Raw genomic sequence first — 227,475 nt, forward strand, 5'->3', positions numbered from 1 at the left:
GTGGGCGAGGAAGAAAAGCGCGGCGTGTCCTCGCCGCTTCTGCAGCCCGATATCGCGCTGCTCGACCCCGATCTGACGCTCGGCCTGCCGCCGGCGATCACGGCGGCGACGGGCATCGATGCCATGGTGCATGCGATCGAGGCCTTTGCGTCCACCAACGCCAACAACAATCCGGTTTCGAAGACGCTGGCGCGCGAAGCCCTGCGCTTGCTTGGCGCCAATATCGAGCGGGCGGTGCGCAATGGATCGAACGCGGAAGCGCGTTCGGCGATGCTGCTGGGCTCCATGCTGGCCGGTCAGGCCTTTGCCAATTCGCCGGTGGCTGCCGTTCACGCGCTGGCCTATCCGATCGGCGGCACGTTTCATGTGCCGCATGGCCTGTCCAACGCGCTGGTTCTGCCCGAAGTGCTGCGCTTCAACGCCGTGGAAGCACCGGCACCTTATGCCGGGATTGCTGCCGACGCCTTTCCGGAGCTTGCCGAGATCACCGAAACGGAAAACAAGACGGCGGCCTTTATCGCGGCGCTGGCGGATCTTTCGAAGCGTTTGGGATTGCCGCAGCGTTTGCGCGATGTCGGCATCACCGAAGCCGATCTGCCGAAGCTTGCAGCCGACGCGATGAAGCAACAGCGCCTGCTCGTCAACAATCCGCGCCCGGTCAGCGAAAGCGATGCCCTGGCGATCTACAAGGCCGCGTTTTGATGGCGCAGGGCGGTTCGCGCGAGGCCTACAAGACCTTTCGCGCCATTCCCACCCGCTGGATGGACAACGACATCTACGGCCACATGAACAATGTCGTGCATTATTCCTTGTTCGACACGGCGGTGAATGGCTGGCTGATCGAAGGGGGCGTGCTCGACATCCATGAGGGCGACCAGATCGGCCTCGTGGTGGAAACCGGGTGCCGCTATTTCGGCGAGATCGCCTTTCCCGACGTGGTGCATGCCGGACTGCGCGTTGCCAAGCTTGGGACATCCTCCGTGCGCTATGAAGTCGGCCTGTTTCGCAACAACGAGCCGACCGCTGCGGCGGAAGGCTTTTTCGTGCATGTTTATGTCGATCGCCAGACACGGCGGCCCAAGCCGCTGAACGATCGCCTGCGCGCCACTTTGGAGACCATCGCCTCATGACTGCGAGTGACCAGGAGCGCATCGTCGATCTCGAACGGATCGCGGCCGAGCAGGATCACGTCATCCAGGAATTGTCGGGCGAGATCGCCGAGCAATGGAAGGTGATCGAGGGCCTGCGCAAGAAGCTTTCCACCCTGACCGACCGCTTTCTCGAGCTGGAAGAACAAACGGCACCGGAGATCCCCGTGACCAGACCGCCACACTGGTGAAACTGAACATTTGTTCAGGAACCAGTTCGCCAGCCTACCGTTATCTGTCTGTCACAAATGAAGTTGGCGGACACTCCGATGATCGAAGACTGCAGAGAGATCGACGCGACCGACCGGTCGTTGGCTGTTCTCGCGCCGCGATCAACGCGTGGTCCAGCCTGGAATGAAGCAGCGCCGCGCGGCGAAGTGGTGGCCTTCCGCAGCCGCGGTCCGATCGATCCAGCCAGCCTTCGCGGCGCCGATTGTTCGACACCCACCACCGTCGATGGCGAATGGCGCCGACGCACCGACGGCCTCAAGCAGCTCGGACAGCGCAAGACCCGCGTCCTGCGCATGATGTGGCCGGCCAATGATCGCGGGCGCAAACCGACCGCCGAGATAAAGAGCACCATTCCCCTGCATATTCTGACAGGCGCCGTTGCAGCCTTTGGCGCAGGTCTCGTGCTGGCAGGCATCGGCAGCCTCGTAACCCATCCGGAACTGGCGCCGGCGCTGGCAGGCTGGCTCCAGTAATCACGGAATGGACCTGCCGATCAGGCAGAGCGATCATCCATAATCAAAAAAGCCGCCGGAGAGCATCCGGCGGCTTTTTTTGTTGGCCGTTAAGGCCGATCAATACGGGCAGGTGTTGTCCGACATGTAGTCGTGCACTTCGATTGCGCCCGAAACGATGTCTGCCTTGGCCTTTTCGACCGCAGCCTTCATTTCTTCCGTGACGAGCTTCTCGTTGTTCTCGTCCATGGCGTAATCGACGCCGCCTTCCTTGATGCCGAGCACGTTGGTGCCGGCCTTGAAGGTGCCGTTCTTGGCGTCGTTGAAGGCGTTGTAAACGGCGACGTCCACGCGCTTGACCATGGAGGTCAGCATCTGGCCGGGATGCAGCATGTTCTGGTTGGAATCGACGCCGATGCCGAGCTTGCCGGCATCCGCAACGGCCTGCAGCACGCCGATGCCGGTGCCGCCGGCAGCATGATAGATCACGTCCGCGCCCTGGCCTATCTGCGACTTGGCGATCTCGCCGCCCTTCGTTGGATCGTTCCAGGCAGCCGGCGTGTCGCCGGTGTAGTTCTGGATCACGTCCGTGGCACCCGCAGACTTCGCGCCGCCGACATAACCGCAATCGAACTTGCGGATCAGCGGAATGTCCATGCCGCCGACAAAGCCGACCTTCTTGGACTGGGACGCCTGCGCGGCCATGATGCCGACGAGGTAGGAGCCTTCCTGTTCCTTGTAAACGACCGACTGGACGTTCGGCGCATCCACCACCGCGTCGATGATGGCGAAGTTCACTTCAGGGAATTCGGGGGCGATGGTCTCGAGCGTCGAGGTCCAGGCGAAGCCGATTGCGACGATCGGGTTGCGGCCGTCTTCGGCGAAGCGGCGCACGGCCTGTTCGCGCTGGGCTTCGTTCGAAATCTCGAACTCGACGTAATCGATGCCGGTCTCGCCCTTGAACTTCTCGGCGCCATGATAGGACGATTCGTTGAAGGACTTATCGAACTTGCCGCCGAGATCAAACAACAGCGCCGGCGCAACCTCTTCCTGCGCCAAAGCGGGTACGCTCAGCGCCGTTGCGGTCAGCAGGCCTAGAAGGAAGGATTTCATCGTGTCGGCACCCCTGTTTGTTTTGTTTAACTGACAGCCACGAACTCTTTTCAGCCAGGCTGACGGATCGCGACCGGTAACAGGGTCAACGCCCCGCTTGAACGCCAATGTTGCACGCGAAGACCTGAATTTCACGCGCAATTTTGGCCTGATGAGGGGATGGTGAGCAGAACCTTCCCGGTTCTGCTCGCAACGAGCGGTTACTCGGCCGCCTGTTCCATGCCGACGCATTCGACGCCGGTGCCGCGCAGGTTGCAATAACCGCCGGGGTTCTTGGCGAGATATTGCTGGTGCTCTTCTTCGGCGAAGTAAAACACCGGAGCCGGCTCGATCTCGGTGGTGATCTCACCCAGGCGCGACTGCGACAGGCCCTGCTGATAGGCCGTGCGCGACGCGATCGCCGCCTGCAGCTGCGCGTCGGTCGTGGCATAGATCGTGGAGCGATAGGTCGTGCCGACATCGTTGCCCTGGCGCATGCCTTGCGTCGGATCATGGTTTTCCCAGAAGATCTTCAGCAGTTCGGGGAAGGTGATCTTGGCCGGATCATACACCACACGCACCACCTCGGCCTGGCCGGTGAGGCCGGTGCAGGTTTCGCGATAGGTCGGGTTAGGCGTGATGCCGCCGGCATAACCGACCGAGGTCAGATAAACGCCGGGCGTCTGCCAGAACAGGCGCTCGGCGCCCCAGAAGCAGCCCATGCCGAAGTAAACCGTTTCCAGCCCATCGGGCAATTCGCCCTTGAGCGGAATGTGCGAGACATAATGCTCGTGCGCGGTGGGGATCGGTTGCTCGCGGCCGGGCAGCGCATTGTCGGCCGTTGGCATTGCGGTCTTCTTGTTCAGGAGATCGGTAATGGAAAACATAGGTTATGCCTTTCCTTTCGGGATGCAGCGGTCCACCGCGGCATCATCGGTCAATCTGTGTTGGTCGTGCCGTGAACGCACAACGCGTCAGGCCGTGCCTGCGATCCGTCCAAGCGGCGGCTTTGGTTTGGCGCCGAGCGCGTAGAACAAAAGCGCGATTAGGCCGAACACAACAAAGCCGGGCAGGTTGAGCACCGGCAGAAGGATCCAGTCCCACCAGGCCGCGCCCATCTGTGTCTGCACCCAGTTCTGCGCCGCTTCTGCACCGGCTGGTGCCGTTTGCAGCCAGCTCGTGATCAAGGGCGTGACTTGAAGCGCCGACGCCGCGATGCTTCTTGCCGCGTCGCCAACCGCCAGGATCACGGCTAATGCGAGCGCAAGGGCCGAGGCCAGGCGGAATGCGAAGCGGATGGGGCGCAACGGAGGCTCCGGCAGTGCGTTTCAGGTGTTGCCTAGAGATAAGCATGGCAGCGGCTTCGCGCAATGTCGGCATCAAAGCGACGGGCCGTCATGGGCGCTGGATCAAGAAGGCTGAACAGAACGCATCGAAGACCCTTGGCATTCGCCGGTTAATCGACTAGGAAGCGCGCGTCCTCGGCGTTGCGCATCACGGTGCCGGTTGTCGAGGGCCGTGGAGAGGTGGCCGAGTGGTTGAAGGCGCACGCCTGGAAAGTGTGTATACGGGGAACCGTATCGGGGGTTCGAATCCCCCTCTCTCCGCCAGAATTCTGCCTCGTGCGATTTGGCACGCATGGCCCTTTTTGAAGCAGTTCTTTTCGTTTTCCTTCACATCATTCCAGTCCCGCCGGCGCGTTGAGGCGAGGACGGCTTTGTTCGTCTTGAAAGAAGTTCCATGCAGTCCACAAAGACGTTTACCATCCATGTTCTGATGGCGATCATCGCCATCGTGGTCCTTCTGGTGATGCCGTTCCTGACCAACTCGGAGGAAATGCGCATTTTCTACATCAGCGAAGGCGGGCCGGTTCAGATCTTCTCGGCGGCCGGTTATGTCGTGGTGATCGTGCTTCTGATGCGCGAGATGAGCTGGGCCGACCTGTCCGAAAACTGGCCGCTGGTGATCGTGCCGCTCGCCATGTGCCTGCGCGAAATGGATTTCCACGCCCATTTCACCACCTACAGCATCACCAAGACGACGCTCTACGTATCGCCGGATGTGCCGATCGTCGAAAAGCTGTTCGGTGCTCTGGTGTTCATCCTGCTTGGCATCACTGCGGTTGCGCTGGTGAACAAATACTGGCGCGCTTTTCTAGCAGGCCTGCGCCAGATGCAGCCCGTTGCCATGGCCGTGCTGGCCGGCGCGATCTGCGCGGTGCTGTCGAAGGTGCTGGACGGCGCGTCCTCCAATCTTCAGGTGATCGGCATCGATGTGCAGCCGACCTATTTTTCGGTTGTGGCCGAGGAAGTGCTGGAGCTGGGTATTCCGATGTTCTTCGCGATCGCCGTGTTCGCCGCTTTCCCCGCACGCGGATCGCTGCGCCGGGTTTGAAGGCGCGCAGTTGCCAGCGTGGGCCAAGGAACGCTAAGCCAGTCGAAGCATGATCAATCCCGGTTCCGCGGGTCTTTGCGGGGAACCGGATGGCTTCGAGAGTGACACGGATGGCGATTGAACAGCGGCTCCAGAACAAGCGCATCCTCTTGATCGTCGGCGGTGGGATTGCCGCCTACAAGGCGCTCGACCTCATTCGCCGTCTGCGCGAACGCGGCGCATCGGTGCGGGCTGTGATGACAGCGGCTGCCCAGCAGTTCGTGACGCCGCTGGCCGTCGGTGCGCTGACGGCCGATCATGTGTTCACCGATCTGTTCGACCGCCAGGACGAGCAGGATGTCGGGCATATCCGGCTGGCGCGCGACTGCGATCTGATCGCGGTGGTGCCGGCAACCGCCGATCTGATGGCGAAGCTTGCGCATGGCCATGCCAACGATCTCGCTTCCGCCGTGCTTCTGGCGACAACCAAGCCCGTTCTGATGGCGCCGGCCATGAACCCGGCGATGTGGAGCCACCCTGCGACGCGGCGAAACCGCGACACGCTTTCGGGGGACGGCATCCATTTCATAGGCCCCAACAAGGGCGAGATGGCGGAAAAGAACGAAGCGGGCGAGGGGCGCATGGCCGAGCCGCTGGAGATCGTTTCCGAAATCGAAAACCTGCTGGATGGCGGGCCGAAGCCGCTGGCGGGACGCCGCATCATCGTGACCTCCGGCCCGACGCATGAGCCGATCGACCCGGTGCGCTATATCGCCAACCGCTCGTCCGGCAAGCAGGGGCACGCAATCGCCGCAGCGCTGGCGCGGCTGGGTGGCGATGTGCAGCTCGTGTCTGGACCAGTCACCCTTCCCGATCCGGCTGGCGTTCACACCACCCATGTCGAAACGGCGCGGGAGATGAAAGACGCGGTGGAAGCGCTGTTGCCGGCGGATGCGGCGGTGATGGTGGCGGCTGTTGCGGATTGGCGCACGGATACGCAGGCCGATCAGAAGATCAAGAAGGGCGCTGGCGGTCCGCCGACGCTTGCCATGGTTGAGAACCCAGACATTCTGGCCGGCATCGGCAGACATGCCCGCCGGCCCTTTCTTGTGGTCGGCTTTGCCGCCGAAACGCAGGATGTGAGCGAGAACGCCACAACCAAGCTCGATCGCAAGGGCGCCGATTTCATCGTCGCCAACGATGTCTCTGTCACAAGCGGCGTCAATGAAGGCGGCGTGATGGGCGGAACACGCAACCGCGTGAAGATCGTCAGCCGTTCCGGCATCGAGGAATGGCCGGAAATGGACAAGGCCCAAGTCGCCGAGCGCTTGGCCCAACTCATTGCACGCCGGCTGGACTCGATCACCGTTTGAGGGGATGCGGCCTTCGCCCATGAAAAAAGCCGGACGCTCGCGCATCCGGCTTTTTAGCCTTGGGAGGCCTTTTCGGGTTTAAGCGGAAGGCTGCTTGGTCTTGCGGAGATAGGGCAGCACGCGCTCGAAGGAGCCGAACTTTTCGTTGGCTTCATCATCCGACACGGCGGCGGTGATGATGACATCGTCGCCGTTCTTCCAGTTGGCGGGTGTCGCGACCTTGTGCTTGGCGGTGAGCTGGATCGAATCCAGCGCGCGCAGGATCTCGTCGAAGTTGCGGCCGGTGGTCATCGGATAGGTCAGGATCAGCTTGACCTTCTTGTCCGGGCCGATGACGTAAACCGAACGCACGGTGGCGTTGTCGGCCGGCGTGCGGCCCTCCGAGCTTTCGCCGCTATCGGCCGGCAGCATGTCGTAGAGCTTGGCGACGTTGAGATCCTTGTCGCCGATCAGCGGATAATCCACGGAATAGCCGGTGGCCGTGGTGATGTCTTCCTTCCACTGGGCGTGGCTTTCCACCGGATCGATCGAGATGCCGATGATCTTGACGTTGCGCTTGGCGAACTCGTCCTGAAGGCCGGCCATCGTGCCGAGCTCGGTGGTGCAGACCGGCGTGAAGTTCTTGGGATGCGAGAACAGGATCGCCCAGCCGTCGCCGATCCAGTCATGGAAATGGATCGTGCCCTTGGTTGTTTCGGCCGTGAAATCCGGGGCGGTGTCGTTGATACGAAGGCTCATGCGGGCTTCCCTTGACGATTGGCGTGGCGGACAGGTTAGCAACTGATCATAGTGCGGTTGGCTGAAAGGGCGAGGCAGAATTCTGCGCGCCGGCGGCTGGCCTGGAAGAAACCATCTGCGAGGAGTGGCTCCGTTGGAATGTCGTTTCCGATGGCTCGCGGGTTTAAGGATCGTATGGGAGGGGCTGCTGCTCGATGGCCGGATCTGGCATAAGACCAGGAGCAAGGGAGGATCGGATGGCTGGAACAATCGAACGCACGACGTTCGGCGTCTTGAAGGATGGCCGCAGCGTGGACTGCATCAGGCTTGCGCAGGACGGCGGACTTGATGTGCGCATCATCACGCTGGGTGCGGCGGTGCAGGCGCTGTTCGTGCCGGATGCGGGAGGCATGATGGCCGACGTCGTGCTCGGCTATGACGATCCGGAAGATTATCGGGTCAAACGGCAGTTCTTCGGTGCAACGATCGGCCGTTTTTCTAACCGCATCGCGGGCGGTCGCTTCGAGCTGGACGGCAAGGTGATCCACATCGCCACCAATGAAGGCAAGAACGTCCTGCATGGGGGACCGGAAGGGTTCGACCAGAAGCTCTGGACAATCGAGGATCTGGGCACCGAGCCGGAGCCGTTTGTTCGTTTGGGTCTGGTGAGCCCGGATGGCGACCAGGGCTTTCCCGGCGAGGTCACGGCCACTGTCACCTATCGGCTGACGAACCCAGGTGAACTGTCGATGCGCTACGAAGCAACGAGCGATCGCACCACCGTCATCGGCATGACCCATCACGGCTATTTCAATCTGGGCGGCGTCGAGCATCTGCGAAGTGTGCTGGATCACCGTCTGCAGATGCCGGCCGACCATTATCTGGCGGTGGCGAGCGACCTCATTCCCGAAGAAAGCCCCCGTTCGGTAGCGGATACGCTGTTCGACTTCCGGGAGGCCAAGCCGATCATGCGCGATCTGCGCACGGCGGATGACCAGCTGCTCACCACGAAAGGCTATGACCACTGCTTTTGTTTAGCCGACAAGCCGCACCAGGCCCCGCGTCTGGCGGCCCGGCTTCACCATCCGGCGAGCGGCCGCGTGATGGAGCTGCATTCCGACCAGCCCGGGCTGCAGTTTTATTCCGGCAACATGCTGAACGCCGGTGTGGCCGGCAAATACGGGCAGATCGCGCGGCAGGGCGATGCGCTTTGTTTGGAACCGCAGTCCTGGCCGAATGCGCCCAACCGGCCGGATTTCCCGAGCGCGCGGCTGGAGGCCGGCGAAACCTATCGCCATCAATCGATCTACCGCTTTTCCGCGCAGGCACCCGATCTCGGATAAGCGCTTGGCGCATAATGCCGCAAGGCCGGGTGATGCTGTCGCCCGGCGACCCCTTGTGCTAAGAGCCAGGCCGATGATCGACGGCAGCATCAAACGGCAAAAGGTCGGGGCGCTTTGTCTGGCGCTCTTGCTGGCATGCGCGGTGCTGCTGCAGTTCACGCTCGGCGCCTTTGCCGCCGGCGCGATGACGTCCGGTCCGCAGCGCGACATTTTCGGCAATCTGCTTTGCCTGAGCGAAGGCGGTGAACACAACCGCACGGCCGATCATGGCGCCGTGCCGGCTTGTTGCAGTGCAGGTTGCTTGTTCGCGTCCATCGCCTCGGCGCCGCCGCCGCAGCATGGCTGGGTAAGTCCCGTTTTGATTGCGGCCCGGCTCGAACAGGGCTTTGCTGCAACACCCATCCGGCTGACGAACGATCTTTATGCCCATCGCCCGCGTGGACCTCCGATTTCGGCCTGAGACCAACCGCTTCTCAGTTTCAACAAGGCGCACACATGCGCTCCAATCGGATCTTCCATCATGACCCTGTTTTCATTGTCGCCACTGCGCGCAGCCGGCCTCGGTGCGGCCCTTCTGCTTGCCGCCAGCCCCTTCGCTTCCGCCCACGAATACAAGGCCGGTTCGCTCGAGATCGGCCATCCCTGGTCGCGCGCCACGCCGCCCGGCGCCAAGGTTGCGGCCGGTTACCTTTCGATCAAGAACACCGGTGACACGGCCGACCGCCTCGTGTCCGTGACGTCCGCCATTTCCGACAAGGGCGAGATCCACCAGATGTCGGTGGATTCGAACACCGGCGTCATGACGATGCGCCCGGTCGATGGTGGTGTCGAAATTCCGGCCGGCGAAACGGTGACGCTGGAGCCGGGTGGCTATCATCTGATGTTTGTGGGCCTGAAGCAGCCGGCCAAGAAGGGCGAGGGCTTCGAGGGCACGCTCACATTCGAAAAGGCCGGCTCGGTCGAGGTGAAGTATGCCGTGGAAGCCATCGGCGGAAAGCCGGGTGGCAAAATGGACCATGGCGCGATGGATCATGGCGCGATGGACCATGGTTCAATGGATCATGGTACCATGGATAAGGACGCCATGGATAAAGGCGCGGGCGATCACAGCACCCACGCCAAGTAGCGGATCCCTTAGTCGCGGATCTTAGTCCGCATCGACCCCGGGCAGAGCGCCGGGGTCGAGCACCGCAAGGGCGCCCGGCAGGCTGGCTGATCCATTGCGCGAGGGCAGGAAGGCTTCGATCAGCTGGGCGACCTGCCCGTCACGCTGCTTGGCGCTGGCGCCACCCATCACCACCACAACGAGACGACGGCCATTGCGCGTCACCGACGTCGCGACATTGAAGCCGGATGCGCGGATATAGCCGGTCTTGATGCCATCCACGCCTTCCACGCCGCCAACGAGGCGGTTGTGGCCGCGGATCGTCTTGCCGCGATAAGAAAACTCCGTGACGGAGAAATAGGGATAATATTGCGGGAATTGGCGGCGCAGCATGATGGCAAGCGTCGCCATGTCCTTTGCCGTCGTCACCTGCATCGCATCGGGCAGGCCGGAGGCGTTTTCGAAGCGCGTGTCGCGCATGCCGATGGAACGCGCCTTCTGCGTCATCATCAGCGCGAACTGCTGTTCGGAGCCGCCGCCGATGAACTCGCCGACCGCGGTGGCGACATCGTTGGCCGAGCGCGTGATCAGCGCCTTGATGGCGGATTCCACATCAATGCCTTCGCCGGGCCGGAAGCCGATCTTCGTTGGCGGACGGGAGGCGGCATAAGGGGAAACGGGGATGATCGTGTTCTTGTCTATGCGCCCGCTCTGCATCTGCTCGAACAGCATATAGAGCGTCATCATCTTGGTCATGGATGCGGGAAAGCGCTGGCTCGTATCTTCATAGCCGTAAAGCTTGCGCCCGCTGGTGGCGTCCACGACGATGGCCGAATAGCGCTCGGATGGAAGCGGCGGAACGGCATTCGCGATCGGGGTCAGCGAGGCCGTGGTGCTGCTCGTAGTGCTGCAGGCGCCGAGCGCCAGGGCAAGCGGCAGAACAAGGGCGGACAGAAAAACGCGGCGGGTGGTTGAGTGCGGCAAGAGGATCCTCCGGCGCGGATGCGCCAGGCTTGAACAGAAAGGCATCAGGCGATTATCCGCTTCGTGCCACGTCAGGCTTGCGCCGACAATGCGCCGGCGTGTTTCCGATGCAGGTTGTGAGCACGTCAGACCGGTGCGGGAAGAACAAACATGCCATTGCCGGTCTAGTTTAGAATAATTCTAAACTATTGATCGAATTGGACTTTTTGTCGCTGGGCGTTGACAGGCAGGGCTCCCACTGCAAAGATTGAACCAGATCGCGCCATTCCGGCGCGCCTTTGATGTCCGGGCCTTGAACCCGGTTGATTGGAGGAATGATGGTTCTGATATCCGCGCTTCTGCGTGCGGAAGGTCCTGCATTGCGCAGCCATGAAGGTGTGCGCTGATGTTGTCACGCCTTGCCGACCTCAACGGACACAACGATCCTTATTTCGACCGCGCACCGGAAAAGCTGGTGCTGGAAGGCTATCGCCACATGATCGCCGGCTTCGAAACCGGCTCGATCGCGCCGTGGGAGTTGAGCTGGTCCTTGTATGAAGCGCTTCTGGGCGAAGTGGATGGCGCGCGGGCTATCACCGAGATGACGCGCTTCGTGCGGGCTTTGCGCAAATGCGCGTCCTGTCCGCTGCGTGCTTTTCCGTTCGGGGCGCATCATGTGTCACGCGAGGAATGTCTGGCGCTGGGTCTCGTGGCCGGCCTGCAGCACGACGACAAGGACACTGCATCGCTTTGCGCTGGCGCGATGAGCTGTCCGCTGCGCTGTGGCGAGCTGGCGCGGGCGGCACAACCGCTCGCCGAAACGCTGACGCGGCTTGATCATACGCTTTTGCCGATCCCGCGCAGCGCGATCGAAGACATCATTGCGCGGTCCTCGCGGCCCGCGACCGTTCATTAAAGGGGGGATCATGACGCCGAAAACAGCCAGGCTCGCAGCCATCGCAGCGACCACCATGCTGACCGCAGCGGTTTTTCTTCTGCCGGCCAACGCGGCAACGGATGAAAAAGCGGTTCTCTCCACCTATGCAGATATCGCGCAGGCCGTTTACGAGGACTCGCTCACCACGTCTAAAACGCTGGACGAGAAGATCCACGCTCTTGTCGACAAGCCGTCCGCCGAAACGCTGCACGAGGCCAGGCAGGCCTGGCTTGCCGCGCGCGTGCCATACCAGCAGTCGGAAGCCTTTCGCTTCGGCAACCCGATCGTGGATGCCTGGGAAGGCCGCGTGAATGCCTGGCCGCTGGATGAAGGCCTGATCGACTATGTCGATGCCAATTACGGCACGGAGTCGGACGAAAACGCGCTTTACACCGCCAATGTCATCGCCAACCCCAAGATTCAGATCAACGGCGAAACGGTGGATGCCTCCAGGCTGACGCCGGAGTTTCTTTCCGGCACGCTGCAGGAAGCCGGCGACATCGAAGCCAATGTCGCGACCGGCTATCATGCGATCGAGTTCCTTCTGTGGGGGCAGGACCTGCATGGTACGGAAGCGGGTGCGGGCGAGCGTTCTTATACCGACTACGACAAGGCCAACTGCACCAATGGCAACTGCGAACGTCGCGCCGAATATCTGACATCCGCAGCCGACCTGCTCGTGAGCGACCTCGAGGAAATGGCTGCGAATTGGGGCGATAACGGCGAAGCACGCAAGTCCGTGCTCGATGCGGAACCGCAAACCGGCCTGTCGGTGATCCTAACCGGTCTCGGCTCCCTGTCTTACGGTGAGCTGGCCGGCGAGCGCATGAAGCTCGGCCTCATGCTGCATGATCCGGAAGAAGAGCATGACTGCTTTTCCGACAACACCCACAACTCGCATCTGAACGACGCGCTCGGCATCCAGAACGTTTATCTGGGACGCTATACGCGCATTGACGGCTCCACCGTGGAAGGCTCCTCCTTGTCGTCGCTGGTGGCGGCGGTCGATCCATCCGTCGATGCCGAGCTCAAGGCCAAGCTCGATGCCACCAACGCCAAGATGCAGGCGGTGGTCAAGCGCGCCCAATCCGGCGAAGCCTATGACCAGCAGATCGGCGAAGGCAACACGGAAGGCAATGCCGCCGTGCAGGCCGCGATCGATGCGCTGGTGGATCAGACCAAGTCGCTGGAACGCGCCGTTGCGGCGCTGAAGCTCGATGCCGTTGCCTTCGAGGGCTCAGACAGTCTGGATGCCCCCGATCAGGTGTTTCAATGACCGGGCGTTAACCCGGTTTGCGTAAGCGCCCGCGTGGCGCGTGAGTGACCGTTGGCGGCTCAAGCTCCGAACCGCGAAACGGCGTACCAAGGGTGGCACGGTCCCAGATGTGCCACGCCCAGGGAAGTGAGTGGTGACGTGACATGCTTGTTTGCCATTGCAACATCATAACGGAAAAAGAGATCGAGGCGGTGATCGTCGAGCTTCTCGAGAGCGACTGCTGGCAGCTCATCGTCCCTGCGAAAGTATACCACACGCTCAACAAGCGTGGCCGCTGTTGCGGCTGCTTCCCAAATGTGGTGGAAACGATCATTAGAGTCACCGAAAATTACCACGCGCGCTCTGCGGACGCGGCCGGTGATGTCGTTTCACATCTGGATCGCGTGCGTCAGCTGCGCGACCAATTCGGGAGCAGTCGGAATGAAGGGCGAACCACAGGTCATCGAGCGGCTTAATGAGGCACTGTTCCTCGAGCTCGGAGCGGTCAACCAGTACTGGTTGCATTACCGCCTCCTCGATGACTGGGGCTTCAAGAAGCTCGCCAAGAAGGAGCGTGCGGAAAGCATCGAGGAGATGCAGCATGCCGACAAGATCATCGAGCGCATCATCTTCCTGGAAGGTCATCCCAACCTCCAGAAGGTCGGCCCGCTGCGCATCGGCCAGACCGTCAAGGAAGTGCTGGAAGCCGATCTCGCCGGCGAATACGACGCCCGCACCTCCTACAAGCGCTCGCGCGAAATCTGCGACGAACTGGGTGATTACGTCACCAAGATGCTGTTCGAAGAGCTTTTGCAGGATGAGGAAGGTCACATCGATTTCCTTGAAACCCAGCTCGAGCTTTACAACAAGATCGGCGAAGAGCGTTACGGCCTGCTCAACGCGGCTTCGGCCGACGAGTCCGAGTAAGAATAAAGACCGGAGCGGCGCCGCAACGCGTCGCTTCGTCTCGAGCGAAGCCGCGGCCCTCGCGGCTTCTGCGGCAAGGGTGGGTTGACCGCGATCATGCGCCGGCCCACGCTTCTTGTTCTTGTTGCCGCGATGATGGCGGCACCGGCGGCTTTTGCCGGCTCGACCGAGCCCGTTCCCGCCGACACGATCTCCCAACAGCGGGATGATCTCACGCCCAAGGACCTGAAGCGCGTCCAGGTCGTGACCCGGCCGACATCCGATTTTTCCAAGCCCGAGAACTTTGAAACAATGCAGGGCGGCGCCGGCACTTCGAAGAAGCTGCCGAACCAGGATGCGTTTTCGCAACCGGCCGCCAATCTCACTTTCGAGGAAGAAGGAACCTTCAAGCTCGGCAACGGCCTGTTTCGCAAGGTTTGGGTGAGCGCGCCGTCGTCCACCCAGGCATCCGATGGTCTGGGACCCCTGTTCAATGCGCGGGCCTGCCAGAGTTGCCACCTGAAGGATGGGCGCGGTCATCCGCCGGAAGGCGCGGCGGACGCCACCTCCATGTTCCTGCGGCTCGCGCGCGAGGCTTCAACGCAAGAAGAGCGCAAGGCGATCACCGACGGCGTGCTGCTCAACCTTCCCGATCCGGTTTACGGCACGCAGCTGCAGGATCTCGCCGTGCCCGGCCTCGATGCCGAGGGCAAGATGCGGATCACCTACGAGGAAAGGCCGGTGACGCTTCGAGGCGGCGAAACGGTGTCCCTGCGCAAGCCCACCTACGCCATCGACAACCTCGCTTACGGCCCGCTGCACCCCGACACGACGCTGTCGCCGCGCGTAACGCCGCCGATGATCGGGCTCGGTCTCGTGGAAGACATCCACCCCGCCGATCTTTTGGCCAACGCCGATCCCGACGACACGAATGGCGACGGCATTTCCGGCAAGGCGCAGATCCTGCGCGATCCGCTGTCGGGCGAGACGCGTGTCGGCCGCTTCGGCTGGAAAGCACAGGAAGTCTTTATTCGCCGCCAGTCGGCTGACGCTTTTGCAGGCGATATCGGAATATCGTCGCCGGATGTGCCGCGCCCGTTTGGCGATTGCACGGAAGCGCAGGTGAAGTGCCGCGCCATGCCCAACGGCGTTCAGGAGCGGCTCGGCAAGGACGAAGCGCCCGATCCGGTGATGGATCTCGTGACCTTTTATTCGCAAAACCTGGCCGTGCCGGCGCGGCGCGATGTGGGCGACCCGCAGGTTCTGCGCGGCAAGAAGGTGTTTTACCAGACCGGCTGCGCATCCTGTCATATGCCGAAATTCGTGACGCGCCGCGACGCCTCGAACAAGGCGCACCGCTTCCAGCTGATCTGGCCATATTCCGACTTCCTGCTGCACGACATGGGCGAGGGCCTGGCCGATGGGCAGAAGGTCGGTGACGCCACCGGCACGGAATGGCGCACCGCGCCGCTGTGGGGTATCGGCCTGACGAAGACGGTGGTCGGCCACACCTTCTTTTTGCACGATGGCCGCGCGCGTAATCTGACCGAAGCCATTTTGTGGCATGGCGGGGAAGCGCAAAAAGCACGGGATGACTATGCCGACCTGCCGAAGGAGGATCGCGATGCGCTGGTGCGCTTCCTGGAATCGCTTTGAGGGGTTGCGAACCTCCGTTGTCGCGCTGCTGTCGATGGTGGCTTTCACCTTGCCGGCGCATGCCGCCATCGAGGACGCAAAGGCGCGCAGCATCATCACGGCCGCAATCGGCGACTTCGTGCGGCCTGCCTACGCCGATTTCGCCCGCTCCACGCAGGAACTGAGCGAAAGCGTTGGGGCACTGTGCGCTCAGCCCTCGCAATCCTCACTGGATGATGCGCGCGCACGCTTCATCGACGCGGTTGGCGCGTGGTCGCAGGCGGAGGTGATCCGCTTCGGGCCGATCACCGCTGAAAACCGGCAGGAGCGGATCCTGTTCTGGCCGGATCGGCGCGGCATCGGCTTGAAGCAGGTCCAGGCGATCCTGGCGAGCAAGGATGAAACGGCAACGGACCGAGCCAGTCTGGCAACGAAGAGCGTGGCGGCGCAGGGTCTGGGCGCGTTGGAATTCGTGCTGTTCGGCACCGATGCCGAAACGCTGACGGGTGCCGACGGCACCTTCCGTTGCCGCTATGCCGCGGCAATTGCCGCCAATCTCGACGGTATTGCCGATGATCTCAGCACGGCCTGGCAGGACACGGACGGGATTTCCTGGCTGTGGTCGCGCTTCGGTCCCGACAACGACCGGTATCGCAATTCAGCCGAAGCGCTGGGCGAACTGGTGGATGTGGTCGTGCATGGTCTGGAACAGGTGCGCGATGTGCGTTTGAACGGTTTCCTTGGCACCAAGCCTGAAGCCGACAAGCCGAAATCCGCGATCTACTGGCGCTCCGGTCAAACCGTGACATCCCTGGCGGGCAACCTTTCTGCCATGCGCAGGCTGATGGATGTGTCGGGGATCGATGGGCTCGTCTCGAGTGAGGGGGAATGGATCCCTGACGCTGTCGATTACGAGTTCGCCAATGCCCAAGCCATCACCGGACCGCTGCGCGACGAGCCGATCGACCGTCTGCTCCAGGACCCGGCCGAGCGCGGCAGCCTCGAATTTCTGCGCATCGCGACCAGCAGCCTGTCCGGTCTTGTTGGCCAGCGTCTCACCGGCGACATCGGCTTGACGGTCGGCTTCTCCTCGCTGGACGGAGACTAGTTGATGACGCCGCTGATCGACCGCCGCTCCTTTCTCGCTGCCGCCGGCTCGCTGTTTGCTGCCTCGCTCGGCGCGCGGCAGGCCTTTGCGCTGGACTGCGCCGATGCGGTGTTCGCGACGGCCTTCCAGAGAAGAACCGGCCAGTTCGGGGTGGCGGTGCTGACCGAAGCCGGCGAGCTCGTTCATGCGCTCGATCTGCCCGAGCGCGGCCATGACGTGACCTTCGATCCCGTATCGCGCCGATCCGTGGTGTTTGCCCGCCAGCCCGGTACGTTCATGACCGTCTTTGACCATGACGGAAAGCAGCCGCCAATCACAATCGCCAGCGTGAAAGGCCGTCATTTCTACGGCCATGGCTGCTTCTCGCCCGATGGCGCGCTGCTTTATGCGACGGAAAACGATTTCGACGCCGCCGAAGGCATGATCGGTATCTATGATGCGCGCGATCATTTCCGCCGCGTGGGCGAGTTCAAGACCCACGGCGTCGGCCCGCATGAAATGCTGCTGATGGGTGATGGCCGCACCTTTGCGGTGGCCAATGGCGGCATCGAAACACATCCCGATTTCGGCCGCGCCAAGCTCAACATCGCAACGATGGAGCCGTCGCTGGTGTTCATCGACCGCTTGAGCGGCTCGCTTCTGTCACGCCACACACTGCCGGCCGACCTGCACCAGCTGTCGATCCGGCACATGGCGGCGGATGACAAAGGGCGGTTGTGGTTCGGCTGCCAGTATGAGGGCGCAGAACGCGACCGGCCGCAGCTTGTGGGCTACGCCACGGGGGATGACGGGCTTGTTCTGCTCGACATGGCGGATGACGTGCTCGGCGGCTTCCGCAATTATATCGGCTCGGTCGCCAGCAATCCGGATGCGGGGCTCGTCGCCGTGTCTTCGCCGCAGGGCAACAGTCTGGTTCTGATCGATACGGCCAGCCGCACCGTGCGCGAGATGCGCAGTTTGACGGAAGTCTGCGGCATCGCACCTGATCGCAGCGGTTTCGTGTCCAGTACCGGCACCGGTCGATGGCTGGCGCCGAAAGGCCCCGAAGCCGATCTGCCGGATTTCGTGTGGGACAATCACATCCTGCGCATCTGAGCGACGGAACAGCCCCGCATTGCCACGCCCCGCCTGCCGCTGATATCGGCAGATATGATCGATCTCCCCACCCTCCCGGTAACCGCGGTTCTGCCGGACCTTCTGACGACGCTGGATCATCACAAGTCGGCCGTGCTCGTGGCACCACCGGGTGCCGGCAAGACGACGCTGGTGCCCTTGGCGCTGCTCGATGCCCCTTGGCGCAAGACCGGTGTCATCCTCCTGCTCGAACCGCGCCGTCTGGCGGCCCGCGCGGCGGCGCGCCGCATGGCTTCGCTGCTCGGCGAAGAACCGGGGGAGACCGTCGGCTATGCCATGCGCATGGAAACGCGGCGCTCGGCGGCCACGAAAATCCTGGTGGTCACCGAAAGCATCCTGTCGCGGATGATCCTCGACGATCCCGAACTCGGCGACGTCGCCTGCATCCTGTTCGACGAGTTCCACGAACGCTCGCTCGACGGCGACTTCGGTCTGGCACTGGCGCTGGATGTGCAGGGCGCCCTGCGGCCGGACCTGCGTTTGCTGGTGATGTCCGCCACGCTCGACGGCGCTCGGGTCGCCGCCCTTCTGGGCGAAGCCCCGGTTCTGCAAAGCGAAGGCCGGGCCTTTCCCGTCGATGTCAGCTACCGCGCGCGCGATCCGAACGAGCGCATCGAAGATGCGGTGGCCAAGGCCGTGCGCGTGGCACTGGCCGAGGAAACCGGCAGCATCCTCGCTTTTCTGCCGGGACAGCGCGAGATCGAGCGCACGGCGGAGCGCCTCGATCATCTCGGCGACACCGTCGACGTCATGCCGTTGTTCGGGGCCATGGAAGGGCGCGCGCAGGACCTCGCCATTCGCCCTGCCACAGCTGGCCGGCGCAAGGTGGTGCTGGCAACCGCGATTGCCGAAACATCGATCACCATCGACGGCGTGCGGGTGGTAATCGACAGCGGTCTGGCGCGTGTGCCGCGCTTCGAGCCGGCGTCCGGCCTGACGCGGCTGGAAACGGTTCGCGTGTCGCGCGCATCCGCCGATCAGCGTGCCGGCCGTGCCGGGCGAACCGAACCGGGACTGGCGGTGCGGCTGTGGCATCAGGGCCAGACGGCGGCGCTTCAACCCTTCACGACGCCTGAAATCCTGGAAGCCGATCTGTCCGGCCTGCTGCTCGATTGCGCGGCTTTCGGTGTGGCTGATCCGATGGCGCTGGCGTTCCTCGACCCTCCGCCGGCACCCGCGCTCGCCGAAGCGCGGGCGCTGCTGGTCAGTCTTGGCGCACTGGATGGTGATGGCCGGCTGACGCCATCGGGCGCGGCCATGCGCAAGCTCGCTTTGCCGGTGCGGCTCGCGCATATGGTGGCGCAGGCCGCCCAGGATGGCCAGGCGCAAGCCGCTGCCGAACTCGCCGTTCTGCTGACGGAGCGCGGGCTTGGCGGCAATGGTATCGACCTCGATGCGCGACTGCAGCGCTTCCGCAGCGAGCGTTTGCCGCGTGCGACTGCGGCACGCCAGCTGGCCAAGCGGCTGGCTGCCGCCGTCGGGTCTTCCGGGAAACTGACCACGCAAGTTAGCGAAGGCGGTGCGCTGCTTCTTCATGCCTGGCCGGACCGTGTCGCCAAGGCGCGCGGGGAAACGGGCCGCTTCCTGCTCGCCAATGGGCGCGGCGCAACGTTGGAAGCAACGGAGCGGCTGGCGCGCGCGCCCTTTCTGGTGGTGGCCGATCTGCAGGGCGCGGCACAAAATGCGCGCATCGCCGCCGCCGTTGAAATCAGCGAAGCCGATATTCGCGCAGCCTTGAGCGACAGGATCGCGCGAAACCGCCAGTCGCAGTTCGACCCCGAGCGCCGCGCGGTGCGGGTGCGCGAAACGGAGCGTCTCGGCGCGATCGTTTTGAACGAGCGCCTGCTTCCGGCGCCCTCGGGCGCGGAGGCCGATGCCGCAATCCTTGATGCACTGCGCTCCCACGGCCTCGACCTCCTGTTCTGGAGCGACAATGCCGTTATGCTGCGCCATCGGCTGTCCTGGCTCCATCGTGGTCTCGGCGCGCCTTGGCCGGATGTGTCCGATGATGTTCTGCTCGGCTCTCTCGAAGACTGGCTCCTGCCGTTTCTCACCGGCGAAGCGTCCTTTGCCCGCATAGCCGCGTCGGCGGTCAGCGAAGGCCTGCGCAGCCTTGTGCCCTATGATCTTCAGCGCCAGCTCGACACGCTTGCACCGACCCATTTCGACGCGCCATCCGGCAGCCATCTGCCGATCCGTTACGACGGCGAATGGCCGGTACTGGCGGTGCGGGTGCAGGAGCTGTTCGGGCTCACGCAGCATCCGGCGATCGCCTCCGGCACGGTGCTGCTGACGCTCGAACTTCTGTCGCCGGCGCATCGGCCGATCCAGACCACGCGCGATCTGCCGGGTTTCTGGCGGGGCTCCTGGAGCGATGTGCGCGCCGAGATGCGGGGGCGCTATCCCAAGCATGTCTGGCCCGAAGATCCGGCCTCGGCACAGGCCACAAGCCGGGCAAAGCCGCGCGGGACGTAAAAACGGAAATCTTGTGGCGAGGCGGCGGTGATCGGCGCATAAGCGAGATCATGGCTCTGCTTTCTCCCGAAGATCCGCAACAGTTTCACCGCCTGCGCTTGTCCACGCTGATCCGTTTGCGCTGGCTGGCGATCGTCGGCCAGAGCATTGCGGTGATCGTGGTCGCTTATTGGCTGGATTTCCCCTTGCCGGTGAGCTCCTGCTTCGCGCTGATCGCGGCATCGGCCTGGCTGAACCTCTTTCTGGCGCTTCGCTATCCCGCCACCCAGCGTCTGGCGCCCAATGCCGCGCTGGCGATCCTCCTGTTCGATGCGCTGCAACTGGGCGGATTGTTGTATCTCACCGGCGGCCTGACCAACCCGTTTTCGTTGCTGATGAGCGTGCCGGTCGTGATTTCCGCGACCTCCCTGCCGCCGCGCTTCACGCTTCTGCTTGGCGGCGTGGTTGGCGCCGCGTCCACCTTCCTCGCCTTCAACCACCTGCCGCTGCCCTGGTATGAAGGCGCTGAGCTTTCGATGCCGCTGGTTTATGTCGCGGGCATGTGGCTGTCGGTTCTGGCGAGCATCACCTTTACCGCGATCTATGCCTGGCGCGTGGCCGAGGAAGCGCGTCTGCTTGGCGATGCGCTGGCGGCAACCGAGCTTGTTCTTCAACGCGAACAGCATCTGTCTGCGCTGGACGGGCTCGCCGCAGCCGCAGCCCACGAGCTCGGAACACCACTCGCGACGATCGCGCTGGTTGCCAAGGAAATGGAACGCGCGCTCGGTGACGATGAGCGTTTTCGCGAGGACGTGACCCTGCTGCGCAGCCAGAGCGAGCGCTGCCGGGGCATCATGAAGCGGCTGACCAGCCTGTCCAGCGAAGGCGAGGAGCATCTGAAACGGCTGCCCTTCACCTCCTTGATCGAGGAAGTCACCGCGCCGCATCGCGAATTCGGCATCGATATCGCGCTCGAAGCCGGCGACCTCATCGGCAAGGAGCCGATCACACGGCGCAATCCCGGCGTGATCTATGGCCTGGGCAATCTGATCGAGAACGCCGTTGATTTCGCCAAGGCAACCGTCACGGTGCGATGGAGCTGGTCCGACGAGAGGATCGTGATCGAAGTGGTGGATGACGGCACCGGCTTTCCACCCGACATCATCCATCGCATCGGCGAACCCTATATGACTACACGGCCGGGCGGATCGAGCCAGGGCGGCGGGCTTGGCCTCGGCCTGTTCATCGCCAAGACGCTGCTGGAACGCTCCGGCGCCACAATTACGTTCCGCAACTCCGATGAGCTCGACAAAGGCGCGTCCGTGTTGATCGAATGGCCGCGTTCAGCTTTCGCAAGGGATGTTCACTGAACAGCCCTGGCGAACACCTGCAAATTGGGCCGATGACCGGCTTTTTCGTGGTATTCGGCTGTGGAATGCTTATATCAGGCTCAAAATAAAAGACGTTCAGCCAGGAAACGACTAGGACTGCTGCCATGACCGCCGAAGCCGCCGCTGATCCAGCCTTGGGTGCGGATGCAACTCTCTTGCTGGTTGATGACGACAAGGCTTTCGTCACACGCTTGGCGCGAGCGATGGAAGGCCGCGGCTTTACCGTCGACGTGGCGGAAAGCGTCGAGGACGCCGTCGCAAAGGTCAAGCAGCGCGCGCCGGCCTATGCCGTGGTGGATATGCGTCTGGGCGACGGAAACGGCCTCGATGTCGTGTCCGCCCTGCGCGACAAGCGCCCCGAAGCCCGCATGGTAATCCTCACAGGCTATGGCAACATCGCCACCGCCGTGACGGCCGTGAAGCTCGGCGCGATCGACTATCTCTCGAAGCCGGCCGATGCCGACGACATCTACGCCGCGCTCACCCGCACCTCCGACGCCCCCGTTGCACCGCCGGAAAACCCGATGTCGGCCGATCGCGTGCGCTGGGAACACATCCAGCGCGTTTACGAGATGTGCGAACGCAACGTCTCCGAAACCGCCCGCCGCCTCAACATGCACCGCAGAACGCTGCAACGGATCCTGGCCAAGCGCGCGCCGAGGTGAGGGAACGTCGTGATCGACATTTCCGGGATCAAGCCGTAACGTCACGGTAGCTAGGTGCAGAGGATATCATGGCCACTGTGATCAAGATCGACGATGAGCTTGAAAGCCGAGTGGAAGATCTCGCGCGACGCCAGCAGCGTTCAACCGGCTGGATCCTTGATCAGGCTCTTCGACAATATGTCGACCGAGAGGAAAGCCGCGCCGCTTTCCAAAAGGATGCACTCAAGGCGTGGCGGGATTACCAAGCGACAGGCCAGCACGTGACACAGGCGCAAGCCGATGCCTGGTTGGCGCGGCTTGAGGATGGAGACGACGCGGATCTTCCTCGTTGGCACAGCTGATCTGGACACCGAACGCCCTTCGTGACGTTCAAAGGCTTTATCGTTTTCTTCTGCCCAACAATCCCGATGCGGCACGGCGCGCCGCTGCAACGATCCGCAGGACCGTTGGCCAACTTGGCGACATGCCTCAGGCAGGCCGTGCAAGCGAGCATATGGATGAGGCGTTCCGCGAACTGCTGATCCCGTTCGGCAGCAGCGGCTATGTGGCGCTTTATCATCTGAGCGCAGATGAGGCCGTCACAATCCTCGCGGTTCGCCATCAGAAAGAAGCCGGCTATTAAGCTCTCGCTTCACTCACTCTCCCCCTGCAGCGCTGCGATCGGCACGCCGGCCAGTTCGGCGGCGGTGAGGCGGGCGGCGCCTGCGCGGGCGATGCGGAGCATCAGGGCTTTGCGGGTGGCGGCGGCGAGGCGGTGTTCGGGGGCATCGCGCATGATTTCCGCGCCGTAGCCGTCTGAAAGAATGAAGCCGCATTCGTCCGGAAAGATGGATTGCGGTACGTCGGGATGCGAGGCGAAGAAGAAGCGGTCGGAATGCAGCCGGTATTCCGGCCATTTGCGATCGACCCGGAAATCCTCGATCGAAGACTTGATCTCGATGATCCAGATGTCGCCGTTGCGCGTCAGCGCCACGAGGTCGGCGCGCCGCCCCGTGGACAAGCAGAGCTCGGGAAGCACATGGGCGCCCATCGTGGCGAGCAGGCGCTGCACGCCGCGGCGGATCACCATGGCGCGCTCGGACTGACGACCGTCCACGAGCGGATCCTTGGCGAGGGGAGAGATGATCGGCATGAAAACGACCATGCCATTGTTCGCTGACTATTTGAACCCGTTTTGTTCTGGCAGCCGGTGACGCTGCTGCCAGATAGGGCGGCTAGTGCTGCGCGCCCGCCATATCGTCGAGGATCGGGCAATCGGGACGCGCGTCGCCATGGCAGGCATGAACGAGGCGCTGCAGGGTCGTGCGCATGGATTGCAGTTCAGCGATCTTGGCTTCGATCGCCGCGACATGGGCGACAGCAATTTCCCGAACATCATGGCTGGCGCGATCACGGTCGCGGTAAAGCGACATCAGCTGACGGCAGTCTTCGATGGAAAAGCCGAGACTGCGCGCGCGTTGCAGGAAAGCGAGGCGATGCACGTCTTCTTCCGAATAATCGCGATAGCCGTTGGTGCTGCGGGCAGGATGGATCAGTCCGATCTCTTCGTAATAGCGAAGCGTCTTCGGCGGAAGGTTGGTGCGTTCGGCGGCACGGCTGACATTCATGGCTCGGCTTTCAGGCAGGTGGGGCAGCAGCATTGTTGCCGAAATACAATATCGGGCTTTCGAAAGCCGATTCCAACCCGTCGAGCGCTCATCGTGACTTGGCAAGCCGATCGCTGGCGGGAACAATGCCGGCAATCAAATGGCCCGAGTCGGGCAATCCTGCGACGGACAGCATCACCACTATGAAGTTCAAAACGATTGTCATGGCGGCCGGGCTTGCTCTGACCACCGCGCTTGCCGGCTGCTCCACCGACGGCCGGATGAACACGTTCCTGGCGAACAATTTCACCAACAACTACACGACGCAGGTCGACGCCGGTTATCAGATCCCGGCCGTGCCGATCAGCAAGGTGCCGCGTCAGTTCCAGCGCCAGACCGTCAGCTACAAGACGGCCGAGAAGCCGGGCACGATCATCGTCGATACCCGCTCCAAGCATCTTTATTTCGTGCTGCCGCAGGGCAAGGCCGTGCGTTACGGCATCGGCGTGGGCCGTGAAGGCTTCGAGTGGAAGGGCGATGCGCGCATTGCCATGAAGCGCGAATGGCCGACTTGGACGCCGCCGCGCGAAATGATCGCGCGCCAGCCGGAACTGGTGAAGTGGAAGAACGGCCAGCCCGGCGGATTGCGCAATCCGCTCGGCGCGCGCGCTTTGTATCTCTTCAACAAGAACGGCGACACGGGCTATCGCCTGCATGGAACGCCGGAATGGGCGTCGATCGGCAAGGCGATGTCGTCGGGCTGCATCCGGTTGATCAACCAGGACATTATCGATCTCTACAACCGTGCCGAAGTCGGTGCGAAGGTCATCGTTCTCTAGGAATTAGGCGGGGGCCTAAGTGCCCGAAAGGGCAAGCCGCGAACCGTCCAGGCAACATGGACATGGTTCGTTCAAAGAAAAAGCCGGGCGAGGGGCCCGGCTTTTTCTTTGTCTGATTGGAGGTGGCTGAGCCTTAAACGACCTGCTCGACCTGCTGCACTTCAGGAACGAAGTGGCGCAGAAGGTTCTGGATGCCGTGCTTCAGCGTGGCGGTCGAAGACGGGCAGCCGGCGCAAGCGCCCTTCATGTGAAGGAACACGGTGCCGTTTTCATAACCGCGGAACGTGATGTCGCCGCCGTCCTGCGCAACGGCCGGACGAACGCGGGTGTCGAGCAGTTCCTTGATCGTGACCACGATCTCCTGATCGGCCACATCGAAGAATTCTTCCTCGGTTTCGGCATCTTCGCGGGCCTGCGTGGTGGCCGCGCTGGTCATGACCGGCAGACCGGCCATGAAGTGCTCCATGATCGCGCCGAGAATGGCCGGCTTCATGTGCTGCCAATCCTGGCCGTCCTTGGTGACCGTCACGAAATCATAGCCGAAGAACACGCCGGTGACGCCCGGCACATCGAACAAGCGCGCTGCCAGCGGCGAGGCTTGCGCGGCACTCGGCGCATCGCGGAAATCGGCGGTGCCGTCGGCCATCACGACGACGCCGGGAAGGAATTTCAGCGTGGCGGGGTTCGGCGTGGATTCAGTCTGAATGAACATGGCGGAACTCCGCTCTCAACCTATTTGGAATAATTCTAAATAGACCTTGGAACTCAGCTTTACAAGTGAGCAAGCCGGGCAAGGCTGGCTGTTGATCAGGCCAGATGTTCCATATCTTCATCGGACAGCGTTTGCGGCACGATGGTGACGGGGATGGGGAAGCCGCCGCCCTTGGCAACGGTTGCCGTGACCAGTGGTCCCGGTCCTTCCTTGGCGGAGCTTGCGGCCAGAACCAGGATCGCGATGTCCTGATCTTCTTCCACCTGCGCCAGGATCTCGTCCTTCGCCGCGCCTTCGCGCACGATCAGCTCGGGCTCGATGCCCAGGCTCTCGCGGATCTTGGCGGCGTGATTGTTGAGGGCGAGCTTGGCACTGGCCGTGGCCTCGGCACGCATGACTTCTTCAACGCCCAGGAACTGCTGGAAGTCGGCATTTTCAACCACAAACAACAAGACCAGCACGCCGCCGGTGGTTTTTGCCCGGCGCGACGCGTAGGCGACCGCGCGCTCGCATTCCGGGGTCTCATCGATCACCGCGAGAAACTTGCGGCGATGACCCGTTTCGCGGCTCAATCGTCTGGATACCATGATCGTTCCTCCGAACATCAGTGAGCGCGGACAATGCCATCCGCTTCAACGGGGAACAAGCCTATAAATTTGGTAGACATTGAAGCGGGCGAACGGCCGTAAGCGCTGGCATGGGAAGCCAGCGCGAGACCATGCAATCCGCCGCTTCGTTCAGTCCTGCAGGAAGCCGACGATCTCGCGCACCTGTTTCATCGTGCCTTCGGCGATCGTGCGGGCGCGCTCGCCGCCATCCTTGAGAACGGCGTCGACATAGGTGGTGTCGGCCTGGATGCGGCGCATCTCGGAGGCGATCGGCGCGAGCTTCTCGACAGCCAGATCAACCAGAGCCGGCTTGAAGGTCGAGAATTGCTGGCCGGCATATTCGGCGATCACGGCTTCGCGGCTCTTGTCGGACAAAGCGGCATAGATGCCGATGAGATTGTCCGCTTCCGGACGCTCCTTGAGGCCTGCGAGTTCGCTCGGCAGCGCTTCCGGATCGGTCTTGGCCTTCTTGATCTTCTTGGAGATCGTATCGGCGTCGTCCGTCAGGTTGATGCGCGACAGATCCGAGGGATCGGATTTCGACATCTTCTTCGAACCGTCGCGCAGGCTCATGACGCGGGTTGCCGGGCCTTCGATCATCGGTTCGGTGAGCGGGAAGAAGCCGTTCACCTTTTCCTCGCCCATCATCAGTTCGACGCCGAAGCCGAGATCACGGATGCGGTCGGAGAAGTCCTTGTTGAACTTGGTGGCGATGTCGCGGGTCAGTTCGATATGCTGCTTCTGATCGTCGCCGACCGGCACATGGGTGGCCCGGTAAAGCAGGATGTCTGCGGCCATCAGGCTGGGATATGCGAGCAGGCCCAGCGATGCGTTTTCGCGGTCCTTGCCGGCCTTGTCCTTGAACTGCGTCATGCGGTTCATCCAGCCGATGCGCGCCACGCAGTTGAAGATCCAGGCGAGTTCGGCATGCTGAATCACCCGGCTCTGGTTGAAAACGATGTGCTTGGCCGGATCGATGCCGGCGGCCAGGTAGGCGGCGGTGATGGAGCGCGTCTGCGATGCCAGATCTTCATGCACGAGCTGGGCTGTGATCGAATGCATGTCGACCACGCAATAGATGCAGTCATGGTCGTTCTGCAGCGCGACGAACTTGCGTATCGCGCCGAGATAATTGCCGAGATGCAGATTGCCGGTGGGCTGAACGCCGGAAAAAACGAGCGGCTTGAAGGAAGACATGAGCGCTGTTCCACAAACAAAGCGGCATCCGGCGTGACACCGGATGCCCTCAGGAAATCGCGTGGCTTATGAACGAGCGGACCCGCCCGCGCAAGGGATGGCGCGCGCAGGCGAGTTGAAGCCTAGCCGTCGATATGGCGCACCCGGCGCTCGGCAAAGAAGAAGGGCCGCATATGCGCGCCGAGGATATTGCCGGCAAAGGCTGCCACGGCCCACAGATAGCCATGCACGCTGCCAGAAATGATGCCGGAGAAATACGCCCCGATATTGCAGCCATAAGCGATGCGGGCGCCGTAACCCAGCAACAAACCGCCGACCACGGCTGCAAGGATGGAGCGCAGCGGGATCTTCAGGCTGGGCGCAAAGCTGCCGGCAAGGGCCGCGGCCAGCATCGCGCCGGCAATGATGCCGAAATCCATGATCGAGGTGACATCGGCAAACACGCTTTCGGCAAGCGCCTTGGCGTTGGACGGCGTCTGCCAATAGGCCCAGGCGGTCGGATCGATGCCGATGGCCTGCGCGCCCTTGGCACCCCATAGTGCGAAGGCCGAGGTCACGCCCCATGGCCGGCCGGCAAGCGCCAGCGTGGCGAAGTTGAAGATCACGAGGGCAACCGCACCCCAAACAAGCGGCCACGGACCGCGCAGAAAGCGCGACAGACCTTCACGCGGCGATGCGGGTGCCTGTTCAAGCGCGCCGTTGCGGCGCTTTTCCACCAGCACGGTGAGGACGGCGATGGCCGCGAAGATCGCCAGCGACAAAGCGATGCCACCCCACGGGCCGAAGCTTTGCACGAGCGAGATCGGCTGAAGCGCGGGCAGGGAGGTCCACCAGTCGAAATGCACCGTGGCGAGCACGGAGCCGATCACGAAGAACAACAGCGTCACCAGCATGCGGGCATTGCCACCGCCAGCCGTAAACAGCGTGCCGGAGGCGCAGCCGCCGCCAAGTTGCATGCCGAGGCCGAACATGAACGCGCCGACGATCACCGAAGTGCCGACGGGTGCCGCCGATCCTCTCACGACCTCGCCGAACAAAGTGCCGCTGGCCAGCACGGGAAAGAACAGAAGAACGCCGAGCGCCAGAAGCAGCATCTGCACGCGCAAACCGCGGCCGCGTCCTTCAAGAATGAACACGCGCCAGGCGGAGGTGAAGCCGAAAGCGGCATGATAAAGCGAGATGCCGAGCGCGCCGCCGACGAGAAACAGCGCGCCGTGGCGCGCGCCGTAGATCGAGCCGAGAACGAGCGTGCCGATAACCAGCACGGCCAGGGCAACCAGCCCCGGCGTGCCGAGTGGTGCGCGGGCGGCTGGCGCCGGCGCGACATAGGTGGTGGAGGACATGATCGTTCCGCGGTTTTGTTGGGGTCGCCTATAGGTAGGGTGTCCACCCCTGCGGGAACAGCAATCCTGTTCTCGCCGATCGGGTAAGATTAGGCGGGCATTCTACTGCAGGTCAGCGGCACGGAATGAACGCCGCTCCGCTCAGGCCTTGCGGCGTATGCTGCGGCGGATGATGCCAAGATCGGCCCCGCCGAGACCAAAGGCGGCGAGGATGTAGATCACGCCGCCGCCGATCACCAGCAGTCCGAGCGCCCAGGCCTGATCGATAAAGGCGCTGTCGGGCGCGAGCTGCGCGCCGAACCAGTCAAGGCCATACCAAAGGCCCGCACCCATCAAGAGCGTGGCGACCAGAAGACGCGGCAGGCGCTTCACCAGACCGCGATCGCTGTGCCAGTGACCGCGCCGGACGAGAACGGTGAGCAGCATGACGACATTCAGCCAGCCAGCGGCAGCCGATGCGGTGGCGATGCCGGGCGCGCCGATGCGGGGAAACAGGATGAGCGCGATGGTGATGTTGAGTGCAACCGAAATGGCCGCAAAGATCATCGGCGTGCGGGTGTCTTCCCTGGCGAAATAACCGGGCGTGAAGGCCTTGATGAGCACGAAGGCGGGCAGGCCCAGCGCAAAGATCGCCAGAACGGCAGCCACCAGCGGCGTCGAGCCATTGGCGGCGAACTGGCCGCGTTCGTAAAGCACCCGCACAACAGGCTCGGCCAGAACGAACAGGCCGGCTGCGGCCGGCAGGGTCAGAAACAGGCTGAACTCCACGGAGCGGTTCTGCAGGCTGGTGGCTTCCGCATCGTTCCCGGATTTCAGCGCGCGCGCCAGTTCGGGCAGAAGCACGATGGCGACCGCGATGCCGACGACGCCGAGCGGCAGCTGATAAACGCGGTCGGCCAGAGCGAGGCTCGACACGGCGCTGTTTTGCGTCGAGGCGATGGCCGTGCCGATCAGCTGGTTGATCTGCGTGATGCCGCCGGTGATGGCTGCGGGCAGGGCCAGCACCAGCAGGCGCTTGACGTTGGGCGTCATCTTCGGCCGCGTGAAACCGAGCCGAATGCCGGCCATGCGCGCGGCGACCCAGACGATGGCGAGCTGCACCACGCCGGCGGCGAGCACGCCCCAGGACAGGCCATAGCCGATCGCGCTGGCATCCCAGCCTTGCTGCCAGCCCGCAGCGAGCACCACGATCAGGATGATGTTGAGGAAAACGGGGGCGACGGCCGCAGCGAAATAGCGGCGCAGCGAGTTCAGCATGCCAGCCATCATCGCCGCCAGCGACATGCAGGCGAGATAAGGGAACATGATGATGGCGAGCGACTTGGTCAGCGCGAACTTGGCGGGATCATCGGCAAAGCCCGGTGCAACGATCGTGGCGATCAGCACCGGCATCGCCAGTTCCATCGCGATCGTGACCACCAGAAGCACGGTGAACAGAACGCCGAACACTTCTTCCGAAAAGCGTCGCGCGCCGTCGAGACCGTTCTGCTCGATCTCCTTGGCGAACAAGGGCACGAAGGCGGCATTGAACGCGCCTTCCGCAAACAAGCGGCGGAAGGTGTTGGGAAACTGGAAGGCGGCGTAGAAGGCGTCGGCCACAGGTCCGGTGCCGAGCGCTGCGGCCATCAGCATTTCACGGGTAAAGCCGAGCACGCGGCTCATCAGCGTGCCGGAAGCAACCGTCGCGAACTTCTTGGCAAGGCTCATGCCGCCGCTCCGATGAAAGATGCGATCATGTCAGGCTTTCTCGGGCGCCGTGTTGCGCGAAGGGGCAGGCCGCGTTCCATTCTCGAGAACCTCGCGCAGCCGCGTCAGGATCATGTCCATGCGGGTCGGGTTGTCGATCTTCTGGCCGGTCAGGTCGTTGACGTAGAAGGTGTCGATCACCTTTTCGCCGAAGGTGGTGATATGCGCCGATGCGATGTCGAGCGACAGATCCGACAGGGCACCGGTGATTTCCGACAGCAGGCCGGGCCGGTCGAGACCTTCGACCTCGATCACCGAAAAGCGGTTGGACAGCGTGTTGCGCAAGCTGGCATGCGGCGTGATGCGAAACACCTTCTGGCCGCGCTTGGGCTTGGTGCGCTTTTCGATCATTTCCGGCAGCCAGCTTTTGCCCGACAGCACGTCCTCGATCAGCGTGCCGACGCGTTTTCCGCGCCGTTCCTCGTCTTCGTCGCGGTCGAATTCCCGGGCAATCAGGATCGTATCGAGCGCGCGGCCATCCACCGTGGTGAAGATCTGGGCGTCCACGATGTTGCAGCCGGCACCCGCGCAGGCGCCCGCGATTACCGATAGGAGGCGCGGATGATCGGGCGCAAGAACCGTGATCTCGGTAATGCCTTCCATTGCACGCGGCTTCACCATCGTGGCGAGGCGCCGTCCGGCCTTGTCGGTGTCGCGGATAAAGGCGGCATGGCGGACCTGATCCACCAGATCCACCGTCATCAGGTAATTGTCGTAATGTAGCGCGACCAGCCGCTCGCTTTCGGCGTCCGGCCAGTCGCTGAGCGCACGGGTCAGCGCGATGCGGCCGGCCGCGCCGCGCTCGCTGCGCGTGGTTTCGGAGAAGCCGCCGGTGAGAAGCAATTCCGTTTCATAGTAGAGCGTGCGGATCAGCTGGCCTTTCCAGCCGTTCCAAACGCCCGGTCCCACGCCGCGGATGTCGCACACGGTGAGCACGGTCAGAAGCTTCAGCCGCTCCACCGATTGCACGACGGCTGCGAAATCCTCGATCGTCTTGCGGTCGTTGAGATCGCGGGTCTGCGCCGTCATCGACATCAGAAGGTGATGCTCGATCAGCCAGGCGATCGTGTCCGTGTCGCCGGGCGAAAAGCCCATCGTCGGGCATAGCTTGCGTGCGATCTTGGCGCCGGCTTCCGAATGATCTTCCGGCCGTCCCTTGGCGATGTCATGCAGCAGCACGGTCACGTAGAGCAGTTCGCGCTGCCCTTTCATGCCCGGCATCAGCTTGCTGACCAGCGGATGAAGTTCGTTTTCGTGGCCCTGCTCGATGCTGGCCAGCACGCCCACGCAATGCAGCAGATGCTCGTCGACGGTGTAGCGATGATACATGTTGAACTGCATCATCGCGACGATCTTGCCAAAATCCGGGATGATCTTGCCGAGCAGCCCCGCCTCGTTCATCCGCAGAAGGTTGAGCTCGGGATTGTGATGCGAGGTCAGGAGATCGAGAAACAGGCGGTTCGCCTCGGGATCGCGCCTGAGATTGCGGTCCACCAGCCGCAGCGAGCGCGTCACGAGCCGCAGCGCGTCCGGATGATATTCCAGCCCGTGCCGGTCGGCGAACCAGAACAGCCGGATCAGGTTGACCGGATCGTCCTTGAACACGTCGTCGCGGGCAATGGTGATGCGATTGTTGTCGATCACGAAGTCGCTCGTGCCGGGCAGCTTGCGGCGGCGGCGCGAGAAGCTGTGGAACAGGCGGTTGAAGCCTTCGACCTGCTTGTCCTGTTCTTCTTCCAGGGCCGAACAAAAGATGCGCGTGAGATCGCCCACCGTTTTCGCCATCAGGAAGTAGTGCTTCATGAAGCGCTCCACCGCCGACAGGCCGGGATGGGCGACATAGCCGAGACGTTCGGCGATATCGCGCTGTACATCGAAATACAGGCGCTCCTCCGGCTTCTTCGTCAGGAAGTGCAGGTGGCAGCGCACCGCCCAAAGAAAGTCTTCGGCCTTGATGAAGGCGCGATATTCGCGGCGCGTGAACACGCCCTTGCGCACCAGCTCCTCGCCGGTCCGCACGCGGTAGAAATATTTGGCGATCCAAAACAGCGTATGAAGGTCGCGCAGGCCCCCCTTGCCGTCCTTGACGTTGGGCTCGACGAGGTAGCGCGTTTCGAACCATTTGCGGTGGCGCTCGTCGCGCTCGCCGAGCTTTGCGGCAATGAATTCCGGTCCGGTATCTTTCACGACCTCGCGGTCGAAGCGCTCTACCAGTTCAAGGTAAAGCGGCTCCTCGCCCCAGATGAAGCGCGCTTCCAGGATTGAGGTGCGGATCGTCATATCCGCGCGCGACAGGCGGATGCATTCATCCACCGTGCGGGTGGAGTGGCCGACCTTCAGGCCGAGATCCCACAGCACGTAAAGAATATACTCGGCGATCTGCTCGCCCCAGGGCGTCTGCTTGTAGGGCAGGAGAAACAGGAGATCGATGTCGGAGCCCGGCGCCAGTGTGCCGCGGCCGTAGCCGCCGACGGCCACCAGCGTCATGCGCTCGCCCGATGATGGATTGATGCGCGGATAGATGTGGGTCGCGGCGAAATCATACAGCGCACGGATCACCTCATCCATGAGGTGCGAGATGCGCTGGGCACAGGCCGTGCCGCCGCCGTCTTCGGTCAGCAGCCGCTCCGCATGAGCCTTGCCGGTCTTGATGGTTTCGCGCAGCGCGGCCACAACGGCGACGCGGATTTGCGCGGCATCGCCCGGCTCGCGAGCCAGCGCTTCCAGTTGGCCGCGCAGCGTCGTGCCGTCCACCATCTCTTCTAGCTTCAGGGGAATGCGGGTCATGCGGCCTCGAACATTGCACGCGCGCTGTAAACCCTGGCGCGCTTCAAGGGAAGGCTGATCGACGGTTTTGGACCTCGACAAAAGGGGTGCGCTTCGTGTAGGCGCGCCCTTCCGTTTTTCAAAACCCCTTTTCTGTTCGAGGAAGACAAACATGAAACCGATCAGCGGTGGCATCGATTTCGGCACGTCCAACTCGACCGTCGGCTTTGTTGAAGGCGGCGCGCCGCGTCTGGTGCCGGTGGAAGGCGAACACCTCACCATTCCCTCGGCCGTATTCTTCAACTTCGAGGACAACGGGACCTATTTCGGCCGCCGCGCCATCGCCGATTACACAGAGAATGTCGAAGGCCGCTTGCTGCGCGCCTTGAAGAGCGTGCTCGGCACGTCGCTGATCAACGAAAAAACGCGCGTCAAAGCGCAGAACCTTGCTTTCACCGACATCATCGGCGCCTTTCTCGACCACCTTAAGCAGGCGCTGGACACCGCGCGCGGCACGGCCGTGGAGCATGTCGTGCTCGGCCGCCCCGTGCATTTCGTGGACGAGGATGAGGCCGCCGACCGCCGCGCACAGGACGAGCTGCAAAAGGCCGCCGAACAGCGCGGCTTCAAGCATATCGAATTCCAATACGAGCCGATCGCGGCAGCACTCGACTACGAGCGCACCGTTGATCGCGAGGAACTGGCGCTGATCGTCGATATCGGCGGCGGCACATCCGACTTTTCGATCGTGCGCGTGTCACCTGAGCGCGCGCAGGCCACCGATCGGCGCGAAGACATTCTCGCCAACACCGGCGTGCATATCGGCGGCACCGATCTCGACCGTCTGGCCTCGGTTGCCCATGTCATGCCCGAGCTTGGCATGAAGACGCTCACCAAAGATGGCCGTCGCGAACTGCCGGTCGGCACCTATTACGATCTCGCGACCTGGCAGCGCATCAACCTGCTTTACACCGCACGCGCCATGAACACACTGCGCCAGATCCGCTATGAAGCAGCCGAGCAGCACAAGGTCGATCGCCTGATCGACATCGTGGAGAACCGTCAGGGCCATGCGCTCGCAGCCAGGGTCGAAAGCGCCAAGATCGCCCTCACCGACACCGACGACACCGCGCTCGAAATGCGCCTGATGGATGAAACGCTGCGCGTTCCCTTCACCCGCGCCGGCCTCGACGCGGCCATCACCCCGCCGATCGGGCGCATCACCGACACAATCACCAAGACGCTCGCCGATGCCGGTTTGACGCCCGAGCGCATCGACACGCTGTTCCTCACCGGCGGCTCAACGGCCGTGCCGCTGTTGCGCGACAGCGTGATGCAGCTCTTCCCGAACGCGCGGGCGGTGCAGGGCGACCGATTCGGCAGCGTGGGAATGGGCCTGGCAGTGGATGCGGATCGGAAGTTCAGCGCTTGAGGGCTCGGAACTTCCAAGCGATTATCTAGCCGGCAAGATCAATCCGCGTCTTGCGAGCCTGAAGCCTTTGCCCCGCGCCGCATGCCGTCGATCAGAAGGTCGAGCATGCGTCTGGCATGTGCTGCGCCATCATCGCCGCCGGCAGTCGACAGATTGCCGATCGCGCGCAAGAGGTCATAGGCCTGCAGGTCATCGCGGATCTCGCCGGCCTGTGCTGCTCTTTCCAGCAATGAAGCAAGCGCCGGCTCGAAGTTGGCCCTGAAATAAGCCGGCAGCGTTTCGAACGCCGAGTCGCCGGAGTGAAGCGCTGCGGCCAGGCCTTTCTTGGTTGCCAGAAAGGCAGCGTAGCGGTGCAGCCAACGCTCCAGCGCGTCTGCGGGCTTGTAGGCGTCGAGCAGCTTTGCGGCCTCGGCAGCGCAAGCGTCGACCTCGCGCCGAAACACGCTCGCAACCAGATCGGCCCGGTTGGGAAAGCGCCGATAAAGCGTGCCGACGCCTACGCCGGCTTTCAGCGCGATCTCTCGCGCCGGTGCATCCACGCCCATCTCGGCGAAAACCGCTTTCGCAGCTTCCAGCACGGCATCCTCGTTGCGCAGCGCATCGGCCCGCACGCGACGCTTTGGTTCCGTGTCCTGCTCCATGATCATCTCCATCGTTCCGTGAAGCCGTGCCTGATGAAGGGCAAAACTTTTCCGCACGCTCTTGATAAGCGGAACATGGTTCCGTATATCGCTTTAACCGGAAGCGCGTTCCGCTTATCCGATGTAAGCGAATGGCGCCGGTTACGCCACCTCCAATCGACGGACCAGATCCATGAACAACCTGATCGACAAAGCGCGGCATATCCCTGTCGCAGATCCTGCCATGACAATCTCCTTCAGCCCCGTTGCCTTACCTGCGCCCAAGCGTGGCATGCCGCTCGAACTGCGGATCACGGCTCCGGCTTCGGGCGACAAGCTGCCGATCATCCTGCTTTCGCATGGTCACGGTCCGTCGCTCTATTTGCCGTCGAAGGACGGTTATGGTCCGCTCGCAAACTTCTGGGCGGAGCGGGGTTTCGCCGTTATCCAGCCGACCCATGCCAATTCCAAGGTTGCAGGCCTGCCGTCCGACGCACCCGGAGCGCCGCTCTTCTGGCGGACGCGTGTCGAGGAAATGAAGTTGATCCTCGATCAGCTCGACACGCTCGAGAACATGATCCCCGTTCTTGCAGGTCGGCTCGACCATGACCGGATCGCTGTTGCCGGGCATTCCCTGGGCGGCCAGACCGCGGCCATGCTCCTGGGCGCGCGGCTGACCGACAGCAAGATAGAGGCTGACCGCGATGTCGACGTGATCGAGCCGCGCATCAAGGCGGGCGTGCTTCTGGCGGCACCGGGCAATGGCGGCAAGGATCTCAACGACTTCGCGGCCGAAAACTACACCGCGCTCAATCCGGACTATACCCATCTGACCACGCAAACGCTCGTCGTGTACGGCGACGAGGATGTCAGCCCGCATCTGACCGTGCGTGGTGCCGATTGGCATGCCGACGCCTTTTACCATGCTCCCGGCGCAGACAGTCTGCTGACGCTGTTCGGCGCCAAGCACGGGCTGGGCGGGGTTGCCGGCTATGACGCCAAGGAAGCCGACGACGAGGATCCGGATCGTCTCGAAGCCACACGGCGGCTGACATGGGCCTATCTGCGGTCCGCGCTCTACAAGGACGATCCGGCCTGGGCCAACGCGGTTGCAGCCCTTGCCGGTCCGGCCGGCGAGCTTGGCCGGGTGGACAGCAAGTCGAGCTGATGCGGCGGCTGAGCGGGCGAGGGTTACTTCTCCCCCGCCAGCCCCTTCAGCCGATACAGCGCCTCCAGCGCTTCACGTGGGCTGAGATCATCCGGGTTGATCGTGCTCAACCCTTCCCGCAGCGCGTCCACCGCAGCCGGTTTCGGCGGTTCGCGCATCGCGGCGCTGAACAAGGGCAGGTCGTCGACGAGCTTGGTGGCCTTGCCCGATGTTGCGCCGGCTTCGAGCTGGGCGAGAACGGCGCGGGCGCGTTCCACGACGGAAGAGGGCAGGCCGGCGAGACGGGCGACCTGCACGCCATAGGAGCGGTCGGCCGCACCCTTGCCGACTTCATGCAGAAACACGACCTCGCCGTCCCATTCCTTGACGCGCATGGTGACGTTTGCGAGGCGCGAGAGTTTCTGGGAAAGCGCCGTCATTTCATGGAAGTGGGTGGCAAACAGCGCCCGGCAGCGGTTCTTTTCGTGCAGATATTCCACCGCCGCCCAGGCGATCGACAGACCGTCGAAGGTCGCGGTGCCGCGTCCGATCTCGTCCAGGATCACCAGCGCGTGTTGTCCGGCCTGGTTGAGAATGGCGGCGGTTTCCACCATTTCCACCATGAAGGTCGAGCGGCCGCGCGCCAGATCGTCGGACGCGCCGACGCGGGAAAACAGGCGGTCCACAACGCCGATCCGTGCCGAGCGCGCCGGCACAAAGGCGCCCATCTGCGCCATCAGGGCAATCAGCGCGTTCTGGCGCAGGAAGGTCGATTTACCGCCCATGTTGGGGCCGGTGAGCAACCAGATCTTGCCGGATTGGCCGGCCTTGTCCGGAGACAGATCGCAATCGTTCATCACGAAAGCCGGCGCATTCTGCCGCCTCAGCGCCTGTTCCACCACGGGATGACGGCCACCTTCGATGCAGAAGTCGAGGCTGTCGTCGACATGCGGGCGGTTGTAGCTTTCCCCTGCCGCGAGAGCTGCGAGCGCTGCCGAAACATCCAGCACGGCCAGCGCAGCTGCCGCTTGCCGGATCGCTTCGGCGTGCTCCACCACAAGCGCGACGAGCGCGTCGAAAAGGCCAAGCTCGATCGTCAGCGCGCGGTCGGCGGCGTTGGCGATCTTTGTTTCGAGACCGGCGAGTTCGGTGGTGGTGAAACGCATGGCGTTCGCCATGGTCTGGCGATGAATGAAGCGCGCCTTGGCTTCCGGCGTACTGGTCAGCGCATCGGAATTGCCGGCCGAGACCTCGATATAATAGCCGAGCACATTGTTGTGCCGGATCTTCAGCGAGCGGATGCCGGTTTCCTCGCACAGGTCGCGCTCCATGGCCGCGATCACCTGGCGGGATTCGGTGGCGAGCGCGCGCATCTCGTCGAGCTCGACATGGTGGCCTTTGGCGACAAAACCGCCGTCGCGCTTGAGAAGCGGCAAACTGTCGTCGAGCGCTGCGGCAAGGCTTTCGGCAACGGTTGCGGGCAGGGCATGCAGCGCAACCACCGCGCCGCCCAGCTCAGCCGGCAGCGTGGCCCGGCCCATCAGTTCGGCGATGGCTTGCGCGGCCTTGAGGCCGGAGCCGATCGCGCCGAGATCGCGCGGTCCGCCGCGATGCAGCGCCAGCCGCGTCAGAGCGCGCATGAGATCCGGCACGTCGCGCAGCGCCAGCCGCAGCGTCTCGGCCAAACGCCCTTCGGCGCAGAAGAAGGACACGGAATCGAGCCGCGCATTGATCGCGTCGGCATCCGTTAGAGGTGCCGTCAGCCGTTCTGCCAGCAACCGCGCGCCGGCGCCCGTCACCGTTCGGTCGATCGCCGCGATCAGACTGCCGTCGCGAGCTCCGTTCTGCGTGCGCGTGAGTTCGAGACTGCCGCGCGTGGCCGGGTCGATGAACACCGCCGCCCCGCCATCTTCGCGAACGGGACGCGCAAGCGGCGGACGCTCGGCCTTTTGCGTCTTTTCGACATAAGCGATCGCGCCGGCGATGGCCGACAGGGCAGGACGCGAGAACGAGCCGAACCCGTCCAGCGTCGCGACATCGTAATAACGCGTGATGCGTCCTTCGGCGGCCGCGCCGTCGAACTGGCTGGCCGGCTGCGGATTGGCGATGCGCCCAAGCACGTCGAAGGTGGCGCGAAGTTCGGGATCGTGGAACACGGGCTCGGGTATGATCAGTTCGCGCGGCTCGATGCGCAGGACGTCGGCCAAAAGCCGATCGGCCGTCGTGTCCATCACGGTGAAGGCGCCGGTGGAAATGTCGATCCAGGCTAGCGCATAGGGTGTTTCCGCTCCCTTGGCGCGGCCGAGCGCCATGAGGTAGCTGGCTTCGCCGGGGGGAAGCAGCTTTTCTTCGGTGATCGTGCCGGGCGTAACCAGGCGCACGACGTCACGCGCCACCACCGATTTCGAGCCGCGCTTCTTGGCTTCCGCCGGATCCTCGATCTGCTCGCACACCGCCACGCGATGACCACGCCCGATCAGCTTCGACAGATAATCGTCGGACGCATGGATCGGCACGCCGCACATCGGGATGTCTTCGCCCAGATGCTTGCCGCGCTTGGTGAGCGCGATGCCGAGCACGCCCGCTGCAATCACCGCATCGTCGAAGAACAGCTCGTAGAAATCGCCCATGCGGTAAAACAGCAGCGAATCCGGATTCGCGGCCTTGATGGCATGGTACTGCTCCATCATCGGCGTCGCCGCCGGCTGGATGCTGGTCTTGTCGATCGGTGTCTGGGCGTTCAAAGCGGGCCTCGGCAAAGCTGGGGCGAGTTTTCGGCCTTTACGCCGGGGATTGGGAGTCTTAATCCCGAATGCTCCACAAGAAGACATAAGACGAAGGGGAACGAAGCATGGCACCCAAGGATCGCAACGAGCCGACAGGCCCCTCCGTCAGCCCGCAGGAAGCGCTGGATTTCCACGCCCGCGGCCGTCCCGGCAAGCTGGAAATCAGCCCAACCAAGCCGATGGCGACGCAGCGCGATCTGAGCCTCGCTTATTCGCCGGGCGTCGCGGTGCCGGTAAAGGCGATCGCCGAAGACCCCTCGAAGGCGTTCGACTACACCACCAAGGGCAACATGGTGGCCGTGATCTCCAACGGCACGGCGATCCTCGGCCTCGGCAATCTCGGCGCATTGGCCTCCAAGCCGGTGATGGAAGGCAAGTCGGTGCTGTTCAAGCGCTTTGCCGATGTGGATTCGATCGACCTCGAAGTCGATACGGAAGACGCCGACCAGTTCATCAACGCCGTGCGCTATCTCGGCCCCTCCTTCGGCGGCATCAACCTCGAAGACATCAAGGCGCCGGAATGCTTCATCATCGAGCAGAAGCTGCGCGAGCTGATGGACATTCCCGTTTTTCATGACGACCAGCACGGGACGGCGATCATCGCCACCGCGGGTCTGATCAACGCGCTTCATATCACCGGCCGCGACATGAAGTCGGCCAAGCTTGTTTGCAACGGCGCGGGGGCCGCCGGCATCGCCTGTATCGAACTGGTGAAATCGCTCGGCTTCACGCCTGAAAACGTCATCCTGTGCGACACCAAGGGGGTGGTCTACCAGGGCCGCACCGAAGGCATGAACCAGTGGAAATCGGCCCATGCGGCACCCACCGACAAGCGCACGCTCGCCGAAGCGCTGGATGGCGCCGACATCTTCTTCGGCCTGTCGGCCAAGGGCGCGTTGACGCCGGCCATGGTGCAGTCGATGGCCAAGAACCCGATCATCTTCGCCATGGCCAATCCCGATCCGGAAATCACGCCGGAAGAAGTGGCCGAGATCCGCACCGATGCGATCATGGCGACGGGCCGTTCGGATTATCCGAACCAGGTCAACAACGTGCTCGGCTTCCCCTATATCTTCCGCGGCGCGCTGGACGTGCGGGCCACCACGATCAACGACGACATGAAGGTCGCGGCCGCCCAAGCGCTGGCCGAGCTGGCGCGCGAGGACGTGCCGGACGAAGTCGCCGCCGCCTATCAGGGATCGCGCCCGCGCTTTGGGCCGAACTACATCATCCCCGTTCCGTTCGATCCGCGCCTGATCTCCGCCATTCCGGTGGCGGTCGCGAAGGCTGCGATGGACAGCGGCGTTGCCGGCAAGCCGATCGCCGATCTCGAACGCTACCGCCAGCAATTGTCGGCGCGTCGCGATCCGATCGCGTCCACGCTGCAGCGCATCACCGACAGCGTGCGGCGCAAGCCCAAACGCGTGGTGTTTGCCGAGGGCGAGGAAGAGCAGGTCATGCGTGCGGCCGTGTCTTACGTGAACCAGGGGCTCGGCACCGCGATCCTGATCGGCCGCGATGACGTGATCCGCGAAAATGCCGCTAATGCCGGTGTGGATCTCAACAAGCCCGATCTCGAGATCATCAATGCCCGCCTGTCGCGCCGCAACGCCTTTTACGCCGATTATCTCTATGAGCGCCTGCAGCGGCGCGGCTTCCTGCAGCGCGATTGCCAGCGTCTCATCAACAACGACCGCAACTACTTCGGCGCGACCATGGTGGCGCTGGGCGATGCCGATGCAATGGTGACGGGCGTCACGCGCAACTATTCCACCGTGCTGGAAGATGTGCGCAACGTCATCGACGCGCGTCCCGGTCACCGCGTGATCGGCGCTTCCATCGTTCTGTCACGCGGGCGCACGGTGATCGTGGCGGATACGGCGGTGCATGACATGCCGAACGCCGTCGAGATCGCCGATATTGCGGAAGAAGCCGCCGGCTTTGCGCGGCGCATGGGCTATGAGCCGCGTGTAGCGCTGCTCGCTTATTCCACCTTCGGCCATCCGCAGGGCGAGCGCTCCGAGCGGGTGCAGGAAGCCGTGAAAATCCTCGACAAGCGTCGCGTCGATTTCGAATATGATGGCGAGATGGCTGCCGATGTCGCACTCAACCCCAAGGCGATGGCGCAATATCCGTTCTGCCGTTTGTCGGGTCCGGCCAATGTGTTGGTGATGCCAGCGTTCCACTCGGCGTCGATCGCGACCAAGATGTTGCAGGAGCTTGGCGGATCCACGGTGATCGGCCCGCTGCTGGTCGGTTTGAACAAGCCGGTGCAGATCGTGCCCTTGAACGCGCGTGACGCCGATCTCGTCAACATGGCGGCCATTGCGGCCTATAACGCGATTTCCTGATCGGAGCGTTCGCGCAAGCATCAACAGATCTGCCATCGCCGATAAGAGGTGCCGCCCTATATCGGCATCTCGAAGGGCCTGAGTGTTGCCCTGCAAAAGGATGAAGCCAGTCAATGCTGATTGCGCAAACGGTGCTTGCCGTTCTTCTCGTGGCGATCACCGTCATACCGTTTTTGCCCATCGCGCATGGCTTCGTGCGCATGGGCGAATTTCCCAGGCAACAGATCCTCATCGTGGCTCTCGCCTGTCTGGTTCTGTCGCTTGCGTCGGGCGGCTTGTTGTTCGATCGCTGGTTCTTCGTGGTCACGTTCAGCGCGATCGCCCTGTTCCAGGCCTGGTTCATCGCCGAGTTCACGCGGCTTTGGCGCAAGGAATCCAAGCATTTCGATCCTGCCGTCGATCACGGTCAGCGTTTTCGCCTCGTTGCATCCAATGTGAAGATGTCGAACCGCGATTACGCGGCGCATATCCGCATGATCGAACAGGCCGATCCCGACATTCTCCTCCTGATGGAGGTCGACGACGACTGGCTCGACGGACTGGCTTCGGTGCTCGACCGCTTTCCTCACCGCGTCGACCGGGCACAGGAGAATTCCTATGGCATGGCGATGATGTCCAAGTTCAGGCTGGACGACGTCTCCGTGCAGGATCTTCTCACCGAAGGCGTGCCGTCGATCTTTGCCACCGTGGTGCTGGACAAGACCCTGCGCTTTCGCCTGTATTCCATCCATCCCGAGCCGCCGGTGCCGCATCGCGGCACGGAAGGGCGCGATGGCGAAACGGCGCTGATCTCCTTGAAAATCCGCGACGAGCGCGGGCCGGTAATTGTGACGGGCGACCTCAACGATGTCGCCTGGTCAAAGACGACCCGCCGCTTCCGCCGCATCAGCCGTCTGCTCGATCCGCGCATCGGCCGCCGCATGATCAACAGCTTCGATGCCCGCTACTGGTTCATGCGCTGGCCGCTGGATCATCTGTTCCATTCAGCGCATTTTCGTCTGGTCGACATGCAGCGTCTCGAACCGGGCGGGTCCGATCACTTCCCGGTGCAGTTCGATCTCGTTCTTTGCCATGATCCGGAAGCGTCGAGCGGTCCGGATGAAGCGGCCGACTCCGACATCGATCGCGCCCGCACCCTGGTTCAGGAAGCCGATGAGCGCGACGATGAACCGATCGGGACCGACTGGGAGAAGTAACTCCCGCGTCGTGATTGAATCCGTTACGCGCCGCCGCCGTAATAGGTGATGTAGCGTTCCGAGATCGCGCTCACGGGCAGAACCACGAACACGTCCGTCGTGCCGAAATCGTGGTCGATCACGCATCCCTCGCCGAACTTGGCGCCGAGCCTGAGATAGCCCTTCACGAGCGGGGGCATGGCTGCGAGCGCCGCCTTGGCATTGATCGCCTCGGCCGGCATCAGGTCCATCGGCGCAAAGCGCTCGGCCACCGCCCGCACCGCCCAATCACCTTCACCCGTGCAGTGATGCGCAAGGAAGGACAGGGCTTCGGCATGGGCCGCAGGGATCGTGCCGTGGAATGATGCGCAACCGGCCATCACGTCGATGCCGTGATGCTTCACGTAAGCCCAGATCGCCTGCCACAGAAGCTCGATCGTGCGCTTGGAGCGATAAGCCGGCAAAACGCAGGAGCGGCCGAGTTCAAGAAAGTTGAGCGTGGGATGGCGGGCGACGAGTGTGTTGAACTCGAATTCGTCCGCCGAATAAAAGCCGCCGGTCGCATCAGCGGTTTCCTGGCGCAGCAGGCGATAACAGCCCACGATCTGGTTCGCGCTTGGTCCGGGCAGCGCCGTGTCGAACACAAGCAGATGATCGCAGATGCTGTCGAAGCGGTCTGCATCACGCTGGTCGAGGCGATGGGCCGTCTGCCGCGTGGCGCCGAGTTCCTCGTAGAAGACGCTGAAACGCAGCTTCTGCGCCGCCTCTATTTCCGCTTCGCTCGTCGCCAGCCGCGCTTCCAGCGAACCGATCTTGCCCAGGGGCATTAAGGTCGCGGTCATGGGCGCCAAGCCCGCATGGCCTGTTTCGAAGCGGTTTGTGTCGAACGCGAACGTCACGTGATTCATCATCTAATCTCCGTGGACCCTGTCGATCGGATACGCGGTGAATATCACATGATGGTGACACGAAAGCGACCCGCTGATTCAAGCCGGCTTGTCCGGCTGAGGTGAGCCGGCTGTTTTTAGGCTTCCACGGCGTTCAGCAAAGTGGCGGGATCGAGCGGCTTGGCCACAAAGCCGGTCGCGCCATGGGCCAGAACATGGTGGCGGGTTTTTTCCTGTCCATCGGCCGAAAGCACGATGATCGGCACGGGCTGCACGCCCTTTTCTTCTTCATGCTTGCGGATCATGGCGATGGCATCGAGCCCGTCCATGACCGGCATATGCAGGTCCATCAAAACGATGTCCGGCGCTTCACCCGCGCTTGCCTGCGTGACGGCATCGACCGCCGCGCGCCCATTGCCCACGACAGTCACCCTGTGTCCGGCCTTGGCCAAAGCCGAACGCGCCAGCAGTGCGTTGATCTCGTTGTCTTCGGCCACCAGAATCGACCGGCTGCGGTTGGCCGGCGGCTGTGGCTGGCGCTCCGAGGCTTTCGGCTGGTCGGGTGCTGCGGTCGCATCGAGCGCTGCAAGAAGCACGCGTAAAACCGTTTCCGTGCGTACCGGGCGCGCCAGAAAATGCGCGTAACCCTGCTCATGTAGGCGCGGCAGCCGTCCGCGATTGTCGGGCGCGATCAGGGTTATGGCGGGGATGCTTGTCATGCCGGCGGCGCGCAGGGCCTTGATGCAGCTGCCATCACCATCTTCAAGGCGCGCATCAACGAGGATCACGTTGCAGTGCCGGCATAAAGCCGCGTCTTCAACGGTGTCGGCAATCATGGCCTGGCCGCCGTGGTCGCGGATCGTGGTTGCCAGCGCTTCCATCTCGATGCCGAGATCGGACAGGATCATTGCGCGGCATCCGGCAAGCGCCGTTGTTCTGCCCGATGGCTCGCTTTGCGCATCGAGCGGCAGCGTCACGCGAAACACAGCCCCTTCGGCGGGAGCGGCGGCAACGCCGATCGTTCCCTGCATCGCCTCGACGATGCGCTTGGAGATCGCCAGGCCAAGACCGGCCCCCCCGTAACGACGCGTCGTTGTGCCGTCGCCTTGTTCGAATTCGCCGAAGATGCGGGCTGCGTCGGTTTGCGCGAGGCCTGGGCCCGTATCGCGCACGCCAAAGGCGATCACCGGTCGGTCGCCATCTTCGGTCACCGATACATCCACCAGAACGCCGCCCATTTCGGTGAATTTCACGGCATTGCCGATCAGGTTGATCAGAACCTGGCGCAAACGACCGGGATCGGTCGATATCAAGGTCGGAACCTCCGGCGCAACCCGGACCCCAAGGCCGATATTCTTGGCGTAAGCGCGCGCAGCGAGAAGTTCCACGACATTCTCGCTCAACTCGCGCGGCGAAACCTTCTGAAACTCGATTTCGAATCGTCCCGCCTCGATCTTGGAATAATCGAGAAGGTCTTCGATCAAGGTCAGCAGATGCTCGCCGGATGTCGATACGGCGCCGACATAGGTCTGTTGCTCCGGCGAAAGATTGGTATCAGCAAGCAGCTTGGCCATGCCGATGATGCCGTTCATCGGCGTGCGGATTTCATGGCTGACGGTTGCAAGGAAGCGCGATTTCGCCTGGTTGGCATCTTCCGCCCGTTCGCGTGCGGCGATGGCTTCCGTTTCCGCCCGCTTTCTGGCGGTGATGTCGCGGGCGATCGCGCGATGGGTCACCACGCCATTGGCGGGATCGCGCATGGAATGCTCGATCCAAGAAAACCAGCGCAGGCCATTCGGCGTCTGTATCGCCACATCGGTGGAGCTCAGACACTCGCCTTCCACGAAAGCGGCATCCGGAACCAGACTTATATCGACACCGAGATCGACCAGCCGTTCGCCGGCCAACGTGTCCGGGTCGCGGTTCAAGAGAACACCGAGCCCGTCATTGGCGTAAAGGATGCGGCCGTCGCCATCGCGTTGAACAACAAGATCGCCCAGTGCATCGAGGAGACCGCGCAGGCGCTCCTCGCTTTCCTGCAAGGCCCACATCTTGCCTGACAGCGACTCGATTTCCCATTGCCGACGATTGAGCGTCGCGGTGCTGCTTTGCATGGTACGGCGATGGGCCATCAGTACGTAAGCGAAAACCGCCAGCTTGATGACAAACAGGATGCACAAGGCGATGGGAAGGAAAACCGGCGCGCCGCTGATGTAAGCGAGCCCGCCGAGCACCAGCGTGGCCAGCATCAAGCCAAGCCAAAGCCATGGCAGCCAGACCGGCAGCGACCAATACAGGCCGGACGTCGGCTTGTTCAAGGGCACGGTGTCTGGATCGCGGTCACGCATGTGACGACGGGTTTGTGCATCCTGCGTCCATCTGGTCTTCAACACAGCCACCATTCCCGAAGATTAGCAGCTGCCTTGTTGAGGAAGCTTTGGAAGCTTTCGTCAAACTTTAAAAGAAGAAAACACCGGCAATTGGGTCACATGCCGCCCGTCAGCTGTCCTGATCGGAGGCGGTCTTCACCGTCCCCTTGTCACGCCGCCAGTCGAGCACTTCCTGCAAAACCACCAGCCCGGCACCGATTGTGATGAACGCATCGGCGAGGTTGAACACCGCGAACGACCAGGTGGGCGTATGAAACAGGAAGTAGTCGATCACATGGCCGAGCGTCACGCGATCGATCAGATTGCCGATCGCGCCGCCGATGATCAGCGCAAAGCCGAGCCGGGCGGCGGTCTGATGCGGTGCGGTGCGCCAGCTCAGATAAAGCACCAGCGCCACGACGCCTAAGGTCAGCGCAACGAGCGCCGGGGCGCCCAGCGTCGAGAACATGGAAAAGGCGATGCCGGTATTGTTCGTGCGAAACAGCGAAAAGAAGGGCAGCAGGTCGACCTGCTGATACATGGCCATATCGATCTCGACCCACTCCTTGACCACTTGGTCGAGCAGAACGGCAAAAGCGGCGATCAGGCCGTAAACGAGGAAAGAACGCAGGTTCACGCGGCGGGCACTCCGTCGAGGCTGAGCGCAGAACGGCGCACTTCGTAAAGCATGATGCCGGTTGCGACCGCGAGATTGAGCGAGTCGGCGCGCCCGGCCTGGGGAATGCGCAACAGCACGTCGCAGCGCTCAGCCAGCGGCTCGGGCAAACCCTGGCTTTCATTGCCCATCAGGAGCACCACCGGTTTGTCGGCGAAATCGACGCTGCGATAATCCACAGCACCCTTCAAATGCGTGCCGGCAACGAGCCCCTTGAACGCCTTGCGCCAGGAAAGAAACGCATCCGGCGAGGCTTTCACCAGTGGCACGGCAAAGATCGAGCCCATCGTCGCGCGCACCGTTTCCAGCGCGAACGGATCGACGCAGTCGCCAACCAGGAGCACGCCCTTGGCGCCGACGGCATCGGCGGTGCGGATCACCGTGCCGAGATTGCCGGGATCGCGAATGCGGTCGAGCGCCACCCAGACATCGGACCCGGACAGACTGACATCGCGCAGCGGCATAAGCTTCTGCTCGAACACGCCGAGCACGGTTTGCGGATTGTCCTTGCGGGTCACCGATGTCAGCACCTTTTCGCTGACTTCGAGAACCAGCGCCCCGGCTGCCACCGATCGCGCCGCAACCTTTTCCACCAGCGGATTGCCGCGCGCTGTCTTGGCGAAGACGAGCGTCTTGATGGTCCAGCCGAGTTCCAGCGCGTCGATCACGAGCTTCAGACCTTCGGCCAAAAACGCGTTCTGCTGGTCGCGGAATTTCTTCAGCGCGAGCGACTTGATGTCCTTGATCACCGGATTGGCGAGGCTGGTGACTTCCTTCACCTGGCCCGGCGCACCGGAGCGTGGCGTTCCCGCATAACCGCTCATTGCGCCACCCAGCGTGAAAACAGCGAGGTCGACAGCGCACGGCCGGCCGATTCCTCGCGGATGATGAGTTCGCCGGATTCGACGCGTCCGCCCATACCGGCAAAGGCGTCGCGCATCAGCGCGTGGATCGCAAAGAACGATGCGCGGATCGAATAAGCGGTGAGCACCACCGTCAGCGGCTGCGGCGTCAGGATCGCGCGGCACAAAGCGGTTAAACGCGGCAGATCCTCGAACAACTGCCACACTTCGCCCTTCGGCCCGCGCCCGTAGGCAGGCGGATCGAACAACACGATGTCGTAGCGGCTGCCGCGACGCTCTTCGCGTTCGGCAAACTTCATCGCGTCTTCGCAGATCCAGCGGATCGGCTTGTCCGATAAACCGGCCATTTCCTGGTTCTCGCGCGCCCAGCCGATCGCCTTCTTGGAGGCGTCCACATGGGTCACTTCGGCTCCGGCCCGCGCGGCAACCAGCGAGGCAAGGCCGGTATAGCCGAACAGGTTCAGCACCTTGACCGGCCGTTTGGCCTCGCGGATCAGTTTTTCCATATGCGCCCAGTGCGGACCTTGTTCGGGAAAAACGCCGACATGGCGGAAGGAGGTGAAGCGTCCGAGATAGGGAATGCCGTCATGCGCCATCGGCCAGGTTTCGCCCAGAGGATCTCCAGGGAAACGCCAGCGACCCAGGCCTTCCTCATCGGTGTCGCCGGTAAAGATGGCGTCCACATCCGTCCAGTCCCGTTCGGGTCGCGTGCGGCTCCAGATCGCCTGGTTCTCCGGCCGCACGATGCGGTAGGGACCGTATCGCTCGAGCTTTTCACCATCGCCGCTGTCGATCAGCGCATAATCCTTGCTCGGCGCGACTTCCAGGATCAGCGGCAGAGTTTCGGCCGGCAAAGGGCCGGTCGGCTTCGGCAGCGGTGCGGATGTCTCGGTCGCAACCGGGCGCGGATCAGCAGACGAAAGCCGAGGCTCGCGCGTCGGATTGACGCCGGCCACACGCGGATTGGAGTGTGTGTCGCGGGCAGGGCCGCCGGTTGCGGGCCGAGCCGCTTTCTTGGGATCGCGGTTCTTGCCGCGCGGGGGCTTCACGTCAATCGAACTCCAGCAGTTGCCCGCTTGTGACATAGCGCACGAAGGGCCGCAACGCTCCCCAACGTCACAGTTGCGGCAGGAGCATCGAACTCAAACCTGCGAGCGGTAAACGGCGATCGCCGCCGCCAGATCTTCGAGTGCCGCACCCACTGACTTGAACAGCGTGATTTCGTCCGCGCTATCGCGACCTTTCGAAAGGCCGCGTGTGAGGTCGAACAGATCGCCCGCGATGGCATCTTCGCTGAGCGCCCCTGATTGCAGGGCCTGCACGATGTCGCCGGCTTCCTTTGTCGCACCGGCTTTGGTGTCGACGAAAACACGTGCCCGGGAGATCGCCTCGTCATCGCTTTCGCGCATGGTCGGCGTAAAAGCGCCAACGAGATCGACATGCGTGCCGGGCTTCAAAAGCGCGCCCTTTACCAGCGGCACGGTGGACAAGGTTGCGCAGGAGATCACGTCGGCCTGCGCCTGCGCCGCATCGAGATCCTCGGTGACCTCGGCCTCGATTCCGTCCGCCTTCAATTGCTCGACGACCTTTGCCGCATTGGCAGCGGTGCGGTTCCAGACAAGCGCGCGTTCGAGCGGGCGAACCGCGCGATGCGCCTTGGCCAGATGCACGGAAAGCGCACCGGCACCTACGATCAGATGGGTCTTGGCGTCCTCGCGTGCGAGATAGCTCGCCGCCAGAGCCGACGCGCAGGCCGTGCGCCACACCGTGATCTTCTGCCCGTCGATCAGCGCCTTGGGCTCGCCGGTTACCGCATCGAGCAGCAGATAGTTGCCCATCACGGCGGGCTTGTTGATCGCGTTGTTGTCGGGCGAAACGGTCACGATCTTGATGCCGATGAACCCGCCTTCAGACGTACCTGCGGCCTTGAGGTCGCTCCAGGCCGGCATCAGAAGCAGCGTGGCATCGGCGCCATCCGGGCGCTCGACGGTATGATGATGGCGCACGGGCTGAACGGCACCGTCGTGGAAGGCTGTGCGCAGCACCTCCACCAGACCCTCATAAGACAGCGCGCGGTCCACCGCTTCGGGTCCGATGATGAGCATGACAGAATTCCTGGGTAGAGAAGTTTAAGTGCGGGCGAGGGCCGTGCCGGTTGCCGGCGCCGGGACCGTCGTAGCAGCCGGTGCCTCGTTGGCGCGGTTGGCGACAACGCGCAGATTTTCCACCTCGAGCGTGCGCTCGCGGGCGATCTTGCGGTAACGGTGCTGCGCAACCCATGTCGCAAAGCTGCCGATCACTACGCCGATGAAGAGCGTCAGGAACAGGTAGATGAAGAACGGCATCTGGATCGTCAGCGCGGGATTGCCGGGGTTGAACGGATCCATGGTGAAGGGCACCAGCTCGCGATTGGCTACCGCAAGCGCGATCAGAACGACCGCAATCGGTACCACGATCACGACGATGAAGAAGCGCGTCAGCATGCGGTGTGGTCCCTGTCGTTTCAAAGAAGCGATGACTTAGCTCAGAAACCTAGCCGTCACTTGTCAACATTCAAGCGTTCGCGCAATTCCTTGCCGGTCTTGAAGAAGGGGATCCACTTCTCCTCGACCTCGACGGACTCGCCCGTGCGCGGGTTGCGTCCGGTGCGGGCCGGCCGGTTCTTCACCGAAAAAGCACCGAAGCCGCGCAGCTCGACGCGGTTGCCGGAAGCCAGCGCATCGGTGATCTCGTCGAAGATCGCGCTGACGATATTTTCCACGTCGCGCAGAAAGAGATGCGGGTTCTTGTTGGCAATGATCTGAACGAGCTCGGACTTAATCATCGAAACGGAACTCTGCGGCTAAAGATAAAGGAAGAACAAGGGGATGAGAGGCTGGCTGAGCCAGGAGCTCAGCGGTCAGGCGATGGCTGGGCAGGGTGCCAGAGGGAAACCATACCGTCAAGAAAGAGGTGCTCGCCGCCGATCTCGCCAAGAAGCACGCGCACCGTGTCGCTCAAGCTTTCGTGCCCGGTCAAACCCGCGCGGGAACTGAGAAGCGAAAACCAGCTGCTTTCCTCCTTCTTTTTCCATTCCACGACGCGCAGATCGGCATCGACGCCCTTGGTGCCGAGCCAGGCGATCGCTTCGCGCTCACCGCCCAACTCGTCGATCAGCTTGTTGGCAAGGGCCTGCCGTCCGGTAAAGATCGAGCCGTCGGCCAGGCGCAGCACTTCGTTGCGCGGCATGCCGCGACGCTCGGTCACGAGATCCACGAACCAGTCGTAGCTGTCGAGGATCATGCGCCGGATCATCGCGCGTTCCTCATCGGTGGTCGGGTTGAACGGGCTAGGTTCGGCTTTGAGCGGCGAGGATTTCACTTCCTCCAGCTTGATGCCGAGCTTGTCCATTAGGCCGGTGACATCCGGAAACTGCACCAGCACGCCGATCGAGCCAACAATGGACGATTGCCGCGCCACGATGTGATCGGACGCGCTGGCGATCATGTAGCCGGCGGATGCCGCCAGCGTGCCGACCTGCGTGACAACAGGCTTTTCTGCGGCCAGTCGGCGGATTTCCTCGTAGATCGCTTCGCCGCCAGCGGTGGTGCCGCCGGGCGAATCGATGTTGACGATCACGCCTTTCACGGAAGCCGTGGTGCGGATGGCATCCAGACGCTCGAGCAACTCGTCGTCTTCGGTGATGGTGCCTTCGATCTTGACCTTGGCGATCTGGTCGATTGGCCCGCTCGTGAAGCCGCTGTCATCCGCAAGAAAGCGCACGCCGGCAAACACAACGGCGGCAAGGATCACGATCGTGGCTATGCGCCAGAAGCTCAGCTTGCGGCGAAGCCTGCGGCGGTCGATCAGGTCGTCGGCTCGGCTGGCCATGGATCCCTCGTGGATACGGATTGTTGTCGGTTCTCTAAAGCAAGAACGACATGATGGAAACGCGTTTGGCAAACAGATCGGCTGCAGCTGGCAAGCCGTGGCGGTAAGAAAGTTGCTAGGCCTTTCTTCTGCAACGGAGATGCCTTAGTTCCTACGTAATACATCGTGATATATTGCGTGATCTTGAGTGAACTGTCGGGTCGGCTTCGGGCATCCTGTTGATGGATGTGTGGCGATTTCGGACCGGCGACACTATCTCAGTTTTTTCAGCCGCGTCCCTGTCTCGTTTGGAGACCAGGAACGCAGCCAAGGCAAGGACCCGTGGGGCATGAGCAATACCGCCATGGTTGACCAGACCCAGGCGCCCCAGAACAGGGCGGCATCCGGCCTGCATTCGAGTGCCGGCGCACAGCCGACGGAGCGCGTCGATGCGCAGTTCGCCAGTGCTGCGCGCCATTCCGGCCGCGTGCGTCTCCTGAAGATCGCATTGCCGCTGGCAGCTCTTGCGATGGCCGGCGCGTTTGCAGCCTATTCCTTCTTGTCTTCGCCGGTGGCGATCGGTTTCGATCTGTCGAGCACGGCCATCCGCGACGGCAAGCTGGTGATGGCCGCGCCCAAGCTCGAAGGTTACACCACCGACAACCTGCCTTATGCTATGACTGCCGCACGCGCCGTGCAGGATGCCAGCAACACCAATGTGATCGAGCTCGAGGACATCGACGCCACCGTTCCGATGACCGATGGCACCGTGGCCAAGATCGACGCACGCAAGGCGATCTATGATCGCTTGAGCAACACGATCATGCTGAACGATCCGATGACGCTGTCGACCGATGATGGCAAGTCTGCTACTTTCCAGTCGGCCAATATCGACATGGGCAAGGGCACGCTCGTCACCGAGCAGCCGGTCGTGCTTCGCATCAAGGGCGCGTCCATTGATGCAGGCAAAATGTCGATTGCCGAGAACGGGAAAGTGATCGTGTTCGACAATCGCGTGCAGATGAATCTTGACCCGGGGCAGTTGAATGCGGGAAGAGCAGGAAATGCGGGAAGCCAATCCCCAGGGGGCCAATCCAATGAATAGCCTGCTTGTTCGTTTCTCCGTTGCTGCGCTCGCCCTTGTGGCGGCGGCCGGAACCGGTTTTGCGCAGCAATCGCAAAGCCGCATGACCAGCCTCAACCTGTCCAACGATCAGCCGATCCAGATCGAAAGCGACAAGCTGGAAGTCCGGGACAATGATCGCCAGGCGATCTTCACCGGCAATGTCAGCGTCGTGCAGGGCGAGACCCTGATGAAGGCCGGCAAGATGACGGTTTATTATGTCGGCCAGGCCATGGCGCGCGACGGGCAGCAGAAGCCCGCCGAAACCCAGCCTGCCGCTGGCGCGACGCCTGGTTCCGCCGACATCGAGCGCATCGAGGTCGATGGCAAGGTTTACGTGAAGTCGGAAAGCCAGGTCGCCACGGGCGATCGTGCGACCTTCGACATGAAGTCGGAAGTTCTGACGCTGACCGGCAAGGAAGTCGTTCTGACCGAAGGCGAGAACGTCATCGTCGGCTGCAGGCTCAATGTGCAGATGAAAACCGGCCAGGCGCAGCTCGACGGTTGCGGTGGCACGCAAAGCGGCGGTCGGGTGAAGATGCTGCTGCAGCCCGGCTCGCAAAACCGCTAGGCTCTGATTGTCGATGGCTTCCACACAAGGCGCGGCCTCCACTGGCCGGCCCGCTTCCGAGACCGCGCAACTTGACCGCGATGCCCTCAAGGGCACGCTGATCGCACGCGGTCTGACCAAGAGCTACAAGGGTCGCACCGTCGTCAACGGCGTATCGATCGGCGTGCGCGCCGGCGAGGCCGTCGGCCTGCTCGGACCGAACGGTGCCGGCAAGACGACCTGCTTCTACATGGTCACCGGCCTCGTTCCGGTGGATCGCGGCACGATCGAGATCGACGGCTTCGATGTCACGGCCATGCCGATGTATCGCCGCGCGCGGCTGGGGATCGGCTATCTGCCGCAGGAAGCCTCGATCTTCCGTGGATTGAATGTCGAGAGCAACATCCGCGCCGTGCTCGAAATGATCGAGCCGAGCCGCAAGCAGCGCGAATACGACCTCGATGCGCTGCTGGAAGAATTCCACATCACGCATCTGCGCAAGGCGCCGTCGATCGCGCTGTCGGGCGGTGAGCGCCGTCGCCTCGAAATCGCGCGCGCTCTGGCGACGCGGCCGAATTTCATGCTGCTCGACGAGCCGTTCGCGGGCATCGATCCGATTGCAGTAGCCGACATTCAGCAGCTCGTCCGCCATCTGACCGCACGCGGCATCGGCGTGTTGATCACCGATCACAATGTGCGTGAAACGCTTGGCCTGATCGACCGCGCTTATATCATCCATGCCGGCGAAGTGCTGACGCACGGCCATCCGCAGGACATCGTCGCCAACGCCGACGTGCGCCGCCTGTATCTCGGCGAGACCTTCACGCTCTAGACGTCTCACGTCGTCTTGAACCAGCGCGCCGGATGGTTGCGGCGCGGGACATATCCAGCGCATCGCCACCAATTTCAGCCGTTTGGCTTGACAAGCAAGAGCCGGGCCAGTTCAGTTCGGCGCGTGTCTTTGAGCACGCGCTGAACGGAGGGAAACGCGCGGATGGGTTTGGCTGCCAGACTTCAGCTTCGTCAGTCCCAGTCTCTGGTAATGACGCCGCAGCTGATGCAGTCGATCCGGCTGCTGCAGTTGACCCATGTCGAGCTCGACCGCTTCATCGATGATGAAATCGAGCGCAATCCGCTGCTTGAACGCGCAGGGGGCGACGAGCGCGACGGCAAAACCGAGCCCTTCGATGGTGGCGTCGATCTTGACGTGCCTGCGTCTGCGTCAGGCGACGATCCGGCTAGCTGGTCGGCCGAAACCATAGCCGATCAGCTCGATACGTCGCTTGAAAACGTCTTTCCCGACGATCCCGGCCGCGTCGAGCATGTTGATCCGACCTTGTCGGCGCAGTGGAAGTCGGCATCGTCTTCAACAGGGGGCGGGTCGGGCGAGGGTGGCGGTCTCGATGAGATGGCTGCAACCGGCACCACGCTGCGCGATCATGTCGCCGGCCAGATCGCCTTCGCCTTTAAGTCCGCCGCCGAGACCCAGCTTGCGCACGAGCTTGCCGACGCGCTGGACGAGAACGGCTATCTCGGCATGCCGCTGGATGAACTCGCCGGCAGCCTCGGCGTCACGCCGCGCCGTTTGGAGGCGGTGCTTGGCGTTTGCCAGACTTTCGAGCCCGCCGGGATCTTTGCGCGCGACCTGCGCGAATGCCTGGCGCTGCAGCTGCGCGTGAAAAACCGCTTCGATCCCGCCATGCAGGCGCTGATCGCCCATCTCGAGCTTCTGGCCCGCCGCGATTTCGAAACGCTGCGCCGTTTATGCGGCGTGGATGATGCCGATCTCCTGGACATGATGGCCGAGATCCGCGCGCTCGATCCGCGCCCCGGGCTCGCCTTCTCCGGCGGCGCGTCCGAAATCGTCGTGCCGGATGTGCTGGTGAAGCCCGCCAGCGACGGAAGCTGGGCGATCGAGCTCAATCCGGATGTCTTGCCGCGCGTGCTTGTCGACCAGTCCTATTATGCCGAAGTCTCGCGCCATGCCCGCTCGGCGGAAGACCGCAGCTTTCTCGGCGAATGCCTGCAAAGCGCCAACTGGCTCACGCGCAGCCTCGATCAGCGCGCCCGAACGATCATCAAGGTATCCACCGAGATCGTGCGCCAGCAGGACGCGTTTTTGATTCACGGCATCCGTCACCTCAAGCCGCTCAACCTGCGAACGGTGGCCGATGCCATCGGCATGCATGAATCCACGGTCAGCCGCGTCACCGCCAACAAATACATGCTGACGCCGCGCGGCGTGTTCGAACTGCGCTTTTTCTTCACCGCCGCGATCCAGTCGGCCGAAGGCGGTGATGCGCATTCTTCCGAAGCCGTGCGCGACCGTATCCGCCAGCTGATCGAGGAAGAAGCGGTGTCGGACGTTTTGTCGGACGATTCGATCGTCGAGCTTCTTCGCAAGACAGGCGTCGAGATCGCGCGGCGCACGGTCGCAAAATACCGTGAAGGCATGAACATCCCATCCTCTGTGCAGCGCCGTCGCGAGAAGCGGGCCCAAAGCCGATCGGCCGCGGAATAGTTCCATCAGCCGGCGCTTAAACAACTGTGAGCGAGTGCCGCACTGCAACATGGAACCTTGGCATTCCCTGCGCCTTGATTGACAATGAAACGGTGAGTCACTAGAAGCCGCCCCGCATGAGGTGGGTGTTTTGGGCTGTTTCATGCCTCGGGATCGTTTGTCCCGAGCGTGAACTAGGCCTGCCCGGCAAGGAAGCGGCCGGCGGCTCCTGTGGACACGGTGGCGAAGCGTTTCGGTCACGTGATTGATATCGGGAAGAAAGGTCTGCTTCACATGAGTTTGCGCATTTCCGGCAAGAATATGGACATCGGCGACGCCCTGCGCGGCCGCATCGAAACCCGTATCGGCGAAGCGATCGAGAAATATTTCGGCGGCGGCTTTTCCGGTCACGTCGTGGTGGAAAAGGCTGGATCGCGTTTCAACGCCGATTGCATGATCCATCTCGATAGCGGTGCTGACCTGCAGGCTAGCGGCCAGGCTCAGGATCCGGTCCCCGCCTTCGAAGGCGCAGCCGACCGCATCGAAAAGCGTTTGCGCCGTTATAACCGCAAGCTGAAGTCGCGCAGCCAGCAGAATGGCAATGATGTCTTGCCGGCTGAGGCCATCTCCTACACGGTGATGGAAGGTTTCTCGGACGAGCACGACGAGGAAATCGCGGAAGACTACGCGCCGGCGATCGTGGCGGAATCCACGGTGTCGCTGCGCACCATGTCTGTTGCCGATGCCACCGTCGCGCTTGACTTCACCGACAGCCCTGTCGTGGTGTTCCGCAACGCCGGCAACAGCCAGGTAAATGTCGTGTATCGCCGTCCCGACGGCAATATCGGCTGGGTAGACACGGGCTCGTCAGCCAAGCGCTGATTGGGACAATCAGAGGCCGGCACGTGCGCAACTTCCGCGTGCCGGTTCAATTGAAGGACCGCGTTTGAATGGACTTGAGCGATCTGATCGAGGTTTCGGCAGTGATGCCGGCCTTGAAGGCCAATTCCAAGAAGCAGCTGCTACAGCTTCTGGCCGAAAAGGCCGCATCGGTGACGGGATTGCCGGAGCGCGCGATCTTCGAAACGATCCTGCAGCGTGAGCGTCTGGGCTCGACCGGTGTCGGCAACGGCATCGCGATCCCGCACGGCAAGCTGGCAGGCGTCGAGCGCATCACCGGCGTTTTCGCGCGGCTGGAACAGCCCGTGGAATTCGAAGCGCTGGACGATCAGCCGGTTGATCTCGTTTTCCTGCTGCTGGCACCCGAAGGCGCCGGCGCCGACCATCTGAAGGCTTTGTCGCGCATTGCCCGTGTGTTGCGCGAAGGCGAAACCGTGCGCAAGATCCGGGGCACGAAAGACGCCGCTGCGATTCACACCTTCCTGGCGCAGTCGCCCACGTCCAACGCGGCCTGATCCAAGTTCCATTCGAACACGAAAAAGGCGGCTCATCGGCCGCCTTTTTGTTTGGATCAGGATCGTGAAACCCGCTTTAGTGAATGCTCACCGGGGTAAGGTCGTGCTGCATGGCGCTGGCCAGGGCGCTCGACTTCTCGTCCGTCAGCATGATCGGCTGACCATTGGCGGCGAACAGGGCCCACAAACGCAGTCCGGAATCGATCTCCGGCAAACCAGGAAATTTCGTCTTCAGATCGTCGCTGTCGATCTCGCGCATATAAGCGACGACGCCTTCGCCGAGATGCGCGAACTGCGTTTCGGTCAAGGCGATCTTGGTATCAACTTCAGTCATAATCAGCCTCCTGTTTGCGGGCCGTTGTTGCAGAACCAACCCGTCAAAGAGCTATCGGTTCCAGAACGCCGGGGTAGGCGCTTCACTCTGTCACCGAGATGTTAATCTTGCGTACCAGTCGTTCAGGCTCCGGGCGGTCGAGGTCGATGGCGAGCAACCCGTTCTTGAGTGCCGCGCCCGTGACCCGCATCCCGTCGGCCAGCACGAACATGCGCTGGAACTGGCGGGCTGCGATGCCGCGATGCAGATATTCGCGGTCACCTTCGTCGACCTGCTTGCCCCTGACAGTCAGCTGGTTTTCCTCGATCGAAATGTCGAGGTCGCTTTCGGCGAAACCGGCCACCGCCAGTGTGATCCGCAGGCGTTCCAGACAGCCGTCCGAACCGCCGAGACGTTCGATGTTATAGGGCGGATAGCCGTCGCCATTCTTGGCGATGCGTTCCAGCGTTTTTTCCATCGCGTCGAAGCCGAGCAGCAAAGGGCTCGAAAACGGCGTCATGCGCGACATGCACTGTCCTCCTGGAGAGCGACGTTTAAAGGAGAAACCCGGATGGCATTTCTCCCGATGCCCCTGATATGGTCTGCCGCGAATTCTGATTCAAGAACAAGCACCGGGGGCATCCATGGCCAGGCGTAGAATCATCATCGACACCGATCCCGGCCAGGACGATGCGGTTGCGATCCTTCTTGCGCTGGGCAGCCCCGAGCTCGAAATTCTGGGCATGGTGGCCGTTGCCGGCAACGTGCCGCTGGCGCTGACCGAAAAGAACACCCGCAAAATCTGCGAACTGGCCGGCCGACCGGATGTGCCGGTTTACGCCGGTGCCGTGCGTCCGCTCGTGCGCACGCTCGTCACCGCCGAGCACGTTCATGGCGAAACCGGCTTGAACGGTCCAGACCTGCCTGAGCCGACGATGCCGCTGCAGGACAAGCATGGCGTCGACTTCATCATCGACACGCTGATGACCGAAGAGCCCGGCACGGTCACGCTGTGCACGCTGGGCGCGCTGACCGATGTCGCGATGGCGCTTGCCCGCAAGCCGGAAATCGCACCGCGCATCAAGGAGATCGTGATGATGGGCGGCGGCTTCTTTGAAGGCGGCAACATCACGCCGACCGCCGAGTTCAACATCTATATCGATGCCCATGCCGCTGAGATGGTGTTTGCCGCCGGTGTTCCCATCACCATGATGCCGCTCGACGTCACCCACAAGGCGCTGAGTTCGCCCGAGCGCATCGCCGCCATTCGCGCTTTGGGCACCAAGGTCGGCGAAGCCACGGCCACGATGCTCGAATTCTACGAGCGCTTCGATGTCGACAAATATGGCAGCAGGGGCGGCCCGCTGCACGATCCCTGCGTGATCGCCTATCTCATCCAGCCCGAGCTCTTTTCCGGCCGCCACTGCAATGTGGCGATCGAAACCGGCTCCGAACTCACCTACGGCATGACGGTGGTCGACTGGTGGGGCGTGACGGAGCGCAAGAAGAACGCCACCGTCATGCGCGAGATCGATGCCGACGGTTTCTACAAGCTGCTCGTCGAGCGGCTGGGAAGCCTGTAGGCACCGATCAGCGCTGACACCCCGTCAGGCTGGCATTCTCCGCCGCAGCGCAGGCTATGGCAAAGGCATCCTGCGGCTGTGGAACGAGGGTCTGCAGATCGCTGTTGTCGGTTTGAAGAAAGCCGGCAGCCGCCGCCGAGCAGATCGACAGAAGCATCGGAGCCTGGAAAGGCAGGAGCGGCATGGCGGCCAGCCGCATCCGCTCCACTTCCAGGCTGGTCGGGTCGTAGGAACAGCCGAGCCGGGCGGCAAGATCGGGCACGGAAAACGCCTCCACACCCGACAGTTCATAACTCTGGCCGGCATGCGCCGCCGGATCGCTTAGAACAGTCAGGGCTGCTTCGGCAAGGTCGGCGCGTGTCACTGCCGAAATGGCGCCATGGCCGAAGGGCGCCGTGATGCGGCCCGCATGCGGTGCCGCCAGGGCGCCGATCAGTTCGGCATAAAGCCCGTTGCGCAGGATCGTCCAGGTCATGCCGCTTGCCATGATCCGCCGCTCGGTCCAGCGATGCGCCAAGGCGAAGCCCAGATGATCGCTGGCCTTGCTCAGGCTGGTATAAACGACGTGTTTCACACCCTGTCTTGCCGCAGTCGCCAGTACGGCGTCGTGCCGCCTGATCACCACATCGTCTTCGGCATAGCCGGCGGAAGTCAGCAGGAGCGTGTCCACGCCGCTGAAATCGAGCGTGTCCGGCTGGTCGAAATCCATCTGCCGATCGGCACGGGGCGACCGGCTGGCCGTGAGAATATGAAGCCCGCTTTCGCGCGCCCGCGTCGCCAGCATCGAGGCGAGCTGCCCGGATGCGCCGGTAATCAAGATCATGGAACTTCCTTTTTCATCTGCTTCGCAGCTAAACTAAGGATCTCCGGACCTGCGCATAAGAAGGCACTCTTTTGTTCGACACGCACATCGATGTTCGCAGCCCTGATCTTGCGCCTTGTGGATCGCCTGACCACGAGGACTGCGGTTTGCGCATGATCCTCGATCGTTTGGGGGAGCAATGGACGGTGATGACGCTGGCTGAGCTGGCGACCGGCCCGCGCCGTTATCGCGAACTGGAACGTGCCCTCCAAGGTATTTCGCAGCGCATGATGACGCTGACGCTGCGCCGCCTCGAGCGCGATGGCCATGTTCTGCGCCATGTGGAGCCGACGATCCCGCCAAGCGTGACCTACGAACTCTCGCCGCTCGGCCAGTCCTTTGCTTCCCAGGTCGCAGCCCTGGTGGCATGGAGCCGGCAGTCGAAAACGCAGATCGAAGCCGCGCGTACCGCCTTCGATGCCAAACCGCGCCAGACCTGACGCCAAGGAAGGGGAGGGGATGATGAGGAAGATGATAGTGATGCTGCTGGCGAGCGCCTTGGTGGTGCCGCTGTCGACGCTTGAAGCTGCCGCCAACTGCATCCCGCCCTGGCAGACCCTGTTTGCCTGCAACATTCCCAGACAGGATGCCCGCGCCGAATTCTGCCTGATCCCCGATACGGATGCCCATCCCGGCAAGAAGCAGGGCTATTACACCTATGTGGTCGGCACCAAGCCGGCCGAGCTCTATTTCGAGGCAGACGGCTATTACTTTTCGACCAAGGACACGCTTGTCGATCACCCGACCGACCTGACCATGGCGATCGGCTTCAAGCGCGGCGCCTATGTCTATTCCTTCACGATCACCGAGGATCGGCAGATCGATGGTCGGGTCCGAGACGGGGAAGTGCGCGTTTATTCCAGCCTCGACGCCTTTACCAGTTCCGAAAAGGACACGGAGGTGACGAGGCTTTACTGCGACCGCGCATCTATCCTGGCCGACACGGATAATATCCGGCCATGAAGCCAATGCGGCGCATCGGACTGCTTCTCGGCCTCGTTGCCGTGCTCGCCATTGGCGGCTTCGGCTACACCAAGGTCATGGCGCGGGTCGGATCGGGAACACCGCCGCCGGCCGCCGATGCTGCGCGACAGGCTGATCGGATCGTCGTGTTTAAAGCCCACAAGCGGATGCAACTGCTGCGTGGCGACAAGGTTCTGCGCACCTACCGCATCTCCATGGGCAGCAACTGGAACGGCGGGCATAAAAGACAGGACGGCGATGAGCGCACGCCGGAAGGGCGCTACAGCATCGACTGGCGCAATCCGCGATCCTTTGCCCATCTTAGCCTGCATATCTCCTATCCCAATGCCGCCGACAGCGATGCTGCGTATCGGAACAAGGTCAGCCCGGGCGGAAACATCATGATCCACGGCCTGCCCAACGGCTGGGGCCTGCTTGGCCCGCTGCACCATCTCGCCGACTGGACCGACGGCTGCATCGCCGTCACGAATGCGGAGATGGAAGAAATCTGGTCCCTGGTGCCGACCGGCACGCCGATCGAGATCGTTCCCGGCAGTCAATCCCTGTAGGAAAAGGCACCAGCGCCCCGCAGCGTCCGAGCTGCGTGTGCCTAGGACAGCGCTGCGTCGATCTCGGCCTGCGTGGGAATAGACGGTTGCGCGCCGGGTTTGAGGCAGGCCAGCGCACCGGCCACGGCAGCCCGCTTCAAGGCGTCTTCCATGGACAGGCCCGCATGCAGCCCGGCCGCCAGCGCGCCGCAGAACGTGTCGCCCGCGCCCACCGTGTCCACCGGCTTGATCGACAGCGCGGGAACCCGGATTTCGCCATCCGGTGTCACCGCCAGCGCGCCATCGCCACCCAGCGTCACCACCAGCGTACGACCCGTGCGCGCCACGAAGTCACGCATCCGCGCCGTGCGGTCGCCGCCTTCGAGGCCGAGCGTTTCGGCGTAAAGGTCGAACTCGGTTTCGTTGGCGACGACGATGGCAGCTTGTTCCAGCATGTCGGCGGCTTCGGCCATGAAAGGCGCGGTGTTCAAAATGGCCCGAGCACCCGCCTGTGCCGCTGCTCTCAGGGCAGCATTCACCGTGTCGAGTGGGATCTCATGTTGCAGCAACAGGATGTCGTCGGCGCTGAACTGCGCCTGGGCCACATCTTCACCAGACACGACGCCATTGGCGCCAGCTGCCACGGCGATGATGTTTTCGCCCTTCGCATCCACCAGGATCATCGCTGTGCCCGTCGCTTCATCGACGCTGCGCACAGCGCCAAGATCGGTCGAAGACGCCTTCAACAGCGCCAGCGCTTCGCCCGCAAAGGCATCGCTGCCCACTGCGCCGATCATGCGCACATCGGCACCCGCACGGCTTGCAGCCAGCGCCTGGTTCGCGCCCTTGCCACCTGGGGCAGTGCGAAAACTGCTGCCGGCGAGCGTTTCGCCGGGCTGCGGCAGGCGGTCCACCGTTGTGATCAGGTCGAGATTGATGGAACCGATGACGATGATCACGCTGCATTCTCCTGAAGTCTTCTCGTGTGCAGCTAACCGAAAAGGGCGCGCGCGAAAAGGCTTGTCGGCCGGAAGCGGCTTTCGAAAGCCAGCATGATGCGGAGCGCTTTTGGCGCACCTATATCCATGGTGGTTGCAAGGAGATGGCTCATGACAGCGCAGAAACAGCCCGGCCGCGGTCGTATCTACACCTCGATCACCGAAACGATCGGCGACACGCCGCTGGTGCGCATCGACAAGTTTGCGCGCGAACGCGGTGTGGAAGCCAACCTTCTGGCCAAGCTCGAATTCTTCAACCCGCTCGCTTCGGTAAAGGACCGCATCGGCGTCGCCATGCTCGAAGCGCTCGAAGCCGAAGGCCGCATTCATCCCTCGCGCACCACGCTGATCGAGCCGACCTCCGGCAATACCGGCATCGCGCTCGCCTTTGCCGCCGCCGCCAAGGGTTACCGGCTGATCCTCACAATGCCGGAATCCATGTCGGTGGAGCGTCGCAAGATGCTGGTTCTGCTCGGCGCGCAGCTCGTTCTGACCGAAGCCGCACAAGGCATGAAGGGCGCGATCGCCAAGGCCGAGGAACTGGTTGCGTCCATGCCGGATGCGGTGATGCCGCAGCAATTCGAAAACCCGGCCAATCCCGATATTCACCGTCGCACCACGGCCGAAGAAATCTGGAACGACACGAAGGGCGATGTGGATTTCGTGGTGGCAGGCATCGGCACCGGCGGCACGATCACCGGCGTCGGCCAGGTGCTCAAGGCGCGCAAGCCCGATCTGCGGATGGTGGCGGTGGAACCGGCTGCGTCGCCGGTTTTGTCGGGTGGCACGCCCGGTCCGCACAAGATCCAGGGCATCGGCGCCGGCTTTGCACCGACCAATCTCGATCGCGACATCTATGATGAGGTCGTGCAGGTCTCGAACGAGGATGCGTTTACGGCCGCACGCCTGATCGCGCGGCTCGAAGGAATTCCGGTGGGCATCTCGTCGGGTGCAGCGCTTTCGGCTGCGGCGATCGTCGGCAAGCGGCCGGAAAATGCCGGCAAGACGATCGTGATCATCATCCCCTCATTCGCCGAGCGCTATCTGTCGACAGCGCTCTTCGAGGGGCTGGAATAAAGCCGATCGGCTTTTTACTGGAAGCTCGAGCGGCGAGCGCAGGCAGGGCCTGGACCGCGCATGTAATGACGCTCCGGCCGATAGGTCGGGGCGAAGAATTCGCGCATGCTGCGGATGGTGCGGGTCAACAGGCTCAGGATGTTCATTGTTCGGATTCCGGGGAAATGGCGGTCGCTCCGCCAGTACTCAACTCAAAGCTACGCAACACATGATCAAGCCTTAACAGCCACCGGTGAAGGCCCGGTATACGCGCCGTCAAGGCAGAAGCTAAATCATCTTAGATCATGGCAAAATCGGGGTATTTTGGCCCTCTTTTCGTGGCGTCTCACGCGTGGATGGGAGGGCGTTGCAGCGATGCCACGCCTATCGCGATCGACCGTGATTTGCCCTGTTCCGATTGCGACCTTTCCCTGACGCATCTCAGCAAAATTAAACGGAACGGGCCGTCGTGCCGCACGTTGGAAGAAACAGCCGGCACGCATGAAGCCGGATGAAGGGTCCAGCGCGGCAACCAGCCCGTTCGGCCCATGATCAGAATCGATTGAGCGGCCGAGGTTCATGCCCTCGCGGAGAACCCGCCGCCGAAATCAGGAAGGTGAAAACGATGGGTTTCTTTTCCAAAGACATCAGCACGATGGACGATCTCTTCGTGCACACGCTGCGCGACATCTATTATGCCGAAAATCAGATCGTGAAGGCTCTGCCGAAGATGATCGACAAGGCGTCGGACATGACGCTGCGCCAGGGCTTCGAAACGCATCTGGCCGAAACCAAGACCCACATCAGCCGTCTCGAGCAGGTATTCGAGATGCATGGCGTGCAGGCCAAGCAGGTCCGCTGCCCGGCAATCGATGGCATCATTGAGGAAACAAACGAGATCACCGGCGAGATCGATGACAAGCAGGTGCTGGATGCAGCGCTGGTCGCTGCCGCACAGGCCGTGGAACATTACGAGATGACGCGCTACGGCACGCTCGTGGCCTGGGCCAAGCAGCTCGGCCGATCCGATTGCGCCGCCATCCTGCAGCAGAACCTCGACGAGGAAGAAGCCACTGACAAGAAGCTGACGCAGATCGCGGAAGCCGGTGGCGTGAACTCGATGGCTGCAGCCGAATAAGTCTCCGGCGTTCAGTTTATACGTCAAAAGGCTCGTCGCTCGCGCGGCGGGCCTTTTGTTCGATCAGCGGCCCTGCAGGCTCGGCCCAAGCGTGATCAGCGCCACCGCCGCCACCGCAAGCACGATGCCGGCCCCTTGCAGCGTGCCGACCCGCTCGCCAAACCAGGCGAAGGCCACGACATTCACCGCCACGAGCTGAACAACGGCCGACAGGCTGATCGCGACACCGAGGCCGAACTCACGGATCAGCCTCAGCATGATCAGATTGCCCACCGAATAGAGCGCCAGAACCAGGAGAAGCCGTGGCACGCTGGGCGCCATGGTCCACGCCTTGGCGGCACTGGCGGCCAGCATGAAGATCAGCGTCGAAATACCAAGCTGAACCGCGCCGAACAGGCTCATCGTCAACTCCCGGAAAAAGGCAGCTGTGCCCGGCAAAGTCGCGATCCGTCAAGCAGCCGTGAACCGGGCATAAGAAAAAGCCCGGCGAGATCGCTCCCGCCGGGCTTGCTGTCGAGTGAGACGATGCGCGCTCAGGTCTTGGCGTGCAGGTTGGTGCCGAGCGTGTCCTTCACGAACAGGAGGCCGACCACCAGCGACATCGCGGCAAAGGCGATCGGATACCAAAGGCCGAAATAGATGTCGCCCTTGGCCGCGCTCATGGCGAACACGGTTGCCGGCAACAACCCGCCGAACCAGCCGTTGCCGATGTGATAGGGCAGGGACATGCCGGTATAGCGGATGCGGGTCGGGAACATTTCCACCAAGATGGCGGCGATCGGGCCGTACACCATCGTGACGTAAAGAACGAGGATGAACAGGATGCCGATTGTCATCGGCCAGTTAACCGCGTTCGGATCCGCCACCATGGCGTAAGCGCCCGTGGTCTCGTTGAGCACCAGCGGATAGCCAGCATCGTGCAGGGCGGCATGCACGGCATTGTTAAAGGCCTTGCCCTGTGCTGCCGCGTCGGCACCTGCCGCCGTTGCATCATAGGAAGGCACGGTCACGCTGCCGACCGCCACCGTTGCCGGCGTTCCAGCCGGTGCCGTGGTCACGATGTCGTAAGGCACCGAGTTGCGGGCAAGGAAGCCGGTCGCGATATCGCAGGACTTGGTGAACTTGGCGGTGCCCACGGGATTGAACTGGAAGGTACAATCGCCGGGTGCAGCCGTCACCGTTGCGCGCACATCGGCCTGCGCCTGTGCCAGCGCCGGATTGGCGGCCCAGGTCAGCGCCTTGAACAGCGGGAAGTAGGTCACGACCGCGAGCGCCAGACCGACCATGATGATCGGCTTGCGACCGATCTTGTCGGACAGCCAGCCGAACACCACGAAGAACAGGCTGCCCAGAGCCAGTGCGATGGCGATCATGATGTTGACCGACTGCGCATCGACCTTCAGCACGTTGGTGAGGAAGAACAGCGAATAGAATTGGCCGGAATACCACACCACGGCCTGGCCGGCGGTGAGACCGAACAGGGCGATCAGCGCGATCTTGGCGTTCTTCCACTGGCCAAAGGCTTCCGTCAGCGGTGCCTTGGACGTCTTGCCCTCTTCCTTCATGCGCTTGAACGTCGGCGATTCCGACAAGGTCATGCGGATCCACACCGAAATACCGAGCAGCACGACGGAAAGAAGGAACGGAATGCGCCAGCCCCAGGCCGCGAAGTCTTCCTTCGCCATCGAGCCCTGCACGATCAGGATGATGATCAGGGACAGGAACAGGCCGAGCGTGGCCGTGGTCTGGATCCACGATGTGTAGAAGCCGCGACGATCATCGGGCGCGTGTTCGGCCACATAGGTCGCCGCACCGCCATATTCGCCGCCGAGCGCCAGACCCTGCAGCATGCGCAGGATGATCAGGATGATCGGTGCGGCGATGCCGATGGTGGCCGAGCCCGGCAGAAGGCCGACGATGAAGGTCGACAGGCCCATGATCAGGATGGTCACGAGGAAGGTGTATTTGCGACCCACGAGATCGCCGATGCGGCCGAACACGAGCGCGCCGAACGGACGCACGATGAAGCCGGCGGCAAAAGCCAGCAGCGCGAAGATGTTGCGCGTGGCTTCCGGATACTGGCTGAAGAAGGTCGCGCCGATGAACGCGGCAAGCGAACCATATAGGTAGAAGTCGTACCACTCGAAAACCGTGCCGAGCGAAGATGCGAAGATTACCTTGCGTTCTTCGCCTGTCATGCCGCGGCTTGGCGCCCCGGCTGCCTGTGCCATTGCCATTGAAACCTCCCAGTAGCGGATGTGCCTGGCTGGCGCGGCTCTCCCCCTGCGCCAGCTGATCCGCAGGAAGCGACTATGAACCGGCTTTGCAGAAGCAGCCATCAAGTCTTTCGGCTTATGACTTTAGTCGAATTGGAGTGTTCACATTCGCCCGGTCTAAACAGAAGACTGCGAGACAGGATAGTGCTCGCATTGGCAGACAAGGGAGGGAAACGGGCATGGACATGCAGGCTTCAATCGGCGCGATCGTGGTGGAACAGTTCACCGACCCGTTTCGCATCGGCATGATCCTGTTTCTGGCGATCACCTCCGCCAACACCGCGCATGCCACGACAACCCGCGCCGGCCGGTCGGCACCCCTTGTGCTGGGCGCGCTTTTCATCGCCGTTCTGATCGGGATCGCCTTTCACCGCGACGCGCCGGACATGCTGCCGCGCATGCTGATTGGCATTCCCGTCAATGGCATCCTGCTCGTCATCATGATCGGCTTGCTCAGGCTGTGGAAGCGCATGCGGAACTGAAGGGCATGCGTTCACGCAAAAAGCCGTTGACGCCCTCTTGTTAAATCATCGCCTGACACATAATTAGATGCCTTACCATATTATTTCTATGGAATACGCATCATGGACGCCATCGTCGAACAAACCGCCTTTATGGACGAACTCACGAAAGTGAGCCGCAAGATGCGCACCTTGTTCGACGCGCGCGTCAAGGAACAAGGTCTGACGCTGGCGCGTGCGCGCATTCTCCTTCTTCTGGCGAAGACTGACGGCATGACCCAGTCGCAGCTTGCCGAAGCGCTGGAAGTCGAGCAGCCATCCGTCGTGTCCCTGATCGACGCTTTGGAAAAGACCGGCCTCGTGCTGCGTTGCGCTGTGGAAGGCGATCGTCGCGCCAAGGCGATTTATCTGACGGATCTCGCCCGCGAACAGGCAGACAACCTTCTGAGCTACATCGCCGAATTACGCCGGCAGGTTCTGGGCGGCGTCGGCAAGTCGGATCTCGCCGCCGCGACCCGCGTGCTTCAGCAGGTTTCGAGCAAGATCGGCGCGCTGGTTTAAGCGGGAGCGTTTCATGTCCAGCGTTTCCCAGACGAACCGGCCGGTGCAAGCCGAAGCCGGCGCTGTGCCGTTGGCGGCGGAAGAAGCGGCGGAGGTGGAACCACAGCCTGCCGCCGCCCCGACGCCGCCACCCTTTGTTCCCATGCACCCGGCGCGCGCGGCTTCCTACATGCTGGCTTCGCTGATCCTTGCTTTGACGCAAGGGTTGGGCATGAACCTGATCAACGCCAACATTCCCCAGTTGCAGGGCGCGATCGGCGCGACCACCAATGAAGCGACCTGGATGGTGGCCGCCTATATGGCGCCCAACGTGTCGCTCGCCGTGGCGCTGATCAAGATCCGCAACCAGTATGGTTTGCGCAACTTCGCCGAAATCAGCATCCTCGGCTTCGTTGTCGCCTGCTTTCTCAACCTGTTCATCAGCGATCTGTCATCGGCGATGGTGGTGCGCTTCATGAGCGGCATTGCGGCCTCGCCGATCTCCAGCCTCGGCTTCCTTTACATGCTGGAGCCGTTTCCGCCGGCCAAGAAGATGCAGATCGGATTGCCGATCGCGCTCACCAACATCTCGCTCGCCGCACCGCTTGCGCGCGTGATCTCGCCCGGCCTGCTCGACATCCAGGGCTTTCACAGCCTGACCACGCTTGAAGTGGCGCTCGCCTTCGTCGCGCTTTGCCTTGTTTACCTCCTGCCGCTCAGCCAGCCGCAGCCGCGCGCCAAGGTGATCCGCAAGACCGACCTAATCAGCTACGCCTTTCTCGCCATGGGCTTCGGTTCGGTGGCCGTGGTGCTGGTGCTCGGCCGCTTCTACTGGTGGTTCGAAGCGCCGTGGCTCGGTGCGCTGCTGGCTTTCGGCATCGCCTGCGTTACGGTGATGGTGGCGATCGAGCTGAACCGCACCAATCACCTGATCGACATCCGCTGGATCGTCAGCCCGCCCGTCCTGCATTTCGCAGCCGTGTTGCTGTTGTTTCGCATGGTGTTGTCCGAACAAACCAGCGGCGCGCCCGGCCTGTTTCAGGTGCTCGGCCTCACCAACAACCAGATGACCGGCCTTTATACGGTGATCATCTGCGGCACGATCCTTGGCGGCATCACCTGCATCTTCGCCATGCGCTTCAGCACCGAACGCGCGATCCACATGTTTGCGCTGACGGTGGTGATTATCGGCAGTCTGATGGACACGCAGTCCACCAGCCTGACGCGGCCCGAACAGATGTATCTCAGCCAGGGGATGATCGCCTTTGCCGGCGCGCTGTTTCTGCCGCCGGCCATGGCGCGCGGCTTCGTTGCGGCCATAGCGAAGGGCCCGCAATATATTCTGAGCTTCATCGTGGTGTTTTTGACCACCCAGAGCCTGGGCGGTCTGCTCGGCTCGGCGCTGTTTGGCACCTTCATCACCATCCGCGAGAAGTACCATTCCAGCATTCTGGTGGAGCATTTGTCCTTGACCGACCCGCTCGTTGCGCAGCGTATTGCGCAGCTTGGCGGGGCTTATGCCCGCACGTTGACCGACCGGGTGCTGCAGAATGCCGAAGGCGCCGTGCTCCTGTCACGGCAAGCGACCCGCGAAGCCAATGTGCTCGCCTATAACGACGCCTTCATGCTGATCGCCTGCCTGGCCGCCGCCGCCCTTACCGCCCTTCTTCTTCACATCGCCTATGACGCGCTGCGTGCCCGGATGACACCGCCTGTTGCCGCCGAGCCCGCCGTTGCCGCCGCCTGAGACCCAAGAAACCGAACAACCGCCATGTCCAAATTCTCCAGATATTCCGCGACCATCATCGCCGTTGCACTCGGTGTTCTCGGCGTCACGCTTGTTTTGTACGCCTGGCGCCTGCCGCCCTTTACCTCGTCGGTGGAAACCACGGATAATGCCTATGTGCGCGGCCAGGTGACGATCGTGGCACCCCAGCTTGCCGGCTATGTCCGCGAAGTGCCCGTGCAGGATTATCAGCAGGTGAAAAAGGGCGAGCTGCTTGTTCGCCTCGACGATCGCATCTTCAAACAGAAGCTCGAACAGGCGAAGGCCAACCTCGCGGCACAGGAAGCGTCCTTGGCCAATTCCGAACAACAGCGCCGTTCGGCCGAGGCCCGCGTGCGCGCAAGCGAAGCGGCACTGGAAGGCGCGCGCGTGTCGCTCGACATCGCAACAAAGAATTGGGCGCGCATCGAGCCGCTGTTGAAGAATGGTGTGGTGACGGCCAGCGAAGCCGATCAAAGCCGCTCGGCGGTGGAACAAGCACGCGCCGCCGACGGCCAGGCGCAAGCCAGCCTTGATGTGTCGCGTCAGGATCTCGAAAGCACGAAGGTCGCGCGTGGTTCACTGGAAGCGGCAGTTGAAGGCGCCCGTGCGGCCGTGGAACTGGCCGAGATCGACCTGCAGAACACACGCATCACCGCGCCCGAAGACGGTCGTCTGGGCGAAGTCGGCGCGCGGGTCGGCCAATATGTGTCGGCCGGCACGCAGCTCGTTGCCGTGGTGCCCGCGCGCAGATGGGTGGTCGCCAACTTCAAGGAAACCCAGCTTGCCGGCATGAAACTCGGCCATACCGTGCGCATGACGGTGGATGCCCTGCGCGGCACCGACTTCACCGGCCGCATCGAGCGCTTTGCCCCGGCGACGGGCTCGGAATTCAGCGTCCTGAAACCCGACAACGCCACCGGCAACTTCACCAAGGTCGCTCAACGCCTGCCCGTGCGCATCGCGCTCGATCCCGACCAGCCCATGACCGAAAACCTCGCGCCCGGCATGTCGGTGGTGGTGACGATCGACAAGCAGCAAGGCACGACCGAAACGGCGGCGATCGAGTAGAAAAGAGTGGCCCTAAAACGGCCGCTCCTCCACCGGCCGCTCCCCATCGCCCGCCGATGCGTGCCACGGCCCGGCGGCCCGCTCCATCAGCCGCTCGATCAGACGCTTGAGATCGCTCGGCGTGGTGTGGCCGGCCAGCACTTCATGATAGCCGATGCCGGCGCGCCGCAGCGCTTCCTTCTTGATCGCGTCGCGCGCCGCCGCCGTTCCCTGATGATGCCCGCTGCCCTGATACTCCACGACATGGCGCGGCCGGCAATCCGCATCCACCAGAAGCAGATCGACGCGCTTTGCGTTGATGCAGCGATAGGCTTCGGCATCCCGGCTGCGCAGGATTTCGCCCAGGGAAACCTGCGCCATTACGCGCCATTCCGGGTTGCGCTCCGACACGAGCCGGTCCAGCTCCCGATACAACCGCGTTTCGCCCTTGTTGAGCAGCGGCTGAATGGTGAAATCGGCCCCCATCACGATCCGCAACTGATCCGCCGCATCCGGCACCCGCGCCGCATCGCTCGCGCGTGGCTCGAACCACCGCTTGCCCCCCGCACGCCGCCGCCGCTTCTTCAGCCAGAGTTCAAGGCCGATGAAGACAACGAAGCCGACAAGCAGGCAGAGAAGGATCAGTTGCTGGTCGTCGAGCGGGGGGAATGTACCAATCGTCATGAGTAGCTATTCCTTGCATGGAATATATCTACGTTATACTAACGGCATAACTTGTTATTGGGGTGAGCATGGGAAAGTTTTCTGGGAAGGTCATAGAGGCCTTTGCCGCGACCGGGATAGGTGACGCAAAGCGGCTAGGAGGAGAGTTGCGTCGACTGCGTCTCATGTCCGGTTTAACGCAGCACCAACTAGCTATACGCATGAGCGTTCAACAAGCCGCCATATCGAAAATCGAAAAGGGTGGCGAAGTCTTTCTCTCGACCGTACAGCGTTATGTCGAAGGGCTTGGCGCGTCATTGCGTGTTGATGCTCGCTTTCCACAAGATGCTCCGCTGGCACTCAAATTCACAGAAGCGTTCGATGTAGAATGCGGGGATGACGATCAGCTTATATTGCCGATTCTTGGTGATGATCTTTTCAAGTCTCAGCGAGATGTCGTGCTTTCAATCAAGCCGGAATACTCCACGAAGATACTCGATGGACGTAAAACAGTCGAGCTAAGAAGGCGCTTTCCCGTCTCTGCTCCAAGTGGGGCAATAGCGTATATCTACGCTTCAGCGCCTATAAAGGCGATGGTGGGGATCGCTGAGATTCGAGATGTGTTTAAGCTCCCGGTGGAGCAGATTTGGAATGAATTCCAAACCTCGGCTTACATAGGTCGTGATAAGTTTGATAGATACTTTGAAGGCTTGCGGGAGGGGTATGCGTTGGTCTTCGAGGGTGTTAGAACGTTCTCGCGACCATTGCCATTAAGTGAATTGCGTGAAAAATTTGGATTTGAGCCGCCGCAATCATTTCTCTACGCTAAGCGCGACTTGAGGAAGGCGCTGAGAGATGAGCCAGCAATCGTATCTCATTGATACGAATATTCTGATAGGCTTGGAGGACTACCATAAGGTCGAAGCCGCTTATGCGAAGTTTTTAAGCTTAGCATCCTCGCACAAGGTTGATATCTTTGTGCATGAAGCGGCGAAGGAAGATATTGCGTGCGATAGGGACGCCAGGCGTCGCGAAATCTCGCTAAGTAAGATCGACAAGTATCGTGTGCTGCGGGAGCGACGCGGTCTAACGGTCCAATCTCTTGCGACCGACTTTGGTCCTCTGCGAAAGCGAAATGACGTCGTCGACGCTAAACTTTTGCACGCGTTGGTGATCGGTTCGGCAGATTTCTTAGTCACTCAAGATCGCGGTTTGCACGACCGCGCACAACGCCACTCCGCTGAGCTGGGAAGGCGGGTTTTATTCGTCGGCGATGCTGTTGATCTACTTTCTCAGACCTATGAGCCCAAAGCGGTTCCTATCCGCCACGTCGCGGAGGTTGAAGCTCACGAGATAGATCACGAAGATAGCTTCTTCGACAGCCTACGAGATGGGTATCCTGAATTCAACGAGTGGTGGCGAGATAAATGCGTTAAGCAGCACCGCTCCTGCTGGGTTGTCTACGATGGTGATGTTCTTGCCGGTCTTATTGTCAAAAAAGATGAGAGTAGATCGGAGACTGATGCCATCACACCAGCGGATAAGATACTGAAGATTTGTACCTTTAAGGTTTCTCCCGAGAAACGCGGGGTTAAGCTCGGCGAGCTGCTTCTGAAGCAGATATTGTGGTATGCTCAATCAAACGACTATGGCTTAACTTATCTGACGACCTACGAAGACCAAGTATCGCTAATAAGCCTGCTAGAGTTCTACGGATTCGCGAATTCTGGAAAAAACAAGAACGGAGAGCTTATATACGAGAGGAGTTTTTCGTCGGAAAAGCTAATCAGACCTGAAGGCGCTCCCGCGTTCGAGCTGGCTCGGCGTAATTATCCTCGGTTTGTGATCGATGAAGCCGTTTGCGGTTTCGGTATACCGATAATGGAAAGTTACCACGACATCCTTTATCCGGACTTATGGTGCCCAAAACAACCGGATCTCTTCGTTGGTACGTTGGCGGAAGGAAGACCAAGTCGACCCGGCAACACCATTCGCAAGGTGTATCTTTGTCGGGCTCAATCCCGCCTTGATCTACCAGGATCGATCCTTTTCTTCTATAAAAGCGCGTCAAAGGAAGAGCCCTCTCAATCGATGACCGCGCTTGGTATCCTCGAAAGCGTTACAGAGGCTCACTCTACTCGTGAACTTATGCAGCTAACCGGCGGGCGTTCTGTCTACAGTGAGGAGCAACTGACTGATTGGTCTGCAAGTCTGAACCGTCCGGTCAAGGTAATCAACTACCTCTTAGTCGCCTATATAGATCCTCCAATAGGCCTAAACGAACTGCGTAATCTTGGCGTTGTGCACGGTCATCCTCAGCAATCGATATATAAGCTTACAGGGCAGAGCCTTAGGTCATTACTGCAACGAGCCAATTTAAACTTTGAGGTATAACATTCGTTTAACTCACCAATAAGCCATCCGCACCGTTTGCGTCACACGCTGCTTGCCCACGGTAAACCCCGCCGCCTTGAACTTCGGCGCGGAAAACTTCGGCACGGCATTGTTCGAAACCGCAATGCCTTCCTTTGGGATTCCCACTAAATTCTGGTCAAGCTTGCCGTTGTTGTTTTCGTCGTGGATCACGGCCAGCGCATAGGTGCCGGCGGGAAGGTTCTTGAAGGTGATCGGCTGGCGCGCCTTGGCGGCCGGCACCACGCGCTGCGTGTCGCCTTTTTTGCAGCCGGGAAAGCCCTTGGGGTCGGCCGTCACGCAAAGCGCCAGGCTGCCCTTCGCGTTGCGCAGCCCGCTGACCTCGACAACGAGGTCGCCGGCTTGGGCGGCGCTGAAGGGGAAAAGCAGGGCAAGACCCAGAAACAGGGCGGATCGTGTCATAGAACAGAACTTTCGAGCAAACCGTCGGATCAACCGAAGCTGCCCGCTTCAGCCGCTCTTCGCAAGCGACAGGTGCTGACAGAAAGCGCCTAGGCTTCCTTCTCCATCGCCAGACCGTGCAGCGTTTCGAGAAGACGATTGGCGGTCATGCGCGAGGGATCGAAGCCACTACTTGCCGCGATCTCGTTGTAGCGCACGGCCTGCGCCGGCTTGGCGCCGACATAAGCCATCGACCAGTTGGGAAAGGCGCGGGCGTCCGTGGTTTCGAATGCAAGCAGCGTCACGTCGGAATGGCGGGGATCGCGCTGGATGCGCTCGAACGTGGCTTCCACGGCGCGGCGCGGTCCTTCCAGCACCTGGCCGAAGCATCCGGTGTTGAACAGGAGCGCACCGGTTACGTCGGCCTGCGCGTTGTTGCGCTGGCTGAGCGACAGGATCTCGTCGATCGCCGCGTCAAGCGCATCCGCGTCGCCATCAACCTCGTTGCGGCTGTAATAAACAAGACGCTGAAAGGGGGCGGCTGCGCTCATAAACCGTGTTCCTCGACAATCGCGGCAACCTTTCTTGGTTGCACAAGCAAAGCTCTGGCATCGGCCAGCGCCATCGGCCGGCCCGTGAAATAACCCTGCACATGGGTGCAGCCTTCGTTGCGGATCGCAGCCAGCTGTTCCTCGGTTTCCACGCCTTCCGCCGTGGTCTTGATGCCGAGGCTCGCGCCAAGCGCTGCCACCGCGCGCACGATCGCGCTCGCTTCCGGATTGGCCCCCATGCCACGCACGAAACTCTGGTCGATCTTCAAGCGGTCGAACGGGAATTTCTGGAGATAGGCCAGCGATGAATAGCCGGTCCCGAAGTCGTCCATAGAGACGCGCACGCCGAGATCACGCAGCTGCTTCAACAGGACAAGCACCGTATCGGTGTCTTCAAGCAGCGCGTTTTCGGTGATTTCCAGTTCCAGCCGCTCTGCCGCAAGGCCCGAAGACGCCAGCGCCGACATCACCGTTTGCGCCAGCGACGGGTTGCGGAACTGCAGCGGCGACAGGTTGACGCCGACCGTGATCGCTTCGGGCCATTGCACGGCATCGCGGCAGGCGGTGCGCAGAACCCATTCGCCGATCGCGCCGATCAGCCCGGTTTCTTCCGCCACCGGGATGAATTCGAGTGGCGACACCAGCCCGCGCGTCGCATGACGCCAGCGAAGCAGCGCTTCGAACCCCACCACTTCCTGCGTGGCGAGATCGACCTGCGGCTGATAAGCCAGTTCGAACTCCTGCAGGGCGAGGGCCTGGCGCAGATCGAGCTCGATGGCGCGCCGCGCCTGCATCTGCTCGTCCATTTTCTGCTCGAAGAAGCGGTAACGGCCGCGTCCTTCGGCCTTGGAGCGGTACAGCGCCAGATCCGCGTTCTTCATCAGAACATCGTTGTCCGACCCGTCATGGGGCGCCTGGGTGATCCCGACGCTGGCGCCGATATGGATCATGTGCCCTTCCAGCGCATAGGTCCGGCCGACGAGATCGACGATGCGCTTGGCGATGATCTCGATTTGCTCGCGGGTAAAGGAACCGGGCTTCAGGATAGTGAATTCGTCGCCGCCGAGCCGCGCCACCACATCGCCGTCTTCCGCTACCGTTCCCAGCCGCTCCGCCACCTTGCGCAACAGCGTATCGCCGATCGGGTGGCCAAGCGTGTCGTTGACGGATTTGAAGCGGTCGAGGTCGAGCGCCATCAAGGTCAGCGGCTTGCCGGCCTGCAGCAGACGGCCGAGCGTGGCATGCAGCGTCACGCGGTTCACCAAACCCGTCAGCGGATCGCGACGCGCCCGTTCGGCTTCGCGCACGAAGGCGCTCACATCGGTCAACGTGAGGGCAGCGCCGCCATCGGGCAAAAGCCGCGCTTCCACATTCACCGCGCGCCCGTCCGACAGCTTCAGCTGCGCGAAGCGCTGCGGCGCCGATCCATCGGGCAGCGCGATGCGCCCGCCCACCCCGCAGGACGCAAACAGCGCATCGAGCGCGATCGCGGGGGCCGCCGTACAGCCGAGCAAAGCCGTTGCCGCCCGGTTGACAAACGAGACGCGCCCGCCCGCATCCGCCAGAAGCACGGGCGTGGCGAGTTCCACGAGGGCTGCGAGATAGGCCTCGGGCTCAGCGGACGCGGCTTGTGCGGGTTCGGAAAGGGGCAGGGGATGCGCGCTCAGCGGTCTGTCCTTGGGGGTGAAATGCGGTGGCTGCGCGAAGTCTTTGCCCATCAAAGGAAAAGGATCAGTAAAACGCGCGCGTCAATCACGCTAAATCGCTTTGCGAAAGCAGCACTTGCCTTTATACGCGGCGCACCATGAACACGCCCCTTTCGCATATCCGCAACTTCTCCATCGTCGCCCATATCGACCACGGCAAGTCGACGCTGGCCGACCGGCTCATTCAGCTTTGCGGCGGTTTGGACGCCCGCGAGATGGAGGGCAAGGAGCAGGTTCTCGATAATATGGATATCGAGAAGGAGCGCGGCATCACCATCAAGGCGCAGACCGTGCGCCTGGCCTATACCGCCAAGAACGGTGAAACCTACACGCTGAACCTCATCGACACGCCCGGCCACGTCGATTTCGCCTATGAAGTCTCGCGCTCGCTGCGCGCCTGCGAAGGTTCGCTGCTCGTGGTGGATGCGAGCCAGGGCGTGGAAGCCCAGACGCTCGCCAACGTGTATCAGGCGATCGACGCCAATCACGAGATCGTGGTTGTGCTCAACAAGGTCGATCTGCCCGCAGCCGAGCCCGAGCGCATCAAGGAGCAGGTCGAGGAAGTCATCGGCATCGACGCTTCCCAAGCCGTGATGATCTCGGCAAAAACCGGCCTCGGCGTGCCCGATGTGCTGGAAGCGATCGTCCAACAGCTTCCGCCGCCGCGCGAAGGCGACGCCACCAAGCCGCTCAAGGCCATGCTGGTGGATTCCTGGTACGACGCCTATCTCGGCGTTATCGTGCTCGTGCGCGTGATCGACGGCGTGCTGAAAAAGGGCCAGACCATCCGCATGATGGGCACTGGCGCGAAATACCCCGTGGAGCGCACCGGCTTCTTTACGCCCAAGATGATCCAGGCCGATCAGATCGGTCCCGGCGAGTTCGGCTTCATCACGGCGTCCATCAAGGAAGTGGCCGACACCCGCGTCGGCGATACGATCACCGAAGACAAGCGCCCGACCGAAGCCGCCCTTGCCGGCTTCAAGCCCGCCCAACCGGTCGTGTTCTGCGGCTTGTTTCCCGTGGACGCCGCCGACTTCGAGGATCTGCGCTCGGCCATGGGCAAGCTGCGCTTGAACGACGCGTCCTTCTCGTTCGAAATGGAAACCTCGGCAGCCCTCGGCTTCGGCTTCCGCTGCGGCTTCCTCGGCCTTCTGCATCTGGAAATCATCCAGGAGCGGCTGGAGCGCGAGTTCAACCTCGACCTCATCGCAACCGCCCCGTCCGTGGTGTACCGGCTGGTGATGGCCGATGGCGGCGTGCAGGAGCTGCACAACCCCGCCGACATGCCCGACGTCATGAAGATCGCGGCGATCGAGGAGCCGTGGATCCGCGCGACGATCCTCACGCCCGACGATTATCTCGGCGGCATCCTGAAGCTTTGCCAGGACCGCCGCGGCATCCAGGCCGACCTGTCTTATGTCGGCAAGCGCGCCATGCTGGTTTACGACCTGCCGCTCAATGAAGTCGTGTTCGATTTCTATGACCGGCTGAAGTCGATCTCGAAGGGCTATGCCTCCTTCGACTACCACCTGACCGATTACCGCGAAGGCGACCTCGTGAAGATGTCGATCCTGGTCAACGACGAGCCAGTGGACGCCCTGTCGATGCTGGTGCACCGCACAGCCGCCGAAAAGCGCGGCCGCGTCCTGTGCGAAAAGCTGAAGGACCTGATCCCGCAGCACATGTTCAAGATCCCGATCCAGGCCGCCATCGGCGGCCGCATCATCGCGCGCGAAACCATCTCGGCGCTGCGCAAGGACGTCACCGCCAAATGCTACGGCGGCGACGTCACCCGGAAGCGCAAGCTGCTCGAGAAGCAGAAAGAAGGCAAGAAGCGCATGCGGCAGTTCGGCAAGGTCGAAATCCCGCAGGAAGCGTTTATTCAGGCGCTTAAGATGGGCGATAGTTAGAAGGAGCGCGTAGTCTTCTTCTTCGTCATCCTCGGGCTCGACCCGAGGTTCCATGCCCTGAGTGTTGCCCCATTGAGCTATAGCTTGGCGATCGTATATTTGACAAACCCAAACGTATAGGTAGTGTAGTCTTGCCGGTTTGAGGACCTGCAGCCATTAAGATTTTAAAACGAACCGAATCAAACAAGCGAGTAACCGAGTAAACGGCACGGTTGCTCAGGTCCGTATCTGTGGAGATTGCCATGGATATGGTGACGATTGCAGGGGTGCTTAGCATCGCTGCCAGCGTCCTAGGGATCATAGCGTCCCTAATTACCATCCACCGCGAGCGCGGTTAAGTGTGAGGGCGGCAGCAGTGCCGCCCTTCTTTATTGCGGAGCAAGCAGTCAGCGGCAGCGAAAGATGAACCTCTATATATTGAAGCAGGAGGACTCAGATGCACTACATCCGGCTTGCAATTTTGTCAGGATGTCAAGTTTTTTAGACAAAAATCTTGCGAACAAAAGCAAAGCACGATAGTTGTATAAGCGGGCCTGGCCCACGAGATCGCCTGAGCGGTCGCTAAAAAGCCTCTTGTGGAAACGCATGAGGCTTTTTGAGTCTTAGGGCTTCACTTCGACGCCCTCGAAGCAGCTGTATTTGGTTGCTAAGGTCGGCCAATCAGCGCTTCCAAGATGGCACTCGATAAGTTTCCCATCCTCCATTAGACGGCGATAGGGGCGGTTGCTTTTGTGATACCCACCCATGCAGATTGGCCACAAAAACAAATCTGCCAGCTGTGATAGAGGGGAAGTTTTTCGCTTTAGATCGAACTCGTAAAGAAGATCTCGGAAATCGGCGCCGGATAGCGGCGCGTAAGGCCCAGATGCATCCTTCCCGAAAGGCATTCCCTCGGTTTTTAGGGCATCATAATAAGCCTTCAAATTTGCATCTTCGGGCTTATTGCATCGTTCAGGTCGGACGCGCAGCTTAGCACCCAAGTCCCGAGCGCGTTTTGCTGATCTTTCAACCACTACGCTGAAAGCGGTTTTGCAAAGAAGCCAGGGTTGCTGCTCATAAAGAGCGAGATACCGGGCATTGTACCCGGGGCGATCAATCACACACGCTATACCCGTTACGGGCGCGGCACGCATTAATTGATACGGTTCTTCGTAGAAGCGGTTCCGTTCCTCCGCCTCAAGATCACGAAGCCAAAAAAATCCCTCATTCTGAGAACGGATTTCAGAGGAATGCAATGGGTTGGTGATCTGAGGCCACCGCCCCAAGAAATCGCTATGCAAGCCGCGAGCGGCTTCCTCGTCGCATTCTCGTACGATAATTCCACCAAGCGCAAACCAATCGTAGTTGTGGGCTGCTTTCTTGCCTACTTCTTGAGTCGGATGGCGCGTGCCTGAGTCGTCCAAGTAGAGGTTGAGGGTATTTGGCATACATTACTTCTTATGGCTGTCATCCTCATCTACTTGATTGGATGGCCTTGGGCTAGCGATCTTCCATAGCTTCGCGTTAAACGTCTCTTCGCCGTTGTCCGTCTAGCTCGAGGGCGGCCTCGCGAAATTTGTCGATCTGGGGCCTCTCATCCGAAAGCCCCGTCTTCGTCATCTTCGTCAGCATCGGCCAAAATCTCCTTATCCAACTCCAGCTTTTTGATTAGGCGTTCGACTTCCTTAACGCCAATTTTTCCGCTTACGATCAAGCGGAAGCTAGAGCCTTTTGATAGCAGCCCTGTAATCAACTCACGTTCCCCATTATCGATAGTCAGGACGTTGTAGGAACGGTCGACCTGATGATGAGCATGCGCTGGTGGCGAAAGTTGTAACGCCTTCCCTTGGCTAACTGGCTCCATGGTAACAAGGTCCTCTCGTGCGGGAGGGGAGTCATAGGCCGTTGATTCCTGCGCTACAACCTCCATTGTTTCCCGATACGATTGGATTAGGCGTTCCGCAGCTTCACGCAAAAAGTCGCGCTTAGTTACCAAATGAGCGCGAATAGCAGCGTCGCTTGCCCCGCCGGGGAAAGTGTCTGTAATCTCCTGATAGATTTCCGGACCAGAGGCAGCTTCGCGAATGGCACGAACACGTTCGGGGTCGCCAAGTTCTCGGACCAGAATATCCTGGGCCCGTTCAGTGACCCACATCGAGTCGCGTCCGCCGTCCAGTAAACCGTATTTGGACACGGCTGAAATAACCCCTAACGACTTCCCGTTCAGGCCATTATAACCCATGTGTTGAGCCACGAGCGCTTTAGGAATCTTGTTTCGGTGGTCGGCGTCATAGACAAAGCGCACTTTATCCAAAGCCTCGCGCAGCCCTATAGTCGGGTAGCGGGGGCTGCGCATTTTTGCTTCTGCCATGGCGATTATCCTCATTAATCGCCGCTGATATAAAGGTAATCGCCCTGATGATCAACAAGGAAGCGATTACAAGGAAACTAAGATGCGAATAACCGTGCGATCAGGTGTTGACCTCTGCCCGATTCGGGTCCATTTGTTACAAGTCGAGCGAATCGACAGAAGGACAGTCTGATGATCAGGAGAGTCTCCCTAGCCTGTGTCACGCTCACGGACACGGCGCGGGATAAATGAAAAAGGCTCCATAACCGGGCATGGTTATAGAGCCTCAATCGTGGGCCACACAGGAAGACGGCGGCGGTGATCTTGTATCACCGCCGCTTTCGTTTGTGAATCCCCTCTTCATATCGCCATAGGGCAATTTCAGTTGGACGGGTCTGCGGTAGTGATCTTCCTTAGATCGTAACAGGTCTGCGGTACGTCAGGCGCTTGCCCTTGGCACCCATGGGCGCCAAGACGGAACGAGCGCCTTCATCAATGCCCATTGCAGCGCGATGCTGTAACGGAAGTTATATCGCGGCGGCGGCTGCCACGATGGTGATCGTGCATGGAAGGTTGGAGGCAAAGGCAACAGCCGCGTCGGCTTCGTTCACGATATCCCCACCACCCCGTCCCAACAAACAACTCGTTCCAGTCCGGATTGGTCTTCTCGATCAGGTCGATCTTCCACTGGCGCGGCCAGTGCTTGAGCGTTTTCTCCCGCTGGATGGCGTCGTGGATGTCGAAGAATTCCTCGTACCAGACCATCCGCACCACGCCGTAGCGAGCGGTGAAGCCTTTGCCCTGCCGCGCCTTATGTTCGGGAATGCGGCGCGCGAGGTCGCCGGTGACGCCGATATAGATCGTGCCGTTCTTCTGGCTGGCGGTCATGTAGGTATAGCCGGTCATGCCGCAACGTTAACCGGTTCGAGTGCGCGAGCAAGCGTGCAGCGTCATCCCTGAACCGCAGCCTTCCCCGTTTTTCGTCATCCTTGGGCGAAGCCGGAGCGCAAGCGCAGGCGTAGACCCGAGGATCCATGCCTGAACGCTGGCCGGCGCGCGGCGGGACGAATGAGCGGGGCGCGCTGTGGTGGCTGGTCTGGCATGGATCCTCGGGTCAAGCCCGAGGATGACGAAGCGGAGAGGGAGCCGCTAAACCTCTGATGTTGCTGCCACAGCAAAGGGCGGACACAAAAATCTATCCACGCCCCCACCCACCCCATCTATCCTCCACCCATCGCCCTCACGGGAACTCTGGTGCGCACCGGGGATCAGGGGAGGGCGGCGGTGTCCGGGTTGGTTGGGCTACGGTAGCCTGGCTTGGAGGGTAATCAGTCCCGCCCCAAACCCGGACCCTGTGCTGGTCAGTGCGGGAGCACTCGGTGAGGTGGCGACTAGTCTGCACCGAGCCCGCCCACCGGCATCGGGGTGAAAGCACCGACGGACGCGAAACACCCGCGCCGTATCTAAAATCATCAAGGCGCGGGGTTTCGCGTCCGCTTCCCAAGCAAACCAGCGCGGGAAGTCGAGAACCCGTGTTCGCAAGCAAGGCGCAAGCGGCTGGTCGGCGCGAGCCTTCAGCGCGGCTCGCCGCATGAAGGGCGCCAGCACCAAGGGCCGCCGGCCTGCTAGCAGAGCGGAGGAACTTGCCGGCTGATCCTCGCGTTCAGTTCATTCCCCGAAAACGGCCGGTCGCGGCACGAACGGGTGTCTGGTTCCGCTGGAGGATAAGCGCGTTTCATGCCGGTTTCCGTTTACGCCCTGATGCAGCAAGCCGCCCCCGCTGCCGTGCAAACAATGCAGCAGGCCGCGCCCCAAGGTGGCGCCACCGTGCCGCCGGATGCGCCCGAAACCGTGTCACAGGCGGTGAACCTCGATCCGGCCTTTATTCTCGGCAAGGTGGAAACCTGGGTGATCGGCTTTCAGCGCCTTTTGCCCAACATCGCGGTGGCGCTTGTCGTGCTGGTCGTGTTCGTGCTGGCCGGCTGGCTGGTGCGCCGCTCCTTTCGCGGCTGGGCCAAGACCCATGATCGCGACAATCTCGGCGAGGTGCTCGGCTCGTTCCTGCGCTGGATAGTGATCGCCGCCGGCACGCTGATCGCGCTCACCATCGTCATCCCCTCGCTGCGCCCGGGCGATCTCGTGGCCGGTCTCGGCATCGGTTCGGTGGCGATCGGCTTTGCCTTCAAGGACATCCTGCAGAACTGGCTGGCTGGCCTGCTGCTTCTCATCCGCCAGCCCTTCCGCCCCGGCGACCAGATCGTCGTCAAGGACTATGAAGGCACCGTGCAGCGCATCGAAACCCGCGCCACCATCATCAAGACCTATGACGGCCGCTCGGCGATCATCCCCAATGCCGACGTGTATTCCAACGCCGTGGTGGTCAACACCGCCCATGAAACCCGCCGCTCCGATTACGATGTCGGCATCGGTTACGGCGACAGCATCGACGACGCCCGCGCCGCGATCCTGAAGGCGGTCAACGGCATCGAGGGCGTGGAAGCCAATCCGGCGCCCGAAGCGCTCGTATGGGACCTTGCGGCCTCCACGGTGAACCTGCGCGTGCGCTGGTGGACCAACTCCGTGCGCACCGACGTGGTGCATGTGAAGGCGCAGGTTCTCGAAGCCATCAAGAAAGCCCTCGACGCCGCCGGCATCGACATGCCCTTCGACACGCAGGTCATGCTCGTGCACGACCAGACCGACGAGAACGACGGCATCCGCGGCAAACAGCGCGAAGGCTGGCCGAAAAAGCAGGATGCAGATGCGCCGCGCCCGGTGCGCCTGCTGCGCGAGGAAAAACAAGCGCAAGGCTGACCCCTTGGAGCCGGCGCGGCGATAGACTAGACGAGATGGCCAGCCCACCTCATCCGGTTCCCGCCATGCCCGCATCCGCTCCCGCCCCGCAGCCTGGATCGCTTTTCCAAGGGCCGCTTTTCCTGGGCATAGACACCGGCGGCACCTACACCGACGCCGTGCTCTGGACGCCATCGGGCAGCGACAAGGGCACGGTGATCGCCAAGGCCAAGTCGCTCACCACCCGCCATGATCTTAGCGAAGGCATAGCGGGCGCGGCAGGCCGGGTCTTGCAGCAAGCAGGCGTCGCACCGGGTGACGTCAAGCTCGTGTCGATGTCCACCACACTCGCCACCAACGCCCTCGTTGAAGGCCAGGGTGGCCGCGTTGCGCTCGTGATGGTCGGCTTCGGACAAGCAGATCTCGAGCGCGACGGCCTGAAGACCGCACTCGGCTCCGATCCCGTCCTCTTTCTCCCCGGCGGCCACGATGTCCACGGCAACCCCACCCCGCTCGACACGAGCGCATTGGAAGACGCACTACCGGATCTGGCCCAAACCGTTTCGGGCGTGGCCGTCTGCGCCTATTTCGCCACCCGCAATCCCGCCCACGAGTTGGCTGTGCGCGATCGCATCCGGGAACGCACCGGCCTTCCGGTCACGACGAGCCATGAATTGACCTCCAAACTCGGCGGTCCCCGTCGCGCCCTCACGACGCTGCTCAATGCTCGCCTGATCGCCATGATCGACCGCCTTGTTGCGGCAACGGAAAGCTGGCTGGATGGGCAGGGCATTCAAGCCCCGCTCATGGTGGTGCGCGGCGATGGCGCGCTGGTGTCCGCTTCCTTTGCCAGGCAGCGCCCGATCGAGACCATCCTGTCGGGCCCTGCTGCCAGCCTGGTCGGTGCCCGCCATATGACCGGCCTCGACAATGCGCTGGTGTCGGACATTGGCGGCACCACCACGGATGTCGCCGTGCTCGACAAGGGACGTCCGCGCCTCGACCCGGAGGGCGCCACCGTCGGCGGCTTCCGCACCATGGTTGAAGCGGTGGCCATGCGCACCTTCGGCCTCGGCGGTGACTCGGAAGTGGCGCTGGAAGACGGCGGTCTTCTTCCCGCCATCCGCCTCGGCCCCCGCCGGCTCGTTCCGCTCGCGCTCCTTGGCCAAGCCCATGGCAAGATGGTTCATGACGCGCTGGAACGTCAGCTCCGCACACCCAACCCCGGCCGCCTCGATGGGCGCTTTGCACTGCGCACGGGCGTCCCCGAACACCTCGCTGCCGGTCTCACCGCGCCCGAAGCCAAGCTCTACGACGCGATCACCGCCAGCCCTCAGCCGCTTGATCGCCTGCTTACCTCCACCGCGCAGGTCGCCACACTCAATCGCCTGGTCGGGCGAGGACTCATCCACATAGCCGGCTTCACCCCCTCCGATGCCGCCCATGTGCTCAAACGACAATCCAACTGGAACCGTGACGCTGCTGATCTCGGTGCGAGGCTCTTCGCCCGCCGCAAGGATGGTCGCGGTCAACCGATCGCGCCGGATGCCGAAACGATCTCAAGCCGTGTGCTGACGGCACTCACGCGCCGCTCCGCCGAAGTGATCCTTGAAACAGCCTTCGCCGAAGACGGTCTGGACGGTCCTGCCACCGTCGCGCATCCGCTCGTGCAGAACGCCCTGAACAAGCGCAGCGGCATTGCCGGCATGAGCCTTGCCGTAGATCGTCCTGTGATCGGCCTCGGCGCCTCCGCTCCGCTGCATTATGCGAGCCTTCCAGACCTGCTCAACCAGACCTGCGCCGTGCCTGAAGATACCGATGTCGCCAATGCGCTTGGTGCCGTGGTCGGGCAGGTGCGGGTCTCGGTGGAGGTTCGTGTCAGCCAGCCGAAGGAAGGCCTGTTTCGCGCCAGCCTCGGCGAACGTCAGGCAGACTATAATGCGGAAGCACCGGCCATGGCGGCGGCGGAAGACCATGCCCGAACAGCTGCCGCCGAAAAGGCGCGGGACGCCGGCGCTGACGATCCGCAGATCACGATAGAACATGCCGTTACGGCTGCGACGGTTGAAGATCAGCGCACGTTTATCGAAGCAATCATCACGGCCACAGCAACCGGCCGTCCACGGGTTGCGGTTTGAAGCTAGGATGAATTGACCGGCTTCGGCGAAGATGGTCAAAGCGCGGAAACGGAAGAAGGAGTGATGCTGATGGGTGATCGTGTGGACCTGCATGGACTGCAAGTGGATGCAGCTTTCGCCGCCTTCGTCCGTGATGAAGCGCTCCCAGGCACCGGCGTTGCCGAAGACGCGTTCTGGACGGGCTTTGCCGGCATTGTTGCGAATCTCGCGCCCAAAAACCGCACACTACTCGCCAAGCGCGATGAGCTGCAGTCAAAGATCGACCAGTGGCACCGCGACAATGGTGCGCCATCCGACATGGACGCCTACCAGGCCTTTCTGCGCGAGATCGGCTATCTCCTGCCCGAAGGTGAAGACTTCACGGTTACGACCGAAAACGTCGATCCCGAGATCGCCAGCGTCGCGGGTCCGCAGCTTGTCGTGCCAGTCATGAATGCGCGTTATGCGCTGAACGCCGCCAATGCGCGTTGGGGTTCGCTCTATGACGCGCTCTACGGCACGGATGCGATTTCCGAAGACGACGGCGCCGAGAAGGGCCGGGGCTACAACCCCAAGCGCGGCGAAAAGGTCATCAACTGGGTCCGCGATTTCCTGGATCGCGCTGCGCCGCTCGAAGCCGTGTCCTGGAATGACGCGACCAAGTTGACGATTGCCGATGGCGTGCTGACGGTTGGCACCGACATGCAGCCTGCCGGCCTCGAAGATCCCGGTCAATTCGTCGGCTATCTCGGCAAGTCCGATCACCCCGAGCGTATTCTGCTCGCGAGAAACGGTTTGCATATCGAGATCCTGGTCGACCCGACGACCGAGATCGGCGGTTCCGACAAGGCTGGCATTTCCGATGTCCATCTGGAATCTGCGCTAACCACCATCATGGACTGCGAGGATTCTGTTGCGGCAGTGGATGCCGAGGACAAGATCACGGTTTACCGCAACTGGCTCGGCCTCATGAACGGTCATCTCGCCGAAGAGGTCACCAAGGGTGGCAAGACCTTTACGCGCAAGCTCAACCCTGACGAAGACTTCATCGCGCCGGATGGCGGCACGCTAGCGGTACGCCGCCGTTCGCTGATGCTTGTGCGCAATGTCGGGCACCTCATGACCAATCCGGCCATTCTCCTGGAGGACGGCTCGGAAGTGCCGGAAGGCATCATGGATGCGGTCATGACCGCAATGATCGCGCTGCACGACATCGGTCCGGACGGCAAGCGCTGGAACTCGCCGGAAGGCTCGATCTATGTCGTGAAGCCGAAGATGCACGGGCCCGAAGAAGTGACCTTTGCGGTTGAGATCTTCGACCGCGTTGAGGACCTGCTTGGCCTCGAGCCCAACACGATCAAGATGGGCATCATGGACGAGGAGCGGCGCACCACGATCAACCTCAAGGAATGCATTCGCGCGGCCAAGGATCGCGTCGTCTTCATCAACACTGGTTTTCTCGATCGCACCGGCGACGAGATGCACACCTCGATGGAAGCCGGCCCGATGATCCGCAAGGGCGACATGAAGCAGTCCGCCTGGATCCAAGCCTATGAGAACTGGAATGTCGATGTCGGTCTGTCTTGCGGCCTCGCCGGCCATGCCCAGATCGGCAAGGGCATGTGGGCGATGCCCGACCTGATGGCCGCCATGCTGGAACAGAAGATCGGTCATCCAAAATCCGGCGCCAACACCGCCTGGGTACCGTCGCCCACGGCCGCGACGCTCCATGCTACGCATTACCACACGGTCGATGTACGCTCGGTACAGCGTGATCTGAAGACGCGCGAGCGCGCCAAACTGGAAGACATCCTGTCGGTGCCTGTCGCGACGCGCCCGAACTGGACGCCGGAAGACATCCAGAAGGAGCTCGACAACAACGCTCAAGGCATTCTCGGCTACGTCGTGCGCTGGGTGGATCAGGGCGTCGGCTGTTCCAAGGTGCCGGATATCAACGATATCGGCCTGATGGAGGACCGCGCGACCTGCCGTATTTCCTCACAGCACATGGCCAACTGGCTGCGTCACAAGGTGGTGAGCGAGGAACAGGTCACCGAAACGCTGAAGCGCATGGCCGAAGTGGTCGACCGCCAGAATGCCGGCGATCCGCTTTACCAGCCGATGGCCAAGAATTTTGACGCATCGATCGCCTTCCAGGCTGCCTGCGATCTCGTGTTCAAGGGTACTGAACAGCCGAATGGCTACACCGAGCCGGTTCTGCATCGCCGTCGGCTTGAACTGAAAGCGCAGCGGACTGCGTGACGAAAAGAACGGGAAGATCCATGACTGAACTGACACTGGCACAGGCCAACACCATCATCGAGGCCGCCCTGACCAAGGGCGCTGAGCTCAAGCTCAAGCCGCTTTCGGTCGCCGTGCTCGATGCAGGCGGCCACCTCAAGGCGTTTCAGAAGCAGGACGGTTCGTCGATGCTGCGCTTCGAGATCGCATCCGGCAAAGCCTATGGCGCGCTGGCCGTCGGCGCCGGCTCGCGCTGGCTGAACACCACGGCTGGCGAGCGTCCGCATTTCGTCCAGGCGCTGTCGGCCATGTCTGGCGGTAAAATCGTGCCCGTGCCGGGTGGCGTGCTGATCCGCAATGAGGCGGGCGCGATCCTGGGTGCCGTTGGCATTTCCGGCGACACCTCGGACAACGACGAAACCGCTGCCGCAGCGGGCATCGAAGCCGCCGGCCTTACTGCCGACAAGGGCTAACGGTCGTCCTGATGACACTGCTTGCGATCGACACCTCAGCCAACCTCTGCGCCGCCTGCGTGTGGGAGGGCGATGGTGCGCTCGCAAGCGTCACGCAGGATATCGGTACCGGCCATGCCGAGCTGCTGATGAGCATGATCCAAGACGTGCTGCGCCAAGCCGGCAAGACCTATTCGGACTTGAGCCGCATCGGTGTCGTGATCGGGCCGGGCTCCTTCACCGGTGTCCGCGTCGGTGTCTCCACCGCACGCGGTCTGGCGTTGGCGCTGAACATCCCGGCCGTTGGCGTCACGACGCTGGAAGCGCTGGCGGCGGAAGCCCTGGCGCTCCATCCCGGCCGCTCCGTCCTGGCGGTCATCGATGCCCGGCGTGAGCAGCTTTATTCCGCGCTTTATGACCAGGCAGGGGTACCCCTGGCTGAACCCGCTGTTCTTGATGCGGGTGCAACGCTCGCTCGAACAGGAGAAGGCGATTTCCTCCTGACCGGCTCCGGTGCTGCGACCATCGCCGCGCGCATGCCCGGCCACAGCATCGTCGCCGAAAGGGCGACGGCCAGCATCGAGACCTATGCTCGCCTCGCTGCCGCCAAACCGGACGGTTCGGAAAAGCCGAAGCCGCTTTATCTGCGCGGCGCGGACGCCAAGCCGCAGGCGAGCTTCATTCTGCCCGCGCGCGATTGAGCCATGAGGTTCCCCTTCATGCGCCGCGATCATGCGATCCTTGAACTGGAAGAACAGGATTGCGGCGCGATCGCTGAGTTGCATGCCGAAGGCTTCGGGCGGCCTTGGTCTACGGAAGAATTCGAGTCGCTTTTAACGCAAGACACCGTCTTCGGCTTCACCGCTCGCGAGATCGGCAACCCGCGCATCGGCCTCCTCGGTTTCGTTCTTGCTCGCCTCGCGGCAGACGAAGGCGAAATCCTGACGGTAGCCGTGGCACGCTCGCATCGCGGGCAGGGGCTTGGACGCGGTCTCATGGATGCGGTTCTTCGCAAGCTGCATGGCGAACGTGCGGAAGAGCTCTTCCTCGAAGTCGACGAAACCAACGCCGCCGCCATCGCCCTTTACAAGCGCCTCGGCTTCAACGAGGTGGCGCGGCGTCCCGGCTACTACGAGCATGAAGGGCGTCATCGCAGCGACGCCATCGTGATGCGCCGCGAACTTCGGCGAGCAAAACCCGCTTGAGCGCCAAACTCCGTTTCATCTGGACGATCACAGTTGTGTTCCTTCTGACGCTCGTTCTCGCGCCTTATCAGGCCTTCGCGCACTGGACCGGCTGGGTCGAACAAACCGCTGCACCCCGCCTCTGGTATCGCATCGCCGCTCGTATCCTGCGCTTGCGCATTCTCAGCTTCGGCAAAGTGGAAACCGGTCGTCCCCTGCTGATCGCCGCCAACCACATTTCTTGGACCGACGTGATCGTGCTGGGCTCCGTGTTCAAGGGCTCCTTCATCGCCAAGGGCGAGGTCGGTGGATGGCCGGTGGTGGGTGCGCTGGCAAGGCTGCAGAGCACGATCCTCGTTGACCGGCAGAACAAGCGCTCTTCCGGCACTCAGGTTAGCGAATTGGCCAGCAGCCTCGCCAATGGCCGCGCCACGCTGCTGTTTGCCGAAGGCACCACGTCGGACGGCACAAGCCTGCTCCCGTTCAAGACTACCCTGTTCGGCGCAGCGCGGTCGGCGATCGCGGAAGCGGGTGCCGCCGAAGTCCTGATCCAGCCCGTCGCGATCGCCTACACACGCCTTGGCGGCTTGCCGATGGGGCGCCGTTTACGCGCGCTTGTGGCCTGGACCGGCGATGAAGATCTTCTGCCGCACCTCAAGCGCCTCCTAAGCCTTCCGCCGGTCACCGTTGAAGTGCATTGGGGCGAGCCGGTAGTCTTTACCGCCTCCACCGACCGCAAGCAGGCGAGCCGTGACGTCGAAGCGCGGGTGCGGGCCATGTTTGCCGCTGCCCTTGCCGCGCCCGCGCCATCATCGCGTGGTTGAGACGGCGGCTGAAACCCTCTAAAAGCGCGCTCATGAACCAGATCTCCCCGATCGCCACCGCCCCGATCACTGCCCTTGATGCAGAGCCGCTCACGACGCCGAAGAAGGTGTTTGTGAAAACCTATGGCTGCCAGATGAACGTCTATGACTCCCAGCGCATGAGCGATGCGCTGGCGGCGGACGGCTATGTCGGCACCGATGTCGTTGAAGACGCCGACCTGGTGCTTCTCAACACTTGCCATATCCGCGAACGCGCTGCCGAAAAGGTTTATTCCGAGCTCGGCCGTATCCGGGACCTGAAGGCGGAGCGTCGGGCACAAGGCCGCGACATGGTGATCGGCGTTGCCGGATGTGTCGCCCAGGCCGAAGGCCAGGAGATCATCCGCCGCGCACCGGCCGTCGATCTCGTGATCGGCCCGCAAACCTATCACCGCCTGCCCGAAGCGCTGAAGCGCGTGCGCAACGGCGGAAAGGTCGTCGAAACCGACTATGCGGTGGAAGACAAGTTCGAGCATCTGCCCGCACCTGAGCGCAAGATTGTGCAGGCGCGTGGCGTAGCTGCTTTTCTCACCGTTCAGGAGGGGTGCGACAAGTTCTGCACCTTCTGCGTGGTGCCATACACCCGCGGCTCCGAAACCTCGCGCTCGGTGGCTCAGATCGTGGCGGAAGCCGAGCAGCTGGCGCAGGCCGGCGTGCGCGAGCTGACCTTGCTCGGCCAGAACGTGAACGGCTGGCACGGCGAAGGACCGGACGGACGCGACTGGGGGCTCGGCCAGCTGCTGTTCCGTTTGGCCGAAGTTCCCGGCATTGCCCGTTTGCGCTACACGACCAGCCATCCGCGCGACATGGATGACGCACTGATCGCCGCCCATCGCGATCTGCCGCAGCTCATGCCTTATCTGCATCTGCCGGTGCAGTCGGGTTCCGACCGGATCCTCAAGGCCATGAACCGCCGCCACACGGCTGACGACTATCTCCGCCTGATGGACCGCATCAAGCAGGCCCGTCCTGACATCGCCTTGTCGGGAGACTTCATCGTCGGCTTCCCAGGTGAAACGGAAGAAGACTTCGCCGATACGCTCAAGCTGGTGCGCGAAGTTGGTTATGCGCTGGCGTTTTCCTTCAAATACTCGCCGCGCCCAGGCACACCCGGCGCGTCGATGAAGGATCATGTGGATGAAGCGGTCAAGACTGAGCGCTTGTCGCGCCTTCAGGCCGCACTCAACGAAGAGCAGGCGAAGTTCGTCAACAGCCTTGTTGGCAAGACGATTTCCGTGCTGATCGAGAAGCCGGGCCGCCAGGCCGGACAGATCGTCGGCCGCTCGCCATGGCTTCAGCCCACAATTGTTGATGAAAGTGCGGGCCGAATCGGCGACATTATCGATGTTCGGGTAACGGGCACGGGCTACAACAGCCTGTTCGCCGACCCTATCTAAGCTTCAGGCGCGTTGGCATCGAAGTCACGGCCTTGAACAAGGAGACGCGGTTGACCGCAAAGGCAGACGTCACGACGAGCCCGGCTGGCGCTTCCGATAAGGCGCATCTCGTACTCACTTTCGACAACAACCGTTTTGCGAGCGCGCTTTACGGTCAGTTCGACGAAAACCTGGCGCGCATCGAGCAGAAGCTCGGCGTGGATCTGCGCTCGAAGGGCAATCAGGTTTCGATCCAGGGCGAACCGACGGCTGCCGAACAAGCTCGCCGCACGCTCGATCATCTTTATGACATGCTGCAAAAGGGCGCACATGTCGGCCAGTCCGATGTCGATGGCGCGATCCGCATGGCGGTTGCAGCCGACGATCAGCTGAGCCTGCCGACGCTTGAAAAGAAAGGCCGCATGTCCGCCGCGCAGATTTCTACCCGCAAGCGCACGATCTATGCCCGTTCCGCCAACCAGGACGCCTATATGCGCGCGCTGGAACGCTCGGAGCTGGTTTTCGGCATCGGCCCGGCCGGTACCGGCAAGACCTACCTTGCCGTAGCCCATGCCGCGATGCTGTTGGAGCGCGGGCTGGTGGAGCGCATCATCCTGTCGCGTCCGGCCGTTGAAGCGGGCGAGCGCCTCGGCTTCCTGCCCGGCGACATGAAGGAAAAGGTCGATCCTTACTTGCGCCCGCTTTACGACGCGCTTTACGACATGATGCCGGCCGACAAGGTCGAGCGCGCGATTGCTGCGGAGGTGATCGAGATCGCGCCTCTGGCCTTCATGCGCGGCCGCACGCTGGCGCATTCCGCCGTGATCCTGGATGAAGCCCAGAACACGACGCAGATGCAGATGAAGATGTTTCTGACGCGTTTGGGCGAAAACAGCCGCATGATCGTCACCGGCGATCCCAGCCAGATCGACCTTCCGCCGCACACCAAGTCTGGCCTGGTTGAAGCGCTGCGTGTTCTCGACAACGTGCCCAACATCGTCAAGGTCCGCTTCGAGGACAAGGACGTCGTGCGTCACCCGCTGGTGGCCGAGATCGTGCGCGCCTATGACCGCGCCGGCAGCGGCGGTCCTGCGGTTTGAGCAAGCCTGAGATTGCGGTCGGCCTTGAGATCGAGGCAGGCGACTGGGGCGACGAAACCGCTCTCCAGGCGCTGACGGATCGCGCCATCGCAGCCACCTTCGAGCGGTTGGACGTGACGGAGGGGACTAGCGAGCTTTCGATTCTGTTGACCGATGATGCTTCCATTCAGGAGCTGAACCGGGAATGGCGGGCCAAGGATAAGCCGACCAACGTCCTGTCTTTCCCAGCTTTTCCGGTGGAGCCTGGTGATCCCCTGCCGCCCATGCTGGGCGATATCGTGATCGCGCGGGAAACGGTGGTTCGTGAAGCGGAAGAGGAAAACAAGCCGTTCGACCACCATCTGACGCATCTCACCGTTCATGGCCTTTTGCATCTTCTTGGCTTCGACCATGAAACCGAGGAAGAAGCGGAGGAAATGGAAGGTTTGGAACGAGAAATACTGAGAAGTCTTGCCATTCCCGATCCCTACCGATAGGGAAATAACCCCGCGATCAACACGGACCGGCTGAAGCCGGAGGATGATGAACGATAAAGAGAGTGTCGCTGCAGGCCACGAGCCGTCCAGCGAGTTGCCCGATCAAAAGGAAGACGGGCCGAGTAGTCACACCGAGACGCAAAGTCTCCGGCTACCATTGTTCGACCGCATGGTCGGTTTCTTCAGACCGAAGAACGGCAGCGCTACGCTGCGCGAAAACCTCGCCGATGCGCTGGCGGACGCAAGTCCCGATGAAGCGGAGGCTGCCTTCACGCCGGTTGAGCGCGCGATGCTCAATAACGTGCTGGGTTTGCGCGAAGTCCGCGTTGAGGATGTGATGATCCCGCGTGCCGATATCGACGGTGTCGATATTTCGATCACGCTCGGCGATCTCTTACGCGCCTTCCAGGAAAGCGGCCATTCCCGTATGCCGGTTTATTCGGAGTCTCTGGATGACCCGCGCGGCATGGTCCACATCCGCGATGTGCTCAACCATATCACGCGCTCCGCTCAGGCAACGACTGTCGAGCCTGGCGCTCCAACGCCGTCCAAAACGGTGGAAGCCTCGCACCTCGGCAATGTCGATCTGAACCGGACGATCGGTGATCTCGAACTGATCCGCACCGTGCTGTTCGTCCCGCCTTCGATGCAGGCGTCCGAATTGATGGCGCGCATGCAGGCGTCTCACACGCAGATGGCGCTCGTGATCGACGAATATGGCGGTACGGACGGTCTCGTCTCACTCGAAGACATCGTCGAGATGATCGTCGGCGACATCGAGGACGAGCATGACGACGAGGAAAAAACCGTCACGCAAACCGATGAGGGCATTTTCGTCGTCAATGCGCGCGCCGACATCGAGGATGTCGCGGAAGCCATCCCAGGTTTCGAAGCCGGCGAGTTCGGCGAAGACGTCGATACGCTGAGCGGCTTGATCTTCTCCGCTCTCGGCCGAGTTCCGCTACGCGGCGAGGTCATTCGCGTCATGCCTGGCTTCGAAATGCATATTCTCGAAGCCGATCCGCGCCGCGTCCGCAAGGTTCGCCTGGTGCGAGACGAAAAGCCTGTCGATGGCGCCAGCCATGAGGGGATGTCGGGCTCTGCCTGACCTCGCTTCCCGGAGCAGGCTTCACTGCTCCGGCTTTTGCCATTCCATGATGTGGAAAAATGGCACGCGGCTTTGGCGGCTGACCCTTGCCGGATCACCGCCGCCATGCGGCGCCGGCTCGTCGAAATGCCGAAGCTGCAGGCCGTTTTCGAGCAAACACTGCATGTAGGTCATCATTGGCCGGTGCCAGTTGCGGATACGGATATCCTGCCATTCAAGCCACACCGCCCGCTCTTCCAGATAGTTCTCGAGCGCGAAACGTTCCTGTCCTTCGCTGTCCCGGATCCAGGCCTTCGCGCCGGCGGCGGTGGCGAAGCTGTTCAGGTTGGCGATCAAAAGCGTTCCGCCCGGCTTCAAGCATGCTGTCATGCGCTGCAGGGCAAGACCTAGATCGTCTATGTCGATCAGGGAAAGATAGCTCACGACGAGATCAAAGCTTTCAGGATCGAGGTCCAGCGTCTCGGCCGCACCCAGCCTGTAATCGCCATCGGGATCCAGTTCGCGTGCGCGATCGATTAGAGCTTCGGTCGGGTCGATGCCAATGGTCTGCAAACCCAGATCGCGCATGATCCGGCAGAACCGGCCTTCACCGCATCCCACGTCCAAGGCTGTTCGGAATGGCTGTCTTCGTACGCGTTCGATCATCGGCGCATCCAGAACATAGCGCCGACCGAAATCGCCTTCGCTGCCTTGTGCGGCGATCCATCCGTTAGCCGAATGATCCCAGCCGTTTGATGATGGCGCGGTCATTGCTTGCCTCCGATCCTCGTTTTCCAAGCGGGCTTCAATAATCGGATTGCGCGCAATGTATACCGGTTTGGCGCGTTGGGCAGCGCCTGATACAGCTTGTGCGATGATTCTCTAGCATCGGACGCGCTTATGGACCGCCTTGGGAGCCGGATCGTCTTGGCCTGGGGCTGGCGTCGCGCCGCGCTGGCTTTTTTGGCCGGAGCGCTGCTCGTTCTGGCGCAAGCGCCCTACGACTTCTTCGCCGTAGGCTTTGTGTCATTCCCGATCCTCATTTGGCTGCTCGATGGCGCGACAAGCGAAGCCGGCAGCGGCCGTTTGGCGCAACTGCGTCTGTCTTTTGGCGTCGGCTGGTGGTTCGGCTTTGGGTATTTCGTTGCCGGTCTTTGGTGGATCGGCAATGCGCTTCTGGTGGAAGCCGACAGTTTCGCCTGGGCGCTGCCGCTGGCCGTGGTGGCGTTGCCTGCGGTGCTCGCGATCTACTACGGTCTGGCCGCCGTTCTGGCCCGGCTGTTCTGGAGCGAATCCATCGGCCGCATCGCGATGCTGGCCTTTGCCTTCGCTTTGGCCGAATGGCTGCGCGGTCATCTGTTCACCGGCTTTCCCTGGAACGCGATCGGCTATGCGGCCATGCCCGTGCCGACCCTCATGCAGTCGTCCGTGTTGATGTCGATTGTGGGCATGAACGCGCTTACCGTGTTCGTCTTCGCCATGCCGGCGCTTGTTCTCTCGCGCCGCGGCCGCCGGCTCGGTTTCGCTTTGGCCGCCATCCTGATCGCCGCCCATGTCGGGTTTGGTTTGTTCCGGCTTTCTCAGGCCGATCTCGGATCGAACACGCTTCCCGTCCGCCTCGTGCAGCCGTCGATCCTGCAAAACGAGAAATGGGATCGCGAAGCGCGCGACCGCATCTTCGGCACTTATCTGGAAATGTCGGCTGCAGCGCCGGCCGAAGGCAAGGCGCCGCCATCGGTCATCATCTGGCCGGAAACCGCCGTGCCCTTCATCTTGAACGATCGCCCGGACGCCTTGTCGACGCTCGGCGATCTTCTGGCCGACGGTCAGACGCTGCTTGCCGGCGCGGTGCGTTCGGAAGCCTCGCCCGGTGGTGCCACGCGCTACTACAATTCCATGCTGTCGATTGATGATGCTGGGCAGATCGTGGATGCGATCGACAAGGTGCATCTCGTACCGTTTGGCGAGTACCTCCCGTTTTCCGGCCTCCTGCATCGCTTCGGCATCAGCAAGATCGTGGTTTTACCGGAGGATTTCTCGTCCGCACAAAGTCGTCCCGGCATCAAACTGCCCGGTGGCTTAAGCGCCGTTGCCTTTATCTGCTATGAGATCATCTTCGACGAGGTCGTGCGCAAGGATGCCGCCGGCAAGGATATCCTGATCAACCTGACCAACGATGCCTGGTTCGGCGACACCCCTGGACCGCGCCAGCATTTCCGTCAAGCGCAGTTGCGGGCGGTGGAAACCGGTTTGCCGCTCGTTCGTGCTGCAAACAGCGGAATATCGGGTGTCGTGGACGGTTTTGGCCGTATTGTTGATGCTTATGCCATAAATGGCGTCGGCACACTTGACGTAGCGGTGCCTACAGGCAAAGGCACGATCCTTCGCTTGTGGGATCCTGTTTGGGCGGGGTGGATCGTGCTTGCCATGCTCGCCGCCGGCGGCATCTCAGGGAACTTCAGAGCGCGATCGCGTCATTGACTTGGTTATATTAGCAAATGATATTGCAACCGCTTCGCCGAATTTTGGTGACCACAGATTGTTCTGGCTATGTCAGGATGATCCTTGCGGCGGGGCAGTGAGGGGACGATGACGGAAAACAAGAAGCGGCCGAATCCGATCGACGTGCATGTCGGATCGCGCGTGCGACTGCGGCGCAACATGATCGGCATGAGCCAGGAGAAGCTTGGGGAGCGTCTTGGCATCACCTTTCAGCAGATTCAGAAATACGAAAAAGGCACGAACCGTGTCGGTGCCAGCCGTTTGCAGGCAATTTCCGCGATCCTGAACGTACCGGTCGAGTTCTTTTTCCAGGACGCCCCTCGCGAAGACGGTGAGCAGCCATCCGGGTTCAGTGAAGACGCCGCTCAGCCGCTGGTGCCCGACTTCATGAGTTCAACCGAAACCATGCAACTCACCCGCGCTTTCATGAAGATTTCGGACCCCAAGGTACGCCGCAAGATCGTCGACCTCATCAAGACCCTGGCCGACACCAGCGAGTGAAGCTGGAACAGCTGTTAGGCCAGCTCTTCCTCTTCAAATGAGCACGTCTTGACGCCAGACCTGACCCTTCGGTAACACTCGCGCGCGACCCGGCTCGTGGCCGGGCGATCTTTCCAGAGGGGACTACCCGTGGCACGCCAGAACTACCTTTTCACCAGCGAATCCGTATCCGAAGGTCATCCCGACAAGGTTTGTGACCGCATCTCTGACGAGATTGTCGATCTCGTTTATCGCGAGGCCAAAAAGGCCGGCATGAACCCGTGGGACGTGCGGGTCGCCTGCGAAACGCTTGCCACCACCAATCGGGTCGTGATCGCCGGTGAAGTGCGCGTGCCCCCAACGCTGTTGAAAAAGGACAAGGACGGCGAACCTCTGCGTGACGCCAAGGGCTTGGCGCTGGTCAATCCTTCCAAGTTCAAGTCCGTCGCTCGCAAGGCGATCCGCGAGATCGGCTATACGCAGGACGGCTTCAACTGGAAAACCGCAAAGATCGACGTGCTGCTGCATGCGCAGTCGGCGGATATCGCCCAGGGTGTCGACAAGGCCTCTGATGCCAACGCCGAGGGCGCGGGAGACCAGGGCATCATGTTCGGCTACGCCTGCTCCGAAACACCGGATCTGATGCCGGCGCCGATTTATTACAGCCACAAGATCCTGGAACTGCTGGCCGCCGCCCGCCACGCGGGTGAAGGTGATGTCGGCAAGCTCGGCCCCGACGCCAAGAGCCAGGTCACCGTGCGTTACCAGGATGGCAAGCCGAGCGAAGCCATTTCAATAGTGCTTTCCACTCAGCATCTGGATGAAAGCTGGGGCTCCAAGAAGGTCCGCAGCGTCGTGGAGCCTTTTGTCCGCGAAGCCCTGTCCGACCTGAAGATCGCGGAAGATTGCCGCTGGTATATCAACCCGACCGGCAAGTTCGTGATCGGCGGCCCTGATGGCGATGCCGGCCTGACCGGCCGCAAGATCATCGTCGACACCTATGGCGGCGCGGCACCCCATGGCGGTGGTGCGTTTTCCGGCAAGGATACCACCAAGGTCGACCGCTCCGCAGCATATGCCGCGCGCTATCTCGCCAAGAATGTGGTGGCCGCAAAGCTCGCCGAGCGTTGCACCATTCAGCTGTCCTACGCCATTGGCGTTGCCCAGCCGCTGTCTGTTTATGTCGATCTTCACGGCACCGGCAAGGTCGATGAAGCCAAGCTCGAAGAAGCGTTGCGCGAGGTCATGGATCTGTCGCCATCGGGCATTCGCCGCCATCTCGATCTTAACAAGCCGATCTATGCCAAGACCGCCGCATACGGCCACTTCGGTCGCAAGGCCGGGCGCGACGGATCGTTTTCCTGGGAGAAGACCGATCTGGTGAAAGCGCTCAAGCAGATCATGGCGGCTTGATCCTCGGTATGACTGCTGAAGACAACGAAGGCGACACGCAGGTCCGCCGCAGCCGTGCCACCGAGGCCTTTTACGGTCGGCGGCACGGAAGGCCTGTACGCACGCAGGCGGCGGAGGCGGTCGCAAATCTGCTGCCGCGTCTCAAGCTCGATCTGACGAAGCCTGCGCCGTCCGACCTCACGACGCTCTTCCCCGTACCCGTTGAACGCGTGCGGCTTGAAATCGGCTTTGGCGGCGGCGAGCATGTGATCAGCGAAGCCGGCCGTGAGCCGCAAAATGGCTTTATCGGGGTCGAGCCCTTCATCAACGGCATGTCGCGCTGCATGCAGACGCTGGAAACCGAGCCGCGTCCCAATCTGCGCGTCTACGATGACGATGCCACGCAGCTGCTGGACTGGCTTCCGGCATCGAGCATTGCTGAGATCGACCTGCTTTATGCCGATCCCTGGCCGAAAAAGAAGCATTGGAAGCGGCGCTTCATTAGTCCGGTCAATCTCGACCGCTTTGCGCGTGTTCTGCAAAGCGGTGGGACCTTCCGCTTCGCGTCCGACATCGAGCATTACGTGAACTGGACGCTGCTCCACATTCGCGCGCATCCCGATTTCGAATGGATTGCCGAGCGGGCCGATGATTGGCGTCAGCCTTACCCCGGTTGGCAATCGACCCGCTATGAAGCCAAGGCTTTGCGTGAGAGGCGCACCCCAGCCTATCTGACCTTCCGGCGCTTCTAGCTGCCGCTGCGAAAGCTGTGACCCGTTGACAATGTGTCGCGGTCACAGCTTAAGCTTCGGCGACAGAAGAATTCGCACATCTGGGGAGGATCCTATGCGTCACTTCATCGCCACAGCTCTGGCTGCCGGCAGCCTGCTCGTTGCCTCGCAGGCACTTGCTGCCGATTACAAGATCATGGCGCCCGCCGCTCCAGGCGGCGGTTGGGACCAAACGGCCCGCACGATGCAGGCCGCTCTGCAGGACGAGGAAATCTCGCCGAGCGTGCAGGTCATCAACGTTCCGGGTGCCGGCGGCACGATCGGTTTGGCTCAGTTCGTCAACCAGTCGAATGGCGATCCTGACGCGCTGATCGTCGGTGGCTACGTCATGGTCGGCGCAATCCTGACCAACGGCTCGCCTGTCACGCTCGACCAGGTCACGCCGATTGCGCGTTTGACCGGTGAATACGAAGCGATCGTCGTGCCGGCGAGCTCGGATATCCAGGACATGGCTGGCCTCGTTGCCAAGCTGAAGGAAAATCCAGGCGGCGTGTCCTGGGGCGGCGGTTCGGCCGGTGGTACCGATCACATCACGGCTGGCCTCGTTGCCAAGGCCGTCGGCGTTGATCCGACCAAGGTGAACTATATCGCGTTCTCCGGTGGTGGCGAAGCGCTTGCCGCTATTCTCGGTGGCCAGGTCACCGTCGGCATTTCCGGCTATAGCGAGTTTTCCGCGCAGATCGCGGCTGGCCAGCTGCGCCTGCTCGGCATTTCTTCGGACGAAAAGATTGAGGGCATCGAAGGTCCGACCTTCAAGGAAGGTGGCGTCGATGTCGCCATCCAGAACTGGCGCATGGTTGCGGCCGCTCCCGGCATCAGCGACGAGCAGAAGGCTGCCATTTCAGCAGACATCGAGAAGATGGTGAAGTCGGAAAGCTGGAAGAAGGCCGTTGCCGACAAGGGCTGGGCTGACACCTATCTGGCTGGCGATGCGTTCGCCGAGCAGCTGAAGGAAGATACCGCATCGACCGAGACCATCCTGAAGGACATCGGTCTCGTCAAATGAGCGTCCTTGACGATAATCCAACTCGTGAACGCCGCCCTGATTGGGCGGCGTTTGCCATTGCGATCGTGCTGGGTATTGCTTCGGCGGCTATCGCCTGGAGCACCTATAATGCCGGTGGTATAGCGACCACGCAGCCGGTGGGCCCGAAGACGGTGCCTTACATCGTAGCTGCCTGTTTGTTCGGTCTTGCCATCTGGACGGCCGTGGAAGCCTTGCGCGGCGATTTTCCGGAGCGTGAAGAGCAGCAGACGGCACCGATCATCTGGGTTGTCGGCGGTCTCATCGTGCAGATGCTGACCATCAAGACGATCGGCTTTTCCCTGGCCACTGCGCTGATGTTCACTGCAACCGCTTACGCCTTCAACGAACGGCGCGTTTGGCTGACGCTGCCCTTCGGTCTTGTTTTCTGCTTCCTCGTATGGCTTGCCTTTGCGCGCGGTTTACAACTGTCGCTGCCGGCTGGTCCGCTCGAGCGATTGTTCTGAGGCTGACATGAACACGTTCGAACTTCTCGGACAGGGCCTGCTCACCGCGCTGCAATGGAGCAATCTGCTCTATGCCCTGATCGGCGTCACGCTGGGCACAGCTGTGGGCGTTCTGCCTGGCATTGGGCCGGCGCTGACCGTGGCGCTGCTTCTGCCTGTCACCTACCGGCTCGATCCCGCAGGCTCCCTCATCATGTTCGCCGGTATCTATTACGGCGGCATGTATGGCGGTTCGACAACCTCGATCCTGCTCAACACCCCGGGTGAGAGCGCCTCGATCGTGACCGCGCTGGAAGGCAACAAGATGGCCCGGCAAGGGCGGGGCGGTCCCGCACTCGCAACCTCCGCCATCGGCTCCTTTATCGCCGGTCTGGTTGCAACGCTCGGCCTCGCCTTCATCGCGCCTTGGGTGGTGCAGTTCGCGCTGTCCTTCGGCCCATCCGAATACTTTGCGCTTATGCTGCTGGCCTTCATGACGGTGTCGGCCGCCTTTGGCGACTCCACGTTGCGTGGTCTGACGGCGCTCTTCATAGGCCTGGCGCTTGGCTTGATCGGCATCGATCAGCTGACGGGACAGACACGTCTTGCGATGGGCACGCCGAACCTGTTCGACGGGATTTCCGTGACGACGCTGGCCGTAGCACTGTTTGCCATCGGCGAGACGATCGCCGTCGTTGCGAGCAAAACCGCAATGGATGAGAAGATCGAGGCCGTGAAAGGCTCGGTCTGGATGACAAAGCAGGACTGGGCGCGCTCCTGGAAATCGTGGGTGCGCGGTACGGCGATCGGCTTCCCGATCGGCGCCATGCCAGCCGGCGGCGCGGATGTCGCGAGCTTCCTGTCTTATTCCGCGGAACGACAGTTCTCCAAGCACCCGGAAGAGTTCGGCCATGGTGCGATCGAGGGTGTTGCCGGTCCCGAAGCCGCCAACAACGCATCGGCAGCCGGCACGCTGGTACCACTGCTCACACTCGGCCTCCCGACCACGGCAACCGCCGCGATCATGCTGGCCGGCTTCCAGCAGTTTGGCTTGCAGCCGGGGCCGCTGTTGTTTGTGAGCAATGCGACGCTGGTCTGGGGCCTGATCGCGAGCTTGCTCGTCGCCAACTTCATGCTGCTGGTATTGAACCTGCCGCTGATCGGTCTGTGGGTGCGTTTGCTCACCATCCCGCGTCCATGGCTGTACGCAGGCATTCTCACCTTCGCGACCCTCGGCACTATCGGTGCCAGTGCCTCGACCTTCATGATCGGACCGCTGCCGACTTCGTTCGAACTCGGGCTGCTGCTTCTGTTCGGTTTGCTCGGCTATCTTCTGCGCCGCTTCGGCTATCCGATCGCGCCGGTTGTGGTCGGCTTGATACTCGGGCCGATGGCCGAACGCAGCTTGCGCCAAGCCCTTCAGATCAGCCAGGGCGATCCAACCGTGCTGGTGCACTCCTGGATTTCAATCGTGTTGATCCTGCTGGCGGTCGCCGCCGTGTTCGTGCCGATGATCCTGCGCGCTCGGGGCAAGGGTCAGATGCTGTCGGCCATGGCTGGCGACGAGGACTGAACCTCCTCAACACGACAAACAAAAAGGCCGGCGCTGATCAAACAGCGCCGGCCTTTTACATTCAAAAGAAGATCGCGCTTAGAAACGGCGGATCTTGCGGAATTCCGTTGGGTCGATCCCGAGGCGGCGCAGGTCCTGCGGACGAGCGCTGCGGCCATTTTCTTCAGCTGCCGCGGCCGAGATCGCGCTGCCGAGGATACCAAGCAGATCGGCGAAGGTTGAACGGGGCTGGTTCTTGGACATCTGAGGTTCGGTTCGTTTCCGGTTGTTCAGTTACTTGTGCGGTGCAACATAAATAGGTGCGACCGCTCGCAGATGCGAGAGACGTGTTCGCAAGCCAGCCATGCGCGCCTTGCACGACGGGTTAATGCAAGGGTTAACGTCTGTTAGGCCTGCCTATGCCGAGGACCGGAGCCGAGGGGTTGAAGACGACTGTGTCTTGGGCTATATCAGGTTCAAATTCTTGGTCGATATGACGAAGAGTGGGTCCACCCGGTCCCGCTCTTTTTTGTTACTTGGAGACAGGATGGCCGACGAGCCGAACCCAGAGAGCGCAATCCCGGACATCGCCGTGGAAGACGATCGCCTGATCCGCGAAACCGGAACGGATGCGCGCGTTGCTGCGATCGTTATTCCGATCCTGCGGCCGATGGGCTTCCGTCTGGTGCGCGTACGGCTGTCGGGTCAGAACGGTTTGACGCTGCAGATCATGGCCGAGCGCGATGATGGCACGATCGATGTGGAAGGCTGCGAAGAGATTTCGCGCGCCATTTCGCCGACGCTCGATGTCGAAGATCCGATCGAAAAGGCGTACCATCTCGAAGTCTCTTCGCCGGGCATCGATCGCCCGTTGGTGCGCAAGGTAGACTTCGAGGCAGCCGTGGGTCACGCGGCCAAGATCGAAACATCCGTGATGGTCGGCAACAAGAAGCGTTTCCGCGGCAAGATCACGGCGGTGGATGCCGACAGCTTCACGCTGGAACGCGATCTTGCCAGCTATGGCGACGAGCCAAGCGTGCAGATCCCGTTCGACGTCTTGGAAGACGCAAGACTGATCCTGACCGATGCGCTGATCCGTGATGCCTTGGCCAAGGACAATCGTGAGAAGAAGGCTGCGCGTCGCGGCGATGACGAGGCGTTCGACGACGAAGCGGATGCCGACGAAGGCGATCAGGACACGGAAAACGTGGCTGAGAACAAGCCCGTGACCCGCGGCAGAACGAAAACCGGTAAGTAAGCCATCCATGGCGCCATGTGAGCGCCGGGCGATCAGGAGACCGAAGATATGGCTGTAAGTGCTAACAGGCTTGAACTGCTTCAGATCGCCGATGCGGTCGCGCGCGAAAAGTCGATCGACAAATCGATCGTCATCGCTGCCATGGCCGATGCGATCCAGAAAGCCGCGCGCGCACGCTATGGTCAGGAAACCAATATTCGCGCCGACATCAACCCGCAGACCGGCGAGATGAAGCTTCAGCGCCTGATGCAGGTGGTGGACGAGGTCGAGGACTACGACAAGGAAGTCGCGCTGCTCACCGCGCGCGAGCGCAACCCTGATGCCCAGGTGGGCGACTTCCTCGCGGAGATCCTGCCGCCGATGGAATTCGGCCGCATCGCCGCCCAGTCCGCAAAGCAGGTCATCGTGCAGAAGGTGCGCGAAGCCGAGCGTGATCGCCAGTTCGACGAGTACAAGGACCGCATCGGCGAGATCGTCAACGGCACCGTCAAGCGTGTTGAGTATGGCAACGTCATCGTGGATCTCGGTCGCGGCGAAGCCATTATTCGCCGCGACGAGCTGATCCCGCGCGAAAACTACAAGTATGGCGACCGTATCCGCGCTTACGTTTATGACGTGCGTCGCGAACAGCGCGGCCCGCAGATTTTCATGTCGCGTACCCATCCGCAGTTCATGGCGAAGCTCTTCACCATGGAAGTGCCGGAAATCTACGAAGGCATTATCGAAATCAAGTCGGTGGCCCGCGATCCGGGTTCGCGCGCCAAGATCGCCGTGATCTCGCGCGACAGCTCGATTGATCCGGTTGGCGCTTGCGTCGGTATGCGCGGATCGCGTGTGCAGGCTGTTGTTGGCGAGCTGCAGGGCGAGAAGATCGACATCATCCCGTGGTCGGGTGAAGCCGCGTCCTTCATCGTCAACGCATTGCAGCCGGCAGAAGTCGCCAAGGTCGTGCTCGATGAAGATGCCGAGCGCATCGAAGTCGTCGTGCCGAACGATCAGCTGTCGCTGGCCATCGGCCGTCGCGGCCAGAACGTGCGTCTGGCTTCCCAGCTAACCGGCTGGGATATCGACATCATGACCGAGCAGGAAGAAAGCGAGCGCCGCCAGAAGGAATTCGTGGAGCGTTCCAACCTGTTCATGGATGCGCTCAACGTCGACGAAATGGTTGGCCAGGTGCTGGCGTCCGAAGGCTTCACGACCGTTGAGGAAGTGGCCTATGTCGAGCCAGACGAGATCGCTTCGATCGATGGTTTCGATGAAGACACCGCAGGCGAGATCCAGGAACGCGCCAAGGAATATCTCGACCGCATCGAAACCGAACAGGACGAGAAGCGTTCGGCACTCGGCGTGACCGACGAGCTGCGCGACATTCCAGGTATCACCACCGCAATGATGGTGACGCTCGGCGAAGACGGCGTGAAGACGATCGAGGATTTCGCGGGTTATGCCGTGGATGATCTGACCGGCTGGAAGGAGCGTAAGGATGGGGAAACCAAGTTCTTCCCAGGCGTTCTGGCGTCGTTCAACATCACGCGCGGCGACGCGGAAGCGATGATCGTGGATGCTCGCCGCAAGGCTGGCTGGATCAGCGAAGACGAGGTTGAGGCTTCTTCCGACGAAGAAGAAGCCGAGACAGCGTCCGCTTGAGGCCATGAGAACCGGCGGATCAGGAGCGGCTGCGCTTGAAAGATATGAACGAACGCACATGTATAGTGACGCGGCAAGCAGGCGATGCGGAGACTTTGCTTCGCTTCGTCGCCGGTCCGGACATGTCCGTTGTTCCCGATCTCAAGCGTAAGCTGCCTGGCCGCGGGTGCTGGGTCACCGCTGATCGGGTTCATGTCGATCAGGCTGCGAAGAAAAATCTGTTCCGTCGTGCTTTCAAGGCTGATGTGACGGTTGCACCGGATCTTGGTGCTCTCGTTGATGGATTGATGGCCAAGTCGGCTCTTGGTTCGCTTGGTCTTGCTCGAAAGGCAGGGCGGCTGGCGCTGGGCGCCGCGAAGGTTGATAGCGCTGTCCGCTCCGGCGAGGCGCTTCTGGTTCTGCATGCCTTTGAGGCCTCGGATGACGGGGTCAGGAAGATCGCGCAAGCGCGGCGCGCAACGGTCCACTTAGGTGGCCCCCGGATCGACGCGCACAAACTCTTTTCGGAAGCCGAAATGGGTTTGGCATTGGGGGGCACAAATGTGATACATGCTGCCGTCCTCGCGGGAGACGCGGGGCAGGCGGCAGCGAAGCGCATGGTGGCGCTCGAACGATTTCGGGGCGGTTTCCCCGATAGCCCGCTAACAGGTGCGGATGCCGAGGGCGGCCCCGCTGAGGATACGGAATGACCGATACGAAAGACGACAAGACACTGACGGTAGCCCCGAAGAAGACGCTGACGCTGAAGCGCCCAGGTATCGAGCAGGGCACCGTGCGGCAGAACTTCAGCCACGGGCGCACCAAGTCGGTGGTCGTCGAAACAAAGAAGCGCAAGTTCTCTGCGCCGGGCGAGCAGCGTGAAGCCTCGCCCGTGATCACGCCGGCTGCGCCCAAGCCTGCCGTGACCGTGGCTCCGCCACCGAATGTCGAGCGCACACCGCGTCCGAGCCCGACCGTGCGTCCAGCCGGCGGCGATCGTGGCGGCGTCGTGCTGAACTCGCTGTCGCGCGGCGAAATGGATGCCCGTCGACGCGCGCTGGAAGAAGCGAAGGTTCGCGAAGTCGAGGAGCGCGCCCGCGCGGTTGAAGACGCCAAACGTCGCGCAGAAGAAGACGAGCGCCGTCAGCGCGAGCGTCTGGAATCCGCGCGCCGTCAGGCGGAAGAAGAAGCCCGTATCCAGGCCGAAGCCGAAGCCAGCCGTCGTGCCGAAGAAGAAGCACGCCGCCGTGCCCCGGAAGCGGATACTGCCGACGAGGACGAAAAGCCGATCACGAAGCCGCGCAGCGTTGCTGCAGCGAGCCCGTCTGCTGCTGCGCCTGGTGGCGGCGCTGGTGCCTCGATCCGTCGCACGCCTTTGAAGCCGGAAGTGGCGCCTGCCAAGCCGACCAAGACCAAGGGCGAAGACGATCGTCGCCGTGGCAAGCTGACCTTGACCGCTGCGACCTCGGATGGCGATGGGCGTTCGCGCTCGCTGTCGTCGATGCGTCGTCGTCAGGAGAAGTTCAAGCGCTCCATGCAGCAGGGCGAACGCGAGAAGATCGCGCGTGAAGTCGTGTTGCCGGAAACCATTACGGTGCAGGAACTGGCGAGCCGCATGGCGGAGCGCGCTGTTGATCTCATCAAGTATTTCATGAAACAGGGTCAGATGATGACGCCTGGCAGCGTGCTTGATGCGGATACGGCTGAGCTGATCGCCAACGAATTCGGTCACACGGTTCGCCGCGTTTCGGATTCGGACATCGAAGAAGGTCTGTTCAACATCCGCGATCAGGACGATACGCTGCAGTCGCGTTCGCCCGTTGTCACGATCATGGGTCACGTCGATCACGGCAAGACCTCGCTGCTCGATGCGATCCGCGAAGCCAGTGTGGTGTCCGGCGAAGCCGGTGGCATCACCCAGCATATCGGCGCTTATCAGGTCGAGAAGAACGGTCAGAAGATCACCTTCCTCGACACGCCGGGCCATGAAGCCTTTACGGCCATGCGTGCCCGCGGTGCTCAGGCAACCGACATCGCCATTCTGGTTGTGGCGGCCGACGACAGCGTGATGCCGCAGACGATTGAGTCGATCAGCCATGCAAAGGCTGCCGGCGTTCCGATCATCGTGGCGATCAACAAGGTCGACAAGCCGGCTGCCGACGCCCAGAAGGTTCGCACCCAGCTTCTGCAGCACGAAGTGTTCGTGGAATCCATGGGCGGTGAAGTGCTGGACGTGGAAGTTTCCGCCAAGACGGGTGCAGGCCTCGACAAGCTGCTCGAAGCCATCCTGCTGCAGTCTGAAATCCTTGATCTCAAGGCCAATCCGGACCGCACCGCCGAAGGCGTCGTGATCGAGGCCCAGCTCGACAAGGGCCGCGGTCCTGTAGCGACCATCCTGGTGCAGACCGGTACGCTGAAGACGGGCGACATCATCGTCGCCGGCAACGTCTATGGTAAGGTCCGCGCGCTGGTGAACGACCAGGGCAAGATGGTTCCTGAAGCCGCGCCGTCCATGCCGGTTGAGGTCCTCGGTCTCTCGGGAACCCCATCGGCTGGCGATCGCTTCGCTGTTGTGGAAACGGAAGCCCGCGCTCGCGAGATCTCCGAGTACCGTCAGCGCGTTGCCCGTGACAAGGCGGTTGCCCGTCAATCGGGTCAGCGCGGTTCGCTCGAGCAGATGATGTCGCAGCTCCAGAACTCCGGTCTCAAGGAGTTCCCGCTGGTCATCAAGGCGGACGTGCAGGGTTCGGCCGAAGCGATCGTGGCCGCACTGGACAAGCTTGGCACGGATGAGGTGCGTGCGCGCATCGTTCATGTCGGCGCTGGTGCAATCACAGAAAGCGACGTGTCGTTGGCTGAAACGTCGAACGCCGTCATCATCGGCTTCAACGTGCGTGCCAACAAGCAGGCACGGACTGCAGCCGATCAGGCTGGCATCGAGGTTCGCTACTACAACATCATCTACAACCTCGTGGATGACGTGAAGCAGGCGATGTCGGGCCTTCTGTCGCCGGAACGCCGCGAAACCTTCCTCGGCAATGCCGAGATCCTGGAAGTGTTCAACATCACCAAGACCGGCAAGGTCGCGGGCTGCCGCGTTACCGAAGGCAAGGTCGAGCGTGGTGCAGGCGTGCGCCTGATCCGCGACAACGTCGTGATCCACGAAGGCACGCTGAAGACCCTGAAGCGCTTCAAGGACGAAGTCGGCGAAGTGCCGGTCGGTCAGGAATGCGGTATGGCGTTCCAGAACTACGAAGACATTCGCCAGGGCGATGTCATCGAGTGCTTCCGCGTCGAGATGATCACGCGCACTCTGTAAGCTGAAGAGCGGCTGCCGGCATCAACCGGCAGCTTCCTTCTTTGTTTTAGCCAACTGCGGCGAAGCGGTTCGAACCCGCTCCGCCGCTTGCTGGATTTTTAGTGATGTCCAAAAATCAAAATAGCGGTCCATCCCAACGCCAGCTGCGCGTTGGCGAACAGGTGCGCCATGCCATTGCCGAAGTGCTTCAGCGCGGCGACGTCCGCGATGACGTTGTCGAGGCGACGGTGATCTCGATCTCGGAAGTGCGCATGTCGCCCGACCTCAAGATCGCAACCGCTTTCGTGTCGCCGCTCGGTGCCAAGGATGACGACGCCGTCATCAAGGCGCTGAACCATCATGCGAAGTTTATTCGTGGCCGGATGAGCAACGCCTTGCGGCAGATGAAATACATGCCGGAAGTCCGATTCCGGATCGACACGAGCTTTGACAACTACGCCAAGATCGATGCGCTTTTGCGCTCGCCCGAAGTCGCGCGCGACCTTGATGATGAAGATGGCGAGGAGCAGAACTGATGGGCCGTCGCGGCAAGAAAAAAGGCCGGCCGGTTTCCGGCTGGGTTGTGCTCGATAAGCCTGTTGGCATGGGCTCCACTGAAGCCGTGTCCAAGGTCAAGTGGCTGTTCAACGCCGACAAGGCTGGCCATGCCGGTACGCTCGATCCGCTGGCCTCGGGCATGCTGCCGATCGCACTTGGCGAAGCGACGAAGACTGTGCCTTATGTGATGGACGGCACGAAAGTCTACCGCTTTACCGTGACCTGGGGTGAAGAGCGAAACACCGACGATCTTGAGGGCGTAGGCACGCACCATTCGACCAAAAGGCCGTCTAGGGACGAAGTTTCTGCCGTTTTGCCCGGTTATATCGGCGTAATCTCACAGATCCCGCCATCCTTTTCTGCGATCAAGATCGCAGGCGAACGGGCTTATGATCTCGCGCGTGAGGGCGAGGTGATCGAGATTCCCGCCCGCGAAGTCGAGATTGATCGTCTCGACATCATCAATCACGACGATCAATCCACCGAGTTCGAGGTCGAATGCGGCAAGGGTACCTATGTCCGCTCGCTGGCCCGCGACATGGGCCGCCAGCTCGGTTGCTATGGACATATCTCCATGCTGCGCCGGCTGGCCGTCGATCCCTTTACGGATGCGGATTTCGTCACGGTCGAAGAACTCGAGGCCGTCCGGCCGAAGATCAGCGAAGACGATGTGGTGCGCCCGGATTTTTCGGCAGTCGACGACTTTCTCGTTGAAACGGCTGCAGCTCTCGATTGCCTGCCGCAGGTAGCATTGAGCGAGGACGCCGCCCACCGCGTGCGCCTCGGCAATCCCGTGATCGTGCGCGGCCGCGATGCGCCGATCGAAGCCGAAGAAGCCTGCGCCACCGTCCGTGGCAAGCTGGTGGCGATCGGTGCTGTTGAAGGCGGTCAGTTCAAGCCCAAGCGTGTCTTCACCGCCTGATGCTCTTTCCGCCTGCACGACTGCGATCTAGATAGATCGCAGTCAGCGGAGAAGAGGAATGACCGAGAAGTCCAGCGCCCGGCGCCATGGCCGACGCCGCGTCAAGCGTTCGCCGGTCGGCTCATCGCCCGGAACCCTGATCGCCGATCCAAGCGCCAGCAAGCCGGCTCTCTCCGTGACGGTGATGTCTGCCTCTGGGTTCAAGACCTTCCAGGATGTCAGCCCCGACGACATCCGCCGCCTGAAATCCGAATGGCCGACGATCTGGGTTGATTGCGTGGGGCTGGGCGATGTCGGCCTGATCGCTGACCTCGGCAAGATCTTCGATCTCCACGCCCTTGCGCTTGAAGACACCGTCAACACGGGGCAGCGGCCAAAGTCCGACTTTTATGACGAGCATGGTTTTGTTGTGCTCTATGCGATCGACGACGACGAAAACCATCGCTTCGAACAAATCGCTGTCTTCTTCGGTGATGGGTTCGTCCTCACCTTCGGCGAGCGTCCCGGCGATCCATTTGATCCTGTGCGCAAGCGCATCGAGGTGAATGGTGGCAATCGCCTGCGAGCCCGCAAGGCGGATTATCTCGCTTACGCTCTGATCGACGCTGTCATCGACAGCTACTTTCCCCGTATCGAGGCGATCGGCGCAGAGATCGATCAGGTCGAAGATGAAATTATGGAATGCTGGGAGCATGCTCAGATGGGGGCATTACACCACGCCCGACACGATCTCATTGTCCTGAAACGGTGGCTGTGGCCGTTGCGAGACGCGATCTCCGGCCTGATCCGTGCGGATGCGACCTACCTCACGGCTGAAACCAAGCTCTATCTGCGCGACACGCTTGATCATGTTTCCAGCCAGATAGAAATCACCGAGACCTATCGCGAGACGGTCACCAGCCTGATCGAGATGCATATGTCGATGGCACAGGCGAAGACCAATGAAGTCATCAACCTCCTGACCATCGTGTCCACGATCTTCATCCCGTTGACCTTTCTGGCCGGCGTATGGGGCATGAATTTCGACCATGAAGCGTCGCCGTGGAACATGCCGGAACTGCATTGGTATTACGGCTACCCGGCTGCGCTCGCGACCATGGCGGTGATCGGCGTCCTGCTTTTCCTTTACTTCCGCTGGCGTCGCTGGCTCTGACGAAGGCGGCTTTGAAGGACGATTAGAAACAATTCTCTGGTAAATCGGCACGCCTTCGCCTATATGCGCGGCAGCTTTAGGCGTTTTGCGCTTATCGCCTTCCAAGGCCTCCGCTGGACGACATCCCGGCCGCAGGCGTCCCCTTCCTCCCTTTTTGAAAGGAACATCCGATGTCGATTACTGCTGAGCGCAAACAGGAATTGCTGCAGGAATACGCTACCGTTAAGGGCGACACCGGTTCTCCGGAAGTCCAGGTTGCGATCCTTTCCGAACGCATTCGTAACCTGACCGAGCACTTCAAGGATCACAAGAAGGATAACCACTCCCGTCGTGGCCTCCTGAAGCTCGTGTCGCAGCGCCGTCGTCTCCTTGACTATCTCAATGACAAGGACTCCGCGCGCTACAAGACGTTGATCGAAAAGCTTGGTCTGCGTCGCTAGGATCACGTGGCTTTTGCTACGTTGACGAACTGATCTGGATTGGCCGGCGCCCCTGAGGGTCGTCGGCTGATCGCACAGGGATCGATGGTCGATCCTGAGGTTCCCCAGGGCTGTTGCCTCAAGGAACCCTCCTGAACCGGTCATGGGGCAGGATTGCAGGCGGCTCGTTTTGGAGCTTCCCGTTGTCTTGCCCGTGGCGGGTTTGCCCGTAGGAGCCGGATTTGGTTTTCGCGCTAGGAAGCGCCGAGCGGCCGGCACAAAGAGGACGAGATATGTTCAAGCATCACAAAGTGGAAATCGAGTGGGGCGGTCGTCCGCTCATTTTGGAAACCGGCAAGATCGCCCGTCAGGCTGACGGCGCCGTGCTGGCGACCTATGGCGAAAGCGTCGTGCTCGCCACGGTTGTTTCGGCCAAGTCGCCGAAGCCCGGTCAGGACTTCTTCCCGCTGACCGTCAACTACCAGGAAAAGACTTATGCCGCCGGCAAGATCCCGGGTGGCTATTTCAAGCGCGAAGGTCGTCCGTCCGAGAACGAGACCCTGGTTTCGCGCCTGATCGATCGTCCGATCCGTCCGCTCTTCGCGGATGGTTACAAGAACGACACCCAGGTCGTGATCACCGTTCTCCAGCATGACCTCGAGAACAACCCCGACATCCTGTCGATGGTCGCCGCTTCGGCTGCGCTGACGATTTCGGGCGTGCCTTTCATGGGTCCGATCGGCGGCGCCCGCGTTGGCTACGTCAACGGCGAATACATCCTGAACCCGCATCTCGACGAGATGCCGGAATCCAAGCTCGACCTCGTGGTCGCCGGCACCGCCGACGCCGTTCTGATGGTCGAATCCGAAGCCCAGGAACTGCCGGAAGACGTCATGCTCGGCGCCGTGGTGTTCGGCCAGAAGGGCTTCAAGCCGGTTCTGGACGCCATCATCAAGCTGGCTGAAGTCGCCGCCAACGAGCCGCGCGACTACACGCCAGCCGATCATTCGGCGCTGGAAAGCAAGATCCTCGGCATCGTCGAGAACGATCTGCGCGAAGCCTACAAGATCACGCAGAAGCAGGATCGCTATGTCGCCATCGACGCCGCCAAGGCGAAGGTGAAGGCAGCGATGTTCCCTGAAGGTGGCGAAGCCGAATACACGGCCGAAGAAGTCGGCGCCGTGTTCAAGGATGTTCAGGCCAAGGTCGTTCGCGGCAACATCCTCGATACCGGTTCGCGCATCGATGGTCGTGATCTCAAGACCGTTCGTCAGATCGTGTCGGAAGTCGGCGTTCTGCCGCGCACCCACGGTTCGGCCCTGTTCACCAGGGGTGAAACCCAGGCGCTGGTTGTTGCTACGCTCGGCACCGGCGAAGACGAGCAGTATGTCGACTCGCTGACTGGCATGTACAAGGAGCGCTTCCTCCTTCACTACAACTTCCCGCCCTATTCGGTGGGTGAAACCGGTCGCATGGGTTCGCCCGGTCGCCGCGAAATCGGTCACGGCAAGCTCGCCTGGCGCGCAATCCGTCCGATGCTGCCAACCCCTGAGCAGTTCCCTTACACGCTGCGTGCTGTCTCCGAGATCACCGAGTCCAACGGCTCGTCCTCGATGGCAACCGTTTGCGGCACGTCGCTGGCTCTGATGGATGCAGGCGTTCCGCTACAGCGTCCGGTTGCCGGCATCGCGATGGGCCTGATCAAGGAAGGCGATCGCTTCGCGGTTCTGTCCGATATTCTGGGTGACGAAGATCACCTTGGCGATATGGACTTCAAGGTCGCAGGCACTGAGAACGGCATCACCTCGCTCCAGATGGACATCAAGATCGATGGCATCACCGAGGAGATCATGCAGGTCGCACTCGGCCAGGCTAAAGATGGCCGTTTGCACATCCTCAACGAGATGGCCAACGCCCTGACCGAAAGCCGTTCGGAACTCGGCGAGTTCGCACCGCGCATCGAGGTCATGCAGATCCCGACTGACAAGATCCGTGACGTGATCGGCTCGGGCGGCAAGGTGATCCGTGAGATCGTGGAAAAGACCGGCGCCAAGATCAACATCGAGGACGACGGCACGGTGAAGATCGCTTCGTCTTCCGCCAAGGAGATCGAGGCAGCTCGCAAGTGGATCCACACGATCGTGGCTGAGCCGGAAGTCGGCGAGATCTACGAAGGCACGGTCGTGAAGACCGCCGACTTCGGCGCTTTCGTGAACTTCTTCGGCCCGAAGGACGGTCTGGTCCACATCTCGCAGCTTTCGAGCGAGCGCGTTGCCAAGACCACCGACGTCGTCAAGGAAGGCCAGAAGGTTTTCGTCAAGCTCATGGGCTTCGACGAGCGCGGCAAGGTTCGCCTGTCGATGAAGGTCGTTGACCAGGAAACCGGTAAGGAACTGGCCAAGGAAAAGAAGCAGGACGGCGAAGAAGACGCCGGCTGAGCTTCTGCTGACTGAATGATCAAGGGGCGCGCTTCGCGAGGAGCGCGCCCCTTCTTTTTACCCGTGGATCACCGATGACCGACGACGCTCTCAGAACCTTGTTTCATCCTTTCGAAGCGGGCCTGGTCGACTTGCCCGAACCCGGCACACGCGCTCTCTTTCCGGGCGCGCGCCCAGGCTGGCGCAAACCGGAGGGCTTCGAGGCGACGATCACCGCCGTGCAGGGCTTTCGCCCGGATTTTCTAGGGCTAAAGCGACAGGGTATCTCCACCGTGCCCCAAGGTGAGGGGGAGGGGTATGACCTCGCGCTTGTGCTGGGCTCGAAGCATCGCGGCCAGAACGAAGGCTGGATTGCTGAAGCGCAGCGTCGTGTGAAGCCAGGCGGGTTGATTGTCGTGGCGGCGTCCAAGAAGGACGGCGGCGACAGTTTGCGCAAGCGCATTGCGGAGCTGACGGAGGTTGAAGACCACGCCGCCAAGCATCATGGCGTCGTGTTCTGGCTGCGCAACGGCGGAACTCAGCTTAAGGAAGCTGCGGCTGAAACGGTCGGCTCGTTCCAGACCCGCCCCGGCATGTTCTCGCATGGCCATGCTGATCCCGGCTCGATGTTTCTGCTCGAAAGCTTGCCGGCAGACCTGAAAGGTGACGTTGCCGATTTCTGTGCCGGCTGGGGCTATCTCGCGGCCGATCTGATCGGTCGCGAGCGCATTCGCAGCGTTGACCTTTATGAGGCCGATCATGCCTCCCTGGAGGCGGCCAGAACAGCGATGGGTGCCGCTGAGAAGCCGATGGGCTTCTTCTGGCACGATCTCACCAGCGAGCCTGTGGAGCGGGTTTATGACGCTGTGGTAATGAACCCGCCCTTCCATGCTGGTGGGCATGCAGCGGAGCCGGATCTCGGAGCCAAGCTGATCCGCGCGGCAGCAAGTGCTTTGAAGGGCCACGGCCGGCTGTTTATCGTTGCCAATCGCGGTCTGCCCTACGAACGCGCGCTGACCGCCGTGTTTGCGGAAACGGGCGAGCTGGCTCGTAACGACGACTACAAGATCCTGTGGGCCTCCGAGCCGCAAACGCGCAACATGGCGCGGGCCGCAACACAGTTGAAGGCCAGGGGACGGCCGGGTGCACCAGCAAGGCGAAACGGGGCAGGCCGTCGTAAGTGACGGCTTGAATGCAAAACAGGCCAAAGGGCCTGTTGATATCTGCTCGATGCAAGAAAAGTGCGCCGCTTGAGGACGGCGTCTCCCTCAGCCCTCGTCAGTCCGCTTCAGCTCTGAGAGGCTTGGCATGGACACGATGTGATAGCCGGAATCCACATAATGGATTTCGCCTGTTACGCCGCCGGACAGGTCCGACAGAAGATACAACGCCGAGCCGCCAATCTCTTCCAGCGTGACCGGACGGCGGAGCGGCGAATTGCGCTGCTGGAACGAGAACATGTGGCGAGCATCCGAAATGCCGGCGCCAGCCAGCGTGCGGACGGGACCGGCCGACAGGCCGTTCACACGAATGCCGCGCGGACCGTAATCATTGGCCAGGTAGCGCACGGACGCTTCCAGTCCGGCCTTGGCGACGCCCATGACATTGTAGTTCGGCATGACGCGCACGGAGCCAGCATAGGTCAGCGTGATCATCGATCCGCCATCGTTCATGATCGCAGCCGCCTTGCGGGCCACTTCCGTGAACGAATAACAGGAGATCACCATCGTACGGATGAAGTTCTCCTTGGTGGTGTCGGCGTAGAGGCCCTTCAGCTCGTTCTTGTCGGAAAAGCCGATCGCGTGAACGATGAAGTCGAGCTTGCCCCAGGCCTTTTCAAGCGCTGCGATCGCGGCGTCGATCGAGGCGCTGTCTTCGACGTCGCAAGGCAAAATGAGGTCACCGGCACCGACCTTTTCGGCCAACGGCTTGACGCGACGACCGAAGGCTTCGCCCTGATAGGTGAAGGCCAGTTCGGCGCCGTGCTCATGCAGTTTCTGGGCAATGCCCCAGGCAATCGAATGATCGTTGGCGACGCCCATAACGAGGCCGCGCTTGCCCTTCATCAAACCGTCCATGATGTCCCTCGTGTCCGCCGCTTAATCGGCTAAACGCTGGAACACCAGCGTTGCATTGGTGCCGCCGAAGCCGAAGGAGTTCGACAGAACGGTGTTGATTTCAGCGTCGTCGATGCGCTCGCGCACGATCGGCATGCCCTCGAACTCCGGATCCAGCGTCTCGATATGGGCGCTCTTGCCGATGAACTTGTTTTGCATCATCAGGATCGAATAGATCGATTCCTGTACGCCGGCCGCACCCAGCGAATGGCCGGTCAGCGACTTGGTCGACGAGATGTTTGGCATCTCCGATCCGAACACTTCGCGGATCGCGCCCATTTCCTTCGAGTCACCCACTGGTGTCGACGTGCCATGCGTGTTGACGTAGTCGACCTTGCCGTTCACCGTCGACAGCGCCTGACGCATGCAGCGAATGGCGCCTTCGCCGGATGGCGCGACCATGTCGTAGCCGTCCGAAGTCGCGCCGTAGCCGACGAGCTCGCAGTAGATCTTGGCACCGCGCGCCTTGGCGTGTTCCAGTTCTTCCAGAACCAGCACGCCGGCGCCGCCTGCGATCACGAAACCGTCGCGGTCGACGTCATAGGCGCGTGAGGCGACGGATGCGCGGTCATTGTATTTCGAGGACATCGCGCCCATTGCGTCGAACAGGTTCGACATCGACCAGTCGAGGTCTTCATGGCCGCCGGCAAACATCATGTCCTGCTTGCCCCACTGGATCATCTCGGCCGCGTTGCCGATGCAATGCGCCGAGGTCGAGCAGGCAGACGAGATCGAATAGTTCACGCCGTGGATCTTGAACCAGGTCGCAAGCGTAGCCGATGCCGTAGAGGACATGGCTTTCGGCACGGCGAACGGTCCGATGCGCTTCGGGCTGTTGTTCTTTTCGGTGATTTCGGCAGCTTCCACGATGGTGCGTGTGGATGGACCACCCGAGCCCATGATGATGCCGGTGCGCTCGTTGGTGAACTCGCCTTCAGCCAAGCCGGCATCGGCGATCGCCTGTTTCATGGCGATGTGGTTCCACATGCCGCCCTGCGACAGGAAGCGGGCAGCGCGGCGATCAACTTCGGCTGCCGCGTCGATCTCGGGCGAGCCCCAGACCTGGCACTTGAAGCCGTGATCGGCAAAGCTTTGCGAAAAGCTGATGCCGGATTTCGCATTCCGCAGCGAGGCGGTAACCTCGTCGGCGTTGTTTCCGATGGACGATACGATGCCCAGGCCGCTTACGACGACGCGTCTCATGGCTTCAACTCCGCTTTTAGCGTGATCGTTCTGTTTGGATTCAAACGGCTGTGCCGCCGGCTTCTTGCTTGGACAGGCCGACCTTGAGATCGGTTGCCTTGTAGATAGGCTCTCCATCCGCCTTCAGCCAGCCATCGGCGATGCCGAGCACGAGGCGTCCGCGCATCACGCGCTTGAAGTCGACGCCGTATTCCACCTTCTTCACCGAAGGCGTGACCATGCCCTTGAACTTCACCTCGCCGGTGGACAGGGCCATGCCCTTGCCGGGCTCGCCGAGCCAGCCGAGGTAAAAGCCGGTCAGCTGCCACATGGCATCGAGGCCGAGGCAGCCAGGCATGATCGGGTTGCCGGGGAAGTGGCAGGGAAAGAACCAGAGGTCCGGGTGGATGTCGAACTCGGCGCGGATATAGCCCTTGTCGAACTCGCCGCCGGTTTCGCTGATATCGGTGATGCGATCGAACATCAGCATCGGCGGGGCGGGCAACTGCGCATTGCCGGGCCCGAAGAGGTCGCCGCGTGCGCAGGCCAGCAGATCCTCGTAGTCGAAGCTCGTCTTGCGGTCGGCCATGCTGTTCGTGTCTCCCTCCGGCAAGTGATCTGGTATGCCGGTCTTGTTTCTGTTCTGCTGCGCTGAATACAGCGATTGCATCTGTCCGCGATTAGCCCGCTTGGCAAGGCGGGTCAACGTGCCGCTATTGATCCATGTGCTGCGACAGAATATATGTTTTTCAAAGCTACGGGGCGATTATAGGGCATCGATGTGCTCTCAGACGTGCCTGATCAACAATGCTTGGAGCATTATGAGCGAAGCAGTCATGGACTGGCAGACGGTTGAGAAGCGGGTACGCGAAGCGGGTCTGCGCCCGACGCGTCAGCGCGTCGCACTCGCCAGCCTGATCTTCGCACAGGGTGATCGGCATCTTTCGGCAGAGGAACTGCACGAGGAAGCCTGCATTGCGGGCGTGCCGGTTTCGCTTGCGACCGTCTACAACGCGCTGCACCAGTTCACCGACGCGGGCATGCTGCGCATTCTGGCCGTGGAAGGTGCGAAGACCTATTTCGACACCAACACGTCCGACCATCACCACTTCTATGTCGAAGGCGAAAATCGCGTCGTCGACATCATGGATGGTCCCGTGCAGTTCATGCGGCTGCCGCAGCCGCCGGAAGGCATGGAAATCGCCAATGTGGATGTGGTGATCCGGCTGCGTCCAAAGCGCAGCTAACGGACGCGCTTTGCTGACGGGCGGCGGCGCCGGTTTGAAGCGGCGCCTTCTTGTCCCTAGTCTTTGACGGTCTCGCCGGGGTAAGCGCCCCATAGAAGCGCCTGGCTGATCCAGCCTTCACGCCCATCGAACGTCATTTCGCACCAGGATCCGTTGCAGGTCTTGATCGTGCCGATCACGCCGGGCTCGACGCGGACCACGACGCTGGCGTCCTTGTTCGGCTCGGACATGACGGTGATGGCGGCATCCGGCTTGCCGCGCTGCCACGGTGCGACGATGGCGGTGCGACGGCCGGACAGGAGCGACTGGTTGACCCAGCCTTCGGAGCCATCGGGATCGCGCACGCGGCGCCAGTTGTCGTATTCCTGGATGATCTCCATCGGCATGCCGGACTTCAGATACATCCAGTCCACGGCATAGTTGACGCCGGGGCCGACACGCGAATTCACGCGGCCCGACTTCAGGCTGACGAAGCGTGGCAAGGGCAGGCCGCTTCCGCGGCGAAACGCATCCGGAACAACGGCAACCTCACCTTCTTTCGGAGCTGCTTCTTCCTGAGCTTTGGCTGGTTCTTCCTGTGCAAAGCTCGGTATCGCAGCGCCTGGCAGGATCGAGGCCATACCTGCGGCCAAAAGCGCTGAACGAAGATGAAGGCCTTTCATGGTGGTATTTCCCGATGTAGTTTCGCGCAGCACCTGGCCGCGTTTTTCCCTTTGTCTTCCTGCAATCGGCTTGGTAGGACCGGCCACCGCAAGACATGGTTCGAGTGTGCCAAGTCTTGGTTAAAGAGGTCTCAACGGGACCCGCTTTGGGAGGGGCGTCATTCATGTCGAGCCGCAAGCGACCGCTGGTCGTGCTGACGCGCAAGCTGCCGGATCCCGTGGAAACGCGCATGCGCGAGCTGTTCGACGCGCGGCTCAACGAAGACGACCGCATTCTGTCGCAGCCGGAGCTGGTGGCAGCCGTCGGCGAAGCGCAGGTTCTGGTGCCAACCGTGCGTGATCGCATCGACGCAGCCGTGATTGCGCAGGCCGGGCCAAACCTGAAGCTGATCGCCAATTACGGCAATGGCGTCGACAATGTCGATGTCGCGGCTGCGGCAGCAAGAGGCATCACCGTCACCAACACGCCGAATGTCCTGACCGAAGATACGGCCGACATGACCATGGCGCTGATCATGGCCGTGCCGCGTCGTTTGGCCGAGGGCGCCAACATTCTTCATACGCAAGGCAAATGGGCGGGCTGGTCGCCGACCTGGATGCTCGGGCGACGCCTGGGCGGAAAGCGGCTCGGCATCGTCGGCATGGGCCGCATCGGTACGGCGGTGGCGCGCCGCGCCAAGGCGTTCGGCCTTTCGATCCACTACCACAACCGCAAGCATGTTTCGGCGGCGGTGGAAGACGAGCTCGAGGCGACCTATTGGGAAAGCCTCGACCAGATGCTGGCGCGCATGGACATCATTTCGGTGAACTGTCCTTCGACGCCGGCGACCTTTCATCTCCTGTCGGCGCGCCGTTTGGCGCTGATGCAGCCGACCGCCTATCTCGTGAACACCGCGCGCGGCGACATCGTCGACGAGACCGCCTTGATCGGGATGATCCAGGACGGAAAGCTGGCAGGCGCCGGGCTCGATGTGTTCGAGCAGGAGCCGGTGGTCAATCCCAAGCTCGTGAAGCTCGCCAACAAGGGTAAGGTCGTGCTTTTGCCGCATATGGCATCGGCCACGATCGAAAGCCGCATCGACATGGGCGAAAAGGTCATCATCAACATTCGCGCCTTTCTGGATGGACACAGGCCACCGGACCGGGTGTTGCCGAACCGCGTTTGAAAAAGCGGCCTTTGGGAACGGATTGGTCCCGTGCCTGGCTGAAGGGCAGGGACACTTCGTTCGATCCAGCCGGTTTCAAAGAACAAGCGCAGGAAAGCGTGGTCCGCTCGATCGCTTTCTGCCGCGCATGCAACTCCGACTTCCCGCGCTGGTAGCTTGGGAAGCGGACGCGAAACCCCGCGCCTTGATGATTTTAGATACGGCGCGGGTGTTTCGCGTCCGTCGGTGCTTTCACCCCAATGCCGGTGGGCGGGCTCGGTGCAGACTAGTCGCCACCTCACCAAGTGCTCCCGCACTGACCAGCACAGGGTCCGGGTTTGGGGAGGGACTGATTACCCTCCAAGCCGAACTACCGTAGTTCAACCAACCCGGACACCGCCGCCCTCCCCTGATCCCCGGTGCGCACCAGAGTTCCCGTGAGGGCGATGGGGGGAGGATAGAAGGGCGGGGAAGGGACGTGGATAGATTGGGTTAAAAAACTTGCTGCGGCTCTCGCTCGATGGAGGCGCAGCAAGGGGAAGGGGCTGCTTTCACGCTTTTCAGTGTTTCCCCTTATCCACCGGCGACACCACTAGGCGTTGCAGCGTCTGCGAAAGGTGATGGAGGTCGGCCTGGTAAAGCCGGGATGGCTCGTGCGCTTGATTTCCACAAAGCCGAAGCGCCGGAAAATGGCGTGATTGTCCGTCAGTTCGATACGGGCTTGCAGCTCGATCTCGGGGATGTTGAGCGCAGTTGCATGGGCAAAGGCTTTTTCCATCAAGGCGCGGCCGATACCCTGGCCGTGACAAGCGGGATCCACGGCGAAACGGCCGCCGTAAAGGTAATCGCCGCGATGATCGAGAAAGAAGCAGCCGACGAGCTCGCCATCCTTTCGCGCGATGAAGACCTGCTCGCGCGCGGCTTTTTCGGCAAGCGCCTGCCCTGTGAGATCGTGGGTGGACGACGGCGGATCGATGACCCCGTCCATGGGGCCGAAAGCGCGGCGGATCAGACGGCGCAGGGCCTCCCAATCCCCGAAATCGGCAGGCAGGGCAAGAACTGCGATCGTCATGCGGTTTTCTTCGTGCGGTAGCGGACTTCATCGAAACGGGCGGACAGCGCATCGTAGAGCAGCAGGCGGCCGATCAGCGGCGTGCCGATGCCGGTAATCAGCTTAATGACTTCCATCGCCTGCAGACTGCCGATCACGCCGGGCAGGGCACCCAGCACACCGGCCTGGGCGCAGGAAGGCACGAGACCGGCTGGCGGCGGTTCGGGAAAGAGGTCGCGGTAAGATGGGCAAAGCGCGCCGTCTGCCGCTGTGGCGTAGGGCGTCAGCACCGTCAGCGAACCATCGAAGCGCCCGAGTGCTGCGCTCACCAGCGGACGCTCAGCTGCCGCACAGGCATCGGCGAGGAGATAGCGGGTTTCGAAGTTGTCGGAGCCGTCCACCACCACGTCATAACGCGGGATGAGGTCGGACGCGCTTTCCTCATCCAGGCGCAGGGCGTGTTTTTCCACCACGACATGGCTGTTGATTGCCGTGATCGCATGCTGCGCGCTGTCGACCTTCGGTTTGCCGACAGCACCCGTGGCGTGGATCACCTGGCGCTGGAGGTTGGACAAGGACACGGTGTCGTCATCAACGATGCCAAGCGTACCGACGCCGGCTGCGGCGAGATATTGCAGGACCGGCGCGCCGAGACCGCCGGCGCCAATCATCAGCACGCGGGCGCGCTTGAGCTTCTGCTGCCCGGCGCCGCCGACTTCCGGCAGCACGAGGTGGCGGGCATAGCGTTCGACTTCGAGAGGAGAAAGCGGCTGGGTGGTGTGCATGACGGCATCATAGGCTTCGTCGCGAAGGCTGTCAGCCGGGATTGGGGGTAACCGTGCCGTCCTGAACAAGCAGGAACTGCGCGCGGCTTTCGAGGCTCGCAAACAGCGCGCGCTCCGTACCCGTCATGAAGGTCTGGCAGCCGATTTCTTCCAGGATGGAAAACAAGGCAGCGCGGCGGTTCTCGTCGAGATGGGCGGCGATCTCGTCCAGAAGCAGGATCGGCACGAGCCCGGTGATCGCGCCGGTGAGCCGGGCATGCGACAGGATCAGGCCGATCAGCAGCGCTTTTTGTTCGCCGGTGGAGCAAAGGGCTGCGGGCATCGCCTTTTCGCGATAATCCACGAGAAAGTCGGCGCGATGCGGCCCATCGAGCGTGCGCGCGGAGGCGCGGTCGCGAAACCGGTTGTCGCGCAGGGCGCGGCGGAAGCTTTCCTCGATATCAACGGCAGCGCGTCCCGCAACCTGGTCTTCCACGAAGCCGGTGAGCGAAACGCCCGCGCGGGGGAAGGGGGCACCATCCGGCATGGTTTCGATCAGTCCGGTAAGGAGGCGCACCAGCTCGACGCGGGCAACAGCGATCGCCGTTCCGGTTTCGGCCATCTGGGTTTCGATCGCGTCCAGCCAGGCAGTGTCGCGGCTGTCTTCGGCAAGCAGCCGGTTGCGGCCGCGCATGGCTTTTTCATAATCGAGCGTGCGGCGGCCATGCTGCGGGTCGATGGCCAGCACCAGACGGTCGATGAACCGGCGGCGCTCGGCGGCGGGGCCGGTAAAAAGCGTGTCCATCGACGGCGTCAGCCAGATCACGCGCAGCCATTCCAGGAGATCGTCGGCGCTGCGGGCCGGTGCGCCGTTGATGCGCACCCGACGGCCGGCATCGGTCTCGCCTTCGGCTGATGCCGTGCCGGTGCCGATGCTGACATCGCCTTCCGGGCCGCTGATTTCGGCAAAAATGGAGAAGCCGTCCGTGGCGCCTGCGCGGGGCACATCGGCATAGCTGGCGCGCCGCAGACCACGGCCGGGCGACAGGAAAGAAATGGCTTCGAGCAGATTGGTTTTGCCGGCGCCATTGGCGCCGAACAGCACGACGGCGCCGGGCTCGAACCGGGTCACGAGCTGCGCGTAGTTCCGGAACTGCGTGAGCTGGAACTTACCGATCGAGCTGGGTTCGGCCATCGATACCCGATGCGCTACACGCGCATCGGCATCAGGACATACAGCGTGTCTTCGTCCGAAGCATCATGGATCAGCGTCGGGGAACCGGCATCGGCCAGCATGAAGCGGGCATCGCCACCCGACAGCTGCGCTGCGACATCGAGGAGATAGCGCGCATTGAAGCCGATCTCGATCGGATCGGAATCGTAGTCTGCGGCCAGTTCTTCCGTCGCGGAGCCGGAATCCGGATTGTTGACGGCAAGCGTCACCTGGCCGGAGGTGATCGACAGTTTCACGGCGCGGCCGCGCTCCGACGAAATGGTGGAGACGCGATCGACGGCCGATGCAAAGCTCTGCCGGTCGATCAGAAGCCGGCGGTCGTTACCGGTCGGGATCACGCGCTGGTAATCGGGGAAAGTGCCGTCGATCAGCTTGGAGGTCAGAACGACAGGGCCGATCGTAAAGCGGATCTTGGTGTCGGACAGTTCAACCGTGACGGTGGTTTCGGGATCATCGAGCAGCTTCTGCAACTCGCTGACCGTCTTGCGCGGCACGATGATGCCGGGCATCCCTTCCGAACCGGATGGAGCGGCGGTTTCCGAACGCGCCAGACGGTGACCGTCGGTTGCCACCGCGCGCAGCTTCAGGTCCTCGTCGCCATGCGTGTGAAGGAAAATGCCGTTGAGGTAATAGCGCGTTTCTTCCGTCGAGATCGCGAACTGCGTCTTGTCGATCAGGCCCTTGATGGCGGGCGCTTCGATGCGGAAGATATGCGTGAAGGTGCCGGCCGAAAGCTGGGGGAAATCCGACTGCGGCAGGCACTGAAGGCGGAACGAGGAGCGGCCGGCCATGACGGTCATGGCATTGCCGTCTTCATCGAGCTTCAGCATCACTTCCGACCCGTCAGGCAGCTTGCGCACGATGTCGTACAGCAGATGCGCTGGCACGGTGGTGGAGCCGGCGCGCTCGACCATCGCGGGGATCGTTTCGGTGACTTCGAGGTCGAGATCGGTCGCCTTCAGCGACAGATTGGCGCCCTCGGCACTCAGCAGCACGTTCGACAGAATCGGTATCGTGTTGCGGCGCTCAACGACGCGATGAACATGGTTGAGCGACTTCAGAAGGTTCGAGCGTTCAAGAACTACACGCATGGCAACCAGTCCCGGATTGGATCAGCGGGACGGGCAGTCGCGAAAGGGCTGCCTGTGTCCCGTTGGCAGGCGGGGGATCCCCCGCCGAAGTCGCGGCAGACTGACAACAAATCCGCCGCGAAAGCAAGGTCTTCGGCCGGTTTGGACCGGCCGATCAACAAGCGCTTCGAGGTGAGCCTTACTGTGCCTCGTTGATGAGGCGGCGCAGGAACTCGATTTCCTGTGCGAGCTTGGCATCCGAGCCCGTGAGATCCTCGATCTTGCGCACGGCATGCAGAACCGTGGTGTGATCGCGGCCGCCGAAGCGTCGGCCGATCTCGGGAAGCGAGCGCGGCGTCAGCACCTTGGACAGATACATCGCCACCTGGCGCGGCTTCACAATCGTGCGGGTGCGGCGGTTCGACAGGAGTTCCGTCTTCGACACGTTGTAGTGGCGGGCAACCACGCGCTGAATGTCTTCGATGCGCACGCGCTTGGGCTCGCCCGAGCGGAAAATGTGGGCCAGCATCTCGTCGATCCGGTCAACATCGAGCTGCGGCTCGAAGGAGCGGCGGAACAGAACCTGGTTGAACGCGCCTTCGATTTCGCGGCCGCTGCCGGGAATGGCGTGGGCGATGTGGTTCAGGATCTCTTCGGAGATCGTGATGGTGGCATCTTCGGCCTGTGCCAGCGCCAGACGGTGGCGCAGCATCGACAGGCGCATGGAGAAGTCGGGAGCGGCCATTTCGAGCGACACGCCGCCGGACAAACGCGAGCGCACGCGCGGCTCGAGCGATTCCAGTTCCGTTGCCGGACGGTCGGCGGCCACCACGACCTGCTTGGCGCTGTCGAGCAGCATGTTGAGGAGGTGGCAGAACTCGTTCTGGATCGACTTGCCCTGCAGGAACTGCATGTCGTCGATGATCAGGAGGTCGATGTCGCGCAGGTGCTCCTTGAGAGCGAGCGCGCTGTTATCGCGAATGGCGGATGCAAAGCGCCACATGAAATATTCGGCGGTCAGATAAACGACGCGCGAACCCGGACGATTGCGAATGGCCTCGTCGGCGATCGCCTGAAGCAGGTGGGTCTTGCCGAGGCCAACCGAGGAATGGATGTAAAGCGGGTTGAAGCGCACGGCGTTCGGCGCGGTCTCGGCAACGGCCTTGGCGGCGGCGAAGGCAACGCGGTTCGACGGGCCTTCAACGAAGGACTCGAAGGTGTAGCGCTGGTCGAGCGGCGAGCCGATGCTCGATCCGCGTGCTTCCGTTTCACCGGAAGCCGGACGCGGCGCGGGCGCACCCACAACCGACAGCATCGGCTTGATCGACGGTGCGGCGGCAACGCCTGCGGTCGGCTTGGCAGCGCGGTTGCGCTGAACGGCGGCTTCGCTTTGCACCGGGGCGGTGTTGCGGGTAGCGGAGCGAACGATCACCTCGACCTTGAGCGTGGAGGGCTCTTCGGCCTGCCACAGTTCTTCGATCTGGCGGATATAGTGGTTGTTGATCCAGGAGCGCAGGAAGGCGGTCGGCACGGACAGGCGCACGATGCCCTTCGATGCTTCCGCAAGCTTCATGCGGCCAAACCAGCTTGAATAAACGTCGTTCCCGAGACGGGCCCGCAGCTGTACCTTTACGCGTTCGAAAACTCGTTCACCGGCTGCGTCGCCTGCTGTCATCTGGTCCTCGTTGGAATTGGTCTGGATTGGAAGGCCGAACTCGCTCTTCGCTGCAAAGCCGCTATGCATGTGTCGCCGTTCCTTATCCGTCATGCTCGCGCCTCCCGTTGCGGAAGACGCTGTTAGTGGTCCCGATCGCTTCCGTTGCGAAGCGCCAAGACAATAAGGCGCTCCGTCCGGGTTCTCACCCAGAGTTTGTACGCCCTCGATTTTCGGCAAACCTCCGGCCGGCCAACGGATTCCCATTGGCCTGCGCACCGCAACAAAAGTTGCTGGACATTGCTTCGATCGCTACACAGCGAAAGGTCTCAGACACCCGTTCACCAATGGTGCGGCAGTGTCATCCTCATGGCTCGGGTTTAAGGCCCCCGCCCGTCCCTCTCGCTGACTGGACATTACCGAGTCCGGAGCCGCCGATACAAGCGGTAGACAGGGACAAATTTAAACTAATCTTAATGCTCAAGGCCGTTTTGGGCCCGCTTTGTGGCGCGTTAATCCTCTAAGTTCTTTGGATTCAATCTCTTTTCCTGCGGACCGATTTTCGGTGCTTCTGAAACAAATTTTTTCAAAGAATCTGCTTGACTCTGAGAGGTGTAGGAGGGTCGGGCGACGATGTGGATCGTCTGTGGATAAACTTCTACAACCCACTGATTAAGCAAAGGAAAATGGAACGGCCTTGTTGGTCCCCAGATGCGGAGATCTTGAATCTCAAGAGCTTAGCCGAGGAGGCCTCCGCGCAACGAGGAAACGGCCTGAAGAGTCGAGTGTCCAGCTTGACGCAGGGCACAAAAAAAGCCCGGCACAAGGCCGGGCTTTTGAACACAAGTGTTAAGATCGGATCAGGCTGGAGCCGAAGCCGACAGCGTCTTCAGGCGGGAAGCCAGACGCGATACCTTGCGGGCAGCGGTGTTGCGATGAACGACGCCCTTCGAGGCAGCGCGCATCAGTTCCGGCTCGGCGGCCTTGAATGCAACTGCGGCCGCGTCCTTGTCGCCGGCCAGCAGCGCTTCTTCGACCTTGCGGACGAAAGTGCGCACGCGCGAACGGCGGTTCTTGTTGGTTGCAGTACGGCGGGCGATCTTGCGCGCCGCCTTCTTGGCCGAAGCTGTATTGGCCATGTCGCCTCTCTATTGTTTCAACGGGTCCTGCCGGCCGGCAGGCCGTACAAAATAGCAATGCGGCAGCCGATAGCCACCACAAGTTGGGCGGCTTATAAGCAAGGTGGAGCGCAACGTCAATTCTTTTCCGGGCTCTTCCGGCAAGGCGCTGCGCTTCACGCCGCGCGCTCAGCGGTTCTTGAAGGTCGGCTTGCGCTTCTCGGCAAAGGCCGACATGCCTTCCTTCTGGTCTTCCAGCGCAAACATGGAATGAAACACGCGCCGCTCGAAGCGCAGGCCTTCGGCAAGCGTCATTTCATAGGAGCGGTTGACCGCTTCCTTGTTCATCATCACGGCCGGCAACGAGAAGTCGGCGATCTTGGTGGCGGCCTTCAGGGCTTCCTCGATCAGCTCGCTCGCGGGCACCACACGCGACACGAGACCGCTGCGCTCGGCTTCGGCGGCATCCATCATGCGACCTGTCAAACACATGTCCATGGCTTTCGACTTGCCAACGAACCGTGTGAGGCGCTGCGAACCGCCCATGCCCGGCATGACGCCCAGCGTAATCTCCGGCTGGCCGAACTTTGCGGTGTCGGCAGCGATAATGAAATCGCAGGCCATTGCGAGCTCGCAGCCCCCGCCCAGCGCATAACCGCCAACGGCCGCGATGATCGGCTTGCGCACGCGCCCCATCGCATCCCATTCGGCAAAGAAGTCGTCGAGATAGTTGTCGACATAGGAGCGGCTTTGCATCTCCTTGATGTCGGCGCCGGCCGCAAAGGCCTTGTCCGACCCGGTGATGACGATGCAGCCGATGGCGGGATCGGCATCATAGATCTTGAGCGCTTCCAGCACGTCGCGCGTCAAACCCGAATTGATGGCGTTCAGCGCCTGCGGACGGTTCAGCGTAATGAGCCCGACCTTGCCGCGCGTTTCCGCCAGGATCGTTTCATAGGCCATGCGTTCCTCCTGTATGGTCTGCCCTTGATAGGCTCACCCTTATCAGCGCTGGCAGCGCGGGCAATAGAAAGTGGAGCGGCCAGCTTGAGTGATGCGCTGCACAGCGCCTGTGCAGGCGATGCGCGGGCAGGGCGAGCCCTCGCGATCGTAAACGGAGAAGGTGTGCTGGAAATAGCCGAGCGAGCCGTCGGCCTGGCGATGATCGCGCAAGGTGGAGCCGCCGGCCGCCACCGCATCGGCGATCACGGTGCGGATCGCTTCAGCCAGCCGGCGCGTGCGCAACGTGTCCTTACCCGGCTTTCCCGCGATCGTGCCGGCCAGACGCTTGGGTGAAATGGCGGCACGCCACAGCGCCTCGCAGACATAGATATTGCCGAGGCCGGCGATCAGGTGCTGATCGAGCAGAGCGGACTTCAGCGGGGTCTTCTTAGCCCGGAGCATGTCGGACAGAAGCACGCCATCCAACGCATTGCCGGTGGGCTCGACGCCGAGACCGTTGAGCAGCGGATGATCATGCAAGGCGTCGGCCTCGGCCAGCAGCATGAAGCCGAAGCGACGCGGATCGTTATAGATCACGCGCGCACGGCCTTCCGGCCGCTCGAGGTGGAACACGACATGATCGTGCTTCTCGTCCTTGGAGCGGGGATGATGGAAGGTGCCGGGCGTCTCGGGCTCCGCTTCTGCATCGCTTTCTTCTTCGATGCGGAACGAACCGGACATGCCGAGATGAGCGATCACCACTGCGCCGTCGTCGAGATGAACAAGCAGATACTTCGCCCGTCGCGCCAGAGCCTCGATCGTGCGGCCTTGAAGACGGGCGGCGAAATCGAGCGGCAGCGGGAAGCGCAGGTCGGGGCGGCGCAGTTCCACCCGTTCGATCCGCGCACCTTCCATCACAGGCTGCAACCCGCGCCGGACGGTTTCAACTTCGGGCAGTTCAGGCATGGGCGGTCATCTGCTGGAGAAAGGATGTGCCGGCCGGAACGGGATTGAGGCCGAGATGCTCGGCAACCGTTTCGCCGATATCGGCGTAGGTGGCCCGAACGCCGATCGAACCCGGCTTGAACTGGGGACCGATGCCCAGGATCGGCACGCGCTCGCGCGTATGATCCGTGCCGCGATAGGTGGGGTCGCAGCCGTGATCGGCGGTTAGGATCAGCATGTCGCCCGGCCGCAACCTGTCCAAGGCTTCCGGCAGGCGGGCATCGAAGGCTTCCAGTGCGGCGGCATAGCCGGCGACATCGCGGCGATGACCGAACTCGGTGTCGAAATCCACGAAATTTGCGAAAACCAGATCGCCGTCGCCGGCATCATCCATCGCCTGGAGGGCCTTGTCGAACATCCCCATATTGCCAGCGCCCTTGCGGGTTTCCGACACGCCGCGATGCGCAAAGATGTCGCCGATCTTGCCGATGCCGATGACGCGGCTGCCGCGTTGCGTCACGCGGTCCAGCAGCGTGGGCTGCGGCGGCGGCGTTGCGAAATCGCGGCGGTGGGGCGTGCGTGCAAAGGTCTCCACCGTTTCGCCGAGGAAGGGGCGCGCGATCACGCGGCCGATCTTGAGCGGATCCACCAGGCGACGCACGATGGCGCATAGGTCGTAGAGCCGTTCGAGGCCGAAATGCTCTTCATGCGCGGCAATCTGCAGAACGGAATCCACGGAGGTATAAAGGATGGGCTTGCCGGTGCGCACATGCTCTTCGCCGAAATCGTCGATGACGCCGGTGCCGGACGCATGGCAATTGCCGAGAATGCCGGGCAGATCCGCTTGCGCAATGATGGCTTGCGTCAGTTCGGGCGGGAAGCTCGGCACGGTGTCGGGGAAATAGCCCCAGTCGAACTGAACGGGCAAAGACGCGATTTCCCAATGGCCGGACGGCGTGTCCTTGCCGAAGGAGGTTTCGGTCGCGGCACCGAAGAAGCCGAGCGTGCCGCCAGGCGGGAGTGGTTCGCCGTGAGACAGTGCGGAGGCATGTGCGAGGCCGAGCGCATCCATGTGGGGCAGAAGCAGCGGACCTTTTCGCAGGCCGGGCTGATCGCCACGGCCGGCCGCACAGGCCGCGCGAATATGGCCGTAGGTATCGGCGCCTTCGTCATGGTAGCGCGCGGCATCCGGCGCGCAGCCGATACCAAAGGAATCCAGAACAAAGAGAAATGCGCGCGCCATGAAGCCGACCTTGATTGGCAACACAGATAGGTCAGTTCGCGCGTGCTCACAAATGCTTGTGCTGAATGCGCTTCAGCAGCCGCTGCAGGTGATCGTCGTGCTGCGGCGCGGGCGCATGAAATAGGTCTCATCCATGGCAATTCCGTCGAAGGCGGCGCCGACGCCGAGCGCCCTTCCTTCTGCCGCGTTGAGCAGAACCGGTTTGTAATCGAGAGCCGCATCCACCCGGATGATGAAGGCGCCTTCGGTGCGCAGAAAGTCCGGCACGTCGACCTCGGTTTCCGAGGAAGAGTTGAACGCGCCGTCAGCCATCCTGCGTTGCCACGCGACCTTGCCCGTCAGCTGGTTCGTCGTGGTGCTTCTTTGAATGTTGATCGCAGTAACGGTGATCTCGGGACTGCTGCGATTATAGGGCTGCAGAAGCGCTTCCCCGATCATCAGGATGCCGTCGATCTCGCTGCTCGTGAGTTCGGCCTGCTGGGTGACCAGATCGCCAACGAGATTGCCGGCGCGTCCGAGCTTCTTGTTGGTTTCGATGCCCTGCGAAAGCTCCATCGTCATGAAGTAGATGCAAAGGAGGATCGGAACGACAAAGGCGAATTCGAGCGCCGCGACCCCACGTCGATCCCGAGCAAAGGCGCCCATCGTCGACCGTGCACGCGCAAGAACGCGGCCGATTGTTCTTGCATCAGTCATCGAACGGCTCGTTCTGCCAGGTCGCCGTCGCAAAATGCAGGGTCTTGTTGCCCTTCAGGTTCGACATGGATTGGCGCAGGAGATCCGTGATCACCGGCCAGCGGTAGAATGTCCTCAGCATGTTCTTCGTGCCGGACCGGCCGACCTCCACCTTGAAGCCGCTCGTATCGATGTCGCCATCGTTTCCGATCTTGACCCGAAGCTTCGCGGCCTCCGCGAAGCTCGTGAACTCCCGCAGGTCCACCGACAGGTTTGCGCTGCAATTACCGGGAACAAGGATGTTGATGCGATTGCAGATGTCGTTCTTGAGTTCGGTTTCCGTCAGGCTCCGGATCTGACCGGTGCGCAGCTTGCGGGCGATATCGTCAGTCGCATTGGTCAGGATCTGCTGGCCGGCAAAAGACAGGCAGCTTTCGAGGATCGCGAACACAAGAAGACAGAAGGGGATGGCGAGAGCCACGAACTCGATGGCCGTGCTGCCCCGGCGGTCGCGCCAGAACCGAGCAAGGAGGCCTTTCATGGCTTCAGGATGCATCAGCGCTCGGACGCTTATCGCCGCGCGACCGTTCCGCTTTCCGTCTTGCATCCAGTCCTACCTGTTCGTCACGGATGCGAGCCTAGCCGAAGCAGATTGCCGTCGCGTTTTGAAAACGCAGACAATCTTCTGCATTCGAGCAAGATTTGCTGCAGGCGGAGCTGCGGATCGCGTGCTTACCGGCCACCGTTCAAGGCTTCTTCCGACTTCTGCTCGGCCTCGTTGCGATAAGCGCCTTCGCAATAGGGCGTGCAGGAAAGCGTCTGCATCTGCGCGCGGCGATAAACCCGCACCGATCCGCTGTCCTGGCGAGAAACAGTTACCTGCTGATCCACGATCGCCTGGCCGTCCTTGTCGAGCAGAACGACATTGGTGGAGCCGAAGCCCTTGCCGGTCAGAACGATGGTCGTGTTGTTCTGAACGGCTGCATCCACGATGGCTGAGTTGCCGATGACGACCGTATCGATCGGCCGCGCGACCTTGATGATCTTTGCCTCGTTCATCATCACCTGAACGCCCGTTTCCGCCGATGCCGGGCCCATCAGGGCAAAACCGAGCAGCCCGCCGAGAAGGAGGGGCGTCAGAGAACGAGTGACTTGCAACAAGGACATGGGTGTCTTCCGCGCGAAAGTGCAGGAAGCATGAAGGAGAAGGGTGAACACGCGGTAAACCGCAGATCATCAGCATAGATCGGCAGGAGCGGGCGTGGATACTTTGATCCACTTTGGCAAGTGTTTGTTAAGCGCGTCGCTTAAGCCGTTCGCAACAGGTGTTCGCTAGGTTGAGGTCAATCGATCGACACGGCAGAACGTCGACGAGATGCTGTAACCACGTTGAGTAGGAACTCAGATAATGTCGAAGATCTTCGCCCGTTTCGCCAAGGATGAATCCGGCGCAACCGCTATCGAATACGGCCTGATCGCTGCCCTGATCGCCCTCGCGATCATCGCTGGCGCGACCACGCTGGGCAACAGCCTGAACAACCAGTTCACCTTCTTGGGCACGAAGCTGTCGAACTCGCAGACTGCACGGTAAGAATGTCTGGCAGAACTTAGTTCTGTAGATTTCCACTGATGGAAGATGGAGGCTTATAGCTTGCTACAAGCCTCCATTGTCTTGTTATTCTCCTGCTGCATGATGATGGCAATGGCATCTGACATGATGTCGATGACCATATCGAACCGCATTCCGGTCATCCTGATCGTTGTCTTTTTGGGTGCTGCGTTTGCTTCTGACTTGAGCTGGCCGATCTATGGTTGGCACGTCGCAGCCGGTGTGGGCACGCTTGCAGTCACCTTTGCCTTGTTCTTTTTCAGAGCCATGGGCGGCGGTGATGCCAAGCTGATTGCTGCAACGGCGCTCTGGATGGGACCCGGTCTGCCGCTCGCGCAGTATCTTGTCTGGAGCGCGGTGCTCGGCGGCGTTCTGACGCTCGTTCTTCTCGCTCTGCGCTATTCACCGCTTGCGGCACCTGCCAGCGCTACCCGTCTCTTCCGCCATCTCGCGGATCGCAAGGCCGGCATTCCCTATGGAATTGCGCTGGGTGCTGCGGGGCTTCTCGCCTTTCCGTCCAGCCCGCTGGGTGAATGGGCGCTGGCCAACATGTAATCTCCCAATCGTAAAGATCTTCATTAAGATTGCATTCATCACCTTTCTAAGCGGCTTGTTAACCGTAATTTGACCTTTGCTGGGCAGGGTCCCTATCAACGCAAGCTGTGCGTTGAATCTGGGATCAGGCGGATGAACGCTTCACGTGTCATAATTCTTGGCGTTGCAGTTGTGGCAGCTGTTGCTGCCGGCTGGCTTGCCAAGAACATGGCCTCCGCACCGCCGGAACTGGTGGCTGTTCAGCAGCCCGAGCAGGCCCCGGCGCTTGCGCTCGAAGACGTGCTCGTTCTCGGCGAAACCGTGGCGATGGGGTCGACCATCGAAGGTCAGCTGCGCTGGCAGCCCTGGCCGAAGGATGCGGTGTCCGAAGGCTTCATCACACGCACTGCCGAACCCGAAGCCTTGGAAACGCTGAACGGCTCGGTTGCCAAGGTCGAGATCTATGCCGGCGAGCCGCTGCGGCGCTCCAAGCTGATCGGGCAGGGGCAAAGCTTCATGTCTTCGATTTTGCCGACCGGCAAGCGCGCGGTGGCCACGCAGATCGCAGCCGACACGTCGGCCGGCGGTTTCATTCTTCCCAACGACACCGTTGATGTCATCATGACCCGCCGTGCAACCGGTGAAGGTGCGGCCGGCGAGGGGTTCACGACCGAAACCATCCTGCAGAACATCCGCGTGCTGGCCATCGATCAGGCCATTCAGGAAGACGAAGAAGGCAAGCGCGTCAGGGTTGGCCAGACCGCCACGCTGGAGCTCACGCCGCAGCAGGCCGAGATCATTACGGTTGCGCAGCAGATGGCCGATCGTTTGACGCTGGCTTTGCGCCCGATCACGGAATCGCAGGAAAAGAACCTGGCTGAAGCCGATCACCTCGTGAACCGCGCCGACAAGCGGGGAACGGTCCGCTTGATCAAGTCGGGCGAGATTTCAGAACAGGATGCCCGCTGATGACTGCTGTTCGGAAACAAGCCTGGGGCAAGACCATCGGTCGCAAGACGGCCCTTGTTCTGGCTGCGCTGATGCTCATGCCGGGCAGCCCGGCGATCACCACGGCGCAGGCCGGCGGTGAGATGGTCGGCAGCTACAGAAGCGGTCAGGCGATCAAGCTTGGCCTGAACAAGTCCTTCGTCCTGGAGCTCGGCTCGGACGCCTATGACATTCTGGTGGCGAACCCCGCAGTTGCCGATGCAGTCACGCGCACGGCACGGCGCATCTATCTGTTCGGCAAGAGCATTGGCCAGACCAACATCATCGTGTTCGGCTCCAATGGCGAGCAGATCGCCAATTATGAAATCACGGTGGAACGCGATGTGGCGGGGCTGGAAGGCTATCTCGAGCGCTTCATTCCGGGTTCCGACATCAGCGTGGAGCTGCTGAACGACAATGTTGTCCTGACCGGCACGGTGAACACGCCGCTCGACGCATCGCGCGCAGCGCAGCTGGCCACGATTTTCGTGAGCGGCGGTGAAGCGACGACCGGCCAGTTTTCGCAGACCGCGTCAGGCGGTGATGCTTCTGCCGGCGTGTCGATCAACAATCCCGACAACACGCGCCGCGGCAGCAAGATCGTCAATCTGATCCAGATCGTCGGCGAAGATCAGGTCACGCTCAAAGTGACGGTGGCGGAAGTGAACCGCAACGTCATGAAGCAGCTCGGCGTCAGCATCATCGGTCAGGCCGAAGGCATTCAGTTCGGCTCGGTCCTGGGGGATGGGCGTTCCATGCTCCAGGCCGGTAGCGGTCTGGGCGGTGCTTCGCTCCTGCAGGGATCGATCACGGCCATGGAACAGTCCGGTGTGCTGCGTACGCTGGCCGAGCCGACCCTGACCGCAATTTCGGGAGAGCAGGCTACCTTCCGGGTCGGCGGTGAATTCAACGTGCCATCGGCGGTCGATACGGACGATGACGGCAACCGTGAAATCACATTGTCGAAGATCGAATACGGCATCGGGCTCGAGTTCCTGCCGACGGTTCTTTCGCCGGGGCGGATCAGCCTGAAGGTCAGAACATCGGTGTCGGAACCCACGAGCGAAGCCACCGCACAGTCGAATGGCGTCAGCATCCTGTCGCTGCGCAAGCGACTTGCGGATACGACAGTTGAACTGCCGTCCGGCGGATCCATGATGATTGCCGGCCTTGTGCAGGATGATCTGCGCCAATCCGTGAACGCAACACCCGGCCTGTCCAAGATCCCTGTACTCGGCACGCTGTTTCGCAGCCGCCAGTTCACGCGCAACGAGACCGAGCTCGTGATCATCGTCACGCCCTATCTCGCGCGCCCCGTGGCACGCAACGAGCTGGCGAGGCCGGACGACAATTTCACTCCTGCAAGCGATGGCGCCGGCTTCTTTCTGGGCAAGGTCAATCGCGTTTACGGAACGATGAAGACCAACCTTCCGAACGGCCGTTATCACGGCGTCGTCGGCTACATCTACAAGTGAGCAAGGGTCGCGCGGCCATGGCATCCCAGGCAAACAGCGTTGCGTTCAAGGTGCCGGGCCGGCTGGCTGCGGCGTCGGCATGTCTTGCGGTGGCGCTCCTTGCGGGCTGCTCGACGGGCCATCGGGACTCGGTCACCGTTGGCGCCATTCCCGACGATTATCGCACCAACCACCCGATCATCGTGGGCGAAAAAGAGCGCAAGATCGATTTGCCAGTCGGCATGGCGGATCGCCGGATGACCGCGATGCAGCGTACCGCGCTCGAAGGCTTCCTGGCGCAGTATGATGCGGATGCGCAGCCGACCGTGACGATCATCGTGCCGAGTGGCTCGGCCAACGAGATCGCGGCATCGAATGTATCGCATGACATGATGGCGGTGCTGCGCCGCAACGGTGTGCCGGCACACCGGATCGCGACTGCCGCCTATCGGGCCGAAGCCACGGAAACCAACGCGCCGATCCGCGTCACCTTCAATGCGATGCAAGCCTATACGCAGCCTTGCGGGCGCTGGCCTAAGGATATTGGCGACACCACGGACAACAAGCACTACGCCAATTTCGGTTGTTCCTATCAAAACAACCTGGCCGCACAGATCGCCAATCCAGCCGACCTTCTCGGGCCGCGCCGCCAAAGCGAGATCGATGCGGAAAATCGCGGCGTTGCGATCGGCAACTACAAGCGGAAGGAAACCACCTTCACCCCGACCATCGACTACGACCAGAACTGACGGGCGGAACCGGTATCGATGAGCAATCTCGCCTTTGAAACGGATTTTGCCGAAAGCGAACAGGACACAGCCGCCCTGCGCGCGCTGCGGCCGATCCCGCGCATTTCCATTCAAGCCTTCTGCGAAACCGAAGGCGTTGCGGGTCCGATCACGCGGGTGGCCGAAGACCGGCGCATGGCGAAGGCGCATCTCAAGGTTCACATGGGCGGGATCGCCACCGCGCTCGACCTTTATCATACGGCGCCGACGCCCAATCTGATCATCCTGGAATCGCGTCAGGAACCGCGTGAACTGGTGGCTGCCTTGCGGCAACTCGCGGATGTCTGCGACCCCAGCACGAAGGTCGTGGTTGTCGGCCACTACAACGACGTATGGCTTTATCGCGAACTGATCCGCTCCGGCATTTCCGAATATGTCGTCGCGCCGATCTCGATGGCCGACATGCTGACGGTGATCTCCGGCATCTTCGTTGACCCGGAAGCCGCACCGCTTGGCCGCTCGATCGCCTTTATCGGCGCCAAGGGCGGGGTGGGTTCGTCCACGATGGCGCATAATCTCGGCTGGGCGATCTCGACGCTGTTTGCGTCCGAAACCGTTGTCGCCGACATGGATCTTCCCTTCGGCACGGCCAATATCGACTTCGACCAGGATCCTGCGCAAGGCATCGCCGAGGCGGTGTTTGCGCCGGAAAGGATCGATGAAGTCTATCTCGATCGCCTGCTCGCGCAATGTGCCGACAAGCTGTCGCTGCTTGCGGCACCCTCGACGCTCGAGCGCACCTATGATTTCGAGCCGGATGCCTTTCAGCAGATCATCGACACTGCCCAGCGCAGCGCGCCGATGCTGGTGCTCGATCTGCCCCATACCTGGAACGGCTGGACCAAGACCACGCTGATGCAGGCCGACGAGGTGGTGATTACGGCAGCGCCGGAACTCGCCAATCTCAGAAACACCAAGAACCTCGTCGATACGTTGCGCACGCTTCGGCCCAACGATGCGGCGCCCAAGCTGATCCTCAACCAAGCGGGCATGCCGAAGCGGCCGGAAATCTCGGCAAGCGATTTTGCCGAACCGCTCGATCTCACGCCTTTGGCCGTGATCCCGTTTGATCCGCAGTTCTTCGGAACGGCGTCGAACAATGGCCGGATGCTGGGAGAAATGGATGCCAAGCACGCCACCGTGCAGATCCTTAACGATATTGCCCACATTCTGACGGGCCGCAGCGAGATCAGGCCGCGCAAGCGTTCGGGCCTGGCTGATCTTCTGGGAAAACTGAAGAGCGCAAAGAAGTAGCGCCGAGCGTTTGAAGGGCGTGGAGTAAGAACCGATGTTCGGTAAACGAGGCAATGATGCTGGTGTGCGGGAGCTCCCGGAGTTCCGCCCGCCCGCAACGGCGCAGCAGCCGTCGCGCGCCCCCGTGCCGTCGCGCGCCCCTATACCGTCGCGCGAAGCCAAGCCCAGCAATCAAGCGCCTGCACCGGCGATCTCGGCACCGCCCAAGCGTGCCGCCAATGTGCCCCCATCCACGCCCGAAGCACCGCGGCGGCCGGACCGCGCGCGTAGCGAAAGCTATTACGACACCAAGAGCCAGGTGTTTTCGGCCCTGATCGACACGATCGACCTGTCGCAGCTCGCCAAGCTCGATCCGGAAACGGCGCGCGAGGAAATTCGCGACATCGTCAACGACATTATCGGCATCAAGAATTTCGCGATGTCGATCGCCGAGCAGGAAGAACTGCTCGAAGATATCTGCAACGACGTTCTGGGCTATGGCCCGCTCGAGCCGCTGCTTGCGCGCGACGATATCGCCGACATCATGGTCAACGGCTCGCGGCAGGTCTATATCGAGGTGAACGGCAAGGTCGAACAGACCGGCATTCGCTTTCGCGACAACCAGCAGCTTCTCAACATCTGCCAGCGCATCGTGTCGCAGGTCGGACGCCGCGTCGATGAAAGCTCGCCGATCTGCGATGCGCGCTTGCCCGACGGTTCGCGCGTCAATGTCATCGCACCGCCGTTGGCGATCGATGGCGCGGCGCTCACCATCCGCAAGTTCAAGAAGGACAAGCTGACGCTCGATCAGCTGGTCAAGTTCGGAGCCATTTCGCCGGAAGGGGCGGAAGTGCTCAAGATTATCGGCAGAGTGCGCTGCAATGTCGTCATTTCAGGCGGTACGGGCTCGGGTAAAACCACGCTTCTGAACTGCCTCACCAACTATATCGACCGCGACGAGCGCGTCATCACCTGCGAAGATTCCGCCGAACTGCAGCTGCAGCAGCCACATGTGGTGCGCCTCGAAACGCGTCCGCCCAATCTCGAAGGCGAGGGCGAGGTCACGATGCGCGATCTCGTGAAGAACTGCCTGCGTATGCGGCCCGAGCGCATCATCGTCGGCGAAGTGCGTGGGCCCGAAGTGTTCGATCTGCTGCAGGCGATGAACACCGGCCATGACGGCTCGATGGGCACGATCCACTCCAACAGCCCGCGCGAATGCCTGAATCGCGTGGAATCCATGATCGCCATGGGCGGGTTCTCCCTGCCGCAAAAGACGGTGCGCGAGATCGTGGTGGGCTCCGTCGACATCATCATCCAGGCCGCGCGTTTGCGCGACGGGTCGCGTCGCATCACCCACATCACGGAAGTGGTGGGCATGGAAGGCGATGTCGTGATCACGCAGGATCTCGTACTCTACAACATCAAGGGCGAGGATCAGAACGGCCGCCTGATCGGCGAGCATGTGTCGACCGGCATCGGCCGTCCCGCCTTCTGGGATCGCGCCCGCTATTATGGCGAGGAAGCACGGCTGGCGACCGCCCTTGAAGCCATGGAGAAGCGCGCCGTATGACGGCGCGCGGAGCAACCCGATGAACAGTTCGGTTCTGCTTCTCGTTCTTCTGGCTGGCGTCAGCGCCGGCCTTGTCGCCTATGTCTTCCTGTTCGACCGGATTGCCGCGGAAAAGAAGGCCGGGCGCCGGTTGCAGACGGTGAAGTCTGCCGAAACGTCGCGCGCCAAGCTCAAGGCAACGCGCGACCGCGCCGCCGAAATCGCCAAGCGCCGCAAGTCGGTGCAGGATTCGCTGAAGGATCTCGAGGAAAAGCAGAAGATCCGCGACGCCAGCACCACCAAGCCGCCGCTGAAGATCCAGATCCGGCAGGCCGGCATGGCCGTGACGATGGAGCGCTTCTACCTTTATTCCGCCTTGTCCGGACTGGCGCTGACCCTTGTCGGCTTCATCCTGGGGATGCCGCTTTATCTTCTGCCGGGCGTGCTTTTGGCCGGGGCCGTCGGATTGCCGCGCTGGTTCGTTTCGTTCAAGCGCAAGCGGCGCGTGAAAGCCTTCCTGACCGAGTTTCCCAACGCGCTTGACGTAATCGTTCGTGCGGTGAAATCCGGTTTGCCGCTGAACGATGGCATCCGGCTGATCGCCAATGAAAGCCGCGAGCCGGTGAAAACGGAATTCCGCCGCATCGTGGAAGCGCAGCAGCTGGGACTCTCGGTGCCCGAGGCCGCCTTGCGCATGGGCGAAACGATGCCGTGCCCGGAAGCCAACTTCTTCGGCATCGTGATTCAGATCCAGAGCCAGGCGGGCGGCAATCTGTCGGAAGCGCTCGGCAACCTGTCGCGCGTTTTGCGCGACCGCAAGCGAATGAAGGACAAGGTCAATGCGCTGTCGATGGAAGCAAAGGCCTCGGCCGCCATCATCGGAGCGCTGCCCTTCATCGTGGCGATCCTCGTGTACCTGTCGAGCCCGGCCTACATCATGCCGCTTTTCACCACGAGCACGGGCAATCTGATCCTTGTTGCTTCCGGCATCTGGATGTCGATCGGCCTGTTCGTGATGCGCAGCATGATCAATTTCGAGGTCTGATCCGGCGATGATGGATGCGATCTATTCCGTTATCGAAGACCCGGCGATCGCCATGGCCGTGCTGGTCTCGCTCGCGGTTTTCGCCACGATCTACACCGTGCTGCCGGCACTGAGCGGCGGGTCTTCGCTGAAGACGCGGATGAAGACCGTTGCGCTGGAACGCGACGAGTTGCGTGCCAAGCAGCGCGCGCGGCTGGCCGCCGAAGCCGATCGCCGCCGCAAGGGCGGGGGACTGCGTGAGGAACAATCGGTCAGCATGCGTGCGGTGGTCGACCGGCTCGATCTGCGCCGCGCTTTGGCGGATGAAAGCACGATCACGGCTCTGCGTGTGGCCGGCTTTCGCGGCCAGAACCCGCTGACGCGCTTTCTGTTCTTCCGCCTCGTTCTGCCTTTCGTCGGCCTGGCGCTGGTGCTGTTTTATCTGTTCGTGATGGGCGGGCTGGCCGAGAAGCCGTTCTTCATCAAGGCTTTCGTTTGCGTGCTCGGCGCTTATGCCGGGTTCTACATGCCGGTGCTCTACGTCACCAACCGCGCATCCAAGCGCAAGGCATCGATCCAGGCCGCCTGGCCGGATGCGCTCGACCTGATGCTGATTTGCGTCGAATCCGGCATGTCGATCGAGGCCGCTTTCCGCAAGGTGGCAGAAGAGATCGGCGCGCAGTCGGTGGAGCTGGCGGAGGAGTTCATTCTCACAAATGCCGAGCTTTCCTTTCTGCAGGAGCGCCGGCAGGCCTATGAAAATCTCGGCGCGCGCACCGGGTTGGACACGGTGAAAAGCGTGACGCAGGCACTGATCCAGGCCGAGCGCTACGGAACGCCGGTGTCGTCCGCTTTGCGCGTGTTGGCGCAGGAAAGCCGCGAACTGCGCATGAACGCAGCCGAAAAGAAGGCCGCAGCCCTGCCGCCGAAGTTGACCGTGCCGATGATCCTGTTCTTTCTCCCGGTGCTGTTTGCCGTGATCCTGGGACCAGCGGGCATTCAGGTCTCGGAGCGGTTCGGATCCGGGGAAGCCGCGCGGCCGAGCGAATAGAATGACGGGAAACGGGCGGCGATCACGTCTCGTTCGGCAGAGCCGCCCGGATCGCTGATCCGGCCAGCCGTGCCGTCGACAAAAGCTGGTCGAGACCATGCCCGCTGCGGGCTTTTGCGGACAAACCGAACATGGTCGTTGCCACGAAGTCCGTCACCGCGTCTGCCTTGTCAGGATGGCGCGCCGCGACATAGTCATGGATATCGGCTTCCACTGCGATGTTGTAGGCAAGAGCCGCTTCCCGGGCATCGGCATCGTTGCATCGCGTTCCTTCGACGACGAGACAACCAGCGGCTTTCGGATTGTCGGAGTAGTGGCGTGCAGCCTCCTCCAACAGCGTCGCCAGGCATTCGCCGACGGATCGATCAGGCCTCAATATCTCCGCAAGCGGGATGGCGCCGACATCGGCATACCGCTCGAGAACGCGGGCATAAAGACCCTGCTTGCTGCCGAAGGCGGAATAGAAGCTTGGTGGATTGATGCCGAGCGCGTCCGTCACCTCCGCAACGCTGACCGCATCATAGCCACGGGCGTGGAACAGGTCCTTGGCGACTGCAACGGCATGTTCGGGATCGAAGCGACGAGGGCGGCCACGTCCGCGCGATGTTTTTGTATCTTCCACTACAAATTCCGTTGACCGCTTGATTGTCGCGATTTACATAGCGCCTCCTAAATTATTCCTCAAGGATGCGGTATGGCAATGTTCAAGGATAAGACGGTTCTCGTTCTGGGTGGAAGCCGCGGGATTGGCGCTGCGATCGTTCGGCGCTTCGCGGATGATGGTGCAAATGTAACCTTCACCTATGCAGGCTCGAAGGATGCGGCCGAAAGCCTGGCTGCTCAGACCGGGAGCAAAGCCGTACGCACCGACAGCGCCGATCGGGACGCGGTGATCGCAACCGTGCGTGAGAGCGGACCGCTCGATGTTCTGGTGGTCAATTCCGGCTTCGCGATCTTCGGCGACCCACTCGATCAGGATCCGGATGAAATCGACCGCCTGTTCCAGGTCAACGTTCACGCGCCCTACCACGCGTCGGTCGAGGCTGCACGGCAGATGCCGGAGGGCGGACGGATCATCGTGATCGGCTCGGTAAACGGCGACCGCATGCCCGTTCCCGGCATGGCATCCTATGCGCTGAGCAAATCGGCCTTGCAGGGGCTGGCACGGGGCTTGGCACGAGACTTCGGACCGCGCGGCATCACGATCAACATCGTCCAGCCCGGACCGATCGATACCGACGCCAATCCGGCGGAAGGACCCATGCGCGACCTGATGCACAGCTTCATGGCGATCAAGCGCCACGGCAAGCCGGAAGAGGTCGCAGGCATGGTGGCTTGGCTCGCGGGGCCTGAGGCTGGCTTCGTAACCGGTGCGATGCACACGATCGATGGCGCCTTTGGTGCTTAGGTTCGTTTGAGCGACCGGATGAAACAGCGCGACGGCCTGAACGGCTGTCGCGCTTTCTCTGACTTCTGCCTAGTCGCTCATTGGGCGGCGAAATCCTGTTGGGCCGCCATAGAGATAACCGATCCGCTCCACGGCGGCGGTCAGGGATTCACGGGTGACACACATCGTGTGGCCGCTGGCGTGGATGATTTCGTCGGGACCGGTGACGATGGCGACGTGGCCGTTCCAGAAAACGAGGTCGCCGCGCTTCAGAAGTGCCATGTCGGGGCCGGGCTGAACCGCTTCGCCGATCGTGCTTGCCTGCATGTCGGTGTCGCGCAGGGCGTAATGACCGGCCATGCGCATGGCTAGTTGCACGATGCCGGAACAATCGATGCCGAAGCCCGATGCGCCGCCCCAGAGATAGGGTGTGTTGATCAGGCTTTCGGCGACGTCGACATAATCGAGCGCGGCGTGTGGGAGTGGCTGCAGATGCTTGGTGATCAGCGCTTCGCCGTTTTCCAGCAGGGAATAGCCGGTGCCGCGCGCTTCCGCTTCACCGGTGATATGAACGAGGCTGCCGATCGACAGGCTGCGGCGGCGGGGAAACCGCAGGTCGGGGCCTGGATAAACGAAGGTGCGCGGTGCGGTGACGATGTGGGTGGGCTGGTTCAGCGCCGGTGCGAGCGCGTCGGCCTGGACATAGCCGACATAACCATCCGCAGCCTGGATCCAGGCAAAGCCGTCGGCCTGATCGAACACGCGCACGTCTTCGCCATGCAGGATCTGGGTGTCCATGCCGGCTTCAAACGTCGGTTTGCGCAGGAGATCGACGACGGGCGCGACGATGCGGGCCGGCTGGCCTTCAACGAAATCGCGCGCTTCCACCTGTCCGCTGAGGCGGATGTCGGCGAGGTCGTCGCGAAAGGCGTGAAGGCGGCGATCGAGAACGGTCATGTCGGTAAGTCCCGTGCTTTGGCAATGATGGTGTCGCCGATTGTTTCGACGAACAATGACCCTTCTACGGTCCGGCGCACGAGAACGTTGCGCCGGTCCGCTTCGTCGCGATGGCGCGACACGAGCTTCATCGCGCCCATCGTGTCGAGCGCGCGCGTGATCACCGGTTTGGTGACGCTGAGCTTGGCCGCGAGCCCGCGGATCGTATGCGGTGGCGGATCGAGGTAGATGGTGAGCAAGATCGCCATCTGCCGGGTGGTCAGATCCGGCGCGTCATCGAGCACCTGGGCAAGCAGAACGGAGCGCCACAGTCCAAGTGCCTGGCCGGGACGTAAGGTGACCGGCATGGGGTGCAGGCTCGTATTCGTTTCGGGTCCGTATCAAGCTAGACCCTAAACGAAGCGTTCGCAAGCGTTCCGCTTACGCGCCGAAGCGCCGTGTCAAAAGGCGTTCAAGCGCGCGAATGCCTTGCGCCTCGCCCCCAACCGGACAATGCGGGCGGTCTGCGGTACTCCAGCCATAGATGTCGAAATGCGCCCAGCTACGAGCCTTTTCAACGAACTTGCTCAGAAAGAGGGCCGCGGTAACCGCGCCTGCCATGCCGTCGGCATTGACGTTGTTGGTGTCGGCGATCTTGGACGACAGGCGGGCTGCATAAGGCTTGTAGAGCGGCAAACGCCACAAGGGATCCGCAGTGGCTTCGGCAGCGGTCGCGATGTCGAAGGCAAGCGCGGTGTCGTCGGTGAAGAAGGGCGGCACTTCCGGTCCGAGCGCCACGCGGGCGGCACCGGTCAGCGTCGCCATGTCGATCAGAAGATCGGGGCTTTCCTCGTCGGCGAGCGCCAGCGCATCGGCCAGAACGAGGCGGCCTTCCGCATCCGTGTTGCCGATCTCGACGGTGATGCCCTTGCGGCTTTGCAGGACATCGCTTGGACGAAAGGCATTGCCGGCGATGGCGTTTTCAACGGCGGGGATGAGAACGCGCAGGCGGATGTCGAGCTTGGCGGCCATCAGCATGGAAGCGAGGCCGAGCACGTTGGCAGCGCCGCCCATGTCCTTTTTCATGAGGAGCATGTTGCTGGCAGGCTTGATATCAAGGCCGCCGGTGTCGAAACACACGCCCTTGCCAACCAGCGTCACCTTCGGCGATCCGCTCTTGCCCCATGTCAGGTCGATCAACCGCGGCGCCTGGTCGGATGCGCGGCCGACCGCATGGATCATCGGAAAACTGGCCTTGAGCAGAGCGTCGCCCGTGGTGACCTCGACTTTGGCCTTGAAGCGGGTCCCAAGCGTGCGCACGGCTTCTTCCAGCTGTGCCGGGCCCATGTCGTTGGTGGGTGTGTTGATGAGATCGCGGGTGAGAAACACGCCATCGGCGATGCGGCCGACATGGGCGGCATCGACATCATCGTCGACCGCTACGCGCAGGGCTCGCGTCGGCTTCTTGCCGTAGCGCTGAAAGGAATAAGCGCCGAGCATCGTGCCGAGAGCGGCAAGCGTCGCGTCGCCGGGCACATCGGCGAAATACCAGTCGCCGGCAGGCAGTGCGCGGGCGAGTGCGCCGCTCGACAGCGCCGTCAGTCCGCCGTCATCGGAAGCGCCCATGCCGCACAAGGCGCCGCCGAGCTGGCCATTGTCGGTGGGAAAGCACAGAACGCGGCCGGCTTCGCCCGAAAAGTCCTGCAGCTTCGCCCATTCACGCGCGGCAGCAGGCCATGCGGCGTCGGACCCGTTCTTTGATGCAAGATAGATCGGCAATGCGCCGCTTGGTTGCTTGGAAAGAAGTTCAACGGGCATGGCGTCAGTTCATCCTGATCTGCAATCGGCTGAACACTGTTCTACGGCGGGGCGGAGCGCCTGTCGACCGCAGCCGGGGAGCAAGGTGGACGGTTTAACGCTCCGTTAGGGTTAACGGAATATTGCTTGAGGCAGCAGGGTTGAGGGCAGGGGCGCCGCGGATGTCCACGAGAGTTCAGATCGTTTCGAAAGCCAAGCCTTTGCTCAAGGCCGGTCTGGCTCTCATGCTCGCAGCCGGCGTTGCCGCTTGTTCCAACACCAGCCGTGAAACCACGGGCTCCATCGCACCGGCGGCTTCCGGGCGCGCGATCGAGCAGATGTCGACCCGCGAGTTGCAGGGTGTGGCGCAGCGGCTTGGCCAATCCTACGCCAAGCAGCCCAACGACAAGGCGACCGCGCTGCGCTACGCCGCCGTTTTGCAGATGAGCGGCAGCACCGACCAGGCGCTGGCCGTGATGCGCAAGTCTGCGATCGATCATCCCAAGGATCGGGACGTGCTTGCCGCCTATGGCAAGGCGCTTGCGGCCGACGGTCAGTTCGAGCCGGCCTTGCAGGCCGTGCGCCGCGCGCAGACGCCGGAATATCCGGACTGGCGGCTCGTATCGGCGGAAGCGGCCATCCTCGATCAGCTCGGCCAGAATGCCGAAGCGCGCAATCTTTATACCCGCGCGCTGGAGCTGAAGCCGGGCGAGCCTTCCGTTCTGTCGAACCTTGGAATGTCCTATGTTCTGACAGGCGACCTCAAGATCGCCGAAGCCACGATGCGCAAGGCCGTTTCCGCACCGGGCGCCGACAGCCGCGTGCGTCAGAACCTGGCGCTGGTGGTGGGATTGCAGGGGCGGTTCGCGGAAGCCGAAGCGATTGCCAGCCAAGAACTTTCGCCCGATCAGGCCAAGGCCAATGTCGCCTATCTCCGAGGCATGCTGGCGCAGCAGAACGCCTGGAACGATCTCGAGAAGGAAGACAAGGCGCGAAGAACCAACTGAGATCCTTCCGCGCCTTGCTCCTCTGTCTACCGGAAGCGCCCCTGAGGCGCTTCTTTTGCGTCGGAAGCCTTGCTCCTAGAACTTCCAGGTCAGGCGCACGCCGGTTGACTCCAGACCATCATTCGAAGGGCCGAGATTGGCGTTCGAGATGTGGTTGAGGAAGACTTCGGCGCCGAGCTTTTCGGTGATGTCCACGCCGGCCGTGGCCTGAAGGTGGAACAGGATGTTCGAGCCGAGATCGCGCTCACTGCCTTCGTCATTGGTGCGCTTGGAGTCGGTGTTGACCGAGCCGCCGAGGCTGAAGCCGAGATAGAAGCGCTGCGTCAGATAGGCCTGCCAGTTCAGGCCGGCATAAAGAACGTGGATCGGATCATCGGAGATCGCGATATCCGTGCCGATATAGGGACGCGGCGAACCAATGGGCTTGAGGACGTCGAAGCTCGGGAACAGGAACTCGCCATTCACGACACCGCCATCGAAGGACTCCGGCGTGAACGGTCCGGCATCATAAGCACCGCCGCCAAGGCGGACTTCGTATTTGTCGGCATTCTTGTCGAACTGGATGCCGCCAAGGAAGCCGGCTTCCTGTGACACGGCAGGCGTCACGCCCAGCGCCAGAACAGCCCCAAGCGCCAACAATGCTTTATTCATGATCGACGTCCCCAGCCGCCAGTGATTCGAGGCGAATTTACGCCTGCTGGCTGGATTGGGAATTGCTGTTAGTTAACGCCAATCGCAGCAGCGGAGATGTGTTGCGCAATCGCCACAAGCAAAAGCCGGCGCGCCTGAGGGCGCACCGGCTTCAAACGTTATCGCGGGATCGCGCTTGCCCGCTTACCGGGCGCGGCGGCGCTCGCCAACCGGCTGGAACGCGACCTTTGCATGGTAGCTGCAATAAGGGCTCGCATCCGTGGCTTCGTGGCCGCAGAAGCTGAAATCTTCCGACAGGGGATCGCCGTTGGGCCACTTGCAGGTGCGCTCGCTGAGTTCAACGAGATGCAGGCGTCGCGAAATCGGCACAACCACATCGCTCGCCGAACGCGTTTGCTGATTGGCGGCGGGTTCAGCGTCGAACTGCATCTGCAGCGCGTTCGCGCCAGCCGTGGAGCTGACGATGCGTGGCGGCTGCGAAGTGGTCGCCGGACGCGGCGCGGCGGTAACCGTGCGCTGGGCAGGCGCCGCCGTGGCAGCAATCTTCTTCTTTGCGGCGGGAGCAGCCGTGGCGCGGCCGCGGCTGGAAAGCTTCAGCCGGTGCACCTTGCCGATCACGGCATTGCGGCTGACATTGCCGAGCTGTGCGGCGATCTGGCTTGCGCTCAGACCTTCGGCCCACAGTTTCTTGAGGAGCTCAACCCGCTCGTCTGTCCAGTTCATGTTTCCACGCTCCGTTGACGGCACGGCAAGCCGAATCCGTCATCCCTCCAGTCGCTGAAACTGGATGGATGTGCTACATCTATTCGGTGATAAGGTTCGCCGTACGAAATCTTGTTATCTCGTGAGGTCAAACTAGTGGTCGCGTGACTCCCTGACAAGAGTCTGACCGGGCCCGCGAATCAGTTTCTTCGGTTTTCCCCAGCTTGAACGTGACCGCCGCAAGCTTCACGCAAGGGTAGAAGGACAGGGCGCCAAAGCCGATGAGTCGCCACCCAGATGATCGGGTCGAGCCATTGGTTTCCCCGGTCTGGCTGCGTTGACTTCAAAGGGGAAAACACCAATATTGCCAGCGTGAGGCCGCCCCGAGGGCGGCTTTTTACTTTCTGCAGCACCAAGGAAGCCAGGTTCGCCTGGCCCGCATCGCGCGGAGTTGAGACAATGACTGGATCGGCCACAGGATCGGCGCTTTTTAACACCTTTGCACGGGCACCCCTTGCTTTCGAGCGAGGCGAGGGCACGTGGCTGATCACGGTGGATGGCGAGCGATATCTCGATTTCGCCGGCGGCATCGCGGTCAACTCGCTCGGCCACTCGCATCCGCATCTCGTGCAGGCGCTGACGGACCAGGCTGGCAAGCTGTGGCACACGTCGAACCTTTATGAAGTGCCGCAACAGGAAAAGCTCGCCGAGCGTCTTGCCGCCGCGACCTTTGCGGACCGCGTCTTCTTCACCAATTCGGGTGCGGAAGCGCTGGAATGCGCGATCAAGACGGCGCGGCGCTATCATTACGCCAAAGGGAACGGGGACAAGTTCCGCATCCTGACCTTCGAAGGCGCGTTTCATGGCCGCACGCTGGCCACCATCGCTGCCGGCGGACAGGCGAAATATATCGAAGGCTTCGGTCCCAAGGTCGATGGCTTCGATCAGGTGCCGTTCAACGACATCGCTGCGGTCAAGGCCGCGATCACGCCTGAAACGGCGGCGATCCTGATCGAGCCGCTGCAGGGCGAGGGCGGCATTCGGCTTGCTCCGACGGCCTTTCTCACCGATCTGCGCGCGATCTGCGACGAGCAGGACCTGCTGTTGATCTTCGACGAGGTCCAGACCGGCATCGGCCGCACCGGCAAGCTTTTCGCCTATGAGCGCACGGGCGTGACCCCGGACATCATGGCGATCGCCAAGGGCATCGGCGGCGGCTTTCCCGTTGGCGCGTGCCTGGCATCGGAAGACGCCGCGGCGGGCATGGTGCCGGGCGTTCATGGCACGACCTTTGGCGGCAATCAGCTGGCGATGGCGGTGGGCAATGCCGTGCTCGACGTCGTTCTGGAAGAGGGCTTCCTGGAAGACATCGTGCGCAAGGCCAATGTGATGAAGCAGGGGCTGGCGGAGATCGCCGATACCTATCCGGATGTGGTGGAAGATATTCGCGGCGAAGGGCTGATGCTCGGATTGAAATGCAAGATGCCCAACACGATGGTGAACGCCAAGCTGCGCGACGAACATCTGCTGGCAGTGCCGGCCGGTGACAATGTGGTGCGCCTTCTGCCGCCCCTGACGCTGACCGACGAGGAAATCCGCGACGGCGTGGAGCGTATCCGCAAGGCCGCACAGGGTCTCAGCCAGGCGAATGGATCGGCAGCATGAGCATGACAGTTCGCCATTTCACTGACCTGTCCTCCATGACGTCGCAGCAGCTGCGCGCCATCATGGATGACGCCCATGCCCGCAAGACCCGATTGAAGGCCGGCGAGCGCTCGAAGCCGCTGGAAGGCAAGGCGCTGGCGATGATCTTCGACAAGCCGTCGACCCGCACGCGCGTGTCGTTCGATGTCGGCATGCGCCAGCTTGGCGGTGAGACCATCATGCTGACGGGCACGGAAATGCAGCTCGGCCGCTCCGAAACGATTGCCGATACGGCCAAGGTCCTGTCGCGCTATGTCGATGCGATCATGATCCGCACCACCGATCATGCACGGCTGATCGAGCTGACGGAAAACGCATCCGTGCCGGTGATCAACGGCCTGACCGACGAAACGCACCCGTGTCAGATCATGGCGGATCTGATGACCTTCGAGGAACATCGCGGTTCGGTGAAGGACAAGCTGTTCGCCTGGATGGGCGACGGCAACAATGTGCTGCATTCCCTGATGGAAGCCTCGGCGCAATTCGACTTCCGCTTGAACATCGCCGTGCCGGAAGGCAGCGAGCCGGTGGCGCGCTTCACCGACTGGTCCAACAACAATGGCGGCCGCATCACCTTCACCCGGACCGCCGAAGAGGCGGTCGATGGCGCCGATTGCGTGGTAACGGATACGTGGGTTTCCATGGGCTTTGAGGACAAGGCGCGCGGACACAACGTGTTCCTGCCCTATCAGGTCAACGAGAAGCTGATGGCGCGCGCACGGCCCGAGGCCCTGTTCATGCACTGCCTGCCCGCGCATCGCGGTGAGGAAGTGACAGACGAGGTCATCGATGGGCCGCATTCCGTTGTTTTCGACGAGGCTGAAAACCGGCTGCATGCGCAAAAGGCCGTGCTGGCCTGGTGTTTGTCGGCTGAAAAGCCTGCTCTAAGAAACGAGGCGACTGCTCTTGCCTGACACCAATCTGCGTTTGGGCGACTTCGGCGTCGCCGGCGACGATCATGTCGTGCCCTTCGAGGTCGCACCGCTCGATGTGCGCGGTCGTGCGGTCCAGCTCGGGCCGATGATCAACAGCATCCTTGAACGACATAATTATCCCGAGCCGGTGTCGCGCCTTCTGGCCGAAGCGATCGTGCTCACGGTGCTGATCGGCACGTCCCTGAAATTCGAGGGCAAGTTCATCCTGCAAACGCGCACGGATGGACCGGTCGATCTGCTGGTTGCCGACTTCTCCTCGCCGTCTTCGGTGCGCGGCTATGCGCGTTTCGATGCGGAGCGTGTGCAGGCGGCGATCGACGATCAGGCGATCACCTCGGCCGAACTGCTCGGCAACGGCGTTCTGGCGCTGACCATCGATCAAGGTCCGCACACCCAGCGCTATCAGGGTATCGTGCAGCTGGAAGCGACGTCCTTCGAGGATGTGGCGCGCATCTATTTCCGCCAGTCCGAGCAGATCCCGACCGAAGTGCGTCTGGCGGTCGCCAAGCAGATCGTGCCGGGCGATGGCGCGGCCAAGGAGCTTTGGCGCGCAGGCGGCATGCTTTCGCAGTTCCTGCCGCGCGCACCGGAACGCATGCAGGTGCGCGATCTGCCGGGTGGTGATGATCCGAACGAGGATATCGCCGACGGTCCGGAAGACAATGCCTGGCTGGAACTGGTCGCGCTGATGGACACGATCGAACCGGACGAGCTGTTCGACCCGACGGTCGGCGCCGAGCGGCTTTTGTATCGCCTGTTCAACGAGCATGGCGTGCGCGTGTTCGAAAGCGTCGAGGTCAAGGACGACTGCTCCTGCTCGCGCGAAAAGATCCAGGGCATTCTCGAAGGGTTTTCAGCTGAAGAGATCACCGAGACCACCGAAGACGATGGCCAGATCCATGTCAGCTGCGAGTTCTGCTCGACCCGCTACAGCTTCGATCCGGCCGAGTTCAAGGTGAAGCACTAGAGCAAAGTCAGCGAAGGTGCGCGGCGGTTTTGCGTCTGAATTCGCGCCTGGATACTGTCCTTAGTTCACGACGCGCGGTGTGTCCTGCGGTGCGTCGAGCGAGAAGGCCGGAATGTCCACGCTGAACACGGTGCCGTCCTCGCCGCGCATGTCATAGCGCCCGACCATGAAGCCGGACGGCGTGGTAAGTGGACAACCTGACGTGTATTGATAGCTGTCGCTGGGAGCCAGCTCCGGTTGTTCGCCAACCACCCCTTCGCCATCGACCGTTTCGACCTTGCCGCGGGCATCGGTGATCTGCCAATGGCGGGCAATCAGCGTCACCGTCTGGTCCGAGTTGTTGGCGATCGTGATGCGATAGGCCCAAAGATAATGGCTGTCGTCGGGATCGGAGCGATCTTCGAGATAGAAGGGCTCGGCGGTGACTTCGATGTCATGGGTGATGGCGCGATACATGATCACCTAATCCTTCCGCCACCACCTTGGTTGCAAGCGCGTCTGCGGAGGCTTGCCCCACAGGCGCTGCTTTCAGACGAACCCTAGATCCGCGACAAAGCCTGATCGAAGTCGGCGATCAAATCGTCGCTGTCTTCCAGGCCGGTGGAAAAGCGCAGCGTGCCTTCGCCGATGCCAAGTTCCGCACGCGCTTCCGGCTTGAGGTTCTTGTGCGTGGTCGTGGCCGGATGGGTGATCAGGCTCTTGGCGTCGCCGAGATTGTTGGAAATCAGCACGATATCCAGCGCGTTGGCGAGGCCGAAGGCCGCCGTCTTGTCCTTCAGCTCGAAGCAGATCAGCGTCGAGCCGCCGGTCATCTGGCGCGCGATAATGTCGGCCTGCGGGTGATCCTTGCGACCGGGATAGATGACCTTCGACACTTTGGGATGATCGGCCAGGAAGTCGGCGATCTTGCCCGCGCTTTCCGTCTGCTGCTTGACGCGCAGCGGCAGCGTTTCCAGTCCCTTCAACAGGGTCCAGGCATTGAACGGCGACAGGCTCGGGCCGGTATGGCGGAAATAGTCCTGCAGCTTTTCCTCGATCCACGTCTTGTCCGACAGGATCACGCCGCCCAGGCACCGGCCCTGGCCGTCGATATGCTTGGTGGCCGAATAAACCACGACATGCGCGCCGAGTTCGAGCGGCTTCTGCTGCAAGGGCGTGGCGAAAACGTTGTCGACCACGAGGCGCGCGCCGATCCCGTTGGCGATTCTAGCGACGGCTGCGATATCCACCACTTCCAGTGTCGGATTGGTCGGGCTTTCGAGGAAGAACAGCTTGGTGTTGGGGCGCACGGCCTGTTCCCAGGCCTGCAGATCGCGGCCATCAACCAGTGTCGCCTCGATGCCGTAGCGCGGCATCAGCGTTTCGATGATCCAGCGGCAGGAGCCGAACAGCGCGCGGGCCGCAACCACATGATCACCGGCTCGAACGTCGCACAACAAGGCGGCGGCGATCGCGGCCATGCCGGATGCTGTGGCGCGCGCGTCTTCCGCACCTTCCAGCGCGCACATGCGCTTTTCGAACACGTCGTTGGTAGGGTTGGCATAGCGGGAATAGATGAAGCCCGGCTCTTCGCCCTTGAAGCGAGCTTCCGCCTGTTCGGCCGTGTCGTAAACAAAGCCTTGGGTCAGATGGATCGCTTCGGAAACTTCACCGAAGTTAGATCGCAGAGCGCCCGCATGGACGAGGGTCGTGGCGGGTTTCCAGTTGTGCGTGTTGTTGCTCATCGTCCTTACCCATTCTTGACACCGGGCACAAAAAAACCGGCCGCGACGTCGCAACCGGTCCAAAAGGCTTCACGCCCACGGTCCTTTAGCGACTTGTTTAACGTGGCTGCAAGCCGACCGGCAAATCACCACGGGATAAAGGTCCTTTAAACCCGTACTGAGCCTTGCGTCAACCTTGCGCTTTGGCCATCGTCGCGCCCGCGTAGGAGTTAGGCAAACGGTGCGAACAGGCATTCTTCCCGATCGAGACATCGCAGCGCTGTTTCAAAACGGCGCGCTGACGACGGGTCGTGCGCTCGACGCCGACCAGATCCAGCCGGCGAGCCTCGACCTGCGCCTAGGTGCCACGGCCTATCGTGTGCGCGCAAGCTTCCTGCCCGGTCAGGCGAGCACGGTTGAAGCCAAGCTTGAGCGTTTGAAGCTGCACGAGATCGATCTCAGCGCCGGTGCGGTGCTGGAAACCGGCTGCGTTTACATCGTGCCGCTGCTGGAAGCGCTGGCGCTGCCCGGCGAAATCGCTGCTTCCGCCAATCCGAAAAGCTCCACCGGCCGCCTCGATATCTTTACCCGCGTGATGACCGATCACGGCCAGGAGTTCGACAAGATCCCTGCAGGCTATAACGGCCCGCTTTATCTCGAAGTCTCGCCACGCACGTTTCCGATCGTCGTGCGCACCGGATCGCGTTTGTCGCAGATCCGCTTCCGGACCGGAGCTTCCCTGCTCGACGGACCGGCCTTGCTCGATCTGCACGAGCGCAAAACGTTGGTGGCGTCCGAGCAGCCGAATATTTCGGGCGGCGGCATTGCCCTTTCGATCGATCTGAAGGGGACCGGCGGCGGTGTGATCGGCTATCGCGGCAAGCATCATACCGGCGTGGTGGATGTCGACAAACGCGGGGCGCAGGATGCCGCCGACTTCTGGGAGCCGCTGACGGATCGCGGCCAAGGCGAGCTGATCCTTGATCCAGACGAATTCTATATTCTCGTATCGCGCGAAGCCGTGCATGTGCCGCCGGATTATGCGGCAGAGATGACGCCGTTCGATCCGCTGGTTGGCGAATTCCGCGTTCATTACGCCGGCTTCTTCGATCCCGGCTTCGGCCATTCGCAGGCCGGCGGCACGGGCAGCCGTGCGGTGCTGGAAGTGCGCAGCCACGAAGTGCCGTTCATTCTCGAACATGGCCAGATCGTCGGCCGTCTCGTTTACGAGCACATGCAGGGTCGGCCGGACGCGCTTTACGGCGCGGACCTGCAGTCGAACTACCAGGCACAGGGTCTGAAGCTGTCCAAGCATTTCCGCTGAAGCGGGTTGCGTGCTGAACAGAGTGTGATCGCCGCGCAGCTATATTAGCGGTAACCGAACTGCATGCCACGCGTTGATGCATCAACAAAGGCTGCCTGGTTGGGAATCGCATGTATTATATCGCGCTGGCGACGGACTATGACGGAACGCTTGCCACGAATGGAAAGGTTTCTCCCGAAACTCTGGCGGCGCTAAAGCGCTTCAAGGATAGCGGACGCAAGCTCATCCTCGTCACCGGACGGGAACTCCCCGACCTCAAGAAAGCCTTTCCCGAGTTCAAGCTGTTCAACAAGATCGTCGCGGAAAACGGTGCGCTGATCTACACGCCGGCCAGCGAGGAAGAACGCGTCATCGCCACGCCGCCGCCACCGGCTTTCATTGACGCGATGAAGACGCGCGGCGTTGATCGAATGTCGGTCGGCCGCGCGATCGTTGCGACTTGGGAGCCGCATCAGACAACCGCCCTCGACCTGATCCGGGAACAGGGGCTGGAGCTCGAAATCATCTTCAACAAGAGCGCGGTGATGATCCTGCAAAGCGGGGTCAACAAGGCGACCGGGCTAGATGCCGCCCTCGGTGATCTCGGCTTTTCCGCCCACAACGTGATCGGGATCGGTGACGCGGAAAACGATCACGCGCTGCTTCGCCGCTGCGGTCTGGGTGTTGCCGTCGCCAATGCAATCCCGGCGCTGAAGGAAACGGCCGACCTGGTGATGCGCTCGGAGCGCGGCCGGGGCGTCGAAAACCTGATCGATCGCATCCTGAAGAAGGGCGGCGAGGAACCGCTCGTCCGCAAGCAGGTGCTGACCATCGGCTGCAATGACGACGATACGCCCGTCTCGCTTTGGCCAACCGACACCGTTCTGATCGCCGGCACGTCCGGCATCGGCAAGTCGACGCTGGCAACCGCTCTGACCGAACGCTTCGTGGAAAAGGATTTCCAGTTCTGCGTTTTCGATCCCGAAGGCGATTATGACGGGCTGGAGAATGCGGTGGTGGTCGGCGACGGCGAATCCGCTCCGACACAGGAACAGGCGCTGCAGCTGCTCGAGCAAGGCGACACGAATGTCGTGGTCAGCACGCTCGCCCTGGAATTGGACGAGCGGCCGCCCTTCTTTACGGCCTTCTTGCCCGAACTTGGACAGTTGCGCTCGCGCTGCGCCCGCCCGCATTGGCTGATCGTGGATGAAACACATCACCTGATGCCCAAGCGCCGGGAAGACACGCCGCTCGTCTTGTCGGTGCGCTTTCCCGGCATGATCATGATCACTGTGCATCCGGACTCCGTGTCGGCCGATGCGCTCAAGCTCGCCACGGCGGTGATTGCGCTGGGGCCGGAAGGCGACAAGGTAATCAAGAAGTTCTGCGCCATGACCGGCCGCGAAATGCCGAAAGGCGTGAAGCCGGCATCGGACGAGCAGGTGCTGTTCTGGCGACCGGACGACGAGGACGCACCGCGCGCGATCACGCCGATCAAGCCGCGGCAGTCGCGCAAGCGCCATTCCCGCAAATATGCGGTCGGGTCGCTCAACGAGCAGGGCAGTTTCTATTTCCGCGGTCCAGGCGACAAGATGAACCTGCGGATCCAGAACCTGATGATCTTCGTGCAGGTCGCGGAAGGGATCGACGAAGACACGTGGCTGCATCACCTGCGCGCCGGCGACTTCTCGAAATGGTTCAAGAAGCAGCTGCGCGACGACGAGATGGCACAAGAAGCGCGGGTGATCGAGCAGGACGAGAGCCTGTCGCCGGATGACACCCGCAAGGGCATCATCGAAGCGGTGCGCCGGCGCTACACAGCCCCGGATGCAGCGCCGGAATGAGGGAAACGGCCGGCTTCAACCTTGTGTCCCTTACACGAGCGGCGAGGCATCCTATCTGAACGGGATCATCCCAAGCAGAAGGAAGCATGCCATGTCCGAACTCGACGCGGCTCAATCCGGCCAATTCTCCATCGGCGGCTCCCTTACCGTCAATCGCCTCGGCTTCGGCGCCATGCGGATCACGGGTCACGGCATCTGGGGGCCGCCCGAAGATCATGATGAAAGCATCCGAGCGCTGAAGCGGGTGCCTGAACTCGGCATCAACTTCATCGACACGGCCAACTCCTATGGACCAGATGTGTCGGAAGAGCTGATCCGCGAAGCGCTTCACCCTTATGGTAGCGACATGCTGATCGCCACCAAGGGCGGTCTGACGCGCGAAGGACCAAATGTCTGGACCCCCAAAGGCGATCCCGATCACCTGATCGAGGAAGCCAAGAAGAGCCTGAAGAAGCTCGGCGTGGAGCAGATCGACCTTTGGCAGCTGCATCGTATCGATTCAAATGTGGATCGCAGCGAGCAGTTCGATGCCATCAAGTCGCTGATTGACCAGGGTATCATCCGCCATGCGGGTCTCAGCGAAGTGTCGGTCGAGGAAATCGAGGCAGCGTCGAAGGTCTTCCCGGTCGCCACCGTGCAGAACCGCTACAACTTGGTGGCCCGGGGCAGCGAGGATGTTCTCGAACACTGCGAAGCCAACAAGATCGGCTTCATCCCCTGGGCTCCGCTGGCATCGGGCGATCTCGCGAAGGAAGGCAGCCTTCTCGACACGATCGCGCGTGAACATGGCGCGTCGCCGAGCCAGATCGCGCTTGCCTGGATCCTGAAGCGTTCACCGGTGATGCTGCCCATTCCGGGCACGTCGAAGGTGAAGCATCTCGAGGAGAATGTCGCCGGTGCCGCCATTCAGCTGACCGATGGCGAATTTGCAGCGCTCGACGAAGAAGGCCGCAAGGGCTGAGCGCTTACGGTCAAAGCGGACAACAAAAAAGGGCGGGACCGAAGTCCCGCCCTTTTTGCTTACTGCTTGTAAGGATCCTGCTGGAAGTTCCGGATGATCCGGCCGCCGCTGTCGCCGCGCGGTCCGCCACGATCACCACGATCCTCTGCCCGATCGCGACGGTCTTCGCGTCGATCACGACGCTCTTCACGGCGGTCGTCGCGACGATCCTCGCGCCAATCCTGGCGCGCTTCACGACGGTCCTCGCGCCGATCTTCACGGCGATCACGGCGGTCGTGGCGATCCCATCCACCGTGACGCTCCCAGCGGGCACGGTCACGATAGAAGGAGCGGCCGCGATAATGGTTGTCCCAGTAGTTGCCCACCGAGAAGCTCACCACAGGCGCGCCGATATAGGAAATGACGCGCTCACCGGTGTAGCGGCGTCCGTTCTGGACATAAGCGAGATAGTTGGACGACATCCAGCCGCGCTGCGGGCCATAGGACACATCGCACCAGGAGCGGTTGCTGAGGCAGCCGTAAACGCGCACGCTGTTGCCGGACGACACGACGTTGACGGCTGGATACTCCGTCGACGGGCCAGCCCGCAGGTTGACGTTGGTGGTTGCGATGGCCGTGGAGGCCGCCGAAGCGATGCCGGGGAGACCAGCGGCTACAACCAAGGCAGCCACACCCAAGATCTTCTTATTCATAGGTACCTCTTTCGTATTGGCCGCAAACCAACTGGCTGCGATTTGGTTCCTTCTAGCCGACGGCGTCTAAGCCAGGGCTGAATGCCTTTGACAGGTTCTGTTCATCTGATGGCGAGCGTGCCCGGTGCGGCATCTGCGCTGGCATTTCGGTGCTTGAAGCAGGCAACAGGTGCTCCTGGCACACCAGCACCCGAACGCAAGGCAGCCTGCAGCATGGGCTACAAGCCAGCAAACGGCTCAGTCGGAAGGATGGCTTTTCATTTTTTCGTGCAGGCTTAAGGTGGGCCCTCATTCTGAACGGGGGAACAGAGTGCCACATCCGCTCATCACCTATTTCGAACGTCGCGACAGCCTTTCGACTGAAGAAAAAGCGATCCTTGAGCGGATCACGCATAATCGAGAAAGTTTTCCGGCGCGGACGCTGATCATCCGGCAGGGCAGTCAGCCAGCACGCAGCTGTGTTCTGCTGCAAGGCATCGCCTTTCGCGAGCATCTGCTGCGCAGCGGCAAGAGGATGATCAGCGCGGTTCATATCGCCGGTGACTTCCTCGATCTTCACGGCTTGCTGCTGGCGAAGATGGATCATGATGTGCGCTCTGCAGGCGAATGCACGGTTGCATGGATCGCGCATAAGGAGATCGTGAAGATCAGCGAGACGCACCCGCATCTCGGACGGTTGCTGTGGATGACGATCGCGGCCGATGCGTCCCTGACACGGGCAGCGGTTTCCGTCGTTGGACGCCTGAACCCGCCCGCCAAGCTCGCGCATATGGCGTGCGAACTTTACCTGCGAATGGCCGATGTGGGGCTCGCCAGAAACCTGTCGTTCGATCTCGCTGTCACACAACTCGACTTGGCCGACATGTTCGGCCTGTCCACCGTTCACCTCAATCGCAGCATGCAGGTCTTGCGCTCAACCGGCGCGATCTCATGGGAAGGACAACGGGTGGTGATCCACGACTGGGACAGGCTGACCGAGATCGCAGAGTTCGATCCGACCTATCTCAACCTGGAGCCAAAACGGCGGTAATGCAGCAGGAACGCTGCTTCCCGCTCTTCGCCCGGTCTTATCTTAACGCGGCGTTCAGGAACCAGTCATCGACGCCTCCTAGGATCTGGGTTCGCGAAGAACGCAGAAACGGAGGTTTCCATGGACAGACGACATTTCATCACAGGCTTGTTCGGACTTGCCGGCGCCGTTGCCGTTGCCAAGGTCGTCGGCCCCACCGAAGCCGATGCAGCTGTTGTGAAACCGGAAGGCATTCTGGACGAGCTTGATGCATCGACGCCGGAAGTCACCGAGATCGATCATCGCCGCGGGCACCGCGACCGCCGCCGCCATGGCCGTCATCTGCACGATCGCCGCCATCGGCGTCGGCGCGTGACCCGCCGTGTCTGCCGCCGCGTTCGCCGTCACGGCCGCTGGGAACGCCGCTGCTGGCGCGAGCGCGTCTGGATCAACATCTAGGTTCGATGGAAAGCCTTGGCCCCCGTGCCAGGGCTTTTCACGTTACGGCGCATGTCAGGGAAACTGGAGCGGGTAGCGGGAATCGAACCCGCGCGTTCAGCTTGGGAAGCTGACAAGCTACCATTACATCATACCCGCGCGATCCTAGCGGTAGCATGAGGCCGTGCGGTCCGCAATCGGACGCGCGCTGCCTTGATCCCGCCGGACTGGCTTTGTATGCGGCGGGAACAACGATCATGGAGTGCAACGGATAATGTCAGGTGGCGTGACGCGGTTTCTAGGTGACAGCCCTCTGCGCGTTCTGATCAAGCTGATCATAGTTTCGCTCCTGGTGGGCATGGTCCTGGCGTTCCTGGATTGGAGCCCGTGGGACGTGTTCTACTGGTTCGCCGATCTGTTCAATGCGGTCTGGTACTTCACCTTTTCAACCTTCGATCGGTTCACGAGCTACCTTCTGTTGGGTGCCGCAATCGTCGTGCCGGTGTTCCTTTTGCTGCGCCTGCTGAGCTATCGGCGCTAGGCGAAGGCGGCTGCCGTTTCGAACAGGATAGCGTGGCGGGCGGCGACTGCGTCCACATCGCGCGAATAACCGCCGCCGATCACCCCGCAAAGCGGAACGCCGGCCGCGCGGACGGTTTCGATCACGAAGCGATCGCGGGCGCGCAGACCATCATCCGTCAGGCAAAGCCGACCGAGCCGGTCGTCGCGATGGGGATCGACGCCCGCATTATAGAAAACGAGATCCGGCTGCTGGTGGAGCAGGCCGGGCAAATATTGGCCAAGCGTTTCCAGATAGGCCGCATCGTCCAGGGCGTCGTCGAGCGGGACATCCAGGTCGGACACAGCCTTTTGCATCGGATAGTTGCGCGCGCCATGCATGGAAAAGGTGAAGGCGCGGCGCTCGCCGCCGAGGATGTCCGCCGTGCCGTCACCTTGATGAACGTCGAGGTCGACGATCAGGATGCGATGCACTTCGTGGCTGGAAAGAAGAGCAAGACTGGCCACCGCCACATCGTTAAGGGTGCAGAAGCCAGCACCCTGCGCCTGGCGTGCGTGATGGCTGCCGCCTGCGGCATTGCAGGCGATGCCGCTTTCCAGCGCAATCCGCGCCGCCATCAGCGTGCCAGCGGTTGCAAGCTGGGCGCGGCGCGAAACGCGCTCGCTCACAGGAAAGCCGATATCGCGCTCGATGGCCGGCGGCACGGCGCAGGCAACGACCTGATCGATATAGGCCGGGCTATGCGCGAGCTTCAGCAGCGAGGGATGCAAAAGATCGGGCTGATGCAGATTGTCCGCACCCACCAGGCCGCGCGCCTCCAGCACTCGCATCAGGGCACTGTACTTGCCCATCGGAAAGCGATGGGCAGGATCGAACTTCGCGTCGTAATCGGGATGGTGGACAATCGGCAGGCGCATCGGCGATGAGATAGGGCCGCGCGGGCTACGGCCCAAGGTTCAGATCGTGCGCTTGGCCCATTCTTCCGTGCCGCTGTCACGCAACTGGCTGAGCTGCGTCACGCCGAGCCTAGTTGCATGATCCGAAAGACCGCTCAGGATGCGGCTTGGCAGGCCCGGTCCGCCATAGATCATGCCGGTATAGATCTGCACGAGATCGGCGCCGGCACGGATTTTCTGCAGGGCAGTCTCGGCTGTTTCCACACCGCCGGCACCGATCAAGGCCAGGGCCGGGCCGACACGGCTGCGCATCTTGGCAAGCATCACGGTGGACGGCACGAACAAGGGCCGGCCGGACAAGCCGCCTGTTTCCTTGCTTTGATGATCCGAAAGACGCGGGCGGGCTATCGTGGTGTTGGAGACGATCAGCCCTTCGATGCCGCTTTTCAGAACTGCGTCGGCGATGGCGTCCAGTGCGAGATCATCCAGATCCGGCGCGATCTTCAGGAAGATAGGCGGCTTGGCGCTCTGGCGGGCGCGCTCCTCGCAGACCACGTCGAGCAGCTGCGCCAGTGCTTCCGGGTCCTGCAGACCGCGCAAACCCGGCGTGTTGGGCGAGGAAATGTTGACGGTGATGTAGGAGGCGAGATCGGCGAAACGGGCGACACCCAGCCGGTAATCCGCCATGCGGTCGGCGCTATCCTTGTTGGCACCGATGTTGACGCCGAGGATGCCGCGCCGCGCGCGACGGCTCAGGCGGGCATAAGCGGCGTCATGACCTTCGTTGTTGAAACCGAGCCGGTTGATGATCGCTTCGTCCTTTACCAGCCGGAAGATGCGCGGTTTTGGATTGCCGCCTTGCGGCTTCGGCGTGACCGTACCGACTTCGACAAAGCCGTAGCCGAGCTTCAAAAGCGCGTCCGGCACTTCGGCATTCTTGTCGTAACCGGCCGCCATGCCGAGCGGGTTTGGAAAGGACAAACCGGCCACCGTGGTCTTCAGGCGGCTGTCATCAACCGTACAGGCCGGCACAAGGCCGGTCTTAAGCGCGTTGATGGACATGCCATGCGCGGTTTCCGGGTCGAGGCGGAACACGGCACTGCGGCCAAGCGTGAACAGGTCGATCATCAGGCGTCCAGATCCGGAAAAGCGTGCGTGCCGTTTTCGTTGATGGGCAGAAGCTTTACCCACATCACGGCCGACAAAGGCAGCGGTGCATATAGATGCGGGAAGAGATCGCCGCCGCGCGACGGCTCGTAGCGCAAGCCCTCGCCGAGCGCCGCCTCGTCGATGGCGACGAGCAGCAGATCGGTCTGCCCGGCAAAATGCTTGGCAGCCGTTTCCTTGACCTGGGCGGCGGTGGAAAAATGGATGAAGCCGTCTGCTTCGTCGACGGGCGCACCCGTGAACTGGCCTGCGGCTTCGGCCTGCTGCCAAAGCGCTCGGGGTGTGATCTTATAGATGGTCATGAGCTTGCTATAGGCTGGCCATGCTTGTCGCGAAAGTTGGGTGACGCATTTCCGGCGCAAAAAGCCGTTAGAAAGTCCCTTCAGCAGGAGACATTTCCATGCACAAGACTTGTTTGAGCGCAGCACTTCTTCTTGGCCTAGGCGCCACGGCACATGCACAGGAAACCGAGCGCTTTCAGATGCAAAAGACCGATGGCGGTTATATCAGGATGAACACGCAGACTGGCGCGATGTCGATCTGCGAAGAACGGGACGCGCAGTTGATCTGCCGCACCGCCGTGGATGAAACGGCGGTGAAGACGGAACCGGCCGTTAGTCTGCAGGCACGCATCGATCGTCTGGAAGCGCGGGTGGCGACTTTAGAGCGCGAGCAGAGGAGCACGGACGCCGTGGCGGACGAAGAGTTCGACAAAGGCCTGGACCGCATGGAGCGCTTCTTTCGCGGCTTCATGGGGATCGTTCGTGAGTTTGACACAGGTTCCAAGGTCGAACCTGATCGAACCTGATCGTCAGAGCGTCTCGATCGGCTGATTATCGTCCGGTTCGCGTCCCGGGAACTCGACGGGCGCTTGATCCGGGCCGGGCGCCGGCTCCGGTCCAACGTCGGGCGAAGGCGGATCCTTTTGAGGGATCGGTTCTGGATCGGCCGGAAGCGGGTTCGGCACGGGTTCGGGCGTGGGCTGTTTGGGATCACTCATCAGAACGGCCTCAGATCGGTGTGGGACGTGGGCCCGGGCCGGGCACGGGAGACGGGTCTGGTGCGGGATCGGGTACAGGACTTGGTCCGGGATGCGGACCCGGTGCCGGATCCGGAAAAGGCTGTGGGGGTATGGCAGTCATGGCATCCTCCTCGGGCATCATCCTGGTTCCCTATAAAACGCCAGCCCGACAGCGATGTTCCGCCGGTCCGCTGGCCGACAACGCACCGGATGGAGTGACGCGGAGCGATCACATTTGAAGTGATAGAAGAAAACAGGACGGTGGGACGGCGTTCGCCCGGCGACGAACAGAGGATCCTGCTCTATTTCCTCGGCAAGGGCATGCATGCAGCCGGTGGTCTTCGGCCGTTCGGTTGCGGTACAAGCCGGTCCGAGTGATTATTTCGTTGAAGCAACTGTTGAGAATGGGAAGGGACAATCCATGAGCGACAAGGAAGACCGTATTCGCCAGCGGGCGTATGAGAAGTGGCAGAAGGAAGGTGAATCCCATGGCTGGCATGACCGCCACTGGGCCGAAGCCGAGGCGGAAGTCAGTGCCGAGGATCAGCCTCTGCCATCCGACGCTTCCACGACGCCGATGATGGACGACGCCGGCATGCCGAGCGATGAAGACATCAAGAGCGATGCCGGTTCTGCTGCCGCCAGTGCTGCGGTTTCGGGTGTAAACACCAAGAAATCGCGCAGTTCGGCTGCCGCCAAGAAGCCGGCAGCCCGGAAGGGCAAGACCGCTTAAGCCGTCGCCAGAAGCGCGACGGGGCAGTCTTTCAGGAGATCGGCGAGGCGCATTGTCTCGCCGATTGTCGTTTCGGCTGATGTCAGATGGTTGATCAGGCGACGATCAGTGAGGTCTGCTGGGATCACGATCGCCGTGTCGCCCCAGTCAGGTGTTTGCGAACCATCCTGATTGTAGAGCCCGAGCGGCAGGCGCGGAACGACGGCGAGCACGACGTCATCGCCCTGGCTGCGCAGATAGGCGGCGGCGTGATCGCGTTTTTCGCCAGTGATCTCAAGGGGTTGATAGTTGCCTGACGCGAAGAGATCGGGTCTGGCGTTGCGCAAGGCAAGGCCGGCGGCGATCAGGCGCTGCTTGGCGGTTCCGTCGGCGACAGCATTCGGCCATGGCCTCTGGTCGTTCGATGCAAGTGCCTGAGAAAGCTTGGTGAAATCGATGGCGCGGCGGTTGTCGGGGTCGACAAGGCTGAGATCTTCGCCTTCCGCACCCTGATAGATGTCGGGGATGCCGGGGGCGGTCAGCTTGATCAGGGTTTGGCTGAGAGCATTGATGCGGCCGGCCGCCATGATGGGCTTCAGTGTGGCGTCGAAGTCGCTGTGAAAGGCTTGATTTTCCTCGGCAAATAGACGCTCGGCATAGGCGAGAACGGCGCTCTCATAGGCTTCGTTGGTATCCGACCAGTCGGTGCGGCGCTTGGCTTCGCGGAGCGCTTTTTCGACGTAAGGAAGGAAGCGTTCTTTCAGAGAAGCCAATGTTTTGGGATCGGCTTCGCCCGTCCAGATGCCGGCAAGTGCTTGATATAAAAGCCATTCCGTATCGGTCTCGGGGGCAGGACCGTCGTCCAGCTGCTGCACGGCATCGGCATTCATGGAGCGCCAGCGGGCAACGGCTTTTGCCCATACATCGGGTGCTTCGGAGATCGCGTAGAGACGGGCGCGGGCATCTTCGCCGCGCTTGGTGTCGTGGGTGGAAGTGCCAAGCAAACCATGGGGTTGCTCGGAAACGCGGGCCTTCATCTTGTCGTGGAAACGCGCCACGGAACCGACCGGTTCGGCGGGATCGCAGCCGACTTCGTTGAGGGCGATGAGCTTGTTGAAGCGGTAGAAGAGGGTGTCTTCGACAGACTTCGCGGTGACCGGACCGGTCAATTGCTGGAAGCGAGTCGTAAATTCTGCAGCGCCATTCGACGATGTGGCAGCGCGAAACAGGCAATCCAGAACGGCATTAATGGCTGATTCAGCGATTTGGCTGGAGGTTTTTGCGTCGTTCGCGACCTGTTCGAGCAGGCGACGATCGTCGTCGCGAATACCTTCCTTGTTGATGTAGGTCCGATACACCGGGAAGGCGATGACGATGGCGGCGATCGCATCGCGAATGGCCTCGTCATCCAGCGGGGGGTGGATCGATTTTTTTGCGAGCGCAACAAGACCCTTCAACTCTGTCTCGAAGTTCTCCTTGACCATCACCTGCTTGGCACGGCGACGCTCTTCTTCAAGATCGACCGGCGCACCGAGGAGGTCGGCATAGGCCTGATCGAGTTCGGCGGTCTTGGAACCGTCGCTGAGGAGGTCGGCGATGGCTGCGGTGAATTCATAGCCGGTGGTGCCTTCGATCGGCCAGTCCTGAGGAAGGACTTCCTCGCCGTTGAGGATCTTTTCGACCACGAGATAAGTGTCGGGACCGATCGCTGCGCGCAGCTGGTCGAGATAGGTTTTGGGATCGGCGAGACCGTCGACATGATCGACACGCAGGCCATCGACCTGGCCCGACCGGACGAGTTCCAGGATCAGGCGGTGAACATCATCGAAGATGGCGGGGTCTTCGACGCGCACGCCGACGAGGCCGGTGACTTCAAAGAAGCGGCGATAGCTCAGATGCTTGCGCGCGGTTTTCCAGAAGGTGAGCTGATAAGGCTGGCGGGCATGCAGAGCTTCAAGGAAAGCACGGTCGCCGGACAGGTCGCCGACCGTCTCTGGCGTGATGCCCTCGATCGTATCGGGATGAAGCGGGAGATGGTTGTCGAAATAGGCGAGAACCGGCTTGCCGTTCTCGAACTTGAGCGCGATCTCGCCATCGGCGACGGCTTCGTCATAGGGCTTGCCGAGGATGGGCAGGGTGAGGCGCTCGCGCCAGTCGATGTCGAAGTGTCTGGCATAGGGGCTGTCGGGGCCAAGCTCGATCACGCTGCGCCACCACGGATTGTCGAGCGAAGCGGCCATGTGGTTGGGCACGATGTCGAGGATGAGGCCGAGACCATGCTGCTTGAGGGCAGCGCTCAACCGATCGAAGCCTTCGCGACCGCCGATCGCCGGATCGATCTCGTTGTGATCCGTGACGTCATAGCCGTGGGTGGAACCGGTTGCTGCCGAGAAGATCGGCGAGGCATAGACATGGCTGATGCCGAGCGTCTTCAGATAAGGCAGGATGGCGACGGCCTTGTCGAAGGTGAAGCCTTCGCGGAACTGCAGGCGATAGGTACTGGTGGGCAGCATCAGGATTTCGGGCGCTCCGCGCGCATCACCGCGCAAATGGATTGGAAGAAGGGGGCGTCGGCAAGGTCTTCGATCGGCACGGCGTTTTTCAGCCGCCAGTTGGGATAGCTGTCGATCGTGCCGGGCAGGTTGGTCGGCTTGTCTTCGCCGGTCAGATCGGCAAGACGCACGCCGGCCAGAAGCGATGGCGTGCGGGCGACCATGCCATGCGTGGCGACCATGATCGCCTCGGGCAGTTCAGAATGGGGATCCTTGGCGGCCATGTCGGCTTGTTTGCGGTTCGCTTGATCCAGCACGCCAAACCAGGCCATGCCGTCGATCAGTCTGGCGCGTTCGTCTGCACGCATTTCGCGCTGTTTCTGCGCCGCTGCGGCGTCGATCAAGCCGTGTTCAAAACGAAGATCGACATCGTCGCCGCGCCACCAGCCGCGCAGTGTGGGAAGGTCGTGGGTGGACAGGCAGGCTAGGGCGAGCGTCGGATAATCCTTGGGCGCGAAGAAGCCGGTCTCGTTCTTCTCGAAATACAGGATGCGATAGGACAAGATGCGGCTGTCGCGCATGACGTCCTGAAAGCCGTCCGGCACATAGCCGAGATCTTCGCCGATGATGACGGTGCCGTTTTCCTGCGACACTTCGGTGAGGATCCGCAGCATGTCCTCGATGGGATAATGCAGGTAAGCGCCGTTGGCGGGCTTGCCGCCTTTCGGCACGAGAAAGAGCTGCCACAGCGCCATCGCATGGTCGATGCGAAGCGCGCCGGCATGGCGGGTGAGCGCCTGCATGGTCTGGCGATATTGCGCAAAGTCGGTGCGGCGCATTGTGGTGGGCGAGGGCGGGGCGAGACCCCATTCCTGGCCTTCCGCCGTGAAGAAGTCCGGCGGCGCGCCGATCGTCATATCCGGCAAAACGAGATCCGGCGTGCTCCATGTCGCGGAGCCGTCGGGGGACTCGCCAACGGCGAAATCAAGGTAAAGACCGATCCGCATGCCGGCGTCGCGCGCAGCCTTCGCGGCATGGCCGAGCTGCGTGTCGGCCAGCCATTGCAGCCATAGGTGGAAGGACACGCTGTCGTGCTCTTCCTGCTCGAACGAGGCGACGGCCTGCGAGCGGATGTACTGGAAAGAACCCGGCCAGCTCAACCAGCCCGCGCCATAGCCACCGGCAACCATGGACGCTGACAGCGCTTCGAACAGGGCATGGCCGCGCAAGGGATCGCCGCCTTGATGGCAGAAGGCGTCGAAGCTGGTTCTCGCATAGCCTTCATCGGAGGGCCAGGCTTGCTGCCAGCGCTGCCAGATCCGGTGCAGGGCCGCCAGCTTGATGCGGGCGACGGCGACATAATCCACGGCGTCGAGCGCTCTCAAGGCGTCGAGATCGGCGGGATCGGCATCATCGGGCGCAAAGCCCGGCACATCATCCACGGCGATATAAAGCGGGTTCAGGAACAGCCGGTTGGAGGGCGAAAACGGGCTGCAGCGTGCAGGATCGGCAAGGAACGGGGCATGCAGCGGATTGACGCCGACGAACTCCGCTCCCGCTTGTGCCACCGTGCGGCTGACGGCGGCGAGATCGGCGAAATCGCCGATGCCCCAGTTGCGGGCCGAGCGCAGTTCGTAAAGCATCAGGGACACGCCCCATGCCGGGCTGGATGTGAGCCAGGCCGGAAGCGCGCAGGCGCTGCCGGGAACAGCGCGCATGACCGGGGGATTGGTCGATCCGGCGGCAGCAAGGCTTGCTTCCACCTGCGGCGCGTCCTCGCAAGGAATGCCGAGCGCGGTCAGAATGGCGCGCTTGGTGTCATCGGCGATGAAGAGTTCCTCGCCATCCCGCGCGGTGTGCTGCAGGCCGACACCGTAGTGCCGCGCCAGATCGTCCAATGCGTTGGTTTTCATGAAGTGAACTGAACTTTACCGATCATCGAGTGCGTAGAACATCGAATGCGGCGGCAGTGTTCCCGCATTCGCTTCGCCGATCGTCTTCGGCTCGGAAAACAGGATCGATCCGATAGCGGGCGGCACGGTCGCGGTTTCGCCGCTCAGATTGGCGCGCAGCGACAACCGCTTGGTGCCGAACTCCCAGTCAACGGCAAGAACATCGTCTTCGCTGACGACAACCGTTCCCGAATTGCCGGCGGCTTCAGCCAGAAGCGGCACGATCTTTTCCTGACGCAGCTTCAGCAGCTCCTTGTAGAAGGGCAGCCAGTCGCTGTTCTCCGCCTTGCTCCAGTCGATCCTGGACCGGGCAAACGTGTCTTCCTCGTTGGGATCGGGGATGACATTCTCCTCGTCGCGGAAATGCAGGAACTTGGCGAATTCCTGACGCCGACCCTTGCGAACGGCATCGGCCAGTTCGCCATGGAAGTCCGTGAAAAAGAAGAAGGGGTTGGTTTCACCCCATTCCTCACCCATGAACAGGAGAGGAATATGCGGCGACAACAGCAGAACCGCCGTCAGAACGCGCAACACGCCCGGGTCCGAAAGGCTGACCAGCCGTTCGCCATAGGCGCGGTTGCCGACCTGATCGTGGTTCTGCAGGAAGTCCACGAAGGCGGTTGGCGGCAGATGCGCGCTCGATTCACCGCGCGGTTCACCATCGGCATGCTTGGACGGTTCGCCCTGATAGGCGAAACCTTCCGCCAGGATGCGCGCGACCTGCTTCAGCGGCTGGTCGGCGAAGTCCTCGTAGTAGCTCTCGACCTCGCCGGAAGCGACCACATGGGCGGCGTTGTGGAAGTCGTCGTTCCACTCGCCGCTATGCAGCACGATCTCGCCATCCGGCCCGCGCTCATGCAGGGCGGTGATGTTGCGATTGTCTTCGGTGGTGGTGTGGACATGCCGGCCCGGGAAGGCGGCACGGATGCGCTGCGCGATCTCGACCAGGATCTCCACGGTGGAATCGGAATCGTGAACATGGTCCACGGCATCCAGACGCAAGCCGTCGAAGCGGTATTCGTCCAGCCAATACAGCGCGTTGTCGATGAAGAAGGGACGCACATCAGGCTTTTCATAGGCGATCGCACCGCCCCATGGCGTGTGGCGCTCGGGATGGAAGAACTCCGGTGCCAGCTTGGGCAGGTAGTTTCCGTCCGGGCCGAAGTGGTTATAAACCACGTCGAGAAAGATCATCAGGCCGTGGCCATGCGCGGCATCCACCAGCGCCTTGAGATCCTCCGGGGAGCCATAGGCATTGTGGGGCGCATAAAGCAGCACGCCATCATAGCCCCAGCCGCGGTTGCCGCCGAACTGGGCCACCGGCAAAAGCTCCACGGCAGTGATGCCGAGTTCAACCAGATAAGGAAGCTTTTCGATCGCCGCGCGGAACGTGCCTTCAGGCGTGAAGGTGCCGACATGCAGCTCGTAGAAAACGGCTTCTTCCCACCGACGGCCATTCCAGTCGGCGTTCTGCCACTGGTAGGACTTGGGGTCGGTCAGGAGCGAAGGACCATGCACGTCGCCCTGCTGGGCGCGCGAGGCGGGATCCGGCACGGTGAAGCCATCGGGAAACACGAACTGATAGGCGGCGCCCGGCGCGACGCCGGATTGCTCCACGGCAAACCAGCCGCGCGCGTCCCGCTGCATCGCGACGTCCGAGCCGTCGATGCGCAGGGATAGTTGATCGGTTCCGGGTGCCCACACCCGGAACCGAACCTTTTCATCATCCAGCCAGACCGGACCCCATTGGGTTTCGGTGGTGCTTGATGTCATTGCGTACTCTCCAGAAGAACAAGTGCGCGGCCTTCCACCCGGTAGTGGTTGCCGTCGATCTTTGCAGGACGCTTGGGTGAAGCGACCCCGGTTGCGGTGTCGATCAACAGGGTCCAGCCTTCTTCGAAGCCGGCTGGCACGGTGAAGTCGATCGGTTCGTAATGGGCGTTGAAGAGGATCGCGAGACGCTCTTCGGCACCGGCCAGAAGCACGGCCATCGAACGCGTCAGGCCATTGTCCCAATCGCCCTGTTCCATGCCCTCGCCATTGGGGCGAAGCCACTGAACGTCCTTGGTGCCCTGATCGTCCACGGTATCGGCATGCAGGAACTTGCGCTGGCCGAGCAGCGAACGGGTGCGGCGGATACGGATGACGTTGGACACGAAGGTGCGGAAGGCTTCATCGCGTTCGCTGATGCCGTCCCACTTCAGCCAGTTCATCTCGTTGTCCTGGCAATAGGAGTTGTTGTTACCCCCTTGCGTGCGGCCGATCTCGTCGCCCATCAGGAGCATCGGCGTGCCCTGCGACAGAAGCGTGGTGGCCATGAGATTGCGGCGCATGCAATCGCGCAGGTTCAGGATCTCTTCGTCGTCGGTCTCGCCTTCGACGCCGCAGTTCCAGCTCAGATTGTGCGAGTGGCCGTCATTGTTGTCTTCGCCATTCGCGTCATTGTGCTTCTCGTTGTAGGACACGACGTCCATCAGCGTGAAGCCGTCATGCGCGGTGACGAAGGACACGCAGGCCCAGGGCTTGCGGCCGCGCTTTTCGAACAGGTTCGACGCGCCGAGAAGATTGTTGGCGAGGTCCGGCGCCATGCCGTCGTCGCCCTTCCAGTAGGAACGGACATTGTCGCGATACTTGTCGTTCCATTCCGCCCAGCCCGGCGCATAGTTGCCGACCTGATAACCGCCCGGACCCGTATCCCACGGCTCGGCGATCATCTTCACGCCCGACAGAACCGGATCCTGGCGGATCGCGTCGAAGAACACGGCGGAGGGATCGAACTGGTCGCGGTCGCGGCCGAGCGTGGAAGCCAGATCGAAGCGGAAGCCGTCGACATGGCATTCCTGCACCCAGTAGCGCAGCGAATCCATCACCATCTGCAGCACGCGCTCATGGCGCAGGTTGACGTTGTTGCCGCAGCCGGTGGTGTCGTAATAATAGCGCGGATCGTCGGCGAGCACGTAGTAGCTCGCATTGTCGATGCCGCGGAACGACAGCGTCGGTCCGAGCTGGTTGCCTTCGGCGGTGTGGTTGTAGACCACGTCGAGGATGACCTCGATGCCCGCTTCATGAAGGCGGCGCACCATGACCTTGAATTCATGGATGCCGGCGCCCGGCGAGATGTAGCGCGTGGCGGGCGCAAAGAAGCCGACCGTGTTGTAGCCCCAATAATTGGTGAGGCCCTTTTCCACGAGGTGGCGGTCGTTGAAGAAGGACTGCGTCGGCATCAGTTCGACGGCAGTGACGCCGAGCTTCACGAGATGATCCACGACGTCGGGATCGGCGAGACCGGCAAAGGTGCCACGCAGATGCGGCGGCAGTTCTTCGCGAAGCGCCGTCATGCCCTTTACATGGGCCTCGTAGATCACCGTGTCCTGCCAGGGCACGTTCGGGTGGAAGTCGTTGCCCCAGGTGACGGCGGGATCGACCACGACGCATTTCGGCATGATCGACGCGGAATCGCGACGGTCGAACGACAGATCGGCGCGCGCGCTGCCGATACGATAGCCATGCGCGGCGTCGTGCCAGCGCATTTCACCGCGCAGTTCGAGCGCGTAAGGATCGATCAGAAGCTTGTTTGGGTTGAACCGGTGACCGGCTTCCGGCGCATACGGACCATAGACGCGGTAGCCGTAGAGCTGGCCCGGCCGCACGTCCGGCAGATAGCCGTGATAAACCTCATGCGTGTATTCGGGCAGCTCGATGCGTTCGATCTCGCGCCGACCGTTGCTGTCGAACAGGCACAGCTCGACCTTCGTCGCATTGGCGGAAAACAGGGCGAAGTTGGTCCCCAGACCATCCCATCGCGCACCGAGATGATTGGGAGAACCGGGAAGAACGCGACGGCTGGCCTGCGGCATGAAAGCTCACTATTCGGGACTTAGGAATATTGTGGCGAGTGGCGGGATCGTCAGGCTGAGCGAAGCCGGCCGCCCGTGACGGCCTGCTTCTTCCGCATTGATGGTCCAGTCGTTTAATACGTCCGAACCGCCAAAGCGTTCCGCATCAGAGTTGAAGATCTCGCGCCATTTTCCGCCAACCGGCACGCCGAGCTGATAATTCTCGCGCACGACCGGCGTCATGTTGGACACGACCAACACCGGCTTGGCGTCGTTCGTGCCCTTGCGGATAAAGGAGAACACGCTGTTCTCGGCGTCGCCACCTTCGATCCACTCGAAGCCGGCCGGATCGCAATCTAGCTCGTGCAAAGCGGGCGTGTCGCGATAAACGCGGTTCAGCTCGCGCACGAGATCCTGCACGCCGCGGTGCATCGGATCTTCCAGCAGGTGCCAGTCGATCGAGTGATCGTGGTTCCATTCCCGCTCCTGCGCGATCTCGCCGCCCATGAAGATGAGCTTCTTGCCGGGATGTCCCCACATGAAGGTGAGATAAGCGCGCAGATTGGCGAACTTCTGCCAGCGATCGCCCGGCATCTTGTTCAGAAGCGAGCCCTTGCCGTGAACGACCTCGTCATGGCTGAGCGGCAGAACGAAGTTCTCGGAATAGGCATAGACCATGCCGAAGGTCATCAGGTGGTGATGATACTTACGGTTGATCGGGTCTTCTTCCATGTAACGCAGGGTGTCGTTCATCCACCCCATGTTCCACTTGTAGGAAAAGCCCAGACCGCCGCTTTCAACGGGACGGCTGACATCCGGCCAGGCCGTGGATTCCTCGGCGATGGTGATGGCGCCGGGGAAGCGCTCGCCGATGCGCTGGTTGGTCTGCTTCAGGAAGTCGACCGCGTCGAGGTTCTCGCGGCCGCCGAAGCGGTTCGGGATCCATTCATCGGCGTTGCGCGAATAATCGAGGTAAAGCATCGAGGCCACGGCATCGACGCGTAGCGCGTCGACATGGAAGCGGTCGATCCAGTAGAGCGCGCTGGCCTGAAGGAAGTTCGACACTTCCAAACGGCCGAAATTGTAGATCAGCGTGTTCCAATCCTTGTGGAAGCCGAGACGCGGATCTTCGTGTTCATAGAGCGCCGTGCCATCGAAGCGCGCAAGCCCGTGCTGATCGGACGGAAAGTGCGCCGGCACCCAATCGGTGATGACACCGATCTCGGCCTGATGCAGGCGATCAACCAGGCGCGCGAAACCTTCCGGCGAGCCGAAGCGGCTGGTGGGCGCAAACAGCCCGACCGGCTGGTAGCCCCAGGACCCGGAGAAGGGATGCTCGGTGACCGGCATGAACTCCACATGGGTGAAGCCCATATCGGTGACATAAGGCACGAGCAGATCGGCGATCGTGTCGTAATCGAGCACTTCGTCATCGCCGGTCTTGCGCCAGGACGCCAGATGCAGCTCGTAAACCGAGATCGGCTTGTTCGTGGCCTGCGCTTCGGCGCGGGTCTGCATCCAGGTGTTATCGCGCCAGTCATGCTCCATTGCGCCGGACACAACGGATGCGGTTTTCGGCGGCAGCTCGGCATAGAAGCCGACCGGATCGGCCTTCAAGGGCAGAAGCTCGCCGTGAACGCCGAGGATCTCGTATTTATAAACCGAGCCCTTGCCGACGCCCGGCACGAACAATTCCCAAACGCCGACACCCCAACGCTTGCGCATGGGCAAACGACGGCCGTCCCAGGCGTTGAAGTCACCGACAACGCTGACGCGCCGGGCATTGGGCGCCCACACGGCAAACACCGTGCCTTCGACACCGTCGATTGTGGTGGGATGCGCGCCGAGGCGATTGTAGAATTCAAGATGGCGGCCTTCGCCGAGCAGGTATTCGTCCAGCTCGCCCAGTACCGCAGGGAAGCGGTACGGGTCTTCCTGGATCCATTCATGCTCGCCGGCCGTCATCTTCAGCCGGTAAGGAAAGCGCTCGGTCTTGCCTTCGATGAAGCTCGAAAAGAAGCCTTCGCGATGGATCTTCTCGAGCTCAGCCACAACGGCGTCGTTCTCGTCGATCACCGAAACGGTAGCGGCATAGGGGGCAAAGACGTTGATCGCTACAGGCTGGTTGTCGCCGGTCTGAAGACCCAGCACGGCAAAGACATTGCCATGACGGCCGCGAACGATCGCCTCGATATCCGAGGCATAGGCTGATTGTTTTTCGCTCATGCGATGGCCTCCGGGTTCAACAGTTCAAGCAGGCCCTGAAGCGGGACGCCCAGCCAGGCCGGGCGATTGGCAAGCTCATAGCCGACTTCGTAAACGGCCTTCTGGATGATGAAGAGGTCGAGCAGGGCCTGCGCGAACGCGTCGTCCTCGATCGCGGTGGCACAATCCTTGACGCCGGCAAAATAGGCGCTGAGGAATTCCGCGCTGACCGCATCACGCCAGCGACGTGCATGGCCGAGCGCCGCTTCCTGCGTTTCGCTCGAGCCCTCTTCCGTCACGCTGAAGGCGGCATAATCGAGCGAGCGCAGCATGCCGGCGACATCGCGCAGCGGCGAGAACTTGCCACGGCGCTCTTCCACCGACCGGCGCGGTTCGCCTTCGAAGTCGATGATCATGACGTCGTTTTGCGCCACCAGCAGCTGGCCGAGATGGTAATCGCCATGAATGCGCGAGCGCGCACCCGAAGGCTTCATGTCGGCCGCCTTGTTGATGCGCTTCAACAGCGCATCACGCTTCGAAAGCAGATCGCGCGCAGCGCTCGCCGTCTCGTCGTTCAACCCGCCGGCAGATGCCGCCAGACGATCGAGAACGGTGTTGGCTTCCTCGCTGGCTTCGCGAATCCAGCCCTTCAGATCGTCCGAGGTGATCGGCTCGACCGCAAAGGCCTGATCGTCGGTCTGCGTCGCCAGGGCGCAATGCAGTTCTGCCGTGCGCTGGCCGAGCACTTCGCCGACCGCAAGTGGGAAGGCGTAGGCGAGTGTGGCGTCGCTTTCCTCGTCGGCGGATGCCGTTTCGGTTCCGCGAAGCTCGTCTTCGATGCCGCGCTGCAAGGCCTCTGTCACAACCTTCCAGGCATCGCCCTGATTGCGCACAAAGGCGAAGGCGGACGCCAGCATGGTCGGTTCACCATCGGCAGGCCGATGCTCGATCGAGCCGAGATAGGCCGGCGTGTTTTCGAAATGCGCCACCTCGGTGAGGAAGCGCGCAACTTCGACATCCGGCTGAACACCGGCGCGCAGGCGGCGGTAGATCTTGAGAACCAGCTTGTCGCCGACCGCAATCGACAGGTTGCTTTGTTCCACGGCAAGCGGCTTGATCTCGTCATCGGCGGTTGTCTCGATCTCGGTCAGACCGGCACTGCCGGTGAACACGACCTGGCCTTCGCCATTGGCATCGAGAACCTGATTGTCGCGCATGCCTTGCAGAAGGCGGGCGGCCAAGTCTTCGTCCACGGCGCCGTCGATCAGCGCGCCGACGCGGTTGGTGCGGCGCAGCTTGGCGATCGTGTAGGGGAGCTTCGGTGCGCCATGGGTGATGTTTTCCTCACCCCAGCGCGACGACATCGGCAGGAAGTAACGCTGCTGTCCGCCATCGATCTCGGCATCCACGATCGACAGAACATGCTGGCCATCGCCGAGTTCACCGATGAGATGGACGTCGGCATTGCGCACGCGGCGGTCCTTGGCGCCGAACCAGCGCTGCAGCTGCAGGAACTGCGGCAGCATGTCGGCGTCGAAGGTGCGCTTGTCGCGTGTGCTCAAAGCCGTGTCGACACGGCCGTCGCGCGTGGTCAGCGTGATGAATTCGGGCAGGATTTCCGGCGCGACCTGGTGCCAGGACGGAGCCTGCGCCTCGTCGGCCAGCACGAACCAGTAGAAGCCGTAAGCCGGCAAAGTCACGAGATAAGGCAGGTCGCCGACCGGCGGGAAGGCGGAACGGCCGAGAAGTTCGATCGGCACGGCACCCTTCCAGCGCGACAGGTCGAGTTCGACAGCCTGGGCTGCGCGCGACAGGTTGGCTACGCAAAGGATCGAGTTGCCTTCATGCTCGCGCACATAGGCCAGGATCTTGCGGTTGCCGGGATAAAGCAGGGTCATCTCGCCCCGGCCGAATTCCGGATGCTCCTTGCGCACGGCAACGATGCGGCGCATCCAGTTCAAAAGCGAGGACGGGTCGCGATCCTGCGCTTCCACATTGATCGTCTGGAAGCCGTAGTTGGGATCAAGGATCGCGGGCAGGTAAAGCGCCTGCGGATTGGCGCGCGAGAAGCCGCCATTGCGATCCGGCGACCACTGCATCGGCGTGCGAACGCCATCGCGATCGCCGAGATAATAGTTGTCGCCCATGCCGATTTCGTCGCCGTAATACAGGATCGGCGTGCCGGGCATGGACAAAAGCAGCGAGTTCATCAGCTCGATCTTGCGGCGATCGTTCTGCATCAGCGGTGCGAGACGGCGACGGATGCCGAGATTGATGCGTGCGCGGCTGTCTTCGGCATAGGTGCGCCAAAGATAATCGCGCTCCTGATCGGTCACCATTTCAAGCGTCAGCTCGTCATGGTTGCGCAGGAAGATGCCCCATTGGCAGCCTTCGGGAATGTCGGGTGTCTGGCGGATGATGTCGGTGAGCGGGTGCCGGTCTTCCTGGGCGACCGCCATATACATGCGCGGCATCAGCGGGAAGTGGAAGCCCATATGGCATTCGTCGCCCTCGCCGAAATAAGGCCGCGTGTCTTCCGGCCACTGGTTGGCTTCGGCGAGCAACATGCGGTCGGAATAGTTCTTGTCGAGCTCGGCCCTGATCTTCTTCAGGACATCATGCGTTTCGGGCAGGTTCTCGTTGTTGGTGCCTTCGCGCTCGATCAAATACGGGATCGCATCGAGGCGCAGACCGTCGACGCCCATGTCGAGCCAGTAGTTCATGACATCGACGACTTCCTTCAACACACGCGGGTTGTCGAAGTTGAGGTCGGGCTGGTGCGAATAAAAGCGGTGCCAGAAATAAGCGCCGGCGACCGGATCCCACGTCCAGTTCGACTTTTCCGTATCGGTGAAGATGATGCGGGTTTCGGGGAACTTGGTGTCGGTGTCCGACCACACATACATGTCGCGCGCCGGCGAACCTTCGGGCGAGTTGCGCGCTTCCTGGAACCAGGGATGCTGGTCGGAGGTGTGGTTGATGACGAGCTCGGTGATGACGCGCAGACCGCGGCGATGGGCTTCGTCGATGAAGCCGCGGAAGTCGGGCATCGTGCCGTATGACGGGTTGATCGAGGTGTAATCGGCGATGTCATAGCCATCGTCGCGCAGAGGCGAAGGGTAGAACGGCAGGAGCCAGATGGCGGTGGCGCCAAGCTGCTGCACATGGTCGAGCCGGCGCATCAGGCCCGCGAAGTCGCCCATGCCGTCGTCGTTGGAATCCTGGAACGCCTTGACGTGCAGCTGGTAGATAACGGCGTCCTTGTACCAGTCGGTCTGGGTACGGTCGATAATGCCGTCATCGGCAGCGGTCTGTGCGGTCGTGCTCGCTTCGGTCATGCTCTGCTCAATGATGTTCTTGCTTCGTCGGGATCCGGTCGCTGGTGGACGCGGTGCGCAATAGTCGGGTCAGGAACGCGGCGCGCCCGGCGGATAAAGACGCCAGATCGCATAGGGCCGCGTTTGCGGATCGAGTTCGATCGCATGCGACTTGCCGTGCCACGTGAAGTGGTTGCCGTGCAGCATGTCCTCGACCTCGATCGAGGCATCATCCGGCAGATCGAACTCCCAAAGCGGCACTTCGAACTGGCAGGACTGCACATTGTGCGGGTCGAGATTGACGTGGAACAGAAGGTAGTTCGACGTCGCCGGATCGAACTTGCCGTAATACAGGATGTTGTCGTTGTAGGCCTTGAAGAACTTCAAGGACGTGAACTGCTGCAGCGCCGGGTTTTCGCGGCGCAGGCGATTCACCAGACGGATGTCGTCCTGAATGTTGCCGGGCTGATCCATGTCCCAGATGCGGATCTGGTACTTCTCGGAATCGAGATATTCTTCCTTGCCGGGCATGGGTGCCGCATCGCAGATCTCGAAGCCGTTATAGATGCCGTAATTGCCGGCAAGCGTCGCCGCCAGCACCAGCCGCGTGCGAAAGCCGGGGCGGCCGGAGGTCTGGAGATAGACCGGATTGATGTCCGGCGTATTGGCGAAGAAGTTCGGCCGCATGAAATGGCGACAGTCTTCGGTGGTGAGCTCGGTCAGATATTGCTCGAGCTCCCACTTCTCGTTGCGCCAGGTGAAGTAGGAATAAGACTGCGAATAGCCGACCTTGCCGAGCCGCTTCATCACCTTGGGGCGCGTAAAGGCTTCGGCGAGGAAGATCACGTCGGGATGCTGTTCGTGCACTTCCGCGATCATCCACTCCCAGAACGGGAACGGCTTGGTATGCGGATTGTCGACGCGGAAGATCTTCACGCCATGCTCGACCCAGTACAGCACGACATCGCGCAGCGCATACCACAGGCCGGGAATGGCATCGCGGTAGAAGTGGACGTTGACGATGTCCTCGTACTTCTTGGGCGGATTTTCGGCGAACTTGATCGTGCCGTCCGGCCGCCAGTCGAACCATTCCGGATGCTCCTTGATCCAGGGATGGTCGGGCGAGCACTGGATGGCGAAGTCGAGCGCGATTTCGAGACCGTGTTCGTGGGCGGCGGCAACGAGCGCGTCGAAGTCCTCGATCGTGCCGAGTTCGGGATGCACGGCATCATGGCCGCCATCGACCGAACCGATCGCATAGGGACTGCCGACATCGTCCGGACCGGGCGTCAGCGTGTTGTTGCGACCCTTGCGGTTGGTCTTGCCGATCGGGTGGATCGGCGTGAAGTAAAGCACGTCGAAGCCGAGATCCTGCACATAAGGCAGGCGGTCGATGACATCGCGGAACGTGCCGTGACGGGTCTCGTCATCGGTCATCGAGCGCGGCATCAGCTCGTACCAGGCCGAGAAGGCTGCTGCCTTGCGATCGACCCAGATCGGCAGATCCTTGTCGTAGCGGGTGAGATTGGCGCGCGGGGCAGCCAGCTTCATCCAGCCCATGACCTCGTCGGACAAAAGCAGGTCGAGCAGCGCGCTCTCGTCCGTCGTGGAGGCCAACTGATCGGCAACGGGCAGGGCAGGCGCACCGTCGCGCGGGGTCTTCATCGCGGCTTCCACGAGGTGGCGGCCTTCGGTCAGCTCGAGCGTGACCTTCTGGCCGGCTGCGACCTTCTTGCGGATTTCATAGGCCCACTGCGCGTAAAGATCGCGCCAGGCAATGACCGTGAAAGCGGCCGGGCCGTTTTGCTCGAACACCAGTTCGCCGCGCCAGCGGTCGTTGATCACGAAGGTCAGCGGCGCTTCTTTCCACGCACCATCCTTGCCTTCGCGGTAAAGCAGGGCCGCGTCGAAGGTCTCGTGGCCGTCACCGAAGATGTCGGCTTCCACCACAAGCGTTTCACCCACGACCGTCTTGGCGGGAAAACGGCCGCCGTCAATTTCGGGATCGATGCCTTCGATGGCGATGCGGCGCTCAGCCAGCCAGTCCAGGCGGTCACGCGAAGAAGTGTTTCCGGTTTCCGCGATGGACGGCACCGAACGCACGGCAGTCTTTGATGCTGCACTCATGAATGATCCCCCCACATGTCGCTGTGGTTCAGTACATGGGACGAGGGAGCAAAGCGGCAATGCTTCGTTGCGGGAGAATGCGGAAACGAGCACGTCTGAAACATCAGGCGGAACCTTTGATGGGGCTGTCAGGGTCCTGACGGAAACTGGTCCCACGAAGGTTGGTTCCCGCGCAGATGCTGATGAACCGCGGCTGTCCGGTCCATCCGGCAAATACAGGCTTGCGCCGGGAGCGGGTAAGCCCTTGCGCCGCAAAGAAAAAGGGAGGCTTGCGGCCTCCCTTTGTGGTTGTGTTCAAGCTGTCAGGCAGCCCGCTTTTTCGCGATACGGGCGCGGATACTTTCCACATCCGCCCGCGGCGTCGCCGCAAACAGCGTCTTTGTGTATTCGTGCTGCGGATCGGAAAAGACCGCGTCGCGCGAGCCGTATTCCACTGCCTCGCCGTAATACATCACCATCACGTCGTCGGCGATATAGCGGACCACCGACAGGTCGTGGCTGATGAAGACATAGGTCAGCTGGAACTCGTCCTGCAGATCGGCAAGAAGGTTCAGCACCTGTGCCTGCACCGACAGATCGAGCGCGGATACCGGCTCGTCCAGCACCAGCAGGCGCGGGTTGAGCATGAGGGCGCGGGCGATTGCGATACGCTGGCGCTGGCCGCCTGAGAACATGTGCGGGTAGCGGTTGTAGTGCTCTTCCGCCAGACCGACCTTCTTCAGCATCGCCATGGCGCGGTCGCGCCGCTCGGAAGCGCTAACATTGGTGTTGATCTTGAGTGGTTCGCCCAGAACGTCGCCGATCTTCTGGCGCGGGTTGAGCGAGCCATAAGGGTTCTGGAACACGATCTGCACCTTGCGGCGCATGTCGGTGGTCAAAGCCGCCTTGTTGATGTCGATGGTCTCGTTATCGATCTTCAACTCGCCGGATGTCGCCGGATCGATCAGCGTGATGATGCGCGCGAGCGTGGACTTGCCGCAGCCGCTTTCGCCCACGATTGCCAGCGTCTTGCCCTTTTCGACGGAGAAGGACACGCCCTTGACCGCATGAACGGTGCGAGCCTTGGACAAGAAGCCGCCTGGCACGTGGTAATCGCGCTTGATGTCCTTGGCCTGAAGAACGATCTCGCTCATAGCGGGGCCTCCAAGGGTGGCGTCTTCACGGCGGATGCCGCTTCGAACTGATGCTGATAATCGCCGATGGTCGGCAGACGATCGCCGGTTGCATTGTCGGGCAGGGCCGCGAGCAGGGCCTTGGTGTAGTTGCTCTGCGGGTTCTCGAAGAGGGAGAGCACGTCGGCTTCCTCCATCTTGCGGCCCTTGTACTGCACCACGACGCGATCGGCGGTTTCGGCCACGACACCCATATTGTGGGTGATCATGATCAAGCCCATGCCGTGCTCTTCCTGCAGCGTCATCAGGAGATCGAGGATCTGCTTCTGGATCGTCACGTCAAGCGCGGTTGTCGGCTCGTCGGCGATCAGGAGCTTGGGATTGCAGGCGATCGCGATGGCGATCATGACGCGCTGGCATTGTCCGCCCGACATCTGGTGTGGATAGGACTTCAGCCGCTCAGCGGGTTCGGGAATGCCCACCAGCGTCAACAGCTCGATGGCACGCTTGCGCCGCTCGGACTTGCCGAGGTTGAGATGCTTGCGCAGCACTTCCTCGATCTGGAAGCCGACCGTAAAGCACGGATTGAGGCTGGCCATCGGCTCCTGAAAGATCATGGCGACCTCGCGGCCGATGATCTTGCGACGCTCGTTGGGCGACATGGCGAGCATGTCGCGGCCATCGAACATCATGGAGTCGGCCTTGACCGTCGCCGAGTCCGGTAGGAGGCCCATGACGGCGAGCATCGACACGGACTTGCCCGAGCCGCTTTCGCCGACAACGGCCAGGACTTCGCGCGGCTCGACGGTGATGTCGATGCCGTTCACGGCCATGAAGGGACCGGTGGAGGTGTCGAACGAGACCGTGAGGTTCTTGATATCGAGAAGGGGCATGAGGATCAGCTCCGCTTCAGCTTGGGATCAAGCGCATCGCGCAACCCGTCGCCGACGAGGTTGATGGCAAGCACGGTGACGAGGATTGCGAGGCCGGGGAAGGTGACGACCCACCAGGCGCGCAGGATGAACTCGCGGGCTTCGGCAAGCATCGTGCCCCATTCCGGAGTCGGCGGCTGTGCGCCCATGCCGAGGAAGCCGAGCGCTGCCGCATCGAGAATGGCGTTGGAGAAGGACAAGGTCGCCTGAACGATCAGCGGCGCCATGCAGTTCGGCAGGATGGTCTTGAACATCAGCCGGAAATGGCCGGCGCCCGCGACACGCGCTGCCGTCACATAGTCCTTGCTCTTTTCCGCCATCACGGCCGCACGCGTCAAACGCACGAAATGCGGCTGCAGCACAAGGGCGATCGCGATCATCGCGTTCAAAAGGCCAGGTCCGAGGACCGCAACCAGCACGAGCGCCAGAAGCAGGGACGGGAAAGCGAGGATGATGTCCATCACGCGCATGATCACGGTATCGACCCAGCCGCGGGCATAACCCGCAATGACGCCGATGATGATGCCGCCAACAAGCGCGATGGTGGTAACCACGACGCCGATGAACAAGGAATACTGCGCGCCATAGATCAGGCGCGACAGGATATCGCGGCCAACCGCATCGGTGCCGAGCGGATAGGCGGCCCGTCCGCCTTCCAGCCAGACCGGCGGCACGAGGATGGCATCGCGATATTGGGCCGACGGGGCGTGCGGCGCGATCACTGAAGCGAGCAGGGCGACCACGAGGAGGATCGCGAAAACAACGAGGCCGATCACGGCGCCCTTGTTTTCGCTGAAGTAGTACCAGAACTCGGCGGCGCGGCGATTGCGCGTCACCTGCGGTTCGGCGATGGCTGTTACGGCATCATTGGACATGGTGTTTTCCTCAGTGCCGGATGCGCGGATTGATCAGACCGTAAAGCAGGTCGACGATCAGGTTCACGAACATGATGATGGCGGCGATCATGAGCAGGCCGCCTTGGATAACGGGATAATCGCGCCGGAACACGGAATCGACCATCCACTTGCCGATGCCCGGCCAGGAGAAGATCGTTTCGGTGAGAATGGCGCCGGCAAGCATCACGCCGACCTGAAGGCCGATCGTGGTGATCACCGGGATCATCGCGTTGCGCAGGGCATGGATGCCGATGACGCGGAAGGGCGACAGGCCCTTGGCGCGGGCGGTGCGGACATAATCTTCCGACAGAACTTCCAGCATCGCCGAACGGGTCTGGCGTGCGATCACGGCGAGCGGGATCGTGCCGAGAACGATGGTCGGCAGGATCAGGTGGCTCGCGGCGGATTTGAACGCGCCGGCCTGACCTGAGATCAGGCTGTCGATCAGCATGAAGCCGGTAACGGGCGGGAAGAAATAAAGCAGCGAAATGCGGCCCGACACGGGCGTCCACTGCAGGATGCCGGAAAAGAAGATGATCAGCAGCAGGCCCCACCAGAAGATCGGCATGGAATAGCCGACGAGAGCCGTGCCCATGATGGTCTGGTCGAAGAAGGAACCGCGCTTGATGGCCGCGAAGATGCCGGCTGGAATGCCGAGAACGATCGCGAAGATGATGGCGCAAAACGACAGTTCGAGGGTGGCCGGAAACAGGGCGAAGAACTGGTCGAGGATCGGCTGCTTGGTGACGATCGACGTGCCGAAGTCGCCGCGCAGGATGCCCCAGATATAATCCAGATACTGCACCACGATCGGACGGTCGAAGCCGAGCTGTGCGGAGATCGCGGCATGGCGCTCGGGCGACATCACGCGTTCGCCGGACAGCAGCGCAACGGGATCGCCGGGCAACAGCCGGATAAACGAAAAGGCGATGATCGACACGCCAATGAATGTAGGGATGAGCACTGCGAGGCGCCCAAACAGGAAGCGGACCATGTCGGCTCCAAATATAAGAGAAGCCGGATGAACCGGCGGTAGCAAAACGAACGAAGCGGGGACGGCCGGATGTCGGCCGTCCCCGCTTTTTCAGTCAGGAACGCTTATTCCGCCAGATCGACGCCGTCAAAGGCGAAGTCGCCGAGCGGGCTCTGCACGAAGCCGGTCACTTCCTTGCGCATCGGAACGACGGACAAGGAGTGGTCGACCGTGATCCACGGAGCTTCCTTCTTGAAGATCACCTGCGCCTGCTCATAAAGCTTGGCGCGCTCGGCCTGATCGGAGCTTTCCTTGGCCTTGGTCACCAGATCGTCGAACTCCTGGTTGCACCACTGTGCGCGGTTGTTGCCGCCCACGGCATCGCAGCCGAGCAGGGTGTCGAGGAAGTTGTCCGGATCGCCATTATCGCCGGTCCAGCCGAGGATCACCGCGCCGTCGCGGTCCTTGGACTTGGAGCGATCGAGGTATTCGGCCCATTCATAGGACACGATCTCGACATTGACGCCGACCTTGGCGAAGTCCGACTGCATCAGCTCGGCCGCACGACGTGCGTTGAGCATGTAGGGACGCGCAACCGGCATAGCCCAGATCTTCATCGAAAGATCGGTGACGCCGGCATCTTCCAGCATCTTCTTGGCGGCTTCCGGATCGTACGGATCGTCCTGGATGGAGTCGTTGTAGGACCACATCGTTGGCGGGATCGGGTTCTTGGCCGGCGTGGCTGCGCCCTGGAACACCGCGTCAACGATCGCCTGCTTGTTCACGGCCATCGAAAGCGCCTTGCGCACTTCAACCTTGTCGAACGGCGCCTGCGTCGTGTTGAACGCGACATAAGCGATGTTCAGGCCTTCCTGCTCCTCGACCTTCAACGCCGGATTGGCCTTCATGGCCTCGACGTCGGCAGCGTTCGGATAAGGCATCAGGTGGCATTCGCCGGCCTGCAGCTTCTGGTAACGAACGGCGGCATCGGTGGTGATGGCGAAAACGAGATCGTCGATCTTCTGCGTGCCATTCCAGTAGTCCGGATTGGCCTTATAGCGGATCGCGGCATCCTGCTGGTAAGCCACGAACTGGAACGGGCCGGTGCCCAGCGGTTGCTGGTTCAGCTTCTCCTTGGTGCCGTCAGCTTCGAGCTTGTCGGCATATTCCTTGGACATGATCGATGCGAACGGCATCGCGACATTGGCCAGGAACGGTGCTTCCTTGCGCTTGAGCTTGAACTTCACCGTCATGTCGTCGACCTTTTCGATCGAGTCGATCAGCTCCGGAAAGCCCATGCCAGCGAAGTATTCCCAGGAACCGCCAGCGATGTACTGGTTCCAAGGATTGTCCTTGTTCATCTGACGATCAAACGAGAAGATCACGTCGTCTGCGTTCATCTCGCGGGTCGGCGTGAAATAGTCGGTGGTCTGGAACTTGACGCCCGGACGCAGCTTGAACGTGTATTCAAGACCGTCGTCGGAGACTTCATAGCTCTCGGCCAGGCCCGGCTCAGTCTGGGTGGTGCCCTTCTTGAACTCGAGCAGGCGGTTGTAAACCGTGTGCGCTGCCGCATCGAAAGTCGTGCCGGCGGTGTAAAGGCCCGGATCGAAGCCTTCCGGCGATCCTTCGGAGCAGAAAACGAACGTCTTGGCGCTCGCGGCTCCGCTCAGGATCGTTGCAGTCGCCAGCGCGGCCGCAAAAGTCAGTTTTTTCAGCATTACGCACTCCCCTGAAGTGGTTGGAGCTTGCATCCCTGTGCAGCTCTCGAACCCGCATATAAATAACGGAAAAATCGATTTGAAAAGCCCTGCTGCCCGTTTTGCAGGCTTTGGTAAACGGCTGCTGGAACTCTGCGCACAGCTATCTTGCCGCAGGCGCCTTCGCCAATCACTTTGCGGCGAGTGGGAAACAAGTGCGGCGGTTGACCGTTGGACCGCAGATGTTTCCAAGGAAAGGAAGACCCATGTCTTTCAAACGCACTTCTTTCAAACGCACTTCTTTCAAACGCACCTCTTTCAAACGCATGACATTTGCAGCCATCTCGGCGCTGGCTTTCTCCACCGCGATCGCGAGCGCCCAGGTGGGCGGCGGCTCGATCAGCGGCAGCGGCACGGTGGGCGGCGGCGGATCGGTGGGCAGCGCAACCATCGGTGGCGGCAGCGGCTCGAGCGTTGGCGTTGGCAACACGACGCCGTCTCCCGGTTCGCCGGTGACACCCAACAGTGGCGTCAACAATTCCGGCGGGATCAACCGCACTTATGGTGCTACCAATTCGAACGATGCGGCCCGCGATATGAATACCAACGGCACGGCCAATCGTTCGACCACAACCGGCACGGAAAGCATCCAGCCAGCGCCGGGCGTTTCGCAGCCGGAAAGCATCATCGACCAGCCGAACACGCCCGATATTCCGATGCCCGGTGAGCCGAACAGCGATCCCGCGACGATGAACCTGCAGAAGGTGCAGTAACAAGGCCGACTGATCGCTGAACAAGCGACAGGCGCAAACAAAAACAGCGGGTGAGAGCCCGCTGTTTTGCGTTCAAGAAAGAAACGCGTCCGATTACGTCTCGGAGGTCTCCGTGGCTGCAGCCTTAGGCTTGCGGCCGCGCTTCTTCGGGGCAGGCGCGGGTTCCGGCTCGTCGCGCGTTTCGGGAGCGTCTTCACTGGCCTTGCGGCCGAGACCGAGGCTTTTCGCCAGTTCCGAGCGCTGCGCGGCGTAATTGGGCGCGACCATCGGATAATCGGCGGGCAGGCCCCATTTGGTGCGGTAATCGTCTGGGGTCATGCCGTAGCTGGTCATCAGGTGACGCTTCAGCGAGCGGAACTTCTGGCCGTTTTCCAGGCTGATGAGATAGTCGGGCGTGATCGACTTCTTGATCGGCACGGCGGGCTTTGGCGCTTCCACCGGCTCTGCCGCCTTGGTTTCGGTGCGCAAACCGGCGAGAGCCGCATGAACGTCGCTGATCAAAAGCGGCAGATCGTTGGACCGCACAGCATTCTTTGAAACATAAGCTGAAACGATGTCGGCCGTGAGTTCGGCCAAACTACTATTATCGAGTTCCTCTACATCATTCGCCATCAAATCAAGCTCCTTATAGCAATAAGGAGGGAGTACGCGTGCGCGAAGGTATAGGCAAGTAGAGTTTTTCAGTAGAGCGCCGTCATCCGCCGGTTTTACCCTGCGTAACATAGAAGCGCTTGTGCCTTGCGGCGGGATTGTTCAGGCGCCGGGTTGCGGCGTAATTGTCGTTACAGCAATCGCCGGGCCGTCGCCGGCTGCTGTAAAGAAGCTTGCAGGACGCGACTTGCGCGCGGGCGCGCATGCGTCCTGCAAACCGAAGAGGCGCAAACCGCGCTTACTTTTCCCAGCGGCTGAAATACAAAGCGAGCAGGGTCACCACCGCACCCGAAAGAAGATAACCGCCGGCTGCGATCAGCCCGAAATTGGCGGCAAGCAGCAGGCCGGCCAAGGGGGCGAAGCCTGCGCCGAACAGCCAGGCGAGATCCGATGTCAGCGCCGAGGCGGTGTAGCGGTAGCCCTTCTGGAAATGGCCGGCGAGCGCACCGGACGACTGGCCGAACGACAAACCGAGCAAAATGAAGCCAGTGATCATGAAGATGGTTTCACCGGCAGGACCGGCATCCAGCAGCTGGGGTGCAAAGCCGCTGAAGGCGGCAATCGCCACGGCCGAACCGGCCAGCAAGGTGCGGCGGCCAAGCCGATCTGCGAGATAACCGGACAAAACAACGGAAACGATGCCGAACATCGCGCCGACGCCTTCGATCATCAGAAAGCGGGCCGGACCCTCGTCGGTGAACAAAAACACATAAGACAGCGGGAACACCGTGACCATGTGGAACAGAGCGAAGCTCGCCAGCGGCGCGAAGGCACCGAGCAGAATGTTGCCGCCCTGCGTACGCAGCGTGCCGAGAACGGGCGCCGGCTGCAATTCGCGGGTTTCGAACAGATGTGTGTATTCGGGCGTCGACACGATACGAAGGCGGGCAAACAGCGCCACGACGTTGATGGCGAAGGCGACATAGAAAGGATAGCGCCAGCCCCAGTCATAGAAGTCTTCCGCACCGAGATTGCCGACAAAGAAGGCGAACAGGGCGCTGGCGACGAGAAGGCCAATCGGCGCGCCGAGCTGCGGCACCATCGCATACCAGCCGCCGCGCTTTTCCGGCGCGTTGAGGGCGAGCAGGGAGGCCAGGCCGTCCCACGTGCCGGCCAGCGACAGGCCCTGGCCGATGCGGAACAGGGTGAGGATCCAGATCGACGCCACGCCGATCGTCTCATAGCTCGGGATAAACGCCACCGCCACGGTGGAACAGCCCAGGCCGAACAAGGCGATCGTGAGCTTCACGCCCTTGCCGTAGATACGGTCGATCACCGTAAAGATCATGGTGCCGAAGGGGCGGGCGATAAAGCCGAGCGCGAAGATCGCGAAGGAATAAAGCGTGCCCAGCAGCGGATCCACGAACGGGAAGAACAGCTTGGGGAACACGATCACGGACGCGATCGCATAAACGAAGAAGTCGAACGACTCCGACGTACGGCCGATCACGACGCCGACAGCGATGTCGTTCGGGTTCACATCTTCGTGACGGGTGTTGATGAGCCGCGCGTCACGCTCAGCAGTGGCAGTCGGTTGAACCATGGTCTTCGTACCGTAAGACTTCGAGAACGCCGGATTCGGGCCGATTGAACGGCTCCGCTTCGCTAGTGTGCCGTTTTGCCGTTCAATGCGCCATTTAGGCATTGGGCAAATTGTCCAATGTGGCTGCATCCGTGATAAAGATAGGTACCAGACAGAAAAGCAAGTGTGCCGCTGATGTCTCCATTATTCCGCCGGTTGATCTCATTCGCCATCCTGCCCGTCCTTCTTTTGTTGGGCGGGTGCAACTTCGTGGTCATGTCGCCATCGGGTGACATCGCTGCGCAGCAACGCGACCTCATCATCATTTCCGTGGTGTTGATGCTCATCATCATCATTCCGGTGATGATCCTGACCGTCGTGTTTGCCATGCGCTACCGCGCATCCAACACGGACGCGCCGTATGATCCGGACTGGGATCACTCAACGCAGCTGGAGCTGGTGATCTGGGCCATTCCGCTCCTGATCATCATCTGTCTGGGTGCCGTGACCTGGATGGGCACGCATCTTCTCGATCCCTATCGCCCGCTCGACCGCCTCGATGCGAACCGGCCCGTGACGGCCGACATGCAGCCGCTCGAAGTGCAGGTCGTCGCGCTCGACTGGAAGTGGCTGTTCATCTACCCGGAATATGGCGTCGCATCGGTCAACGAGATGGCGGCACCGGTGGATCGCCCGATCCAATTCCGCATCACCTCGTCATCGGTGATGAACTCCTTCTATGTCCCGGCGCTCGCCGGCATGATCTACGCCATGCCCGGCATGGAAACAAAACTTCATGCAGTGATCAACAGCCCCGGCGATTATGACGGCTTCTCGGCCAACTACAGCGGCCACGGCTTCTCGGGCATGCGCTTCCGCTTCCATGGTCTGGAGCAGGCCGGCTTCGACGAGTGGGTCGCCAAGGTCAAGGCGGATGGCGGCGACCTGCAGCGTCAGGACTACCTCGAGCTCGAACGCCCGAGCGAGAACGTGCCGGTGCAGTATTTCGCCGACGTCGATCCGCTCCTGTTCGATGCCGTGCGCAACTACTGCGTCGAGCCCGGCAAGATGTGCATGAGCGAAATGGCCATGATCGACGCCGAAGGCGGCGCCGGTCTGGCGGGTCTCAGCAACTTGCTGCCGCTGACCTACGACAAGACGGCGCGTCGCGGTTCGATCTTCGGTGCCGAACCGTCCTTCGTCGCCAATATCTGCACCATCGAGGAAGCGCTGGCTGCCGGCCAGGCCGATCCGTCCAAGCCGGTTTCGATCGTGGATCGCACGCCGGTGCGCGGAATGAGCCTGCCGCGGCCGGGTACCCGCCCGGTCAACCCGTCGCTTTCACAGACATTCGGCTCCTTGCGGCCGTCGAACAGCTGAAGCCATCATGCCTGACACTTCTCCCCTCCTGACTGCGATCTTCGGCCGGCTCACGCTCGAGTCGATCCCGATCCATGAGCCGATCCTGATCGTCACCTTCATCGTGGTGGCGCTCGGCGGTCTCGGCCTCGTTTACACGCTCTACCGCTACAAGCTGTGGGGCTTCCTGTGGCGCGAATGGTTCACGACCGTCGACCACAAGAAGATCGGCATCATGTATATGGTGCTCGGCATCGTCATGCTTTTGCGCGGCTTTGCCGACGCCGTCATGATGCGCCTGCAGCAGGCGATGGCCTTCAACGGGTCCGAAGGCTATCTCAACGCGCACCACTACGATCAGATCTTCACCGCCCACGGCGTGATCATGATCTTCTTCGTGGCCATGCCGCTGGTGACCGGTTTGATGAACTTCGTCATCCCGCTGCAGATCGGCGCGCGTGACGTGTCCTTCCCGTTCCTCAACAACTTCTCGTTCTGGATGACGGCGGCCGGTGCCGTGATCATCATGATCTCGCTGTTTATCGGTGAGTTCGCGCAGACCGGCTGGCTGGCCTATCCGCCGCTGTCGGGCATCCAGTACAGCCCGGGCGTCGGCGTCGATTATTATATCTGGGGCCTGCAGGTCGCGGGCGTCGGCACCACGTTGTCGGGCATCAACCTGCTCGTCACGATCGTGAAGATGCGCGCGCCCGGCATGACCATGATGAAGATGCCCGTCTTCACCTGGACGTCGCTGTGCACGAACGTCTTGATCGTTGCGACCTTCCCGGTTCTGACCGCCGTGCTCGTGCTGCTCAGCCTCGACCGTTACGTCGGCACCAACTTCTTCACGAACGACTTCGGCGGCAATCCGATGATGTACGTGAACCTGATCTGGATCTGGGGTCACCCGGAAGTCTACATCCTGATCCTGCCGGCCTTCGGTATCTTCTCCGAAGTCGTGTCGACCTTCTCGGGCAAGCGCCTGTTCGGCTACACGTCGATGGTCTACGCGACGGTGGTCATTACCATCCTGTCCTACCTCGTATGGCTGCACCACTTCTTCACGATGGGCTCGGGCGCCAGCGTCAACTCGTTCTTCGGCATCACCACGATGATCATCTCGATCCCCACGGGAGCGAAGATCTTCAACTGGCTGTTCACGATGTATCGCGGCCGTATCCGGTTCGAACTGCCGATGATGTGGACAGTCGCCTTCATGCTGACCTTCGTGATCGGCGGCATGACGGGCGTGATGCTCGCGATCCCGCCTGCCGACTTCGTGCTGCACAACTCGCTGTTCCTGGTGGCGCATTTCCATAACGTGATCATCGGCGGCGTGCTGTTCGGCTTGTTTGCCGGCATCAACTACTGGTTCCCGAAGGCGTTCGGCTTCAAGCTCGACGACTTCTGGGGCAAGCTGTCCTTCTGGTTCTGGGTAATCGGCTTTTGGGTCGCCTTCGCGCCGCTTTATGTGTTGGGCTTCATGGGTGTGACGCGTCGCCTGCGGGTGTTCGAGGATCCGTCCCTGCAGATCTGGTTCCAGATCGCGGCCTTCGGCGCCTTCCTCGTTGCCTGCGGCATCGCCTGCTTCCTCGTCCAGATCGCCGTCAGCATCTGGCGTCGTGACAGCCTGCGCGACCTTTCGGGCGATCCATGGAACGGTCGGACGCTGGAATGGGCGACCTCGTCGCCGCCGCCGGACTACAACTTCGCCTTCACGCCGGTGATCCACGACAACGACGCCTTCGCCGACATGAAGAAGCGTGGCCACAAGCGTCCGCTGGAAGGCTTCCGCGCCATCCACATGCCGAGCAACACGGCCACCGGCATCTATATCGCCGGCCTGAGCGTCGCGCTCGCCTTCGGTCTGATCTGGTACATGTGGTGGCTGGCTGCGCTGTCTTTCGTCGGCATCCTGGCGGTTTCGATCGCGCATACCTTCAACTACCATCGGGATTTCCACATTCCCGCTGATACGGTGGCCGCGACGGAAGCAACGCGCACCAAGCTCCTGACGGCTGGACACTGATCATGGCAAGCGCAGTCAACACCGCCAATCCGGCGGACACCAACTCCGACGAGCTCGTCTTCTATCTGCAGGACGAGCACGAACACGCCGAAGGCTCGAGCACGGCGCTCGGCTTCTGGGTCTACCTGATGAGCGATTGCCTCATCTTCGCGATCCTGTTTGCCATCTACGGCGTGCTCGGTTCGAGCTATGCGGCGGGCCCCGGTCCGCAGGATCTGTTCGAGCTCGAACTCGTCGCGATCAACACGGCGATGCTTCTGTTCTCGTCCATCACCTATGGCTTCGCCATGCTGCAGATGGACAAGGGCAATGTGCGCACGACGCAGCTTTGGCTGGCGATCACCGGCGTGTTCGGCCTCGCCTTCCTCGGCATCGAGCTTTACGAGTTCCACCATCTGATCGAGATCGGCGCCACCCCACAGCGCAGCGCCTTCCTGTCGGCCTTCTTTACGCTGGTCGGCACCCACGGCCTGCATGTCACCTTCGGCATCATCTGGCTCGTGACGCTGATGGTGCAGGTCAACATGCACGGCCTCATTCCCGCCAATCGCCGCCGGCTGATGTGCCTGTCGATGTTCTGGCATTTCCTGGACGTCATCTGGATCGGCGTCTTCACCTTCGTTTACCTGATGGGGATGCTCCGTTGAGCCAGCACGCCCACACCGCTGCCGCAAATGCCGGCAACCAGACGAAAACCGCCGAAAAGCACGCGCGGGACAATGCCGAGGATCTTCACGACGAAGGTCACAACCACGGCAGCTACACGAGCTACATCACCGGCTTCGTGCTGTCCGTCATCCTGACCGCCATTCCGTTCTGGCTGGTGATGCACGGCACGCTCGACAAGAACTGGACCGTCTTCATCGTCATGGCGGCGGCCGTGGTGCAGATCGTCGTCCACATGGTCTTCTTCCTGCATATGAACGCGAAGTCGGAAGCAGGCTGGAGTTTGATGGCGCTGTTCTTCACGCTCATCATCGTGGTGATCGTGCTCGCCGGCTCGCTCTGGGTCATGTTCCACCTCAACGCCAACATGATGCCGGGCATGGAGATGGACGGGCAGGGGCCCGTCACCTCGAACCCGGTTCCGGGTGGAGATGCTGAACAGCAAAGCCAGTGAGCGCCGGCCTGAACGCCGGTTCTGGGTTCTCGGCCTGCTGCTTGGCCTGACAGCCCTCCTGTTTGCCGGCTTCTGCGCCCTCGGCGTGTGGCAGATCGAGCGCCGCGCCTGGAAGCTCGACCTGATCGAGCGGGTGGATGCACGGGTTCATGCCGATCCCGTGCCGGCACCCGGCCCGGCCGCGTGGTCGGGCATCACCGCTGCCAGCGACGAATATCGGCGCGTGTTTCTGACCGGCCATTACCTCAATGATCGCGAAACGCTGGTGCAGGCGCTGACGGAACGCGGCGGCGGCTTCTGGGTGCTGACGCCGTTTCAAACGAACGATGGACCCATCGTGCTCGTGAATCGCGGCTTCGTGCAGTCGGACAAGCGCGATCCTTCGTCCCGCGCCCGGGGCCAGATCGAAGGCGAAACCACCGTTATAGGCCTTCTGCGCATCAGCGAGCCGAAAGGCGGCTTTTTGCGCACGAACGATCCCGCCGCCGATCGCTGGTTTTCGCGCGACGTGGCGGCGATTGCGCAAAAGCGCGATCTCGACAATGCCGCGCCCTTTTTCGTGGATGCGCAAGCCGTGCAACTGCCGCAAGCGCCGGTAGGCGGATTGACCGTTCTGCGTTTCAACAACACCCATCTGATCTACGCGCTGACCTGGTTCGGCCTCGCCTTGCTGATGGTGGTGGCGGCTTATTATCTCGTGCGGGAAGACCGACGCGCGCGTCGCGGGCCTTGAGCTCGATGCCCGTAACGGATCGACAGCAAAAACTGTGGTATCAACGGCTTCGCTTCGCATGGAGCCCGACGCTGAACCACGACGCCACGAACAAGAACAACCTTCTTTTGCTGGTGCAACTGCGCTGGCTGGCGGTGTGCGGCCAGATCATCACCATCCTGTTCGTCGGTTTCGGTCTTGGGGTCGACCTGCCGTTGTTGCCGATGGGGTTGATCCTGCTCGGCCTCGTTGCGCTCAACATCTTCAGCCTGATGCGCGCGCGCAGCCAGTCGGCCCTGACAAATACCGAACTCTTCATCCAGCTTCTGCTCGATGTCGCGACGCTGACCGCGCAGCTCTACCTCAGTGGCGGTGCCACCAACCCGTTCATCTCGCTTTACCTCCTTCAGGTGACGCTCGGCGCGGTTTTGCTGCAGCCCTGGTCGAGCTGGGTACTGGTGGCGCTGACGGCGCTTTGCTTCGTCTTTCTGTCGGTGTTCTTTCAACCGCTGGAGCTGCCGCATCTGGAGGAAACCGGCCTCCTGCAGCTGCATATCCAGGGCATGTTCTTCTGCTTCGTGCTGACGGCCGGACTGGTTGTGCTGTTTCTGATCCGGGCCAGCAGCAATCTGCGGGCACGCGACGCCCGTTTGGCGGATCTGCGCCAGCAATCGGCCGAGGAACATCACATCGTGCGCATGGGCCTGCTGGCCTCCGGTGCCGCCCACGAACTCGGCACGCCGCTTGCCACCCTTTCGGTGATCCTGAACGACTGGAAGCATATGCCCTTGTTCAGGCAAGAGCCGGAGCTGACGGAAGAGATCACGGAGATGCAAAGCCAGCTCGATCGCTGCAAGTCGATCGTGTCGGGCATCCTGATGTCGTCGGGCGAAGCGCGCGGCGAGGGCGTGGTGCGCACCACCGTCACCGGCTTCTTCGACGACCTCGTCGGTGAATGGCGCGCCAGCCGCTCGCCGCGCCATCTGGTGTTCCAGAACGGCTTTTCGCCCGATGCGGCGATCGTGTCCGATCTGTCGCTGAAGCAGGTCATCTTCAACGTGCTGGACAATGCGCATGAGGAATCGCCCAGCTGGATGAAGGTCGCGACCTCTCGTGAAGGCGACAATCTGCGCTTGATCGTAACCGATGTGGGCAAGGGGTTTTCGCCGGAGATGCTGGCCGAAATCGGCCGTCCTTATCGCTCGAGCAAGGGACGTCCGGGCGGTGGTCTGGGGCTGTTTCTGGTGGTGAATGTCGTGCGCAAGCTTGGCGGTACGGTGTCGGCGACCAACCGGCCGGAAGGGGGCGCATGCGTCACCCTCGACCTGCCACTGTCTTCCTTGTCCGTCGAAGGGGTCGGTCATGCCCACTGAGCGCTCCCTTGTGATCGTGGAAGACGACGCCAGTTTTGCGCGCGCCCTGAAGCGCTCCTTCGAGCGACGCGGTTACACCGTGCGCTTGTGCGATTCCGTGCCGGCTCTACGCGATCTCCTGAGCGGTTATGATCCCGGCTTCGCCGTTGTCGATCTCAAGCTTGTGGGTGGCTCGGGGCTGGAATGCGTTCAGGCGCTGCATGAGCATGATCCGGACACGCGCATCGTGGTTCTGACCGGCTTTGCCAGCATCGCGACGGCGGTTGAAGCGATCAAGCTCGGCGCGCGGCATTATCTCGCCAAGCCTGCCAACACCGACGATATCGAGGAAGCCTTTGGCCGCGTCGATGGCGACACGGCCGTGCCGCTGACCGAGCGGCCGACGTCGCTGAAGAACCTGGAATGGGAGCGCATCCACGAAACGCTGGTGGACACCGGTTTCAACATTTCCGAAACGGCGCGACGGCTCGGCATGCATCGCCGCACGCTGGCGCGGAAGCTCGAAAAGCGGCGTATTACCTGACCGTCAGGCCCTTGCTGTCTGCGGCAGGTGAAGGGTGACACCGAAATCGAGCAGGCGCGCGTTCAACGATGCAGGCGGCGCACGATCGGTGACGAGACTATGAACGTCGCGCATCGAACCGAGCCGCACCAGAGCAGTCTTGTTGAACTTGCTGTTGTCGACCGCCAGGATGACCTGCGTTGCCTGTTTCATCGCCGTTGAAACGATCGCGACCTCCGTGTGGTCGTCATCGCAAAGATCGCCCTCGTCGTCGATGCCGCTGACCGACACCACGGCGTAATCGAACTTGAAGCGCCGGATGAAGTCGGTCGTGTCTTCGCCCGACACGCCGCCATCGATCGGCCGCACGAAGCCGCCGGGAATGGCCAGGGTGAACTCGGAATGTTCGCTGATCAGGGATGCGACGCGCAAACTATAGGTGACGATCCGCAGCCCCCGTTTTGCAAGGAGGGCGCGCGCCACCGCCTCGCAGGTCGTGCCGGTATCGAGAAACACGGTCGCCCCATCGGGGATGAGGCGTGCAACGGTTGCTGCGATCCGCGTTTTTTCCACAGCCCGATCGGTGCGGCGCTGGCGATAGGTGCCGGGATCAAGCGGAACGGCAAGGGCTGCGCCGCCATGCAGCCGACGAACCCGACCGGCTTCTTCCAGTGCCATAATGTCGCGCCGCGCCGTTTGCGTCGTGACGGAATAACGCCGCGTAATTTCATCGACGGAAACAAAGTTCCGTTCTTCGATCTCGCGCAGCAACGACGCTTGGCGGCGCGTTTTCTTGTTGGCTGCTTCTGCGCTCTGATCGTCGAATGTCATCGCTGAAAGGCTTCCCGTTGGCCAAGGCAAGATGTGCACAGCTTCATCGTTGAATTTTTACGAGGGTCAATTTCCTGTTGCGTAACTGACATACATCCCCATTAATGTCCGCAAAACAACATTTCTGCAGGTTCACCAACAATCATCTTGGGGGTTTTTTAGCTTATGGCAAACACATCTGCGAGAGGCCGCACGCATGCGGCGCTCAAGGCGACAACGGCAGGCATGCTGTTGCTGGCGTTCGGTGCGGGGGCACAGGCGCAGGACGCGACCGAGAACTCTCACTCGCTGAAGTTCATGGTCTTCAACATCTGGAATCAGAACCAGAATTCCAAAATGTGGGATCCAACTGCCAAGGCGAATGGCGAGTTTGTCTTCAACGAAACGATGAAGGCGCTCTTGTCTGGCGTAACGCCGGATGTCCTGGTTCTGCCGGAGCTGAACAACAACAACCGGACCCCAGATGGCTTCACGGAGAACGTTTCCGACGCCATTACCCGCAATACTCTGGATGTGTTGAATGGCCTGCCGCGCAAGCCAGGCTTCACGTCTTACGAGAAAAATCTCGATGAAGGCTCCAAAGGGAGCGGTCGGGTGTTCTCGAGCGTGCCATTTGAGAACCTGCCGGGTGACACCGTGCACATGCGGCCCGGCAACGGCTTCCCGGATTTGGTGGTGACGGGCATCCACCTCAACTACTATGACGAACCTACATACCGTCTGCCTGAAGCCAAGCGGCTCAACCAAGCTGCCGCTTCCGTGAACGTGCCAAGCGTCATCATGGGCGATTTCAATGCCGGCGACGTTTCGGAACGCGGTCTGCACAGCGCAGATCAGCAGGCCTACCTTTTCGGTCGCGTCGTAAGCGATGATGGGGCGAGCCAGCTATGGAAGGACCTCGCGCAAGAATATATTCCGGCGGGGAGGGAAGCAGAGTTCAACGCTTATCTTGATGATATGCGTACAAGTGTGAACGGCACGTACAAATATCGAACATTCATCGACAGCTATTTCGCTGCGAACCGAGAAGAGTTTCCTGGAAAGACCTCATCAGGTCAGCTGAGCTGGCGCGAATGGGAAACCATCATCGCCAAGGACATGGCCGCTAAAGGCCTGACCTTCGAAGACGAGACCTATCCGGTTGCCAGCAACACGCCGGTGACGATGAACGTCCTGAAAAAGCAGTATCAGCTGTTCCAGCAGGAACGAAACCGCGAGCTCTACACGCCAAGCGAAGTTGGGGATGGTCGGGCGACCTGGACCAGTGATGGCGAAGATGCCACCAACACCTGGCCTAGCTGGGATCGCGTCAACATCGACCACATCATGATGTCGCGACCCTTCGCGAAGTGGGCTGAAATCAGTGACACCGGTCCGTACACCGGGACCTTGGCCCAGGAAGCGACGCTACCCGGCGGCGGTTCTTTGTCCGACCATGAAGCCGTGGCTCAGGAACTGCGTTGGATCGGGCCGAAGCTGGAGACCTATGCGGATGGTGCGGCTGCCAAGACGCGGCTGGTCTGGGGCAAAGGCGCTTATGACTTTGACGGGCGCAACAAGGAGTTCTTCCTGACGCGCAACAATATGCGCACCGACGTGCATCTCGGTCAGATCGCGGATGAGAACGGCAATCCGATTCTCGCCGGTTTGACCGTTGACGAAAAGAAGATGCTGCTCGATTGCGCCAGCACGGATGCCCGCTTTGCCAAGGCGATCCAGGAGTATTGCATCGACGATCATTCCTTTATCGGCGAAACGCTGGTGACGGATGGCGGCACGCTGATCGTGGACGAAGACGCGGCACTTGGCGGCGTCGATGCTGATCTGCGTCTGGCAAATGGCACGCTGCGTATCAACGGCACGGCAATGTCCAGCCTTGATCGCGAAGTGAAGCTCGACGCATCGGGTGCGATCGACGTGGTGGATGCGGGTGCCGATGTGTCGGTGCGCCAGGCCATCAGCGGGCAGGGCGGTCTCGCCAAGCGCGGCGCAGGCATGCTGACGCTCGATGCGGCCAACAGCTATACCGGCGGCACGCTGGTGGAAGCCGGTACGCTGCGCGCCGGTGTTGCAGGCGGTCTGGTGGACAACACCGATTACACCGTGAATGGCGGTCGTCTCGACCTCAACAACCACGATCTTGTTGCCGCCTCTCTGTCGGGTCTCGGCGGCAGCGTCGGGCTGGGCAGCGCTTCGTTGCTGGTGGATCAGTCCATCAACACGCGCTTCGACGGCACGATCGATGGTGCAGGCAGCCTCACCAAATCAGGCGATGGCTGGCTCGTGTTGAACGGCGTGAACGGCTATACGGGCGGCACGCAGGTGCTGAACGGCGGTTTGATCATCGGCGACGCCGATCATGCCGGTGCGTCTATCGTGGGCAACGTCGCTCTGGCCGACGGCGCGATCCTGGCCGGCTCCGGCACGATGGGCGGTTTGACCGTGGCGTCGGGCGCAACCGTTGCACCGGGCAACTCGATCGGAACGCTGCGCGTGGCCGGCGATGTGACGCTTGCGGCCGGCTCGACTTATCAGGTCGAGATCGACCCGTCGGGCGCCGGTGACCGGATCGCGGCAACGGGTTCGGCGCAGATCGAAGGCGCCAACGTCTTCGTTCAAAAGGCACAAGGCACCTATACACCAGGCCGTCGCTACGAAATCCTGACGGCTCTGGGTGGGATCGATGGTCGCTTTGCGGCATTGAACCAGAATCTGCCGTTCATCGATCTCGGCTTCACCTATGATCCGACGCGCGTGACGCTCGATGTGGCGCGCAACGCGGTCGACTTCGCAACGGTGGGTGAAACAGCCAATCAGCGGGCAACGGCCGGTGCGGTTGAAGCGCTGGGCGGCGGCAATGCCGTTTATGATGCCGTGGTGTGGCAGGCCGACGAAGAGGCTGCGCGGACCGCTTTCGATGCGCTTTCGGGCGAAGTGCATGCGTCCACCAGGACGGCGCTGATCAACGACAGCGCCATGTTGCGCAACGCGGCCAACGAGCGCATCCGTACGGCCTTTGCTTCTGTAGGAGCAACCGATCTGCCGGTGATGTCTTATGCCGACGGCGCAAAAGCCATCCAGTCGACCGGTCCTGCCGGTCCGACGCTGTGGACGCAGGGCTTTGGCGTGTGGAGCACGACTAAGGGCACGAGCGAAACGGCGGAACTCGAACAGTCCACCGGCGGCTTCTTCACGGGCTTCGACGGTGCGCTTTCGGAAACCTGGCGCCTCGGTTTGATGGCCGGCTACAGCCACTCGTCCTTTGATGTGGACGGCCGCTCGTCATCGGCCAGCAGCGACAACTACCATCTCGGCCTTTATGGTGGCGGTCAGTGGGACAGAACATCGTTGCGCGCCGGCGTCGGTTATAGCTGGCATTCGATCGAAACCAGCCGCTCCGTTGCCTTCACCGGCTTCAGCGACGGCTTGTCGGGTGACTATGATGCCGGCACGTTCCAGGCCTTTGGTGAACTGGCGCATCGCTTCGATGTGGGGCAGGCCGCGATCGAGCCCTTCGCCAACCTCGCCTATGTCAGCCTTGACACCGACGGCTTCACCGAACGCGGCGGGGCAGCTGCCCTTTCGGTCGACGGCGGCTCGATGGACACGACCTTCACGACGCTCGGCGTTCGTGCATCGGCTCCGTTCAACCTTGGCAGCGTGACGGCACAGGCACGCGGTCTGATCGGCTGGCAGCATGCTTATGGCGACACTTCGCCGAACACCAATGTCGCCTTTGCCGGCGGCGGCGCGTTCGACGTCACGGGGGCCGCGGTTGCGGACGATACGGCCGTGATCGAAGCCGGCATCGACTTCACCTTGAGCGAACGTGCAACGCTCGGCGTGCAGTATGGCGGCCAGTTCGGCTCCGACTTCACCCAGAACGCGGTGAAGGCGAAGTTCAGCCTGAACTTCTGATCGGATCAAGGAACGAAAGAAAAGGCCCGCGTCGGAAACGGTGCGGGCCTTTTTTATGGTTGCGAACGATGTTGAACAGGATAGTCAGATCGGCTTCTGTCGCAGGCTGAGCGATGTGCCCCATGGGTCTTCGATCCGGATGCCGCTCGTTTGCGGATGAAGCGCAACGCCTGCCGCTTCGAGGCCGGCAACGGTTTTGTCATAGGTGGCGGGATCTGCTGCGAGCAGCTCGACTTGGCGCAGCCCGGTTGCGCCTGAGGTGTGGCGGGTGGCGTTGCGGCTGTTCCAGATGTTGCCGGCAAGGTGGTGGTGATAGCCGCCCGAACCGAAGAAGCTCGCGCCGGGATAACGCGCGGTAATGTCGAGGCCGAGCGCGTCGGCATAAAAGGCGTCAGCTTGCGCCGTTGCACCGACCTGCAGATGCACGTGCCCGATGATCGAACCGGCTGGCGCGCCCTGCCATTCCCTGCCTTGCGCCGCAGCCATCAGATTGTTGAGATCGAGCCGCTCCGTGACCATGCCGAGCTTGCCGTCATGGTAGGGCCATTGCGATGACGGGCGGTCGACATAGACTTCGATGCCGTTGCCTTCGGGATCGGTGAGATAGAGCGCTTCGCTGACAGCATGGTCCGACGCGCCCTGAAAGGAAAAGCGGTTGCGGGCGAGATGGTAAACCCAGCTGCCGAGATCGGCGCGTTCGGGGAGCAGGAAGGCGGTGTGGAACAACCCGGCTTCGGTCGGTGCCGAACGCGGCGCGGCGGTATCGCCCACCAGTTCCAGAAAGGCGCGGTTTCCTGCGCCAAGCTGCACAATCCCATCCGACTGGTCGATCAACTGGAGGCCGAGAACCGTCTGGTAGAAGTGGCTGATACCGGCGAGATCATTGACCCGCAGCGAAACGGTGCCGATCCGCAGGGGGGCGGAGGATGAGGTGATGAACGTGGACATCGAGGATCTTGCTCCCTTTGCAAGGGCGCGGTTTTTGCACCGCTGCACGATCCAGAAGATGCCTATGCCTGTTCGTTCACGCTAGGCTGCATTCCGGCGATTGTTCGTTCGATAAAGAGGAACGATCAACCTTCGGTCTGCCGCTCCGCCTGCATCTCGGCCTGCAGCGCGACCACGCGATCCCGCCCGCGCGACTTGGCCATGTAGAGCCCGGCATCGGCCAGGCCGAGAAGGGCGTTGAGCTCGCTCGTTTTTGCATCGACGGTGGCAATGCCGAAACTGGACGTGACGGCCAGGCTGGTTGAGCCGACATCGATCGCTGCTGCTGCGATGGCTTTGCGGATCTTTTCGGCGATACGAACGGCATCTTTCGCGCCGGTCCCGGGCAAGAGAACCACGAATTCTTCTCCGCCGAGACGGCCGACAAGATCGGTCGAGCGCAGCTGTGTCTGGCAGATGCGCGCGACTTCGCTCAAAACGAGGTCGCCTGTCGCATGGCCATGCGTATCGTTGACGGCCTTGAAGCGGTCGATGTCGAGCATGATCACCGATGAGAACCGATCCTGCCGATCCATCAGAGCCAGAACCTGTCTGGCCTGCACGGTGAAGGCGCGACGCGTCAGCACCTTGGTCAGGACGTCGACTTCCGCCGTACGGCGCAATTCGAGCTCGTGCATGACGATGGCGGCGAGATCCGTCAGAACATCGAGGTTGGCTTCGGTGAACGAGCGCGGCTTCTTGTCGATCGCGCATAAGGTGCCGAGAACAAAGCCGTCCATCGTGCGAAGGGGAACGCCGGCATAGAAGCGCATATGGGCAGGACCGGTCACAAACGGGCTGTTCTTCCAGTCTTCCGCCTGGCTGAGATCCTCGATGACGACCGGCTGTCCGCTGGCCAGCACCATCCGGCAGAAGGTCACCTTGCGATCAAGGTTGGGATCGGGCAGGCCGATGCAAGCCTTGGCCCATTGCCGATCGGCGGCGATCATCGAGATAAAGGCGATCGGGACATCGAAGACGTTGCGGATCAAGCGGACGATCCGGTCGAAAGCCTCTTCGCGGGGCGTATCGAGGATATCGTAGCTTTGAAGCGCAGCCAGCCGGAGGTGCTCGTCCACGCCAGCACCATCAAGGCGCGGCATACGCAACTGGGAAGAAGAAGGCGACATCAACGGTTCTCGCACATCAACTTGGACAGGTGTCAACGCTGGCAATCAGGAAGTCGTTGCCGAAAAAGGCATAAGGTTGAGCTTCAACACCTCATGAAACGAAAATGGCCCACGCACAGGGCGTGGGCCATTTTCTGATACAATCGCCGAATTACATGTCGGCCATGAGCTTCTCGACATGCTCCTTATGCATTTCGAGGGTCGGCAAGGTCTTCTTAGCAAAGGCAACGAGCTTCTCGTCGTCTCCGGATTGCGAATAGTTCGTGAACAGCGTGATGGCCTCGGTATGAGCCTTTTTCTGCATGTCCACATACTGCTTGTCGAAGTCGTCGCCTTCGGCAGCCTTGAGCTTGTCCAGCAGGTCCTGGTGCTTCGGGTCGAGCTTCGCCGCAGGCATGTCGCCCGCTGCAGCCTTCATCTCTTCGCCGGCCTTGATATGATCCTTGATCATCTGCTCGGCAAACGCCTTCACATCGTCGGACTTGGACTTGTCTTCCGCAAGCTTGCTCGACTCGATCTCGAACATGTTCGAGCTGGACGCCATCGCGACGAACTCGGCTGTATCCACCTTCATGGACGGGCTGACTTGCGTTGTTTCGGTTGCGGGCTTGGTCTGCGCATAAGCGGCACCGGACAGAAGAAGGCTGGCGGCAACGGCACTGATGATGGTCTTCATGGTCTCGTTTCCTTTTTGGGGATGAGACCGTCTTCGCAATAGGCGCTCATCCATTGGACACAGGTAACGAACTGGCACGAAGGAGCAGTGTTCCATCAAAGCCGGCCTTAACAGACAGCCTCGCACTGTGACTGCTGCCAGTTCCAGACATGAAATCACCGGTCTGATGTGGAGTTTGGGCAATCGCCGATCTGGACGCATGTCGAACGGGATTATTCAACTTCCGCTTCGACTATTTTAGCTGCGTTTAACTTATGTAAGCGCCGCGTGCTGCTCACCTGTGGAATTCTGCCTGGCAAAGACAGGAGGGAGTGAGCGTTGGAATTCGATCCCGCCGACAGGTTTGCAGATCACGAGCCTGAAACTTTGCCTATTTACGCGCCGCAGGCGGGATCCGCCTCGCCGCAGGTATCAAAGGAAATGGTGGCGCTGATCCCGGCATTGCGGGCATTTGCGCGCACCTTTTGTGCTGATCCCTTTGATGCCGATGATCTCGTGCAGGAAACGCTCATGAAGGGCATTGCCAACATCCGGCAATATCAGCCGGGCACTCGGCTAAAATCATGGCTTTTCACCATCATGCGCAACACCTTCTACACCCGCGCCAAGTTGCGCAAGCGCGAAGCGCCGGGCGGCGCGGATTGTGTGTCCCTGCTGCCGACGGCCGAAGCAACGCAGGAATGGACGATCCGCGGCACGGAGATCGAGGTCGCGATCAATCGTTTGCCGGAGCAACAGCGCGAGGTGCTGATCCTGATCGGCGTGCTCGGCGTTTCCTATGAGGAATCCGCGCGCATCTGCGATTGCGCCATCGGCACGATCAAGAGCAGGCTCAATCGCGCACGAGCGACATTGCTGGACCTGCTCGGTGAAACTTCGCCGCAAAGCGCGATCGAAGCCCAGGCGCCGATGGCTCAGCCGGTATCCGCCAGCGCCGCGTGAGCTTGCCGCTAAGGCTGTTGCTGTCGGCTGCGAATCGCCCGAACCAGGTCTGAAACGACCGTGTCAGGCGTGGCGTCGATCGACACGATGATCGCATCCTCGTCTGGCTGCGGCACCTCGAGAGCGGCAAACTGGCTGTCGAGCAGGGACAGAGGCATGAAATGCCTTTGGCGGCGCGCCATGCGATCGGCGATCAGCGCGCGTGATCCATCGAGATAAAGAAAGGTCACGGGTTTGCCCGCCGCTTGCCGGATCTGGTCACGGTAAAGGCGCTTCAAGGCCGAACAGCCGACGATCAGGCTTCCTTCATGGGCGTGAAGCGTTTGACCGACGGCAACGAGCCAGGGTGCGCGATCACCATCCGTCAGCGGAATGCCCTGCGCCATCTTGTCGATATTGACCTGCGGATGCAGGTCGTCGCCATCGATGAAATCGGCGCCGAGGGCCGCGGCAAGTCCCTGGCCAATGGAGGTCTTGCCCGATCCTGCCACGCCCATGATGACGAAGTGGGTGGGAGATGGACGTGGGGTTATCGTCTGCATGGCCGCTTTATAGGGCAAGGCGGCTCCACGCCCAAGTCACCAGAATCCAAGTTTTCAGGCCCGACACGCCAACGCCAACGATGGGCCTGCGCAGGTCGGAACGTGTTTGCATTGGAGAAAGCCTTTGCGCCGTAAAGACGCTGGATTATCAGGGGACGTCGATTTCTGACGCGCCGTTGCGGCAAAACTGGGCGACATCCTAGAACGCCGCCAAGGGGAGGGTTCCAATGTCGAAAGCTGCGTCCATGCCTGCAACGAAGTTCATCCTGACGGTTACGTGCAAATCCACGCGCGGGATCGTTGCGGCGCTGTCCGGCTTTCTCGCCGAAAAAGGCTGCAACATCATCGACGCCACGCAATTCGACGATCTCGACACAGGCCGCTTCTTCGTGCGCATCAGCGTCGTTTCGGAAGAAGGCGTGGGGATCGATGAGCTGAACGAGGGGCTTCAGCCGATCATCGACCGCTTTGGTATGCAGGCCGAACTGCACGACGCCGACGCACGCATGAAGGTCATGCTGATGGTGTCGCGCTTCGGCCATTGCTTGAACGATCTGCTTTATCGCTGGCGCATCGGCGCGCTGCCGATCGATATCGTGGGCGTGGTGTCGAACCATCTCGATTACCAGAAGGTCGTCGTGAACCACGACATTCCCTTCCACCACATCCCGGTGACGAAGGAAAACAAGCAGCAGGCCGAAGGCCGCATCATGGAACTGGTGGAAAGCTCCAACACCGACCTGATCGTGCTTGCCCGCTACATGCAGGTTCTGTCGGACACGATGTGCCAGAAGATGTCGGGCAAGATCATCAACATCCACCATTCCTTTCTGCCGTCCTTCAAGGGCGCCAATCCCTATAAGCAGGCTTACCAGCGCGGCGTGAAGCTGATCGGCGCGACGGGCCATTACGTGACGGCCGATCTCGACGAAGGTCCGATCATCGAGCAGGACACGGTGCGTGTAACCCATGCGCAAAGCCCGGAAGATTATGTTTCGATGGGCCGCGATGTGGAAGCGCAGGTGCTGGCCCGCGCCATCCACGCGCATATTCACCGCCGCGTTTTCCTCAACGGCAACAAGACGATCGTTTTCCCGCCGAGCCCCGGCAGCTACGCTTCGGAGCGCATGGGCTGAGCCCAAAACAAAAGGCCCGGCTGCAGAATAGCCGGGCCTTTTTGGTGGAATAGGGGCAGATCAGCTCTGCGACGGCTTCCAGGGCTGTGAACCCGTTGGGCTGGTCGACGCACCGGTGGCAGCACCGCCCTGCGAGCCGGAAGTCGGCGTGGCCTGCGACGGCGTACCCGACGAAGCGCCGGCCGAAGCAGACGATGCCTGATCGTCCTTCGCCGCCGTGTCCTCGTCCGAGCCCAGCTTGTCGCGCGCGGCTTCTTCACCGGCACGGGCGGCCGACTTGATCACCGAGCCAACGCGATCGGCCAGATGAAGGTCGCCCACATTGGCATGCGACGGGTTCAGGCCCTGCTTGTCGGCTTCCGACTTGGCGGCCGCATAAGTCTCGGTCGCAACATCGGCGGCAACGCCCTTGGCCTGCTCGTAGCCTTCGGAGGCGAAGCTCTTCGCGTGATCCTTAAGGTCGTCGCTATACTTGCCGAGTTGCTCGTCTTCCGTTCGCGTACGCGGCAGGAGAGCACCGATCAGCGCGCCGAGGGCAAGACCGACTGCTGCCGTGGCCAAAGGCTCACGATTGAACAGGTCGGACGCGGAGTCCGCCAGGTTCTTGGCACCGCGGGCCGTGCCGCGGGCGGTGCGGGAGCCATAATCGGCCGCACCCCGGGCTGCACGCGAACCATAGTCGGCAGCGCCGTGTGCTGCACGCGAGCCGTAATCGGCAGCACCACGAGCGGCACGCGATCCGGCATCCGCCGTCGACGAACCGGCACGCGACAGCTTGTCACCGATCGAGCTGGCCGCATCGCTGACGGCGCCCGTTGCAGAGTCCCAGGCGTCTGAGGCTGCATCGGTAGCGCGTTCCATCATGCCGGGACCATTGTCGCTGGCAGATGTTCTGGGCTCGTAGTCGGATGAAGAGCCGCCACGATAGACCGAACCCGCAGCACCATAGGTGGAGCGCGGATAATCGGTCGAACCGAGCGGATCGCGGTCACGCAGATCTGCATCGAGATAATCGCGCTCATCCGTTTCATAGCCGGCTGCGGGATAACCGCGGGCCGGGTAATCGCGGTAGTCGGCATGCTCGTTGCCGCGCAACGAGGCTGTGGAAACGGACGTTCCCTTGCCGAGCGCGAGCCATGCGAGACCGGCACCGACGAGTGCCAGCGGCAAGGGATTGTCGCGCACCTGGTTCTTCAGGTTCACCAGCGCCGTTTCGCCATCACCGCCGCGGAAGACCGAAGCGACTTCATCGACCATCTGTCCCGGCGTCATCTTGGAGCGCAGCGTTTCTGCGGTATCGGCGATGCGTGCGCGGGTTTCCTCGGCTTCGCGTTCGAGGCTGCTTGTGGATTCGCTCATTTGAACTGCTCCTTCACCACAGCGGCATCGCGAGCCAGCTGATTGGTCGTGTGATCAGGGGTAAGATTGCTCGGTTCCATGTTGGACGTGCCGCGCTTGACGAGGAGCACGCCGATCAGCGCAACCACGACGCCTACGATCAGCGAAGCCCAGCCGGGGCCGACCAGATGAGCAAGGGCAACAACGAGCGCCTGCAACAGGATCAAAAGAGCGGCCATCAGAAGAAGGCCACCAGCAAGCACTTCAACAGCGCCGCTGAGCATCATCTTCATCTTGTCGCCCATCTCGGAGCGAAGAAGACGAATTTCGGTCTGCATCAGCGAACTGACCTGCTGGATCAGATCACTGATCAGCGTGCCGACGCCACGGTTGTCGCGAAGATCAGCCGGATCGCTCATCGGTTATCTCCCGTGCCGGAGGTTGAGGAATAGGTGGAGGACGTCGTGTCCTTGGTGTCGACTTCAAACGGCGATTCCGAACCAGACGATCCGAAGGCCGATGTGGACGTGGAGCCGGCGCTGGTGGTGCCGGCCGGGGAGGTCTGTCCGCCTTCGGGAAAACCGGTGAAGGTTTGGTCACCTGCAACGCTGCCGCCGGAAGCTGGAGGCGCATAACGCGTCTGGCTGGACGGGCGGCCGGAGAAGCCTGCATCGCGCGGATCGCCGTCGCGATATCCTGCGCCGCGACTATCCGGACCGCGGTAGTTCGAGCCGCCTGGATTGCCGGACGGCTGGGGAGCGGAGCTCTTCAAGAAACGTCCGAGCGCCAGACCGGCCAGAACCGAACCTGCGATCAGGGCAGTCGGGTTCGCCTGTCCGAACTTGCGCACTTCGCCGATCACGTCCTGGATCGGCTTGTCTTTCAGCGAGCTGGCAAGGCTGTCGATGCCGCCGGCCGCGCTGTTGACCAGCTTGGCAGCTGGCGTCTGGTCACTGTCCTGCAACTGGTCGCCAGCGGCGCGCAGTGCTTCGCCGAAGCCCTGCAGGCTGCCAGCGATGGATTTTTGCGCGGCCTGCGTCTTGTCGGCTGCGATGGATTTCGCCTCGTCGGCAAGGCTGCTCGCCTTGTCGTAAGCCGCGTCGCGCGCATCGTGCAAGCCGGAGCGCGCTTCGTTGACTTCCTTGTTGACGCTGTCGCGCATTTGCGAGGTCGTTTGCGCAAGGTCTGCGCGGACATCCGGCTTTTTGCCGGATAGAGTCTCGTCGTTGGCCATGGTCTTCCTCTCGATCTTCGGTTAGCAACCATTCAGGCTGCCTCCTCGGCGAAGGAACACGCCAAAGAGCGTCCTGTTCCAATTCCTTTCAAAGAAGTGGCTAATGCAGGCCGTGGCGGAGCGAACAGCCTGGTTCTTGATCAAACTCCTTTGATCAAGGTTGCCCTAGGCGGGCATTCCCTTATGTCTTTCTATCGAAGCGGCGGGCATTTTGATCCTCATGGACACGACCTATTGCGGGCCGGCGCCCGTTCCTGAAACCTGGGCAACGCAGTGGAATTTCGATCCGGTTGCGCTGGGCCTGTGCGCATTGCTGCTCGTGGCTCTGCCGGCGATCGAGCCTCGTCGCCGCGCGGCCTATCTCCTCGGCACTTTGGGCATCGCGCTCCTCTTCATATCGCCCCTTTGTGGTTTGACGGCAGCGCTGTTTTCGGTTCGTGTCGTTCACCATGTCATTCTGGCCGCCGTTCTGGCGCCGCTGTTTGCCTGGGCAATGCCTGTGCGGGCACTCGCATCCGCCGGGCAGTCACTGTCCCTCGTGGTCCTTCTGCATGCCGCGATCTTCTGGTTCTGGCACGCGCCGAGCGTTTACGATGAGGCGGTGGCTTCGGCCGTCTTTTATTGGCTGATGCAGGTGACGATCTTTGGCTCGGCCTTCTGGATGTGGCAGCAGGTGTTTCACCGTCCGCAGCCCGCCGCCGCGATCCTGGCACTGTTGGCAACCGTGGTGCAGATGGGGATGCTCGGTGCACTCCTGACCTTTCAGGGCGATGCGATCTACGCGACCCATGCGTGGACAACGCAGCCTTTCGGTTTGTCGCCGCTTGAAGATCAACAGCTTGCCGGGCTGATCATGTGGGTGCCGGCTGCCGCACCTTATCTGGTTGTCGCGCTCATTCGGTTGCTGGCGATGTTGAAACCCTCCGGAGAGAACCAGGCTTCATGGTCTGGCTGAAATTCCTCCATATCACCGCCATCGCGATCTGGAGTGCCGGGCTGATCTGTTTGCCCGGCCTTTACATGCGCCGTGCGCTCGTTCCCGATCAGAACGCCCTGCATCAGCTGCAGGCGCTCGTGCGCTTTCTTTATACCGTGATCCTGTCGCCAGCCGCTTTCATTGCGATCGGCAGCGGCACGATCCTGATCTTCGTGCGTCAGACGTTCGAACCCTGGTTTTCGGTCAAGCTCGCCTTTGTCGGCGCCATGGCGCTGATCCATGCGCTGACCGGCATCGTGATCGTACGCTTGTTCGAGAAGGGCTATGTTTATCCGCCCTGGCGCTTCGTTGCGACCACAACGACAACGGTGTTCGTCGTGGTGATGATCCTGATCGTTGTTCTCGCAAAGCCTTATGTGCCGGATCTTCTGCCGGACGTCTTTTATCAACCCGGCGGTCTGGCGCGCTTGATGAACGACCTCATTCTTTATCTGAAACAATGAGGCCGATGCCGTGATCAAACACCAGTTTGCCACCGTGCCAACCGGCCAGGCCCGTGAAGATGCTGCCCAGGAAAGACAGAAGCAGACCATGCGGCAGGACCTGCGCCTGATCGGCCATGCGTATTCCCCAGTTCAATCCCAGGATGGCGATCAGGGTCATCGCGGCGACAGCATGCGTCCAGCTGGCAACGCGGATGCGGATGCCTTTCACCAGAAGAAGCTCCGCCGTTCCAACGAGACCGGCAGCCGCAGCCGTGAGGAAAGCAAAGCCGGACGACCACAAGCTGACCCGCACCCAGAACGGATCGCCGGTGAACCAGTAGAACAGGTCGACGCCCAACGTGGCGATGGCGAGCGCAATGGGGAAGTGGACGCCCATGGCGTGCAGCGGATGCCCGGCCACCGCGACGGTGGATTGCACGGGCTCGTCCAGAACTTCCTCGATGATCGGTCCTGTGCCTTGGACTTCGGACATTGGCTGTTCCCTTGGTTCGAAAAGGCAGTCGATGCCTGTGCGCGCAGTTTACCGTGTCTCACCAGATATGCACGCCGGCTGCTTCGTCCAGTGCCGATCCTGGGCACCAGTTTGTTACTCGCGGGCTGCGGCGGTGATCTTTCGGCGCTCGATCCCGCAGGGCCGAACGCCCACAATGTCGCGACGCTCTGGTGGATCATGCTCTGGGGTTCGACGGCGATCTTCCTTTTCGTCAGCCTGATCCTGTGTTTGGCGCTGACACAGCGCGGACAACGGCTGCTTTCACCACGCTGGCTCCTGATCGGCGGCGGTCTGGCCTTTCCGAGTGTGGTGCTGGTGGCGCTTGTTGCGGTTTCGCTGGCGCTTGGCGAAAGGCTGCTCGTTTATGCCAATGAAGCGCCGCTGCGCATCGAAGCGGTTGCGCGGCAATGGCAATGGGAGTTCCGCTATGGGGACGACACGAACATCGCCACGCTCGATAAGCTTCACATTCCGGCGGGCCGCCCCGTGGATTTCGCCGTCACGAGCGATGACGTCATTCACAGCTTCTGGATCCCGCGGCTCGGCGGCAAGATGGATGCGATACCCGGACACACCAACACGATCCGGCTGATGGCCGACAAGCCCGGCACCTATGGCGGCGTTTGCGCGGAGTTTTGCGGGGAAGGCCATGCGATCATGCGCTTCAGCGTGCAAGCCCATGAGCCGAATGAGTTCAACGACGTGATGCAGCAACTGAGCGCATCAAGGGCAGAACGGCAGCAATAATGGAACAGCCCAGCCCCGTATCGCAGATCAAGCTGCATCATGATCTGAAAGCCATCTGGGACACGCCGCCCGGATGGGGCTTTCTGTCGGCCGTCAATCACACGGTGCTCGGACGCCGCTTCATCATTGCCGCCTTCACCTTCTTCGCCATCGGCGGCGTGCTGGCGATGCTGATCCGCGCTCAGCTCGCCACGCCGCGCAGCGCTTTTGTCGGCCCCGACGTCTATAATCAGATCTTCACCATGCATGGTTCGGTGATGATGTTTCTTTACGCGATCCCCATGTTCGAGGGCTTCGCGATCTATCTCCTGCCCAAGATGCTCGGCGCGCGCGATCTGGCGTTCCCGCGTCTGACGGCCTACGGCTTCTGGTGTTATATTTTCGGCGGGTCGATCCTGATCGGCGCGATGCTGCTCGGCGTTGCGCCTGATAGCGGCTGGTTCATGTATACGCCGCTGAGCTCGTCCACCTATACGCCGGGCATCAATGCCGACATCTGGCTGCTCGGCATCACCTTCGTGGAAATTTCGGCTTTGTCGGCGGCGGTCGAGATCACCGTCTCGATCCTCAAGCTGCGCGCGCCCGGGATGTCGATCGACCGCCTGCCGATCATGGCCTGGTATCTCCTGGTCACGGCGCTGATGATGCTGTTCGGGTTCCCGCCGCTGATCCTTGGCTCCATTCTGCTCGAACTCGAACGCGCCTTCGACCTGCCGTTCTTTGATCCAACGAGAGGCGGCGACAGCCTGCTTTGGCAGCACCTGTTCTGGTTGTTCGGCCATCCGGAAGTCTACATCATCTTTCTGCCGGCCGCGGGTGCCATTTCGATGATGATCCCGACCTTTGCGCGCCATCCGCTGGTTGGCTATCGAGCGATCATCGCGGCGATCATTGCGGTTGGCTTCCTGTCGTTCGGTCTGTGGGTGCACCACATGTTCGCCGTGGGCATTCCCCATCTGGCGCTTGCCTTCTTTTCCGCAGCAAGCGGTCTGGTGGCGATCCCCACCGGGCTCCAGATCTTTGCGTGGATCGCGACGCTCGCCAAGGGGCGACCGCGCTTCGACGTGCCGATGCTCTATCTTGCCGGCTTCTTCGTGATCTTCGTGATCGGCGGCCTCACAGGCGTGATGCTGGCCATGGTGCCGTTCAACCTGCAGGCGCATGACACGCATTTCGTGGTGGCGCACCTGCATTACGTGCTCGTTGGCGGCTTTGTTTTCCCCATGCTCGCCGGCGCGTATTACTGGCTGCCGCACATCACGGGCAAAGTGTCCGACCACAAGCTTGCGGTGCCGGCCTTCTGGCTGATCTTCATCGGCTTCAACATGACCTTCTTCCTGATGCATCTGACGGGCCTTTTGGGCATGCCGCGGCGCATCGACACCTATCCGGCGGAAGCGAAGTGGGAATGGCTGAACCTTCTGTCATCGGTCGGCAGCTTCGTGATGACCATCGGCTTTGCCTTGTTCGTGCTGGACATCATCCTTCAGGTCCGCTTCGGCAAGGCCTTTCGGCGCAATCCCTGGCAGGCGCGCAGCCTGGAATGGGCCACGCCCACCCCGCCGCCATCCTATGCCTTCGCCTCGCTTCCGCATGTTGAAAGCCCCGCCGACTGGCTGGAACCAGGCAGCCTTGGCAATGATCTGGCAGCCGGGCGCGGTTATCTCGGCTTCACCCGCAATGGCTGGCAGGAAACGCTTGGCGTCGGCATGACCGATGGTGCGCCGGACCAAGTCGTGGTGCTTCCAAGAAGCACGACGCTGCCGTTCTGGACGGGTCTGGCAACCGGCACGATCGTTCTTTGCTTGTTGTTCAAGCTCTATTGGCTGGCCTTGCTGCCCTTCGCCGTCACGATCACCCTGCTGTTGTGCTGGACCCGTACCACCGGTGCGCAGTCCGATCTCGGGCCTTTGCCGATCGGGCGCGGACAAACGGCGCTGGTGCATTGGGAGGCCGGCCAGCCGCCCTCCTGGTGGGCGATGGTGTTTGTTCTGGCAGCCGATGCCACCTTGTTCGGCTCCTTGTTGTTCGGCTGCGTGTTTCTGGCGATGATTGCGCCCGGATGGCCGCCAGCGGTGATCGTGCTTCCAAGCTATGGTGTCATGGCGCTGGCCGCGATCCTGATGATCGCCGCAGCACTTTTCGGGCGGCTTGCCTTGCGCGATCTCAACCGCAACCGGGCACCAACGGCCTGGCTTGGTTCCGCCGCCCTGGCTCACCTCGGTGCCTGCGCGGCGCTCGTCTGGATCATCGCCGTCGATGTCGTCGATCCCACCCAGCACGCCCACCAAGCCACCTTGTTTGCCCTGCTGGGTTACGCTGTTCTGCATGCCGGCGTCGGCTGCATCCTGGCGCTTTACGGGTTGCAGCGGCAGCGAAGCGGCAAGCTGTCCCCCATCCGCAACCTCGACCTTCGCATCGGCAAGCTGTGGCATGATTATGCCGCCGTGGCCGGCCTTGTGGCGCTGGTCGCCGTGATCGTCCTGTGCTGGTCGGCGGGCGGGAGGCCGTGATGCAGCAAAGCGCATCCAACAAACGGCTTCTGGCGCTGGCGGCCGGCTTCGTGATCTGGTCGATCGCCTTTGTGGTGCTTTACAGCGCTTTGTCGATCGGCTGCCGCCAAGGCTGGAACGACGTTCATCTCGTTGCCGGCATGTCGCTCCAGCGCGTGCAACTTGTTGGCCTTTATGCCCTGCATCTGGCCTGCGGTCTGGGTCTCGTGATCGCCCTGCGCATGACACCGGCAAAAAAGGAAATCGCCGCTTTCCTTCACGCGATCGCCTTTTACGCAGCCATCGCCGCCGTGTTCTCGACAGCCTTCACCTTCGCCGGCGTTCTGCTGCTCTCGCCTTGCTGAGATGAACGAAAGACCAGCGCTGGCCGAGGGAGGCTCTGACAGTTGGGGCGTGTGGCACGATCATCATGCAGAGCGATGACGCAAATGGATGAGGTTGGTGGGCCCGGAGGGACTCGAACCCCCAACCAAGCGGTTATGAGCCGCCGGCTCTAACCATTGAGCTACAGGCCCCACCCGGGGAGATCACTAGGCAATTTGAGCCGACAGCACAAGTTCCGCCTTCGGGTGTTAAGCATGATCAGTCATGATGATGCCGCGCGTCGCATTCGCTCCATAATCGCCGCCTAGGCGTGGAAGGAGGGATGATCCTTGTTCGATGGAGACTTTAAAATCATGCGCGCCACTCTTCCGCTTGCTTTCCTGATGCTCGGTTCCGTGTCCGCCTATGCGCAGCCGGTGCAAACCGCGCCCACGCCGCAGATCGTGGTGACCGGTGAGGGCGAAGCGACGGCTCGGCCGGATCTGGCCATGCTGTCCTTGAGCGTGATGCGCGAAGCCAAGACGGCGCGTGAAGCGCTCGACGCCAACAGTTCTGCGATGGCTGCCGTGATCAGCGCGATGAAGGCGGAAGGCATTGCCGATGCCGACCTGCAAACCAGCAGCCTGTCGATCGAGCCGCGCTATGTGTATCCGGCCAACAAGGATGGCGAGCAGCAAGAACCGAAGCTGGTCGGCTATCAGGTGACGAACTCGCTGGGCGTGCGCGTGCGCCAGATCGACAAGGTGGGCGCCTTGCTCGACAAGGCCGTGTCGCTTGGTGTGAACCAGGGCGGTCAGATCAACTTCGATTCCGCTGACACGACCAAGGTCGTATCCGAAGCGCGCAAGCGCGCCGTTCAGGATGCGATGGAGCGCGCAAAGACCTTGGCTGAGGCGGCAGGCATCAAGCTCGGTCAGGTCACGGAGATCTCGGAAAGCAATCTTCGTCAGCCGCCCGTGCCGATGATGATGGCCAAAAGCATGGAAGCGCGCCCGGCACCGCAGGCCGTACCGGTTGAAGCCGGCGAGAACGTTTATCGCGTTGAAGTCTCCGTCACCTTTGCGATCGACCGCTGATCGGTGGCAACGACGAAAAAAGCGGACAGGAAAAAGGCCGGTGGATCGCTCCACCGGCCTTTCTTCGCTGGAAACCGAACTGCCCTTTTAGCGGATGACGGGGCAGTTCGGCGCCCGCGCGAAGAGAACACGGATGCTGTGGCCGCGCTGGAAGCCGCGAACGGCAATGGTGTTGCGGTTGACGTTGGCGACGCGAGGACGGTTGATGCCCATCTTCCACGCCTTTTCCCGTGCCCTTTCGGGCGTGCAGGCACGGCCTGGACGGTCGCGGTGGCGCTCATGGCGATACTGCACCGTTTGCGGCGTCACGGTGACGCTGACGCTTGCAGCCTGCGCGGCAGGAAGGGTGGCGAAGCTGCCAAGCAGAACGCTCATGGACAAAGCAGCAGTTTGAACGATCTTCAGCATGACGACGGGTCCTCAAGGCCTGATGTTGCGATGAGGATGCTTTTGTCAGGTGCGGCCTGAACTCTAAGCGAACCGGTCGTTCATATCGGGTTCAGCCGAAAGGAAGCCCGTGCGAGCGAGCGAGCGAGCAGGCAGCTGATTCAGGGCTGCTCGTCCAGAACGTGATCGAAATAATCTTCGTCGTCACGCATGTCGCTTTCGAGCGCCGTAACGCGGCCGCGCATCGAGATGCCGGCACTGTGAACGGTGTTCCGGCTTCCTGAAATCAAGTGGTGCCAGTCGAACAGATCCTTGCCTTCAGCCACCAGCTGATAAGCGCAGGTGCGCGGCAGCCAGTCGATCTCGCGAACCTTTTTCGGCGTGAGCTTCACGCAATCCGGCACCTTGCGCTTGCGCTGAAGATAATCGCTGCACTGGCATGTGCCGGCGTCAAACAGGCGGCAGGCCACGCTTGTCCAGTAGATTTCGCCGGAGTCTTCGTCTTCGAGCTTGGACAGGCAGCACTTGCCGCAGCCGTCGCAAAGCGACTCCCACTCGGCGAGCGTCATCGCTTCCAAGCTTTTGCGTTTCCAGAAGGGAGGCTGATCCATGGGGGCCATGTGACTCCTTGCGACGGCCAAATCAAGGCATCCCTTTCTTCAGGTGAATGCAACATTCACATCTCATTCAGCTCAAATCGGCTGGAACTTGTGCGACCGCGCACCATTTGGCTGCGCAACGGGACGAACGGACAAGGAGACATCATGACAAGTCGAAATACGATCCTGGCGGGAACAGCGCTGGGCCTGCTAATGGCCACAGCACCGGTTCGCGCCGAATCGGTGCCGACCAGCCTGACGCCCACAACAGGCGAAGCAACGGTACAGCGCTCGATCCTGATGGCTCAGGCAGACAGCCAGCCGGCCGAGGAAATTCTGCCGCAGACGGACCAGCCGCCGGCCGAACGCCCTGATCCGGCGGAGGAGCCTGCGAATACTCCGGCTGAACCGGCTGCCGAGCCGCAGGCGGAGGAATCTCCGGCCGCGGAGCCACAGGCAGAAGAGCCCCAGGCTGCCGAGCCTCAAGCTGAAGAACCCCAGGCCGCTGAACCCCAGGCGGAAGAACCAAGCGCCGAGCCTGCTCCTGAGCCAGAAGCTGCGCCGCAGCCGGAACCGGAAGCCGCACCTCAGGCCGAGCCGCAGCCCGAAGCCCAGCCAGAGCCGCAAGCTCAGCCAGAGCCACAGGCCGAGGAACAGCCTGAAGCACGTCCGCAATCCAGTGATGCGCAGGAAGCCGCGCCAGAACAGGCTGCGCCTGCCGAAACGCAGGACGCTCCGGCTGCTGCACCTGAAGGCGAAGCACAGCCGGCACCTGAAGCAGCGCCAGAACAACCGGCTGGCGATGCTACGTCGGGTGCCGAGCGCATGCGCCAGGATATGCGCCGCGGTGGTGATGGCGAACGTCGTCGTCCGCGTGACGGCCAGCGCGAAAACACCGGCGAACAACCGGCTGACGGCGCTCCGACTGCTCGTGAGGCAGCGCCTGCGGATGCACCGGCTGGCGAAGCACCGGCTGGCGAAGCAGCTCCCGAGGGCGCTGTGCCCGACGCGTCCCAGCCAACCACGATGGAGCAGCCGCCAGCACGCGAACCTGCTGCTGCAGACGCGCCTGCCGCTGCCCGCGAGCCGGTCGAAGGATCGCCGCTGCCGGAGAATGCCGCACCGGTTCTCGACAGCGCCAAGGAAGCAGCCCCACAGCAGCCTGAAGGTCAATCGGGTGCCGCTGCTCAGCCAGGCACGGACGGTCAGACTCAGCGTCAGGCTCAGCCCGCACAGCCTGCTGCACCGCCGCCGGCTTCCGACGCGGCAGCCCAGAGCGAACGCTCACGTCCGGTCGATATCCAGTCCGTTCGTGAAGAGCGTGGCCGTCGCATCGACGTCGATCGCGATCGTCCGCGTCGTTGGGAACAGCGCGAAAACGTCGATGTCGTAAAGGAATTCGACAACCGCATCATCCTGAACTTCGGCGGTCGTGACTTCGTGGAAAGCTCGGATCGCGACCGTTTGGGACGTAACTCGCGCGAAACCTATTACGAGGAACTGCCGCGCGGTCGGACCCGTGAAACGATCGTGCGCCGTGACGGCACGCAGGTCGTCACGATCCGCAACCAGTATGGTGACGTGATCCGTCGGTCGCGCATCACGCCGGACAACCGCGAATACGTTCTGTCCTATGTCGACGAGGACAACTACGATCGCGGTGGCGTATGGCGCGATCCGGGCGAGGACCTGCCGCCGCTCGTTCTCACCATTCCTGCTCGGGACTACATTCTCGACGCAGGCACTGTAGAAGATGAGCCGGAGCGCTACTACGACTTCCTCGACCAGCCTCCGGTCGAGAATATCGAGCGTTTGTATTCGGTTGAAGAAGTGAAGCGTTCGGCTCGTGTGCGTGACACGGTGCGTCGCGTCGATCTCGACACGATCACCTTCGCAACGGGTTCGGCCGACGTGGCTGAAAGCCAGGTCGATCGTCTGGCAGGCGTTGCCGAGGGCATGCAGAAGCTGCTCAAGCGCAACCCGGCCGAGACCTTCCTGATCGAAGGCCACACGGATGCGGTCGGCAGCGACCAGTCCAACCTGGTTCTGTCGGATCGCCGCGCCGAAGCGGTTGCCGATGCGCTGTCGCGTTACTTCGACATTCCGCCGGAGAACCTGACCACGCAGGGCTATGGCGAGCGTTATCTGAAGATCAAGACGGACGGTGCCGAACAGGAAAACCGTCGCGTTGCGATCCGCCGCATCACGGCCCTTGTCGCCCCGGCAAGCGCCAGCGCGCAGTAAAGAACGGCTTACAAGCCAAAGAAAAAGCCCGGTCAGTGACCGGGCTTTTTTCATGTCGTCTTGTAAAGGTGAGGATCAGTAGCCCGCAGCGCGATCCACCAGGTTCTGCAGCGGCTCGCCGCGATCACAGGCATCCATCTGCGCGAGCATCGGCATGGTGATGGCGCGGGGATCGGAGGGTGCTGCCGCATGGGGCGTCACGAAGACCTTGGGATGCTGCCACAGCGGGGATGCCTCCGGCAGCGGTTCGGTTTCAAACACGTCGAGGCTCGCTTCGCCGAGCGACCCATCGTCCAGGGCGCGCAGAATATCGGCCTCGCGCTGCAGACCGCCACGGCCCGCATTGATGAGCACCGATCCGCCGATTTCGTTGTCGCGCCTGATCTGGCGCAGGAGATCATAGTCGATGATGCCGCGTGTGGCGTCGGTGAGCGGGAGCAGCACGACCAGAATGTCCGTCGCCGCCAGGAAGTCCGGCAAACCGTCGGCACCGGCATAGGTCGTCATACCAGGGACTTCGGCAGGACGCCGGCTCCAGCCGTTGAGCTTGAAACCGAGCGAACCAACGGCACGCGCGGCGGTGCGTCCGAGTTCGCCGATGCCCATGAAGCCGACGGTGGTTTCGGATGAGGTCGCCTGCGAAAGCTCGTTCCATTCGCGCGCGGCTTGCTGGCGCTTGTATTGCGCACCGCGCCGGTGATGATCGAGCACGCGCCACGTCACATATTCCGCCATGTGCTGCGCGAGGTTTTCGGACACGACCCGCACGATCGGCAGGTCGGGTAGGGTGGGATCGCGCAAGACGTGATCGACGCCGGCACCCAGCGAGAAGATCGCCTTCAAATTGGGCAGGTGCCCCAGCACGCCATGCGGCTGATGCCAGGCCACGGCATAATGGATGCTCGGATCGTCTGCGCCGTTCGGCTCCGTGACCACCTCGCGTCCGGTGCGGCCAAGCAGATCGACCCAAAGCGCGTTGTCGGTCTTGTTGGTGGCAAGCAGCACCTTGCCGCGCGTTCCTTCGGTCATGTGAAGCGTTCCGTTACTGGCTGACGGCGTCGTCGGTTGACGTCTCGATCTTGAAGGCGGCAGCAATCAGCGCCTTTGTGTAATCCGTCTGCGGATTGTCGAAGATCTGCGCCGATGAACCATGCTCAACCACCTGGCCATTGCGCATCACGATCACTTCGTTGGCCAGCGCGCGCACGACCTTGAGGTCATGGCTGATGAAGAGATAGGCGAGGTCGTGCTTCTTCTGGAGGTCGCGCAGCAGATCCACAACTTGCGCCTGCACGCTCATGTCGAGCGCCGAGGTCGGCTCGTCCAGCATCACGAAGCGCGGCTTCAAGACCATGGCGCGGGCGATCGCAATGCGCTGGCGCTGGCCGCCGGAGAACTCGTGCGGGTAACGGAAGCGGGTCGCCGGATCGAGACCGACTTCGCGCAGCACGTCCACGACGCGTTGATCACGCTCATCGGCCGACAGGTCGCGTGCGTGGATCTTCAGCCCTTCCTGGATGATTTCGCTGACCGACATGCGCGGGCTGAGCGAACCGAACGGATCCTGGAACACGATCTGCAATTCATGGCGATGCGGCCGCATCTCCTTGAAGGAAAGACCGTCGATCGCCTGATCCTCGAAGCGGATTTCGCCCTTGGACGAGATCATGCGCGCCAGCGCGAGACCTAGCGTCGTCTTGCCCGAACCGGATTCGCCGACAACGCCCAGCGTCTGCCCGGCCTTCACCGTCACGTCGATGCCGTCGACGGCCCGCACATAATCAACGGTCTTGCGGAAGAAGCCCTGCTTGATCGGGAAGTGAACCTTGATGTCCTTGCCCGACATGACCGTTTTGGCCGTGGGATCAGCCGGCGGCGGCGCGCCTTTCGGCTCGGCGGCCAGGAGATGTCGGGTGTATTCGTGCTGCGGATTGGCGAAGATTTCCTGCGTCGGCCCTTCTTCCACGATCCGGCCCTTGGTCATCACGCAAACACGATCGGCAATGCGCCGGACGATGCCGAGATCATGGGTGATGAACAGCATCGACATGCCATGCGTGGTCTTGAGTTCGCCGAGCAGCTTCAGGATCTGCGCCTGAACCGTGACATCGAGCGCGGTGGTCGGCTCGTCGGCGATCAAGAGCTTGGGTCGGTTCGCCAGCGCCATGGCGATCATCACGCGCTGCCGTTGCCCGCCCGAAAGCTGATGCGGATAGGCCGACAACCGCTTTTCCGGCTCGCGAATGCCGACTTCGCGCAGCAGTTCCAGGGTCCGCTCCTTGGCCTGTGCGTCGCGCATGCCCTGATGCAGCTTCAGGATCTCGCCGATCTGCTGCTCGATCGTATGCAGCGGATTGAGCGAGGTCATCGGCTCTTGGAAGATCATGGTGACGTCGTTGCCGCGTACTTTGCGCAACGCGTTCTCATTCGCCCCAAGCAGATCCGTGCCCTCAAACAGGATCTGACCGCTCGGATGGCTGGCGGGCGGGTAGGGCAGCAGCTTCAGCACGGACAGCGCCGACACCGACTTGCCCGAACCGGATTCGCCGACCAGCGCTACAGTCTCGCCCTTGGCGATATCGAAGGACACATGATCAACGGCCAGGCTTTCGCGCCCGCCTTGAGTGAAGGCAACCGACAGATCGCGGACGGAAAGAAGCGGCTGGGTCACGATCTCACCGGAAGGTCTTGCGCGGATCAAAGGCGTCGCGTGTGGCCTCGCCGATGAAGATCAGCAGCGACAGCATGATGGACAACACCAGGAAGCCCGAAATGCCGAGCCATGGCGCGTTGAGATTGCGCTGCCCCTGCCGCAGCAATTCGCCGAGCGACGGCGAGCCGGGCGGCAGGCCGAGGCCGAGGAAGTCGAGCGAGGTGAGCGTCGTGATCGAACTGTTCAAGATGAACGGCAGGAAGGTCAGCGTCGCGACCATGGCATTGGGCAGGAGATGGCGCGTCATGATCGTGCGATTCCCGACGCCCAACGCGCGTGCGGCGTTCACATATTCGAAGTTGCGCGCCCGCAGGAACTCCGCTCGTACCACGCCGACAAAGGCCACCCATGAGAACAGGAGCATGATGCCGAGCAGGATGAAGAAGCCCGGCGGCAGGACGGCGGCGATGATCAGGATCAGGTAGAGCACGGGAATGGACGACCAGATCTCGATGAAGCGCTGCAGAAGCAGGTCCGTCCAGCCGCCGAAATAACCCTGCACGGCGCCAGCGGACACACCGATAATGGCGGATGCGAAGGTCAGAACCAGGCCGAACAGAACCGAAATGCGGAAGCCGTAGATTACGCGCGCCAGCACGTCGCGTGCCGAATCGTCCGTGCCGAGCCAGTTCCAGTTGCCCAGCGTGCAGTTCGGGTCCTCGGCACCGAGCGGATAGCGCGAACAGCGCTCTTCCGTCGAATACATCCAGGAAGGCTTGGCGGGTGCCGCGGCCGGGATGTCGTTGTTGACCGTTCTGTAGGAATAGCGGATCGGCGGCCAGATCAGCCAGCCATTGGCCTCGATCTCGTCGCTGATCACCGGATCGCGGTAGTCGGTGACAGCGTAAAAGCCGCCGAACTTTTCTTCCGGATAATCAACAAGCACCGGGACGAGGATTTCGCCCTTGTAGGAGGCGAGGATCGGGCGGTCATTGGCGATGAGTTCGGCGCCCAACGACAAGATGAACAGGACGAGGAAGATCCAAAGCGACCAGTAGCCGCGGCGGTTCGCCTTGAAGCTTTCCCAGCGGCGTTTGTTCAGCGGCGAAAGCCATGGGCGCGCGGCGCGATCGCGCACCTGTTCCACTTCGGCCTTGAGCTGGATTTCCGACATCAGACGTCCCGGCTCTCGAAGTCGATGCGCGGATCGATCCAGGTGTAGAGGAGATCCGACAGAAGACCGACCAGCAGGCCCACAAGCGAAAAGATATAAAGCGTGGCAAACACCACGGGATAATCGCGGTCGATCACGGAGCGATAGCCGAGCAGTCCCAAGCCATCGAGCGAGAAGATGTTTTCGATCAGAAGCGAGCCGGTGAAAAAGGCCGAAATGAAAGCGCCCGGAAAGCCGGCGATCACGATCAGCATCGCATTGCGGAAGACGTGGCCGTAAAGCACCTGCCGCTCGGACAGGCCTTTGGCGCGGGCCGTGACGACATACTGCTTACGGATTTCTTCCAGAAACGAGTTCTTGGTCAGAAGCGTCGTGGTGGCGAAGGCCGACAGCACCATGGCCGTCAGCGGTAGCGCCAGATGCCAGAAGTAATCGAGGATCTTCATCGGCCAGGACAGTTCCGACCAGTTCTCGGAGGTCAGGCCGCGGAGCGGGAACCAGTCGAAAAACGATCCGCCGGCGAACATCACCATCAGGAGGATCGCAAACAGAAAGCCTGGAATGGCATAGCCGATGATGACGATACCCGACGTCCATACATCGAAGCTCGAGCCGTCCTTGACTGCCTTGCGGATGCCCAGCGGGATCGAGATCAGATAGGAGATCAGCGTGATCCAAAGGCCGAGCGAAATTGACACCGGCATTTTCTCGATGATCAGGTCGAGAACCGAAATGTCGCGAAAGAAGCTCTCGCCGAAGTCAAAGCGCAGATAATTGCCGAGCATGCCGAAGAAGCGGCTGTACCAGGGCTGATCGAAACCGAACTGCGCTTCCAGCTGCTTGATGAAGGCGGGATCGAGGCCCTGCGCGCCGCGATATTGCGAACTGTCGCCGCTGCCGGCAGCCTGGCCGCTGTCTCCGCCGCCACCTGACAGCATGTCGCTGCCCTGACCGGAGAGTTTGGCGATCACCTGTTCGACCGGACCGCCGGGCGCGAACTGGATCACCAGGAAGGACACGGCCATGATGCCGAAAATGGTCGGAACCATCAGCAGCAATCGGCGCAGGATATAAGCGCCCACTAGATCACCATTCCATGCTGCTCAGTCGCTTGATGCGTCAAACCTTGCCTCGTCACGCCTTGCCGATTGCCTTGGCTTTCGCCGGATCGACCCACCACAAGCGCTCGACGGGGAAGCCGTAATCCGGCTTCGGCTCCTTGAAGCCGAACATGTCCCAGAAGCTCGCCCGATGATTCGCCAGGTAGTACTGTGGAATCCAATCGCGGCGCGCGCGCAAGACCCTGTCGAGCGCCCGCATTGCCACCACCAGCATCTCGCGTGTTTCCGCGCGGCCCACGGCATCGATCAGGGCATCGACGGCGGGATCGGCCGTTCCAGGCAGATTGCGCGATCCCTCACGATTGGCGGTCTTCGAATGGAAGAAGGTTTCCATCTCGTCGCGGGTGGGCGTGGCGGTGAAGCTGGCGGCAACGCTGATCATGTCGAAGTCGAAGCTGGCCTGGCGTGCCTGATATTGCGCCGGATCAACAAGCCGCACGGAGGCATCGATGCCGATCGCGCGCATGTTCTCGACCAAAGGCGCATCCCGGCGCGCGAGGCCATCATCATTGACCAGAAGCTCGATCGTCAGGCGCTCGCCGTCGCGGTTCTGCAGAAAGCCGTCGCGCCGTTCGAACCCCGCATCGGTCAAAAGGCTCTGCGCACGCGATAACAGTGCGCGATCGCGGCCGGAGCCGTTGGAGCGGGGCTGCATGACTGGATCGCCGAACACGGACGGTGGAAGCTGGCTGCGCAGCAATTCGAGCAGCGCGAGCTCTTCGCCTTGCGGCGTGCCTTCGGCGCGAAAGTCGGAGAGTTCGAACAGGGAGTTGGACCGGACATAGCCGTCATAAAACAGGTTACGGTTGGTCCATTCGAAATCGAAGCACAGGCCGATCGCCTCGCGCACCCGCGCGTCCTTGAAGCGGTTGCGGCGCTGGTTCACGGCCCAGGCCTGCATCGTCGGGCGCTTTTCCGACGGGAATTCCCGCTTGGCGACGCGTCCGTCGTTGATCGCCGGGAAGTTGTAGCCTGTTGCCCAGACACGGCTCGTATATTCCTGGCGAAACAGTATCTCGCCCTTCTTGAAGGCCTCGAAAGCGGCCTGCCGTTCGCGATAGAATTCGATGCGGATACGGTCGAAGTGATCCAGCCCTTTGTTCAAAAGCAGATCGCGGCCCCAGTAATCTGGCAGGCGCTCATATTCGATCGTTTGACCAGCCTGCACCTGCCCCACCTTGTAGGGACCGGAGCCCAGAAGAGGTGTCATCGGTTCGTTGTCGAAGCCGCCGCGCTCCTCGATATTGGCGCGGGACAGAATGGGATAGGTCGCAACCGCCAGGATCGCACGCGGCGACTGGTTGCCATCAAACACCAGCCGCACCGTGTCGGAAGACAGGACCTCGGCCGCACGTAGGTCGACCAGGGGCAGAGCGAGGTCGGGATGCCCCTGATCCTTCAGGAGCATGTAGCTTGCCGCAACATCCTCAGGTGTGATCGGCGTGCCGTCATGGAAGCGCGCTTGCGGCCGCAGCTTGAAGACCCAGCTGTTGCGGTCGGCGGCAATCGAAACGGTTTCTGCAACCAGACCATACAGCGCATCCGGCTCATCGAGCGCCGAGCCCATGAGGGAGTCGAAGCAAAGCTCCATGCGGGGCGGTGCGTCGCCACGCAGAATGAAGCTGTTCAGCGTGTTGAAGGTCTGCGTGTTCTGGTTGAAATACCACGACGACGGCGTGAAGTTGAACGTTCCACCACTGGGCGCGTCCGGCGACGCGTAATCGAGTTGGGTGGCTTCGGGCGGATATTTCAGCGCGCCGAAAGCCGACAGACCGTGCATCGGCGTGTCGGTCGGGGCGGCAGCGAAAGCCGTTCGTCCGAACGCCGGTGCAAAAACGGCGGCACCGGTCAGCGCCAGAAAAGAACGCCGAGGGATCGAAGCACCGAACCTCAATTGACGCTCCGGTATTTGGCCGCCAGAGCCTGTTCCTTGGCCGGATCGATCCACCAGGAATCAACATCGACGCCTAGATAGCTCGGCTGCTTTTCCGGGATGCCGAACTTGTTCCAATACGCGACCCAGATGTTTGGTCGGCTATATTGCGGCACCACGAAGTAGTTCCACAAAAGCACGCGATCAAGCGCGTGCGTTGCCGCAATGAGGTCTTTACGGTCGGTGGCGAAGATCACCTTGTCGATGAGGGCATCCACCACGGGATCCTTGATGCCCATCGTGTTGCGCGATCCGGGCGTATCGGCTGCCTGTGTGCTCCAATAATCGCGCTGTTCGTTTCCGGGCGATTCCGTTTGCGGCAGACTTTCGGTGATCATGTCGAACTCGAAAGCCCGCGTGCGGTTTACATACTGGCTGGCATCCACGATCCGAAGCGTGGCATCGATGCCGAGCTTGCGAAGGTTCTGGAGGTAAGGGCCGGCGATGATCTCGTCCGTCGGGCCGCTGCCTAGAAACTCGATCTTCATCTGCTCGCCTTGAGCGTTCACCAGTTTGCCGCCCTTGATCTCCCATCCGGCCTTACGGAACAGCTGCACCGCTTCGCGCAGATGCGCGCGTTCGGATTGCGGCGTGTCGAACACCGGCAGCTTGAAAGGCTCGGTGAAAAGCTCGGGCGGAAGCTGGTCGCGGAACGGTTCGAGGATCTCGAGTTCGCGTGCTTCCGGCACACCGCTGGAAGCAAGCTCGCCACCCGGATAGAAGCTCGAAATGCGTGTGTTCAGCCCGAAAAAGGCCTGCCGGTTCTGCGTTTCGAAGTCGTAAGCCAGCGTCAAAGCGTGCCGGACATCGCGGTTCTGGAACTGCGGGCGGCGAAGGTTCAGGGCAAAGGCCTGCATGCGCATGTAGGCTGATGCGGGATATTCGTTCTTCAACACGTCGCCGGCTTCAACGGCCGGGAAATTATATTCGGTCGACCAGCGCCGCGAGCTGTTTTCCATGCGCACATCCTGCAGGCCGCCCTTGGTGAAGGCCAGCCAGGCGGCATTGTCATCCTGGATGTAAACATATTTGCGCCGGTCGAAATTGTTGCGGCCGACATTCACCGCGATGTCCGCGCCCCAGTAATCCTCAACACGGGTCCAGTTGATTTCAGCGCCGGGGCGGAATGGACCGATCTTGTAGGGGCCCGAACCAAGCGGTGCTTCCAGCGTCGGCTGCGTGATGTCGCGCTTCTTGCCTTGCGCATCCGTGCCTTCCCACCAGTGCTTGGGCAGAACGGTGAGATCGCCGAGGATATGCGGCAGTTCGCGGTTGCCCTTCTGGTCGAAGCGGAACTCGATCTCTCGATCGTTCAGCGCCACGGCTTCCGTGACGTTGGCGTAATAGCGATTGTAGAGCGGGCTGTTGGTCTTCAGCACGTTGAAGGACCAGACGACGTCTTCGGCCGTCACCGGCTTGCCGTCATGCCAGCGCGCGTTCGGGTTCAACCGATACGTGGCAGAGGAAAAGTCGTCGGGATGCTTCATGGCATCGGCCAGAAGCGGGCGGCTGGTGCCCGGCTCTTCCAGCGACTGCTGGAACAGTGTTTCCCACAAAAGGCCGCCGAAGTTCGACAGACCCGCAGCCGCCGTTCCTCTGACGATGAAGGGGTTGAAGCTGTCATAGGTGCCGGACGCCACAGAATTGAGCGTGCCACCCTTGGGCGCATCCGGATTGACATAGGAATAGTGTGCAAACGGCGCGTCGGCTTCCTCGCTCTCGATCAGTGACGAGGATGTGCGCCATTCCTGCGCTGCCGTCGGTTGAGCTGCGGTGAGCCAGATCATGGCCGCCGCTCCGAAGGTTTGAACAAGGCTGTTGCGCAGGCGATAAGACATCGTCACCTCAGGTCAGGAAACAGGTGAAGCTTTGCAAGACAGTTTGGCAAAACAAGGTGGCATGGCAAGAGGCTTTGCCGAAACAGAAAAAGCCGGGGTGAACCCGGCTTTTTCATGAATGGTGCATGACAATCGCGTGACGCGGCGCATAGGAGGCCGACGTCCTTGAGCGCGATCAGGGTGTGGTCGTTGCCGGAGCCGCCGGAGCCGCGCCGCCTTCAGCCGGCGCTGGTGCACCGTCCGTTGGAGCAGCGTTGCCCTGCGGTGCAGTTGCACCACCCTCGGCGGGAGCGGCCGGTGCAGCGGGAGCAGCGCCACCTTCCGCCGGAGCCGGCTCGTTGGTGGTCGGAGCGGCTGCGCCAGCCGGGGCGGAACCCTGGTTCGGCTGCGGTTCGCCGCTCGAAGACGGGCTGGCCGTCGGTGCTTCGCCTTCCGGAACTTCCACGGCAGGTGTCTGCGGCAGTGGAGCGCCGGTCACGCCCGACGAACCGCTGTCTTCCACGGCTGCCGGATTTGCCGGCTGGCCGGCATCGGAAGCCGGTGCTTCCGATGCCGAACCTTCGGCATTGGCGCCCGATTCTTCCGGCGTTGCGCCTGCACCCTCGGCCGGCACTTCCGGAAGCGGAACTTCAGAGTCGGCCGTGGTGCGCAGGTAAGCGATCAGGTTGGCGCGATCGGTCGGGCTCTTGAGGCCCGCAAAGCTCATCGCCGTGCCCTTCACTACAGCCTTGGGCGCTGCGATGAAGTGGTCGAGGTGCTCGTAATCCCAGGCCTGTTCCTGCGCAGCATAGTCCTTCATGCCGGCCGAATAGCTGAAACCTTCATGGGACGCGATCGGACGCGTCACGATGTTCCAGAGGTTCGGGCCGATCTTGTTGGCACCGCCGGCATCGTCCGTGTGGCAGGTGGCGCAACGCTTGAACAGCGTTTCGCCGGCAGCAGCGTCCGCGCTCTGCATACGCACTGCGATCGGCTCCTCGGTCGGCTCATCGCTGCCACCCTTGGCACCGGCTTCCGGCTCTGCGGCTGCAATGGCGAAGCCTGGCGTTTCCGGCGTCGGCGATGCGAACAAAGCTTCGGAAACGATGCTGATCGAGAA

The 227,475-nt window shown here is 61.8% G+C and carries 216 protein-coding genes, 3 tRNA genes, 1 pseudogene and 1 riboswitch (2 of these 221 cut by a window edge); of the genes and pseudogenes, 116 read left to right on the forward strand and 104 right to left on the reverse strand.

Features of this window, described 5'->3' with window-relative positions; all coding sequences use genetic code 11:
• The 4 genes from JYU29_RS00275 to JYU29_RS00290 all read left to right on the forward strand — a co-directional run.
• A protein-coding gene (locus JYU29_RS00275; RefSeq protein ID WP_213984169.1) for an iron-containing alcohol dehydrogenase crosses the window boundary here: on the forward strand, positions 1–702 show its 3' portion. It extends 459 nt beyond the left edge of the window; 702 of the gene's 1,161 nt are visible here — the last part of the coding sequence; the start codon falls outside the window, past its left edge; it ends in the stop codon at positions 700–702.
• Positions 702–1,130 carry an acyl-CoA thioesterase gene (locus JYU29_RS00280; RefSeq protein ID WP_213982801.1) on the forward strand — a complete coding sequence of 143 codons (429 nt, stop codon included), beginning with the start codon at positions 702–704 and terminating at the stop codon, positions 1,128–1,130. Before JYU29_RS00275 ends, JYU29_RS00280 begins: the two co-directional genes overlap by 1 nt.
• Positions 1,127–1,339 carry a SlyX family protein gene (locus JYU29_RS00285; protein ID WP_213982802.1) on the forward strand — a complete coding sequence of 71 codons (213 nt, stop codon included), beginning with the start codon at positions 1,127–1,129 and terminating at the stop codon, positions 1,337–1,339. Before JYU29_RS00280 ends, JYU29_RS00285 begins: the two co-directional genes overlap by 4 nt.
• A 78-nt stretch (positions 1,340–1,417) precedes the next feature.
• Positions 1,418–1,852, forward strand: coding sequence for a hypothetical protein (locus JYU29_RS00290; protein WP_213982803.1), 435 nt, complete (start codon positions 1,418–1,420; stop codon positions 1,850–1,852).
• Between the two features lie 99 nt (positions 1,853–1,951).
• Here the strand turns inward: JYU29_RS00290 and JYU29_RS00295 are convergent, their stop codons facing one another.
• The 3 genes from JYU29_RS00295 to JYU29_RS00305 all read right to left on the reverse strand — a co-directional run bounded on the left by JYU29_RS00295 (position 1,952) and on the right by JYU29_RS00305 (position 4,230).
• Entirely contained in the window at positions 1,952–2,944 is a 993-nt protein-coding gene (locus JYU29_RS00295; RefSeq protein ID WP_213982804.1) for a BMP family lipoprotein, read from the reverse strand.
• A 200-nt stretch (positions 2,945–3,144) separates the two neighbouring features.
• On the reverse strand, positions 3,145–3,810 hold the full coding sequence (msrA, locus tag JYU29_RS00300) for a peptide-methionine (S)-S-oxide reductase MsrA (protein WP_213982805.1): 666 nt from the start codon (positions 3,808–3,810) through the stop codon (positions 3,145–3,147).
• Between the two features lie 87 nt (positions 3,811–3,897).
• Positions 3,898–4,230, reverse strand: a complete 333-nt coding sequence (locus tag JYU29_RS00305) for a hypothetical protein (protein ID WP_250157119.1) — start codon at positions 4,228–4,230, stop codon at positions 3,898–3,900.
• A 213-nt stretch (positions 4,231–4,443) separates the two neighbouring features.
• Here JYU29_RS00305 and JYU29_RS00310 point away from each other — a divergent pair.
• The 3 genes from JYU29_RS00310 (at position 4,444) to coaBC (ending at position 6,669) form a co-directional block, all read left to right on the forward strand.
• Positions 4,444–4,533 (forward strand) — tRNA-Ser (locus JYU29_RS00310).
• A 130-nt stretch (positions 4,534–4,663) separates the two neighbouring features.
• Complete coding sequence (locus JYU29_RS00315) at positions 4,664–5,317, forward strand: hypothetical protein (RefSeq protein ID WP_213982806.1); 654 nt, start codon at positions 4,664–4,666, stop codon at positions 5,315–5,317.
• 110 nt (positions 5,318–5,427) lie between these two features.
• Positions 5,428–6,669, forward strand: coding sequence for a bifunctional phosphopantothenoylcysteine decarboxylase/phosphopantothenate--cysteine ligase CoaBC (coaBC, locus tag JYU29_RS00320; RefSeq protein WP_213982807.1), 1,242 nt, complete (start codon positions 5,428–5,430; stop codon positions 6,667–6,669).
• A gap of 78 nt (positions 6,670–6,747) precedes the next feature.
• Here coaBC and JYU29_RS00325 read toward each other — a convergent pair whose 3' ends face one another.
• A complete protein-coding gene (locus tag JYU29_RS00325) occupies positions 6,748–7,407 on the reverse strand; it encodes a peroxiredoxin (protein WP_213982808.1) in 660 nt (219 codons plus the stop codon).
• Positions 7,408–7,643: 236 nt separating this feature from the next.
• Here JYU29_RS00325 and JYU29_RS00330 point away from each other — a divergent pair, with 236 nt between their 5' ends.
• The 3 genes from JYU29_RS00330 (at position 7,644) to JYU29_RS00340 (ending at position 9,855) form a co-directional block, all read left to right on the forward strand.
• Positions 7,644–8,729, forward strand: coding sequence for an aldose epimerase family protein (locus JYU29_RS00330; RefSeq protein ID WP_213982809.1), 1,086 nt, complete (start codon positions 7,644–7,646; stop codon positions 8,727–8,729).
• A gap of 73 nt (positions 8,730–8,802) precedes the next feature.
• Positions 8,803–9,189: a hypothetical protein gene (locus tag JYU29_RS00335; RefSeq protein WP_213982810.1), complete on the forward strand. Its 387-nt coding sequence runs from the start codon at positions 8,803–8,805 to the stop codon at positions 9,187–9,189.
• Positions 9,190–9,249: 60 nt separating this feature from the next.
• Positions 9,250–9,855 carry a copper chaperone PCu(A)C gene (locus JYU29_RS00340; RefSeq protein WP_213982811.1) on the forward strand — a complete coding sequence of 202 codons (606 nt, stop codon included), beginning with the start codon at positions 9,250–9,252 and terminating at the stop codon, positions 9,853–9,855.
• A 21-nt stretch (positions 9,856–9,876) separates the two neighbouring features.
• Here the strand turns inward: JYU29_RS00340 and JYU29_RS00345 are convergent, their stop codons facing one another.
• Entirely contained in the window at positions 9,877–10,818 is a 942-nt protein-coding gene (locus tag JYU29_RS00345) for a D-alanyl-D-alanine carboxypeptidase family protein (RefSeq protein ID WP_250157120.1), read from the reverse strand.
• Positions 10,819–11,203: 385 nt separating this feature from the next.
• On the opposite strand from JYU29_RS00345, the gene JYU29_RS00350 reads away from it, so the two are divergent.
• The 12 genes from JYU29_RS00350 to JYU29_RS00405 all read left to right on the forward strand — a co-directional run bounded on the left by JYU29_RS00350 (position 11,204) and on the right by JYU29_RS00405 (position 22,904).
• Positions 11,204–11,713, forward strand: a complete 510-nt coding sequence (locus tag JYU29_RS00350; protein WP_213982813.1) for a hypothetical protein — start codon at positions 11,204–11,206, stop codon at positions 11,711–11,713.
• A 10-nt stretch (positions 11,714–11,723) separates the two neighbouring features.
• Entirely contained in the window at positions 11,724–13,010 is a 1,287-nt protein-coding gene (locus tag JYU29_RS00355) for an imelysin family protein (protein ID WP_213982814.1), read from the forward strand.
• 143 nt (positions 13,011–13,153) lie between these two features.
• A complete protein-coding gene (locus JYU29_RS00360) occupies positions 13,154–13,465 on the forward strand; it encodes a (2Fe-2S)-binding protein (protein WP_213982815.1) in 312 nt (103 codons plus the stop codon).
• On the forward strand, positions 13,431–13,916 hold the full coding sequence (gene bfr / locus JYU29_RS00365; protein ID WP_213982816.1) for a bacterioferritin: 486 nt from the start codon (positions 13,431–13,433) through the stop codon (positions 13,914–13,916). Before JYU29_RS00360 ends, bfr begins: the two co-directional genes overlap by 35 nt.
• A gap of 96 nt (positions 13,917–14,012) precedes the next feature.
• On the forward strand, positions 14,013–15,551 hold the full coding sequence (locus JYU29_RS00370) for a di-heme oxidoreductase family protein (RefSeq protein WP_213982817.1): 1,539 nt from the start codon (positions 14,013–14,015) through the stop codon (positions 15,549–15,551).
• Complete coding sequence (locus JYU29_RS00375) at positions 15,520–16,638, forward strand: imelysin family protein (RefSeq protein WP_213982818.1); 1,119 nt, start codon at positions 15,520–15,522, stop codon at positions 16,636–16,638. The genes JYU29_RS00370 and JYU29_RS00375 overlap by 32 nt, the downstream gene beginning before the upstream one ends.
• 3 nt (positions 16,639–16,641) lie before the next feature.
• On the forward strand, positions 16,642–17,733 hold the full coding sequence (locus JYU29_RS00380) for a DUF1513 domain-containing protein (RefSeq protein WP_431192815.1): 1,092 nt from the start codon (positions 16,642–16,644) through the stop codon (positions 17,731–17,733).
• 54 nt (positions 17,734–17,787) lie between these two features.
• Positions 17,788–20,247 carry an ATP-dependent helicase HrpB gene (hrpB, locus tag JYU29_RS00385; protein WP_213982820.1) on the forward strand — a complete coding sequence of 820 codons (2,460 nt, stop codon included), beginning with the start codon at positions 17,788–17,790 and terminating at the stop codon, positions 20,245–20,247.
• A 50-nt stretch (positions 20,248–20,297) separates the two neighbouring features.
• The gene (locus JYU29_RS00390) at positions 20,298–21,596 is read left to right on the forward strand and encodes an ActS/PrrB/RegB family redox-sensitive histidine kinase (RefSeq protein ID WP_213982821.1); all 1,299 of its coding nucleotides are present in this window, start codon (positions 20,298–20,300) and stop codon (positions 21,594–21,596) included.
• Positions 21,597–21,721: 125 nt separating this feature from the next.
• On the forward strand, positions 21,722–22,282 hold the full coding sequence (locus JYU29_RS00395) for an ActR/PrrA/RegA family redox response regulator transcription factor (RefSeq protein WP_213982822.1): 561 nt from the start codon (positions 21,722–21,724) through the stop codon (positions 22,280–22,282).
• A gap of 77 nt (positions 22,283–22,359) precedes the next feature.
• Complete coding sequence (locus JYU29_RS00400) at positions 22,360–22,623, forward strand: CopG family ribbon-helix-helix protein (RefSeq protein ID WP_431192816.1); 264 nt, start codon at positions 22,360–22,362, stop codon at positions 22,621–22,623.
• Complete coding sequence (locus JYU29_RS00405; RefSeq protein WP_213982824.1) at positions 22,611–22,904, forward strand: type II toxin-antitoxin system RelE/ParE family toxin; 294 nt, start codon at positions 22,611–22,613, stop codon at positions 22,902–22,904. The genes JYU29_RS00400 and JYU29_RS00405 overlap by 13 nt, the downstream gene beginning before the upstream one ends.
• A gap of 9 nt (positions 22,905–22,913) precedes the next feature.
• Here the strand turns inward: JYU29_RS00405 and JYU29_RS00410 are convergent, their stop codons facing one another.
• The gene (locus JYU29_RS00410; protein ID WP_213984171.1) at positions 22,914–23,414 is read right to left on the reverse strand and encodes an MmcB family DNA repair protein; all 501 of its coding nucleotides are present in this window, start codon (positions 23,412–23,414) and stop codon (positions 22,914–22,916) included.
• Positions 23,415–23,496: 82 nt separating this feature from the next.
• Positions 23,497–23,889, reverse strand: coding sequence for a Cu(I)-responsive transcriptional regulator (gene cueR, locus JYU29_RS00415; RefSeq protein ID WP_213982825.1), 393 nt, complete (start codon positions 23,887–23,889; stop codon positions 23,497–23,499).
• A gap of 182 nt (positions 23,890–24,071) precedes the next feature.
• On the opposite strand from cueR, the gene JYU29_RS00420 reads away from it, so the two are divergent.
• A complete protein-coding gene (locus tag JYU29_RS00420) occupies positions 24,072–24,707 on the forward strand; it encodes a L,D-transpeptidase (protein ID WP_213982826.1) in 636 nt (211 codons plus the stop codon).
• A 133-nt stretch (positions 24,708–24,840) separates the two neighbouring features.
• On the opposite strand, the gene JYU29_RS00425 is transcribed toward JYU29_RS00420, so the two are convergent.
• The 6 genes from JYU29_RS00425 to JYU29_RS00450 form a co-directional block, all read right to left on the reverse strand.
• Positions 24,841–25,419 carry a NifU family protein gene (locus tag JYU29_RS00425; RefSeq protein ID WP_213982827.1) on the reverse strand — a complete coding sequence of 193 codons (579 nt, stop codon included), beginning with the start codon at positions 25,417–25,419 and terminating at the stop codon, positions 24,841–24,843.
• A gap of 95 nt (positions 25,420–25,514) precedes the next feature.
• On the reverse strand, positions 25,515–26,006 hold the full coding sequence (locus JYU29_RS00430) for a universal stress protein (protein WP_213982828.1): 492 nt from the start codon (positions 26,004–26,006) through the stop codon (positions 25,515–25,517).
• Between the two features lie 150 nt (positions 26,007–26,156).
• Positions 26,157–27,224, reverse strand: coding sequence for a tryptophan--tRNA ligase (gene trpS / locus JYU29_RS00435; protein WP_213982829.1), 1,068 nt, complete (start codon positions 27,222–27,224; stop codon positions 26,157–26,159).
• Positions 27,225–27,346: 122 nt separating this feature from the next.
• On the reverse strand, positions 27,347–28,567 hold the full coding sequence (locus tag JYU29_RS00440) for a YeeE/YedE family protein (RefSeq protein WP_213982830.1): 1,221 nt from the start codon (positions 28,565–28,567) through the stop codon (positions 27,347–27,349).
• A 141-nt stretch (positions 28,568–28,708) separates the two neighbouring features.
• Positions 28,709–30,274 carry a murein biosynthesis integral membrane protein MurJ gene (gene murJ, locus JYU29_RS00445; RefSeq protein WP_213982831.1) on the reverse strand — a complete coding sequence of 522 codons (1,566 nt, stop codon included), beginning with the start codon at positions 30,272–30,274 and terminating at the stop codon, positions 28,709–28,711.
• A 30-nt stretch (positions 30,275–30,304) separates the two neighbouring features.
• Positions 30,305–33,100, reverse strand: a complete 2,796-nt coding sequence (locus JYU29_RS00450) for a [protein-PII] uridylyltransferase (RefSeq protein WP_213982832.1) — start codon at positions 33,098–33,100, stop codon at positions 30,305–30,307.
• Positions 33,101–33,251: 151 nt separating this feature from the next.
• Between JYU29_RS00450 and JYU29_RS00455 the strand changes: the two genes are divergently transcribed.
• A complete protein-coding gene (locus JYU29_RS00455; protein WP_213982833.1) occupies positions 33,252–34,511 on the forward strand; it encodes an Hsp70 family protein in 1,260 nt (419 codons plus the stop codon).
• Positions 34,512–34,549: 38 nt separating this feature from the next.
• Here the strand turns inward: JYU29_RS00455 and JYU29_RS00460 are convergent, their stop codons facing one another.
• Positions 34,550–35,152, reverse strand: coding sequence for a TetR/AcrR family transcriptional regulator (locus tag JYU29_RS00460; protein WP_250157121.1), 603 nt, complete (start codon positions 35,150–35,152; stop codon positions 34,550–34,552).
• 172 nt (positions 35,153–35,324) lie between these two features.
• On the opposite strand from JYU29_RS00460, the gene JYU29_RS00465 reads away from it, so the two are divergent.
• On the forward strand, positions 35,325–36,299 hold the full coding sequence (locus JYU29_RS00465) for an alpha/beta hydrolase family protein (protein WP_213982835.1): 975 nt from the start codon (positions 35,325–35,327) through the stop codon (positions 36,297–36,299).
• 23 nt (positions 36,300–36,322) lie between these two features.
• On the opposite strand, the gene mutS is transcribed toward JYU29_RS00465, so the two are convergent.
• A complete protein-coding gene (gene mutS / locus JYU29_RS00470) occupies positions 36,323–38,968 on the reverse strand; it encodes a DNA mismatch repair protein MutS (RefSeq protein WP_213984172.1) in 2,646 nt (881 codons plus the stop codon).
• Positions 38,969–39,129: 161 nt separating this feature from the next.
• On the opposite strand from mutS, the gene JYU29_RS00475 reads away from it, so the two are divergent.
• Complete coding sequence (locus JYU29_RS00475; protein WP_213982836.1) at positions 39,130–41,415, forward strand: NADP-dependent malic enzyme; 2,286 nt, start codon at positions 39,130–39,132, stop codon at positions 41,413–41,415.
• A 113-nt stretch (positions 41,416–41,528) separates the two neighbouring features.
• Entirely contained in the window at positions 41,529–42,611 is a 1,083-nt protein-coding gene (locus tag JYU29_RS00480; protein WP_213982837.1) for an endonuclease/exonuclease/phosphatase family protein, read from the forward strand.
• 23 nt (positions 42,612–42,634) lie between these two features.
• On the opposite strand, the gene olsB is transcribed toward JYU29_RS00480, so the two are convergent.
• The 9 genes from olsB to sppA all read right to left on the reverse strand — a co-directional run bounded on the left by olsB (position 42,635) and on the right by sppA (position 51,255).
• Positions 42,635–43,432 carry a l-ornithine N(alpha)-acyltransferase gene (gene olsB, locus JYU29_RS00485; RefSeq protein ID WP_250157219.1) on the reverse strand — a complete coding sequence of 266 codons (798 nt, stop codon included), beginning with the start codon at positions 43,430–43,432 and terminating at the stop codon, positions 42,635–42,637.
• A 182-nt stretch (positions 43,433–43,614) separates the two neighbouring features.
• Entirely contained in the window at positions 43,615–45,870 is a 2,256-nt protein-coding gene (locus JYU29_RS00490; RefSeq protein WP_347879826.1) for a response regulator, read from the reverse strand.
• Positions 45,871–45,976: 106 nt separating this feature from the next.
• The gene (gene lspA, locus JYU29_RS00495) at positions 45,977–46,477 is read right to left on the reverse strand and encodes a signal peptidase II (RefSeq protein ID WP_213984174.1); all 501 of its coding nucleotides are present in this window, start codon (positions 46,475–46,477) and stop codon (positions 45,977–45,979) included.
• Between the two features lie 2 nt (positions 46,478–46,479).
• A complete protein-coding gene (locus JYU29_RS00500; protein ID WP_213982839.1) occupies positions 46,480–47,346 on the reverse strand; it encodes a TrmH family RNA methyltransferase in 867 nt (288 codons plus the stop codon).
• Positions 47,343–48,260, reverse strand: a complete 918-nt coding sequence (locus JYU29_RS00505) for an RsmD family RNA methyltransferase (protein WP_250157220.1) — start codon at positions 48,258–48,260, stop codon at positions 47,343–47,345. The genes JYU29_RS00500 and JYU29_RS00505 overlap by 4 nt, the downstream gene beginning before the upstream one ends.
• A gap of 267 nt (positions 48,261–48,527) precedes the next feature.
• The gene (gene lhpI, locus JYU29_RS00510) at positions 48,528–49,490 is read right to left on the reverse strand and encodes a bifunctional Delta(1)-pyrroline-2-carboxylate/Delta(1)-piperideine-2-carboxylate reductase (RefSeq protein ID WP_213982840.1); all 963 of its coding nucleotides are present in this window, start codon (positions 49,488–49,490) and stop codon (positions 48,528–48,530) included.
• A gap of 24 nt (positions 49,491–49,514) precedes the next feature.
• Positions 49,515–49,868 (reverse strand): LapA family protein, encoded by a 354-nt coding sequence (locus JYU29_RS00515; RefSeq protein ID WP_213982841.1) that lies wholly within the window; start codon positions 49,866–49,868, stop codon positions 49,515–49,517.
• 56 nt (positions 49,869–49,924) lie between these two features.
• Positions 49,925–50,209, reverse strand: a complete 285-nt coding sequence (locus JYU29_RS00520; protein ID WP_213982842.1) for an integration host factor subunit beta — start codon at positions 50,207–50,209, stop codon at positions 49,925–49,927.
• A gap of 68 nt (positions 50,210–50,277) precedes the next feature.
• Positions 50,278–51,255 (reverse strand): signal peptide peptidase SppA, encoded by a 978-nt coding sequence (sppA, locus tag JYU29_RS00525; RefSeq protein ID WP_213982843.1) that lies wholly within the window; start codon positions 51,253–51,255, stop codon positions 50,278–50,280.
• 328 nt (positions 51,256–51,583) lie between these two features.
• Here sppA and lptC point away from each other — a divergent pair, with 328 nt between their 5' ends.
• From lptC to ptsN, 6 genes are all read left to right on the forward strand, one after another.
• A complete protein-coding gene (gene lptC, locus JYU29_RS00530; protein WP_213982844.1) occupies positions 51,584–52,339 on the forward strand; it encodes an LPS export ABC transporter periplasmic protein LptC in 756 nt (251 codons plus the stop codon).
• Positions 52,332–52,928: an LptA/OstA family protein gene (locus tag JYU29_RS00535; protein WP_213982845.1), complete on the forward strand. Its 597-nt coding sequence runs from the start codon at positions 52,332–52,334 to the stop codon at positions 52,926–52,928. Before lptC ends, JYU29_RS00535 begins: the two co-directional genes overlap by 8 nt.
• 13 nt (positions 52,929–52,941) lie before the next feature.
• Positions 52,942–53,739, forward strand: coding sequence for an LPS export ABC transporter ATP-binding protein (gene lptB / locus JYU29_RS00540; RefSeq protein ID WP_213982846.1), 798 nt, complete (start codon positions 52,942–52,944; stop codon positions 53,737–53,739).
• Between the two features lie 162 nt (positions 53,740–53,901).
• Positions 53,902–55,428 (forward strand): RNA polymerase factor sigma-54, encoded by a 1,527-nt coding sequence (gene rpoN / locus JYU29_RS00545; protein ID WP_213982847.1) that lies wholly within the window; start codon positions 53,902–53,904, stop codon positions 55,426–55,428.
• A gap of 273 nt (positions 55,429–55,701) precedes the next feature.
• Positions 55,702–56,289, forward strand: a complete 588-nt coding sequence (gene hpf / locus JYU29_RS00550; RefSeq protein WP_213982848.1) for a ribosome hibernation-promoting factor, HPF/YfiA family — start codon at positions 55,702–55,704, stop codon at positions 56,287–56,289.
• A gap of 68 nt (positions 56,290–56,357) precedes the next feature.
• Positions 56,358–56,822 carry a PTS IIA-like nitrogen regulatory protein PtsN gene (ptsN, locus tag JYU29_RS00555; RefSeq protein ID WP_213982849.1) on the forward strand — a complete coding sequence of 155 codons (465 nt, stop codon included), beginning with the start codon at positions 56,358–56,360 and terminating at the stop codon, positions 56,820–56,822.
• A gap of 76 nt (positions 56,823–56,898) precedes the next feature.
• On the opposite strand, the gene JYU29_RS00560 is transcribed toward ptsN, so the two are convergent.
• Both JYU29_RS00560 and JYU29_RS00565 read right to left on the reverse strand, forming a co-directional pair.
• On the reverse strand, positions 56,899–57,156 hold the full coding sequence (locus JYU29_RS00560) for a BQ00720 family protein (protein WP_213982850.1): 258 nt from the start codon (positions 57,154–57,156) through the stop codon (positions 56,899–56,901).
• 82 nt (positions 57,157–57,238) lie between these two features.
• Complete coding sequence (locus tag JYU29_RS00565; protein ID WP_213982851.1) at positions 57,239–57,664, reverse strand: Hsp20 family protein; 426 nt, start codon at positions 57,662–57,664, stop codon at positions 57,239–57,241.
• A gap of 115 nt (positions 57,665–57,779) precedes the next feature.
• On the opposite strand from JYU29_RS00565, the gene JYU29_RS00570 reads away from it, so the two are divergent.
• Complete coding sequence (locus JYU29_RS00570; RefSeq protein WP_213982852.1) at positions 57,780–58,718, forward strand: nucleoside hydrolase; 939 nt, start codon at positions 57,780–57,782, stop codon at positions 58,716–58,718.
• Positions 58,719–58,725: 7 nt separating this feature from the next.
• Here JYU29_RS00570 and JYU29_RS00575 read toward each other — a convergent pair whose 3' ends face one another.
• Complete coding sequence (locus JYU29_RS00575; RefSeq protein WP_213982853.1) at positions 58,726–59,541, reverse strand: NAD(P)H-binding protein; 816 nt, start codon at positions 59,539–59,541, stop codon at positions 58,726–58,728.
• Between the two features lie 71 nt (positions 59,542–59,612).
• Between JYU29_RS00575 and JYU29_RS00580 the strand changes: the two genes are divergently transcribed.
• Genes JYU29_RS00580 through JYU29_RS00590 form a run of 3 tightly spaced genes read left to right on the forward strand, consistent with a single transcriptional unit; the run spans position 59,613 to position 61,112 of the window.
• Complete coding sequence (locus JYU29_RS00580; RefSeq protein ID WP_250157122.1) at positions 59,613–60,020, forward strand: winged helix-turn-helix transcriptional regulator; 408 nt, start codon at positions 59,613–59,615, stop codon at positions 60,018–60,020.
• Between the two features lie 19 nt (positions 60,021–60,039).
• Entirely contained in the window at positions 60,040–60,543 is a 504-nt protein-coding gene (locus tag JYU29_RS00585) for a hypothetical protein (protein ID WP_213982854.1), read from the forward strand.
• The gene (locus JYU29_RS00590) at positions 60,540–61,112 is read left to right on the forward strand and encodes a L,D-transpeptidase family protein (RefSeq protein ID WP_431192817.1); all 573 of its coding nucleotides are present in this window, start codon (positions 60,540–60,542) and stop codon (positions 61,110–61,112) included. The genes JYU29_RS00585 and JYU29_RS00590 overlap by 4 nt, the downstream gene beginning before the upstream one ends.
• Positions 61,113–61,153: 41 nt before the next feature.
• Here JYU29_RS00590 and JYU29_RS00595 read toward each other — a convergent pair whose 3' ends face one another.
• Positions 61,154–62,050: a ribokinase gene (locus JYU29_RS00595; protein WP_213982855.1), complete on the reverse strand. Its 897-nt coding sequence runs from the start codon at positions 62,048–62,050 to the stop codon at positions 61,154–61,156.
• A gap of 150 nt (positions 62,051–62,200) precedes the next feature.
• Between JYU29_RS00595 and cysK the strand changes: the two genes are divergently transcribed.
• Positions 62,201–63,166: a cysteine synthase A gene (gene cysK / locus JYU29_RS00600; protein ID WP_213982856.1), complete on the forward strand. Its 966-nt coding sequence runs from the start codon at positions 62,201–62,203 to the stop codon at positions 63,164–63,166.
• Positions 63,167–63,180: 14 nt separating this feature from the next.
• On the opposite strand, the gene JYU29_RS18400 is transcribed toward cysK, so the two are convergent.
• On the reverse strand, positions 63,181–63,312 hold the full coding sequence (locus tag JYU29_RS18400) for a hypothetical protein (protein ID WP_284144887.1): 132 nt from the start codon (positions 63,310–63,312) through the stop codon (positions 63,181–63,183).
• Positions 63,313–63,770: 458 nt separating this feature from the next.
• Here JYU29_RS18400 and JYU29_RS00605 point away from each other — a divergent pair, with 458 nt between their 5' ends.
• A complete protein-coding gene (locus JYU29_RS00605) occupies positions 63,771–64,283 on the forward strand; it encodes a YciE/YciF ferroxidase family protein (RefSeq protein WP_213982857.1) in 513 nt (170 codons plus the stop codon).
• Positions 64,284–64,346: 63 nt separating this feature from the next.
• Here JYU29_RS00605 and JYU29_RS00610 read toward each other — a convergent pair whose 3' ends face one another.
• Positions 64,347–64,685, reverse strand: coding sequence for a hypothetical protein (locus JYU29_RS00610; RefSeq protein WP_213982858.1), 339 nt, complete (start codon positions 64,683–64,685; stop codon positions 64,347–64,349).
• A gap of 131 nt (positions 64,686–64,816) precedes the next feature.
• Positions 64,817–66,520: an MFS transporter gene (locus tag JYU29_RS00615; protein ID WP_213982859.1), complete on the reverse strand. Its 1,704-nt coding sequence runs from the start codon at positions 66,518–66,520 to the stop codon at positions 64,817–64,819.
• 218 nt (positions 66,521–66,738) lie between these two features.
• On the opposite strand from JYU29_RS00615, the gene JYU29_RS00620 reads away from it, so the two are divergent.
• The 4 genes from JYU29_RS00620 to JYU29_RS00635 all read left to right on the forward strand — a co-directional run bounded on the left by JYU29_RS00620 (position 66,739) and on the right by JYU29_RS00635 (position 70,396).
• Positions 66,739–67,041, forward strand: a complete 303-nt coding sequence (locus JYU29_RS00620) for a hypothetical protein (RefSeq protein WP_213982860.1) — start codon at positions 66,739–66,741, stop codon at positions 67,039–67,041.
• Between the two features lie 102 nt (positions 67,042–67,143).
• Positions 67,144–67,581, forward strand: coding sequence for a MarR family winged helix-turn-helix transcriptional regulator (locus JYU29_RS00625; RefSeq protein ID WP_213982861.1), 438 nt, complete (start codon positions 67,144–67,146; stop codon positions 67,579–67,581).
• A 142-nt stretch (positions 67,582–67,723) separates the two neighbouring features.
• Positions 67,724–69,307, forward strand: a complete 1,584-nt coding sequence (locus JYU29_RS00630) for an MFS transporter (protein WP_250157223.1) — start codon at positions 67,724–67,726, stop codon at positions 69,305–69,307.
• Positions 69,308–69,331: 24 nt separating this feature from the next.
• Positions 69,332–70,396, forward strand: a complete 1,065-nt coding sequence (locus JYU29_RS00635) for an HlyD family secretion protein (protein WP_213982863.1) — start codon at positions 69,332–69,334, stop codon at positions 70,394–70,396.
• 12 nt (positions 70,397–70,408) lie between these two features.
• On the opposite strand, the gene JYU29_RS00640 is transcribed toward JYU29_RS00635, so the two are convergent.
• Positions 70,409–71,059, reverse strand: coding sequence for a DUF2726 domain-containing protein (locus JYU29_RS00640; protein WP_213982864.1), 651 nt, complete (start codon positions 71,057–71,059; stop codon positions 70,409–70,411).
• Positions 71,060–71,127: 68 nt separating this feature from the next.
• Between JYU29_RS00640 and JYU29_RS00645 the strand changes: the two genes are divergently transcribed.
• Together JYU29_RS00645 and JYU29_RS00650 are read left to right on the forward strand one after the other, a co-directional pair.
• The gene (locus JYU29_RS00645; RefSeq protein ID WP_213982865.1) at positions 71,128–71,919 is read left to right on the forward strand and encodes a helix-turn-helix domain-containing protein; all 792 of its coding nucleotides are present in this window, start codon (positions 71,128–71,130) and stop codon (positions 71,917–71,919) included.
• Positions 71,894–73,432 carry a GNAT family N-acetyltransferase gene (locus JYU29_RS00650; protein WP_213982866.1) on the forward strand — a complete coding sequence of 513 codons (1,539 nt, stop codon included), beginning with the start codon at positions 71,894–71,896 and terminating at the stop codon, positions 73,430–73,432. The genes JYU29_RS00645 and JYU29_RS00650 overlap by 26 nt, the downstream gene beginning before the upstream one ends.
• A gap of 12 nt (positions 73,433–73,444) precedes the next feature.
• Here the strand turns inward: JYU29_RS00650 and JYU29_RS00655 are convergent, their stop codons facing one another.
• The 3 genes from JYU29_RS00655 to JYU29_RS00665 form a co-directional block, all read right to left on the reverse strand.
• Positions 73,445–73,873: a DUF2141 domain-containing protein gene (locus JYU29_RS00655; RefSeq protein WP_213982867.1), complete on the reverse strand. Its 429-nt coding sequence runs from the start codon at positions 73,871–73,873 to the stop codon at positions 73,445–73,447.
• Positions 73,874–73,962: 89 nt separating this feature from the next.
• Positions 73,963–74,403, reverse strand: coding sequence for a BLUF domain-containing protein (locus JYU29_RS00660; protein ID WP_213982868.1), 441 nt, complete (start codon positions 74,401–74,403; stop codon positions 73,963–73,965).
• Positions 74,400–76,121, reverse strand: a complete 1,722-nt coding sequence (locus JYU29_RS00665; protein WP_213982869.1) for a putative bifunctional diguanylate cyclase/phosphodiesterase — start codon at positions 76,119–76,121, stop codon at positions 74,400–74,402. The genes JYU29_RS00660 and JYU29_RS00665 overlap by 4 nt, the downstream gene beginning before the upstream one ends.
• A gap of 86 nt (positions 76,122–76,207) precedes the next feature.
• On the opposite strand from JYU29_RS00665, the gene lepA reads away from it, so the two are divergent.
• Complete coding sequence (gene lepA / locus JYU29_RS00670) at positions 76,208–78,022, forward strand: translation elongation factor 4 (protein WP_213982870.1); 1,815 nt, start codon at positions 76,208–76,210, stop codon at positions 78,020–78,022.
• A 602-nt stretch (positions 78,023–78,624) separates the two neighbouring features.
• Here lepA and JYU29_RS00675 read toward each other — a convergent pair.
• The 3 genes and pseudogenes from JYU29_RS00675 to JYU29_RS00685 all read right to left on the reverse strand — a co-directional run.
• Entirely contained in the window at positions 78,625–79,449 is an 825-nt protein-coding gene (locus JYU29_RS00675; RefSeq protein ID WP_213982871.1) for a DUF3800 domain-containing protein, read from the reverse strand.
• 146 nt (positions 79,450–79,595) lie between these two features.
• Positions 79,596–80,372 (reverse strand): hypothetical protein, encoded by a 777-nt coding sequence (locus tag JYU29_RS00680; RefSeq protein WP_213982872.1) that lies wholly within the window; start codon positions 80,370–80,372, stop codon positions 79,596–79,598.
• A 600-nt stretch (positions 80,373–80,972) separates the two neighbouring features.
• Positions 80,973–81,257: pseudogene (locus JYU29_RS00685) on the reverse strand (GIY-YIG nuclease family protein); the annotation flags it as partial.
• Between the two features lie 831 nt (positions 81,258–82,088).
• On the opposite strand from JYU29_RS00685, the gene JYU29_RS00690 reads away from it, so the two are divergent.
• From JYU29_RS00690 to JYU29_RS00740, 11 genes are all read left to right on the forward strand, one after another.
• A complete protein-coding gene (locus JYU29_RS00690) occupies positions 82,089–83,165 on the forward strand; it encodes a mechanosensitive ion channel family protein (RefSeq protein WP_213982874.1) in 1,077 nt (358 codons plus the stop codon).
• A gap of 65 nt (positions 83,166–83,230) precedes the next feature.
• Positions 83,231–85,282 carry a hydantoinase/oxoprolinase N-terminal domain-containing protein gene (locus tag JYU29_RS00695; RefSeq protein WP_213982875.1) on the forward strand — a complete coding sequence of 684 codons (2,052 nt, stop codon included), beginning with the start codon at positions 83,231–83,233 and terminating at the stop codon, positions 85,280–85,282.
• 69 nt (positions 85,283–85,351) lie between these two features.
• Positions 85,352–87,523 carry a malate synthase G gene (locus JYU29_RS00700; protein WP_213982876.1) on the forward strand — a complete coding sequence of 724 codons (2,172 nt, stop codon included), beginning with the start codon at positions 85,352–85,354 and terminating at the stop codon, positions 87,521–87,523.
• A gap of 20 nt (positions 87,524–87,543) precedes the next feature.
• Entirely contained in the window at positions 87,544–87,975 is a 432-nt protein-coding gene (locus JYU29_RS00705) for a GlcG/HbpS family heme-binding protein (protein WP_213982877.1), read from the forward strand.
• Positions 87,976–87,986: 11 nt separating this feature from the next.
• Positions 87,987–88,655, forward strand: a complete 669-nt coding sequence (tsaB, locus tag JYU29_RS00710) for a tRNA (adenosine(37)-N6)-threonylcarbamoyltransferase complex dimerization subunit type 1 TsaB (RefSeq protein WP_213982878.1) — start codon at positions 87,987–87,989, stop codon at positions 88,653–88,655.
• A 3-nt stretch (positions 88,656–88,658) separates the two neighbouring features.
• On the forward strand, positions 88,659–89,159 hold the full coding sequence (rimI, locus tag JYU29_RS00715; RefSeq protein ID WP_213982879.1) for a ribosomal protein S18-alanine N-acetyltransferase: 501 nt from the start codon (positions 88,659–88,661) through the stop codon (positions 89,157–89,159).
• Positions 89,156–89,962: a lyso-ornithine lipid O-acyltransferase gene (gene olsA, locus JYU29_RS00720; RefSeq protein ID WP_213982880.1), complete on the forward strand. Its 807-nt coding sequence runs from the start codon at positions 89,156–89,158 to the stop codon at positions 89,960–89,962. Before rimI ends, olsA begins: the two co-directional genes overlap by 4 nt.
• A gap of 32 nt (positions 89,963–89,994) precedes the next feature.
• The gene (gene miaB / locus JYU29_RS00725) at positions 89,995–91,398 is read left to right on the forward strand and encodes a tRNA (N6-isopentenyl adenosine(37)-C2)-methylthiotransferase MiaB (protein WP_213982881.1); all 1,404 of its coding nucleotides are present in this window, start codon (positions 89,995–89,997) and stop codon (positions 91,396–91,398) included.
• A 50-nt stretch (positions 91,399–91,448) separates the two neighbouring features.
• On the forward strand, positions 91,449–92,477 hold the full coding sequence (locus JYU29_RS00730) for a PhoH family protein (RefSeq protein WP_213982882.1): 1,029 nt from the start codon (positions 91,449–91,451) through the stop codon (positions 92,475–92,477).
• The gene (ybeY, locus tag JYU29_RS00735) at positions 92,474–92,953 is read left to right on the forward strand and encodes an rRNA maturation RNase YbeY (RefSeq protein WP_213982883.1); all 480 of its coding nucleotides are present in this window, start codon (positions 92,474–92,476) and stop codon (positions 92,951–92,953) included. The genes JYU29_RS00730 and ybeY overlap by 4 nt, the downstream gene beginning before the upstream one ends.
• A 46-nt stretch (positions 92,954–92,999) precedes the next feature.
• On the forward strand, positions 93,000–94,061 hold the full coding sequence (locus JYU29_RS00740; protein WP_213984178.1) for a transporter associated domain-containing protein: 1,062 nt from the start codon (positions 93,000–93,002) through the stop codon (positions 94,059–94,061).
• Positions 94,062–94,082: 21 nt separating this feature from the next.
• On the opposite strand, the gene JYU29_RS00745 is transcribed toward JYU29_RS00740, so the two are convergent.
• Entirely contained in the window at positions 94,083–94,811 is a 729-nt protein-coding gene (locus tag JYU29_RS00745) for a class I SAM-dependent methyltransferase (protein ID WP_213982884.1), read from the reverse strand.
• Positions 94,812–94,940: 129 nt separating this feature from the next.
• Between JYU29_RS00745 and lnt the strand changes: the two genes are divergently transcribed.
• The 7 genes from lnt to JYU29_RS00780 all read left to right on the forward strand — a co-directional run bounded on the left by lnt (position 94,941) and on the right by JYU29_RS00780 (position 102,248).
• Positions 94,941–96,521, forward strand: a complete 1,581-nt coding sequence (gene lnt, locus JYU29_RS00750; protein ID WP_213982885.1) for an apolipoprotein N-acyltransferase — start codon at positions 94,941–94,943, stop codon at positions 96,519–96,521.
• A 108-nt stretch (positions 96,522–96,629) separates the two neighbouring features.
• Positions 96,630–97,043 (forward strand): helix-turn-helix domain-containing protein, encoded by a 414-nt coding sequence (locus JYU29_RS00755; RefSeq protein ID WP_213982886.1) that lies wholly within the window; start codon positions 96,630–96,632, stop codon positions 97,041–97,043.
• 129 nt (positions 97,044–97,172) lie between these two features.
• Positions 97,173–98,435, forward strand: coding sequence for a methionine adenosyltransferase (gene metK / locus JYU29_RS00760; protein WP_213982887.1), 1,263 nt, complete (start codon positions 97,173–97,175; stop codon positions 98,433–98,435).
• Positions 98,436–98,443: 8 nt separating this feature from the next.
• Positions 98,444–99,166: a tRNA (guanine(46)-N(7))-methyltransferase TrmB gene (gene trmB / locus JYU29_RS00765; protein ID WP_213982888.1), complete on the forward strand. Its 723-nt coding sequence runs from the start codon at positions 98,444–98,446 to the stop codon at positions 99,164–99,166.
• A gap of 94 nt (positions 99,167–99,260) precedes the next feature.
• Positions 99,261–100,211 carry a Bug family tripartite tricarboxylate transporter substrate binding protein gene (locus tag JYU29_RS00770; protein ID WP_213982889.1) on the forward strand — a complete coding sequence of 317 codons (951 nt, stop codon included), beginning with the start codon at positions 99,261–99,263 and terminating at the stop codon, positions 100,209–100,211.
• Positions 100,208–100,696, forward strand: a complete 489-nt coding sequence (locus JYU29_RS00775) for a tripartite tricarboxylate transporter TctB family protein (protein WP_213982890.1) — start codon at positions 100,208–100,210, stop codon at positions 100,694–100,696. The genes JYU29_RS00770 and JYU29_RS00775 overlap by 4 nt, the downstream gene beginning before the upstream one ends.
• A 7-nt stretch (positions 100,697–100,703) precedes the next feature.
• Positions 100,704–102,248 (forward strand): tripartite tricarboxylate transporter permease, encoded by a 1,545-nt coding sequence (locus JYU29_RS00780; RefSeq protein ID WP_213982891.1) that lies wholly within the window; start codon positions 100,704–100,706, stop codon positions 102,246–102,248.
• 78 nt (positions 102,249–102,326) lie between these two features.
• On the opposite strand, the gene JYU29_RS00785 is transcribed toward JYU29_RS00780, so the two are convergent.
• Entirely contained in the window at positions 102,327–102,491 is a 165-nt protein-coding gene (locus JYU29_RS00785) for a hypothetical protein (protein WP_213982892.1), read from the reverse strand.
• A gap of 283 nt (positions 102,492–102,774) precedes the next feature.
• Here JYU29_RS00785 and rimP point away from each other — a divergent pair, with 283 nt between their 5' ends.
• From rimP to JYU29_RS00835, 10 genes are all read left to right on the forward strand, one after another.
• Positions 102,775–103,485, forward strand: a complete 711-nt coding sequence (gene rimP, locus JYU29_RS00790; RefSeq protein ID WP_213982893.1) for a ribosome maturation factor RimP — start codon at positions 102,775–102,777, stop codon at positions 103,483–103,485.
• Positions 103,486–103,533: 48 nt separating this feature from the next.
• Positions 103,534–105,132: a transcription termination factor NusA gene (gene nusA / locus JYU29_RS00795; protein ID WP_213982894.1), complete on the forward strand. Its 1,599-nt coding sequence runs from the start codon at positions 103,534–103,536 to the stop codon at positions 105,130–105,132.
• 35 nt (positions 105,133–105,167) lie between these two features.
• Entirely contained in the window at positions 105,168–105,821 is a 654-nt protein-coding gene (locus JYU29_RS00800) for an RNA-binding protein (protein WP_213982895.1), read from the forward strand.
• Positions 105,818–108,430 (forward strand): translation initiation factor IF-2, encoded by a 2,613-nt coding sequence (gene infB, locus JYU29_RS00805; protein ID WP_213982896.1) that lies wholly within the window; start codon positions 105,818–105,820, stop codon positions 108,428–108,430. Before JYU29_RS00800 ends, infB begins: the two co-directional genes overlap by 4 nt.
• Positions 108,431–108,534: 104 nt before the next feature.
• The gene (gene rbfA / locus JYU29_RS00810) at positions 108,535–108,945 is read left to right on the forward strand and encodes a 30S ribosome-binding factor RbfA (protein ID WP_213982897.1); all 411 of its coding nucleotides are present in this window, start codon (positions 108,535–108,537) and stop codon (positions 108,943–108,945) included.
• Entirely contained in the window at positions 108,945–109,889 is a 945-nt protein-coding gene (truB, locus tag JYU29_RS00815; protein WP_213982898.1) for a tRNA pseudouridine(55) synthase TruB, read from the forward strand. The genes rbfA and truB overlap by 1 nt, the downstream gene beginning before the upstream one ends.
• 58 nt (positions 109,890–109,947) lie before the next feature.
• Positions 109,948–111,042 (forward strand): magnesium/cobalt transporter CorA, encoded by a 1,095-nt coding sequence (gene corA, locus JYU29_RS00820; RefSeq protein ID WP_213982899.1) that lies wholly within the window; start codon positions 109,948–109,950, stop codon positions 111,040–111,042.
• Positions 111,043–111,212: 170 nt separating this feature from the next.
• On the forward strand, positions 111,213–111,482 hold the full coding sequence (gene rpsO / locus JYU29_RS00825; RefSeq protein ID WP_213982900.1) for a 30S ribosomal protein S15: 270 nt from the start codon (positions 111,213–111,215) through the stop codon (positions 111,480–111,482).
• Positions 111,483–111,754: 272 nt separating this feature from the next.
• Positions 111,755–113,899 carry a polyribonucleotide nucleotidyltransferase gene (pnp, locus tag JYU29_RS00830; RefSeq protein ID WP_213982901.1) on the forward strand — a complete coding sequence of 715 codons (2,145 nt, stop codon included), beginning with the start codon at positions 111,755–111,757 and terminating at the stop codon, positions 113,897–113,899.
• Between the two features lie 74 nt (positions 113,900–113,973).
• A complete protein-coding gene (locus JYU29_RS00835) occupies positions 113,974–115,062 on the forward strand; it encodes a class I SAM-dependent methyltransferase (RefSeq protein ID WP_213982902.1) in 1,089 nt (362 codons plus the stop codon).
• A gap of 84 nt (positions 115,063–115,146) precedes the next feature.
• On the opposite strand, the gene fabI is transcribed toward JYU29_RS00835, so the two are convergent.
• From fabI to fabA, 3 genes are read right to left on the reverse strand one after another with little or no spacing between them, the layout of a single operon-like run.
• Positions 115,147–115,956 carry an enoyl-ACP reductase FabI gene (fabI, locus tag JYU29_RS00840; protein ID WP_213982903.1) on the reverse strand — a complete coding sequence of 270 codons (810 nt, stop codon included), beginning with the start codon at positions 115,954–115,956 and terminating at the stop codon, positions 115,147–115,149.
• A gap of 21 nt (positions 115,957–115,977) precedes the next feature.
• A complete protein-coding gene (gene fabB, locus JYU29_RS00845; protein WP_213982904.1) occupies positions 115,978–117,198 on the reverse strand; it encodes a beta-ketoacyl-ACP synthase I in 1,221 nt (406 codons plus the stop codon).
• Between the two features lie 40 nt (positions 117,199–117,238).
• Positions 117,239–117,766, reverse strand: a complete 528-nt coding sequence (gene fabA, locus JYU29_RS00850) for a 3-hydroxyacyl-[acyl-carrier-protein] dehydratase FabA (protein ID WP_213982905.1) — start codon at positions 117,764–117,766, stop codon at positions 117,239–117,241.
• A 232-nt stretch (positions 117,767–117,998) separates the two neighbouring features.
• On the opposite strand from fabA, the gene irrA reads away from it, so the two are divergent.
• On the forward strand, positions 117,999–118,424 hold the full coding sequence (gene irrA / locus JYU29_RS00855; RefSeq protein ID WP_284144888.1) for an iron response transcriptional regulator IrrA: 426 nt from the start codon (positions 117,999–118,001) through the stop codon (positions 118,422–118,424).
• Between the two features lie 56 nt (positions 118,425–118,480).
• Here the strand turns inward: irrA and JYU29_RS00860 are convergent, their stop codons facing one another.
• Positions 118,481–119,086, reverse strand: a complete 606-nt coding sequence (locus tag JYU29_RS00860; protein ID WP_250157123.1) for an SH3 domain-containing protein — start codon at positions 119,084–119,086, stop codon at positions 118,481–118,483.
• Positions 119,087–119,250: 164 nt separating this feature from the next.
• Here JYU29_RS00860 and JYU29_RS00865 point away from each other — a divergent pair, with 164 nt between their 5' ends.
• A complete protein-coding gene (locus tag JYU29_RS00865) occupies positions 119,251–120,252 on the forward strand; it encodes a 2-hydroxyacid dehydrogenase (protein WP_213982906.1) in 1,002 nt (333 codons plus the stop codon).
• Between the two features lie 571 nt (positions 120,253–120,823).
• Here the strand turns inward: JYU29_RS00865 and JYU29_RS00870 are convergent.
• The 12 genes from JYU29_RS00870 to JYU29_RS00925 all read right to left on the reverse strand — a co-directional run bounded on the left by JYU29_RS00870 (position 120,824) and on the right by JYU29_RS00925 (position 132,094).
• Positions 120,824–121,303, reverse strand: coding sequence for a GNAT family N-acetyltransferase (locus JYU29_RS00870; RefSeq protein ID WP_213982907.1), 480 nt, complete (start codon positions 121,301–121,303; stop codon positions 120,824–120,826).
• Positions 121,300–122,067 (reverse strand): molybdopterin-synthase adenylyltransferase MoeB, encoded by a 768-nt coding sequence (locus tag JYU29_RS00875; protein ID WP_213982908.1) that lies wholly within the window; start codon positions 122,065–122,067, stop codon positions 121,300–121,302. The genes JYU29_RS00870 and JYU29_RS00875 overlap by 4 nt, the downstream gene beginning before the upstream one ends.
• Before the next feature lie 31 nt (positions 122,068–122,098).
• A complete protein-coding gene (gene recF, locus JYU29_RS00880) occupies positions 122,099–123,241 on the reverse strand; it encodes a DNA replication/repair protein RecF (RefSeq protein WP_213982909.1) in 1,143 nt (380 codons plus the stop codon).
• Between the two features lie 14 nt (positions 123,242–123,255).
• Positions 123,256–124,371: a DNA polymerase III subunit beta gene (gene dnaN, locus JYU29_RS00885; RefSeq protein WP_213982910.1), complete on the reverse strand. Its 1,116-nt coding sequence runs from the start codon at positions 124,369–124,371 to the stop codon at positions 123,256–123,258.
• A 178-nt stretch (positions 124,372–124,549) separates the two neighbouring features.
• Positions 124,550–126,025, reverse strand: a complete 1,476-nt coding sequence (gene dnaA, locus JYU29_RS00890; RefSeq protein ID WP_250157226.1) for a chromosomal replication initiator protein DnaA — start codon at positions 126,023–126,025, stop codon at positions 124,550–124,552.
• An 839-nt stretch (positions 126,026–126,864) separates the two neighbouring features.
• Complete coding sequence (rpsT, locus tag JYU29_RS00895; RefSeq protein ID WP_213982911.1) at positions 126,865–127,143, reverse strand: 30S ribosomal protein S20; 279 nt, start codon at positions 127,141–127,143, stop codon at positions 126,865–126,867.
• Positions 127,144–127,311: 168 nt separating this feature from the next.
• Positions 127,312–128,085 carry an enoyl-CoA hydratase gene (locus JYU29_RS00900; RefSeq protein ID WP_213982912.1) on the reverse strand — a complete coding sequence of 258 codons (774 nt, stop codon included), beginning with the start codon at positions 128,083–128,085 and terminating at the stop codon, positions 127,312–127,314.
• Between the two features lie 42 nt (positions 128,086–128,127).
• Positions 128,128–129,030, reverse strand: coding sequence for a bifunctional DNA-formamidopyrimidine glycosylase/DNA-(apurinic or apyrimidinic site) lyase (mutM, locus tag JYU29_RS00905; RefSeq protein WP_213982913.1), 903 nt, complete (start codon positions 129,028–129,030; stop codon positions 128,128–128,130).
• A complete protein-coding gene (locus JYU29_RS00910) occupies positions 129,023–130,252 on the reverse strand; it encodes a phosphopentomutase (RefSeq protein ID WP_213982914.1) in 1,230 nt (409 codons plus the stop codon). The genes mutM and JYU29_RS00910 overlap by 8 nt, the downstream gene beginning before the upstream one ends.
• 72 nt (positions 130,253–130,324) lie before the next feature.
• Positions 130,325–130,948 carry a TadE/TadG family type IV pilus assembly protein gene (locus JYU29_RS00915; protein WP_250157124.1) on the reverse strand — a complete coding sequence of 208 codons (624 nt, stop codon included), beginning with the start codon at positions 130,946–130,948 and terminating at the stop codon, positions 130,325–130,327.
• The gene (locus JYU29_RS00920) at positions 130,941–131,468 is read right to left on the reverse strand and encodes a TadE/TadG family type IV pilus assembly protein (RefSeq protein ID WP_250157125.1); all 528 of its coding nucleotides are present in this window, start codon (positions 131,466–131,468) and stop codon (positions 130,941–130,943) included. The genes JYU29_RS00915 and JYU29_RS00920 overlap by 8 nt, the downstream gene beginning before the upstream one ends.
• Positions 131,469–131,659: 191 nt before the next feature.
• Positions 131,660–132,094, reverse strand: a complete 435-nt coding sequence (locus JYU29_RS00925; protein ID WP_213982916.1) for a pilus assembly protein N-terminal domain-containing protein — start codon at positions 132,092–132,094, stop codon at positions 131,660–131,662.
• A gap of 241 nt (positions 132,095–132,335) precedes the next feature.
• On the opposite strand from JYU29_RS00925, the gene JYU29_RS00930 reads away from it, so the two are divergent.
• The 9 genes from JYU29_RS00930 to JYU29_RS00970 all read left to right on the forward strand — a co-directional run bounded on the left by JYU29_RS00930 (position 132,336) and on the right by JYU29_RS00970 (position 141,159).
• A complete protein-coding gene (locus JYU29_RS00930; protein WP_213982917.1) occupies positions 132,336–132,518 on the forward strand; it encodes a Flp family type IVb pilin in 183 nt (60 codons plus the stop codon).
• Positions 132,519–132,563: 45 nt separating this feature from the next.
• The gene (locus tag JYU29_RS00935; protein ID WP_347879827.1) at positions 132,564–133,091 is read left to right on the forward strand and encodes an A24 family peptidase; all 528 of its coding nucleotides are present in this window, start codon (positions 132,564–132,566) and stop codon (positions 133,089–133,091) included.
• Between the two features lie 132 nt (positions 133,092–133,223).
• Positions 133,224–134,039: a Flp pilus assembly protein CpaB gene (cpaB, locus tag JYU29_RS00940; protein WP_213982919.1), complete on the forward strand. Its 816-nt coding sequence runs from the start codon at positions 133,224–133,226 to the stop codon at positions 134,037–134,039.
• Entirely contained in the window at positions 134,039–135,532 is a 1,494-nt protein-coding gene (locus tag JYU29_RS00945) for a type II and III secretion system protein family protein (protein ID WP_213982920.1), read from the forward strand. Before cpaB ends, JYU29_RS00945 begins: the two co-directional genes overlap by 1 nt.
• A 17-nt stretch (positions 135,533–135,549) precedes the next feature.
• Positions 135,550–136,260: a CpaD family pilus assembly protein gene (locus tag JYU29_RS00950; protein WP_213982921.1), complete on the forward strand. Its 711-nt coding sequence runs from the start codon at positions 135,550–135,552 to the stop codon at positions 136,258–136,260.
• An 18-nt stretch (positions 136,261–136,278) separates the two neighbouring features.
• A complete protein-coding gene (locus tag JYU29_RS00955; RefSeq protein ID WP_213982922.1) occupies positions 136,279–137,553 on the forward strand; it encodes a CpaE/TadZ family protein in 1,275 nt (424 codons plus the stop codon).
• Positions 137,554–137,587: 34 nt separating this feature from the next.
• Complete coding sequence (locus JYU29_RS00960; RefSeq protein WP_213982923.1) at positions 137,588–139,105, forward strand: TadA family conjugal transfer-associated ATPase; 1,518 nt, start codon at positions 137,588–137,590, stop codon at positions 139,103–139,105.
• Between the two features lie 19 nt (positions 139,106–139,124).
• On the forward strand, positions 139,125–140,129 hold the full coding sequence (locus tag JYU29_RS00965) for a type II secretion system F family protein (protein WP_213982924.1): 1,005 nt from the start codon (positions 139,125–139,127) through the stop codon (positions 140,127–140,129).
• A 7-nt stretch (positions 140,130–140,136) separates the two neighbouring features.
• Positions 140,137–141,159: a type II secretion system F family protein gene (locus tag JYU29_RS00970; protein WP_213982925.1), complete on the forward strand. Its 1,023-nt coding sequence runs from the start codon at positions 140,137–140,139 to the stop codon at positions 141,157–141,159.
• Between the two features lie 22 nt (positions 141,160–141,181).
• Here the strand turns inward: JYU29_RS00970 and JYU29_RS00975 are convergent, their stop codons facing one another.
• Positions 141,182–141,781 (reverse strand): TetR/AcrR family transcriptional regulator, encoded by a 600-nt coding sequence (locus tag JYU29_RS00975; protein WP_213982926.1) that lies wholly within the window; start codon positions 141,779–141,781, stop codon positions 141,182–141,184.
• Between the two features lie 78 nt (positions 141,782–141,859).
• Here JYU29_RS00975 and bdcA point away from each other — a divergent pair, with 78 nt between their 5' ends.
• Positions 141,860–142,567, forward strand: coding sequence for an SDR family oxidoreductase (bdcA, locus tag JYU29_RS00980; protein ID WP_213984183.1), 708 nt, complete (start codon positions 141,860–141,862; stop codon positions 142,565–142,567).
• A gap of 69 nt (positions 142,568–142,636) precedes the next feature.
• Here the strand turns inward: bdcA and JYU29_RS00985 are convergent, their stop codons facing one another.
• From JYU29_RS00985 to JYU29_RS00995, 3 genes are all read right to left on the reverse strand, one after another.
• Positions 142,637–143,503, reverse strand: a complete 867-nt coding sequence (locus JYU29_RS00985) for a C40 family peptidase (protein WP_213982927.1) — start codon at positions 143,501–143,503, stop codon at positions 142,637–142,639.
• Positions 143,500–143,850, reverse strand: coding sequence for a MarR family winged helix-turn-helix transcriptional regulator (locus JYU29_RS00990; protein WP_213982928.1), 351 nt, complete (start codon positions 143,848–143,850; stop codon positions 143,500–143,502). The genes JYU29_RS00985 and JYU29_RS00990 overlap by 4 nt, the downstream gene beginning before the upstream one ends.
• 73 nt (positions 143,851–143,923) lie before the next feature.
• Positions 143,924–145,300 carry a leucyl aminopeptidase family protein gene (locus tag JYU29_RS00995; RefSeq protein WP_213982929.1) on the reverse strand — a complete coding sequence of 459 codons (1,377 nt, stop codon included), beginning with the start codon at positions 145,298–145,300 and terminating at the stop codon, positions 143,924–143,926.
• Positions 145,301–145,461: 161 nt separating this feature from the next.
• On the opposite strand from JYU29_RS00995, the gene JYU29_RS01000 reads away from it, so the two are divergent.
• Entirely contained in the window at positions 145,462–146,286 is an 825-nt protein-coding gene (locus tag JYU29_RS01000) for a tetratricopeptide repeat protein (protein ID WP_213982930.1), read from the forward strand.
• Between the two features lie 75 nt (positions 146,287–146,361).
• Here JYU29_RS01000 and JYU29_RS01005 read toward each other — a convergent pair whose 3' ends face one another.
• Both JYU29_RS01005 and JYU29_RS01010 read right to left on the reverse strand, forming a co-directional pair.
• On the reverse strand, positions 146,362–146,937 hold the full coding sequence (locus tag JYU29_RS01005; RefSeq protein WP_213982931.1) for an acyloxyacyl hydrolase: 576 nt from the start codon (positions 146,935–146,937) through the stop codon (positions 146,362–146,364).
• A 183-nt stretch (positions 146,938–147,120) separates the two neighbouring features.
• Positions 147,121–147,660, reverse strand: a complete 540-nt coding sequence (locus JYU29_RS01010) for a GcrA family cell cycle regulator (RefSeq protein ID WP_213982932.1) — start codon at positions 147,658–147,660, stop codon at positions 147,121–147,123.
• Positions 147,661–148,098: 438 nt separating this feature from the next.
• On the opposite strand from JYU29_RS01010, the gene JYU29_RS01015 reads away from it, so the two are divergent.
• From JYU29_RS01015 to JYU29_RS01025, 3 genes are read left to right on the forward strand one after another with little or no spacing between them, the layout of a single operon-like run.
• On the forward strand, positions 148,099–149,304 hold the full coding sequence (locus JYU29_RS01015) for an aspartate aminotransferase family protein (RefSeq protein ID WP_213982933.1): 1,206 nt from the start codon (positions 148,099–148,101) through the stop codon (positions 149,302–149,304).
• A 2-nt stretch (positions 149,305–149,306) separates the two neighbouring features.
• Positions 149,307–150,257 carry an ornithine carbamoyltransferase gene (gene argF / locus JYU29_RS01020; RefSeq protein ID WP_213984184.1) on the forward strand — a complete coding sequence of 317 codons (951 nt, stop codon included), beginning with the start codon at positions 149,307–149,309 and terminating at the stop codon, positions 150,255–150,257.
• Complete coding sequence (locus JYU29_RS01025; protein ID WP_250157127.1) at positions 150,250–151,245, forward strand: Hsp33 family molecular chaperone; 996 nt, start codon at positions 150,250–150,252, stop codon at positions 151,243–151,245. The genes argF and JYU29_RS01025 overlap by 8 nt, the downstream gene beginning before the upstream one ends.
• 60 nt (positions 151,246–151,305) lie before the next feature.
• Here JYU29_RS01025 and apaG read toward each other — a convergent pair whose 3' ends face one another.
• Positions 151,306–151,701 (reverse strand): Co2+/Mg2+ efflux protein ApaG, encoded by a 396-nt coding sequence (gene apaG / locus JYU29_RS01030; protein ID WP_213982934.1) that lies wholly within the window; start codon positions 151,699–151,701, stop codon positions 151,306–151,308.
• An 83-nt stretch (positions 151,702–151,784) separates the two neighbouring features.
• Positions 151,785–152,969 carry an O-succinylhomoserine sulfhydrylase gene (locus JYU29_RS01035; protein ID WP_213982935.1) on the reverse strand — a complete coding sequence of 395 codons (1,185 nt, stop codon included), beginning with the start codon at positions 152,967–152,969 and terminating at the stop codon, positions 151,785–151,787.
• Between the two features lie 65 nt (positions 152,970–153,034).
• Positions 153,035–153,111, reverse strand: a riboswitch (SAM riboswitch).
• Positions 153,112–153,189: 78 nt separating this feature from the next.
• Here JYU29_RS01035 and JYU29_RS01040 point away from each other — a divergent pair.
• The 3 genes from JYU29_RS01040 to JYU29_RS01050 all read left to right on the forward strand — a co-directional run bounded on the left by JYU29_RS01040 (position 153,190) and on the right by JYU29_RS01050 (position 157,056).
• On the forward strand, positions 153,190–154,272 hold the full coding sequence (locus tag JYU29_RS01040) for a 2'-deoxycytidine 5'-triphosphate deaminase (protein ID WP_213982936.1): 1,083 nt from the start codon (positions 153,190–153,192) through the stop codon (positions 154,270–154,272).
• A 110-nt stretch (positions 154,273–154,382) separates the two neighbouring features.
• The gene (locus JYU29_RS01045; RefSeq protein WP_213982937.1) at positions 154,383–156,095 is read left to right on the forward strand and encodes an HAD family hydrolase; all 1,713 of its coding nucleotides are present in this window, start codon (positions 154,383–154,385) and stop codon (positions 156,093–156,095) included.
• Positions 156,096–156,186: 91 nt separating this feature from the next.
• Positions 156,187–157,056, forward strand: coding sequence for an aldo/keto reductase (locus tag JYU29_RS01050; protein ID WP_213982938.1), 870 nt, complete (start codon positions 156,187–156,189; stop codon positions 157,054–157,056).
• 59 nt (positions 157,057–157,115) lie between these two features.
• On the opposite strand, the gene JYU29_RS01055 is transcribed toward JYU29_RS01050, so the two are convergent.
• Positions 157,116–157,748 (reverse strand): SH3 domain-containing protein, encoded by a 633-nt coding sequence (locus JYU29_RS01055; protein ID WP_213982939.1) that lies wholly within the window; start codon positions 157,746–157,748, stop codon positions 157,116–157,118.
• A gap of 310 nt (positions 157,749–158,058) precedes the next feature.
• Between JYU29_RS01055 and JYU29_RS01060 the strand changes: the two genes are divergently transcribed.
• Positions 158,059–158,778: a Crp/Fnr family transcriptional regulator gene (locus JYU29_RS01060; protein WP_213982940.1), complete on the forward strand. Its 720-nt coding sequence runs from the start codon at positions 158,059–158,061 to the stop codon at positions 158,776–158,778.
• 120 nt (positions 158,779–158,898) lie between these two features.
• Positions 158,899–159,216, forward strand: coding sequence for a protamine-2 (modular protein) (locus JYU29_RS01065; protein WP_213982941.1), 318 nt, complete (start codon positions 158,899–158,901; stop codon positions 159,214–159,216).
• A gap of 64 nt (positions 159,217–159,280) precedes the next feature.
• On the opposite strand, the gene JYU29_RS01070 is transcribed toward JYU29_RS01065, so the two are convergent.
• Positions 159,281–159,354 (reverse strand) — tRNA-Gly (locus tag JYU29_RS01070).
• Between the two features lie 115 nt (positions 159,355–159,469).
• Between JYU29_RS01070 and JYU29_RS01075 the strand changes: the two genes are divergently transcribed.
• A complete protein-coding gene (locus tag JYU29_RS01075; RefSeq protein ID WP_213982942.1) occupies positions 159,470–159,736 on the forward strand; it encodes a DUF6460 domain-containing protein in 267 nt (88 codons plus the stop codon).
• On the opposite strand, the gene JYU29_RS01080 is transcribed toward JYU29_RS01075, so the two are convergent.
• The 3 genes from JYU29_RS01080 to JYU29_RS01090 are packed head-to-tail and all read right to left on the reverse strand — an operon-like array spanning position 159,733 to position 162,080.
• Positions 159,733–160,632 carry a histone deacetylase family protein gene (locus JYU29_RS01080; protein ID WP_213982943.1) on the reverse strand — a complete coding sequence of 300 codons (900 nt, stop codon included), beginning with the start codon at positions 160,630–160,632 and terminating at the stop codon, positions 159,733–159,735. The genes JYU29_RS01075 and JYU29_RS01080 overlap by 4 nt on opposite strands.
• Positions 160,633–160,671: 39 nt before the next feature.
• Entirely contained in the window at positions 160,672–161,739 is a 1,068-nt protein-coding gene (locus JYU29_RS01085) for a quinone-dependent dihydroorotate dehydrogenase (RefSeq protein WP_213982944.1), read from the reverse strand.
• A complete protein-coding gene (locus JYU29_RS01090; RefSeq protein ID WP_213982945.1) occupies positions 161,739–162,080 on the reverse strand; it encodes a DUF952 domain-containing protein in 342 nt (113 codons plus the stop codon). Before JYU29_RS01090 ends, JYU29_RS01085 begins: the two co-directional genes overlap by 1 nt.
• Positions 162,081–162,178: 98 nt before the next feature.
• Here JYU29_RS01090 and JYU29_RS01095 point away from each other — a divergent pair, with 98 nt between their 5' ends.
• Entirely contained in the window at positions 162,179–162,586 is a 408-nt protein-coding gene (locus tag JYU29_RS01095) for a hypothetical protein (RefSeq protein ID WP_213982946.1), read from the forward strand.
• Between the two features lie 3 nt (positions 162,587–162,589).
• On the opposite strand, the gene JYU29_RS01100 is transcribed toward JYU29_RS01095, so the two are convergent.
• Positions 162,590–162,778: a hypothetical protein gene (locus JYU29_RS01100; protein WP_213982947.1), complete on the reverse strand. Its 189-nt coding sequence runs from the start codon at positions 162,776–162,778 to the stop codon at positions 162,590–162,592.
• A gap of 442 nt (positions 162,779–163,220) precedes the next feature.
• Here JYU29_RS01100 and JYU29_RS01105 point away from each other — a divergent pair, with 442 nt between their 5' ends.
• Entirely contained in the window at positions 163,221–163,532 is a 312-nt protein-coding gene (locus tag JYU29_RS01105; protein ID WP_213982948.1) for a DUF2934 domain-containing protein, read from the forward strand.
• On the opposite strand, the gene treY is transcribed toward JYU29_RS01105, so the two are convergent.
• The 13 genes from treY to JYU29_RS01170 form a co-directional block, all read right to left on the reverse strand.
• Complete coding sequence (gene treY, locus JYU29_RS01110; protein ID WP_213984186.1) at positions 163,529–166,027, reverse strand: malto-oligosyltrehalose synthase; 2,499 nt, start codon at positions 166,025–166,027, stop codon at positions 163,529–163,531. The two genes, JYU29_RS01105 and treY, sit on opposite strands and share 4 nt — an antisense overlap.
• Positions 166,024–167,916, reverse strand: coding sequence for a 4-alpha-glucanotransferase (gene malQ, locus JYU29_RS01115; RefSeq protein WP_213982949.1), 1,893 nt, complete (start codon positions 167,914–167,916; stop codon positions 166,024–166,026). Before malQ ends, treY begins: the two co-directional genes overlap by 4 nt.
• Positions 167,917–167,931: 15 nt before the next feature.
• Positions 167,932–169,728 (reverse strand): malto-oligosyltrehalose trehalohydrolase, encoded by a 1,797-nt coding sequence (gene treZ / locus JYU29_RS01120; RefSeq protein ID WP_213982950.1) that lies wholly within the window; start codon positions 169,726–169,728, stop codon positions 167,932–167,934.
• Complete coding sequence (glgX, locus tag JYU29_RS01125) at positions 169,725–171,812, reverse strand: glycogen debranching protein GlgX (RefSeq protein WP_213982951.1); 2,088 nt, start codon at positions 171,810–171,812, stop codon at positions 169,725–169,727. Before glgX ends, treZ begins: the two co-directional genes overlap by 4 nt.
• 9 nt (positions 171,813–171,821) lie before the next feature.
• Positions 171,822–174,017, reverse strand: coding sequence for a 1,4-alpha-glucan branching protein GlgB (gene glgB, locus JYU29_RS01130; protein WP_213982952.1), 2,196 nt, complete (start codon positions 174,015–174,017; stop codon positions 171,822–171,824).
• The gene (gene treS, locus JYU29_RS01135) at positions 174,014–177,289 is read right to left on the reverse strand and encodes a maltose alpha-D-glucosyltransferase (RefSeq protein ID WP_213984187.1); all 3,276 of its coding nucleotides are present in this window, start codon (positions 177,287–177,289) and stop codon (positions 174,014–174,016) included. Before treS ends, glgB begins: the two co-directional genes overlap by 4 nt.
• A gap of 114 nt (positions 177,290–177,403) precedes the next feature.
• On the reverse strand, positions 177,404–179,440 hold the full coding sequence (locus JYU29_RS01140; protein ID WP_213982953.1) for an alpha-1,4-glucan--maltose-1-phosphate maltosyltransferase: 2,037 nt from the start codon (positions 179,438–179,440) through the stop codon (positions 177,404–177,406).
• 302 nt (positions 179,441–179,742) lie between these two features.
• On the reverse strand, positions 179,743–180,573 hold the full coding sequence (locus tag JYU29_RS01145) for a dipeptide ABC transporter ATP-binding protein (RefSeq protein ID WP_213982954.1): 831 nt from the start codon (positions 180,571–180,573) through the stop codon (positions 179,743–179,745).
• Entirely contained in the window at positions 180,570–181,445 is an 876-nt protein-coding gene (locus tag JYU29_RS01150) for an ABC transporter ATP-binding protein (protein ID WP_213982955.1), read from the reverse strand. The genes JYU29_RS01145 and JYU29_RS01150 overlap by 4 nt, the downstream gene beginning before the upstream one ends.
• Before the next feature lie 5 nt (positions 181,446–181,450).
• Positions 181,451–182,359 carry an ABC transporter permease subunit gene (locus JYU29_RS01155; RefSeq protein ID WP_213982956.1) on the reverse strand — a complete coding sequence of 303 codons (909 nt, stop codon included), beginning with the start codon at positions 182,357–182,359 and terminating at the stop codon, positions 181,451–181,453.
• 10 nt (positions 182,360–182,369) lie between these two features.
• A complete protein-coding gene (locus JYU29_RS01160) occupies positions 182,370–183,374 on the reverse strand; it encodes an ABC transporter permease subunit (protein ID WP_213982957.1) in 1,005 nt (334 codons plus the stop codon).
• Between the two features lie 104 nt (positions 183,375–183,478).
• Positions 183,479–185,074 carry an ABC transporter substrate-binding protein gene (locus tag JYU29_RS01165; RefSeq protein WP_213982958.1) on the reverse strand — a complete coding sequence of 532 codons (1,596 nt, stop codon included), beginning with the start codon at positions 185,072–185,074 and terminating at the stop codon, positions 183,479–183,481.
• Positions 185,075–185,243: 169 nt separating this feature from the next.
• Positions 185,244–185,576: a hypothetical protein gene (locus tag JYU29_RS01170; RefSeq protein WP_213982959.1), complete on the reverse strand. Its 333-nt coding sequence runs from the start codon at positions 185,574–185,576 to the stop codon at positions 185,244–185,246.
• On the opposite strand from JYU29_RS01170, the gene JYU29_RS01175 reads away from it, so the two are divergent.
• Complete coding sequence (locus tag JYU29_RS01175; RefSeq protein ID WP_213982960.1) at positions 185,566–185,826, forward strand: hypothetical protein; 261 nt, start codon at positions 185,566–185,568, stop codon at positions 185,824–185,826. The genes JYU29_RS01170 and JYU29_RS01175 overlap by 11 nt on opposite strands.
• A gap of 93 nt (positions 185,827–185,919) precedes the next feature.
• Here JYU29_RS01175 and JYU29_RS01180 read toward each other — a convergent pair whose 3' ends face one another.
• The gene (locus JYU29_RS01180; RefSeq protein ID WP_213982961.1) at positions 185,920–186,438 is read right to left on the reverse strand and encodes a Ros/MucR family transcriptional regulator; all 519 of its coding nucleotides are present in this window, start codon (positions 186,436–186,438) and stop codon (positions 185,920–185,922) included.
• 277 nt (positions 186,439–186,715) lie between these two features.
• Positions 186,716–188,020: an MFS transporter gene (locus JYU29_RS01185; protein ID WP_213982962.1), complete on the reverse strand. Its 1,305-nt coding sequence runs from the start codon at positions 188,018–188,020 to the stop codon at positions 186,716–186,718.
• 174 nt (positions 188,021–188,194) lie between these two features.
• Here JYU29_RS01185 and cyoA point away from each other — a divergent pair, with 174 nt between their 5' ends.
• Genes cyoA through JYU29_RS01220 form a run of 7 tightly spaced genes read left to right on the forward strand, consistent with a single transcriptional unit; the run spans position 188,195 to position 195,118 of the window.
• The gene (cyoA, locus tag JYU29_RS01190; RefSeq protein ID WP_213984188.1) at positions 188,195–189,379 is read left to right on the forward strand and encodes a ubiquinol oxidase subunit II; all 1,185 of its coding nucleotides are present in this window, start codon (positions 188,195–188,197) and stop codon (positions 189,377–189,379) included.
• A gap of 7 nt (positions 189,380–189,386) precedes the next feature.
• Positions 189,387–191,390, forward strand: coding sequence for a cytochrome o ubiquinol oxidase subunit I (gene cyoB / locus JYU29_RS01195; protein WP_213982963.1), 2,004 nt, complete (start codon positions 189,387–189,389; stop codon positions 191,388–191,390).
• 2 nt (positions 191,391–191,392) lie between these two features.
• A complete protein-coding gene (cyoC, locus tag JYU29_RS01200) occupies positions 191,393–192,037 on the forward strand; it encodes a cytochrome o ubiquinol oxidase subunit III (protein WP_213982964.1) in 645 nt (214 codons plus the stop codon).
• Entirely contained in the window at positions 192,034–192,510 is a 477-nt protein-coding gene (gene cyoD, locus JYU29_RS01205; protein ID WP_213982965.1) for a cytochrome o ubiquinol oxidase subunit IV, read from the forward strand. Before cyoC ends, cyoD begins: the two co-directional genes overlap by 4 nt.
• Entirely contained in the window at positions 192,488–193,243 is a 756-nt protein-coding gene (locus JYU29_RS01210) for an SURF1 family protein (RefSeq protein WP_213982966.1), read from the forward strand. The genes cyoD and JYU29_RS01210 overlap by 23 nt, the downstream gene beginning before the upstream one ends.
• 5 nt (positions 193,244–193,248) lie before the next feature.
• Positions 193,249–194,595, forward strand: coding sequence for an ATP-binding protein (locus tag JYU29_RS01215; RefSeq protein WP_213982967.1), 1,347 nt, complete (start codon positions 193,249–193,251; stop codon positions 194,593–194,595).
• Positions 194,585–195,118 carry a response regulator transcription factor gene (locus JYU29_RS01220; protein ID WP_213982968.1) on the forward strand — a complete coding sequence of 178 codons (534 nt, stop codon included), beginning with the start codon at positions 194,585–194,587 and terminating at the stop codon, positions 195,116–195,118. Before JYU29_RS01215 ends, JYU29_RS01220 begins: the two co-directional genes overlap by 11 nt.
• A 3-nt stretch (positions 195,119–195,121) precedes the next feature.
• Here the strand turns inward: JYU29_RS01220 and JYU29_RS01225 are convergent, their stop codons facing one another.
• Positions 195,122–195,928: a DeoR/GlpR family DNA-binding transcription regulator gene (locus JYU29_RS01225; RefSeq protein WP_213982969.1), complete on the reverse strand. Its 807-nt coding sequence runs from the start codon at positions 195,926–195,928 to the stop codon at positions 195,122–195,124.
• Positions 195,929–196,093: 165 nt separating this feature from the next.
• On the opposite strand from JYU29_RS01225, the gene JYU29_RS01230 reads away from it, so the two are divergent.
• The gene (locus JYU29_RS01230; protein ID WP_213982970.1) at positions 196,094–199,846 is read left to right on the forward strand and encodes an autotransporter domain-containing protein; all 3,753 of its coding nucleotides are present in this window, start codon (positions 196,094–196,096) and stop codon (positions 199,844–199,846) included.
• Positions 199,847–199,930: 84 nt separating this feature from the next.
• Here the strand turns inward: JYU29_RS01230 and JYU29_RS01235 are convergent, their stop codons facing one another.
• The 3 genes from JYU29_RS01235 to JYU29_RS01245 form a co-directional block, all read right to left on the reverse strand.
• The gene (locus JYU29_RS01235; protein ID WP_213982971.1) at positions 199,931–200,794 is read right to left on the reverse strand and encodes a VOC family protein; all 864 of its coding nucleotides are present in this window, start codon (positions 200,792–200,794) and stop codon (positions 199,931–199,933) included.
• 125 nt (positions 200,795–200,919) lie between these two features.
• Positions 200,920–201,963: a sensor domain-containing diguanylate cyclase gene (locus JYU29_RS01240; RefSeq protein WP_213982972.1), complete on the reverse strand. Its 1,044-nt coding sequence runs from the start codon at positions 201,961–201,963 to the stop codon at positions 200,920–200,922.
• 151 nt (positions 201,964–202,114) lie between these two features.
• The gene (locus tag JYU29_RS01245; RefSeq protein WP_213982973.1) at positions 202,115–202,639 is read right to left on the reverse strand and encodes a DUF4142 domain-containing protein; all 525 of its coding nucleotides are present in this window, start codon (positions 202,637–202,639) and stop codon (positions 202,115–202,117) included.
• Between the two features lie 420 nt (positions 202,640–203,059).
• Between JYU29_RS01245 and JYU29_RS01250 the strand changes: the two genes are divergently transcribed.
• The gene (locus JYU29_RS01250) at positions 203,060–203,581 is read left to right on the forward strand and encodes a sigma-70 family RNA polymerase sigma factor (protein WP_213984189.1); all 522 of its coding nucleotides are present in this window, start codon (positions 203,060–203,062) and stop codon (positions 203,579–203,581) included.
• Positions 203,582–203,589: 8 nt separating this feature from the next.
• On the opposite strand, the gene JYU29_RS01255 is transcribed toward JYU29_RS01250, so the two are convergent.
• The gene (locus JYU29_RS01255) at positions 203,590–204,141 is read right to left on the reverse strand and encodes a gluconokinase (protein WP_431192818.1); all 552 of its coding nucleotides are present in this window, start codon (positions 204,139–204,141) and stop codon (positions 203,590–203,592) included.
• A 227-nt stretch (positions 204,142–204,368) separates the two neighbouring features.
• Between JYU29_RS01255 and purU the strand changes: the two genes are divergently transcribed.
• A complete protein-coding gene (purU, locus tag JYU29_RS01260; RefSeq protein ID WP_213984191.1) occupies positions 204,369–205,259 on the forward strand; it encodes a formyltetrahydrofolate deformylase in 891 nt (296 codons plus the stop codon).
• A gap of 60 nt (positions 205,260–205,319) precedes the next feature.
• Here the strand turns inward: purU and JYU29_RS01265 are convergent, their stop codons facing one another.
• From JYU29_RS01265 to JYU29_RS01275, 3 genes are read right to left on the reverse strand one after another with little or no spacing between them, the layout of a single operon-like run.
• Positions 205,320–206,618: a DUF3618 domain-containing protein gene (locus JYU29_RS01265; RefSeq protein WP_213982974.1), complete on the reverse strand. Its 1,299-nt coding sequence runs from the start codon at positions 206,616–206,618 to the stop codon at positions 205,320–205,322.
• A complete protein-coding gene (locus JYU29_RS01270; RefSeq protein WP_213982975.1) occupies positions 206,615–207,016 on the reverse strand; it encodes a phage holin family protein in 402 nt (133 codons plus the stop codon). Before JYU29_RS01270 ends, JYU29_RS01265 begins: the two co-directional genes overlap by 4 nt.
• Positions 207,013–207,831, reverse strand: coding sequence for a hypothetical protein (locus JYU29_RS01275; protein ID WP_213982976.1), 819 nt, complete (start codon positions 207,829–207,831; stop codon positions 207,013–207,015). The genes JYU29_RS01270 and JYU29_RS01275 overlap by 4 nt, the downstream gene beginning before the upstream one ends.
• Positions 207,832–208,051: 220 nt before the next feature.
• On the opposite strand from JYU29_RS01275, the gene JYU29_RS01280 reads away from it, so the two are divergent.
• The gene (locus JYU29_RS01280; RefSeq protein ID WP_213982977.1) at positions 208,052–208,786 is read left to right on the forward strand and encodes a cytochrome c oxidase assembly protein; all 735 of its coding nucleotides are present in this window, start codon (positions 208,052–208,054) and stop codon (positions 208,784–208,786) included.
• A complete protein-coding gene (locus JYU29_RS01285; RefSeq protein ID WP_213982978.1) occupies positions 208,774–209,271 on the forward strand; it encodes a CopD family protein in 498 nt (165 codons plus the stop codon). The genes JYU29_RS01280 and JYU29_RS01285 overlap by 13 nt, the downstream gene beginning before the upstream one ends.
• Here the strand turns inward: JYU29_RS01285 and JYU29_RS01290 are convergent.
• On the reverse strand, positions 209,249–209,746 hold the full coding sequence (locus tag JYU29_RS01290) for a DUF2231 domain-containing protein (RefSeq protein ID WP_213982979.1): 498 nt from the start codon (positions 209,744–209,746) through the stop codon (positions 209,249–209,251). The genes JYU29_RS01285 and JYU29_RS01290 overlap by 23 nt on opposite strands.
• Before the next feature lie 111 nt (positions 209,747–209,857).
• Between JYU29_RS01290 and coxB the strand changes: the two genes are divergently transcribed.
• The 3 genes from coxB to JYU29_RS01305 are packed head-to-tail and all read left to right on the forward strand — an operon-like array spanning position 209,858 to position 213,371.
• Complete coding sequence (gene coxB / locus JYU29_RS01295; RefSeq protein ID WP_250157130.1) at positions 209,858–210,514, forward strand: cytochrome c oxidase subunit II; 657 nt, start codon at positions 209,858–209,860, stop codon at positions 210,512–210,514.
• Positions 210,514–213,027, forward strand: coding sequence for a cytochrome c oxidase subunit I (gene ctaD / locus JYU29_RS01300; RefSeq protein ID WP_213982981.1), 2,514 nt, complete (start codon positions 210,514–210,516; stop codon positions 213,025–213,027). The genes coxB and ctaD overlap by 1 nt, the downstream gene beginning before the upstream one ends.
• On the forward strand, positions 213,027–213,371 hold the full coding sequence (locus JYU29_RS01305) for a hypothetical protein (protein ID WP_213982982.1): 345 nt from the start codon (positions 213,027–213,029) through the stop codon (positions 213,369–213,371). The genes ctaD and JYU29_RS01305 overlap by 1 nt, the downstream gene beginning before the upstream one ends.
• 95 nt (positions 213,372–213,466) lie before the next feature.
• Here JYU29_RS01305 and JYU29_RS01310 read toward each other — a convergent pair.
• Positions 213,467–213,542: transfer RNA gene (locus JYU29_RS01310), tRNA-Ile, on the reverse strand.
• 159 nt (positions 213,543–213,701) lie between these two features.
• Here JYU29_RS01310 and JYU29_RS01315 point away from each other — a divergent pair.
• Positions 213,702–214,427, forward strand: a complete 726-nt coding sequence (locus tag JYU29_RS01315) for an SIMPL domain-containing protein (protein WP_431192831.1) — start codon at positions 213,702–213,704, stop codon at positions 214,425–214,427.
• A gap of 87 nt (positions 214,428–214,514) precedes the next feature.
• Here the strand turns inward: JYU29_RS01315 and JYU29_RS01320 are convergent, their stop codons facing one another.
• Complete coding sequence (locus JYU29_RS01320; RefSeq protein ID WP_213982984.1) at positions 214,515–214,835, reverse strand: hypothetical protein; 321 nt, start codon at positions 214,833–214,835, stop codon at positions 214,515–214,517.
• 140 nt (positions 214,836–214,975) lie between these two features.
• Positions 214,976–215,425, reverse strand: coding sequence for a YcgN family cysteine cluster protein (locus tag JYU29_RS01325; protein WP_213982985.1), 450 nt, complete (start codon positions 215,423–215,425; stop codon positions 214,976–214,978).
• A gap of 153 nt (positions 215,426–215,578) precedes the next feature.
• Here JYU29_RS01325 and JYU29_RS01330 point away from each other — a divergent pair, with 153 nt between their 5' ends.
• Complete coding sequence (locus JYU29_RS01330) at positions 215,579–217,657, forward strand: OmpA family protein (protein ID WP_213982986.1); 2,079 nt, start codon at positions 215,579–215,581, stop codon at positions 217,655–217,657.
• Between the two features lie 75 nt (positions 217,658–217,732).
• On the opposite strand, the gene JYU29_RS01335 is transcribed toward JYU29_RS01330, so the two are convergent.
• The 7 genes from JYU29_RS01335 to JYU29_RS01365 form a co-directional block, all read right to left on the reverse strand.
• On the reverse strand, positions 217,733–218,686 hold the full coding sequence (locus tag JYU29_RS01335) for a 2-hydroxyacid dehydrogenase (protein WP_213982987.1): 954 nt from the start codon (positions 218,684–218,686) through the stop codon (positions 217,733–217,735).
• A 13-nt stretch (positions 218,687–218,699) separates the two neighbouring features.
• Entirely contained in the window at positions 218,700–220,331 is a 1,632-nt protein-coding gene (locus JYU29_RS01340; RefSeq protein ID WP_213984192.1) for an ABC transporter ATP-binding protein, read from the reverse strand.
• Position 220,332: 1 nt separating this feature from the next.
• Positions 220,333–221,484 (reverse strand): ABC transporter permease, encoded by a 1,152-nt coding sequence (locus JYU29_RS01345; protein ID WP_213982988.1) that lies wholly within the window; start codon positions 221,482–221,484, stop codon positions 220,333–220,335.
• Entirely contained in the window at positions 221,484–222,566 is a 1,083-nt protein-coding gene (locus JYU29_RS01350) for a microcin C ABC transporter permease YejB (RefSeq protein ID WP_213982989.1), read from the reverse strand. The genes JYU29_RS01345 and JYU29_RS01350 overlap by 1 nt, the downstream gene beginning before the upstream one ends.
• A gap of 52 nt (positions 222,567–222,618) precedes the next feature.
• Positions 222,619–224,499, reverse strand: a complete 1,881-nt coding sequence (locus JYU29_RS01355) for an extracellular solute-binding protein (RefSeq protein WP_213982990.1) — start codon at positions 224,497–224,499, stop codon at positions 222,619–222,621.
• Positions 224,496–226,382, reverse strand: coding sequence for an extracellular solute-binding protein (locus JYU29_RS01360; RefSeq protein ID WP_431192819.1), 1,887 nt, complete (start codon positions 226,380–226,382; stop codon positions 224,496–224,498). The genes JYU29_RS01355 and JYU29_RS01360 overlap by 4 nt, the downstream gene beginning before the upstream one ends.
• Before the next feature lie 169 nt (positions 226,383–226,551).
• Positions 226,552–227,475: the 3' portion of a c-type cytochrome gene (locus JYU29_RS01365; protein WP_213982991.1), read on the reverse strand. Its footprint extends 60 nt past the window's final position; only the last 924 of its 984 coding nucleotides appear in the window; its start codon lies off the right edge, out of view; it ends in the stop codon at positions 226,552–226,554.

Source organism: Tianweitania aestuarii (genome assembly GCF_018457165.1).
Lineage (GTDB): Bacteria > Pseudomonadota > Alphaproteobacteria > Rhizobiales > Rhizobiaceae > Tianweitania > Tianweitania aestuarii.

Bases quoted from the DNA above. Each gene is read 5' to 3' on its own strand.
- JYU29_RS00280 (WP_213982801.1), top strand. From the start codon at position 702: ATGGCGCAGGGCGGTTCGCGCGAGGCCTACAAGACCTTTCGCGCCATT.
- JYU29_RS00285 (WP_213982802.1), top strand. From the start codon at position 1,127: ATGACTGCGAGTGACCAGGAGCGCATCGTCGATCTCGAACGGATCGCG.
- JYU29_RS00290 (WP_213982803.1), top strand. From the start codon at position 1,418: ATGATCGAAGACTGCAGAGAGATCGACGCGACCGACCGGTCGTTGGCT.
- JYU29_RS00295 (WP_213982804.1), bottom strand. From the start codon at position 2,944: ATGAAATCCTTCCTTCTAGGCCTGCTGACCGCAACGGCGCTGAGCGTA.
- msrA (WP_213982805.1), bottom strand. From the start codon at position 3,810: ATGTTTTCCATTACCGATCTCCTGAACAAGAAGACCGCAATGCCAACG.
- JYU29_RS00315 (WP_213982806.1), top strand. From the start codon at position 4,664: ATGCAGTCCACAAAGACGTTTACCATCCATGTTCTGATGGCGATCATC.
- coaBC (WP_213982807.1), top strand. From the start codon at position 5,428: ATGGCGATTGAACAGCGGCTCCAGAACAAGCGCATCCTCTTGATCGTC.
- JYU29_RS00325 (WP_213982808.1), bottom strand. From the start codon at position 7,407: ATGAGCCTTCGTATCAACGACACCGCCCCGGATTTCACGGCCGAAACA.
- JYU29_RS00330 (WP_213982809.1), top strand. From the start codon at position 7,644: ATGGCTGGAACAATCGAACGCACGACGTTCGGCGTCTTGAAGGATGGC.
- JYU29_RS00335 (WP_213982810.1), top strand. From the start codon at position 8,803: ATGATCGACGGCAGCATCAAACGGCAAAAGGTCGGGGCGCTTTGTCTG.
- JYU29_RS00340 (WP_213982811.1), top strand. From the start codon at position 9,250: ATGACCCTGTTTTCATTGTCGCCACTGCGCGCAGCCGGCCTCGGTGCG.
- JYU29_RS00350 (WP_213982813.1), top strand. From the start codon at position 11,204: ATGTTGTCACGCCTTGCCGACCTCAACGGACACAACGATCCTTATTTC.
- JYU29_RS00355 (WP_213982814.1), top strand. From the start codon at position 11,724: ATGACGCCGAAAACAGCCAGGCTCGCAGCCATCGCAGCGACCACCATG.
- JYU29_RS00360 (WP_213982815.1), top strand. From the start codon at position 13,154: ATGCTTGTTTGCCATTGCAACATCATAACGGAAAAAGAGATCGAGGCG.
- bfr (WP_213982816.1), top strand. From the start codon at position 13,431: ATGAAGGGCGAACCACAGGTCATCGAGCGGCTTAATGAGGCACTGTTC.
- JYU29_RS00370 (WP_213982817.1), top strand. From the start codon at position 14,013: ATGCGCCGGCCCACGCTTCTTGTTCTTGTTGCCGCGATGATGGCGGCA.
- JYU29_RS00375 (WP_213982818.1), top strand. From the start codon at position 15,520: ATGCGCTGGTGCGCTTCCTGGAATCGCTTTGAGGGGTTGCGAACCTCC.
- JYU29_RS00380 (WP_431192815.1), top strand. From the start codon at position 16,642: ATGACGCCGCTGATCGACCGCCGCTCCTTTCTCGCTGCCGCCGGCTCG.
- hrpB (WP_213982820.1), top strand. From the start codon at position 17,788: ATGATCGATCTCCCCACCCTCCCGGTAACCGCGGTTCTGCCGGACCTT.
- JYU29_RS00390 (WP_213982821.1), top strand. From the start codon at position 20,298: ATGGCTCTGCTTTCTCCCGAAGATCCGCAACAGTTTCACCGCCTGCGC.
- JYU29_RS00395 (WP_213982822.1), top strand. From the start codon at position 21,722: ATGACCGCCGAAGCCGCCGCTGATCCAGCCTTGGGTGCGGATGCAACT.
- JYU29_RS00410 (WP_213984171.1), bottom strand. From the start codon at position 23,414: ATGCCGATCATCTCTCCCCTCGCCAAGGATCCGCTCGTGGACGGTCGT.
- cueR (WP_213982825.1), bottom strand. From the start codon at position 23,889: ATGAATGTCAGCCGTGCCGCCGAACGCACCAACCTTCCGCCGAAGACG.
- JYU29_RS00420 (WP_213982826.1), top strand. From the start codon at position 24,072: ATGAAGTTCAAAACGATTGTCATGGCGGCCGGGCTTGCTCTGACCACC.
- JYU29_RS00425 (WP_213982827.1), bottom strand. From the start codon at position 25,419: ATGTTCATTCAGACTGAATCCACGCCGAACCCCGCCACGCTGAAATTC.
- JYU29_RS00430 (WP_213982828.1), bottom strand. From the start codon at position 26,006: ATGGTATCCAGACGATTGAGCCGCGAAACGGGTCATCGCCGCAAGTTT.
- trpS (WP_213982829.1), bottom strand. From the start codon at position 27,224: ATGTCTTCCTTCAAGCCGCTCGTTTTTTCCGGCGTTCAGCCCACCGGC.
- JYU29_RS00440 (WP_213982830.1), bottom strand. From the start codon at position 28,567: ATGTCCTCCACCACCTATGTCGCGCCGGCGCCAGCCGCCCGCGCACCA.
- murJ (WP_213982831.1), bottom strand. From the start codon at position 30,274: ATGAGCCTTGCCAAGAAGTTCGCGACGGTTGCTTCCGGCACGCTGATG.
- JYU29_RS00450 (WP_213982832.1), bottom strand. From the start codon at position 33,100: ATGACCCGCATTCCCCTGAAGCTAGAAGAGATGGTGGACGGCACGACG.
- JYU29_RS00455 (WP_213982833.1), top strand. From the start codon at position 33,252: ATGAAACCGATCAGCGGTGGCATCGATTTCGGCACGTCCAACTCGACC.
- JYU29_RS00460 (WP_250157121.1), bottom strand. From the start codon at position 35,152: ATGGAGCAGGACACGGAACCAAAGCGTCGCGTGCGGGCCGATGCGCTG.
- JYU29_RS00465 (WP_213982835.1), top strand. From the start codon at position 35,325: ATGAACAACCTGATCGACAAAGCGCGGCATATCCCTGTCGCAGATCCT.
- mutS (WP_213984172.1), bottom strand. From the start codon at position 38,968: ATGATGGAGCAGTACCATGCCATCAAGGCCGCGAATCCGGATTCGCTG.
- JYU29_RS00475 (WP_213982836.1), top strand. From the start codon at position 39,130: ATGGCACCCAAGGATCGCAACGAGCCGACAGGCCCCTCCGTCAGCCCG.
- JYU29_RS00480 (WP_213982837.1), top strand. From the start codon at position 41,529: ATGCTGATTGCGCAAACGGTGCTTGCCGTTCTTCTCGTGGCGATCACC.
- olsB (WP_250157219.1), bottom strand. From the start codon at position 43,432: ATGACCGCGACCTTAATGCCCCTGGGCAAGATCGGTTCGCTGGAAGCG.
- JYU29_RS00500 (WP_213982839.1), bottom strand. From the start codon at position 47,346: ATGAGCGGTTATGCGGGAACGCCACGCTCCGGTGCGCCGGGCCAGGTG.
- lhpI (WP_213982840.1), bottom strand. From the start codon at position 49,490: ATGCTCATCATCGGACCCGAAGCGGTGGACCGCGCGCTGTCTTATGAG.
- JYU29_RS00515 (WP_213982841.1), bottom strand. From the start codon at position 49,868: ATGCTGACGCGCTTCTTCATCGTCGTGATCGTGGTACCGATTGCGGTC.
- JYU29_RS00520 (WP_213982842.1), bottom strand. From the start codon at position 50,209: ATGATTAAGTCCGAGCTCGTTCAGATCATTGCCAACAAGAACCCGCAT.
- sppA (WP_213982843.1), bottom strand. From the start codon at position 51,255: ATGGCCAGCCGAGCCGACGACCTGATCGACCGCCGCAGGCTTCGCCGC.
- lptC (WP_213982844.1), top strand. From the start codon at position 51,584: ATGAGCAATACCGCCATGGTTGACCAGACCCAGGCGCCCCAGAACAGG.
- JYU29_RS00535 (WP_213982845.1), top strand. From the start codon at position 52,332: ATGAATAGCCTGCTTGTTCGTTTCTCCGTTGCTGCGCTCGCCCTTGTG.
- lptB (WP_213982846.1), top strand. From the start codon at position 52,942: ATGGCTTCCACACAAGGCGCGGCCTCCACTGGCCGGCCCGCTTCCGAG.
- rpoN (WP_213982847.1), top strand. From the start codon at position 53,902: ATGGGTTTGGCTGCCAGACTTCAGCTTCGTCAGTCCCAGTCTCTGGTA.
- hpf (WP_213982848.1), top strand. From the start codon at position 55,702: ATGAGTTTGCGCATTTCCGGCAAGAATATGGACATCGGCGACGCCCTG.
- ptsN (WP_213982849.1), top strand. From the start codon at position 56,358: ATGGACTTGAGCGATCTGATCGAGGTTTCGGCAGTGATGCCGGCCTTG.
- JYU29_RS00560 (WP_213982850.1), bottom strand. From the start codon at position 57,156: ATGACTGAAGTTGATACCAAGATCGCCTTGACCGAAACGCAGTTCGCG.
- JYU29_RS00565 (WP_213982851.1), bottom strand. From the start codon at position 57,664: ATGTCGCGCATGACGCCGTTTTCGAGCCCTTTGCTGCTCGGCTTCGAC.
- JYU29_RS00570 (WP_213982852.1), top strand. From the start codon at position 57,780: ATGGCCAGGCGTAGAATCATCATCGACACCGATCCCGGCCAGGACGAT.
- JYU29_RS00575 (WP_213982853.1), bottom strand. From the start codon at position 59,541: ATGATCTTGATTACCGGCGCATCCGGGCAGCTCGCCTCGATGCTGGCG.
- JYU29_RS00585 (WP_213982854.1), top strand. From the start codon at position 60,040: ATGATGAGGAAGATGATAGTGATGCTGCTGGCGAGCGCCTTGGTGGTG.
- JYU29_RS00590 (WP_431192817.1), top strand. From the start codon at position 60,540: ATGAAGCCAATGCGGCGCATCGGACTGCTTCTCGGCCTCGTTGCCGTG.
- cysK (WP_213982856.1), top strand. From the start codon at position 62,201: ATGACAGCGCAGAAACAGCCCGGCCGCGGTCGTATCTACACCTCGATC.
- JYU29_RS18400 (WP_284144887.1), bottom strand. From the start codon at position 63,312: ATGAACATCCTGAGCCTGTTGACCCGCACCATCCGCAGCATGCGCGAA.
- JYU29_RS00605 (WP_213982857.1), top strand. From the start codon at position 63,771: ATGGGTTTCTTTTCCAAAGACATCAGCACGATGGACGATCTCTTCGTG.
- JYU29_RS00610 (WP_213982858.1), bottom strand. From the start codon at position 64,685: ATGAGCCTGTTCGGCGCGGTTCAGCTTGGTATTTCGACGCTGATCTTC.
- JYU29_RS00615 (WP_213982859.1), bottom strand. From the start codon at position 66,520: ATGGCAATGGCACAGGCAGCCGGGGCGCCAAGCCGCGGCATGACAGGC.
- JYU29_RS00620 (WP_213982860.1), top strand. From the start codon at position 66,739: ATGGACATGCAGGCTTCAATCGGCGCGATCGTGGTGGAACAGTTCACC.
- JYU29_RS00625 (WP_213982861.1), top strand. From the start codon at position 67,144: ATGGACGCCATCGTCGAACAAACCGCCTTTATGGACGAACTCACGAAA.
- JYU29_RS00630 (WP_250157223.1), top strand. From the start codon at position 67,724: ATGCACCCGGCGCGCGCGGCTTCCTACATGCTGGCTTCGCTGATCCTT.
- JYU29_RS00635 (WP_213982863.1), top strand. From the start codon at position 69,332: ATGTCCAAATTCTCCAGATATTCCGCGACCATCATCGCCGTTGCACTC.
- JYU29_RS00640 (WP_213982864.1), bottom strand. From the start codon at position 71,059: ATGACGATTGGTACATTCCCCCCGCTCGACGACCAGCAACTGATCCTT.
- JYU29_RS00645 (WP_213982865.1), top strand. From the start codon at position 71,128: ATGGGAAAGTTTTCTGGGAAGGTCATAGAGGCCTTTGCCGCGACCGGG.
- JYU29_RS00650 (WP_213982866.1), top strand. From the start codon at position 71,894: ATGAGCCAGCAATCGTATCTCATTGATACGAATATTCTGATAGGCTTG.
- JYU29_RS00655 (WP_213982867.1), bottom strand. From the start codon at position 73,873: ATGACACGATCCGCCCTGTTTCTGGGTCTTGCCCTGCTTTTCCCCTTC.
- JYU29_RS00660 (WP_213982868.1), bottom strand. From the start codon at position 74,403: ATGAGCGCAGCCGCCCCCTTTCAGCGTCTTGTTTATTACAGCCGCAAC.
- JYU29_RS00665 (WP_213982869.1), bottom strand. From the start codon at position 76,121: ATGGGCAAAGACTTCGCGCAGCCACCGCATTTCACCCCCAAGGACAGA.
- lepA (WP_213982870.1), top strand. From the start codon at position 76,208: ATGAACACGCCCCTTTCGCATATCCGCAACTTCTCCATCGTCGCCCAT.
- JYU29_RS00675 (WP_213982871.1), bottom strand. From the start codon at position 79,449: ATGCCAAATACCCTCAACCTCTACTTGGACGACTCAGGCACGCGCCAT.
- JYU29_RS00680 (WP_213982872.1), bottom strand. From the start codon at position 80,372: ATGGCAGAAGCAAAAATGCGCAGCCCCCGCTACCCGACTATAGGGCTG.
- JYU29_RS00690 (WP_213982874.1), top strand. From the start codon at position 82,089: ATGCCGGTTTCCGTTTACGCCCTGATGCAGCAAGCCGCCCCCGCTGCC.
- JYU29_RS00695 (WP_213982875.1), top strand. From the start codon at position 83,231: ATGCCCGCATCCGCTCCCGCCCCGCAGCCTGGATCGCTTTTCCAAGGG.
- JYU29_RS00700 (WP_213982876.1), top strand. From the start codon at position 85,352: ATGGGTGATCGTGTGGACCTGCATGGACTGCAAGTGGATGCAGCTTTC.
- JYU29_RS00705 (WP_213982877.1), top strand. From the start codon at position 87,544: ATGACTGAACTGACACTGGCACAGGCCAACACCATCATCGAGGCCGCC.
- tsaB (WP_213982878.1), top strand. From the start codon at position 87,987: ATGACACTGCTTGCGATCGACACCTCAGCCAACCTCTGCGCCGCCTGC.
- rimI (WP_213982879.1), top strand. From the start codon at position 88,659: ATGAGGTTCCCCTTCATGCGCCGCGATCATGCGATCCTTGAACTGGAA.
- miaB (WP_213982881.1), top strand. From the start codon at position 89,995: ATGAACCAGATCTCCCCGATCGCCACCGCCCCGATCACTGCCCTTGAT.
- JYU29_RS00740 (WP_213984178.1), top strand. From the start codon at position 93,000: ATGAACGATAAAGAGAGTGTCGCTGCAGGCCACGAGCCGTCCAGCGAG.
- JYU29_RS00745 (WP_213982884.1), bottom strand. From the start codon at position 94,811: ATGACCGCGCCATCATCAAACGGCTGGGATCATTCGGCTAACGGATGG.
- lnt (WP_213982885.1), top strand. From the start codon at position 94,941: ATGGACCGCCTTGGGAGCCGGATCGTCTTGGCCTGGGGCTGGCGTCGC.
- JYU29_RS00755 (WP_213982886.1), top strand. From the start codon at position 96,630: ATGACGGAAAACAAGAAGCGGCCGAATCCGATCGACGTGCATGTCGGA.
- trmB (WP_213982888.1), top strand. From the start codon at position 98,444: ATGACTGCTGAAGACAACGAAGGCGACACGCAGGTCCGCCGCAGCCGT.
- JYU29_RS00770 (WP_213982889.1), top strand. From the start codon at position 99,261: ATGCGTCACTTCATCGCCACAGCTCTGGCTGCCGGCAGCCTGCTCGTT.
- JYU29_RS00775 (WP_213982890.1), top strand. From the start codon at position 100,208: ATGAGCGTCCTTGACGATAATCCAACTCGTGAACGCCGCCCTGATTGG.
- JYU29_RS00780 (WP_213982891.1), top strand. From the start codon at position 100,704: ATGAACACGTTCGAACTTCTCGGACAGGGCCTGCTCACCGCGCTGCAA.
- JYU29_RS00785 (WP_213982892.1), bottom strand. From the start codon at position 102,491: ATGTCCAAGAACCAGCCCCGTTCAACCTTCGCCGATCTGCTTGGTATC.
- rimP (WP_213982893.1), top strand. From the start codon at position 102,775: ATGGCCGACGAGCCGAACCCAGAGAGCGCAATCCCGGACATCGCCGTG.
- nusA (WP_213982894.1), top strand. From the start codon at position 103,534: ATGGCTGTAAGTGCTAACAGGCTTGAACTGCTTCAGATCGCCGATGCG.
- infB (WP_213982896.1), top strand. From the start codon at position 105,818: ATGACCGATACGAAAGACGACAAGACACTGACGGTAGCCCCGAAGAAG.
- rbfA (WP_213982897.1), top strand. From the start codon at position 108,535: ATGTCCAAAAATCAAAATAGCGGTCCATCCCAACGCCAGCTGCGCGTT.
- truB (WP_213982898.1), top strand. From the start codon at position 108,945: ATGGGCCGTCGCGGCAAGAAAAAAGGCCGGCCGGTTTCCGGCTGGGTT.
- corA (WP_213982899.1), top strand. From the start codon at position 109,948: ATGACCGAGAAGTCCAGCGCCCGGCGCCATGGCCGACGCCGCGTCAAG.
- rpsO (WP_213982900.1), top strand. From the start codon at position 111,213: ATGTCGATTACTGCTGAGCGCAAACAGGAATTGCTGCAGGAATACGCT.
- pnp (WP_213982901.1), top strand. From the start codon at position 111,755: ATGTTCAAGCATCACAAAGTGGAAATCGAGTGGGGCGGTCGTCCGCTC.
- JYU29_RS00835 (WP_213982902.1), top strand. From the start codon at position 113,974: ATGACCGACGACGCTCTCAGAACCTTGTTTCATCCTTTCGAAGCGGGC.
- fabI (WP_213982903.1), bottom strand. From the start codon at position 115,956: ATGGACGGTTTGATGAAGGGCAAGCGCGGCCTCGTTATGGGCGTCGCC.
- fabB (WP_213982904.1), bottom strand. From the start codon at position 117,198: ATGAGACGCGTCGTCGTAAGCGGCCTGGGCATCGTATCGTCCATCGGA.
- fabA (WP_213982905.1), bottom strand. From the start codon at position 117,766: ATGGCCGACCGCAAGACGAGCTTCGACTACGAGGATCTGCTGGCCTGC.
- irrA (WP_284144888.1), top strand. From the start codon at position 117,999: ATGAGCGAAGCAGTCATGGACTGGCAGACGGTTGAGAAGCGGGTACGC.
- JYU29_RS00860 (WP_250157123.1), bottom strand. From the start codon at position 119,086: ATGAAAGGCCTTCATCTTCGTTCAGCGCTTTTGGCCGCAGGTATGGCC.
- JYU29_RS00865 (WP_213982906.1), top strand. From the start codon at position 119,251: ATGTCGAGCCGCAAGCGACCGCTGGTCGTGCTGACGCGCAAGCTGCCG.
- JYU29_RS00870 (WP_213982907.1), bottom strand. From the start codon at position 121,303: ATGACGATCGCAGTTCTTGCCCTGCCTGCCGATTTCGGGGATTGGGAG.
- JYU29_RS00875 (WP_213982908.1), bottom strand. From the start codon at position 122,067: ATGCACACCACCCAGCCGCTTTCTCCTCTCGAAGTCGAACGCTATGCC.
- recF (WP_213982909.1), bottom strand. From the start codon at position 123,241: ATGGCCGAACCCAGCTCGATCGGTAAGTTCCAGCTCACGCAGTTCCGG.
- dnaN (WP_213982910.1), bottom strand. From the start codon at position 124,371: ATGCGTGTAGTTCTTGAACGCTCGAACCTTCTGAAGTCGCTCAACCAT.
- dnaA (WP_250157226.1), bottom strand. From the start codon at position 126,025: ATGACAGCAGGCGACGCAGCCGGTGAACGAGTTTTCGAACGCGTAAAG.
- rpsT (WP_213982911.1), bottom strand. From the start codon at position 127,143: ATGGCCAATACAGCTTCGGCCAAGAAGGCGGCGCGCAAGATCGCCCGC.
- JYU29_RS00900 (WP_213982912.1), bottom strand. From the start codon at position 128,085: ATGGCCTATGAAACGATCCTGGCGGAAACGCGCGGCAAGGTCGGGCTC.
- mutM (WP_213982913.1), bottom strand. From the start codon at position 129,030: ATGCCTGAACTGCCCGAAGTTGAAACCGTCCGGCGCGGGTTGCAGCCT.
- JYU29_RS00910 (WP_213982914.1), bottom strand. From the start codon at position 130,252: ATGGCGCGCGCATTTCTCTTTGTTCTGGATTCCTTTGGTATCGGCTGC.
- JYU29_RS00915 (WP_250157124.1), bottom strand. From the start codon at position 130,948: ATGACTGATGCAAGAACAATCGGCCGCGTTCTTGCGCGTGCACGGTCG.
- JYU29_RS00920 (WP_250157125.1), bottom strand. From the start codon at position 131,468: ATGAAAGGCCTCCTTGCTCGGTTCTGGCGCGACCGCCGGGGCAGCACG.
- JYU29_RS00925 (WP_213982916.1), bottom strand. From the start codon at position 132,094: ATGTCCTTGTTGCAAGTCACTCGTTCTCTGACGCCCCTCCTTCTCGGC.
- JYU29_RS00930 (WP_213982917.1), top strand. From the start codon at position 132,336: ATGTCGAAGATCTTCGCCCGTTTCGCCAAGGATGAATCCGGCGCAACC.
- JYU29_RS00935 (WP_347879827.1), top strand. From the start codon at position 132,564: ATGGAGGCTTATAGCTTGCTACAAGCCTCCATTGTCTTGTTATTCTCC.
- cpaB (WP_213982919.1), top strand. From the start codon at position 133,224: ATGAACGCTTCACGTGTCATAATTCTTGGCGTTGCAGTTGTGGCAGCT.
- JYU29_RS00945 (WP_213982920.1), top strand. From the start codon at position 134,039: ATGACTGCTGTTCGGAAACAAGCCTGGGGCAAGACCATCGGTCGCAAG.
- JYU29_RS00950 (WP_213982921.1), top strand. From the start codon at position 135,550: ATGGCATCCCAGGCAAACAGCGTTGCGTTCAAGGTGCCGGGCCGGCTG.
- JYU29_RS00955 (WP_213982922.1), top strand. From the start codon at position 136,279: ATGAGCAATCTCGCCTTTGAAACGGATTTTGCCGAAAGCGAACAGGAC.
- JYU29_RS00960 (WP_213982923.1), top strand. From the start codon at position 137,588: ATGTTCGGTAAACGAGGCAATGATGCTGGTGTGCGGGAGCTCCCGGAG.
- JYU29_RS00965 (WP_213982924.1), top strand. From the start codon at position 139,125: ATGAACAGTTCGGTTCTGCTTCTCGTTCTTCTGGCTGGCGTCAGCGCC.
- JYU29_RS00970 (WP_213982925.1), top strand. From the start codon at position 140,137: ATGATGGATGCGATCTATTCCGTTATCGAAGACCCGGCGATCGCCATG.
- bdcA (WP_213984183.1), top strand. From the start codon at position 141,860: ATGTTCAAGGATAAGACGGTTCTCGTTCTGGGTGGAAGCCGCGGGATT.
- JYU29_RS00985 (WP_213982927.1), bottom strand. From the start codon at position 143,503: ATGACCGTTCTCGATCGCCGCCTTCACGCCTTTCGCGACGACCTCGCC.
- JYU29_RS00990 (WP_213982928.1), bottom strand. From the start codon at position 143,850: ATGCCGGTCACCTTACGTCCCGGCCAGGCACTTGGACTGTGGCGCTCC.
- JYU29_RS00995 (WP_213982929.1), bottom strand. From the start codon at position 145,300: ATGCCCGTTGAACTTCTTTCCAAGCAACCAAGCGGCGCATTGCCGATC.
- JYU29_RS01000 (WP_213982930.1), top strand. From the start codon at position 145,462: ATGTCCACGAGAGTTCAGATCGTTTCGAAAGCCAAGCCTTTGCTCAAG.
- JYU29_RS01005 (WP_213982931.1), bottom strand. From the start codon at position 146,937: ATGAATAAAGCATTGTTGGCGCTTGGGGCTGTTCTGGCGCTGGGCGTG.
- JYU29_RS01010 (WP_213982932.1), bottom strand. From the start codon at position 147,660: ATGAACTGGACAGACGAGCGGGTTGAGCTCCTCAAGAAACTGTGGGCC.
- JYU29_RS01015 (WP_213982933.1), top strand. From the start codon at position 148,099: ATGACTGGATCGGCCACAGGATCGGCGCTTTTTAACACCTTTGCACGG.
- argF (WP_213984184.1), top strand. From the start codon at position 149,307: ATGACAGTTCGCCATTTCACTGACCTGTCCTCCATGACGTCGCAGCAG.
- apaG (WP_213982934.1), bottom strand. From the start codon at position 151,701: ATGTATCGCGCCATCACCCATGACATCGAAGTCACCGCCGAGCCCTTC.
- JYU29_RS01035 (WP_213982935.1), bottom strand. From the start codon at position 152,969: ATGAGCAACAACACGCACAACTGGAAACCCGCCACGACCCTCGTCCAT.
- JYU29_RS01045 (WP_213982937.1), top strand. From the start codon at position 154,383: ATGTATTATATCGCGCTGGCGACGGACTATGACGGAACGCTTGCCACG.
- JYU29_RS01050 (WP_213982938.1), top strand. From the start codon at position 156,187: ATGTCCGAACTCGACGCGGCTCAATCCGGCCAATTCTCCATCGGCGGC.
- JYU29_RS01055 (WP_213982939.1), bottom strand. From the start codon at position 157,748: ATGAATAAGAAGATCTTGGGTGTGGCTGCCTTGGTTGTAGCCGCTGGT.
- JYU29_RS01065 (WP_213982941.1), top strand. From the start codon at position 158,899: ATGGACAGACGACATTTCATCACAGGCTTGTTCGGACTTGCCGGCGCC.
- JYU29_RS01075 (WP_213982942.1), top strand. From the start codon at position 159,470: ATGTCAGGTGGCGTGACGCGGTTTCTAGGTGACAGCCCTCTGCGCGTT.
- JYU29_RS01080 (WP_213982943.1), bottom strand. From the start codon at position 160,632: ATGCGCCTGCCGATTGTCCACCATCCCGATTACGACGCGAAGTTCGAT.
- JYU29_RS01085 (WP_213982944.1), bottom strand. From the start codon at position 161,739: ATGATCGACCTGTTCACGCTTGGCCGCAGTGCCGTGTTCCGCCTCGAC.
- JYU29_RS01090 (WP_213982945.1), bottom strand. From the start codon at position 162,080: ATGACCATCTATAAGATCACACCCCGAGCGCTTTGGCAGCAGGCCGAA.
- JYU29_RS01095 (WP_213982946.1), top strand. From the start codon at position 162,179: ATGCACAAGACTTGTTTGAGCGCAGCACTTCTTCTTGGCCTAGGCGCC.
- JYU29_RS01100 (WP_213982947.1), bottom strand. From the start codon at position 162,778: ATGAGTGATCCCAAACAGCCCACGCCCGAACCCGTGCCGAACCCGCTT.
- JYU29_RS01105 (WP_213982948.1), top strand. From the start codon at position 163,221: ATGAGCGACAAGGAAGACCGTATTCGCCAGCGGGCGTATGAGAAGTGG.
- malQ (WP_213982949.1), bottom strand. From the start codon at position 167,916: ATGAAAACCAACGCATTGGACGATCTGGCGCGGCACTACGGTGTCGGC.
- treZ (WP_213982950.1), bottom strand. From the start codon at position 169,728: ATGACATCAAGCACCACCGAAACCCAATGGGGTCCGGTCTGGCTGGAT.
- glgX (WP_213982951.1), bottom strand. From the start codon at position 171,812: ATGCCGCAGGCCAGCCGTCGCGTTCTTCCCGGTTCTCCCAATCATCTC.
- glgB (WP_213982952.1), bottom strand. From the start codon at position 174,017: ATGAGCGAAAAACAATCAGCCTATGCCTCGGATATCGAGGCGATCGTT.
- JYU29_RS01140 (WP_213982953.1), bottom strand. From the start codon at position 179,440: ATGAGTGCAGCATCAAAGACTGCCGTGCGTTCGGTGCCGTCCATCGCG.
- JYU29_RS01145 (WP_213982954.1), bottom strand. From the start codon at position 180,573: ATGAGCGAGATCGTTCTTCAGGCCAAGGACATCAAGCGCGATTACCAC.
- JYU29_RS01150 (WP_213982955.1), bottom strand. From the start codon at position 181,445: ATGCCCCTTCTCGATATCAAGAACCTCACGGTCTCGTTCGACACCTCC.
- JYU29_RS01155 (WP_213982956.1), bottom strand. From the start codon at position 182,359: ATGTCCAATGATGCCGTAACAGCCATCGCCGAACCGCAGGTGACGCGC.
- JYU29_RS01160 (WP_213982957.1), bottom strand. From the start codon at position 183,374: ATGGTCCGCTTCCTGTTTGGGCGCCTCGCAGTGCTCATCCCTACATTC.
- JYU29_RS01165 (WP_213982958.1), bottom strand. From the start codon at position 185,074: ATGCTGAAAAAACTGACTTTTGCGGCCGCGCTGGCGACTGCAACGATC.
- JYU29_RS01180 (WP_213982961.1), bottom strand. From the start codon at position 186,438: ATGGCGAATGATGTAGAGGAACTCGATAATAGTAGTTTGGCCGAACTC.
- JYU29_RS01185 (WP_213982962.1), bottom strand. From the start codon at position 188,020: ATGGTTCAACCGACTGCCACTGCTGAGCGTGACGCGCGGCTCATCAAC.
- cyoA (WP_213984188.1), top strand. From the start codon at position 188,195: ATGTCTCCATTATTCCGCCGGTTGATCTCATTCGCCATCCTGCCCGTC.
- cyoB (WP_213982963.1), top strand. From the start codon at position 189,387: ATGCCTGACACTTCTCCCCTCCTGACTGCGATCTTCGGCCGGCTCACG.
- cyoC (WP_213982964.1), top strand. From the start codon at position 191,393: ATGGCAAGCGCAGTCAACACCGCCAATCCGGCGGACACCAACTCCGAC.
- JYU29_RS01210 (WP_213982966.1), top strand. From the start codon at position 192,488: ATGCTGAACAGCAAAGCCAGTGAGCGCCGGCCTGAACGCCGGTTCTGG.
- JYU29_RS01215 (WP_213982967.1), top strand. From the start codon at position 193,249: ATGCCCGTAACGGATCGACAGCAAAAACTGTGGTATCAACGGCTTCGC.
- JYU29_RS01220 (WP_213982968.1), top strand. From the start codon at position 194,585: ATGCCCACTGAGCGCTCCCTTGTGATCGTGGAAGACGACGCCAGTTTT.
- JYU29_RS01225 (WP_213982969.1), bottom strand. From the start codon at position 195,928: ATGACATTCGACGATCAGAGCGCAGAAGCAGCCAACAAGAAAACGCGC.
- JYU29_RS01230 (WP_213982970.1), top strand. From the start codon at position 196,094: ATGGCAAACACATCTGCGAGAGGCCGCACGCATGCGGCGCTCAAGGCG.
- JYU29_RS01235 (WP_213982971.1), bottom strand. From the start codon at position 200,794: ATGTCCACGTTCATCACCTCATCCTCCGCCCCCCTGCGGATCGGCACC.
- JYU29_RS01240 (WP_213982972.1), bottom strand. From the start codon at position 201,963: ATGTCGCCTTCTTCTTCCCAGTTGCGTATGCCGCGCCTTGATGGTGCT.
- JYU29_RS01245 (WP_213982973.1), bottom strand. From the start codon at position 202,639: ATGAAGACCATCATCAGTGCCGTTGCCGCCAGCCTTCTTCTGTCCGGT.
- JYU29_RS01250 (WP_213984189.1), top strand. From the start codon at position 203,060: ATGGTGGCGCTGATCCCGGCATTGCGGGCATTTGCGCGCACCTTTTGT.
- purU (WP_213984191.1), top strand. From the start codon at position 204,369: ATGCCTGCAACGAAGTTCATCCTGACGGTTACGTGCAAATCCACGCGC.
- JYU29_RS01265 (WP_213982974.1), bottom strand. From the start codon at position 206,618: ATGAGCGAATCCACAAGCAGCCTCGAACGCGAAGCCGAGGAAACCCGC.
- JYU29_RS01270 (WP_213982975.1), bottom strand. From the start codon at position 207,016: ATGAGCGATCCGGCTGATCTTCGCGACAACCGTGGCGTCGGCACGCTG.
- JYU29_RS01275 (WP_213982976.1), bottom strand. From the start codon at position 207,831: ATGGCCAACGACGAGACTCTATCCGGCAAAAAGCCGGATGTCCGCGCA.
- JYU29_RS01280 (WP_213982977.1), top strand. From the start codon at position 208,052: ATGGACACGACCTATTGCGGGCCGGCGCCCGTTCCTGAAACCTGGGCA.
- JYU29_RS01285 (WP_213982978.1), top strand. From the start codon at position 208,774: ATGGTCTGGCTGAAATTCCTCCATATCACCGCCATCGCGATCTGGAGT.
- JYU29_RS01290 (WP_213982979.1), bottom strand. From the start codon at position 209,746: ATGTCCGAAGTCCAAGGCACAGGACCGATCATCGAGGAAGTTCTGGAC.
- ctaD (WP_213982981.1), top strand. From the start codon at position 210,514: ATGGAACAGCCCAGCCCCGTATCGCAGATCAAGCTGCATCATGATCTG.
- JYU29_RS01305 (WP_213982982.1), top strand. From the start codon at position 213,027: ATGCAGCAAAGCGCATCCAACAAACGGCTTCTGGCGCTGGCGGCCGGC.
- JYU29_RS01320 (WP_213982984.1), bottom strand. From the start codon at position 214,835: ATGCTGAAGATCGTTCAAACTGCTGCTTTGTCCATGAGCGTTCTGCTT.
- JYU29_RS01325 (WP_213982985.1), bottom strand. From the start codon at position 215,425: ATGGATCAGCCTCCCTTCTGGAAACGCAAAAGCTTGGAAGCGATGACG.
- JYU29_RS01330 (WP_213982986.1), top strand. From the start codon at position 215,579: ATGACAAGTCGAAATACGATCCTGGCGGGAACAGCGCTGGGCCTGCTA.
- JYU29_RS01335 (WP_213982987.1), bottom strand. From the start codon at position 218,686: ATGACCGAAGGAACGCGCGGCAAGGTGCTGCTTGCCACCAACAAGACC.
- JYU29_RS01345 (WP_213982988.1), bottom strand. From the start codon at position 221,484: ATGTCGGAAATCCAGCTCAAGGCCGAAGTGGAACAGGTGCGCGATCGC.